Source organism: Streptomyces varsoviensis, assembly GCF_000718635.1.
Classification (GTDB): domain Bacteria; phylum Actinomycetota; class Actinomycetes; order Streptomycetales; family Streptomycetaceae; genus Streptomyces; species Streptomyces varsoviensis.
The window spans coordinates 55460-286145 of sequence record NZ_JOBF01000014.1 but is presented as its reverse complement, the minus strand read 5'-3'; the positions used below and the strand labels follow the sequence as shown (position 1 = coordinate 286145).

Below are 230686 nucleotides of genomic sequence, written 5' to 3'. Positions count from 1 at the left end.
GCCGGGGGCGCCCGGCGGGCGGCGGTGCATACGGGCCGCGGCGGCGGAGCCGATCGGGGGGTGCCCGGGGCGGCCGGGGATCCCGATGTTCGTACGGGTGCCGGTGACTACATAGCCCTTGACGCCGCCGGCGAGCGCGTTGCGCACGGCCCCGATGTCGTCGGCGGCGGACAGCGCCAGCCCGTTGGGCCAGCCCGCGGCGCGCGTCTCGGACAGCAGCGTGAGACCGGAGCCGTCGGGGAGGTGGACGTCGGCGACGCAGATGTCGCGCGGGTTGCCCACTCGGGGACGGGCCTCCGCGATGGACGACGCCTCGATGACGTCGCGCACCCCGAGCGCCCACAGATGGCGGGTGACGGTGGAGCGGACTCGGGGGTCGGCCACGACGACCATGGCCGTCGGCTTGTTCGGGCGGTAGGCGACCAGGCTCGAAGGTTGCTCTAGAAGAACAGACACCAGGCCTCCTGGGGGAGTGGCGGGACGGTGCCGGCTTGGGGGATAAGCCGGAGTGATCGCTTGGAACGGTCACAAGGTCCTTCGGCAGCAACCTGGTCCGGCTTTAGAGAATGATCACGAATTGATGAGTAACAATTCGGGCGAATCGGACGGTTGATCGATCATCGCCCCTGCGGCCCGCGCCGCTGCGGCAGCGAGACCACCCCCGCGTCCCCCGAACCCCCCGGCGGCAGCCCCGCGATCTGACACAGCAGATCGCACCACGCCGCCAGATGCGCCGCCGTGTCCGGCACCCCGTCCACCGCCGTCGGCGACCACGACGCCCGGATCTCCATCCGCGTCGACGGCGACCGGTCCGCGAGCCCCCCGAAATAGTGCGAGCTCGCCCGCGTCACCGTGCCCCCCGGCGCCCCGTACGGCACCCGCCGCGCCTCCAGCGCCCCCGTCAGCCACGACCAGCACACCTCCGGCAGCAGCGGATCGTCCGCCATCTCCGGCTCCAGATCCGCCTGAAGGATCGTCACCAGCCGGAACGTGCCGTGCCACGCCTCATGGCCGTTCGGATCGTGCAGCAGGATCAGCCGGCCGTCCGCCAGCTCCTCCTCCTCCACCACGACCGCCGCCTCCAGCGCGTACGAATAGGGCGCGAGCCGCTGAGGCGGCGGCGTCGGATCGATCTCGATCTCCGGCCGGAGCCGCACTCCTTGCAGCCCGGCAACCGCCTGCCGGAAAGCGGCCGGGGAGCTCTCCCCGTCCGCGCCGTCCGGACCTTCCGAGAGGTGTCCCTGCGCCGCAGCCATGCCCGGAAGACTAGGCGGAACGAGGTCTTCTTCCGGGGAGGGACACCCGATGGGCGGGTCACTCGTTCGGCCCGTGCGAAGATTTGGGGCATGAGTGCGTCCCAGAGGCCGGAAGGCCAGCAGCAGACCGGCCGCGACGAGGCGTCTTCCGGGCGGGAACCCGCCCCGGCCGTCCAGGAATCCGCCTTCCTGCGGGCGTGCCGGCGCGAGCCCGTACCGCACACCCCGGTCTGGTTCATGCGGCAGGCGGGGCGCTCGCTGCCCGAGTACCGCAAGGTCCGCGAGAGCATCGCGATGCTCGACTCCTGCATGCGCCCCGACCTCGTCACCGAGATCACCCTGCAGCCGATCCGCCGGCACGGCGTGGACGCCGCCGTCTACTACAGCGACATCGTCGTGCCCCTCAAGGCCATCGGCGTCGACCTCGACATCAAGCCCGGCGTCGGCCCCGTCATCGAGCGGCCGATCCGCACCCGCGCCGACCTGGAGCGGCTGCGCCCCCTCACGCCGGACGACGTGCCGTACATCACCGAGGCCGTCACGATGCTCACCGGCGAGCTGGGCGCGACCCCCCTCATCGGCTTCGCGGGCGCCCCCTTCACCCTCGCGAGCTACCTCGTCGAGGGCGGGCCGTCCCGCAACCACGAGCACACCAAGGCGCTCATGTACGGCGACCCCGAACTCTGGGCCGACCTGCTGGACCGCCTCGCCGACATCGCGGCGGCCTTCCTCACGGTCCAGATCGAGGCCGGGGCCTCCGCCGTGCAGCTCTTCGACTCCTGGGTCGGCGCGCTCGCCCCCGCCGACTACCGCCGCTTCGTCATGCCGGCCTCCGCCAAGGTCTTCGACGCCGTCGCCGGGCACGGCGTGCCGCGCATCCACTTCGGCGTCGGCACCGGCGAACTCCTCGGCCTCATGGGCGAGGCGGGCGCGGACGTCGTCGGCGTCGACTGGCGCGTCCCGATGGACGAGGCCCGCCGCCGCGTGGGCCCCGGCAAGGCGCTCCAGGGCAACCTCGACCCCGCCGTGCTCTTCGCGCCGCGCGAGGCCGTCGAGGCCCAGGCGGGCCAGGTGCTCGCCGCCGCCGACGGCCTCGACGGCCACATCTTCAACCTCGGCCACGGCGTCCTCCCGAACACCGACCCCGGCGCGCTGACCGCCCTCGTCGAGTACGTCCACGAGCACACCGCGGGCAAGTGACCCCCGGGCGGGCGGGGGCGGGCGCGCCGGGGCGGTACGCATACGAGGCCGGTACGGGCCGTACGGGTCGCACCGGCCGTACGGGTCGCACCGGCTGTGCGGGCCTCGGCGGCTGTACGGGCCTCGTCGCCGCGGTCGGTGCGACACCGGTACGTACGAGCGAACGAGTACGAGATTGGTCAGGGCGGCCGTGAGCGCCGCGGTGGCCGCCCCGTGGGAGGCCGGCGGTCGTTGCCCTCAGCGCGCCCGTACGTCCGCCGCGACCGCCGACGTCGCCTTGCGGGCCGCCACCAGCACCGGGTCCCACACGGGCGAGAACGGCGGCGCGTACCCGAGGTCGAGCGCGGTCATCTCCTCCACCGTCATCCCGGCGGTGAGCGCGACCGCCGCGATGTCCACGCGCTTGCCCGCCCCCTCCCGGCCGACGATCTGCACGCCGAGCAGCCGGCCCGTACGGCGCTCCGCGAGCATCTTCACGTGCATCGGCCGGGTGCCCGGGTAGTAGCCCGCGCGGCTCGTCGACTCGACCGTCACGCTCACGTACCGCAGCCCGACGGCCGTGGCCTGCGCCTCCAGCAGGCCCGTACGCGCGATCTCCAGATCGCACACCTTGGAGACCGCCGTGCCGACCACACCCGGGAACGTCGCGTAACCGCCGCCGACGTTCGCGCCGATCACCTGTCCGTGCTTGTTGGCGTGCGTGCCCAGCGCGATGTGCCGGGTACGGCCCGAGACCAGGTCCAGGACCTCCACGCAGTCGCCGCCCGCCCAGATGTCCTCGTAGCCGCGCACCCGCATGGACAGATCGGTCAGCAGCCCGCCCGAGGGGCCCAGCGGCAGCCCGGCCGCGCGCGCCAGCTCGGTCTCCGGGCGCACCCCGAGGCCGAGGACCACCACGTCCGCCGGGTACTCCTCGTCCTCCGTCGCCACCGCCCGTACGCGCCCGTCCTCGCCGGTGAGGATCTTGGTGACGGTCGTGCCGTTCACCGTCTCGATGCCCAGCCCGCACATCGCCTCGTGCACCAGCGCGCCCATGTCCGGGTCGAGCGTCGGCATCGGCTGCTCGTCGCGGTTGAGCACCGTCACCGCGTAGCCCCGGCGGATCAGCGCCTCGGCCATCTCCACGCCGATGTAGCCCGCGCCGACGACCACCGCGCGGCGGCCCTCCGTCCGCTCCAGCTCGCCCAGCGTGTCCAGCAGCGCCTGGCCGTCGTCGAGGGTCTGCACGCCGTGCACGCCCGGCGCGTCGATGCCCGGCAGCGGCGGCCGCAGCGGCCGCGCGCCCGTGGCGATCACCAGCTTGTCGTAGCCGTGCCACCGCTCGTCGCCGCCCGCCGCCGCGCCCGAGTCGACATCGCGGACCCGGACCCGGCGGCCCGCCACGTCGATCTCCGTCACCTCGGTGCGCATCCGCAGGTCGATGGAGCGTTCGCGGTGCGCCTCGGGGGAGCGGGCGATCAGCGCGTCGGGGCCGTCGACCTCGCCGCCCACCCAGTAGGGGATGCCGCAGGCCGAGTACGAGGTGAAGTGGCCGCGCTCGAAGGCGGTGATCTCCAGCTCGTCCGGGGACCGGAGCCTGCGCGCCTGGGAGGCCGCGGACATGCCCGCCGCGTCGCCGCCGATGACCACCAGTCGTTCCGCCGCCATGGAGTGGATTCCTTTCGCCGGTACGTCCGCTGCGTACGTATGTACGGCCCACGCTAAGCCTTGTCCGGCGGCGGGGAGCGCTCGCGTCCGGGAGGGGGAACGGTCAGAGCGCGTTGCCCGGGTGCCGGAAGTCCAGGAAGACGGTCTCCTCGCCCGCCCGGTCGTTCTCGCCGCCGCCCTGGAGCCGGATGTCGAAACGGTAGCTGTGGTGCCGCGCCCGGTCGCCGGTCTCGGGGACGGCGATGAGCGTCGCGGCCCGCTCCGGCGGCAGCGACGCGAGCAGCGGATCGGCGGCCAGCCGGGGCGAGGGCAGGTACAGGCGCGTGTGCAGCGGGCCGAAGAGGCCACGGGCCAGGACGCAGACGGCGAGGTGCGGAGCGGTGCGCCGGGCGGTGGGGCCGGGCGCGAGGGTCCGCAGCGAGTAGTGGCCGCCGCCATCGGCCGCCACCCGCGCGAAGCCGGTGAACTCCGCGCCGTCCCGGCCCAGCGGCACGCCGCTCGCGCGGTCGCGGCGCAGGGTGCCGGGCGCCCCGGCGAGCGAACCGGACGGCCCGGCCTGCCAGAACTCCACGAGCGCGTCCGGGACCGCGGCGCCCGTACCGTCATAAAGGTGCCCGTGGACGGTGATCGTGTCCGGGTGCCCGGCCGGGGCGACCTCGCCGCCGCGCGGGAACGGCAGCGCGTGGCCGAAGAACGGCCCGAGGGTCTGCGCGGGCGTCGGCTCCAGCAGGGTCATCGGCGGGCCTCGGTCCAGGTGGCGGACGGGCCGTCGAGAACGATGTCCCAGCGGTAGCCGAGGGAGACGCCCGACACGGAGCGTGCCGGATCGTAGGCGGCGACGAGCCGGTGGGCGGTGCCCGCGGCGACGGCCGACCGCCAGAGCCCGTCGTAGGCGAGGAGCGGGTCCCCGGGGAAGTACATCTGTGTGATCAGGCGCTGCGTGAAGGCCACGCCGAAGAGGGAGAAGTGCACATGGGCGGGGCGCCACACATTGGGCAGGTCGCCCTCGGGATAGGCGCCGGGCCTGACCGTCGTGAAGCGGTAGCCGCCGGCGTCGTCCGTCAGACAGCGGCCGACGCCGGTGAAGTTGGGGTCGAGCGGGGCGGCGTGCCGGTCGAGCTGGTTCGCGTACCGGCCCGCGGCGTTCGCCTGCCAGATCTCCACGAGCTGGCCGCGCACCGGGCGGCCCCTGCGGTCCGTGACCCGGCCGGAGACCGTGATCCGCTCGCCGATCGGCTCGCCGGCGTGCTGCCGGGTGAGGTCGGAGTCGAGGGGATCGACGTCGGCGAGGCCGAAGACGGGGCCGGTCAGCTCGACGTCGTCGGGGTCGAGCCGGACGGGGGCCAGGGGCCGGCGGGGGTGGCGCTCGGGCGCGCCGGCGTAGCGCGCGGGCGCGCCTGGGGGGAGGTCGGTGTCGGCGGGGAGAAGGGTGTCGTCGGGGGGAGGGAGGTTGGTGGGGCGGGCGATGGTGGCGGGGCCGTCGGCGAGACCGTGGGCGCTGCCGAGTCCGCCGGGAGCGTCGTCGTACGGGGCGCCGTCGCCGGGATGGTCGGGGGCGTCGTACGGGGCGCTGTCTCCGGGCGACGGGGCGCCGTTGCCGGGCCAGTCGGGGGCGTCGTACGGGGCCGGGCGCCGGCCCCCGGGTAAGCGCGCCGGCCGGGCCTGGTCGGCGTCAGCACCAGCGTCCACGTCGGCGTCAGCGGTGGCATCGGCCTCGGCCTCGGCGCGCCGCCGGTCGGCCCCGCCGCGGTCGGCTGCGGGTATGGCCATCTGCGGTCAACTCCCTCGTGGTCACCGTTCCAGTACGAGTGCCTGCCCCTGCCCTACCCCGATGCACAGCGCGGCCACCCCGGTGCCCGAGCCCGCCGCCGCCAACTGATGGGCGACCGAGCCCGCCAGGCGCGCGCCGGAGCAGCCGAGCGGGTGGCCGATGGCGATGGCGCCGCCGCGCGGGTTGACGACGGACGGGTCGAGCTCCGGCCACTCGGCGAGGCAGCCCAGCGCCTGGGCGGCGAACGCCTCGTTCAGCTCGAAGGTCGTGAGGTCCGCGAAGCCGCGGCCCGCCTTGGCGAGGGCGCGCCGTACGGCCTCTACGGGGCCGAGGCCGAAGTGGTGCGGTTCGATGCCGGTCACGGCGGCGGCCCGTACGCGCGCGAGCGGTTCGCGGCCCACCGTCCGCAGCCCTTCCTCGTCCGTCAGCAGCAGGGCGGCGGCGCCGTCGCTGAGGGGCGAGGAGTTGCCGGCGGTGACGGTGCCGCCGTCCGGCCGGAACACGGGCTTCAGCTTGGCGAGCGCCGCGGGGGACGTAGCGTCGCGGATCGTCTCGTCACGGCCGAGTTCCACGCCGGGCACCGCCACGACCTCGGCGTCGTAGGCGCCCTCCCGCCACGCCCGCGCCGCCTTCTCGTGGCTGCCGAACGCGAAGGCGTCCTGCTGGTCGCGGGTGATGCCGTGCTTGTCGGCGATCAGTTCGGCGCCCTCGCCGAGCGAGACCGTCCACTGGGGCGGCATGTCCGGGTTGGTCATCCGCCAGCCCAGGGTCGTCGAGTAGAGCTGCTGATCGCCCGCCGGGAAGCCGCGCTCCGGCTTCCGCAGCACCCAGGGGGCGCGGCTCATCGACTCGACGCCGCCCGCGACGGCCACCGACGCGTCGCCGAGCGCGATGGCCCGGTACGCCTGCACGACGGCCTCCAGCCCCGACGCGCACAGCCGGTTCACGGTCGCGCCGGGCACGGTCACGGGGAGCCCCGCGAGCAGCACCGCCATCCGCCCGACGTTGCGGTTCTCCTCGCCCGCCCCGTTGGCGTTCCCGAACACCACGTCGTCGACGCGGGCCGGGTCGAGGTCGGGGGAGCGGTCCACCAGCGCCCGTACGACGTGCGCCGCGAGATCGTCCGGGCGCACCGAGGAGAGCGCGCCGCCGTACTTGCCGACGGGGGTACGCACGGCATCGACGATGTAGACGTCGCGGACGCCACCGCCGGCGGACGAGGAGGACGAGGGGGAGGCTGCGGGAGAGACGGGAGAGGCTGCCATGGGGTCTTCGGGTCCCTTCCCGCGGCCCGTGACGGGCGGCGCGGCGCGTTCGGTGTTCGCCGGGTCGATGGTGCGTCCGGTGGGTGTCCGTCGGGTGGCCGACCGCCCGACCCGGCGTTCGCCCAGTGAATTTTTGTTCAAGATCGGCCGCTGTCGAGTCTCGGCCTCCCGGAGAGCGCTGTCAATGGCGCCCGCCCGTCGGGCGCTCGGTCGCCGCCGCGGCGGGCGTCAACCAGGCGTTCGTCTTCTACCGCTTCGGCACTGTCGACGAACTGCTCCCGCCGCCTGCCGGCACGGCGCCCGGCGCCGCGTCGACCTCTACCGCGACCGGCTTGCCGAGGTCGCCACCCTCGGCGGCCTGCCGGCACTCGCCCGTGAGCTGCGCGCCGAGAAGCGCGTCGGCGGTCATGTCGCCGTCCTCGACCAGCTCTTGGCCGACGCTCAGACCCGGGAACGCCTCGCCCCCGAGACGCCGGCATGAGGGGGAGGGAGTAGCGGCGCAAAGTGTCCGGTGAACACCGGGAGTTGACTTTTCGCGCAGCGGCCCTACAAGAGGGCAGTACCCTCATATGACTGTAGGTCAGGGGTATTTGGAGAATTCACCTTGATGATCGGCATGAAGAATCTGCGTCGCGTGTCGGCGGTCGCCGTCACCGCGGGGGCCGTGACCGCTACCGGGGCGCTCGCCGCCCCCGCGCAGGCCGCCGCCAGGATCGCCACCCCCACGATCGTCGCCAAGGGCGGCTTCGTGATGAACAACGGGAACGGGAAGGCGCTGTTCGGCAAGGCGGCGGACACCCGCCGGTCCACCGGCTCGACCACCAAGATCATGACGGCGCGGGTGGTGCTCGCGCAGCAGAACCTCAACCTGAACGCCAAGGTCAGGATCGACAAGGCGTACAGCGACTACATCGTCTCGAAGAACGCCTCGTCGGCCCGGCTGATCGTCGGCGACAAGGTCACCGTCGGGCAGTTGCTGTACGGGCTGATGCTCCCGTCCGGCTGCGACGCCGCGTACGCGCTGGCCGACAAGTTCGGCAGCGGCTCCACCCGGGCCGCGCGGGTGAAGTCGTTCATCGGCAAGATGAACGCCACCGCCAAGAGCCTCGGCCTGAAGAACACGCACTTCGACTCCTTCGACGGCATCGGCGGCGGCGCCAACTACTCGACGCCGCGCGACCTGACGAAGCTCGCCTCCAACGCGATGAAGTACTCCACCTTCCGCACGGTCGTGAAGACGAAGGCGACCAAGCAGAAGGTCACCATGGCCAACGGCGGCTACCGCTACATGTCGTGGACCAACACCAACAATCTGCTCGGCGGCTACTCGGGCACCATCGGCGTCAAGACCGGCTCCGGCCCCGAGGCCAAGTACTGCCTGGTCTTCGCCGCCACCCGCGGCGGCAAGACGGTCATCGGCACCGTCCTGACCTCGTCCTCCGTGGCCAACCGCACGGCGGACGCGAAGAAGCTCATGGACTACGGCTTCAAGAAGTAGCCCGGCCCACGGCGGAGGGGCGGGGGTGCCGCTTACGGGCGGCGGCCTCCCGCCCCTTCGCCATGGGAGGGGCCGAGAAGGGCAATCACTTGCGGGCCGAGGAGCGGCGGTCGTGGCGGGGACTCGTGCGATGTGCGAAATGACCGTTTGAGAGAGTGGCCCCATGAGCACAGCGCACACGCCCAAGGGCCATGTGATCGTCATCGGCGGCGGTATCTCCGGGCTGGCGGCAGCCCATCGGCTCCTGGCGGGCGGTGCGCGGGTGACCGTGCTCGAAGCCTCCGGCCGGCTCGGCGGCAAGCTGCACGCGGGCGAGATCGCCGGCGTCCCCGTGGACCTCGGCGCCGAATCGATGCTCGCGCGCCGGCCCGAAGGGGTCGAGCTGGCCCGCGCGGCCGGACTCGGCGACCGGCTCCAGCCGCCCGCCACGGCGAGCGCCGCCCTGTGGACCCGCGGCGGCCTGCGCCCCATGCCCAAGGGCCATATCATGGGCGTGCCCGGCGACCTCGCGCCGCTCGCCGCGTCCGGCGTCATCTCCGACGAAGGGCTCGCGCGCATCGCCGAGGACGGCGAACTGCCCCGTACCGAGGTCGGCGAGGACGTCGCCGTCGGCGAGTACGTGGCCGCCCGGCTCGGCCGCGAGGTCGTCGACCGCCTCGTCGAACCGCTGCTCGGCGGCGTGTACGCGGGCGACGCCTACCGGATCTCCATGCGCGCGGCCGTGCCCCAGCTCTTCGAGGCCGCTCGCGGCCACCGCTCCCTGACCGAGGGCGTACGGGAGATCCAGGCGCGCGCCGCCGCCAAGCAGCCGGACGGCGCCCCGGGCCCGGTCTTCATGGGCATCGACGGCGGTATCGGGCGGCTCCCCCTGGCGGTCGCCGAGACCGTACGGGCGCAGGGCGCGGACATCCGCACCAACGCGCCGGTCAGCCGGCTCACCCGCACGGCGACCGGCGGCTGGACGGTCGTGATCGGCGGCGGCGGCAGCGGCAGCGGCAGTGGCAGAGGTGGCGGCGGGCGCGCGGGCGGCGACGGAGGCCCTGCCGGCTCCAGCGTGCCCGGCGGTCCCGGCGGCTCCGGGGCGAGTGTGCTGGAGGCCGACGCCGTCGTGCTCGCCACCCCCGCGCCCGCCGCCTCCGCGCTCCTCGCCGACGCCTCCCCGGCCGCCGCCGCGGAGCTGGCCACCGTCGAGTACGCCTCCATGGCGCTGGTCACCATGGCCTTCCGCCGTTCCGAGACGGACATGCTCCCGGACGGCAGCGGGTTCCTGGTGCCGCCCGTGGACGGGCACAAGATCAAGGCGTCGACCTTCGCGAGTCGCAAGTGGGGGTGGATCGCCGACGCGGACCCCGATGTCTTCGTGCTGCGTACCTCCATCGGGCGGTTTGAGGACGAAGAGGATCTGAAGCGCGAGGATTCCGAACTGGTAGGGATGTCGCTCGCCGACCTTCGCGAGGCGGTCGGTCTCACGGCCACCCCCTTGGAGAGCCGCGTCACCCGCTGGGACAGCGGACTGCCGCAGTACCCGGTCGGCCACCTCGACCGCGTGGCCCGCGTCCGCGAGCACGTCGCGGCCCTCCCCGGCCTGCGGGTCTGCGGCGCGGTCTACGACGGCGTGGGCATCCCGGCCTGCGTTTCCAGCGCCCACCGGGCGGCCGACGAGCTGCTCGCCACCCTGCCGACCGGCCCCCAGGGCAGCGAGTGAGAATAGGGACATGACTGCTGAACCTGACAAGACCCCGAACGCCGGCAAGAAGGCCAAGGACCTCAACGAGGTCATCCGCTACACCCTGTGGTCGGTCTTCAAGCTGCGCGACGTCCTGCCCGAGGACCGCACCGGTTACGCGGACGAGGTGGACGAGCTGTTCGCGCAGCTCGCCGCCAAGGACGTCACCGTGCGCGGCACGTACGACGTGTCCGGGCTGCGGGCCGACGCGGACCTCATGATCTGGTGGCACGCGGAGACCTCGGACGCCCTCCAGGAGGCGTACAACCTCTTCCGCCGCACCAAGCTGGGGCGCGCCCTGGAGCCGGTGTGGTCGAACATGGCGCTGCACCGCCCCGCCGAGTTCAACAAGTCGCACATCCCGGCGTTCCTCGCCGAGGAGGAGCCCCGCGCGTACGTCAGCGTGTACCCCTTCGTCCGCAGCTACGACTGGTACCTGCTGCCCGACGAGGACCGCCGCCGCATGCTCGCGGACCACGGCAAGATGGCCCGCGGCTTCCCGGACGTCCGCGCCAACACCGTGCCGTCGTTCTCCCTCGGCGACTACGAGTGGGTGCTCGCCTTCGAGGCCGACGAGCTGCACCGCATCGTCGACCTGATGCGTCACCTGCGCGGCTCCGAGGCCCGTATGCACGTACGCGAAGAGGTGCCCTTCTACACCGGCCGCCGCAAGCCGGTGGCCGAGCTGGTCGCGGGCCTGGCCTGAGCGTCCGCCGTCAGGGGACGGGCCGCGGTTCCGGGCGCGGCGCGCAGTACGCGCGCCGCGCCGGGACCCTCCCGGTCAGCAGATACGTCTCCAGGTGGCGGTTGACGCACGGGTTCGGGCCGCCGCCGATGCCGTGCGTGCCCGCCCCCAGCTCGGTGACGAGCGCCGCGCCGGGCAGCCGGCGCTGGAGCTCCAGCGCCCCCGGGTAGGGCGTCGCCGCGTCCCGTTCGGCGGCGAGCAGCAGCGTCGGCGGCAGGGGCGCGTGGTCGCTCACCCCGACGTCCACGGGGCGCCGCTGGTGGGCCGGCCAGAACGCGCAGGGCAGGTTCATCCACGCGTTCTCCCACGTCTCGAAGGGCGCGTGGCGCGCGAGCAGGGTGTTGTCCCGGTCCCAGACGCGCCAGTCGCGCGGCCATTGCGCGTCGTTGCACTGGACGGCCGTGTAGACGGCGTTCTCGTTCTCGTCGGCCCGGGCGGTCGCCGGATCGGGCGAGGCGGCGGCGATGAGCGGCTTCGGATCGCCGCGCAGGTACGCGGCGAGGACGTGCGCCCTGGAGGCCCAGTAACTGTCGCTGTAGCCGACGTTGAGGAACGCGTTCTGGAGCTGGGCCGGGCCGACCTTACCGCCCGCCGGCTCGCGGGCCAGCCGCTCGTGGACCCACTCGTACGCGGCCCGTACCCGCTCCGGCGTGCGGCCGAGGCGGTAGTGCGCGTCGTGCCGGGCCACCCAGCGGCTCCAGTCGGCCCACCGGTTCTCGAAGGCGGGAGCCTGGGCGAGATTGCTGCGGTACCAGATCTGCCGCGGGTCCGGGTCGACGACGCTGTCGAAGACGACACGCCGTACGTGGCCGGGGAAGAGGGTCGCGTACAGGGCGCCGAAGTACGTCCCGTACGACGCCCCCACGAAGTTGAGCCTCGCGTCGCCGAGCGCAGCCCGCAGCACGTCGAGGTCGCGGGCGTTGTCGAGGCTGGTGAAGTACGGCAGCGCGGCCCCGGCCCGGCGCGCGCACCCCTGGGCGTACGCGCGGGCCTGGGCGGCCTTGTGCCGCTTGAAGGCTTCGGAGGGGTGGCGCGGGGACAGGGTGGGGGCCTTGGTGAACTCCGCCGGATCCTGGCAGGAGATCGGCGCGGAGCGGCCGACGCCGCGCGGCGCGTACCCCACGAAGTCGTACGCCCGTGCCGCCCCGCGCCATGCCGGAGCGTCCCTGAGCGTGGGGTGGGCCATGCCGGAGCCGCCCGGTCCGCCGGGGTTGAAGATCAGCGATCCCTGGCGCTCGGCCGGCCGTCCGGTGGCGCGGGCGCGGCTGACGGTGAGGTCGATGTGGCGCCCGTGGGGACGGGCGTAGTCGAGCGGCACGGACACCGTGCCGCACTCGACGGCCGCGGGCAGCTTCTCCACCGGCGCGCACCGGCCGAACGCGATCCCGCGCGCCGCGGCCTGCCGCGCCGCGACGGCGACGCCGCGCGCCTGCGCGGACCCGTCCGGGGGCGCGGTGGTGGCTCCGCCGGCCGGGGCGGTGGTGAGTGCGGAGAGGATCAACGATCCCACGGTGCCGTACAGGGCTGCTGCTCTCACTGACCGTCCCTTCGCGGATTATCCGACAAAAGGGATATTTGGTCTGGAGGGTCGGGAAGTAAAGCACTGGGGCCGGGTGTCGGGTGCGATGCGCCCGAACTGGCGAGTGATCGGCCGGGAGGGGGCAGGGGGCAGGGGGCCAGGGGCCGGGGTCCGGAGGGTGGGAGACCCCGCGAGTGGTCGTGCGGCCCGGTTCAGTCGTGCGGGCCTCGGAGGTTCTCGGCGAGCGCGGCGCGCAACTGCGGGTCGGCGAGGGCGGCCCGGCCGCGTACGGCCAGCGCGGTGAGGAACGACCGTTCGCCGGCCGAACCGCCGGAGTCGCCGGAGCCGGCCGAGCCGCCGAAGTCGCCGGAGCCGACCGAGCCGCCGGAGCCGGTGACGTCCCCGCCGTCGCCTCCCGCCCGCTTCCCGCGGCGGGCCCTGGCCACGTCCATCTGGCCGAGGACGCGGGCCCCGGCGGGCGAGGCCCAGTGGGTGTACGGCCTGATCTCGTACCGGACGATGGCCAGGCAGCCGACCGTCAGCACCAGGGGGAGCGCGAACCAGGCCGCGGCCGGCCCCGCGCCCGACTCCGGCGGCACGATCAGCAGCGCCGCGATCGCGGTGCACACCACGAGCGCGCACGCGCCCCGCACCTGGCGGATCGCCGAGGACACGTTCGTACGGTCCGCGGGGCTCACCGCCAGCCCGGCCGCGGTCAGCCGCTCGGCCAGGGCAAGCACGGAATCGGCGGCGGTGAGGGCGGCCCGTATGGCCGGTACGCGCGACTGCCCGCCGGGGCCGATCGCCGTGATCACGGACCGTTCCATGTCGTCGCGGCCCACCGGGTCGACGACGGTCGCCCAGCCGGTGTGCGCGAGCAGCAGCCGCCGCTGCCGGGACATCGACACGAGCGCCAGGTCCGTGACCCGGTGCGGCCCCCCGGCCAGGAAGGCGGCCTCGTACAGGGTCAGCGACCCGGCCTCCGCCCAGGCCCCGGGCTCCGTGGCGGAACCCGGGGCCTGGGCGGAGGCCGACGCTATGAGACACAGACGGGCGCAGGACAGAAATGCCGCACCCCAGGCGACAAGCAGGAAGAGAACCCACATGGCGGCCTTTTTTACTCGATGACCGGGCTGGTGCGCCATGGTCGAACAAGAATTGGGATCGGCGTCTCAGGCGGCAGGGGAGGGGGAGGCCGGGAAGGGGCGGCGGACGGTCGCGGTGGCGGGGTCAGCCGCAACGGCGGCCGGAGTTGATGCAGCGCACGGCCGACTCCATCAGCCTGTCGGGCATGAAGTTCGCGAAGTCGGCGTGGTCGGTGACCGGCTTGCGGAGCTGTTCCGGGAAGCTGTCGACCGCGAAGTTCGGGCCCTGCGGCACCTTGTAGGTGAGCGTCATACGGAGCTGGGGCACGGCCTTGAGGCCGTTCTGGCAGCGGCCCGTGGCCCGGTCCGGGAACGCGAGGTGCGCGCGGTGATCGGCGCTGTCCGTGTTCCGGCCGTCCCAGCAGCTCGGGAAGTCGAGTTGGCGCACGACCTGGCTGCCGCGCGGGCACAGCGGATACTTGTCGGTCAGCACGCGGTCGGTGAACCCGGTGCAGGTCCACTGCGCGCGGGCGTTGGCGGTGCCGTTGGTGAACGCCTTCGCGTCACCGGTGATCGAGCGTAGCGCCTTCGGCATCGCGGTCACCTTGGCGGCCGGGCTGCCGCGGAAGGTGAGGCTGACGGAGGTCGGCGTCAGGACGCGGCCGACGTTGCCTTCCTGGCCCGTGGCGGAGTCGCGGGTGAGGTCGCGCAGTACGGGCCAGAAGTACGTGGACTTGTCACCGCGGTCGCACGTGGTGCCCGCGGCGCTCAGCGAGGCATCGGTCGAGAACGCGTCGGTGGAACGGTTGCCGACGTAGTCGTGCAGGTGGTGGGCGCCGTTGCGGACGCTGGGCGTGACGATGAAGTTGTCGGGGTTGCGGTGCCCCTCCTCGTTCCGCCCGCACCGGCTGGTGAAGCTGCCGGTGGACCCCGAGGGCGCCGGGCGCTGGTCGCGGGGGGTACGGGCGTTGGGCCGGACGCCGCGGATGTCGACGAAGTCGGAGGCGGCGGGGCCGGAGTGCTGGTGGTTCTGCCCGTCGGGGCCGGGGGATTGAGCCTGCCCCTGCCCGTTCTTCTGCTCCTGCCCCTGCCCCTGCTCGTTCTTCTGCCCCTGCTCACGGCCTTGTTGTGGGCCGTCGGCTCGGCCGTCGGCCGGGCTGTCGGGCCGGTCGTCGGGGCGGCCGTCGCTCCGGTCGGGAGGGGCATTGTCAGTGGGGGATGTCACGCTGGGTGATGTCGGTGGGAGAGAGGTCCGATCGTCGGCGGGGGGAGCGGTGCGGGCGGAGGCGTTGTCGGTGACGGCGAGGAAGGTACCTGCCGAGCCGAACAGCGCGATGAGGGCGATGACGATGAGGTGCGTGGCGCTGAGACGGCGCCGGTGACTGGCGGGCATGGGGGCTCATTTCTCCTCGGGCGACCGCTCGGGGCGGGTGGCGGCGGGCGGCAGCGAATAGGTGGCGGAGGGGGACGGCGTGGCGGAAGTGGTGGGGACGGTGTGGGACGTGGTGCCGGAAGTCGTGGGGGCCGAGGGGGACGTGGTGCCGGAAGTCGTGGGGGCCGAGGGGGACGTGGTGCCGGAAGTGGTCGGCTCTGAGGGCGTACGGGCCCGGGTGGGCCGGGTCGTCGGGGGCGGGGCGGAGGTCAGGGTCTGTTCGGCGATGGCGTCGAAGTCGACCAGGCCGGTGTCCTCCAGGACCCCGATGTGGTCCAGGACGGTCGCGTTCGCGTCGTCGGCGAGAGAGCGCACGAGGGCGTTGCGGCTGGTGGCCCGCACTTGGGCGACGACCGTGAAGACCTTGCCGTGGGCGAGCCGCAGGATGTTGGCGAACGCGCGGTCGTACGCCCCGCCGCGCACGGCGCCGAGCCGCGTCAGCCAGCCCCGCTGCTGGGCGTTGGGCTGGTTGGGCAGGTCGAGCCCCAACTGGTCCGCCACCTGGCGCACATGGTTGTCGAGCGTGGTGTGCCCGGCGACCAGGTGTTCGCCCGCGCGCCGGACGGCAGCCGTCGTGCCGCGCTCCTGCGCCTGCTGCCCCGCGGGCAGTTCCCAGAGCCCCGCCAGCCGCACCCGGTCGATGAAGTCGCGGTCGAGCGGGGACAGCGGCCCGTACCGCGTGGCCATCGAGCGGGCCGTCAGGTCGACGGCCCCCGTGCCGACGCGGTCGCGGTACGACCAGACGGGGAAGAGCAGCGCGGCCACGGTCGCCGCCAGCGCGGCGACGACCAGTCCAGTGCCGGTGAGGGATCGCATGGTGCCTCCTGGTGCGGCACCGCACGGTATGCGCTTCGCGCTGATCGTCCCCGTGATTCGCCGAACCCGTCCGGCCGCGGGGACCGCGGATCACGGCCCCCGCCTGGGAGTTGGCATCGAAAGAGTTGTCCGGCGGGCGGATGTGTGCCGCGTCACTGCTGGGCGAAGCGCGCTCTCGTGGGGCGGAGCGGTTGCTACATTGGCCGGTTTTCCGGCGGCGGGGGGAGGGGGTTGGCGCCGCCGGTCGGAGGGTGGGCGGGGCCGTGAACTGTCCTGCTCCTGCCGGACGGGATGTTCTTCAGTCCGCGCGCGACGCGTTGCGGCCGGTGGCCCGGCGTCGGCGGCTTCCGGGCCGGCGACGTGGAGCACGGCTGGGCTGTTGGCGCCTGAGCCGACCGGCGAACTGTTCCGCCAGGCGAGCCGTTCGGCCGGCGGGGAGCGGGACCGGCCCCGACCGCTGGCGCCACCAGCGGGTCAACTCCCTCCGTGCCGCACGGTCGCGGGGCTCGGTCTCGTCCTTCGCGGCCAGCAGGTGCTCGACGAAGGAGAGCGCGTCACGGCGGAAGCCGCCGGTCAGGGGCCGCGTCCTGGCGTAGCGGAGGAACGCGGGCCGGTAGCCGTCGCCCAGAATGCCCGGCAGCTCCGGCGCGACCTTCGCCACCACGGCGGCGCGCTTCGCCGCCAGCGCCTCCGCCTGCACCCGCAGCCGCGCCCCGTCGAAGCCCGCCGGTACGGGCGCGCCGGCGACCAGCGCGGACAGCAGCCCACTCTGGGCCGAGGCAAGCCGGCGGCGGGCGGTTCCGGTGTCGCGGCCGGGTGCGGGTTGCCATTGGGGCGGCTGGGGTGCATACGGGCGGGTGGCCGCCGTTCGGGGGGCGGGGGCATCCGGGTTGGTGTGTACGCCCGAGGTACCGGGGCCGGTACGTACGTCCGGCGTGCCCGAGCCGGTACGTACGCCCAGGGGGCCGGGCCCGGTCCGTACGCGGGGAGTGGCGAAGACCGCGCGTATCTCCTCAAGTTCGGCCGCGAGCTCGCCGCCGGCGGGAAAGTTGTCGTCGCGTTCGAGGAGGACGCCGGGCGGGGCGGTGCGGGAGCGGAGTTCGGCGAGGAGGTCGAGGATGGGCGGGGTCACGGGGTGGGCGTGGGTGTCGTGCCAGACGCCGTCGCGTTCGATGCCGCCGGCCACGTGCACGTAGGCGATGGCCTCCAGCGGGAGTTCGTCGAGCACCGCGCACGGGTCCTCGCCACGGTTGACGTGGTTGGTGTGCAGGTTGGCGACGTCGATGAGCAGCCGTACGCCCGTCCGGTCCACCAGTTCGGCCAGGAACCGTCCCTCCGGCATCTCCTCGTCCGGCCAGTTGACGAGGGCGGCGATGTTCTCCAGGGCCAGGGGCACGGGCAGGGCGTCCTGGGCGATGCGCACGTTCTCGCACAGCACGTCGAGCGCGTCGCGCGTACGCGGCACCGGCAACAGGTGCCCGGCTGCCAGGCCCCCGGCGCGTACGAACGCGATGTGCTCCGTGACCAGCGGCGCCCCCAGCGCCTCCGCCCGCTCGGCGAGCGCGGCCAGCCGCCCGGCGTCCGGGCGCTCCGCCCCGCCGAGCCCGAGCGAGACCCCGTGCGGCACCACGGCCGTACCGCGCTCGCGCAGCACCCGCAACGCCTCGGGCAGGGCGACCGGGCAGATGTTCTCCGCTACGACCTCGACCCATTCCACACCGGGCAGCCGACCGATCTCCTCCGCGATCTCCGGCCGCCAGCCCATCCCCACCCCGAGACGCCTCATCCGGTCCCCCTCTCGTGTTCCACCCGCCCGCTGCTACTACCTGCTACTTGCGACTCTCATGCGCCCGCCGTCGGGCGCTCAATCCGCCGAGGGGAGGGTTCAGAGGACGATTTGAGCTTCGCTCCGGAGCGCGGGGCGGGCGCTGGGCGAGGAGACGGGCGGCGCGCACGGAGGGGCGGACGGGGCGCGAACCCTGGGGGCCGAGGCCGGGGGCCGAGACTGTGCGCCGGGGGTGCGCCCGGCGGACCGGAGGGGGCCGCGTCGGGATTGGTGAGACCCCGCAGCCGGGGGGATAGTGCGGGGTCTCATGCCGTCCAACGGATGGGCGTTTGGGCTGGTTCCCGTACTTCCGCCGAAAATCCCGCAGACGCTTGTCCCAGGCGGCACGCTGCTGCTGCCATTGGCAGGTGGGCGACGTGTGGAGCATGCCGTGGAAGGGGGACGACCCCGAGCGGTTGTTCCTTGCACCCGATGACGATCTCGCGCCGAACCGGCCCGGGGAGGCGCTGCGGGCCCGCCTCGACGCGTCCCGCGCCGGCCCCGGCCGCCTCCTGGCGGCGCGTCTGCTGGGCCGCCGCCCACGGGAGGACGCCTGGCGGCGGAGTCTGGAGGGCGAGCAGTACGTCGGGTCCGCGCTGGAGGAGCTGACGGCCGGCGGCTGGCGGGTGGTGCACTCCATACCCCTGCCGGGGGAGGCCGACATCGACCACCTGGTGATCGGCCCGGGAGGGGTGTTCTGCGTGCAGACCCAACTGCTGCGCCGGGCCGCGGTCCGGGTCGGCGACGACGGGGTGCGCGTCGGACGGGAGCGGCAGCCGCGCCCGTATCTGCGCGCGGCCCGGCGCGAGGCGGCCCGTGCCGCCCACGCCCTGTCGCGCGGCTGCGGCTTCGACCCCGAGGTGTGGCCGGTGCTCGTGCTCGTGGCGGCGGGCCGCGTGGAGACGGCCTCCGCGCCGCAGGGGGTACGGGTGCTGCGGGAGCGGGACGTGACGCGGCTCGGGGAGCTGGGCGGGGTCCTCCACCCGGAGCGCGTCGAGCGCCTTTATACGGTCGCCCGCAACCGCCGGACGTGGCTGAACGTGTGACGGTGGCGGCGCGCGGCCGTGGTCGTGCCCGTATCCGCGTCCGGCTCCGCTTTCACGTCCGCGTCCGCGTCCGTGTCCGTGGCGGCGGGGGTGTACGGACTGGGGGCGCCGTCGCTACCCCGCTCCGCCTGCCGGGCTGCCGCCGTGCGGTTCGGCGCGGAGCAGGTGGCGCAGGAGATCCCCGTCTGCGGCGGAGAGGTCGCCGACGAACCGGCTCAGCACGGCCTCGCGGTCGGGCCGGGCGTCGAGGACCTTGCGCATGCGGAGGGCGGCCAGGCCGGGTTCGTCGGCCACGGGCGCGTAGGCGTACGCCCGGCCGCGCGGGGCGCGGGTCAGCACCTCCTTGCCGTAGAGGCGGGAGAGGATCGTCACCACCGTGCTGTAGGTCAGTTCGCCGCCGAGGCGGGTCAGGACCTCCCCCGCGGTGAGCGCGGTGGCGGCCCGTTGGAGGGTGGCGAGGACCTCGCCCTCCAGCGCGCCGTTGGCCCGCCGCCGAGCCGTGCCCGCGCCGCTGCCCGCCTCGCCGGCGCCCACGGAGCCGTCCGCGCTTTCCGCACCCGCCAGGTACGCCGCCCCGGTGGCATCCGCCGAACCCGTTGGGCCGTCCGTATCCGATTCCATGCGCGCGTCGTTCCCTCCACTCGCCTCGTACGGCCATGCGGCACTTCTACAGGTGAGTAAAAGTTCCGTTCCGAGTGTGCCACCGCCGTGGGCGGCTGCCAAAAGCCCCGGCTCCGTGTTTCCGGCGTTCGGCTCCGGAGTTCAGCCGGGCTTTGCACAAGAGACGCGCATACAACGCCTATTGCTGGAAAGATCTGTCACGTCAGCGAGTCGGACAAGTCATGCGCGAGAAAGACCTGTTGGCGCGGGCCGATTGGTGGGGAGCCGATGTTCTCTGGCCATCGTGGTGAAGAGTGCGGGTCGAACCGGGACCCGGTGAAGCTGTCGGACACGCTGCCGACCGTCATCGACGTCCTCGCGCGCGCCACACGGACCGCGACCCCCGTCCCCGACCCCAGAACCCCCAAACCCGGCGCCCGCACAGGCTGCTCCTGGTGCGGCGGCGCTGCCGCCTGGCACCGCACGGTACGCGGCCGGTGGATTCTCATCGAGCACGGCACGTGGCCCCTGACCGCCATTCCCGCCGGCAAGCGCTGGCGCATCGCCGGCGACGGCACCGCCGTCAACCTCGGCTCCGCCGCCCCTTCGGACACCTGCCGCATCACCCATTTCGACATCTGCCCCGCCCGCCCGGCCCCCATCGGTTCGGACATCCTCCTCACACTCTGGCAGCGCAATTCCCAACAGCCGACGGACCACGGCTGACTTTACGAACGCAGCGAACGAAACGATCGAAGCGAACCGAGCGAACCGAGCGAACCGAGCGAACGAAGCGAACGGAGGTGTCTCGGGCCGCATTCGCCGCTCGGTGAGTCCGCCCAGTCCGCCGTTCCCCTCCAACTTCTGCGGTTTTCGCCGTCCGCGGGATTCTCCCTGCTGTGACAAGCCTTCTGCCCGCTGTCCTGGGCATCCCCTTGAGGCTGCCGTTCGTCTGAACGGCGGCGCTGGAGCGATCCGAGCAGTTCTAGGATCCGAACAGACCTGGGGTGTCATGACAGCGATATCCGCATTCGAGGATCACGGCAGAGACCAGAGAGGAGACCAAAGCGGGGACTACAGCAGGAGCAGGAACAGCACGGACCACAGCACGGCCCACGGCAGAGACGACGGTGATGACCGCGCCCGTCAGTGGTTGACGCTGACCGGTTGCAAGCGCGTACTGGTGATCGTGCACACGGTGACGTACGGGAAGCGGCTGCGCGACGTGGTCTCGCTGCTGGAGGCGGATTTCCGCGTCCAGGTGCTGTTCACCGCGCCGCCGCACGAATTCGGCGGCGGGGTCGCGCAGTTCCTGCAAGAACTCGGGAGCGTGGTACTCCCCTGGAACGAGGCGGTGCGGATGGACTTCGACCTGGCGCTGACGGCGGGGCCGCGCCGGGTGGAGGAGGTACGCGCGCCGGTGATCACGCTGCCGCACGGCGCCAACTACCTCAAGCGTCTCGTCGGCGTCGGTACCGGCGTCTCCGGCTCGTACGTCTTCGGGCTCGGCCGGCCGGACCTCGTGCCGGGCGGTAGGGCGCTGCCCGCGGCGGTCGTCGTGCCGCACCGCGACGACCTCCGCGCGCTCGCGCGCTCCTGCCCGGAGGCGCTCCCTGTGGCTGCCGTGGTCGGGGACCCGGCGCACGACCGGATCGTGGCCAGCCTGCCGCTGCGCGAGACATACCGCCGGGCGCTCGGCCTGCGAAACGGTCAGAAGCTGATCGCGGTCACATCCACCTGGGGCCCGCGGTCGTTGTTCGCCCGCATAGAGATGCTTCTGCCTCTGTTGTCGGGCGAAATAACGCGTAACGGGGAGCATCGGATGGCACTCCTGGTACATCCCAACGTCTGGGCGGCCCACGGCGCCTGGCAGGTACGCGCCTGGCTGGCGCGGTGCGAACACCTCGGCGTCGGGCTCGTACCCCCGGAGGCGGACTGGCGGGCCGTGCTGATCGCGGCCGACTGGATCATCGGGGACCATGGCTCGGTCACCTTGTACGGGACGCTGACGGGCGCTCCGATCCTGCTCGCGGCCGCGCCGGAGCAGGAGATCAACCCCGACTCGCCCGCCGCCGCCCTCGCCGTCACGGCCCCCGCGTTGTCGGCAGCGCATCCTCTTTCCGAGCAACTCTCCTATGCCGCCGCGGAGTACCGCCGGGAGGACTACGCGCCTATCGCCTCCCGCATCACCTCGGAACCCGGTGGCTTCAACCGCAACATGCGTCGGCTGATGTACCGGACCCTCGGCCTCGGCCAGCCGGCATACGAGCCCGTGACGCGCCCGCTAGCAGCACCGGATCCGCTGCCTCTACCGGTGTCGCCGGGGCCGCTGGACTCCGGTGACGTGGAAGTGACGACGTACCGCGCGCCGCTCGGATAACGGCAAACGGTAGGTCGGGCCTGACATCGTCGCGTCCTCCCCGACTGCGCCAGGAAAGCGCTTCTTCAGCCGCCTTCAGCGGCCGGGCCCCCCGGCGCCCGGAGGGTTCGGCGGACGGCGTCGCGGAGCCAGTGGTGGGCTCCGTCGGCGGCGTGGCGGGGGTGCCAGGCCATGCCGATGGTGACCGGGGGCAGGGGGAGGGGGATGTCGAGGAGGCGCAGGCCGAGGGCGGTGGCGGGGGTGGTGAGGGGGGAGGGGGCCGCGCCGGGGAGGGCGGTGGGGATGAGGCAGACGACGTCGCTGCCGGCGGACAGGGCCAGCGCGGCCAGATGGCTGGGGAGGACGACGGCGACCCGGCGGCGCAGGCCCTGCTCGGCGAGGGCGGCGTCCAAAGGGCCGGTGAACCGGCCGCGGCGGCTGACGACGACGTGTTCGGCGGCGGCCAGCCGGGCCGGGGTGAGGGGCTTCTCGGCGAGGGGGTGGCCGGGGCGGACCGCCGCCGCCATCCGGAGCGTGACCAGCTCCTCGACCTTCGTCTCGGGGTCGACGTGCCCGATGGCGCCCGCCTCCAGGTCTATCCGGCCGTCACGGAGCGCCGGCCCGCCCTCCAGATCCTCCGCCCGGAACCGCAACGACACCCCTGGCGCCTCCCGCCGGGCCAGTTCCAGCAGCCCGGGGGAGAGCGCCGCGCCGATCAAGTCCGCCGCCTGGACGGTGAAGGTCGTCCGCAGAGTGGCCGGATCGACGCCCGTACCGGGGGTGAGCAGCGCACCGAGGCTCCGTACCACCGCCGCGGCCTCCTCGCGCAGGGCCTGGGCACGGGGCGTCGGGACCATGCTCTGCCCCGCCCGGACCAGCAGGGGGTCCTGGAGCACGCGGCGCAGCCGGGCCAGGGTGCGGCTCATGGCGGCGGGGGAGGTGTGCAGCCGCGCGGCGGCCCGCGTGACGCTCTGCTCCGCCAGCAGGGCGTGCAGGGCCACGGCGAGATTGGCGTCCAGGCCCGGGGGCGGGCCGCTGCTCCCCGGAGGGTTCGCCGGGTCGTTGATCCTTGGGCCGTTCGCCGGGGCGCGGCTCGCCGGGGCGTCCGCCGGACCGTACGCCACGTTGTCCCCCGGGCCATTTACCGGGCCATTTACCGGCCCGTTCCGGCTGCTTGAGCTGTTCACCAGCGAAATTCCACTTCAGGCAATGATCCGTTGCTGATGTTCCCATTGTGGCAACTCGATGATCTTCCGCAGGATGAGGGCACACCGATTCCCACGCAGGAGGAACGCACCATGGCCGCTGACCAGACCACCCCGCCGGTCACCGCTTTCATGCTCATCAAGACGATGCCCGAGTGGCTGGCCATGACGCCCGAGGAGCGGGCGACGGCCCTCAGCACCGAGGTCATGCCCGCCGTCAAGGCCAAGACGACCGGGGTCCGTTCGCGCTTCTACGACACGGAGTTCTACTCCACGCGCGTCACCGACGTCTGGGTCTGGGAGGCCGAGGACCACAACGCCTACCAGCTCCTGATCGACGCGCTGCGCGAAACCCCGTTCTGGGACCGCTACTTCCAGGTCGTGGACCTCCTCGTCGGCACCGAGAACGGCTACGCGAGGACCTACAACATGGACCCGGTCGCCTCCATCACCACCTGATCTGGGCTCCACCACCCGCACCCGGCGGCTCGTTCGTCGACGCCGCGCCGCCTACCGGTGCCTCAGCGCCGGGTGATCCGCCACCACCGTGCACGACCCCGGGGCGATCTCCGTGAATCCGGCGTCACGGACCACCGGCAGTCCGTCGCTGGTCAGGGCCGCCCACGCGCGCGGCTCCGCCGTCCGTACGGCCAGCGGGAACCCCGCGTCGCGCCAGGCGGCCCGCTCGTCGGCGTCCAGTTCCCACCAGGCGAGCTGAGCGCCATGGCCCGCTTGGGCCATGGCCTTGCCGGCCGACATGTCGAGATCCGGGTTGAGCCACAGCACCGGGCCCTCGGAGACAGCCTCGGCCACATCGGCGGTGGCGGCGTCGGCGGCAGTGGCGCCCCCGCCCTCCTCGTCGTCGGTCGCGGCCGGGGGCTCCGGGTCGGTGAGGTCCGTGCCCGAGACCTGGAGCTTGACCAGTTCCTTGGGCCAGCCGTCGAGCGGTACAGGCGGGTAGACGCGGACCTCGGCGGCGCGCCCGCGGACCGTGATGCCGGGCAGGGCTTCCGCGCGCCGCCACTCCGCGCCGCGCGCCCGGCGCACCACCTTGCGGATACGGGCGTCCTGCCAGTCCCGCACGGCTTGCGCCCACTCGCCGTCGTCGGCCGTCGCGCGCTCGTCCGCGAGCAGGGTGAGCACCGCGCGCGCCGCCGTCTCCAGGGCGTCCGTACGGGCCGGGGGCGCGGCCTTCTCGATGTGGACGACGAGGGGCAGCACGTACTGGGGCGCGGCGTCCCGGTCCGTCTCCTCGTGGCGGAACGGACTGGTCTCGGCGGGTGAGCTGGTCATCCGTACAGTCTGCCAGCCGCCCCGCCGGCCCTTGGCGGAGCCGGAGGTTCCGGGAGATCATGGGCCATGCACAGTGAACTCTTCGCCGCCGAGCACATGGCCCAGCCCGCCGCCGCACCCGGCATGACCGTCCAGAACGCGAAGTCGATCAAGTACACGGTCCAGGGCGAGTGCTTCGCCCGCCAGGGCTCCATGGTCGCGTTCCGCGGAGACCTCCAGTTCGAGAAGCAGGGCCAGGGCGTCGGCAAGTTCCTCAAGCGCGCCGTGACCGGCGAGGGGCTCGCCCTCATGGCCGTCCGTGGCCAGGGCGAGGTCTGGTTCGCGCACGAGGCCGCCAACTGCTTCATCGTCGACCTCGCCCCCGGCGACGGCCTCACCGTCAACGGCCGGAACATCCTGTGCTTCGACCCCACGCTCTCCTACGAGATATCCGTCGTGAAGGGCGCGGGCATGACCGGCGGCGGCCTCTTCAACTCCGTCTTCACCGGCCATGGCAAGCTCGGCATCATCTGCGAGGGCAACCCCATCGTCATCCCCGTCAGCCAGCACTCCCCGGTCTACGTGGACACCGACGCCGTCGTCGGCTGGAGCGACCGCCTCCAGACCTCCCTGCACCGCTCCCAGAGCCTCGGCTCCATGCTGCGCGGCGGCTCGGGCGAGGCGGTCCAGCTCATGCTGTCCGGAGAGGGGTTCGTGATCGTACGGCCCAGCGAGGCCAAGCCGGAGAAGACGGGCAACTGACCGGCCGCGGAGGCGGCCGCGGAGGCGGACGCGGATACGGACGCGGATGCGGCCGCGCGTACGGCTGCGACTGCGGACACAGCCTCGGCTACCGTCAACCTGCATGGACGGTATGAACGGTATGGGCGGCATGGGCCGTACAGGCGGCATGAGCGGCACGGGCTGTAGGGACGGCATGAGCGGCACGGGCTGTAGGGACGGCATGAGCGGTACGGGCGAGTGAGCGGCGGCATAGCACTGCGGGGCGTCGGCCGGCGCTATGGGCTCGGCGGCCCCTGGGTCCTGCGCGGCGTCGACCTCGACGTGCCGACGTGCTCCCTCCTGCGGGTCGAGGGCGCCAACGGCACCGGCAAATCCACCCTGCTCCGCCTGCTCGCCGGCATCGACGCGCCCAGCTCCGGCACCATCACCGGCCGCCCGCGCACCGCGTACGTCCCGGAGCGCTTTCCCCCCGCGCTCCCCTTCTCCACCACCGGCTATCTGTCCATGATCGGCCGCGTGCACGGCCTGGGCAGAGCCGAGGCCGGGCGCGCGGCGGCCGACTGGCTCGACCGGTTCGGGGCCGCGGCCCACGCCCGTACACCCCTGGCCGAGCTGTCCAAGGGCACCAGCCAGAAGGTCGCCGTCGTCCAGGCCCTCCTCGCCGCCCCCGAACTCCTCGTCCTCGACGAGGCATGGACCGGCCTCGACCACGCGGCCCGCGACGTCCTCGACCAAGCCGTCCGCGAACGGGTCGCCGCGGGCGGCGCCGTCGTCTTCGTCGACCACGACCCACGGCGGCTGGCGGGCGAGGCCGCGGCCGTCTACCGAGTGGCGGGCGACGGCCGCGTGACCGCCGCCGAGCCCGGGCCCCTGGGTGGTGTGGGTACGGCCGACGCAGCCGATACCGCCGACAGCCCGCGCGTACGCATCGTGGCCCAGGGCCCGCCAGGCGCCACGCTCCCGCGCGACCTCCCCGACGGTTCCGCCGCGCCCGCGTACGAGCCGGAGCGCGGGGGAACCGTAGGGCTCACGGTCTCCGCCGCGCGCTCCGACGCCGTGCTGAGCGCGCTGCTCGCGGCCCGGCCCGCCTGGCACATCCGGGAGGTGACGCCCGTACGGACCGGGGCGGCGCCAGGCCCGAACGAGCAACCGCGCCCCGACTCCCCGAACCAGAGGCCCGACCGCACATGACCGCTCTGTTCCGCTACCAGGCCGCGCTCCTCGTCCGCTCGCGCCGCCTGCTGCCGCCGCTGATCGTGTACGCGCTGTTCATGGGCATCGGGGTGCAGGCCGGGCAGCCGATCCTCGACTCGTTCGCCTGGGCCGGGGGAGCGCTGCTGTTCGTCGCCGCCTGGCTCGTACGGGTCTGCGTGACCAACGAGCCGCCGGCCGCCCGGCACGTCGCCGCCGCCGCGACCAGCCCCGCCCGGGTGCACCTGGCGAGCGTGCTCACCGCGCTGACCTGCTCGGCCGTGCTCGGCGCGATCGGCACCGCGTTCGTCGCGCTCATCACCGATCCGCGCAGCTCCGACCGCCAGGTGCACGTCCCGGTCGGCGCCGCCACCCTGGCCGGCCTGGTCACGGCGCTGGCCTGCGCCCTCCTCGGCACGGCGGTGGGCGCCCTCTGCAACCGGCCGCTGCTGCGCGGCACGGCCCGGGCCATGCTGTCGACGATCGTCGCCGCGATGCTGGTCCTGGTGGCCGACGGCTCACCCGCGCACGCCGCCGTCTCCGGCCTCGTCACCGGCTCCACCCGCGGCCACGTGACGGTGCCCCTGCTGCCACTCGCCGCCACCGCCGCGCTCGCCACCGCGGCCACGGCCATCGCCTGCGCCCTCGCCTCACGCCGGCCGTGAGCGGCGGCCCTCGACAAACTGCGGCTGACGCGCGACGAGGGCACGAACCGCAGGGTGCTGGCGGTCCTGCGGTTCCTGGGAGGCTGAGGGCCGTACAGCCACTTGGGACGCTGAGGGGCGTTCAGCCTCCAGGGATGCGGAGGGGTGCGGGGGCCGTTCAGCGTCGCCAGGGGCCCGTTACCGCGAAGGTTGTGCCGGGGGTGTAGACGTTGACGTACATCGTGCGGTGGTCGGGGGAGAAGGTGACTCCGGCGAACTCGCCCCACTCGGGCTTGTCCGGGGTGCCGATGTTCTGCCGCCCGCGCGCCATAGGGTAGACGTCGCCGCCGGGGGTCACGCCGAAGACGTACTGCGCGCCCTCGCCGTCCTCGCAGACCATGAGGCCGCCGCCGGGGGCGAGGGTGATGTTGTCGGGGGACTCGCCCGGCAGTTGTACGTCCGTACGGGGGCCGAAGACCACGACGAGGGTGAGGCGGCGGCGCTTCGGGTCGTACCGCCATACCTGGCCGAAGTGGTCGGCGGCCGAACCGTTCGCGCGCTTGGCGAAGCTGGAGACGAAGTAGACGCACCGCCCGCCCCAGTAGCACCCTTCGAGCTTCTGGGCGTGGGTGATGCCCCGGCGCCCGAAGTCCTGGAGGCGTACGGGCGTGTGGCGGGCGAGGGGGTCGGGCACGGGCGCCCACTCGATGGCGTCGAAGACGGTCCCCGGCTCCTGGACGACCGACAGGTCGGGTACGTCCGGCACCCGCATCGCCTCCAGCCGGCCCCCGGCGCGCAGCGAGCCCCGGCCGCCGAGCGGCTTGTGGGGACGGAAGCGGTAGAAGAGGCCGAAAGGCCGGTCGAAGGCGTCCTCGGTCTCGTACACGACGCCGCTGTCCGGGTCGACGGCGATGGCCTCGTGCTGGAAGCGGCCCATGGCGGTGAGCGGTACGGCGCCGGTGCGCCGCGGGTCGTACGGGTCGACCTCGAAGATGAAGCCGTGATCCTTCGTGTACCCGTTGGTCCCGGCCTTGTCCTCGTTCTCCTCGCAGGTCAGCCAGGTGTGCCAGGGGGTGTGGCCGCCCGCGCAGTTGGTGGACGTGCCGGCGATGGCGACGCGTTCACCGAGCACGCGGTGGCGCGCGTCCAGTTCGAGGGCGGTGCAGCCGCCCATCCCCATCGGGTCGTAGGTGAGGCCCTCGACGGCGGGGACGCGGTGGGCGACGGTGGGCCGGTTCTCGTGGTTGCGCACGAGGTGGACGCGCCGGTCGCGGCCGCTCGCATGGCGTCCACGGCCGGGGAACGCCGCCATGCCGTCGTGGTGGCTCGGCACCTTGCCCTCGCCGGAACGCAGCGTGTCCCCCTCCCGCGACAGGACGCGGTAACGGAACCCCTTGGGGAGGTCGAGAAGGCCGTCGGGGTCGGGAACGAGCGGACCGTAACCGGCACCTCCGCTTCCATGTCCGGGCCGTGGCTCGTAGGGGGCTGCCGGGGCCGCGGCGGCCGTACCGGCGAAGAGCTCCGGGACGGCCCCCGCGAAGACGATCCCCGCGCCCAGCGCGCTGGATCTGGCCAGAATCTGACGTCGTGTGGTGGACATGAGGCGACTCCCTGCTGGCGGACAGGAGCGAACGGACGGAAGCGTTCGGGAGGGGAGCGTTCTGGAGCGTCAGGGGGCATTCGGACGGAGCGTGACGAGCCTGTGTGTAGCACGTACGTACGGCCCACCGGAAGCACGGTGCGTGACGATTCCTCGGCGGGGAGTGGGGGCGGGCCGTCCGAGCGCCGCCTACCGCCGTCGGCCCCTGTCCTCCCTGGCCAGGTCACGGCATAATTATGAGCAATTACTCAGCTACTCGACGACTACTTCACGACGCGAGGGAGCCGCCATGACATCGGGTCCGCGCCGGCTGCAACCGCGCAAGCAGCCCAAGCAGGTACGCGCGGAACTCACCCGCCAGCGCATCCTGACGGCGGCCGCCGAGGTCTTCGCCGACTACGGCTACGCCGCCGGCACCACCAACCGGATCGCCGAGCGGGCGGGCATCTCGATCGGTTCGCTGTACCAGTACTACCCGAACAAGGACGCCGTCCTCGCCGAGCTGACCGCCGCCCACCTCGACGCCGGGCTGGCCCTCGTACGGAGCCACCAGGACGGCGAACTGCCCGAATCGCTCGAAGACATCCTCCGGCTGTTCGTACGGGCCGCCATCAGCGACCACCGCGGCCACCCCCAGTTGCACCGGGTGCTGTTCGAACAGGCCCCGCGCACCCCGCAGATCTTCGAGATCATGTACGAGTACGAGGCGGCGAGCGTCGACTTCATCAAGGGGCTGCTGGAACGGCACCCCGAGGTCAAGGTCGAGGACAAGCAGACCGCCGCCCGCCTCGTCGTCACCTCGGCCGGACTCCTCGTCCACCAGCTCGTGGCCGAGCCGAACCCCATCGACGTCGACCGTTTCGAGAACGAACTCGTCGCGATGCTCACCCGCTATCTGACGGGCGGGGGGTCCTGAGCCTGAAGCCCATTGGTGGTGGGCCCCGGCCCGGCCGGCTACCCGAACGGCCGCTGGGCGGCTGCTAGAAGGGGCGGTCGTACGGGCGGTCCGCGACCCGGTCGTAGATCTCGCGCAGCCAGGGGCGGCGTACGGCGGGCAGCCGGGCCAGCGTGGCGAGGAAGGCCGCCGAGCCGGGGCGGAAGGGGGTCCAGGGGTGCGGCGGCAGCGGGTCGTCGCGGAGGACGCCGTCGGGGAGCCCGCCCGTCACGGGGAGGGGCGACCGTTCGGACTGGAAGGACAGGTGCGTCCATACGCCGGCGGCCAGCGGCACGACAGCCGCACGCGTGTTCCGGGGCGGCTGCCACACCTGGCCCGTCCGCGGGTGCCGGGGGACCAGCACGATGTCAGGGGAGGAGGGGGACGAGGCGAGATTCGGTCCGGCCAGGGCCGCTGTCCTCACCTGCGAGCCCGGCCGTTCCGGCGGGAGCAGCGCGTCGAGCGCGTGGCCGAATACGTCCGTCATGAGGCCATCCGGTACGGCGACGGGTGCGCCCTGCGACGCCGCCACCAGGTGGGCCAGCGCGGCTCCGACCGCCGGCGGCCACAGCGGGCTCCACGCTCCGGACGGTTCGACCGGCGGCGTGCCCAGCCGGTCGCCGGTGATCTCGGTCCAGTCGGCGGAAGAACGAGCGCTGCCGTCGTACCCGGAAGACCCATTAGGCCCGTCGTCGGGGAGGCGGCGTACGGCCCCCGGTGCGAGCCACACCGCCTGCCAGAGCGAGCAGTCGTCGATGCGGGTGGCCACGGCCCGGCCGCACCGCTCGCAGGCCAGGTTCGGGCCGTCCCGCCCGTCGAGGCCCTGGCAGTAGCCGTCGCACCGCTCGGGTATCAGGACGGTGCCGCGGGCGTCGCCCGGCGCGATGACGATCGCTCCGGGTTCCCCGTAGGAGAGGGCGGGGACCGGCGCGTACACGCCGCGGGCGGCCGCCTCGGCCGGCCCGATCTCGCTCCACGGGCGCCAGGGCGGGCCGTACGGCTCCGGGTCGACGGCGTACGTGCCCGGGGCCATGAGCGGGGGGAGCAGGTCGTGCCCGTAGTGGTGATGGGCGTGTACGGGGAGGGCGACTCGGGTGACGGGGGCGGTGAGCGCCGTGCCGCACCGCTCGCATACGAAGAGGACCCGCGCGTCCTCTGCCTCTCCTTTTACCTCTACCGCTGGTATTTCTTTATGCTTCAACAAGTTCCTTGGCGTCGCGGGCGAGGGCGGTGAGGCGGGAGATGGCGCGGAAGTACTTCTTCCGATAGCCGCCCTTGAGCATCTCCTCGCTGAACAGTTCCTCGAAGGGCTTCCCCGAGACCAGTACCGGCACCTCCCGGTCGTACAGCCGGTCGGCGAGCACCACCAGCCGCAGCGCCGTGGACTGGTCCGGGACCGGCTCGACCCCGGTCAGGCAGACGGCCCGGACGCCGTCGCACATCGCGCCGTAGCGGCTCGGGTGGACCTGGGAGAGGTGGTCGAGGAGGGAGGGGAAGTCATCGAGGGAGGCGCCCTCGGTGCGGTACGCCACCTTGGTGACGGTCTCGTCGTCGTATGGTGCCGGGGCCTGCGGGAGGCCGCGGTGGCGGAAGTCCTCGCCGTCGATGCGCAGCGGGCGGAAGTGCGCGGACAGGCCCTGGATCTCGCGCAGGAAGTCGGCGGCGGCAAAGCGGCCCTCGCCGAGCTTGCCGGGGAGGGTGTTGGAGGTGGCGGCGAGCGCGACGCCCTGCTCGACGAGCCTGCTGAGCAGCGAGGAGACCAGCACCGTGTCGCCGGGGTCGTCCAGCTCGAACTCGTCGATGCAGAGCAGCCGGTGACCGCCCAGGGTCTGTACGGTCTGCTGGAACCCGAGCGCGCCGACCAGGTTGGTCAGCTCGACGAAGGTGCCGAACGCCTTGAACTCAGGAGCCGCCGGGGCGGCGTGCCAGAGCGAGGCCAGCAGGTGGGTCTTGCCGACGCCGTAGCCGCCGTCGAGGTAGACGCCGCGCGGGCCGCTGGGCACGCTGCTCCCGCCGCCCCGCCGGAACCAGCGCTTCATGCCGCCGGCGTTCCCGCCCGCTTTGCCGCTCGCCTTGCCGCCGGGCGCCGCGCTCGCGCCGCCGCCGAGCCCGGCGGCGAAGGCGCGCAGAACCGTTACGGCTTCTGCCTGGCTCGGCTGGTTCGGGTCCGGCAGGTACGTGTCGAAGCGCGCGGCGCCGAAGCGCGGCGGCGGCACCATCTCGGCGACCAGCCGGTCGGCGGGCACGTGCGGCGCGCGGGCCGTGAGGGCGATGGGCGCACCGTCGGCGGGCGATCCGACTATCGGGGGCGAGTCGGGAGCGGTGCTGGACTCGGAGGTGGTTGAGGGCGACACAGCCGTCCAGCCTAGTCGCTCCGCCCGGGGACTCGGCGCGGTGAGCGAGCCATGTCACACTGCCGCCTATGCGACGCCTGTTCCCCGCCTCTCACGAAACATCCGATCTCGACAACCGCCAATGGGGTCTGGATGAGCTGGCGGACGTATACGCCTATCCGATGGACGGCGGCGAGTATCCGATGGGCGGCGGCGAGCTCGGAGCCCCCCTGCCCGGGCAGCGGGACACCGCCTGGCTGCGGGCCAACATGGTCTCGTCGCTGGACGGGGCGGCCCACCACGAGGGCAAGTCGCAGCCGCTGTCCTCCGACGCCGACATGCGGATCTTCGGCACGCTGCGCGGGCTCGCCGACGCGGTGGTGGTGGGCGCGCAGACCGTACGGCAGGAGGGTTACCGCCCCGCACGTGCCCGCGAGGCCTTCGCGGCCCGGCGCGCGGCGCTCGGCCAGCCGCCGGCCCCGGTGATCGCGGTGGTCAGCGCCGGCCTGGAGCTGGACTTCTCACTGCCGCTGTTCACGGAGCCGCTGGTGCCGACGATCGTGCTGACCGGGGCGCGGGCCGCGCCGGACCGGGTGGCGGCGGCCCGTGAGGCGGGGGCGGAGGTGATCGTGGCGGGCGACTCGGAGCGGGTGGAGCCGGGCCGGGTGAAGCGGGCGCTGTCGGAGCGCGGCCTCACGAGGCTGCTGACGGAAGGGGGGCCGAAAATGCTCGGTCAGTTCGCGGCTGCGGGGGCACTCGATGAACTGTGCCTCTCGCTCGCCCCGATGGTCGCGGCGGGAGCCGCGCCGCGCATCATGAACGGGCCGCGGCTGGAAGTGCCAGAACGGTTCGTCCTCGCGTCCGTCATGGAGGAGGCCGGCTTCCTGTTCACCCGTTACCGTCGGATCTGACAATCAGCGGAATTTCCCGTTCCGGTTAGCTTCCGACGGGCAGAATTGAGTCAGGCGTGCCCACGGGGCGCGCGCAGGATGGTTTCTGTTGGGCCCGGTGGCCCACGTAGGAGAGGGGCTCCCACCGTGTTCACGAGCGTACTGATGATCGAACAACCGCTGACCGCCACGGACGTCGACTTCGTCACGTCCCTCCACGACGACCACATGTCGTTCGTCGTCCTCATGCGGCCGAGGGGGGACGAGGACCGGCTGCTGCGCGCGATCGACGACGTAGCCCTCGGCGAGCTGGAACAGGCCGTCCACGAATCGGAGGAGCCGGAGGGCGAGGAGGCGACCCGCCCGGCGGCCCAGGCACTCAACTACTCCCTGCACCTACTGCGCGAATCGGGCAGCGAGGCCGTCGGCCAGATCGTCGACGGACACCCGCTGGATCGGCTACGGACCGTGGTCGACGAGACCAGCGCCGATGAAGTGATCGTTCTCACCGCTCCGCACCTGGTCGAGGAGTTCTTCCACCGGGACTGGGCCTCCCGCGCCCGCCACAAGGTCGGCGTCCCCGTCCTGAAGCTCTACGCCCATGCCGCGGACGGTGACGAGGAAGAGAACGAGAGCGAGAGTGAGAGCAAGTAAGGCGCACCTGGCTCCGGGGCTCCGGGCTGGTGAGACGGGGGAGATAGACACGGGAGCGGGACGGGGACGGGCCGGGGAACCGCGCGCCGTCCGGGGCGGCCGAGGCGACGAGACGAACGCCTCGGCCGTCTTTCCGTTGGAGACCGCTGGAGACCGTTGGACCGCTGGAGAGTGGGCTCAAAGCCCCAGCGCCACGGGCTCGTCCGGCACTCCGTCCCTGAGCAGGTCGGCCAGGAGGCTGCCGAGCTCGCGGGGCCGAAGAGGTCCGGGCCCCGGTAGGCGATGATTTCGGCCAGGGGCCACCAGCGGAACCCGGCGATGTTCTCGGCGGCCAGTTCGGCGGAGGACAGGGCGCCGTGCGGCTGGAAGTTCGTGGTGCGGACGAGGAAGTAGTCGTGGATCGCGCCGTCGTAGCCGGGCACGTAGTCGGCCGCGACGACCTCGCGGTGCCAGACGTGCGGCGGGTGCGGCCGGGTGCCGTCGAGTACGAGGCCGGTCTCCTCGCGCAGTTCGCGGCGCAGGGCCGCGTACGGGGTCTCGCCGGGCTCGATGCCGCCGCCCGGAGTCCCCCAGACAACGGCCTCCGGAGCGGTGAACCTGCACAGGAGGACGCGGTCCTGCTCGTCCAGGATGATCGCGCGGACCGAGTGACGCAGATTCAGAGTGGGCATCGGGGCAGCGTATGCGCATGTGGGGAGGCGGACCAAGGTTCGGGGGCGGAGGCGGACGACGGCTCGGGGAGCGGGGGAGCAGGGCTACAGGCCGACGGATCAGCGTTCCCGCGCTTCGGGCCGGTGCGGCGGCGGCGCCAGGCGGCCGTCGGCCATCGAGAGCACCCGGTCGGCGCGGCCCAGGAGGCCGTGGTCGTGGGTGACCAGCACCGTCGCCGTTCGGTGACGGCGCGTCACCTCCGCCAGCAGCTCTACGATCCGCTCCCCGCGCTCATGATCGAGCGCGGAGGTGGGCTCGTCCACGAGGAGTACGGACGGGCCGCCGAACAGCGCGCGGGCGATGTTCACGCGCTGGCGCTCGCCGCCGGAGAGCTGGTGCGGCCTGCGCCGTTGCACGGGCCCGTCCAGGCCCACCGACTCCAGCAGCTCCGCCGCCCGGCCGCGCGCGGCCCGCACACGCCGCGCGCCCCGGCCCCGTAGATCCTCGACCACCAGCAACTGCTCCAGCGCCGTCAGCGACGGCAGCAGGTTCGACTGCTGGAAGACGATCCCGACGCGCTCGCGCCGCAGCGCCGTACGGGCCCTCGCGCCCAGCCGCGCCGTGTCCTCGCCCGCCACGATCACCCGGCCCTCGTCCGGCCGCAGCAGCGTCGCCGCCACCGCCAGCAGGCTCGACTTCCCGGAACCCGACGGTCCGACGATCGCCGCCAGTTCCCCGGCCGCTACCCGGAGGGAGACCGCGTCGAGGGCGGTCAGGCGCCGGTCGCCATCCGGATAGGTGAGCGTCACGGACTCCAGGGCGAGGACGGCCGTGCCGGTGCGAGTGCGCGTGCCGGCGCTGGTGCCGGTGCCTGGTACGGGGGCGGTCGAAGCGGGCGTTTCCGTGGCGGCAGCCGGGTTGTTCACTGCGCGGTCGGCGGCGGTCATCGGGTGGCTCCCAGTGCGGTCAGCGGGTCTACGGACGTGATGCGGCGTACGGCGAGCGCGGAACCGGCCAGGCCCAGCGCCACCATCGCCAGCACCGGTACGGTCACGGTCGCGGCTCCCAGCTCGAACGGCACCGACGCCGCGGCCAGCGCCCCGCCGGCCACCCCCGCCGCACCGCCGAGCGCGGCGCCCGCGACCAGCACGACCAGGGCCTGGGCCAGGGCGTCCCGCACCAGGTAGGCGCTGCTCGCGCCCACCGCCTTGAGCACCGCGATGTCGGGTTTGCGCTGCACGGTCCAGACCGTGAAGAAGGCCCCGACGACAAGGGCGCTCACCGCGAAGAGGAACCCCTGGATGAGCTGGAGCGTGCCGTGCTCGGCCGCGTAGCCGTCGATCCCCGCGAGCGCGGCGTCGACCGAAACGGCTTTCGTGGTCGTACGTGCGGAGGCGCTTGCGTCGGGGGCAGCGCCGGAATCCGACCCCGTGCTCGTGTCGCGCGGCGTTCCGTCGCCCTTGACGGCCAGTGCGGTCGGGTGCTGCTGGTGGCTCACCCGTTCCCAGGTGGGGAGGCTGGTCCAGACGCTCGGGGCGTGGCCGAAGGAGCGATCGGCGGTCAGGCCGGAGACCGTCAGCCGCTCGGTGCCGAGGGTCACTCGATCCCCGACGCGGATGCCGTTCTCGCGGGCCGTCGATTCGCTCACCGCGGCCTGCCCTTTCCGCGGCTGTGGCGCGTGGCCGGAGACGAGGGCCGGGAGCAGCGCGTCGGAGGCGCCGAAGGCGCTGACGGAGACCGCTGTGCGGCCGGCCGTCAGCCGGGTCATGGCGACGCCGAACGGCTCCGCCGAGGAGACGCCGGGGGCCTGGGCCCAGGCGCGCCGCTGTTCCGGTCCGATCGTGCTGTTGCTGAACGACACCTCGGGCGACGCGCCCGCCGGGGCGCCGAACACGATGCGGTCCACCGGGAGGCCGGACACGGCCGAGGACGCCTCGCGCGCCAGCCCGCCCGTCAGGCCGTACAGGAAGACCACGAGGGTGGTGATCAGCGTGACGACCGCGCCCATCAGGGCGAATCGCCCTCGGGCGAAACGGATGTCGCGGAGCGCGACGAACACAGGGACCCTCCAGGGGCTTCTTGTCAGGACGCCCCCAACCCTCTGTCGCCGTCGCGCGCCCGCCATCGGGGACAGGAGCGGTCCTCGCCCCGCCCATCGGGTCCACGCCGGAATCAATCGAACGGATGATGGGAAGCGCGGAAGGGTGCCTATAGGAGCGCCGTACGCTCGATGGGGTGAACAATCCCGAGGTACCCCGGCCGCCGGAGCCGCCACCGGGCCGCGTCCACGACAGCACCGACGACAGCACGGACGACAGCACGGACGACAGCACGGACGACGGCATCGACGGCCGTGTCGACGACCGCACGGACGGCATCGGCGACCACACGGACGACGGCATCGACGGCCGCGCTCACGACCGCGCCCACGCCCGCGTCCACGACAGCACCGACGTCGACGCCCCGTCGCTGCGACTGATGCGCCTCGCGCTGCACGGCGCGTTCTACGTACTGCTCGCCGTCGCCCTCGCCCCCGTCGTGGCCGCCGTCGGCTCGGACGGCTCCCGGAGCCCGTACGTACTGCTCCCCGGCGCCGCGCTCGCCCTCGTCTACGGGCTCGGGGTGGCCCAGGAGTCGCGCGCGGCGAGGGCGGGGCGGCGGCCCCTCGGCTCGCGGACGGGGCTGTGGCTCGCGGGCGTCACCGGCCTGTGGCTGGTGCTGCTCCTCATGGACCGCGGGTTCAGCTATGTCGTCTTCCCGCTCTTCTTCCTCTTCCTGCACGTCATGCCGGTCCGCTGGTCGCTGCCCGCCGTCGCCGCCGCCACGGGCGCCGTCGTGGCGGTGCAGTCGGCGGGGCCCGAGGGGTTCACGGCGGCGAAGGTCATCGGGCCGGTCGCGGGCGCGGCTGTCGCCGTACTGACGGCCTACGGGTACGCCGCGCTCTACCGGGAGAGCCGAAATCGCCAGCGCCTGATCGACGACCTCGTACGGACCCGGGGCGAGCTGGCCGCCACCCAGCGGGAGGCCGGGCGGCTCGCCGAGCGCCAGCGGCTGGCCCGCGAGATCCACGACACCCTGGCGCAGGGCCTGTCGAGCATCGTGCTGCTCGCCCGCGCGGCCCAGGCCGCCGCTGCGGCTGAACCCGCCGCCCCGGAGAGGGCCGCCCTCCCCACACCCGGCCTCCAATCGACGGGCCTCCAATCGACCGGCCTGCCAACGCCCGACCCCCAATCGGCCGGCCTTCAAACGGCCCGCGCGCATTTGCGCGAGATCGAGCGCACCGCCTCCGACAACCTCGCCGAGGCCCGCCGCTTCGTACGGGCACTCACCCCGCCCGCCCTCCAGGACGCTCCGTTGCCGGAGGCGCTGCGCCGTCTGACGGCCGGTTTCACTGCCGGGCCCGAGGTCCGTTTCCACCTCGACGGCGAGCCCAGGCGGCTGCCGACGGAGGCCGAAGTCGCCCTGCTGCGCCTCACCCAGGAAGCCCTCGCCAACGTCGCCCGCCACGCCCACGCCGAACGCGCCGCCGTCACGCTGGCGTTCCTCGACGGGCAGGTCACGCTGGACGTGTACGACGACGGCATCGGCTTCACCCCGGCCGCCGAGGGCTCCGGGAGCTCCGGGGGCGTCGAGGGCTCCGGGGGAGAACCCCGCACCACCTTCGGCCTGCACGGCATGCGCGAACGCATCGCCGAACTCGGCGGCACCCTCACGGTCGAGTCCGCCCCGGGCGAGGGCACGGCCGTCGCCGCGGTTCTGCCCGTACGAGCGGGGGAGGCGCGTACGGCCGCGGGCGGCGAGGCGGCGGGTACGGACCCGAGTACGGACGTACGCACCAAGGCACCCCGTACGAACGTAGGTACCGAGGTGGCGCGTACGAGCGTAGGGACGGCGGCAACGCATCCCGAAGCACCCCAAGAGAACACACCGCCGCCCCACTCGCCCCACTCGTCGCCCCGGAACCGGGCGGCCGCATGATCCGGGTGCTGCTGGTCGACGACCACCCGGTCGTCCGGCGCGGGCTCCGCGCGATGGTCGATGAACTGCCTGGCGTCGAGGCCGCCGGGGAGGCGGCGGACGGCGCGGCGGCGCTGCGTTTTCTCGCCGAGGCGCGGGAGAGCGGGGAGCCGGGGCCGGACGTCGTGCTCATGGATCTCCAGATGGGCGACGGCATGCACGGCGTCGAGGCGACCCGCCGCATCACGGCTCTGCCCGAGCCCCCGGCGGTGCTCATCCTCACCACGTACAGCACGGACGCCGACATCCTGGCGGCGGTCGAGGCCGGGGCCACCGGCTATCTGCTCAAGGACGCCCCGCCGGAGGACGTCGCCGCCGCCGTCCACGCCACCGCTCGCGGCGAGACCGTCCTGGCCCCGCCCGTCGCCGCCCGCCTCCTCGGCCGCGTACGGGCCGGCCGGCCCGCCTTGTCGCCACGCGAGATCGAGATCCTGCGCCTCCTCGCCGAGGGCCTGGCCAACAAGCAGATCTCCCGCCGCCTCTTCATCAGCGAGGCCACCGTCAAGACCCACCTCGTCCACATCTACGACAAGCTCGACGTGGACAGCCGAACCGCCGCCATAGCCGCCGGCCTGTCCATGGGCCTCATCCGCCCCACCTGACGCCCGCCCCAGTGGGTTCTCGAACGCGCGGGTGAACAGCTTGCCGGCGAACGTGCCTAGGCCGCGCCGGCGAACCGTCGTCCGGCCGGGCGCGACTACTGCTTGCCGGCCCGGTCCTGGAGGACTTCGCCGAGGACGAAGAAGGCGTTGAGCGCGGCGGGGAATCCGGCGAAGACGGCCATCTGCGTGATCGTCTCGACGATCTCTTCCTTGGTGTTCCCGGCGTTGAGGGCGCTGTCGATGTGGGTCTTCAGCTGAAGGGGAGCGGTGCCCATCGTGGTCAGGCCGGCCACGGTCAGCAGTTCGCGGGTCTTGACGCTCAGGCCCGGCCGGGTGAAGACGTCCCCGAGGGTGAACTCGATGAGCAGGTCGGCGAAGCCCGGGGCGATGGCTTCGAGAGCGTCGAACGACGCCTCGCCGGCCGAGTCCTGGTGCAGGTTGTTGTAGTAGGCGATGCCCCGCTGGTAGCGCTCGCTCTTGTCCTGGATCTGGTCCGTCATGTCGGCTTTCTCCTTCGCTGCGGGCCGGCCTTGTCACGGGGCGCAGCCGTTGTCAGGGGTGCGTGTTCGCTTCCGCGTCCGCACACCCCGTACGCTAAAACCTGACATTAATGTCAGGTGCAAGTCGCAGCGGGAAGGGTGTCACCCATGCGTATCGGAGAGCTGGCCAGGCGCTCAGGAGTGAGCGTCCGCTCACTGCGCTACTACGAGACGCAAAAACTCCTGGAATCGACCAGGACGGCGGGAGGTCAGCGTGATTACGCCGAAGGGGCTGTGGGCCGCGTAGAGCTCATTCAGCAGCTTTACGCCGCCGGCCTGCCGAGCGGAACGATCGTCGAGCTCCTGCCCTGCGTCACCACGGGCCTGGCGACCCAGGGCATGCTCGACCAACTCATGACCGAGCGTGCTCACATCGCCACGCGCATCGATGAATTGGGGAAGGCCAAGGAGAAGCTCGACCGGGTTATCGAGCAGGTCATCGCGGCCGGCATCGTCAGCGGGGACCCGCCCGCGGCGGCGACTGGGGGATGAGGCCTCTTCATCGGTGAACGTCGAATCAGTGGCGCGCAATAGGGAGCGTTACGGCCCACAGGGACCCAGTAGCTGTCCCGACCTGACCGGACCTCCCACGGCCTGCCCACCACCCGAAGTACGCCCGTAGCACCTTCGCCGTCTCGTCCGGGTGCGAAGGCGAGCCCCGGGCCCCGAGGCGCAGGCGGCCGGATGAACGGCTGACGGAAGCCGAGCGGCAGCCCGTACGGGACGCCCGCCCCGCCCCGACGAGGATGCGACAATCGTCGTCGGCCGCCCAGGGAAGCCGTCGGAAGCCGCCCAAAGCCGTTCGAGACGACCGATGACGCGCCCCCGCAAGCAGCCGAAACCAAGATCCACAGCCCGAAGCACCCAAAAAGACACCCAGAGCACCAGAGCACCCGGAGAGCGCATGGCCCCCAGCATCCCGTCCGCCATGGAACGACCGCACTTCATCGGCATCGGCGGGGCCGGGATGTCGGGCATCGCCAAGATCCTCGCCCAGCGCGGCGCCCACGTGGCCGGCAGCGACGCCCGCGAGTCGGCGACCGTCGCCGCCCTGCGCGAGTCCGGCGCGACCGTGCACATCGGCCACGCCGCCGACCACCTCGCCCCGGACGCCTCCTGCGTCGTCGTCTCCAGCGCCATCCGGCCGGACAACCCCGAGCTGGCCGCCGCCGCCGAACGCGGCATCCCCGTCGTGCACCGCTCCGACGCCCTCGCCACGCTGATGGACGGCGCGCGCCCGATCGCCGTCGCCGGTACGCACGGCAAGACGACCACCACCTCCATGCTGGCCGTCTCCCTCGACGCCCTCGGCCTCGACCCCTCGTACGCGATCGGCGGCGACCTCGACGCGCCCGGTTCCAACGCCCGGCACGGCGAAGGCGAGATCTTCGTCGCCGAGGCCGACGAGAGCGACCGCAGCTTCCACAAGTACGCGCCCCAGGTCGCGATCATCCTCAACGTGGAGCTGGACCACCACGCCAACTACGCCTCGATGGACGAGATCTACGAGTCCTTCGAGACCTTCGTCGGCCGCGTACGCCCCGGCGGCACGCTGGTCGTCTCCGCCGACCACCCCGGCGCCCGCGAACTCACCCGCCGCGTCGAGGGCCGCCACGACATCGAGGTCGTCACGTACGGCGACGCCGAGGACGCGGACGTACGCGTCCTCAAGGTCAACCCGCGCGGCCTGACCAGCGAGGTCACCGTCGTCCTCGGCGGCAAGATGCTCACCTTCACCGTCTCCGTGCCCGGCCGCCACTACGCCCACAACGCCGTCGCCGCCCTCGCCGCCGGCGTCGCCCTCGGCCTCCCGGCCCACAACCTCGCCTCGGCCCTCGGCAAGTACACCGGCGTCAAGCGCCGCCTCCAGCTCCTCGGCGAGGCGGGCGGCGTGCAGGTCATCGACTCGTACGCGCACCACCCCTCCGAGATGACCGCCGACCTGGAGGCCATCCGCGGCGCCGCCGCCGACGCCCGCATCCTCGTCGTCTTCCAGCCGCACCTCTTCAGCCGCACCCAGGAACTCGCCACCGAGATGGGCCAGGCCCTGGCCCTCGCCGACGCCTGCGTGGTCCTCGACATCTATCCCGCCCGCGAGGACCCGATCCCGGGCGTCACCAGCGCCCTGATCATCGACGCCGCCGGCGCCGCGGGCGCCGACGTCACCCCCGAACACGACATGGCCGCCGTCCCGGAGCTCATCGCCGGAATGTCCAAGCCCGGAGATCTTGTTCTCACCATGGGAGCGGGCGATGTGACGGAACTCGGTCCGCGCATCCTGAAGCGCATGGCCCGCCGGGAGAGCTGAGGAGAGTCCGCAGATGCCGTACGAGATCGACAAGCCGGAAGAGCAGTGGCGGGCGGAACTGTCCCCCGCCGAGTACCACGTCCTCCGCGAGGCCGGCACCGAGCCCGCCTACCGCGGCGAGTACACCGACACCAAGACCCCGGGCGTCTACTCCTGCCGCGCCTGCGGCGCCGAGCTGTTCCGCTCCACCGAGAAGTTCGAGAGCCACTGCGGCTGGCCGTCCTTCTACGACCCCAAGGACTCCGACGCCGTCGAACTGATCGAGGACCGCTCCCTCGGCATGGTCCGCGTAGAGGTCCGCTGCAAGCGCTGCGGCTCCCACCTCGGCCACGTCTTCGAGGGCGAGGGCTACCCCACCCCCACCGACCAGCGCTACTGCATCAACTCCATCTCCCTGACCCTCACCCCCGACGAGGGCTGATCGCCGCCTCTTCGTCGGCGCTTTGGCACGATCCCCTCGCGGAGACGCCGCGCCGCCGGTACGGGACCTTGTCGAAGGGGCGAAGGCGGGTGGACGGCCGCCGGACCGGCCGCGCGGTGGCGGCGGTTGGCCGCTCAGACGGGCCGGCCGGCCTGCTCGCGGACTGCCCGCAGCCAGTAACGGTGCAGTATGTCCATGCCCGGCAGCGCGGCATCGGTGACGAAGTGCACCGAGGAGCGTCCCTGGTAGGCGAGCAGGAGGGCCGCGAGCGGGATGCCGGCGGGGAGGGCCGTCAGGGGCTCCGCTGCGATCGCGGGGTCCCCCCGCCATCGCAGCGGCCGGCGCAGGGCGAAGCTGGAGCACACGACATCACCGTGGTCGGCCGCGAGCAGCAGCGGGATGAGCGTGTGCAGTATCCGGTGCGGCACCGCCCGGGTCAGGCGGCGGATGGCTTCGCGGCGCGGTGGCGGCTTCAGCAGCGCGGTGGCCGCGACCGTTGTCCGCAGGCGTTGTTCGGTTGTCGCGTGTCCCGGGACGGCCAGGCGCGCTCCGACCACGTAGTTGCCCGGGGCGGCGGCTTCGTCAGGCCGTCGGATGTTGACCCCCATGGTCAGCGGCAGGCCAGGCGAATCGCTGTGCGGAAGGTGCGTGGAGGCCCATGTCGCCGTGGCGCGGGCCATGGCGGCGACGTAGGCGTCGTTGGCGCTGCCTCCGTACGGCCGGGAGGTCTCCCGCAGAAGGTCCGTGGGGACGGCCGCCCGGCGGAAGGTCCGTGCCCCGGAAGACGTGTGCCCGGGGAGCGGCCAGCCGGAACTGGTCGCGGAGCGGGCCAGCAGAACGCCGGCCTGAGCCAGGTGGCGCAGGGAAGGCCGCGGCCGGTTTCCGAGAGCGTGGACGACCGCGGACGAGTTCGCGGCCGGTGCGGAACGTGCGCTGAAGAGGCTCTCCAGGGTGTATACGACTCCGCCTATGTCCTGCAGGCCGTGATTGACCCGGTACACCATCGCGTACCGCCCCGGTTCATAGCCGGTCAACAGCGTCATATCCCATGGGGGACCGTTGGGAGGGAACGCCTCCTCCTCAAGGGCGCATACCGCCTCCTCGACCTCCCCGCCGACGGGCAACAGGCGTTGGCGGACGTGATCGTCGAAGCTGACGGACATTCGCTGCCAGCGCGCGCCCGCGCCCGCTCCGATGAGGCCCGCAGACAGGGCGGGGACCAGGGCCAGGCGCTCGGCGACGTGCGCCCGCAACTCCTCCACGGGAGGGCAGACGCCGGTGAAATGGAGAACGGCACCGATACGCAGTGCCGGGGTGGAACGTATCGTGATCACATCGAGCGGAAACGGGCGGCGATACCGAGCAGCCACGCTGTCGATCCCCCCTAGCAGCAGGACCCACGCTTGTTGAGTTTGTTGAGCCGAGGCTACCGGCGACGGCCATCGAGTACGGGCCGTCACACGTGACGCGCCAGCCGTACGAGTACGGTCCCCCCGCGGTACCGGGCCGCTCCGCGGGGGTTCGCCTGCGTACTGGGTACGGTCAGCTCCGCGCCGCGTACGCGACGAAGGCCGCCCACGCGGTGGGGGAGAGCGCCAACTGGGGGCCCTGCTTGTTCTTGGAGTCCCGGACGTGGACGGTGCTGGGGCAGGTGGCCACCTCTACGCAGTCGCCTTCGCTGCCGCTGCTGTGGCTGGACTTTTGCCAGGAGGCGGCTACCTCTATGCAGTCGCCATTGCCGCTGCTGCTGTAACTGGACTTCCGCCAAGAGAGGGCTACTTCGACGCAACTGTCGCCCTGCGAGCCGCTGTAGCTGCTCTTGAACCAAGCCAGTTCGGTGCTAGTGCTCATAGCGCTCCTCGCATTCGCATTAGCAGGGCCCTGGAGTCTTCGGGGGTGAGGGCCTGCGAGCGCATCTTGGCATACCGCTGCTGAAGAACGCTGATCGCTTTTGGCGTCGAGATGAGCTGGCCCGACTCCTGCCCCTCGGAGTACCCGAACCACCGGTGCTCCGGCGTCTCCAGCAACTGCATGGGGCCGTCCAGCCCCGCATGCGTCGGCTGTCGCAGCGGCATGATTTGAAATTCCACGTTCCAGTGACGGTCGATCACGTCCAGTAGATGATCGAACAGCTCCCGAGTAGCCTCTTCGCCTCCCGTGTGCCGTTCCAGTACCGCCTGTTCGACGATGAAGCTGAAGGCGCAAGGTGGCTTACGGCGCGTGGACAGCAAGTTCTGTCGAAGCAGTCGTGCTGTGATCCGCTGGTCCAACTCCTCCTCGTTCGGAAGCGGCGGAACGCCGAACGAGACGGCCTGCGCGTAGGCCCTGGTCTGCAATAGACCAGGTAGCACCCGGCACTCGTACGTGTACAGACTGATCGCTTCTTGCTCCAGGCGAGCCCACATCCTGAACCACGCGGCAAGCCCCGGCTTCCGCGTGACATGCGGCGAAGCCTTCCGCAAGGCCCCCGTGTTCCCCAGCGCGTCCTCTCCCCGTTCCACGAACACCGGGTCCGGCATGCGGCGGCCGAGTTCGATGGAGGCGACCGTGTGCTTGGAGTAGCGCACGAGTGTGGCGAACTCCTCGCGGGTGAGGCCGACGTGCTCCCGCAGGGCTTGCACCACCGCGCCGAACGTCCGGAGGCTGTCCGAAGTCTCTGGTTCCGATCCGCCCGTACCGTCCGCGCCGTCCGTCATGTTCGGTCACCTCTCGCGCGCCTGTCTCGCTGCCCACTCACGACGCGGCCATGGTTACGCCAAGTCATCGGTACTGTCTACCCTTCGTGCGCGTACGCTGACGCAGCGTACGCGCGGCCGTCCTGGTGGCGGAGGGCGCGGCGGGCCACATTGGGGGTCATGACGACTCCCCCCACGCATCAACGCATCGTCACCGTACGTGCGTTCACTCAGCGCTTCAGCTCGACCAGGCTCGGGGCGCGCCTCGCCAGGCACCTGGCTCTGCATCAGTTGGAGAGCTGGGGCATTCCGTACGCCAGCTCCACGTCGAGCACGGTGGCCGTGCTCGTGGCGGAACTGGCGGCGAACGCCGTGCTGCACGGGCGTGTGCCGGGGCGGGACTTCGAGCTGCGGATGACGTGGACGCCGGCGACGTTGCGGGTCGAGGTGTCGGACACGCGGGGCGAGCGGCGGGTGCCGGAGCCGGGCGAGGCCGTCCTGCCGGAACCGGAGGCGGAGACGGGGCGGGGGCTGTACCTGGTGCAGGCGCTGGCCGACCGGTGGGCGGTGCTCGACCGGGTGCCCGTGGGCAAGACCGTACGGATCGAACTGGACCTTCCGAGGTGATACGGCGCCCGGAATCCGGCGCGGGTGCGCACGGCCGTACGGGGCGGGCCGCGTGAACCTGCACCGCTTCGTACTCGATGTCGGGCTCGTACTCGGGCAGGCCGCCGCCGTGATGATCGCGCGCCGGGCGGAGCACGAGCGCCCCGCCGAGGCTGCGCCCATACCGCCGCCCGGCCCGTACGACGGACCGGGGGAGGCACCGCTGCCCCCAGGCTGCTGAACGCACGTCGCGCCACGACCCCGCCGCCCTCAACGCCGTGCTGCGGACCGGTTTCGATCAGGCGGAGTGGTCGTGCGACGGCCCCAGCAAGCAGTTCGAACCGCAGGAGCGCAAGCTCCCCGACGGTGCGCTGGAGCTGCTGAACGTGGACACGACGGGTATCACGGACGACTCCAACCAGTATCCGGTCCTCCAGAAATACGGGGCGGCGGGTTTGTCGGCTGCGCTCTCGTCTGTCTCTTTTTGTCGAATCGCAACCTGCGCGAGGCAACTAGATGGCCTACCCAACCTGTCTTAGAAGTGGCAGGCCGCGGCTGAGCGGCACGGGTGGAGCCAGGGAACTAGAGCACATGAGGTGGACGGCGCACATGCCTGAGCACAACCGAGGAGAGATAACGAGAGCTGACGAGCGGATCACGGGCCGACGACCAGGGCGTCGGCGGGCGCGGGTGCTGGCCGCGGGCGGGGTGGCCGTCGCGGGGGCGCTGGTGCTGACGGCGTGCGGGGGCAAGGACGGGGCGTCGGGGAAGGCGGGCGACGCGCCTTCCTCCGCGTCCATCGCGATCACCCCCGCCAAGGACACGGCCGAGGTGGCGACGGACAAGCCGGTCAAGGTGACCGCCAGCGGCGGCAAGCTGACCGAGGTCAAGGTCGTCGGGCCGGACGGCAAGGCCGCCCCGGGGGCCATGGGGTCCGGCGACACCGCGTGGCAGAGCACGGGCCACCTGGAGACGGGCGCCAAGTACACGGTGACCGCGACGGCCAAGGACTCGGACGGTCACAGCACCACCCAGACGTCCGGGTTCACCACCCTGAAGCCGAAGCACCCGGTCAACTTCAAGATCAATACGGCGGACGGCGGCACGTACGGCGTCGGCATGCCGGTCTCGATCACCTTCGATCAGAAGATCACCGACAAGGCCGCCGTGCAGAAGGCCCTCTCCGTCTCCACCAGCCCGCACGTCGACGGCGCCTGGAGCTGGGTGCAGGACTGGTCCGCGGACCACCCCGGCCGCATCGACTTCCGGCCGAAGGAGTACTGGAAGCCCGGCACCAAGGTCACCGTCAAGGCCGACCTCAACGGCGTGAACACCGGCGGACAGCACTACACCGTCAAGAACGCGTCCGAGACCTGGACCGTCGGCCGCTCGCTGATCGCCACGGCGGACAACGACGCCCACACCCTCACCGTCGAGAAGGACGGCAAGAAGGTCAAGACGCTGCCCGTCACGCTGGGCGCCCCCGGCCGCGACACCTGGGGCGGCGTCATGCCGGTCATGGACAAGCAGCACAAGGTCTACATGACCTCGCAGTCCGTCGGCTTCGACTCGGGCGAGTACCACGACTGGTACTACTACGCCGTGCACCTCACGCCCTCCGGCACGTACGCCCACATGAACAAGGCGGCGGACACGCTCGGCGGCAACACCAACGAGACGCACGGCTGCATCGGCATGCGCACCAACGGCGAGGCCGAGTGGTTCTACAACCAGGTCATCCCCGGTGACGTCTTCGATGTGAAGAACGCCCCGAAGACCGTCCAGGAGGGCAACGGCTACGGCGACTGGAACGTCTCCTGGGACCAGTGGCTGGCCGGCAGCGCCATCAAGGGCGGCGGCAACGGCTGACCCCTGCGCCAGGCAGCACGGTCACACGATGGCGGCATCCTTCTGTGGGTGTCGCCATCAGCCTTTTCCACCTGCGCAGCCTTTGCGGCTTGTTCAGCGCAGGATCGCCGTCGTCTCCGGCGGTACGAGCAGCCCGCCCTCCTCATCCGGCGGCGATACCGGCCGCCACGCCGCCACCACCTCCGTGCAGCGGGCGGCCTCCGGGCCGAGCCACACCCGCACCGGCCCGGCGGTCGGGTTGACGACGACGTGCAGCGGGCCCGCCCGCATCGTCACCGTCAGATTGCTGCCCACCGACAGTCCGGTACGGAGCCGCTGCTCCGGGTCCGTGATCGCCGGCTCCGTGCGGCGCAGCCCGATGAGGCGCCGGTACCAGGCGAGCAGCGCGTCGTGCGGGGCCCGCTCGGGCTCCGACCAGTCGAGGCACGAACGCTCGCGGGTCGCCGGGTCCTGCGGGTCCGGGATCTCCGCCTCGTCCCAGCCGTGCGCCGCGAACTCGCGCCGCCGACCCGTCCGTACGGCCTCCGCCAGCTCCGGGTCCGGATGGTCGGTGAAGTACTGCCAGGGCGTACGGGCGCCCCACTCCTCGCCCATGAAGATCATCGGCGTGAACGGGGCGCACAGCATCAGCGCCGCCGCGCAGGCCAGGAGGCCGGGCGAGAGGGTCGCGGCGAGCCGGTCGCCGAGCGCCCTGTTGCCGACCTGATCATGGGTCTGGGTGGCGGCCACCAGCCGGTGGGCGGGCGTGGTGTTCAGATCGAGGGGGCGGCCGTGCGAGCGGCCCCGGAACGACGAGTACGTGCCGTCGTGGAAGAAACCGCCGGTGAGCACCTTGGCCAGCGCCTCCATCGGGGCCGCGGCGAAGTCGGCGTAGTACCCCTGGGACTCGCCGGTCAGGGCGGCGTGCACGGCGTGGTGGAAGTCGTCGTTCCACTGCGCGTGCACCCCGAGGCCGCCCGCCTCGCGCGGCGCGATGGTCCGCGGGTCGTTGCGGTCGGACTCGGCGATCAGGAAGAGCGGCCGGCCGAGCCGGGCGGCCAGCGCGTCCACGGCGGCGGACAGCTCGGCGAGGAAGTGCTCCGCCCGCGTGTCGGCCAGCGCGTGCACCGCGTCCAGCCGCAGCCCGTCCACGCGGTAGTCGCGCAGCCACGCCAGGGCCGAACCCGTCAGATAGCGCCGCACCTCGTCCGAGCCCGGCGCGTCCAGATTGACGGCCGCGCCCCACGGCGTGTGGTGCCGCTCCGTGAAGTACGGGCCGTACGCGGGCAGATGGTTGCCTGACGGGCCCAGGTGGTTGTGGACCACGTCGAGCACCACGCCCAGCCCCAGCCCGTGCGCCGCGTCCACGAACCGCTTCAGGCCGTCCGGCCCCCCGTACGGCTCGTGCACCGCCCACGGCGCCACCCCGTCGTACCCCCAGCCGTGCGTGCCGGGAAACGGGCAGACGGGCATCAGCTCGACATGCGTCACCCCCAGATCGACCAGGTGCGGCAGCCGGAGCGCGGCGGCGTCGAAGGTCCCCTCGCGGGTGAACGTACCGATGTGCAGCTCGTACAGGACCGCGCCCGGCAGCGGCCGGCCGCGCCACGGATGCCGCCAGCCGAAGCGGCCGTGGTCCACCACGGCGCTCGGCCCGTCCGGCCCGTCCGGCTGGCGGCGCGAGCGCGGATCGGGCAGTACGGGGCCGCCGTCGACCGAGAACCCGTACCGCGCGCCGTGCCCCGCCTCGGCCGCGCACCGCCACCAGCCGGGGCGGTCCGGGGCGCGCTCCATGGCGTACGCGTGGCCCTGGAGCCGGAGCGAGACCCCGCGCGCCTCGGGCGCCCACACCTCGAACTGCATCGTCGGCTCCCTGTCACTCGGACGGTCTCCACAGAGGGTCCCCACGGACGGCGACTTCCCCATGGTGCTCCACGACGGGCGTTCGCGCGCCTGCCGTGCCGCCTCGTTCCGGGCGCCTCCCTACCGCTCGCCCTGCGCCCGGTCGCCGCTCGCCCTGCGCCCGGTCGCCACTCGCGTTGTGCCCGGACGCCTCGTTCCCGGGCGCCTCACTCCCGGTCGAGCAGCCCCGCGTCGTGGGCCAGCAACGCGATCTGGACCCGGTTCGACAGATCGAGCTTGGCGAGAATCCGCGAGACGTGCGTCTTGACCGTCGCCACGCTCATGAACAGCGCCGCGCCGATCTCGGCGTTCGCCTTGCCCTGCCCGACCGCCACGGCCACCTCGCGCTCGCGGTCGTTCAACTGCCCCAGCAGCGTCCGCGCCCGGGTCCGGCGGTCGTCGGCCCCGGCGCCCGCCACATGCGAGATGAGCTGGCGCACCACGGTCGGCGACAGCGCCGGTTCGCCCGCCGCCACCCGCCGTACGGCCGCGACGATCTCGGCCGGCGGGGTGTCCTTCAGCACGAACCCGGCCGCCCCCGCCCGCAGCGCGCGCAGCACCTGCTCATCGGCGTGGAACGTGGTCAACACGATGACCTGCGGCGACCGGGGGCGGCGGCGCAGCGCCTCGGTCGCCGCCAGGCCGTCCACGGTCGGCATCCGGATGTCCATCAGGACGACATCGGGCGCGTACCGGTCCACCAGCGGCAGCACCTCGCCGCCGTCGGACGCCTCGGCGACGATCTCCAGGTCGGCCGCGCCGCCCAGCATGAGCCGCAGCCCGGCCCGTACGAGCGGGTCGTCGTCCACGAGCAGCAGCCGGACGGCGGGCGTTGTGGGAGCTTCGGCGTCGTTCACGTGCGTCACAGCCTTTACGTGCATCACAGCCTTTACGTGCGTCACAGCCGGACGGGCGATGCGGATACGGCCATGGCGGGCGGTTCGGGGCGGGCCGTGTCCGGTGGTCCGGGGTGGGGCGTGGCAGCGTGTCCGGGGCGGGTCATGAGGGCCACGGTAGCCAGGCGGAGAGCCGGAAGGCAGTGCCGTCCGCGCCGCTCTCCAGCCGTCCGCCCGCGAGCTGGGCCCGTTCGGCGAGGCCGATCAGCCCTTGACCGGCGCCGGGGATCGCCGAGCCCGAGGCGTCCGGTGCCGACCGACCGCCGTCGCGCGCAGCCAGTGGGTTGCTGACGGCCACGCGCAGCCCCTCGCCCGCCGCGCCCGTGATCCGCACCTCGACCGGCGCGTCCGGCGCGTGCTTACGGGCGTTGGTCAGCCCTTCCTGCACGATCCGGTAGGCCGTGCGGCCGGTGGCGGCCGGCACGGACGCGGCGGCCCCCTCCGCCTGGTCCGCCCCCATGCCTCCTCCCGCCTCCGCCACGGATGCGTACGAGACCTCCGTACCGACCAGCCGCGCCTCCGCGACCAGGCGCGGCACGTCGGCGAGGGTGGGCTGCGGCCGGGACCCGCCGCCCGCCCCCTCCCCGTCCGCGTCGGCCTCGGCGTCGTCCGGGGCCCGGAGCACGCCGATGACCTCCCGCAGATCCTCCAGCGCCTGGTGCGCGCTGCTGCGGATCACCCCGGCCGCCACGGCGATCTGCTCCGGCGGCGCGTCCGGGCGGTATTCGAGCGCGCCCGCGTGGACGCTCAGCAGCGACAGCCGGTGCGCCAGCACATCGTGCATCTCGCGGGCGATCCGCTCCCGCGTCAGCCGCTGCGCCCGCTCCGCCCGCAGCCCGGCCTCGGCCTCGGCGCGCAGCGCCCGCTCGCGCAGCGACAGCAGCAGTTGGCGGCGGGAGCGGACGAACATGCCCCAGCCGATCACCGCGAGATAGAGCATCGAACCGACCAGCACCGCCGCGCCGAAGGAGAGATCGGGGTCGGGGCGGACGAGCGGATAGACGAGGGTGGTCGCGACGGCCAGGCCGCCCAACCACGCCGTGGCCCGGAACGGCCGGTGCACGGCCACCGTGAACAGCGCCACCGCCGCCGCGCCCGGCACGAACTGCGAGACCGCGCTGAGCCCCACCAGGACCGCCGCCAGCGGCACCGGCCACCGCCTGCGCAGCCACAGCGCGGCGCAGCTCAGCGCGCCGACCACCTGGTCGGCCACGAATACGCCGTGCGTCGTGCCGGGCGCCCGCGCCGCCGAGTCGACGGTGAACAGGATGAAGGCCGCGGCGAGCAGGAAACAGGCGATGTCGACGGTCCAGTCACGCGCCGTACGGGCCCCCGATGAGCTGTTCATGTCGATGAATCTACTGACCGGGCGGGCCCGGCGGACCGCCGCGAACCCGATCGGCGACCAAAGTCGCACGGCCGTATACCTTCGACCGACCCGCCCCCGACCTGCGGTTTCCTAGCGTGGCGCTATGAAGAAGACATGGGAGCTGCTGGGTCTGATCCTGTTCGTGCAGGGCGGCGCGGCCCTGGTGTGCCACTTCACGGGCTGGCACCGTCCGGTGTGGCTGTTCACGCGCCTTCCCTGGCTTGACGGTTACGCGGTCTTCGCGGGCATCGTCCTGGCGGTGCTCGGCGCGGCCGTGCTCGTCGGCTCGGACGCCCTCGCCAAGCGGAAGGGCGGCTGAGGGCCACCACCAGGCCGGCCCCCCTGGGCCACCAACTGGTCGGCCGCCCCGGGCCATCAACAGGCCGGCTGCACCGGGCCGCCAACTGGCCGGCCGCCCTGGGCAGGGCCACCGATAGACCGGCTGCCCGTACTCACGCCCGTACGCCCTCTCGTACCAGCAGCGCCACCGGGTAGCGGGCCAGCAGCTCGGCCAGCGGCGCGGGGCCGTCGGCGCCGAGACAGCGGCCCGTCAGCAGATCCCGCCAGCCGCCGCCTTCCCCTCCGCCGCCTGCCCCTACCCCGTCCTCCTCCGCCGCGTCCGGCAGTCGCAGCGCCGTGGTGCGCCAGCCGCCGGACTCGGCGAGCCGCCGGGGGAGCCGGGTGACCACGGCGGCCACCGCGCCCGAGCGGGCGAAGGCGGCGCAGTGCTCGGCGGCCGGGCCGGTAGCGGTCAGCGGCTCGTACGAGGCCGTGGTGCCGAACCACTCGGGGTGCGCCCGGCGCAGCCGCAGGGCGGCGCGCGTCAGCAGCAGCTTCTCGTCCGAGAGGCCGCGCGGCGGCTCGCCGGTGCCCGTGACGTCGGGGAGGGGCCCGTTCGGGAGGCGGACCGGGCGGCGGTTGTCCGGGTCGACCAGGGCGAGGTATTCGCGTTCGGTGCCCATGTAGAGGTCCGGTACGCCCGGCATGGTCAGGTGCAGCAGGGCCGCTCCGAGCGTGGCCGCCCGTACGGACGGTGCGAGCGCGGCGCGGAACCGGGCGAGTTCGGCGCCCGCCGGACCGCAGGGGCCCGCCGCCACGAAGGCCGTCACCGCCTCCTCGTACGCCGTGTCGGGCTCGGTCCAGGTGGTTCGCAGCGCGGCCTCGCGCACGCTCTTGAGCACCGCCGGCACCAGCCGCCCGGCGTCGACCACCGCGTCGTCGACCGCTGCGTAGTCGACCACCGCGCTTCCGTTGACCACCGCGTCTCCGTCGCCTTCCGCCCCGCCCAGCCCCAGGGCCAGTTGCCACGCCACCCAGGCGACGTGCGCGTCGGGCGCGGCACCCGCCGCCGCGTGGTGCGCTTCCCGGTCCAGGGGCGACAGCGGCTCCAGCGCGGCCAGCAACTCGCGCCATTGCCGCGGGAATTCGCAGAGCGCCGCGAGCCGGGCGCGGACGTCCGCGCTCCGCTTGGTGTCGTGGGTGGACAGGACCGTGCCGGAGGCCGGCCAGTCGCGCTGCGTACGGGCGCAGAAGGCGTGGAACTCCCGCGGGGAGACGGCCGGCCGCTCCGGCGCGCCGCCGACCTCGGCGGCGGACAGCAGCGGCGCGTAGCGGTAGAAGGCGGTGTCCTCGACGGACTTGGCGCGCAGCGCGGAGGCGGTCTGCGCGAAGCGCGCGCAGAAGTCCCGCTGGTCCGGGCCGTCCCCGAGCAGACCGAGCGCCGCGTCGCGCACGACGTCCGCCGCGTGCGCCTCCTCGGGAACCGCGAAGGCCGTACGGGCCCCTTCCGCGGCCTCCCGGAGCAGCGCGGTGTCCGCCGGCGTGCAGGGCGAGCCGGGCACGGCGTACGGGCGGTAGACGGGGAGCCGGACCAGGATCTCGCGGATCGCGGTGCGCAGCGCGGCCGGGGCGTGGTCGCGCAGCGCGGGCCGCGCCGCGCAGATCCGGTCGGCGGTGCGCACCAGCCGCTCGATCTCCGAGGCCAGCTCGTGGGCGGCGACCCGGTGCGCGGCGCGGCGCGCCGTCGCGGGCCAGTCGCCGCCCTGGTCGGCGGCGGGGGCGGCGAAGGCGCGGTAGGCGCGGGCGAGTTCCTCGGCGCCCTCGGGGTCCACGAAGAGGCCGTCGATGTGGGCGAGCGCGTCGTAGCCGGTGGTCCCGGCGACCGGCCAGTCGGCGGGCAGCCGCTCGTCGCGAGCCAGGATCTTCTCGACGACCGTCCACCGGCCCCCGGTCGCCTCGCGCAGCCGCCGCAGATACCCGGCCGGGTCGGCGAGGCCGTCCGGGTGGTCCACGCGCACCCCGTCGACCACGCCGTCCCGCACCAGCTCCACCACCTTGGCGTGGGTGGCGGCGAAGACCCCGGGGTCCTCGACGCGCACCGCGATCAGGTCGGAGATGGTGAAGAAGCGCCGGTAGTTGAGGTCCGTACGGGCGAGGCGCCACCAGCCGAGCCGGTACCACTGGTGGTCCAGCACGCCGGGCAGCGGCAGCCGCTCGGTGCCGGGGCGGAGCGGGAACTCGTGGTCGTAATAGCGCAGCGTCGAGCCCGACATGCTGAGCCGGGGCAGCTCCTCGCCGAGCCGGCCGCCGAGCACGGGCAGCAGCACCTTGCCGCCGTGCTCGGCCCAGTCGATGTCGAACCAGCGCGCGTACGGCGAGGCCGGGCCGTCCCGCAGCACCTCCCACAGCGGGCGGTTCAGCCGCTCGGGCGCGGGCACCGCCATGTGGTTCGGCACGATGTCGAGGACCAGGCCGAGCCCGTGCGCGTGCGCCGTACGGGCCAGCGCGCGCAGCCCGTCCTCGCCGCCCAGCTCCGCCCGTACGGCGCCGTGGTCGATCACGTCGTAGCCGTGCGCGGAGCGCGGTACGGCCTCCAGGACGGGGGAGAGGTGCAGGTGGGAGACGCCGAGGGAGGCGAGGTAGGGGACGGCCCGCTCGGCGGCGGCGAACGGGAACTCCGGCTGGAGCTGGAGCCGGTAGGTGGCGGTGGGCGGTGCGGCGGGGTCGGGCCTCATGGGGACGTACGTACCCGCGGTGGGGCGCTCCGGCGGTCCGCGTGGCAGGTACACGTACTATCGGGCCGTTCGGGTGAGGGACGTGGCAGAGGCCCTTGGGCCGGGCGCGAGCGGAGGCCCCATCCCGGGCGCCCGCGAAGGTCCCATCCCGGGCGCCCGCGAAGGCCCCATCCCGGGCCCCCGCGAAGGTCCCACCCGGGCGCCCCCGGCCGCCCCTCAGGCCGGGCGCTGGAGGACCGTCAGGCTGCGATCGGTGAGGGTGAGCCGGTCGCCGCCCTGGACCTTGGGGCCGTCGGGCTCGACGCCCTCCGGCCGCGCCGTGTCGACGATGAGCTGCCACTGCCTCCCGTGGTCCACCGGAACCGTGAATTCCATGGGCTCGTCGTGCGCGTTGAACATCAGCAGGAAGGAGTCGTCGGTGATCGCCTCGCCGCGCGGCCCCGGCTCCGAGATGGCGCTCCCGTTCAGGAAGACCGTCAGCGACTTGGCCTGATCGGCCTGCCAGTCGCGCTGGACCATGTCCTCGCCCTCCGGAGTGAACCAGGAGATGTCCGACAATTCGTCATGGGTGCCCTGCATCGGCCGGCCGTGGAAGAAGCGGCGGCGCCGGAACACCGCGTGGTCGCGGCGGAGCCACACCATGGCCCGGGTGAAGTCGAACATCCGGCGCGCCGGATCGGCCTCCTCCGCGCCGCTGTCGCCGCCCCGGGGGGCGGGCCAGCGCACCCAGGAGATCTCGTTGTCCTGGCAGTAGGCGTTGTTGTTGCCGCCCTGCGTCCGGGCGAACTCGTCGCCGTGGCTGAGCATCGGCACGCCCTGGGACAGCATCAGCGTGGCGATGAAATTGCGCATCTGGCGCTCGCGCAGCGTCAGCACCTCGGGGTCGTCGGTCTCGCCCTCGACGCCGCAGTTCCAGGAGCGGTTGTGGCTCTCGCCGTCCTGGTTGTCCTCGCCGTTGGCCTCGTTGTGCTTCTCGTTGTACGAGACCAGGTCGTGCAGGGTGAAGCCGTCGTGGCAGGTGACGAAGTTGACCGAGGCCAGCGGGCGGCGGCCGTCGCCCTGGTAGAGGTCGGAGGAGCCGGTCAGCCGGGAGCCGAACTCGGCCAGGGTCCGGGGCTCGCCGCGCCACATGTCCCGCACGGTGTCCCGGAACTTTCCGTTCCACTCGGTCCACAAAGGCGGGAAATTGCCCACCTGGTAGCCGCCCTCGCCGACGTCCCACGGCTCGGCGATCAGCTTCACCTGGCTCACCACCGGGTCCTGCTGCACCAGGTCGAAGAAGGACGAGAGCCGGTCCACCTCGTGGAACTGGCGCGCCAGCGTCGCCGCCAGATCGAAGCGGAAGCCGTCCACCCGCATCTCGGTCACCCAGTAGCGCAGCGAGTCCATGATGAGCTGGAGCACATGGGGGCTCCGCATCAGCAGGGAATTCCCGGTGCCCGTGGTGTCCATGTAGTACCGCGGGTCGTCGGTCAGCCGGTAGTACGAGACGTTGTCCAGCCCCCGGAAGGAGAGCGTGGGCCCGAGGTGGTTGCCCTCCGCGGTGTGGTTGTAGACCACGTCCAGGATGACCTCGATGCCCGCCGCGTGCAGCGCCCGCACGGCGGACTTGAACTCCAGCACCTGCTGCCCGCGGTCGCCCCAGGAGGCGTACGCGTTGTGCGGGGCGAAGAAGCCGATCGTGTTGTAGCCCCAGTAGTTGGCCAGCGAGGAGTCCACCAGCCGGTGGTCCTGTACGAACTGGTGCACCGGCATCAGCTCCAGCGCCGTGACCCCCAGCTTCGTCAGATGGTCGATGACCGCCGGGTGCGCCAGCGCCGCGTACGTGCCGCGCAGCTCCTCCGGCAGCTCCGGGTGGAGCATCGTCAATCCCTTGACGTGGGCCTCGTAGATGACCGTGCGGTGGTAGTCGGTGCGCGGCGGCCGGTCGTCGCCCCAGTCGAAGTACGGGTTCACCACCACCGAGGACATCATGTGCGGCGCCGAGTCCATGTCGTTGCGCTTCTCCGGCCGCTCGAAGTGGTAGCCGTAGACCGCCTCGCCCCAGTCGATCTGCCCGCCGACCGCCCGCGCGTACGGGTCGAGCAGCAGCTTCGCGGAGTTGCAGCGGTGCCCGCGCTCCGGCTCGTACGGGCCGTGCGCCCGGAAGCCGTACCGCTGCCCGGGCATGATCCCGGGCAGATAGGCGTGGCGCACGAACGCGTCCGTCTCGTGCAGATCCACCGCCGTCTCCGAGCCGTCGTCGTGCAGCAGACACAGTTCGATCCGCTCGGCGGTCTCCGAGAAGACCGCGAAGTTGGTGCCGGCGCCGTCGTACGTGGCACCTAGGGGGTACGCCTGTCCCGGCCAGACCTGCATGAGTCGACTCTTCCACTTCTCCATCGAGCGCCGTGGGACCCCGTTCCAGGTCGGAACGGAATCCTCGCCCAACTGACGCCTTCGGGCGGTCCTTTCGGCAGATCTTCCCCAAAAGCCGACCTGCCACCTCTCACTTCGGTCAGTCCAACCGGGTGACCCTCGGACAAATGGGTGGGGCCCGGACACCGGCCGGCCGCCAGGGCGGGCGCGGCGTCGGCCCCGCTCGTACGACGGTCGTGTGCCCGCGCCTGTACGGCGGTCGTGTGCCCCGGTCCGTACGACGGTCGTGTGCCCCGGGTCGTACGGCGGGACGCGGTCTCCGGGGGGCCGGTCGCGGGTCCGCCCTACCCTGTACCGCCGTCTTCGGCCGTCCATGACGGGTAGCCGCTATGAATCCGCTCACTCCTCGCGCCGGCTCCGGCGGCAACGGGCACCGCGCGGCGGAGAGTTGGCGGAGGACTGCCCCCATCGGGCTGCACCGCACTCCCGCCGCACAGTAGTCTGCCTTGATCGTTGGACGGGGGCGGAAGGCGGTGCACAGGTGAGCTCGGGCGGGTTGGAGCTGCCCCCGGGAGGCGAGGCTTCCGAGGGGGACGGCTCGACCGACGCTCCACCCGGCGCGGTGTCCCTGGCGCGGCCGATGGAGATCGGCGCGGAGCTGGACTGGGGCGCCGACGCGTGGAGCGAGGTGCGTACGCGGGCGCGGCGCGCCGGACGGGCCTACATCTGGCTCAACCTCGTCGAACAGCGGCTGCGCGCCGTCGTCGCCGCCGTGCTGCGGCCGGTCTACGAACCCGTGCACGGCGAGGAGGAGTGGGTCGTCGCCGCGGCCGGGCCCGCCGGACAGGAGTGGGTGCAGCGCGCCGCGGCCGTACGGGAGGTGAGCCGCCGCAAGGGCTATCTGCTCGACCCCGCCGACGACAACGTGCTCTCCTTCCTCACCCTGCCCCAGCTCCGCGAACTGCTCGTACAGCACTGGCCCTGCTTCGAGCCCTACATGGACGACCGGCGCGAGCTGGAGCTGGCCCTCGACGAGCTGGAGGTCTCCCGCAACGTCGTCTCCCGCAACCGCGCCCTGTCCGTCACCGTCCTCGCCCAGGCCGAACGGGCCGCCGCCCGGCTGCTGGAGATCCTTGGTACCGGCGCCCGCGGTCCGGGCGCGGGCCGGCTGCCCGTCGACGCCGTGGAGGACCTGGTCGGCGACCGGTACGCGGACGTCATCGGCGTCCACGCCGACCGGGTGCGGCTCCAGCGGCAGCTCCCCGTGGAGGACCTTTTCGGCAACGCCCGCCGCCTCGATGCCGTCGGCATAGGGCTCAACCTCCTCGTGCAGAACTACTCGGGGCGGCGGCTCGTACGGCTCGCCGAGGCCGGCTGCCGCTCCCGGCTCCTCTTCCTCAACCCCGCGAGCAGCGCCGTACGCCGCCGGGAGCGCGAACTCGGCATCAAAAAGGGCGAGATGAGCCGTTCCGTCGAGATGAACATCATGCACATGCGGCGGGTGCGCGACCGGCTCCGGGACACCGCCGCCTTCGAGATCCGCGTCTTCGACGAGACCCCGCGCTTCACCGCCTACCTCGTCAACGGCGACGGCGCGGACGGCCTCGCCGTCGTCCAGTCCTACCTCCGCAAGGCGCGCGGCATGGAGGCGCCGGTGCTGGTGCTGCGCGGCGGGGGGCGGGAGAGGGACGTGGTGCGGGAGGACCAGGACGCCGACAACGGGCTCTTCGCGACATACCGGGAGGAGTTCGACGGAGTGTGGGCGGACTCGCGGCCGGTTTCGTAGAAGTGGCGGTGCGTCGGCGGCGGGGCGGCGGCGGGGGGTGTTCCGGCAGCGCCGCGTCTGACGTGCAGTTACGGGCGGCCGCACCGTCGGGGCGCCGGGGGCCCGGGGGCATTGTCAGTGGGGCATGCGAGGCTGGGGACCAGTCGGGGGAAGCACCACAGAGGAGGGGGCCGCGATGAGCTGGTACCGCGGGACGCTGACCGGATTCGACCTGGAGACGACGGGCACGGACGTCGAGCACGACCGCGTCGTCACCGCGGCGCTCGTCCGGCTGGAGCCGGGCGGCGCGGTCGCGGGGGAGCGGACCTGGCTGCTCGACCCGGGCATCGCCATCCCCGAGCAGGCCGCCGCCATCCACGGCATCTCCACGGACCGGGCCCGCGCCCATGGTTCACCGGCCGCGACCGCCATAGCGGAGATCGCGGAGGCCGTCGCCGAGGTGCTGCGCGCGGGCGCGCCGCTCGTCGTCATGAACGCGCGGTACGACCTGTCGCTGCTGGACCGCGAGTGCCGCCGGCACGGCGTCGAACCGCTCTCGGAGCGGCTGGGCCCCGGCCCGTGGCCGATCGTCGATCCGCTCGTCCTGGACAAGTACGCGGACCGGTACCGCAAGGGCAAGCGCACCCTGCAAGCGCTCTGCGCCCACTACGGCGTGGCGCTGGACGCCGCGCACCGCGCGGAGGCCGACGCGCTGGCCGCCGCCCGTACGGCGCGGCGCGTGGGCGAGACGTACGCGCCCGTGGGCTCGATGCCGATCGCCGACCTGTACGAGCTCCAAGTCGCCGCCGCGGCCGAGCAGTCCGCCTCCTTGCAGAGCTATCTGCGCCGCACGTCGAACCCCGCCGCGTACATCGAACCGGCCTGGCCGGTCATCCCGTACGCGGAGGCCCGTCGCGCGGAGGAGCCGTCGGCGCCCGCCGCCGGTTCGATCCCCGCCCAGCGGATAGCCGGCCACCCCCGCGTGAACTGACGGCGCCTCGGCTCGTACCAGGGGCATGGGGGTTGCTGGGGTCGGTCAGGCCAGACCGTTCGCCAGCACCTCGAAGGCGGACGTCAGGCGCTCCCGGTGCGCTGCCCTGATCTCGGCGAGGTCGCCTCCGGCGAGCCGTCGGCGCGCCGTGTCGACGGCGACCGTGCGGTACGCGGCGACGATCAGCGCCGCGGTCAGCGCGCTGTCCCCGGTGAACCGGTCGTCCGCGTCGAGGGCGTCGGCCAGGGCGTTCTCGACCTCGTACGCGAACGCGCGGAACCGCGCGACGAGCGCGGGGGATTCCATCACGGTCCGCAGGAACGGCTCGGCTCCTTCGAGCAGCCCGGACAGCGGGTGCGGTTCGGCGGCGAGACCGAACGCGGCCTCGCGCAGCGCCTCGAAGGGGGTGACATCGTCCGCGCGCTCGCGGATCACCGTCCGCATGATGTCGATGGCGCCGGGGAGCCGGTCGAGCAGCAGGTCTTCCTTGCGGTCGAAGTGCGCGAAGACCGTCACCTTGGAGACGCCTGCCGCCGCGGCGACGTCGGCGACGGTCACCTCGTCGAACCCGCGCTCAAGGAACATCTCCGTCGCCGTCGCGGCGATGCGCGCCCGTGTCCGTGACCCGCCCCGGTCCCCTCGATTCGCCATACGAGAACTTTACCTTACCGAGTTAACCTTATCGAGTAAGCTTACTCAGTAAGCTTAGTAAGCCTGGTAAGGGAACCTGCGGGAGAACGAGGAACTGTCATGCAGCACACCACTGTGGTCGTCGTCGGAGCGGGGCCCACCGGCCTCCTGCTCGCCGCGGAGCTGGCGCTTCAAGGGGTGCGGGCGACCGTTCTGGAACGGCTCGCGGAGCCGGACCCGACCATCAAGGCCGGATCGATCAACATCGCCAGCGCCGAGATCCTGGACCGGCGCGGACTGCTCCCGGCCGCGGAGCGCGTCCAGCGCCGCCGGATGACATCGGTCGACGCCTTCGCCGGAGGGGCGTCGGACCGGACCGCCCCCGAGCCGGCGGACGTCCCCGAGTCGGCGGACGCCTCTGAGCCGGAGGGCGGGGCCGATCTGGCGGGCGGGGCCGGGCCGGCTGACGGGGCCGACCGGGGAGGGCAGTCGGACTGGCGCGCGTGGGCGCCCGGGAAGTTCCCGGCCTTCGGACACTTCGCCGGGATGCTGTACCGCGACGACCTGCTCGACCAGAGCGACCCCGTGCTGGCCGCGCACACGGCCGCGGTGGGCGGCTTCCTGGTGCCGCAGCACGATCTCGAAACGCTGCTCGGGGAGCACTGCGCCAGGCTCGGCGTCGAGATCCGCCGCGGCGTCGAGGTGTACGGCGTGCGGGACGGCGTGGGCGCCACCGAGGCGGCGGCCCCCGGTGAGGGGGTCGTGCTGGAGACCAGCGAGGGCGAGCTGAGCGCCGAGTGGATCGTCGCGGCCGACGGCGGCCGGAGCGTGCTGCGCAAGCAGGCCGGCATCGAGTTCGAGGGCACCGATCCCCAACTGGTCGGATACCAGGCGATAGCCGACTTCGACGACCCGAGCGGGCTGAGCCGCGGATGGACGTGGACGCCGCGCGGCATCTACGCGTACGGCCCGGTTCCGGGACGTATCCTCGTCGCCCGCTTCGGCCCGCAGCCGGAGGACCGGAACGCGCCGGTCACGGTCGAGGAGTTGCAGAGCGTCGTGCGGTACGTCACCGGAACCGAGGTGACCATCCGGGGCATCGAGGGCCGGGCGACCCGGTGGTCGGACAACGCCCGGCAGGCGCGCTCGTACCGGCGCGGCCGGGTGCTGCTCGCGGGCGACGCCGCGCATGTGCACTCGCCGTTCAGCGGCCAAGGGCTGAACCTCGGCCTCGGCGACGCGGTCAACCTCGGCTGGAAGCTCGCCGCGACGGTGGCCGGCTGGGCCCCGGACGGCCTGCTCGACACGTACGGGAGCGAGCGCCGGCCGATCGCGGCGTGGGTCCTGGACTGGACGCGGGCCCAGGTCGCGCTGATGCGCGGCGACGAACACACCGCACAGCTCCGGCGGGTCGTCCGCGGCGAACTGTTCACCGTGCCGGGGGTGATGAACCGCATGATCGCGCTGACCGCCGGGATCGAGCAGCGCTATGACGTGGCTGACGCGGCTGATGTGACTGCCGCGGCCGGCATAGCCGACACGGCCGCCGAGGCCGCGGCGCTGGTCGGGTCGATAGCCGGTGATATCGCGCTGGCGTCCGGAGGGCGGCTCGCCGACCACGCCCACGACGGCCGCTTCGTCCTCGTCGACCGGTCGCCCGGCGGCGACTTCGCCGCCGCGGTGGACCAGTTGAAGCCGCGGATCGCGTACGTCCCGGACCCGGCCTCCGGCCCGGCCACCGCCCCGGCGCCCGGCGGGTCCGCGGCGGAGCCGAGCCTGCTGGTCCGTCCGGACGGCGTCATCGCGTGGGCCGCCGCGTCATCCGACGCGGACGCCTCGGAACGGCTCGGCAGGGCGATCCGGCGCTGGATCGCGGGGGACGCTCCTGGCGCTTGACGGCGACGGCGTCGGCGACCGCGTCGGCGGGGGCGGGAGCGACACCGCAATAGAGTGAAATCGCGCGACAGTCCCAGGACTGAAGGGGGAGCCGGCGCACCATCTCCCTCATGGCCAGTATCTGCCCCCGCTGCACCAACCCTGAAGCCATCGCGGTTCTGGAGAACGCGGATGGAATCCATCTGTTCCCCTGCCTGTTCTGCGATGTCATCCCGAGAAGGGGGGCCACCGAGTATCCGCACGCGGTCAGCGCGCCGTGCGACGCGCAGCACTGCGACGGGCACGTGGAGGACCACTACGAGTTCGGGCCCGAGCGCACCGCCCCCGTGGCGATCTCCCGCCGCCCGTGCCGCGGGTGCGGCTCGACCGGGACGCGAAAGACGAAGGAGCCCCGCCGCGTCCCGGGATCGAGAACGCACCGTGCCCGGCCCCCGGCCGTGGCGGCCCACGAGCGGGGCCGCTGAGGGGGGCCGCGGGGGAAGCCCGGCCGTACCGGCTGTACGGGCCATTTGGGCCGTATGCCGGCGCCGGGGCCCGGCGGCAGCCCGGGGGACTGGCTCGCAGCCCCCTCGAAGCCCGGCCGCCTCAGCGCCCGGTGGAGCCGTCGATGAGTTCGCGGAGGATGTCCGCGTGCCCCGCGTGGCGGCCGGTCTCCTCGATCATGTGCGTCAGCGCCCAGCGCACGCTCGGCGCGCCGCCCGGACCCCCCGGCCGGGGGAGCGGCGCGCCGAGGTCGGCGCACGCGTCGAGGACGCCGTTCGCGCGGTCGACGGCCGCCCGGTAACGGGCGACGACATCGGCGACACTCACCCCGGCGGGGGCCCGGAGCGTCGCCTGCCAGTCGGTGACCTGCTCGCCGGTGAACATCGCGCTCTCGACGGCCGTCAGATGGCTGAGCAGGCCGAGCAGGGTCGTGCCGGACGACACCGCCGACATCCGGGCCTGCGGCTCCGGGGCGCCCTCGACCTTCGCGGCGACCGAGACGCGCAGATAGTCGAGGAAGCCGCGCAGGACATCGGCTTCGCTGTTCGCGGTGCGGGGCGGCGGCGTGTCGCCGCGGCGGCGGGCGGTGGGCATGGAGTGCTCCTCGGGCGGTGCTGATGGCGGGCGGTGCTGAAGGCGGGCGCGGCGGGGCGTCAGGCATCCCGCCGGACGAGGAGGACGTGGTCGACGACCTCGGCGGTGCTCCCGTCCGGGCGGGTCGCGATGCGGCGCGGTGAGTCCCCCCGTACGACCGTCCACCGCTCGGGGGCGAGCCGCATCGGCGCCACGACCTCCGCGGGGGCCGGGTAGTGGGTGTCCGGGTCCTGGTTCCACGACCACGGCGCCGTCGACCCGTGATCGACCACCAGCAGCAGGCCGCCCGGCCGCAGCAGTTCGGCGGCGGCACGCAGGATGGCCGTCCGGTCCATCGCGTACGGGGTGTGGAAGTAGTGGGCGTTGACCAGGTCGACCCGCGGGTCGGGCAGCGAGGCGCGCGCGTCGTGCTGCTCGGCGGTGATCCGGTCGCCCAGGCCGCGGGCGCGGGCCAGTTCGGTGAGGCGGGCCGTCGCCACGGCCGAGACGTCGAGGGCCGTCACCCGCCAGCCCCGCTCCGCCAGCCACAACGCGTCGCCCCCGCCCCCGCACCCGAGATCCAGCGCGTCCCCCGGAGACAGCTCGGAAACCATCTCGACAAGACGGACATTCGGCCGCGGATCGCTGGCCGCCGGCTGTTCCGCGTACCTCGTGTCCCAGAACGCCGCGGCGTCTACGTGCTCCATCAGAGTCGTTCCCCTCGATTTCGTGAGGGGCCAGTCATAGCCGACGCGCCCGAATACGGCACCCATCCATGCCGTTTCGGCAAGAAGCCCGGCCACCCTGCGGTGCCGGGCCATCCTGCGCTGCTCAGAAGGAGCGCTCGTCAGAAGGGGCGCTCGTCAAAAGGGGCGCTCGTCAGAAGGGACGCCAGCGCACCGTGGGGTCGTCGTCGCGGAGGGAGGCCACGCGGCGGCGGAATTCGGCGAGGGCGGCGGGGTTGCCGGGGGCGTGCTGGGAGACCCAGGCGCAGCTCGCGGTCTCGCGGGCGCCGCGGAGGACGGCGCAGCCGTCCCATTCGCGCACGTCCCAGCCGTAGACCGCGACGAAGTCGTCGTAGGCGGCGGGGTCGAGGCCGTAGCGGTCGCGGCTGAGCGCCATCACCACCAGGTCGTGTTCGCGCAGGTCGGCGGAGAAGGTCTCCAGGTCGACCAGGACCGGCCCGTCGGGGCCGACGTGGACGTTGCGCGGCAGCGCGTCGCCGTGGATGGGGCCCGGCGTGAGGTGCGGGGTCAGGGCGGCGGCAGCGGCGGCGAAGCCGTCGCGGCGCTCGCGCAGATACGCCGCGTCGGCCGGGTCGATCGCGTCGCCGGCCAGCCGGAGCCACCGCTCGACGCCGCCGAGCAGTTCGCGCCGCGGCAGCTCGCCGCCCGCCTCCGGACCCGGCGCCGGCAGCGCGTGGACCAGCCGCAGCAGGCCGGCGAGGTCGGCGGGGGCGGCGGGGCGTACGGGCTCGGGGAGCCGGTGCCAGACGGTGACGGGGCGGCCCTCGGCCGTACGGACCTCGGGCTCCGCGGCCCGTACGGCCGGGATGCCGCGCTCGGCGAGCCAGTGCGCCACCCGCAGCTCGCGCGTGGCGCGCGGCAGCAGCTCGGGGTCGCGCCCCACCTTGGCCACCAGGCCCTGCCCGCTGAAGACCGCGTTCTCGCCCAGCGCGACCAGTTCCGCGTCCGCGGCGAGGCCGGGCAGCCCCGCCGCCGCGAGCAGCCCGCGCGCCCGCTGTTCGGTGAACGGCGAGTCCGCCGAGCCCGCTCTCTCCGCTGCCGCCGCCGCGTCCGCCACGCCGTACCCTCCGTTGGCCATTGAGTCGATCACGTCAATTGTCCCCTCGCCGGCTGCGAGGACGCGTGGCGGGTGGTCGGAAACCACCGTGACCGGCCTCGACCGCCCCGCCACACCGGCTCACACCCTTGACTGCGGTACCCGCCCTCAGCACGATGACGTGGGCCCCGGACCGGGCGCCGCGCCCGTACGAGCCGTCGTCGCCGAGCCGACACCAAGGAGCCCCCTGACGTGAGCCTCGCGACAGCGCCCGGGCGGCGGCCGGCCGAGCCCGCGACCGGGCCGCGCGCCGCCGGGGGCTGGTTCCTGGTGCTGCCCGCGCTGATCCCGATCCTCGTGCTCAGCGTCGGCCCGCTGCTCTACGGCATCGCGCTCGCCTTCACCGACGCCCAGTCCGGCCGTACGGCGCCCACCCGCTGGATCGGCCTCCTCAACTTCCGCGACCTGCTGCACGACACCCTCTTCTGGGAGTCGTTCCGGGTCGGCCTGGTGTGGGCGGTCGGCGTCACCGTCCCCCAGTTCGCGCTCGCCCTCGGTCTCGCCCTCCTCCTCGGCCAGAACCTGCGGCTGCGCTGGCCGGCCCGGGCCCTGGCGATCGTTCCCTGGGCGATGCCGGAGATCGTCGTCGGCATCATGTGGCGGCTCGTCTACCACCCGGACGCGGGCATCCTCAACGAGACGCTCGGCACCGGCGTCGACTGGCTGGGCGGGCTGTCCACCGCGCTGCCCGCCGTCGTCCTCGTCGGCATCTGGGCGGGCATGCCGCAGACGACGGTGGCGCTCCTCGCCGGGCTCCAGAACGTGCCCGGCGAGCTGCACGAGGCCGCCGCCATGGACGGGGCCGGGGCCTGGCGCCGGTTCGCCGCCGTGACCTGGCCGGCCATCAGGCCCGTCGCCCTCGCCATCAGCGCGCTCAATTTCATCTGGAACTTCAACTCCTTCGCCCTCGTCTACGTCCTGACCAACGGCGGCCCCGGCGGCCACACCCGCCTCCCCATGCTCTTCGCCTACGAGGAAGCCTTCCGCTACGGCCAGTTCGGCTACGCGGCCGCGATGGGCTGCGTCATGGTCGCCGTCGTCGCCGTACTCCTCGCCTGCTACCTCGCGGGCCGGCTGAACGGGGACGAGCGATGAGCCCGCTGGGCCGGGGCCGCCCCGCACGGCGCGCCGCCACCCGCGCCGGCCAGTACGTCGCCCTCCTCTGCTACCTCGTCTTCCTCGCCTTCCCCCTCGCCTGGCTGCTCTCCACCGCCTTCAAGCCCGCCCGCGAACTGGCCTCCCTGCACCCCGGCTGGCTCCCCGACCACCCCACCCTCGACAACTTCCGGCAGGCGTTCGACGAGCAGCCCCTGCTGCGCGCCGCCCTCAACAGCCTCACCGCCGCCGCCTCGGCCGCCCTGATCGCGACGGTCGTCGCCACCCCCATGGCCTACGCCCTGGCCCGCCGCCGCACCCGGCTGACGCGGGCCGCGAGCGGCTGGGTGGTCGTCAGCCAGGCGTTCCCCATCGTGCTCGTGATCATCCCGCTGTTCCTGGTCCTCAAGGGCCTGCGCCTGGTCGACACCCTGCCGGGGCTGGTCATGGTCTACGTCGTCTGGGCGCTGCCGTTCGCGCTGTGGATGCTCACCGGGTACGTACGGGCCGTGCCGCGCGAACTGGAGGAGGCGGCGGCCGTGGACGGCGCGGGGCGGCTGCGGACCCTCACCTCGGTCACCGCGCCGCTGCTCGCCCCCGGCATCGTCGCCACCGTCCTCTTCGCGTTCATCACCTCCTGGAACGAGTTCTTCTTCGCGCTGGTCCTGCTGAAGTCCCCGGGCAAGCAGACGATGCCCGTCGTGCTGACCCACTTCATCGGCGCGGAAGGGGTGGCCGACCTCGGCCCGCTGGCCGCCGCCGCGCTCCTCGCCACCCTCCCCTCGCTCGTCCTCTTCGCCTTCGTCCAGCGGCGGATCACCGGCGGAATGCTGGCCGGGGCGGTGAAGAACTGATGCGCACGCGCCGCCTGCCCGCCGTATTCACGGCCCTCGCCTGCGTCTTCGCCCTTCTCCTGGGCGGCTGTGCCTCCGGTACGGACCGCGACGACGGCCGGATCACGCTGCGCTATCAGTCGCTCGCCTGGCAGGACGAGTCCGTGGAGATCAACAAGCGGCTGGTACGGGAGTGGAACGCCGCCCACCCCGACATCCGCGTCGCGTACGTACAGGGGAGCTGGGAGAGCGTCCACGACCAACTGCTCACCTCCTTCGAGGGCGGCGAGGCGCCGGACATCATCCACGACGCCTCCGACGACCTCGCCGACTTCGTGTACGGCGGCTACCTCGCCGACCTCACCCGCCTGCTGCCCGAGCGGCTGAAGGCCGATATCCCGCCGCGCAGTTGGCGGACCGCGACGTTCGGGAAGGGCGTCTACGGCGTGCCGTTCCTCCAGGAACCGCGCGTGATCATGGCGAACCGCACGCTGCTCAAGGAGGCGGGCGTACGCGTCCCCGACGCCGAACACCCTTGGAGCTGGCCGGAGTTCGAGGAGGCGGCGCGGCGGATGACGCGCGGCGGTACGTACGGCGTGGCCTGGCCGCTGAAGGACCCGGTCTCCGCGACGCTCAATCTGTCCCAGTCCGCCGGCGGCCAGGTCTTCCACCGGGGCGCCGACGGGAAGGCCGCCGTCCGCTTCGACGCCGCCGACCAGTACGTGCCGCGCGTCATCCGCGACCAGGTGGTACGGGACCGCTCGGCCGCCCGTACGACGCTGTCCATGGGCGGCGCCGACACCCTGCCGGGCTTCTTCGGCGGGAAGTACGCGATGGTGCCGCTCGGTTTCTCCTACCGCCAGCAGATCGTCCAGCAGGCCCCCGAGGGCTTCGACTGGACCGTACTGCCCGCGCCCGCCGGGCCCGGCGGCGAGCGGAGCCAGGGCGTGAGCCCGCAGACCCTGTCCGTGGCGCAGGACAGCCCGCACAAGGCGGAGGCCGCGCGGTTCATCGACTTCCTGCTGCGCCCGGCGAACATGGTGCGGCTCGCGAAGGGCGACTGGATGCTCCCTACGGGCGCCACGGCCCTGGCCGCCCCCGAACTGCGCGGCGCACGGCACGGCTGGGCCACGGGCACCGCCCTCGCCCACGACCTGCGCCCGGCCCCGGCCCGGTCGGTCCGCGGCTACCCGGAGTGGAAGGACAAGATCGCCACGCCCGCGTTCCAGGAGTACTACAGCGGCGCCATCGGCATGGGCGAACTGCGCCGTCGGCTGGTGCGGGACGGGAACCTGGTGCTGGCGCGCTACCAGCGGTGACGGCGGCGGGCGTACCCGGTGCGGATGTCCGCGCCTGGGGCCGCCGTCTCGGGCGCGGGCGGCGACGGGAAGGCGCGGCTTTGGCCGTCACGCGGTCGACGGTGCGGGGCGGACGCCTTCGAGCAGGGTGGCGAGGTAGCGGTGGCCGGTTGCGATCCTGTCGGCGGGGGTGCCGCCGTGGACGGCCACGGCGTGGGCGATGCCGCACATGAGCGGGACCAGGTCGCGGTCGGCGAGGTCCGGTCGGACGGCTCCGGCGGCGTGGGCCCGGCCGAGGAGTTCGGTGCCGGCCGTCGCGAGTGACGCTTTGAGTTCCGTGGTCCGCGGCAGGGCGTCCACGGCGGCGGAGGCGACCGGGGGCAGGGCGGCCTCGGTGAGCTGCGCTTCGAGGACGCGGGAGAGGAAGCCCTCCAGTGCCCGCCAGGGGTCGGGGTCGGCCAGGGCCTGCCGGCCGTGGTCGGCGAGGTCTTCGAGGCAGGGGGCGGCGACGGTCTCCAGCAGCGCCTCGGGGGTGGGGAAGTGCCGGTAGACGGTGGCGACCCCGACGCCCGCGCGGTGTGCGACGTCGTTGAGCTGGAGGGGGGTGCCCTGGTCGACCAGGGTGCGGGCGGTCGCGACGATCCGTTCCCAGTTGCGGGCGGCGTCCTTGCGCAGCGGTGCGCTCGTCATGGGAGGGGTCCAGGGTGCTCGTCTTGGTTCGCGGGCCGGTCCGGTGATCATGTGCGGGCGTTCGCGGGCCGGCGGGTGGCTTCGGGGTGGGCGGGACTGCCCGCCGCGGTCGGGCGGCGGGCGTCCTGCGGTGGGGGGCCTGGGCTCATCCGGGGTGCTGGGTGTTGGCCTGGGTGGTGGTCAGGGGTGCGTGGGTCTGGCTGAGCCGGCGTACGGCGTCGACGATGCGGGGGTTGGTCGCGGCGCGGGACGGGGTGACGGGAGTGGCCGAGGAGCCGATGACGAGGCCGGTCCGGCCGGCCAGCGCGGGGTCGGTGGCGGCGGTGATCGAGGGCCGGGCGGCCGTGGCCGCGGTGGCGGAGGTGGCGCGTACGAACATGCGGCGCACCAGCGGCCACACCAGCCGCAACGCCGGGGAGACGATATCCGGGTTGGTCATGGTGCCGTTGGTCATGTCGGTCGCGGCGCCGCCGGGATCGGCTGCGAGGACCGACACGCCCGTCCCCTGCAAGCGCTTGGCCAGGTCGAGCGTGTAGGCGAGGTTGGCCAGCTTGGCGCGCCCGTACCAGTGGAAGGCGTAGTAGCCGCCCGGCGGTTCGACCTCGTCGAACACCCGCCTGGCGACGGCGACCGAGACCGAGGTCACGTTCACGACGCGGCTGGGGGCCCCGGCCGTGAGGGTGGGCAGCAGAAGTTCGGTCAGCAGGTAGGGCGAGAGGTGGTTGACCACGAACGACCCTTCGAGGCCGTCGATGTCCTGACGCTTGGTGAACATCGCCCCCACGTTGTTGACCAGCACCGTCAACGGTTCCCCCGACGCCGCGTGCTCGGCGGCGAGCGTGCCGGCCAGGGCGCGGACCTGGTCGAGCGAGGCCAGGTCGGCGGCGAGGAACCGGCCGGGGTGCGCGGGGTTCTCCGCGTTGATCCGCTCGACCGCCCTGGCGCCCCGGTCGGCGTCGCGGCCGATCACGGTGACGGCGAACCCCGCGGCGGCCAGCCCCAGCGCCGTCTCCAGGCCGATGCCGCCGGTGCCGGCCGTGACCACGGCTGTCTTCGTCATGCACCTCTCCCCTCACTCAATCGGATAGATCATCCGGTTGGGCGGGACGATAGCAGAAGTGGATGGCCTATCCAGTTACGAGTTCCGATCGGCCGGAGTGGTGATCGTGAAGGGGCTTTGCCTTCGGCCGGGTGCGTGCGGGCGCTGACGCGCGCACGGGCGCGAAACTACGTTGCACGATACGTATCGTCTCGCATAGCGTGCCGATCATGCCTACGCCACAGCGCGCCCATATCGCCATGTTCAGCATCGCCGCCCACGGCCATGTGCAGCCCAGCCTGGACGTCATCCGCGAGCTCGTCGCCCGCGGCCACCGCGTCACGTACGCCATCCCCGAGCCCATGGCCGAACTGGTCGCGAGCGTGGGCGCGGAGCCCGTCATCTACCGGTCGACGCTGCCGACGGAGGAGCGGCCCGGGGCGTGGGGGAGCGAGCTGATCGACCACGTCGAGATCTTCTTGAACGACGCGATCCAGGCGCTTCCGCAGCTCGCCGCCGCGTACGAGAGCGACCGCCCCGACCTGGTCCTGTACGACATCACCGCCTACCCGGCACGGGTGCTCGCCCACCGCTGGGGCGTCCCCATCGTGCAGCTCTCCCCGAACCTGGTCGCCTGGGAGGGGTACGACGAGGACCCCGTCTCCGAACCGTTCCGGGCCATGAAGGAGACCCCGCGCGGCGCGGCCTACGACCGGCGCTTCCGCGACTGGCTCACCGAGCACGGCATGACCATCGACCCCGACCTCTTCATCGGGCGGCCGGACCGGATCATCGCCCTCATCCCCCGCACCCTCCAGCCCCACGCCGACCGGGTCGACACCCGGCGCACCACCTTCGTCGGCTCCTGCCAGGGCGACGGCGGAAGCCAGGGCGACTGGCAGCGGCCCGCCGGGCTCGGCCCCGACGGCAAGGTGCTGCTGATCTCCCTCGGCTCCACGTTCACCGACCTGCCGGACTTCTACCGCGAGTGCGTCAAGGCGTTCGGGGACCTGCCCGGCTGGCACGTCGTGCTCCAGGTCGGCAAGCACGTCGACGCCGCGGATCTCGTCCCCGAGGGTGCCGCGATGCCCGCCAACATCGAGGTGCACCACTGGGTGCCGCAGGTCGCCGTCCTCGCCCAGGCCGACGCGTTCATCACGCACGCCGGGGCGGGCGGCTCACGCGAAGGGCTCGCCTCCGGGGTGCCGATGGTGGCCGTGCCGCAGGCCGTCGACCAGTTCGGCAACGCGGCGGTCCTGGAGGAGCTGGGCGTCGCCCGGCACGTACCCAACGAGGAGGCCACGGCCGAGCGGCTGCGCGAGGCCGTGCTGTCCCTCGTGGACGACCCGGCGGTCGCCGCCCGCTGCGCCGAGCTCAAGGCGGAGCTGGCGGCGGAGGGCGGCTCCCCGCGCGCCGCCGACCTCATCGAGGCGGAACTGCCGGGCTGACGGTTCGCCGGGCCACCCCCGTACGCGCGTATCCGCCGCGTGCGGGGGGCGGCTCCGGGTCAGCGGAGGCCGGCCCCGCCGAGCTGGGTGAGCAGGGCGGACAGGCGGCCGATGTCCTCGTTGCGCCACGCGGGTTCGGCGAAGAGATCGGCGGCGACCCGCTCGGCGGTGGCGAGCATGTCGGCCAGCCGCTCGCGCCCGGTCTCGGTCAGCGCGGCATGGGCCACGCGGCCATCACGGGCGTCCGCCTCCCGCGTGACCAGCCCGATCCGCTCCAGCGGGGCCAGGCCGCGGGTGACTCCGGAGGCGGTCAGGCCCAGCGTCTCGGCCAGGTCCACGCGGCGCATCCGGCCGCCGGGAGCCTGGCTCAGGCGCAGCAGCATCGTGAAGTCGGCCAGGCTCACGCCGTGCAGCCCGGACAGGCTGTTGTCGAACCGTTTGGCGAGGGCCAGTTGGGCCCGTACGAGCCGCAACGACACGTCCAGCGCCTCACTCAACGCCACCCTTTGCCGCCTCCTGTCGCCTACCGCCACCTTGACCACTCAAGCCCCCAGCGTATCAACAGCTTGCGTGGAACTTGAGCAGTCAAGGATATGGGTGGAGGCCGAGGCCGTTCAGAAGGTTCTGGGGGGCGGTGGAGTCGGCCGCGATCAGGGGTTCTTCCGGGCCGCCTCGCGGCGCTGGCGCTTCCCCAGCGGCGCCTGGGAGAGATCTTCCGCGCTGCTCCTGAGAGGCGTGTGGCCGTAGCCGCGCCCGGCCAGCCATGCCGTCGCCGCCTCTTCGGCGCGTTCGGTCGCCTCCAGGATGTCCTCCTCTTCCTCGCCCGAGTCCAGGAAGCGGAAGGTGAACGCGGGGCGCGCGGCCAGGTCGTAGCTGAGGTGCCCCTCGGGGGTGAAGGCCGCTCGCAGCATGTCGTGCTCCTCGGCCCGCGCCAGGAGTTCGGCGCGCTGATCGTCGGTGAGGTCGGCGAAGGCGCCGCGGACGGTGATGCGGAAGGTTCGGGTGCTGGTATTCATGCCGCGACTCTAACCAGCGCGATCGGCGCGCCTCCACCGCTATCGGTGCCGCCGCACCGGGTCCGATGCGGCGGCGCCCCGGCGGAATGCCCCCGGAAATCCGCACAGCGGCCACGGCCGCGAATCGGCCGCCCCGGGCGGCGGGTGGCCCGATGATGCCGCCGGGTAAAACCTGGCAGCCGTTGCCAATTCACTGTCCAATTTGCCGCCGTTGGTTGGGATTTGGAATTCCATAGGGACGTTGCGTATCTCACACATGGCTACGGAAGTTGAATTGAGCGTGTCAATCCGACAGGGTTTCAAGTCATCCCGCCGGGCCATGGACCGCCATCGACCGCCGTGCCTTTCCCCCACGACGCACGGCGGTCGATGGCTACCGGCGCGCCACCGGCTCGCCGATCCGAAATCGGCTGCCGTTGCGCGGACCGAGCCTGACGGCGATGTCCACGGCGGACGACGCCTCGTCCACGGCGAAGTCCTTTTCCGCCGCGGCGAGTCGCGCGCGCTTCTGTCCCCGGTACCGGAAATACACGGTGAGGCGGTGCTCACCAGGGGATACCGGGATTGTGGCGGTGCCCCATCGTGCCGCGTGCGCGCGTCCGTCGAGCTCGATCACCGGACTCGTCAGAAGGCGGTGGAACCACGCCGCGATGGGGGAGGGTCTGACGTCGACGGCGACAACTGCCCGTGAATCGGCCATATATCGATGCTAGGGCCCGTGAGGAAAGCGCTCGACGCGGCCCCGTGCGGGGCCCTTTCCTGGTGGTGATGGCACCTGGGTCGGCTCTCGGCGGCGTCCGCCGCCCATGGCATCCTTTCCTTCAACTGACCGAAAAGGAGTGCGGTATGGGCGGCGTCGCGAACGGCATGGACGGATACGTATGGGCCGAGGCGGCGAAGGTGCCGGCCAAGGAACTCTTTCCCGGTATCCGGCTGCGGACCCTGTGGACGGGGGAGAACGGCGCCTCGGCGCATGTCGTGGAGATCGACCCCGGCGCCCGCTGGGAAGGGATCGACGTCCACGAGCCGGGCCCCGAAGAGGTCTACGTCGCCTCCGGCGTCTTCAACGACGGCGTCCGCGACTACCCCGCGGGCAGCTTCATCCACGCCCCGGCCGGTTCCTCGCACATACCGCAGTCCACCACCGGCTGCACGCTCTTCGTCTTCTATCCCGAAGGCTGACGACGGGGCCGAAGGGGTAAACCCCGGGGCCGGCCGTCAGTTCCCGAGCGGCGCCGGGCGGCCCGCCCGGCCCTGCTCCGGTACGCGCGCCGCGCGCGGCACGGGCGACCGCGCCTCGTAGGAGAGCGCCAGCACCGTCCGGCGCAGCCCCGCCCGGCGCAGCGGGGTGACGCGGTGCACGACCGCGTCGCCGCGCAGCAGATACGCGTCGCCCGGCCGGTGGTGCGCCCGCCGGGCCACGGCGCCGTCCAGCGCGGCCGGACCACGCTCGCCCGGCGCGTACTCCAGCAGCCCGCCGTCGCGCGGCGAGGAGGGCGCGTCGGCGCACAGCACGAACGTCAGCGGATGGCCGTCGAGGTGCGCGCCGTGCGTATCGCCCTGCCGGTGCAGCACATTGAGCACATAGCGCTCCAGCAGGTCCGGCGCCTCGGCGGTCTCGACCCCCGATATCCGGCGGATCAGCGCGGTCAGCTCCGCGTCCGCGTACAGCCGGGGGACCCACGGCGCGAGCGCGCCGATCATCTGCCCGCAGACCGTCGCCATGCGGCGCGGCGACGCGTCCGCGCGCGCCACCGTGAAGTCCCGCCGCCGCGCGAGCCGTTCCAGCCGCCGCGTCTCCGAGCGCAGCGCGCCCAGCCGGGCCCCGCGCACCACGCCCGGCAGCTTCACATATCCGTCCCGCTCGAACCGCTCCCGTAACCCGTCGTCCAGAGCGCCCGCTTCGGCGAGCTGGGCTAGGCGAGCCGGTTCGAGCACCGTCTCCACACTTCTGATCGGCACGATCGCACCTCCTCGGTCCGTACTGACCGTGGCCAACGTGCATCGCAGTGTAGGCATGGCCTCAGCCGTCACGTACGGCTCTTGGGAGGAAAAGACAGCTTCTGTACGGGCCGTTGGCGTCCCCTTGGCGGCCGGGCGCACCGGTCCCCGGTCAGGCGCTGAGCGCCGCGACGCCCTCGGCGGCCACGGCCTGCCCGTACCGGCGTGCCACCAGCCGCGCCAACTCCTCGCCCGGCCCCAGCACATCGGCGAGCACGTCCGCGCCCGCCTCCCGCGCGCCCCGCTCGATACGGTCCGGCAGCCGGCCGGGCGCGATGACGTACGGGGCCACGGCGACGCGCCGGACCCCTTCGGCGCGCAGTTCCCGCACCGCGTCCTCGGTCCGCGGCGGCCGGGCGGAGGCGAACGCGGGCCGCACGGCGCACCAGCCGGTGCGCTGCCACTCCCGCGCGAACTCGGCGAGCACCGCGTTCGCCTCCGGATCGCTGGAGCCCGCCGAGGCCAGCACGACCCCGGTCGAGCCCCGGTCCTCGGGCCGTACCCCGGCCTCGTACAGCCGCCGTTCCAGTGCGCGCGCCAGCAGCCGCGACGGCCCCAGCACCCCGGCCTGGCGGATCGCGAGCCCCGGCAGCCGGGCCGCCGCCGCGTGCAGCACGGCCGGGATGTCGGACTTCGCGTGGAACGCCCGGGTCAGCAGCAGCGGCAGGGCGACCACCTCTCGTACCCCGTCCGCGGCGAGCCGCGACAGCGCCTGCGCCACGCTCGGCGCGCAGAAGTCCAGATAGCCGGCCTCGACGCGCAGGTCCGGGCGGAGCGCGCGGACGCGGGCGGCGAGCGCGGCGACCGTCGCCGCGTGCCGCGGGTCGCGGCTGCCGTGGGCGACGACGAGCAGCGCGGGGGCCGGGGCCGCCACCTCTCGCAGGCCCATCAGCGGGCGCCCGCCAGCAGGCCGCGGTTGCGCAGCACCCGGCGCTCCAGCGGGCTGAAGATGATCAGGTCGATGGCGATGCCGACGACGAGGATGAGCGCGATGCCGAGCAGCACGCCCGGCATGTCCGAGTCGGTACGGGCGTTCTCCAGGTACTGGCCCAGCCCCAGCCCGAGATCGGGCGAGGAGGCGATGAGTTCGGCGGCCATCAGGGACCGCCAGGAGAACGCCCAGCCCTGCTTGAGCCCCGAGATATAGCCCGGCAGCGCGGCCGGCAGCAGCACGTGCCACGCCCCGCGCACCCCGGTCGCGCCGATGGTGCGGCCCGCGCGCAGATACAGCGGCGGCACCTGGTCGATGCCGGAGACCAGGCCGTTGGCTATCGAGGGCACCGCGCCCAGCAGGATCACCGCGTACATCGCGGCATCGGTGATGCCCAGCCAGATCACGGCGGCCGGCACCCACGCCACCGACGGCAGCGACTGGAGGCCGGAGAGGATCGGGCCGAGCGCGGAGCGCACCACCTTCACGCGCGCCACCAGCAGCCCCAGCGGCGTGCCGAGGGCGAGCGCGGCGAGGAACCCCAGCAGCCCGCGCGAGACGCTCGTCCAGACGATGCCGCCGAGCGTGCCCTGGAGCCACAGGCCGCGCAGGCTCCGCCAGACGGCCGACGGGTCGGGCAGCTTGTAGTCGTCGGTGACCTCCGCGAGGACGAGGAGTTTCCACACCGCGAGGACGAGCAGCACGGCGACGACGGGCGGCAGCACCTTGTGGAGCAGGGTGTGCGTGATCGGCACCCGCTTGACCTGCACGGCGTCGAGGGCGTCCAGCCCGGCCTCGACGCTCGCCAGGTCGCCCCGGCCGTCCGGCCCGCCCCTCTCCCCGGCGGCGGCGGTGGTCGTCTCAGTGCCGGCCATGACGGCGGATCTCCCCACGCAGTTCTTCGGTGATCTCGACGGACAGGTCCGCCACGGCGGCGTCCTCGATGCGGCGCGGCTGCGGTATGTCCACCGCCCACTCGCGCGCGACCCGGCCCGGTCGCGAGGACAGCAGCACCACGCGCTCGCCGAGCCGCACGGCCTCGCGGACGTTGTGCGTGACGAAGAGGACCGACAGCTCCGTCCCCTCCCACACCCGCGTCAGCTCGCCGTGCAGCACATCGCGGGTGATCGCGTCCAGCGCCGCGAACGGCTCGTCCATCAGCAGCACCTTGGAGTCCTGCGCGAGCGCGCGGGCCAGCGCGACGCGCTGCCGCATCCCGCCCGACAGCTCGTGCACCCGCTTGCCGTACGCGCCGCCGAGCCGTACGAGATCCAGCAGCCGTTCCGCCTCCGCGCGCCGCCCGGCCCGCGGCACCCCGCGCATCCGCAGGGCGAGTTCGATGTTGCGGCCCGCGGTGAGCCACGGGAACAGTGCGTGCTCCTGGAACATCAGCGCGGGCCGGCCGCCGGGCACCTCGATGGTGCCGGACGTCGGCGCGTCCAGCCCCGCCACCAGGTTCAGCAGCGTCGACTTGCCGCAGCCGGAGGCGCCCAGGAGGCACACGAACTCGCCCGGCCGGACGTCGAGGGTGATGTCGTCGAGGACGGGCTGGGCCGTGCCGGGGCGGCCGAAGGTCTTGTGGACGCGGGAGATCCGTACGGCGGCCGGGGCGGTCGCGCCGTCGTGGTCGTCCCTCAGGGGCTTCTCGGTGGTCAGTGCCGGTGCCATCGCCGGTCACCTCCTGTCAACTGGTGGGCGGTACGGAGGGGGAGCGGGGCGTCACCGCTCGCCGAGCCCCGCGGCGTCGACCGCCGGCCGGTTCTCGGCCCGCAGCACCTTGTTGAGGAGCCGCAGATCGTAGATGCCGCGCAGATCGGGCTCGGAGAGCAGCCCGGCCTTGACGGCGTGCCGCGCCTCGGCGTCCAGGGTCGAGGCCAGCGGGTCGTCGGTGACGCGGATGCTCTGCCACGCCGGGTCGAGGATCTCGGGCGGCAGTCCCTTGCCCGCCAGGACCCCCAGCGCCGCGTTGGCCGAGGCCCGGGCCTTGGCGGGGTTCGCCCTGATCCAGGCGTTGGTCTTCACCGAGCCGCGCAGCACGGCCTCGACGGCGTCCGGGTGCCGGGCCAGGAACTTCTGCGACACGATCACATTGGTGATCACGAACTTGCGGTCCGGCCACAGCGCGGACTCGTCCAGCAGCACCTTGCCGCCGTCGGCCACCAGCCGCGACGCGGTCGGCTCGGGCACCCACGCGCCGTCCACGGAACCGGACTTGAAGGCGTCCGGAGTCACCTTGTTGTCCGTACGGACCACCGACACGTCGCCCTTGCCGCTGCGCGGGTCGACCTTCCAGCCGCGCTGGGCGATCCAGTTGAGGAACGCCACGTCCTGGGTGTTGCCCTTCTGCGGCGTGGCGATCTTCTTGCCCTTGACGTCGTCCAGGGAGGTGATCTTCTCGGGGTTCACCACCAGCTTCACGCCGCCGGACGCGGAGCCGGAGATGATCCGCAGCCCCGTGCCGTGCGTCTTGACGTAGCCGTTGATCGCCGGGGACGGGCCGATCCAGCCGATGTCGATGGAGCCCGCGTTGAGCGCCTCGATCTCGGAGGGGCCCGCGTTGAACGTCGTCGACTCGACCTTCGTGCCGCCCAGTTCCCGCTGGATGATCCCCTCGTGGTCGCCGACCAGGGCCGTCGCGTGCGTGAGGTTCGGGAAGTAGCCGATCTTCACCCTGTCGAGGCCGTCGGTCTTCTCGCCCGCCGCGCGGACCTTGCCGGTGGACTCCTGCCGCTGGGAGCCGTATCCGCAGGCCCCGAGGGCGCCGATCAGCAGCGGAAGGGCGGCGGCCGCGAGGAAGCGGCGGCGGGAGGGGGGCGGCGCGGGCATGGGGAGGGGTTCCTCTCACAGGGCCGGGAACAGCGCGCCCTGGGGCACGCCCGGCGGTTCGGCGGGGCTTCGGGACCGGGAGACACGCGGGAGAAGTGCGTCGTCAGCGCGCACATCGCCCGACCCCGCCCTGGCCGCTGCCGAGGGAGCCGCTGCCGACGCGGCCGCCCTCCTTGTCGAAGGTCGAGAAGAAGTCCCGCGCCGCCATCAGAAGTCCCAGCCCGCGTCGGCGGCGTTCGCAGCGGCGGAGTCCGCAGCGGGGCCGCCGTCCGCGAACGCCGCGCCCGCCATTCCCGCGGTCAGCGTCGTGCCGTCGGCGGGGTCGATCAGGAGGAAGGAGCCCGTGCGCCGGGAGTCGGCGTACGCGTCGAGCGCCAGCGGCTCGGCGGTGCGCAGGACGACCCGGCCGATGTCGTTGGCGGCCAGCGAGCCGGGGGAGGGGTGCTGGGAGAGGTCGTCGAGCGTCAGCCGCGAGGGGATGTCCTTGACGAGCGCCTTGACCGTACGGGTGGTGTGCTTGAGCAGCACCCGGTCGCCCGTCGCCAGCGGCCGGTCCGCGACATGGCAGACCGTCGCCTCGATGTCCCGCGTCACGGCGGGCGCGCCCGCGCTCGGCGCGATGAGGTCGCCGCGCGAGACGTCGAGGTCGTCGGCGAGGCGCAGGGTCACCGACTGCGGCGCCCAGGCCACGTCCACGCCCCGGCCCAGCGCGTCGATGCCGGTGATGGTGGACGTACGCCCCGACGGCAGGACCGTCACGGCGTCCCCGACGCGCAGCACGCCGGACGATATCTGCCCGGCGTAGCCCCGGTAGTCGGGGTGCTCGGCGGTCTGCGGGCGGATCACGACCTGCACGGGGAAGCGCGCGGCGTCCCGGGACGGGTCGGCGACCACGGCCACCGTCTCCAGGTGCTCCAGCACGGTCGGGCCGCCGTACCAGTCCATGTTCGCGGACGGGGTGACCACGTTGTCCCCGGCGAGCGCGGAGATCGGGATCGTGGTGATCTCCGGGACGCCGAGCGACGCCGCGTACGACGTGAACTCCTCGGCGATCGCCGCGAACACCGGCTCCGCGTACGCCACGAGGTCCATCTTGTTCACGGCGAGGACCACGTGCGGCACCCGCAGCAGGGCGGCCACCGCCGCGTGCCGGCGGGTCTGCTCGACCACGCCGTTGCGGGCGTCGACCAGCACCACGGCCAGCTCGGCGGTGGACGCGCCGGTGACCATGTTGCGGGTGTACTGCACATGCCCCGGGGTGTCGGCGAGGATGAACCGCCGCCGGGGCGTGGCGAAGTAGCGGTACGCGACATCGATGGTGATGCCCTGCTCGCGCTCGGCGCGCAGCCCGTCCGTGAGCAGCGCCAGGTCCGGCGCCTGCTGGCCGCGGCTGCGGGAGGCGTGCTCGACGGCTTCGAGCTGATCGCTGAGCACCGACTTGGAGTCGTGCAGCAGCCGCCCCACCAGGGTCGACTTGCCGTCGTCCACCGAACCGGCCGTCGCGAACCGCAGCAGCGACGTCGCGCCCGTACCGAGGGGGTCGAGGGAGGTGCCGAAGGTCGTGGTCATGGCTAGAAATACCCCTCGCGCTTGCGGTCCTCCATGGCGGCCTCGGACAGCTTGTCGTCGGCCCGGGTGGCGCCCCGCTCGGTGAGCCGGGACGCGGCGATCTCCGCGATGACCGCCTCGATCGTGGCGGCGTCCGAGTCCACGGCGCCGGTGCAGGACATGTCGCCGACCGTGCGGTAGCGGACCGTGCGCCGCTCGACGCGCTCGCCGTCCTTGGGCCCGCCCCACTCGCCGGGGGCCAGCCACATGCCGTCGCGGGCGAAGACCTCCCGCTCGTGCGCGTAGTAGATGGCGGGCAGCGCGACGGACTCCCGGCCGATGTACTGCCACACGTCCAGCTCCGTCCAGTTGGACAGCGGGAAGACGCGGACGTGCTCGCCGGGGGAGTGCCGGCCGTTGTAGAGCTGCCACAGCTCCGGGCGCTGGCGGCGCGGGTCCCAGCCGCCGAACTCGTCGCGCAGCGAGAACACCCGCTCCTTGGCGCGGGCCTTCTCCTCGTCGCGCCGGCCGCCGCCGAACACCGCGTCGAAGCGGCCCTTCTCGATGGCGTCGAGCAGCGGCACCGTCTGCAGCGGGTTGCGGGTGCCGTCGGGGCGCTCGCGCAGCCGCCCGTCGTCGATGAACTCCTGGACGGAGGCGACGTGCAGCCGCAGCCCGTGCTCCGCGACGACGCGGTCGCGGTAGTCGATGACCTCGGGGAAGTTGTGCCCGGTGTCCACGTGCAGCAGGGCGAACGGCACCGGCGCGGGCGCGAACGCCTTCAGCGCCAGGTGCAGCATCAGGATCGAGTCCTTGCCGCCGGAGAAGAGGATCACCGGCCGTTCGAACTCGCCCGCCACCTCGCGGAAGATGTGCACCGCCTCGGACTCCAGCGCGTCCAGGTGCGACAGGGCGTACGGGTTCTCGGTGTTCTCGGCTATGGCTGCCACCGTCGTCATGCCAGGCCCCTCTCACTGAGCAGCGCCAGCAGCGCCGCCGCGGACTCGTGGACACCCTGCTCATGGGCCGCGATCCGCAGATCCGGAGCGGCCGGTGCCTCATAGGGATCGTCTACCCCCGTGAGCCCCGTCAGCTCACCGGCCGCCTGTTTGGCGTAAAGCCCCTTGACGTCCCGTACCGAGCACACCTCGACGGGCGTGGCGACGTGCACCTCCAGATACGGGGTGCCGGCCTTCTGGTGCCGCTCGCGGACCGCCGCGCGGGAGTCCGCGTACGGCGCGATGACCGGGACCAGCGCCTTCACCCCGTTCGCGGCGAGCAGCCCGGCCACGTAGCCGATCCGCCGCACATTGGTGTCCCGGTCCGCGCGGGAGAAGCCGAGCCCCGCGGAGAGGAACTCGCGGATCTCGTCGCCGTCGAGCACCTCCACCCGGTGCCCGTCCGCGCGCAGCCGCTCCGCCAGCGCGTACGCGATCGTCGTCTTGCCGGCGCTCGGCAGCCCGGTCAGCCAGATCGTGGCCCCCTGGCCTCGCAGGCTCATCGTTCGCTCCTCAGGTCTCGTCATGTCAGCCGTGCAGCCCGCACTCGGTCTTGCCGCGGCCGGCCCAGCGCCCGGCGCGCGCGTCCTCGCCCGCCTGTACCCGCCGGGTGCAGGGCGCGCAGCCCACCGAGGCGTAGCCGTCCATCAGCAGCGGATTGGTGAGCACGCCGTGCTCGGCCACGTACGCGTCCACATCATCCTGGGTCCAGCGCGCTATCGGCGAGACCTTGACCTTGCCCCGCCTGGCGTCCCAGCCCACGACCGGCGTACCGGCCCGGGTCGGGGACTCGTCGCGGCGCAGCCCGGTGGCCCACGCGTCGTACCCGGCGAGCCCCGCCTCCAGCGGCCGCACCTTGCGCAGCGCGCAGCACAGGTCCGGGTCGCGGTCGTGCAGCCGCGGCCCGTACCGGGCGTCCTGCTCCGCCACCGACTGGCGCGGCGTCAGCGTGATCACCTCCACGTCCATGACGGCGGCGACCGCGTCACGGGTGCCGATCGTCTCCGGGAAGTGGTAGCCGGTGTCCAGGAAGACGACGGGCACGCCCGGCAGGACGCGCGAGGCGAGATGGGCGACGACCGCGTCCTCCATGGAGGAGGTGACGCAGAAGCGGGGGCCGAAGGTGTCGGCGGCCCAGCGCAGGATGTCGAGCGCCGGGGCGTCCTCCAGCCTCCGGCCCGCCTCCTCGGCGAGGTACGGCAGATCCGCGGTGGTCGTCACGCGCTGCCTCCTTGGGGGGATTCGACGGGGCCGCCGGGGGCGAAGCCCCTGGCCAGCAGCCCCCGGTAGGTGAGCTTGAAGGCGCGGTTGCAGGCGTGGCACTCCCAGGCCCCGTGCCCCTCCTCGGACGGGCGCAGGTCCTCCTCACCGCAGTACGGGCAGTGGAACGGTGCGGCGCGCTCGCTCATGACAGATCCGCCTCCGACGCGCGCGCCGCCCAGGTCGCGAACCGCTCGCCCGCCTCGCGCTGCGCCTCGAAACGCGTCAGCACGCGCTCCACGTAGTCGGGCAGCTCGTCCGAGGTGACCTTCAGGCCGCGGACCTTGCGGCCGAACCCGGCCTCCAGCCCCAGCGCCCCGCCGAGGTGCACCTGATAGCCCTCGACCTGGTTGCCGTGCTCGTCCAGCACGAGCTGCCCCTTGAGACCGATGTCCGCGGTCTGGATACGGGCGCAGGCGTTGGGGCAGCCGTTGATGTTGATGGACACGGGCTCCTGGAAGTCCGGCATCCGGCGCTCCAGCTCGTCGATCAGCCGGGCGCCGCGCGCCTTCGTCTCGACGATGGCCAGCTTGCAGAACTCGATGCCCGTGCAGGCCAGCGTGGCGCGCCGGAACGGCGACGGCGCGACCTGGAAGTCCAGCGCCTCCAGGCCCGCGACCAGCGAGTCGACCCGGTCCTCGGCCACGTCCAGGATGATCATCTTCTGCTCGACGGTGGTACGCAGCCGGTCCGAGCCGTGCGCCTCCGCCAGCTCGGCGACCTTCGTCAGGGTGGCCCCGTCGACCCGGCCGACGCGCGGCGCGAACCCCACGTAGAAACGGCCGTCCCGCTGCCGGTGCACGCCCACGTGGTCGCGCCAGCGGGAGGACGGCTCGTCGGGGGCGGGCCCGTCGACCAGCTTCCGCCCGAGGTACTCCTCCTCCAGCACCTGCCGGAAGCGGGCCGGGCCCCAGTCGGCCATCAGGTACTTCAGCCGCGCCCGGTTGCGCAGCCGCCGGTAGCCGTAGTCCCGGAAGATCCCGACGACCCCGGCCCATACGTCCGCGACCTCCGCCAGCGGCACCCACGCGCCCAGCCGCTCGGCGAGCCGCGGGCTGGTGGACAGCCCGCCGCCCACCCACAGGTCGAACCCCGGCCCGTGCTCCGGGTGCACGACCCCGACGAACGCGACATCGTTGATCTCGTGCACCACGTCCTGTACGGGCGAGCCCGAGACCGCCGTCTTGAACTTGCGCGGCAGGTTGGAGAACTCCGGGCTGCCGATGTAGCGGTCGTGGATCTCCTCCACCGCCGGCGTGCCGTCGATGATCTCGTCCGCGGCGACCCCGGCCACCGGCGAACCGATGATCACGCGCGGGCAGTCCCCGCACGCCTCCGTCGTGGACAGCCCCACGGCCTCCAGCTTCTCCCAGATCGCGGGCACGTCCTCGATCCGGATCCAGTGCAACTGGATGTTCTGCCGGTCGGTGATGTCGGCGGTGCCGCGCGCGTACTCCTCGGAGACCTCGCCGATCGCCCGCAACTGCCGGACCGTCAGCCGGCCGCCGTCGACGCGCACCCGCAGCATGAAGTGCTTGTCGTCCAGCTCCTCCGGCGCCAGGACCGCGGTCTTGCCGCCGTCGATGCCGGGCTTGCGCTGGGTGTAGAGGCCCCACCAGCGCATCCGGCCGCGCAGATCGCTGGGGTCGATCGAGTCGAAACCGGCCTTGGAGTAGATCGTCTCAATACGTGTCCGCACATTGAGACCGTCGTCGTCCTTCTTGAACTGTTCGTTGGCGTTGAGCGGCGTGTGGTGGCCCATGCCCCACTGGCCCTCGCCGCGGTGGCGGCCGGCCTTGCGGCGGGGCGGGGCGGCGGCGACGGGGCGTTCCGGCGTGGTGGCAGCCATGGCGGTGTCCTTCGGGGCGGCTCTGACATAGCGGATCGTGCCCGCGGGCACCCCGGCGGGCTCCGGGCGCGCGGACATGCCCGGCTGGGCGCGGGGGACCACGGCGGCGGAAGCGGATCAGGGGTGCGGTGCGGCTCGTCCACGCCGCCGCCGAGGCGAGCGGCGGGGCGGCGGGAAACGGCCGGGACGGCGGGGGAAGTCGGCGGTGCTGGGACTCTCAGCCCGCCGGACAGATGGCGCTGGACATGCGGCCGAAGTCGACGTGGAGTCGACTCACCAAGGCAATTCCGGCGCGAGACATGACGGAAGCGTGGCATGGGCTTCTGCGGCGAGTCCACCATTGTCCGCATGGCGGACTTTTGCGTCCCGGGATGCGAGACGCTTCGCCGGTGTCCGGCGGGTTGTCCGCGGGTGCGTCGTGGCTTGTCGCGCAGTTCCCCGCGCCCCTTATGGGGGGCTATCCGTGTTTCCTCCCGTGCGGGAGCGCTGTGGCCGAGCGCGCAGTTCCCCGCGCCCCTTTGGGGTGCCGCTGTGAGTGGTCACGTGCGGGTGCTCCGTGGCCGAGCGCGCAGTTCCCCGCGCCCCTGAAGGGGGCGGGTTACGCGCCGGGCCAGGGGCCCGGGGTGGGGGTTTTGGGTTCTTGGGCGGTTTCTGTTCTGAAGAGGCGGAAGCCGCGGCGTTGGTAGTTGGCGAGGGCGTGGGGGCCGTCCTTGCTACAGGTGTGGACCCATACGCGCTGCGTCGCGGCGCGTCCCGGCCAGCGGTCGGCCAGGTCCCAGGCGCGGGCCGTGCCGTAGGACAACAGCAGGCCGCCGATGCGACGGCCGCGGAAGGCGGGGATCAGGCCGAAATAGCTGATCTCCACCGCCGCTTCGCGCTGGGCGTCCGCGCCCCCGGCGTCGAGTTCGATGAAACCGGCCGGCGTCCCCCGGTCGTACGCCACCCACGTCTCCACGCCCGGCCGGTCGAGGAATTCCCGCCACCGCGCGTACGGCCAGCCGAGCCGGTCCGTCCACGTCACGTCCTGGCCCACGGCCGTGTAGAGGAAGCGGCTGTACTCGGGGGTGGGGACCTCGGCCCGTACGATCCGCAGGCCCGGCACCTCCTCTCCGCCGTCGGCGGGGGCCAGGTCGGCCGGCGAGGTCTGTTCCAGGTACCAGGTGGTCACGGTGGTGCGATCGCTCATGGGCGTCAGCCAACCACGCCCCCGCGACGCGCCCGGGCCCGGGGCCCGGCCGCGTCATGGCACGGTGCCCCGGCCCCGCCGCGCGCCCAGGACCAGCGGGGCCGTCGAGCCGGGCAGCAGGTCCGCGGGGTCGGAGGGGCAGCGCAGCCGCACGTCGACGCTCTCCGCGAAGCGGTACGGACGGTGCGTCAGCACGCCCGCCAGGGTGCGCCGCATCCGGGACATCTCCGCCCGTACCGTCACCGTGCGCGTCGCGTCGCCGAAGAGGTCCACCGCCAGCTCGGCGGCCGTCCGCCCGTCCCGGTGCCGGGCCAGCGCGTACAGCAGCTCCGCGTGGCGCGGGGTCAGGTCCTGGGTCCAGCGGCCGGCCTCGCCCGAGACGGTGATGGTCCAGGGCCGGGGCCGGCGCAGGTCGACCACGACCCGGCTCGCGGTCCGGGCCCGTTCGTCCGCCTGCGCCTCGCTGTCCTCGACCCGTACGAGCCAGCCGTCCGGCAGGGGTTGCAGGGAGCACATCCCGAGCGACGGCAGCCACACCCGGCCCGCCTGTACGGACTTGGGCAGCGCCACCCGGCCCGCCGAGGCCATTCCGACGACCGCCGCGGTCCAGCCGTCGCGGTCGACGACCATCGCCCGGCCGCCCAGCCGGCACAGCAGGGGCGCGGCCATCGACCGCAGCCGGTCCACGGTCTCCCAGTGCCGGGCCCGCAGCTCCCCCTCGGCGACCTTGGCGACCGCGGTGACCAGCGCCAGCGTCGCCGGGTAGAACGTCTCGGCCGGGCCGCTGACGTCCACCACGCCCAGCAGCCGGCCGTCGCGCGGGTCGTGCAGCGGGGACGCGGCACACGTCCACGCGTGGTGGGTGCGGACGAAGTGCTCGGCGGAGTGCACCTGCACCGGCCGCCGCTCCACCAGGGCGGTGCCGATCGCGTTCGTACCGACCGAGTCCTCCGACCAGGCGGCGCCGAGGCCGAACTCGATGCGGTCGGCTCTGCGGCGCACCGCCCGGTCGCCGTACCGCCACAGCACCCTGCCCTCGGGGTCGGTGACGACCAGCAGATGGCGCTCGGCGTCGGCGACGGTCATCAGCCCGCTCCTGAGCTGCGGCAGCAACTGGCCCAGCGGCGAGGCGTGGCGGCGGTGTTCCAGCTCCTCCGCCGACAGCGGCCGGGACGGCCGCCCGGTGTCCGGGTCCAGGCCGCTGCGGCGCACCCGGTGCCAGGAGTCGCCGATCACGGGGCGCGGCGCGGCCGGCGGCCGGCCGCCGCCCAGGACGGCATCCCGGACGGCCGGCAGGCAACCTTGGGGAATTGGTCTGCGGTTCACGCTGCCATGGTGCCGCTGTGGCGGGCCGCGCACGCCGCCATCGCGAAGATCCGCTATCCAATGGTTGCAACGCATTGCAACTGTTGCGAGCGGCAGGTCCTGTGGCCGAGGGTGGCGATGAGCGGTCGGAGGGTGGTGCCGAGTCGGCGCGGCGCCGCCCTCCACTGTCCACTGCCGTGCAGGTCATCCCCGGGGTGGCGGATACGGTGAGCAGGTGCAGCCAGCGAACGAACCACCGGAGCGGCCGGTCGGGCTCCTCCACAGGGCTCGGGCCCTCTACCGCAACGTGTCCAAACGCAAGTTGGCGTGGCTGCTCCTGAAGGACACCGTCAACTCCTGCATGGAGCACCGGGTCACCGGGCTCGCCGCCGAGGCGGCCTTCTTCACCCTGCTCTCCCTGCCGCCCCTGCTGCTCGGCATCCTGGGCCTGCTCGGCTACCTCGACGTATGGACCGATTCGCACATCATCGCCAGCGTGCAGGAGAACATCCTCAAGGCGTCCGCGACGGTCCTCTCCGAAAAGGGCGTCAACGAGATCGCCCGGCCGCTGCTCGACGACGTCGTCAAGGGCGGCGGCCCCGACGTCGCCTCGCTGGGCTTCGCCATCGCCCTGTGGTCCGGTTCCCGGGCCGTCAATGTCTTCGTCGACACGATCACCATCATGTACGGGCTGGAGGGCCGGCGCGGCATCGTCAAGACGCGGCTGCTCGCCTTCCTGCTCTACATCGTCGCCCTGCTGATAGGGGCGGTGGTGCTGCCGCTGATGGTGGTGGGCCCGGACACGATGGTCTCGCTGGTGCCCTGGAGCACGGACCTCGTGCGCGTCCTGTACTGGCCGGTGGTCATCCTGCTGTCCATCGTCTTCCTGACGACGCTCTACCACGTGTCCGTACCGGTCCGTTCGCCGTGGCAGGAGGACATTCCGGGCGCCCTCGTGGCGCTGGCGATCTGGGTGCTGGGCAGCTTCCTGCTCCGCATCTACCTCACGCACACCGTCGAGGGCCCCACCATCTACGGTTCGCTCGCCGCGCCCGTCGCCGTGCTGCTGTGGATCGGCGTCTCCGCGTTCGCCGTGCTCGTCGGCGCCGCCGTCAACGCCGCCATAGACCGCGTCTGGCCGTCCGTCGCCACGACCGCCGCGCGCGCCGAGGCCGAACGGAGCCGCGACGCCGCCGCCCTGGCCGCCGCCGCGGCGCACGCCGTGGAGCGGGCCGCGCGCGGGCTGGTCGACGACACCGAGGGGGACGGCGACGACGAGGACGAGGGCCCGGCCGGCGACGACGTGGCCCCGCCGGCCGAATTCCCGGAGCGTTGGGCCTCGTTCCTGCCGCCCGAGGACGTGAAATCCCGGCTCCACCACTCCAAACAGGACAAGGAATGACCTCGGGTCCGCAGTGGCCCGGTAAAGCTCAGCAAAGCCCTGTAAAGCCATGTAAAGCCCCGGCGGGCTCTGTAAAGGCTTCCTGTAATACGCCATAGCGGCGATATCCGGAATGCGGACGGGGCTACGTTGATCAAATGAGTTCTGCAACCACATCAGCGAGTTCTGTAGGGGTAACAGCAGACGACCAGAGCCATGGCCGATTGCGCGCCGACGGCGCGCTGCTGTCCCTCAGCGCGGCGTCCGGAGCGGTGGACGCGTTCGCCTTCATCTGCCTCGGCAAGGTCTTCGCCGGCGTGATGACGGGCAACCTCATCCTCATCGGCGCGTCCCTCGGCACCGGGGGCGACAAAGTCGCCTTCCGCGCCGGGACGACCCTCCTCGGCTACGCGGCCGGCGCGACCTTCGGCGCATGGCTGACCGCCCGGTCGCGGGGCCGCTGGCGGACCGTCCTGACCGTGGAGAGCGTCCTGCTGGCGGCCGTGGCGGTGGTGTGGGCGGCGGGGCTCGGCGAGCACGGCTGGACGCACTTCGTGCTCCTGGCGGCCGTGTCCCTGGCCATGGGGATACAGGGCAGCGTCTGCGTCTCCCCGACCAACTACATCACCGGCACCCTCACCACCCTCGCGGGCCGGGCCGGCAGCCGCTCGCTGCGCGCCGCCGACCGCTGGCTGGGCGCCCGCCTCCTCGCCATCATGGCGGGCGCGGCCATAACGGCCCTCGTGGAGTGGACCTGGTCGCCCGGTGCGGGCCTGGTCGCCGTGCCGCTCGCGTTGTTCGCGCTCGTCGCGGAGACGACGGCGCGGCGCGGGACACCGGCCGGATAGCCCGGGCCGGACTCTTTGCCGCGGCCCCTGTCACGTCTCACGCGGCCTCGGTCACGTCCCTGCCACGTCTCACGCGGCCTCGATCACACCTCACGCGGCCCCTGCCCCGCCGGCCGGCGAATAGCCCCCGGCCCGGACCCTCTTACGCGCCCCTCGTCGGCCTTTCGGCCGATGGGGGAGCCGGTGCGTCGGCTGTACGGCCGATCCGCGGGGACCTCGGCGCGGCGGACGATCGAGCGGCGGACGCGCCCGGAGGGACAGTCACCCGGCGCGGCCGCTCCCTTCCGCTCGCCGCCGTGCGGAGCGTGCGGAGCCGTAGAGAGTCGTGCAGGAGCGATACCCCATGCGTCAGAGGACCGATGACCGCCCACCCCGCGTGCAGGCGACACGGGCGGGTGCGGGCCGCCCCCGCACCCCGTCCCTGCTCCGCGCCGCCGCCCGCGGCCTGCGCTCCCACCGGCTCCGCTTCGCGCTGCCCGGCCTCGCCGTGCTGCTCGGCGTCGCGTTCGTCACCGGCGCCCTGCTCTACGGCGACTCCGTCCGTACGGCCCTGGCCCGCGCACAGGCCGACTCCCAGCCCGACGTGTCCGTGACCATACGAGCCGAGGGGCCCGGGCACGCGCCCCGGCTCGACGACGCGCTGCTGCGCAAGCTCCGCGCGCTCCCCGGCGCGGCCGGCGCGCGCGGCACCGCGGAGGGCCGCTCCTTCCTCGTCGGCCCGCACAACACCCTGGTCGGCGACCTCTACCGGGCCACGGGCGTCAATTACGCGCCCGACGCGAGCGGCAAGGACCCCCGCTACCCCCTCACGGCGGGCCGCGGCCCCCGCACCGCGTCGGAGATCGCCGTCGACCGGCGCGCCGCCGAACGCGCCGGGCAGCGGGTGGGCGACAGGGTGCGCGTCGTCGTCGGCGGCGCCGCGCGCAGCGTCCGGCTGGTCGGCGTCTTCACCGCGAAGGACAGCCGCACCGCCGCCGGCGCCACCCTCACCGCCTTCGACACGGCCACCGCGCAGCGGCAGTTCACGGCCCCCGGCACGTACTCCGCCATCACCCTCACCGCCGCCCACGGGACCGGCGACGCCCGGCTGGCCGAGGCGGCCCAGACGCAACTGCCGCCCGGCTTGCGCGCCGTCACCGCGGCGGACCTGAACGCCGACGCTGCCACGGCCACCGCCGACAACGACAAACTCACCACGCTGCTGCTGGGCTTCGCCGGCATCGCGCTGTTCGTCTCCACCTTCCTCGTCGCCAACACCTTCACCATGCTCAGCGCCGCCCGCGCCCGCGAACACGCCCTGCTGCGCGCCGTCGGGGCCACCCGGGCGTACGTGACGCGCCTGGTCCTCACCGAGGCCGCGCTCGTCGGAACGGCCGCCTCCGTCCTGGGGTACGCGCTGGGCATCGGCGTGGCCGAGCTGCTGGGCGCCCTGTTCGGCGTCGCCGACGGCCCCGCCGCCCCGCTCCGGCCGCTGGCCCCCGCCCCGCTGCTCGCGGCGTTCGCGGTCGGCATCTGCGTCACGACCCTGGCCGCGTACCTCCCGGCCCGCCGCGCCGCCGCCGTGCCGCCCGTGGCCGCGCTGCGCACCGGCGAGCCGCCGGCCCCCGCCGCGCTGCGCCGCCGCGACCTGGCCGGCTGGGCGGTCACCGCCCTCGGCGCGCTGCTGACCTGGGCCGCCGTCGGCGACGAGAACCTCCTCTTCGTCGCCGTACCCGTCCTCCTCGTCGGCCTGATCATCCTGGCGCCGCGGCTGGCCCTGGCCGCCACCGCCCTGCTGCGCTCCCCGATGACGCGGTACGCGGGCGTCCGGGGCAAGCTGGCCGTGGAGAACGCCCGCCGCAACCCCCGTCGCACCGCGGCCACCGCCACCACCCTCATGGTCGGCCTCGCCATGGTCACCGCCGTCACCGTGGCCGTCTCCTCCGTGGCCCGCGCGGACGAGCGGGAGGCCGACCGCGCCATGACCTCGGACCTGCGCATCACCGCCGTCGACTTCGCCGAGATCGGCCCCCGCGTCGCCGACCGCGTCGCCGGACTCCCGGACGCCGCGGCCGTCACCCCCGTCATCCGCACCGAACTCGCGCTCCCCGGCGGCGGTGATCACGGTGATCACAACTCCCTCTCGGCGACCGCCGTCAACCCCGCCGCCGTGGCCCGGCTGGCCCCGATCAGCGTCCGCGAAGGCTCGCTGAAGAGCCTCGGCCACGGCATCGCCGTCACCGGGCAGACGGCCGACGCGCACGGCTGGCACGTCGGCTCCCGCGTCCCCGCCGCCATCGCGGGCGCCACCGAGCGGACCACGCTGCCCGTCGTCGCGATCTACGACGCGCCCGACGACTTCACCCCCGCCCTCATCTCCGCCGCGGCCCTCCCGCACACCACCGGCGCCGAGCGCCGCCCGCACATCGAGTCCGTCCTCGTCGACGCCGCCCCCGGCCGCACCGCCGCGCTCCGCGACACCATCCGGCGGACGCTGGACAACCCCGCGCTCCTGATCCAGGACCGCGCCGACGCCCGGCGGGCCGCCGCCGACCGGATGGGCCCGATCCTCAACATCATGTACGGCATGCTCAGCGTCACCGTGCTGATCGGCGCCCTGGGCGTCGTCAACACCATGGGCATGGCCGTCTCCGAACGCGTCCGCGAGATCGGCCTGTTGCGCGCCCTCGGCCTCGACCGCCGCGGCCTCGCCTCCGTCCTGCGCCTCGAATCGGTCGCCATCGCCCTCCTCGGCGCCGTCCTGGGACTGCTCGCCGGCATCGTCTTCGGCGCGGCGGCGGTCCTCAGCCAGGAGGGCGTCCCCCTCGCACTGCCCTGGGACCGGATCGCCCTGTGCTTCGTGGCCACCGCCGCCATCGGCGTGCTCGCCGCCCTGTGGCCGGGCCGCCGCGCGGTGCGCGTCCCGCTGCTGGAGGCGATCGCTTCCGACACGGAGTGATCGCATCCGGCACGGAGTGAGCGCTCCCGACACGGAGTGATCGCATCCGGCAGGGAGTGAGTGGGCGGCACGCGTACGGGCGCCGACGGAAAAACCCGTGGTGCCCGTACGCGCGACCGGTCTAGCATCTGCCGTGTTCGGGACGGCGGCGGACCGCTGCCATCAGAGGTTGAAGAGGGAAGTGGAGGTGGGAACCGTGACGGCTGTCATCGCGCTGGGCGCTGCCCAAGCTCACGAGTTCATCGATCCCATCCCCACGGTCTCCGGCTGACTCGACCTCTTCTCTCTTCCTCCCGCGCGCCGTTCGGCGCGCGGCGCCGGGGCCGGCCTTGTGAAGGGTCTTCCCTTGTCAGACATCATTTCCGCGCACCCGCTCACCGCCTACGGCTGGGACGACGGGTTCGCCGAGAGCTTCGCTCCGTACGCCGCCGACGGGCTCGTGCCCGGCCGGATCGTGCGCGTCGACCGCGGCCGCTGCGACCTCGTCGTGGCCGCCGGCGACACCGTCGCCACCGTGCAAGGCGACACGTCCCTCGTCACCACCGGCGACCCGGTGGCCATCATGTGCACCGGCGACTGGGCCGCCGTCGACCGCGAGCAGGGGTACGTACGGGCGCTGCTGCCGCGCCGCACCGCGTTCGTACGGTCCACCTCCAGCAAGCGGTCCGAGGGCCAGATCCTGGCCGCCAACGTCGACCACGCGGTCATCGCCGTGCCGCTGACCGGCGAACTCGACCTCGGGCGCATCGAACGGTTCCTCGCGCTCGCCTGGGAGAGCGGGGCCACGCCGCTGGTCGTGCTCACCAAGGCCGACCTCGTCACCGACCCCGCCGTCCTCGACCACCTCGTCGCCGACACCGAGGGCGCCGCCCCCGGCGTGCTCGTCCTCGCGGTGAGCGCGGAGACGGGGCTGGGCGTCGACGTGCTCGGCGCGGTGCTCACCGGCGGCACGGCCGTACTCCTCGGGCAGTCCGGCGCGGGCAAGTCCACGCTCGCCAACGCGCTGTTCGGGGCGGCGGCACAGCACGTACAGACCATTCGCGATCGCGACGGAAAGGGCCGGCACACCACCACCACGCGCAACCTCCTGCCGCTGCCGCACGGGGGCGTGCTCATCGACACCCCCGGGCTGCGCGGCGTCGGGCTGTGGGACGCCGGGAACGGCGTCGCGCAGGTCTTCGCCGAGGTCGAGGAGCTGGCCGAGGAGTGCCGGTTCCACGACTGCGGCCACGTCGCGGAGCCGGGCTGCGCCGTGCTGGCCGCCGTCGACTCCGGTGCGCTGCCGGAGCGCCGGCTGGCGAGCTACCGCAAGCTGCTGCGCGAGAACGAGCGGCTCGCCGCCCGTACGGACGCCCGGCTGCGGGCCGAGCGGCGGCGCGACTGGAAGCAGAAGCAGCAGCTCGGGCGGCACATGGCGGAGCGCAAGCGCGGGCCGTCGAGGGGGTGACCGCCCGTCGCCCGCGCCCCGAGCGTCATGTCCGATTTCCGCCGGTCGCCGGGGCGCGGGTACCGCAGACTGGTACCCGTGATGAACGAAGAGACCAGGTACGAGGCGGTGCGCGGACGGGACGCGCGCTTCGACGGAGAGTTCTTCTTCGCCGTTTCGACCACCGGCATCTACTGCCGGCCGAGCTGCCCGGCCGTCACCCCGAAACGGGCGAACGTCCGGTTCTACGCGTCCGCCGCCGCGGCCCAGGGGGCCGGCTTCCGCGCCTGCCGCAGGTGCCGGCCGGACGCCGCCCCCGGGTCGGCCGCGTGGAACGTGCGCGCCGACCTGGTCGGCCGCGCCATGCGGCTGATCGGCGACGGCGTCGTCGACCGGGAGGGCGTCGCCGGGCTCGCCGCGCGGCTGGGCTACAGCTCCCGGCAGGTGCACCGGCAGCTCACCGAGGAGCTGGGCGCGGGGCCCGTGGCCCTGGCGCGCGCCCAACGCGCCCACACCGCGCGTGTGCTCCTGCAAACCACCACGCTGCCCGTCACCGAGCTGGCCTTCGCCGCGGGCTTCGCCAGCGTCCGCCAGTTCAACGACACGATCCGCGAGATCTACGCCAGCACGCCGACCGGCCTGCGCGGACAGGGCCCCGGCGGCCGGCCAGGACGGCGCGGGCGGAGCGGGGGACAGGACGAGCGCGACCACCCGGCCCCGGCCGGCGTCCCCCTGCGGCTCGCGTACCGCGGCCCGTACGCCGCCCGCGAGATCTTCGACTTCCTGGAGCGCCGGGCCATCGCGGGCATCGAGGAAACCCTCGGCCCGGCCGGCGCCCGCACCTACCGGCGCACCCTCCGCCTCCCGTACGGCACCGCGATCGCGGAGGTGGACGAGCCCGGCGCGGGCCGCCGCGCCCGCAACGGGACCCGGCCCGCCGCGGCGGCGGACGGCGGCTGGCTGGAGTGCCGGCTGCACCTCACCGACCTGCGGGACCTCGCCACCGCCGTGGCCCGGCTGCGGCGCCTGTTCGACCTGGACGCCGACCCGTACGCCGTCGCCGAACGGCTCGGCGCCGACCCCTGGCTCGCCCCGCTGGTCGCGGCCCGCCCCGGACTGCGCTCGCCGGGCGCGGCGGACAGCGCCGAACTGGCGGTACGGGCCGTGCTCGGCCAGCAGGTGACCGTCGCCGCGGGCCGCCGGCTCGCGGGCGTACTCGTGGCGGCGTACGGCAAACCCCTGGCCGCCCCCGACGGCGCCCTCACCCATGTCTTCCCCGAACCCGGCGCCCTCGCCGACGCGCCCCTGGCCGAACTGGGCATGCCCGACGCGCGGCGGCGCGCCCTGCGCACCGTCTCCGGCGCGCTCGCCGACGGCCGCGTCGCCCTCGACCCCGGCGTCGACCGCGACGCCACCGAACAGGCGCTGCTCGCCCTCACCGGCATCGGCCCCTGGACCGCCCGCTACATCCGGATGCGGGCGCTGGGCGACCCCGATGTCTTCCTGCCGGGCGACGCGGGCGTCCGGCACGGCCTGGCCGCGATCGGCGCCACGCCGGAGGCGGCCGAGGGGTGGCGGCCCTGGCGCTCGTACGCCCTGCACCACCTCTGGAACGCCCCGCCGGCAACGACAGAAAAGAGCTGATGACCGTGTTGTACACAGAGATCGACAGCCCCCTCGGGCTGCTCCTGCTCACCGGCGAGCCCTCGCCCACCGCCCCCGGCGGCACCGCCCTGGCCTCGCTGTCCGTGCCCGGCCAGAAGAACGCCGTACGGCCGGGCCCCGGCGACCGGCGCGAACCCGCCGCGTTCGCCGAGGCCGAACGCCGCCTCATGGCGTACTTCGACGGCGAGCTGCGCGACTTCGGGCTCGAATACACCACCCACGGCACCGAGTTCCGCGAGAAGGTCTGGGCCGCCCTGGACGCCGTCCCGTACGGGCGGACCACCAGCTACGGGGAGATCGCCGAGCGCATCGGGGCCTCCCGAATGGCGGTACGCGCCGTGGGCGGCGCGATCGGCGCCAACCCGCTGCTCGTCCTGCGCCCCTGCCACCGGGTGATCGGCGCGGACGGCTCGATGACGGGGTACGCGGGCGGCCTGGAGCGCAAGCGGCTGCTGCTGGAGCTGGAGTCCTGAGACCGCGGGCCGCGTACCGCCCGCGGAGTACGCCACGAGCCGCCCGCCGTACGACGCGCGCGCCCGCGGCCCCGGGAAAGGTGGGAGGCGACTGACCGCTCCGAGCGGCCTCGGGGCGGCGACCGCCGACCGATCCGAGGAGCCCGCCATGCCCGCCACCGCCGCGGCCCGCCCCCCAGTGCCGCCCACCGCGCCCCCGCCCGCCGGCCCGCACGCGCCGCTCGCCCGACTGCCCCAACGCCTCGACGCCGCCCGGCCGTACGCGCTCGCCCTCTTCCGCGCCGTCATCGGCCTGCTCTTCCTCTGCCACGGCGCCGCCGCGCTCTTCGGGGTGCTCGGCGGCGCGGGCCCGCAGGGCGGCACGGTCGCCGCAGGCGCCTGGCCGAGCTGGTACGCGGCAGTCATCCAGCTCGTCGGCGGCTCCCTGGTACTGCTCGGCTTCGGCACCCGCACGGCGGCCCTGATCTGCTCCGGCTCGATGGCCTACGCCTACTTCGACGCACACCAGGCCACCGCCCTGTGGCCGCTCCAGAACGGCGGCGAACTCTCCGCCGTCTACGCCTTCGCCTTCCTCCTCCTCATCTTCACCGGCCCCGGCGCCCCGGCCCTCGACCGGCTGCTCACGTCCCGCCGCCCGCTATAGGCGACGACTGGATGGAGCAGGAAGCCGAGGACCACGGCGGTGTTGTGTCCGAAGGCGGTGTAGTCCTCGAAGAACGCGCCGGACACCCACACCGCGGCCAGCAGCCCCGCCATGGTCAGCAGGCGTACGGGCCGGCTCGGCACCGCGTAGGTGAGCACCCCGGCCACGCACAGACCGCCGTAGCTGACGCCGACGTCGATGGCGCTGCCGAAGCCGCGGTCCGGGAAGTGCGCGCTCGGCGTGTGGAGCAGGGCGGTCAGCACCCCGGCGGTGATCAGGGTGGCCAGCACATGACCGAGGAAGAACACCACGACGGTACGGAACGTGCCGAAACGGCGCTCCGCGGGCGCGAGGACGCACAGCGCCAGCAGGGCGACCATCGGCAGATCCGCCATCTCGATCCACAGGGCGGAGTCGACCAGGGCCCCGACGGGGTGCTCGGCGAGCTGGGAGAGGTTGGTGCTGTGCCGGCGCAGCACCTCGGCCTGCCCGCCGGGGCCCAGATGGACGAGGGCCACCGAGTGCAGGAGCAGGAAGGCCAAGAGGCCGGTGGTGGCTGGGGCCGTCACCACCCACGCCCTGAGCCGCGCCCCGACGCGCCGGAGGCGATCCGTACGGTGGGCGCGCGCCGGGCCCGGGGGAGGGCCGGCCGCCACGGCTTCCTGAACGGCCTGGTCGGCGCCCGTAACTGAGTCCATCAGCCGATCATCGGCGGCGGGCGGGCCCCGGCCATCGGGGATGTCCCGGAGGCGCCCCTGACCTCTCCGGCCCCCGGCCACCGGGTCCGCCCCCGGCCACCGGGTCCGCCCCCCGGCCACCGGGTCCGCCCCCGGCCACCGGGTCCGCTCAGTCCTCCGGCAGCCCCCAGCGCGGGGCCGGAGCGTTCGCGGGGACGGGGGCGACGGTGAGGTCGGGGCGGTCGCCGCGGGCGGTGATCAGCGCCGTTCCGCCCTTGCGCAGCGCGATGCGAAGAGTTCCATCGGGGGCGCCGCGCCCGTACGGCTCGTGGTGCAGCCGCCGCCCGTACTCGTCGCGGACCTCCACCGGCCCCTCGATGCCGTGCCGGACCACGCACGGCGCGCCCGCCTCGCTGTGCAGCCGCACCCACCGGGTCCGGCCCTCCTCGCGGACCGCGCTCAGCAGGAACGCGCCCTGCGTACGGAAGTCCCGCAGCGCCGCCGCGCGCCAGGAGCCGGGCAGCGCGGGGAAGACGCGGATCACGCCGCCCCAGCTCTGGCACACCATGTCGTGCAGGGACTGCGCGGCCGACAGCGGGGTCTCGATGACCGGGCCGGACTCCTTGTACATGGTGTTCGGCTGGATGAAACGGGCCATCAGCTCGTCCAGGTACTTCAACGCGTCGTCGCCGCGCCGCATTTGCGCGGACATGGAGGCGGCCCCGGTGAAGGTGTAGCCCTGGAGGGCGCCCTCGAAGCCGACCCAGTGGTTCAGGGACGTCTCGATGAGCGCGCGGTGCTCGGGCTGTTCCCACGTCACCTCGTAGAGCGGGTAGACCGCGAGCAGGTGGGAGTAGTGGCGGTGGGACTTGGCGAACGGCACCCCCGCGCCGATCATGAAGCCATTGGCGTCGGCCGGGTACGGGGCCAGCCTGGCGAGCACCTCCCGCCAGCGCGGCGCGAGCGCGTCCCGTACGCCGAGCGTCCGCGCCGCGTCCAGCAGGGTCGAGCAGCCCCAGCGCAGCAGCATCAGGTCGTAGTTGCAGTCCGGCGCGTCGACGCCGTACTCGGGGGAGAAGGTGGCGGGCAGATGCAGCTTGCCATCCCGGCCGGGGGCGAGGAAGTGCAGGTAGTAGTTGACGGCCTTGCGCAGCAGCGGGAAGAGGACGTCGCGGAGGATCGACTCGTCCATGGTGTGGCGGTAGCTCAGCCAGACGTTGTGCAGCGCCCACGTGAGGTTGCCGACCTCCGGCGTGGGCGGGTTCTGCCCGGGGACGCCGACCGCGTAGCCGCCGTTCGCCACGGACGCCCCATTGAGGAGCGTCATATCGGTCGTACGGGCGATCCCCGCCGAATCCGCCCGGTACGGCCTCGCCAGCTCATCGCTCAGCCGGCGCCGGTATTCGCCGAGCGCCCGCGTCACGGCGTCGAGTTCGAGGTGGTTGGAGCCGTGGATCAGCCAGTACTCCAACTGCACATTGAGGTTCCACCAGGTCGCGGGCCAGGGCGTGGGCTCCAGCCAGGGGCCGGACGTCGCCATGACGGGCGCGTCCCGGCGGGCGGCGGAGGCGACCTTGTAGAGCTGCGCCCAGTAGAAGCGCTGCAACCGCGCGTCGGGCACCGACAGGAAGCTCTTCCGGTAGTACCGGTGCCACCAGGCGCGATGGGCGGGCGCGAGCGCGTCGTACGGCAGGGCCGACGCGCTCCGTACGGTCCGTAGCGCCCTCGCCCGGGCGGTGGCCCGGGGGTGGGACCAGGCGACGGCGGCGTACAGGGTGCGCCGGCCGCCGGGCCCGTGCGTCCGCTCCCGCCACGCCGCGACATGTTCGCCGCCCGCCAGCAGCGGCTGGACCGCCGCCCGTACGCCGCCGTGGTCCGCGACGGTCGCGGGCGGATTGCCGGCGTACCCGGCGGGCAGCGGCTTGAAGGCGGCGCGCGGGCTGATCGCCTCGGCCGGGTGGAAGAACCAGCGGAAACCGCGCTCGCCCGCGCTCGGCACGATCTCCACGGCCAGCACGGAGCGGGAGTTGTGCACCATGGCGCGGAGCGCGAGCGTGCCCGCCTCGGTGGTGAGGGTGCCGGTCAGCTCGGCGTCGCGCAGCCCGAGCCGCCAGTCGACGCCGGTGATCCGGCCGACCGGTTCGAGGGTGAACCAGCCGATCGGCAGCCGGGCGAGGCCGAAGAGGGAGCCGAACTCGGGGCGGTGGTCCTGCACCTCGCTGTGCTGGACGTTGAACCGGATCGCGTTGCGGCCGGGTTCGGCGTAGATGCCGGAGCCGAGCAGGGCGTTGCCGAGGAACGGGCCCTCGTACCAGGTCTTCGGCAGCCGCCGCCAGACGAGATCGGCGTCGGCCAGAACCTCGTGCCAGGGGTCGTGCTCGTGCCGTCGGTGGTCTTCGGGGACCGCGGCGTTCGGGAGCGCTCGCGCGGGTGCGGCCGCGAGCCCTACGGCGCCCGCCGCGCCCGCGACTCCCGCGGCTCCCGCGGCTCCCGCGGCGAGGGCTCCGCCGAGCACGGCTCGTCTGGACGATCCGCCGGCCGTTCCGTTCGGGGTATCCATTCCGCCTCCAGGCGCATGCGACGAGCTCACCCTGCCTCGGCTGATTCATCCGAGGTATTCACCGGAGGAACGTAGAAAGCGCGGAAGGAGACGTCAATAGTTCCGACAGAGATCCGATGAGTGGGCGGAGTGGGCGGAGTGGACGGAGTGGGCGATGGGTTGCCGGCGGAGATACGGGCCCGGGTCAGCCCCAGACCGTCGCGCCCACCCAGGCGCCCACCACCAGCAGACACGCGAACAGCTCGACCAGCACGCTCGTCCCGATCGCCCGCATCACGCCCCGCGTGGACGCCCACGCCTGACCGTGGCCGCCGAGGCGGCGCCGCTCCACGCCGTAGATCGCCGCGACGAAGCCCAGTACGGCCCCGGCCAGCGGCACCACGAAGAACCCCACCACCCCGGCGGCCCCGGCGATCCGGAACGTACGGCGGGTGATGCCCGCGCCGCGCAGCGAACGGGCGGGCAGCAGCCACTGCACCGCCTGGTTCAGCAGCAGCACCGCCGTCGCACCGGCCAGGACGCCCCAGGCGAGCGCGGTCCGCGCCGTCATCGACCACCACAGCACGCCGGCCCAGACGATCAGCGGCCCGGGGACGCCGGGGGTGACCACGCCGAGCAGGCCGAGCAGCATCACCAGCCCGACCAGGAGTAGCTGCGGCGTCTCCATAAGCCCAGGTTGCCGGAAGCCGTGGCCGTCCGCTTCCGGGCGAATATCGACATTCGCCACTTACGGCCGCGAGGGTCCCACACGCCCCGTTTCTCCCGCCCGTGGCCGAAGCGGACGCCCCGCCACCGCCAGCCCGCGTGCGCCGGCCGGGACACGAGTGCGTCCGCGTGCCCGTTTATGTCCGGGGCGGGCCGTGGGCCGCTGTTCACCGGGCGGGCCGTGCGCCCCGTCGCCGCGAGCGGGCCGTACGCCCCGTCATCTCATTGCGGCGGGCGCGGCGGGCCGGGTCCCCCCCCGTCACCCGCCGCGCCCGCCGCGGGCCACCCAGCCGCGTTCGTACGCGTGCCAGCCCAACTGGAGCCGGGTGGTCACGCCCGCCAGGACCATCAGCCCCTTCACCCGCCGCTGCACCGTTCGCAGCCCGAGATCGAGCTGCTTGGCGACGCTCGCGTCCGTGAGACCCGCCAGCAGCAGCGAGAGGATCTCCAGGTCCGTGCCGTCCGGCCCGTCCGGCGGGTCCTCGCGGACCGCGCCGCCCGCGCCCAGCCGCAGCGGCAGCGCGTCGCGCCACACCGCCTCGAAGAGCCCCATCAGCGATTCGAGCAGTCCGCTGGCGTGCACGACGAGGGCCGCGGGCTCGGCGGACCGCGAGGTCAGCGGCACCATCGCGAGCGTACGGTCGACGATCACGAGCTTCGTGGGGACGCGGTCCACGACCCGCACCTGCTCGTCGCGGCCCAGGGCGGCGGAGAGTTCGGCCAGCCCGTTCGGGCCGGAGAGGACCGCGCGCTCCAGCACCGCCCGGTAGCGGACGCCGCGCTGCGCGGCCTGCTCCTCCGCGTCGTTCTCGATGCCCGTCACCGCCTGCGGGACCCCGGTGACCAGGGCGCACACCTCGTCGGCCGCGCCCAGTTGCAGTTGCAGGAAGCGGTGGGCCACGGCGCTCGCGCCCGTCACCACCTCAACCAGGTCGTGCACGGCGGGCTCCGCGGCCTCGGCCCGGTACTCCTCGGCCAGCAGCGCCGCCGCCAGCTCCGCCTGGTCCAGTTCGTGGCGCTGCTGGGTCAGCAGCGCGCCCAGGGCGACGGCGGGCGGCGCCGCGACCCAGCGGCCGGGGCGTGCGGAGGACTGGGCGGCCAGCCCCTGGCGCTCCAGGCGGCGCAACGTCCGTACCGCCTCCTCCTCCGGCAGCGTCAGCCGGTGCGCGAGATCGGTCAGCTCGGCCGCGCCGAGCGCCACGAGCGTCCGGTAGGCCGTCTCCTGCGCCTCGTCCAGACCGAGCGCGGTCAGCATGCCTGTGCCCTCCCCATAGGACCGTTCCCACCGGCTCCACCACCGGTTCCCTCGCCCCGTGGCGGAAATGAGCCACGGCACAATTCCGCCGCGGCCATCATCCCCGCATCCCCCGCCGCTCTGCCAATGTGACGGCACCACAGCACCGGAAGGCACCGGGCGGCGACTCCCGCACCAGCGGGAGCCGTTGCCGCGGGCCGCCGCGCCGCTGGTGACCCGCCGTCCGTGCCATGCCGCCGGCGGCCCGCCGCCACCGGCCGGCCGCTCCGCACGCCACTTGGGGAGAACGAGGAGACAGATGCGTCCGATATCGCGTACGGCCCTGGCGGCGGCGAGCGCCGCCGTCCTGGCCGGCACCGCGTTCGCACCGTCGGCGGCCGGGGCGCCGCACGACGGCGCCGCGGGCAAGAGACCCATCGTCGGCAGAGCGGCGGCGAAACAGGGCGGCACCGCCGCAACCGTCACCCTGGTGACCGGCGACCGCGTCCAGGTCGTCACGGACGGGCAGGGGCACAGCACCGCCACGCCCCTGCCGGACGCGAAGGGCCGTCAGCCGCTCGTACGGACCCGGCAGTTGGGCAAGGACCTCTACGTCTACCCGGCGTCCGCGTCGGCGGCGCTCGCCGCGAACCGGGTCGACGAGGAACTGTTCAACGTCACCGGCCTGATCCGGCAGGGCTACGACGACGCCCGCACCGGCGAACTGCCGCTCATCGCCACCTACGGACCGTCCGTGGACGTGGCCCGCTCCGCGCCCGCCGCCCCGCGCGGGGCACGGCGCGGACTGCCGCTCCCGGCCGTCGACGGCGTCGCGCTCAAGGCCGACAAGAAGCAGGCGAGCGAGGTGTGGCGGGACGTGGCCGACCGCCGTACGCTCGCGGGCTCCGGGCTGAAGAAGCTGTGGCTGGACCGCAAGGTCGCCACCACCCTCGACCGGTCGACGAAGCAGATCCACGCCGACCAGGCGTGGGCGGCCGGGTACGACGGCAAGGGCGCGAAGGTCGCCGTCCTGGACACCGGCGTCGACGCCGGCCACCCGGACCTCAAGGGCCGTATCGCCGACTCCCGGAACTTCACCGGCTCGCCCTCCACCGACGACCTGCAAGGACACGGCACGCACACCGCCTCCACCGTCGGCGGCACGGGCGCGGCCGGCGGCGGCGAGAAGAAGGGCGTGGCGCCCGGCGCGGACCTGCTCATCGGCAAGGTCCTCGACGACTCGGGCACCGGCGAGAGCTCGTGGATCATCGCGGGCATGCAGTGGGCCGTCGACCAGAAGGCCGACGTCGTCTCCATGAGCCTCGGCTCCCCGGAGCCCAGCGACTGCACCGACCCGATGAGCGAGGCCGCCAAGCGGCTCGCGCACGGCGACAAGACGCTCTTCGTGGTCGCCGCGGGCAACACCGGCCCGGCCAAGCCGTCCGTCACCTCGCCCGGCTGCGTACCGGACGTGCTGACCGTGGGCGCCGTCGACCGCGACGACACCACCGCGCAGTTCTCCAGCCGCGGCCCGGTGCTCACCACGCACACCCTCAAGCCGGAGATCGCCGCCCCCGGCGTCGGCATCTCCGCCGCCGCGGCCGGCGGGCGCGGCGTGTACGCGTACCAGACGATGTCCGGCACCTCCATGGCCACCCCGCACGTCGCCGGGGCCGCCGCCATCGTCCGGCAGGCCCACCCCGGCTGGACGGCGCAGCAGGTCAAGGCCGCGCTGGTCGGCTCCGCGCAGACCGGCGGCAAGGTCGGCGGCGCCGACGAGACCGGCGGCGGGCGGCTCGACGCGGGCGCGGCCCACCGGCAGAAGGTGCTCGCCGCGCCCGCCGTGCAGGGCGGCGACTTCAGTTGGCCGCAGGACCCCTCGGACCGTACGAGCGTCGACGTCCCCTACACCAACACCACGGGCTCCGCCATCCGGTTGGAGCTGTCCGTGAGCGGCGTGCGCGGCAACGACGGCTCCGCCGTCCGCTCCGACGTGGCCCGGATCGGGCAGCGGCAGATCACCGTTCCGGCCGGCGGCACGGTACGCGTACCGCTGCGGCTCGACCCCGGCGCGCGGCTGAACCACGCCCAGTACGGCGACGTGTCGGGCCGAATCCTCGCCAAGGGCAAGGGAGTCCGGGTCTCCGTCCCCTTCACCCTCTACATCCAGCCGCAGACCGTCACCCTCCGGGTCAAGCTCATCGACCGGGACGGCGCGCCCGCCCGCGGCGCGTCCTCGCTCGACGTCGTCAGCACCGACGCCAGCACGGGAGAGCAGCGCGTCAACGACGGCGCCAAAGAACAGATCTTCCACGTGCGGCCCGGCGACTACCTGCTCAGCAGCTTCGTGACGAGCGGCGTCGACGACGCGAACTACGGCGCGGAGTCCGTGAGTTACCTGGCCCACCCGCAACTCTCCCTGACCAAGGACACCACCGTCGTCCTCGACGCGCGCAAGGCCCACCGGCTGACCGTGCGCACCGACCGGAAGGCCGAGGTGCGGCGCACCGTCCTGTCGTACGGGCGCTGGTGGGACGACACGTGGGCGATGTCCGGCTCGCTCAGCGCCCCCGGCGACGTCAAGGGCGTGTACGCCTCCGTGACCGGCCGGGCCCAGGACGGCGGCTACGAGTTCAGCAGCAACTGGCGCGCGTACGGCTTCGACGCCAAGGGCCCGTACGTCTACAACCTCTCCTACCCGGAGCGCGGACCCATCGGCTCCGACCGCGCCTACCACACTCGCGACAAGAAGCTCGCCGCCGTCACCGCCCGCTGGAACGCGGTCGGCCAGGCCGCCGACTACGCCGACATCGTCACGCTGCGGCCCGCGTGGAACCCCGCCGCGGCCATCGGCATCGGCAGCTTCGACACGGTCCACGCGCCCGGCACCCGCACCGAGTTCTACACGCCCGGCGACGGCACCTGGCAGCACATGGCCCAGACCACCTTCCCCTTCGCCGCCGTCCTCCAGGACCAGGACCGCACCTACCGGCCCGGCGAGCGGCGCTCCGAGGAGTGGTACCGCGGCGTGCTGCGGCCCGACGCCCCGCGCGACGCGCAGGGCAAGCCGGTGCTCGCCGCCGAGCGGCAGGGCGGCCGGATGGGCGTCCAGCCCGCCTTCTGGAACGACGGCTCCGGCGACCACTGGTCGTACGGCGGGTCCTTCGGCGACATCGGCAACATGACGCTCCGTCGGAACGGACAGACCATCGGCGAGAGCCCCTACCCCTACGGCGTCTTCGACGTACCGGACGGCGACGCCGCGTACGAACTCCAGTTGAAGACCACCAAGTTGCCCAGCTCCGACCGCAACTGGCTGCGCTCCACCGACACCACCACCACGTGGAGCTTCCGCTCCCGCCTGGAGCCCGACGTCTACTCCCGCGGCCTCCCGCTCCTCTTCCCCGCCTACGACCTGCCGGCCGACGGCCTCAACACCCTCCCGGCCGCCCGCGGCCAGCACATTCGCCTCTCGGCCGACGGCCACGCCGGATACCGGCCCGGCAAGATCACCAAGGCGTCGTTGTCGTACTCCTACGACAACGGCACGACCTGGACCACCGCCAAGACCTCCCACACCGGCGGCACTTGGAGCGCCGCCGTCGACCACACCGGCGCCGCCGGGAAACCGGTCACCCTGAAGGTCTCCCTCACCGACGCCAAGGGCAACTCCGTCACCCAGACGATCACCCGCGCCTACGACGTCCGCTGAACCCCTCCCGCGAGCCCCGGCACCCACCGCCGGGGCCCGCCCCATCGCCTCACCACGGACTCGCCGAGGCACTGTTCCGGTGAGCCCCGCCCCGTGGACAATAAGGGCATGAACCAGCAGGGGGAGCAGCCCGCCGGCACCGCCGACGACTGGTGGCACCAGCTATACGACGAGAACCACCCCGACACCAACTCCTCCAGAACCGCCCGCCCTACGGCCCCGCCGGCCGCGCCGCCATCCGGTCTGCCACCTGGCGAACCGACCGCGCTGCCGCCTGCCCCCGTGACCGCGCCGCCATCCGGTCTGCCACCTGGCGAACCGACCGCGCTGCCGCCCGCCCCCGCGACCGCGCCGCCTCCCGCCCCTCCGGAGGAGGGAACAACGTTCGCCTGGCAGCGGACGGGGCAGCCGCCCCCCGCCGGGCCCTCCGCCTCCAGCCCCGAGGACAGCTACGGCCCCGCCGGCCCGAAGCGCCCACCCGACCCGCCCGAGGCGCCGGAGGCACCAGAGGACCCGCCCGGCGGCGCAGCCCCGCCGGACGGCACCTCGAACCTCCTCAGCCCGCCGGGCATGGTGGGGGACGGAGCGGCGGCACCGCCCGAACCCCCGGGGGCCTCGGACTTTGCGGGACCACCCTCGCTCCCCGGCCCGCCGGGCTTGGTGGGGGACGGAGTGGCGGCACCGCCCGAACCGTCGGGTCCCCCGGAGGGCTTCGGCCCCCCGGAAACGCCGCAAACACCGGGCCCTGCGGGAGCACCCCCGCTTTCCGGCCCGCCAGAAACCCCGCGCCCCCCGGACCTCGCGGGGCCCCCACTCGGCCCGCCGGGGACACCCTCGCGATCCCCGAACTTCGCGGGGCTCCCCCCGCTCCTCGGCTCGCCGGACTTGGCGGGGGACGGAGTGGCGGCACCGCCCGAACCGCCGGGGGCGCCGGAGGGCTTCGACCCCCCGGAAACACTGCGAGCCCCAGACCTCGCGGGGCCGCTCCCGCCCGCCCCGCCAGGGACCCCGGACCTTGCGGGGTCACCCCCGCCCCCCGACCCGCCGGGCTTTGTGGCGGACGGAGTGGCAGCGCCCTCGCCCGCCCCGTCGAGCCCCCCGGAGGGCTTCGACCCCCCGGAGACGCCGCGAACTCCGGGCCTCGCGGGGCCGCTCCCGCCGGACCCGCCGGAGTCCCCGGACCTTGCGGGGCCATCCTCGCTCCCCGGCCCGCCGGGCTTCGTAGGGCACGAAGCAGCGGCGGCACCGCCCGAACCGCCGGGTCCCCCGGAGGGCTTCGGCCCCGCGGAAACACGGCAAACACCGGACCTCGCGGGGGCACCCCCACTCCCCGCCCCGCCGGGCTTCGTCGCGGACGGAGCGGCCGCGGCCCCGCCCGCCCCGCTGGGGCCCCCGGAGGGCTTCGGCCTCCCGGAGTCGCCGCGAACTCCGGACTTTGCGGGGGCACCCCTGCACCCTGGCCCCCCGGAAGCGCCGCGAACCTCGGACCTCGCCGGGCCGCCCCCACCCCCCGCCCCGCCGACTCTTCCCGAGCCCTCGGACGTACCGGGGCTGCCCCAGCCCCAGTCCCAGCCTCCCACCGGCGTGGAACGGCCCTCGGACGCCGAGAGCGCGCACGGGCCCGCGCCCGAATCCGTAGCGGAGCGCGGAGCCCCGGCGCGGGGGCAGGCTCCGGTGGACGGTGACGGGGCCGGAGGCCGGGTGGTGGGCTGGGAGGCGGAGCCGGGGGGCCTGCCCGAGGCGGATCCCGTCGATCTCGCCGAGTTGGTTCCGGATACGGTGCTGGAGGGGGCGCGGTGCGGGGCCGCGACGGTTCGGGCGGTGTCGTCGCGGGGGGACGCGGCGCGCCGTCGGGGGGAGCCGCGGCGCGACGCGCTGCTCCTGGCGCGGTTCGGGAGCGGGGACGGGGCGCTGGTGCTGGTGGCCGTGGCGAGCGGGGCGCGGGCGGTGCCGGACGGGCACCGGGCCGCGCGTGACGCGTGCGAGTGGATCGGCGGAGCCATCGGGCGCAGCCAGGAACGCCTTGCGGAGGACATCCGCGCTGGTCACCGCGGTGCGCTGGAGTCGGGGCTGCACCGGCTCACCGACCGTTCGTACGGGCGGCTGCGGGCTCGCGCCCACGAGCTGGGCCGCCATCCGGACCAGTACTCCGCCGCCCTGCGCTGTCTGCTGCTCCCCGCCGACCCGGCGTGCGGCACGCGCGTCTTCTTCGGCGTCGGCGACGGCGGCCTCTTCCGGCTCCGCGACGGGGTCTGGCGGGACCTGGAGCACCCGGGCCCCGGCACGGGTTCCGGCACGGGCCCCGGCGGTGACCGCGTCACCGTCGACCTCGGCATCGTGGCCCCCGGCCCGGGCGCCGCCCCCGCCCCCGCCGAACCCTTCCGCTTCCGCGTCTGCTCCGCCCGGCCCGGCGACGCCCTCCTGCTGTGCGGTACGGGCCTGGCCGAGCCGCTGCGCGGCGAACCCGCCTTCGGCGAGCGGCTGGCCGGGCGCTGGGCCCGTACCGCCGCGGGCGCGGGGCGCGCCCCGGAGCCCCCCGGCCTCGCCGTCTTCCTGTCCGACGTGCGGCTTCCGGCGCGGGGGCACGCGGCCGACCGCACCGCGTGCGTCGTCTGGGAGGCATAGCGGCGCGATCCATGGGTTGATGGAAGGCGGCTCCCGCACAACCGGAGCGGGAGCTACCGGAAGCACCCGAAGGGACGAGCGCGCAATGGCGAAGCAGACCGTGGCGGAGCAGACCGTGGACATCCTGGTGAGGGCCGGGGTGCAGCGGCTCTACGGCGTCGTCGGCGACAGCCTCAACCCCATCGTGGACGCCATCCGCCGTAACGCCGCCATCGACTGGATCCAGGTCCGCCACGAGGAGGTCGCCGCCTTCGCGGCCGGCGCCGAGGCCCAGCTCACGGGCAGGCTGACGGCCTGCGCCGGCTCCTGCGGCCCCGGCAACCTGCACCTCATCAACGGCCTGTACGACGCGCACCGCTCCATGGCCCCCGTCCTCGCCATCGCCTCCCACATCCCGAGCAGCGAGATCGGCACCGGCTTCTTCCAGGAGACCCACCCTGACCAGCTCTTCCAAGAGTGCAGTCACTACAGCGAACTGATCTCCAGCCCGCAGCAGATGCCGCGGGTCCTGCAGACCGGCATCCAGCGCGCGATCGGCCAGGGCGGCGTCAGCGTCATCTCGCTGCCCGGCGACATCGCGGGGGAGCAGGCCCCGGAGCGTTCCATCGAGCACGCCATCGTCACGGCGCGCCCCTCCGTACGGCCCGGCGACGCCGAGATCGAGGCGCTCGCCCGGATGGTGGACGACGCCGACCGCGTCACCCTGTTCTGCGGCAGCGGCACGGCCGGCGCGCACGACGAGGTGATGGAGTTCGCGGAGCGGGTGAAGTCCCCGGTGGGGCACGCGCTGCGCGGCAAGGAGTGGATCCAGTACGACAACCCGTACGACGTCGGCATGAGCGGCCTGCTCGGCTACGGCGCCGCGTACGAGGCCACGCACGAGTGCGACCTGCTGATCCTGCTGGGCACCGACTTCCCGTACAACGCCTTCCTCCCCGACGACGTGAAGATCGTCCAGGTCGATGTGCGCCCCGAACACCTCGGCCGCCGCTCCAAGCTCGACCTCGCCGTATGGGGCGACGTCCGCGAGACGCTGCGCTGTCTGACGCCGAAGGTGCGGGCCAAGCCCAGCCGCAAGTTCCTCGACAAGATGCTCAAGAAGCACGCCGACGCGCTCGAAGGCGTCGTCAAGGCGTACACCCGCAAGGTCGACAAGCATGTGCCGATCCACCCGGAGTACGTGGCGTCGGTCCTCGACGAGGAGGCCGCCGAGGACGCGGTCTTCACCGTCGACACGGGGATGAACAACGTCTGGGCCGCCCGCTATCTCACCCCCAACGGCCGCCGCAGGGTGATCGGTTCGTTCACCCACGGCTCGATGGCCAACGCCCTGCCGCAGGCGATCGGCGCGCAGTTCATCGACCGCGGCCGGCAGGTCGTGTCGATGTCCGGCGACGGCGGGTTCTCCATGCTGATGGGCGACTTCCTCACGCTCGTCCAGTACGACCTGCCGGTCAAGGTGGTCCTCTTCAACAACTCCTCCCTGGGCATGGTCGAGTTGGAGATGCTGGTCGGCGGGCTCCCGTCGTACGGCACGACCAACCACAGCACCGATTTCGCGGCGATCGCCAAGGCGGCGGGCGCGTACGGGGTGCGGGTCGAGAAGCCCAAGCAGGTGCGGGGCGCGCTGCGCGACGCGTTCGCCCACAAGGGCCCGGCGCTGGTGGACATCGTCACCGACCCGAATGCCCTCTCCATCCCGCCGAAGATCAGCGCGGAGATGGTCAGCGGCTTCGCCCTCTCGGCGGGCAAGATCGTGCTGAACGGCGGCGTGGGCCGGATGCTCCAGATGGCCCGCTCCAACCTCCGCAATGTGCCCCGGCCCTGACGCTACGTCACCTCGGGCCGGGGCACAGTATGTCACCTCAGGCCCGGGCGCAGCCGCAGCGTCAGGATCTGGAACGGCCGCAGGGACACCGCCACCCCGCCACCCGTCAACTCGGCGGTCTCCAGCGGCCGTTCCAGCAGATCCGTCACCTCGGCGCGAGTGAAGGGGAACCCGGTGCGGAGCACCCCGTCGGCCCGCCCGCCGCGCGACTCGTAGAGCCGCACCACCACATCCCCGCTACGGTCCTCCGCCGCCTTCACCGCCTCGACGGTGATCGCCGGATCGCTCACCGCGACCAGCGGCGGCCGCGCGGGGGCGGCCGCCGCCCGCAGCGGAAGGTTGAGCGCGAGTCCTTCCTCGACCGCGTCGCCCACCGTCGCCCCCGGCAGCAGCGCGTACGCGAAGCGGTGCGTGCCCTGGTCGGTCTCGGGGTCCGGGCTGTGCGGGGCTCGCAGCAGGGTGAGCCGTACGGTCGTGCCGAGCCCGAGCCCGTGCGCGTGCGGGGCGCGTGTCACGTCGTGCCCGTACGTCGAGTCGTTGAGCAGCGCGACCCCGTACCCCGCCTCGGCGACCCGCAGCCAGCGGTGCGCGCAGATCTCGAACCGCGCCGCGTCCCAGCTCGTGTTGGTGTGCGTCGGCCGGTGCACATGGCCGAACTGGATCTCGGCCGCGCTCCGTTCGGCGTGCACGTCGAGCGGGAAGGCGGCCTTGAGGACCTTCTCCGACTCGTGCCAGTCGGCCTCCGTGACGATGTCGAGCCGCCCGGCCCCCGCGTCCAGCCGCACGGCCTGCTCGACGCGTGATGCCCCGAAGGTCCGTACGACCGTGACCTCGGCGCGCAGCGGCCCCGCCGCCGTCAGCTCGACGGAGACCGCGTCGGTGAGGTCGGTGTGCCGGTGCCGGTAGTGCCGGTCGATGTCCCAGGCGTCGTACTGATTGGGGTGGTCGGGGTGCAGTTGCAGCAGATTCCCGCGCGCGCCGGGCGCCAGCACCTCGCGGCCGGCCGTCACGTCCCGTACGGACGTGAGGAGTCCGTCGCGGTCGACGGTCACGCGCAGCAGCCCGTTGTCGAGCACGTACGATCCGCCCTCGACGACGGCGGTAACGGCCTCCGCCGCGGCCTCTTCCCCGAGCGGCGCGGAGCCGAGCGCGGGAGCGGAGGCCATCAACGCCACGTGCCCGTCGGGCAGTTGCTGTGTATGGGCGTCGGGCGGCAGGGCGCGGGCCGTGTCCGCTTCGAGGGAGACGACCTCGCGCCGCCCGTACGGCGAGGCGTTGAGCACGGCGAGCCCGGCGGCATCATCTTGTGCGTCGCCCAGCGCCCGTACCGCCTCCGCCGTGATCTCCGTCAGCTCCTCGGCCACCCGCGCGTACGTGTCGCGTGCCTCGCGGTGCACCCAGGCGATGGACGAGCCGGGCAGGATGTCGTGGAACTGGTGCAGCAGCACCGTCTTCCAGATCCGGTCGAGCGCGTCGTGCGGATAGGCGTATGACGGTACGTCAAGGGAGGCCGCGGTAGCCCACAACTCCGCCTCCCGCAGCAGGTGTTCGCTGCGCCGGTTGCCCTGCTTCGTCTTCGCCTGAGTGGTGTACGTGCCCCGGTGGAACTCCAGGTACAGCTCGCCCGACCAGACGGGCGCCCGGCCCCCGTACTCCTCCTCGGCCGCCGCGAAGAAGGCCGCCGGCCGCTCGATCTCGACGCGCGGCGACCCCTCCAGCGACCGCAGCCGGCGCGCCCGCTCCAGCATCTCGCGGGTGGGCCCGCCGCCCCCGTCGCCCCAGCCGAACGGCACGAGCGAGCGGGTCGCGCGGCCCTTCTCGGCGAAATTGCGCTCGGCGTGCGCGAGTTCCGCGCCGCTGAACTGAGAGTTGTATGTGTCCACCGAAGGGAAATGCGTGAAGACCCGGGTGCCGTCGATGCCCTCCCACCAGAAGGTGTGGTGCGGCATTCGGTTCGACTGGTTCCAGGAGAGTTTCTGGGTGAGGAACCAGCGAATCCCGGCCAACCTGGCGAGCTGCGGGAATGCGGCCGTATAGCCGAAGGAGTCGGGCAGCCACACCTCTTCCGTTTCCACCCCCAGCTCCTCCAGGAAGAAGCGCTTCCCGTGCACCAGTTGGCGGGCCAGCGCCTCCCCGCCCGGCATATTCGCGTCGGACTCGACCCACATGGAGCCGACCGGCGCCCAATTCCCCTCCTGCACCGCCCGCTTGATGCGCTTCCAGATGTGCGGCTGATTCGCCTTCACCCAGGCGTACTGCTGCGCCTGCGAGCACGCGAAGACCAGCTCGGGGTATTCGTCGGCCAGCTCCGTGACATTGGCGAACGTGCGGGCCGCCTTGCGCACGGTCTCGCGCAGCGGCCACAGCCACGCCGAGTCGATGTGCGCGTGCCCCGTCGCCGAGACGCGGTGCGCGCTCGGGTGCGCGGGCCGCGCCAGGACGTCCGCCAGCGCGGCCCGGCCCGCCGCCGCGGTCCCCGCGACGTCGTGCAGGTCCAGCGCGTCCAGCAGGTCCTCCAGGGCGCGCAGGATCTCGTGGTGCCGCGACCGGTCGGCGGGCAGTTCCCTCATCAGCTCCACGAGCACGTCGATGTCGAGGAGGAGATGCCATACGTTCTCGTCGAGCACCGCCAGATCCGCCGAGGCGAAGCGGTACAGCGGGGCGTCGCCCGAGGTCAGCACGTCGCCCAGGCGGGTCGGCGCGAAGCCGTGGCGCAGTACCGCCGGGTTGGCGGCGGCCTCCAGGAGGAGGTGGACCGGCTCGCCCCCGGCGGCGCGGGCGGCGACGGCCACATGCCGGTTGCGGGGGTGGATGCCCTTGATGGGCACGCCGTCGGCGTCGTGGACCAGCCCCTCCGCCTGGAAGCCCGGCCCGTCGCCGGAGAAGCCGGGGTCGATGACCGCCTCGACGCGCCGCCCCGCCCACCCGCGCGGCACCTCGCCGGCGAGCCGGAACCAGCTCGTCGACCACGGCCGCCCCCAGGCCATACCGGTCTCGAACGGCTCGTACGTCCCCTTGAGCGCCTCCTGTACGGACACGGGCTCACCGGGCGCGTGCCAGACGGTGAGCGCCAGCGGGGTCCGCTCCGCGTACTGGGCGGGCCGGATGAACTGGCCGAGCGCCCGTTCCAGGCGCCCTTCCACCAGTGGTCGGTCGTCGTGCATCACGGCTCCTAGGCGTCGGTCACCGTATTCATGGTCATTGCATCAATTCCCGTGCCCGGTATGACGCACCCGTCCTCGCCCCATATCGCCATGTTGACGACTCAACAGGAGTCGGGCACGGTGACGCGGGGCATGCATTCCCGTGAACGTGTTCGATGCCGGGCTGTCGAGGGAGCGGTCGGGGCGGGGAGGAATGAAGAGGCGTATTTCAGGTTGGGCGGGCACGGGGAGCCGGCATTGCGATGCCGGCCCCCACCATGCCCCCGAACCCGTGGAGGGGGACATCCAGCCGTATCTCAAGAGGCGGTTGCGGCGCGCCGATCTGTCGGCGGTCGCGGACGTACGCCGGTCGCTGCGGGAAATGCTGCGGGAGTGGGGGGTGCCGGGGCAGGCCGATATCGCGGAACTGCTGACGAGTGAACTCGTCGCGAACGCACTGGTGCACACGGACGACGGCGCGGTGGTCACGGCCGAGATCGCCGAGGGCCCGGACGGATTTCTGAAGGGACGGCTCCGGGTGGAGGTGCGGGACTTCATGGCGCGGCGCCCCACGCTGCGCGCCGCGGCCCACGCGGACGACACCTCGGGGCGGGGGCTCCAACTCGTACACACCCTCTCGGACGCCTGGGGGGTGCGGGCGCACGGCGTGGGAAAAGCCGTGTGGTTCGAACTGAACGGCGGACCGGCCTGATGGGATGGTGCCCGGTCCGCCGCGGTCCGCCGCGGCTCAGCCGAACTGCCGCTCGATCTCCTTGAGTTTCTCCTCCAGGGAGTCGAGCCGCGGGATCGTCTGCGTGTCGTCCTCGGCCGTGAGGTCGATCGGTCTATTCGGTTCATTCGCCTCCTGCGGCCCCTTCGGCTCAGCGGCGGTGCCGTCCCGCTCGGGGACGGTCACCGCCTGAAGCGTCGGGCGGGAGCGTACGGGCAACTGCTCGGACTCCGATATCGCGGGCTCCGAACCGAGCTGCTGCTGCTGCGGTACGGCGGACGGCGCCGAGGGCACCTGACGGCCGCGCCCGCGGCTCCACACCCGGTGCTGCCGGTTGTACGCCTTGATGCGGGCCCGCTCCAACTTGGCGGCCTCCCGCTGCCGGAGCCGTTCGGCCGCCTTCTGCCGCCGGTCGTCGCGCACCTCCTCGACGGCCTCGTCGAGCGAGCGCACGCCTTCCAGCAGCATCAGCGACCAGGCGCGGAACGTCTCACGCGGCGCCCGCAGCCAGCGCACCGTGCGGATCTGCGGCAACGGGCGGGGCACCAGGCCCTGTTCGCGCAGTGCGGCCCGGCGCGTCTGCTTGAGCGCCCGGTCGAAGAGCACGGCGGCCGACAGCGACATGCCCGCGAAGAACTGGGGCGCGCCCGCGTGGTCCAGGCCGCGCGGCGCGTGCACCCAGTTGAACCACGCGGCGGCGCCCGCGAACGTCCACACCAGCAGCCGCGAGCCGAGCGCCGCGTCGCCGTGGCTCGCCTCGCGCACCGCGAGCACCGAGCAGAACATGGCCGCGCCGTCGAGCCCGAACGGCACCAAGTACTCCCAGCCTCCGGAGAGGTTGAGGTTCTGCCGCCCGAAGCCGACCAGGCCGTGGAAGGAGAGGGCGGCCGCGACCGCCGCGCAGCAGAAGAGGAGTACGTACGAGGCGCTGCCGTACACGGCCTCCTTGCGCCGCCGGCGCTCCTCGCTGCGTTCCCAGGTGTCCCCGGGCCGGGTCCCGTCCTCCGCGGCGGCGGCGCGTCGGCCGCGCAGGAACACCGCCACCGCCACCGCGACCCCGACGAGCGCCACGGCACTCGGAAGCGCCCAGTCCAGCGATATGTCGGTCAGTCTCATTTCGCGTCCCTTGCATAGCAGTACGGCGTTTCCCGCGCCATCCTGGCGGAATCCGACTGTTCGCCAAGGGATTTCGGAGGAAGAAGTCGCGGGTGCGCTCCAAGGGCCTACGAATAGGGGTGTTCGCGTTCGAACTCGCGTCACGCGAAAGCCGTTCGCGTTCTATTCACACCACTCGATCGGATGGAATGCCGGGGCTCATATTGCGGAGAGTCGCTCAATGCGCTCCGCGTCGCGGGTGCGTGGGCAGGTGACGCAGGTGTCCTCCGGGCGCAGCGTGTAGAAGAGGCAGCAGCTCGCCCGGTCCCGGGTGGCCAGCGACTCGCCCCGGCGGCCGGTCAGTTCGCGGAAGGCCGCGCCCCCGACGTACGGGCCGGTGCCGCCCGGCAGCAGCAGCCCCAGCTCCCGCTTGGCCCGGGCCTCCGCGCCGAACAGGTGCCCCAGGTACCAGAGCCCCTCGACGACCTCGTCCGTCGCCATGCCCCACAGCGCCCGCCGCCCCCGCCGCATCCGGGGCCGGAACCCGTCCAGCACGAGTTCCAGGTGCTCGGCGAGCGCCGCGCGGACGGCCGCGCGCAACTCCTCCTCGTCCGCCACGACCCGCGCCCCGGGCAGCGCCGCGGCCGGGTCGTCCGGCAGGCAGGAGAACGAGGCGACCCGCGCGGTCATCCGGCCCGCGGCGCGCTGATAGGAGACGCCCGCCACGGGGATGCGGGGGACCCGGCGGTCCAGAAACCAGGGGACCGTGAAGAGCAGGCACGCGGGCCAGGCGTAGCGGTGCAGCCCGAAGCTCGCGACGACGTCGGGGCGGGCCCGCTGCCCGTAGTCGGCGAGGAGCCGCGCGTCGTCCCAGGCGAGGAAGGCGTCGAGGGCCGGGCCGCCCGCCGCGAGCTCGGCGGCCGGAACCCAGCCGTCGCCCCGCAGCGGGGGCTCCTCGGTGACGGTCAGTCCGGGGAATACCTCGGAGAGCCGGGTATAGGCCGCGCCGACCGGCGAGGAGGGGAGGGCAGCGGCAGTGGACATGCGGGGCACCACCGAATCACGATCATTTACAGGTAAGCCTTACCTTACCGGAACCGTGGGTTGATTGACTGCTCCAGTGTTGAATCGCTCCACTGTTTGAACTGTCACAGGGCGCGCCTATCGTTCATAAAGGACGACAGGAGGAAGCAGATGAAGCAGGGCCGAACGGAGACCGCGCCGTCATGGCTGCGCACCGGCATACCGGCGCAGGCCACCTCGACGATGCCGGCGCAGCCCGCACCGACCGTGCCGGCGCAGCCCGGACCGACCACGCGCGGCGACCGCCCCTACGCGGAGCCCGCGTACGACCGCCCTTACGCGGAGCCCGCGTACGACCGCCCCTACGTCGAGCCCGCGTACGGGTGTCCTGCCGCCGCCCCCGCGCCGCCGGCCGCACCGCCCTCCGCCGCCAGGAAGATGCCGCGGCGGCACTCCGTGCGCGGCCAGATCCTCGACGCGCTGCGCTCGGCCCTCGTCGGCGGCGAACTCGTCCCCGGCGAGGTCTACTCCGCCCGCCGCAGCGCCCGCGACCTCGCCGAACTCGCCGAGATACGAGCCCTGCTCGAAGTCCCCGCCATGCTGCGGCTCGCCCGTACGGGCCAGGGCGTCGACTGGGCCGCCCTCCGCCCCCTCGCCGACGCCACCGCCACCGCAGCCGCGCGCGGCGACCCCCCGCCCCCCACACCCCGTCCGCCCGCCCCGCCGACCTCATGGCCGACGCCGCCGACCACCTGGCCCTCCTCGAAGCCCTCGCCGCCCAGGACTTCGCCACCGTCGAAACCCTCGTCACCGAACACTGCACGGGAACCGCCGGCTGACGGCCCGTAAGTTCGGCGGGGCCGGGGCGGGTTCGGAGGCAGCAGGGCGAGCGCGGGCCCCGTCAGCAGACTCAGCATGAGGGGGAACGCGTGGTTCGGGGGGAACGTTCCGCCGCCGGGCTCGCGGCGGGAGGAGGGGGCGCTCGACGGGGGCGCGGCCGTGAGGCGGCGCGTTCACCGGGCTCGCGACGGCGGCACGGTGCGCTTCACGCGGGTGACGCGGCTCGGAGGTTCGGGTCCGGCTTCCAGTCGTGGGCGAGGAGGCCGAGGATCACCTCGTCGAGGAACTCGCCCATCACCCAGGCCGCGGAGCGCAGTACGCCCTCGCGGACGAAGCCGTTGCGCTCGGCGGAGCGGAGCATCGCGGCGTTGTCCGACAGCGTCTCGATCTGCAGCCGCCGCAGGCCGCGCACGATGAAGCCGTAGTGGCACAGCACCGCGACCACGTCGGTGCCGTAGCCCTGGCCGCGGGCGGACGGCAGCAGCCCCAGCCCGATGTGCGCGGAGCGGTTGTGGTTGTCGATGTTCCGCAGCGTCGCGGAGCCGAGCAGGGTGCCGCCCGCCAGGTCCACCACGGAGAAGTCGACGCGCTCCGGCTCCTCGGCTCCGACCGCCGGCCGCTGGCCCCGCGAGTCCGGGGCGACCGGTGCGACCGGCCGCCATGGTCTGCCGTCGGCCCGCGAGGAGATGACCACGTCGTTGAGGAACTCGGCGCGCAGGACCGGAATGTCGTCGTCGTATCGGGCCCTGAGCCCGACCTTGTCGCCTCTTAACATGCGAGCTTCCTATCCGGCTGGAACGGCCCGCGGCAAACGATTAAGCGGTCGCGCCGGACGGGGGGTGCTCCAGGGACCGCAGGCCCGCTACGAGCAGCCCCAGGCCGAATTCGAAGTGGGCGGTGAAGTCGCCCTCGGCGAGGGTGGGGAGGGCCGCGGAGAGGTGCGGGTACGGCCCTGATGCCACGGCGCCGCTCAGCCGTTCAGGGTCCGCGGGAGCGCCGCCCTCGGCGCCCTCGGAGCCGTCGGCGCCTGCCGGTTCGAGCGCGGCCTGTTCCTCCAGGGTGTGGCCGAGGGTGAAGGCGCTCACCGCCATCAGGGCGCGCGCCGCCGCCTCGTCGCCGAAGCCCGCCTCGCGCAGCACCCCCGTCACGCCCTCGGCGAAGCCGAGCGTGTTCGGGCCCGTGGAGTGCGTCCCGGCGTAGACGCGGGCCCCGTCGCGCCGGGCGAGCAGCGCCGTGCGCATGGCCCGGGCCAGCGCGGCCAGCCGCTCGCCCCAGTCGCCCGCCCCGCCGGAGGCGGCGGCGTCCGCCGCGACCCCGGCCAGCATCCGTTCGGCCATCGCCGTCAGCAGTTCCTGCTTCGTGGCGAAGTAGCGGTACAGCGCCCCGGCCCGCGCCCCCTCGGCCTCGGCCAGCCGCCGCATCGTCAGCGCGTCGAGGCCGGACTCGTCCAGCAGGCGCAGCGCTGTCTCGACCGTGCGCGACGGATCGAGCCGCGCGGGCCGGCCCCTGGTCGCGCCCGCGGGCGGGCTCGTGGACGCGCTCGGGGGCGGGCTCGTGGCGCCTTCGGCGCTTGACGGAGAACTCATGCGACCCAGTATAGTGAACAGCGTTCACGTGAACGCTGTTCACTAAATGAGGGAAGGTGTCTCCGTTGGACACGAACTCGCACACCGCTTTCGTCACGGCCAGGGACGCGCACACCGACGTGCTCATCGTGGGCGCCGGCCCCACCGGCCTGATGCTCGCCTGCGAACTGGCCCTGGCCGGCATTCGGCCCCGCCTCGTCGAGCGCCGCACCGAACCGCAGCGCAACTCCCGCGCCCTGACCCTCCACCCCCGCAGCGTGGAGCTGATGGACCTGCGCGGCCTCGCGCCCCGCTTCCTCACGCGCGGCACCACCCGGCCCGGCTGGCACTTCGCCGGCCTCGAAACGCTGCTCGACTTCTCCGCCCTGGACAGCCGCCACGGCTACACCCTGTTCCTGCCCCAGGCCCGTACCGAAGCCCTGCTCGCGGAGCGGGCGCGGGAGCTCGGCGTAGAGGTGGAGCGCGGCTACGAGGGCCTTGGGCTCACCGAACGCGCCGACGGCGTCGACGTGGAACTGCGCGGACCCGACGGCACCGTCGAGGCCGTACGCGCCCGCTACGTGGTCGGCTGCGACGGCGGCCGCAGCTTCGTACGGGAGGCCGCCGGCATCGGCTTCCCCGGCACCGACGAGACCCTGACCGGCGTCCTCGGCGACTTCGCGGTCTGCGACGCCGGCCCCGCCGTCCTCGCCGACGCCCGGCGGCAAGGCATCATCGCCGCGCCGCTGGAGGGCGGGCTGACCCGCTTCGTCGTCGTGGACCCAGACCGGATGCGGGTGCCGAGCCGGGAGCCGGTGACCATGGAGGAGTTCCGGACGAGCCTGCTCCGGATCTGCGGCACGGACTACGGGATCGCCGAGCCGCGCTGGCTGTCGCGCTTCGGCAACGCCACCCGGCTCGCGGACCGCTACCGCTCACAGGGGCCCGACGCCGCCGCCGGCCGCGTGCTGCTGGCCGGCGACGCCGCCCACATCCACTTCCCCGCGGCCGGCCAGGGCCTGAACACCGGCCTCCAGGACGCCATGAACCTGGGCTGGAAGCTCGCCGCCGAGCTGAACGGCTGGGCGCCGCAGGGGCTCCTCGACAGCTACGACGCCGAGCGCCGCCCCGTCGGCCGTTCCGTCACCGAGAACACCGCGGTGCAGACGCTGCTCATGGAGCTGATACTGGTCCCGCAGTACCGGGGCCCGGGCACGGCGCTGCGCGGGCTCCTCGACGAGCTGCTGGGGATGGCGGACGTCAACCACCGCCTCGCCGGGCAGGTTTCGGCCCTGAGCATCGCCTACCCGCCCGCCGCGCCGGACGCCGACCCGCTCGTGGGGCAGCGCATGCCCGACATCGGGCTGACGGCCGCCGGCGCGGAGGCGGTACGGGCGTACGAACTCTTCCACGAGGGCCGGTTCGTGCTGCTGGGCCTCACCGGAGACACCGGCGCGGCGGAGCGCGCCATCGCCGGCCGGGGCGCCCGCGTCACGGCCGTCACCGCCGCCGAGCACGAGGGGCACCCCGCGCTCGACGGGGTGCGCGAAGTGCTCGTACGCCCCGACGGCCACATCGCCTGGGCCACCCGCACCGCCGACGAGACCGCCCGGCACGCGGAACGCGCCGCCGCGCTCGCCGCGTGGGCCGGACCCGCGGACGTACCGATCGGAGGCTGATCGTCCGCGTGGATCGGCCCCCGCGGACGTACCGGCCGGCGGCTGATCGACGGTGCGCGCGGGCGGGCCGTATGGCAGGGTCCTCGGGATGAGCGACGACTACGAGATTTCGAGCGACCCGGCCCGCCTCGACGCGGCCCTCGTCCACCACTGGCTCTCGACCGACGCGCATTGGGCCCTGGGCCGTTCGCGGGACAAGCAGGACCGCGCGATAGCCGGTTCGCTGAACTTCGGGGCGTACGACCGGGCCTCCGGCGCCCAGGTCGGCTACGCCCGCGTGGTCACCGACCGGGCCACCTTCGCCTGGCTCTGCGACGTCTACATCGACAGCTCGGCGCGCGGCAAGGGCCTCGGTACGACCCTGGTCGCCGCCGTCCGCGACGAGGAGGAGACCTACGGGGTGCGGCGCATGCTGCTCTCCACGCCGGACGCCCACGGGGTCTACGCGAAGGTCGGCTTCAAGGGGCTGACGGCGCCTGATGAGTGGATGGTGTACCTCTATGACAATTGATGGTCAGTCAATTATGTGGCACGTGAGCCTCATTGAGGTGCCGACGTAGCCGCTTACGTCGGGATGCCGGGCCCGTACCGGCGGCTACTGGGCCGCCGGTCCGGTGCCGATCGGGGCGTACCGGCGGCCTCGGGGCCGGGCCGGTGCCGACCCGGGCGTACCGGCGGCCGCCGGGGCCGCCCGGACGGCCACTGGTCTCGCGCCGGCGCCGCCCGCCCGGCCCGCGTCACTCCTCTGCCGGCCGCGAGGCCCCCGTCACTCCGCCGCCGTCTCCTCCAGCCGCTTCGCGAGCCACGACGGCACACCGCCGAGGAGATGCACGAGGCGGCGCGCCTCCTCCCGCAGCCGGGCCGCCTCGTCGGCGTCGGGCTCGACCTCGGCCAGGGAGGCCAGGGCCGGGGCGATGCCGATCAGGTAGCCCAACTCCTCCCGTATGCGCAGGGATTCGGCGAAGCCGTGCCGCGCCTCGGCCAGTCTGCCGTCCTCTTCCGCCATGGCCGCCACGTGCCGCCAGGTGGAGGAGAGCAGCAGCCGGTGACCGTGGGCGGTGGCGCCCGCGTGGGCGCGCTGGAAGGCGGCCGACGCGCCGGCCGGGTTCCGGGACAGGTGCTGGGCGATCAGGCCGCGCCGGAAGTCGAGCAGCGGGCGGGTCGGCGAGCCGGGCCGCAGCAGGGCCGCCGCGCGGCCCAGTGCGGAACGGGCCTCGTCGGCGCGGTCCCGCACCCCGAACAGTGTGGACGCGTACGCCAGGCTGCCGCGCTCGCAGGCCGCCGCCCCGCGCGTCTCGTCGTCGTCGGCCAGCGCCTCCGCCGAGCGCAGTGCGTCGGCGGCGGCCTCCCAGCCCGACGCCGTGAACATGCAGCGTTCGATCAGTACCCGGGCGCGCCGCAGCGCGGGCTCCGGCTCCGTCTCGGCGCGCGGCGCGAGGAGGGCGGCGGCGTCGTCCCAGCAGGCGCGTGAGCGCAGTCTCCATACCGCCCGTTCGAGCGGATCGCCTCCGGGAGGATGTGATCCTTCCGGCTCGGACAACCCAGAATCCCGCATGGCGGTATCCGCCACAGTGCCCTCCCCAAGCGCGCCGTCGAGCTGGAAACCTGTCCGCATCTCAGCACGAAGTCATGGGCCCGGCCAAGGGTCTGGTGTGAAGCAATTCACAAACAGGGTGACGGCTCTCGGGTGCCGGTCGTGTCCGTGGGGCGGCCGAAGCCCGGCGGGGCGGACGGGGATTGCTGGACCGTCATGCTTCGCGCTCCCCGGTCGCGCCGGAAGGGTATGGAAGAGATCGCAGGTCATCGGGGTGAGGAGGGCGAAGGGTCGGCGGCGCGGGCGATCACGGAAAATTTGCTGCGGCGGCAATTTCCCTCGCCGTCGGCGCGGCGGGCACGCATGATCGAGGGGGAGGGCGCGGGGCCGAGCCGCGAGGCTCCCTATGCGGACATACGGAGATACGGACGTATGAACGTACGGGCGTATGGGCCCCTCCCCGCGTGACGCGGACGCGGCTGACGGACGTACGCACATACGGGCGCCCATCCGCCCAACCACCCGTCCGCCCGCACACACCGACCCGACGACCGTTCAGCGCCAACCGGAGGACACCATGCCGCAGCCCGCCACACCCGCCACGCCGGCGCTGGACGTACGGCACCGGCTGGTGGATGTCCCGGAGGGCCGTATCCATCTCGTGGAGCAGGGCGCCGGCCCGCTGGTCCTCCTGGTCCACGGCTTCCCCGAGTCCTGGTACTCGTGGCGCCACCAGCTCCCCGCCCTCGCCGCCGCGGGCTACCGCGCGGTCGCCATCGACGTGCGCGGCTACGGCCGCTCGTCGAAGCCCGCCGAGGTCGAGGCGTACCGGATGCTGGCCCATGTCGCCGACAACGTCGCGGTCGTGCGCGCCCTCGGCGAGGAGCACGCGACCGTTGTCGGCCACGACTGGGGCTCGACGATCGCCGTCAACACTGCGCTGCTGCGGCCCGATGTCTTCACGGCCGTGGGAATGCTCAGCGTCCCGTACGCGCCCCGCGGCGGCCCGCGGCCGACCGACGCCTTCGCGATGATGGGCGGGGACGAGGAGTTCTACGTCAGCTACTTCCAGCGGCCGGGCCGGGCCGAGGCGGAGATCGAGGCCGACGTGCGCGGCTGGCTCGCCGGGTTCTACGCAGGGCTGTCGGCGGACACGATGCCGAAGGAGTCGGAGGGCGCCGCGGGCAGTCTCTTCTTCGTCCCCGAGGGCGGGCGGCTCCGCGACCGCTTCCCCCAGGGCGTCCGGCCCTCCTGGCTCACCGAGGCCGATCTCGACGTCTACGCGGGCGAGTTCGAGCGGACCGGGATGGCCGGGGCGCTGGGCCGGTACCGCAACGTCGACCGGGACTGGTCGGACCTCGCGGCCTGGGACGGCGCACCCATCGCGCAGCCCTCGCTCTTCATCGGCGGCGGGCTCGACTCCTCCACCACGTGGATGGCCGACGCGATCGCCGCGTTCCCGCACACGCTGCCCGGCCTGGTCACGTCCCGCGTGCTCGACGGCTGCGGCCACTGGATCCAGCAGGAGCGCCCGGAGGAGGTCAACGACATGCTGACGGATTGGCTTGAGAAGACGCAGAGTTGACGTCCGGTAGATGCTGATGGTGCGTCACCTGACGGCCTATCGGTAAGGCGGGCCCGCCCGTACGCGCGGATGCGTACGGGCGGGCCAAGGCGTCATATACCGGGCCCCCGCGGTCAGTTGGCGGCGACGAACTTCTTCGCCAGTTCGTCGCCGCGCCGCACGGCGTCGCTGTGGCTCTCGATCGGGCTGGCCTGCGAGTTCTTGAAGAGGATGTAGGTGACGCCGGACTCGGCGCCGCCGGTCTTCGGGTCGGGGTCGATGCCGAGCCCCTTGGCGGCGGCGTACGACGCCTCGCCGATGATCTTGTCGGGCCCGGTGTCGCCGACGACCGCGTACTCGACCTGGTTGTTGTAGATCACGGCCACCACGCCGCCGCCCTTGATGCCCGACTTGGTGTAGTCCCAGATCCCGCTGACGCTCGGGACGACGACGTACGGCAGCTTCTCGGCGTTGAGGGGCTTGTCGTCGGAGGTGTGGTAGTAGGTGTCGTCCTGGAACCACGGGTCGGTCTGCTTGTTGCACTTCGACGTGACCTGGCCGTCGCAGTCGACGTCCATGTCGGCCTTCCAGTACACGGCGCCGGTCTTCTCGCAGACCGGAACGGTGGCCGAAGTCTCCTCGTCCGTACGGTACTTGCCCTTGGATATCTGTTTGCAGCCGTTGACCTTGGCCAGCAGCGCCGCCGCGCTGACCGAGCCCTCCTGGAGCCCGTGAGCGGCGGGCTTCGCGCTCCCGCCGGACGGCGCGTTGTGGGCCTGGGCGGCGGCGGGGATGACGGCGAGAGCGGTGGCCGCGGCGGCGATGCCGACGGCGAGGGTGCGTGTACGCATGGGGGATCCTTCTGTTAGGAAACCTTCCTTACCGTGCGGCGTCAATGTCCCCGCCTGGGCATGACCGCGTCAACCCTTCCGGCACGCACAATTCCGGAACGCCGGGCGGCCGGTGCGGCGAGCGGCCCGCCTCCCCGCCCTGACCTGGTAATTCGCCGCCGATTTCGGCTAGGTTGCGCGGCGTACGGCCGAGCCGGCGACGGCTGCGGCCTGGGCGAGCGGGCGAACGAGCAGGGGATGGGGAGAGGGAGAGGCATGCCGCGACAGCACAAGACCTTCCGGGCGATCGAGGTCGGCGACGGCACCGACGGCCGCTGGGCGGCCCATGTCCAGGGGCGGTGGCCGGCCGCCAAGGGCTGGCTCAGCGAGGAGGGACGTACGGCGGCGGGGGCGGCGAGGGCCCGGCGGCTCTTCGAGACACACCTGCCGGAACTGGTTCCGGTGCTCGACCGGCTCGCCGGCCAGATGGACCGCGCGGGCGGCGAGACGTACCTGACGCACGCCGCGCTGCGGCCGTTCTTCTCCGGCTGCACGCAGGCCGGCGCGCCGGGCGTCCTGCTGCGCAACTACGACTTCGAGCCGGCGCGGTGCGAAGGCACCATCGCCTCCTCCCGCTTCCTGCGCCCCGTGATCGGGACGCTGGAGGAGGGGTGGGGGCTGCTGGACGGGATGAACGACGCCGGGCTCGCCGTCTCCCTCACCTTCGGCGGCCGGTACGTGCACGGGACCGGCTTCAGCGTCCTCATCGTGCTGCGCTATCTCCTGGAGACCTGTGACACGGTCGGCGAGGCGGTCGCCGCGCTGCGCGGGATACCGGTCGGCATCCCGCAGAACATCACGCTGGTCGACGCCGAACGCGCCGTGACGGTGTACGTGGGCCCCGACATCCCGCTCACCGAGGCGCCCGACGCCTGCGCGGCCAACCATCAGAACCTCCCGGTGGCCGAGGAGCACGAGCGGTTCACGCGGACCCAGGAGCGGCTGGCCACTATGCGGGCGGCCGTACGCGCGCACGGCGTCGACGCCGCCGCGATGCTGCGCCCGCCGCTGTACCAGTACGCGTACGACGTGGGGCTCGGCACGGTCTACACGGCCGAATACCGGCCCGCCGAGGGCCGCGTGATCCACCACTGGCCCGCCGCGACCTGGGAACAGTCCTTCCACGCCTTCACGCCGGGGGAGCGGACGGTGGCTCTCGGGGAAGAAGCCGCCCGCCCCTGACCGCCGCAGGCGGCTGACGGGAGGTCCCTGCTCCCGTCAGGCGCCGCTCCCCGCTCCCGTCAGGAGTCGCCCCCCTGCCCCCGTCAGGCGCCGCTCCCCGCTCCCGTCAGGCGTCGCTGCACCGCTTCGCCTTGGCGCGGTAGGCCGTCGCCTTCTTGTCGTAGGCCCGCGCCTTCTTCTTGTAGGCGATGGCCTTCTTCTTATGCCCCAGCAGCATCTCGTGCCGCGCCTTGGCCTTATACGTGTCGGACTTCTCCTGGTACACCTTCGCCTGGTGCATGAGCTTCGCCGGATTGCAGCGAACCTTCCCGGCGGCCGTCACCACCGGCGCGGCCACCGGCGCCGGTGCCTCCGCCGTGACGGCGACCCGCGGCGCGGCACTCGCCGCCCCCGCCCCGACGGCCACCGGCCCGGTCACGGCCACCACCCCGACGGCCACGGACGCGATCACGCGGCTGAAACTACGCATATGCTCGAACCCCTCCATCCGATGTACGCCCAGGCCCCAACGGCCCCGGCTGCGACCGCGCCGCCGCCATGTGCATGCCGACGACGCCTGCCCCGGATGCTAGGCCCTCCCCACCCCCCACCCGATGCGCCCAACCCCCCAAACCACCTGAGCCCCCACACTCTTGACACCCACTCCGATCTGTGCGGTAGGCGGCGGACCGGGGAGGTCACGGTGACGGGGCGCCGTCCGCCGTGGGCCGGGCCGGGGAGAGGGGGTTCGTACGGGGGAACCGCGGTGGCGTGGGGGTGGGGGGCGTTCGCACTATGGGGCATGGGCTCTTTGTTGTGTTGCTTGTGCCGGGCCGCTGATGTCTCGTCATCGGGCGGGGCTCGCGTCGGCGTGGGCGGGCGCTGAGGGTGGCGGATAGCGCGTCCGTGTCGGACGGCTCGGCTTCCGCGCCCGTACGGGAACGGGAACGGGAGCGTGATGCGCGGGGCGGGCCCGGGCATACGGTGCTCATGGCGGCGGTCCTCGCGCTGCCCGCCGTGAAGATCGCCTACACCGTGGGCGGCGGGGAAGCGGCCACGGAGGTGCTGACCGGGCTGGAGCCGGGGAACTGGCCCGACGTGCTCATCGGCATGCTGCTGTCCAGCCCGCTGTTCACCGCCGTCCTCTCCGTCCTCGTCTCCCGCATGGTCTTCGCCTACTTCGCCGCGAAGGGAGCCGTCCCGCGCGCCCGCTCGTGGGCCGCCACCCTGCGCGCGCTGGCCCTCGCCTCGGTCAATCCGCTGGCGGTCGGCATCGTCATGGCCGTCCTGTTCGGCCCGTGGTGGGGAACGGCCACGGGGCTGACGGCATGTCTGCTGCGGCAGGGGATCACCATCGAGTACCGGACGGGCCGCCGCGGCCCCGGTGGGCGCCGACGCCACCCGGCCAGGGCGTCGCGCACCTGGGGGGAGCGGTTCGCCGGCGCCGAGCAGGGGGCGGCGCTGCTCCTGGCCGCCCTCGTCCTGCCCGTCGCCGCCTTCGCCTCCGCCCTGGACGGCACCTCCTGGGCGCCCCTCGTCGACTGCGCCGTCGACACCGGCCACGGCGGCGCGCCGGACCGGCTGATCGAACTGGCCCGCAAGGGCAGCGGCGTCGTCGGCTGGTCCCTCGCCCACCACGAGGTCGTCAACGGCACCGCCTGCTCCGTCGCCGAGACCCGCGTCGTCCATCCGCCGTGGTGGGAGCGGTGAGCGTACGGCCGTACGACGGCACGGCCCCTCCTGGCGGCCCCGGTCAGGACGTACAGCCGGGGACCGGGACCGGCGAGCCGGTGCAGTCGTTCGGCCGATTGCCCGTGACCGTGGACCGTACGGCGGTGACGCGGCCCCCGTTGAGGATTCCGCCGGCGGTCTCGGCCGCCTGATTCCCCGTGACGGCCGAGCCGTCGAGGCGGAGGACGCTGAGCGCGCCGTTGTTGAGGATTCCGCCGCCCACCCCGCCGATCGCCCGGTTCCCGAGGACCTTGCTCCTGGTGAGCGTCGTGGTGCCGGCGTTGTCGAAGAGCCCGCCGCCGCCGAAGTCCGCGGTGTTGTGCCGGACGGTCGTGTCCGTGAGCGTGGTCCTGGCGCGCTCGCCGTTGGTGGCGATGCCGCCGCCGAAGTCCCGGGCGTGGTTGGACTCGACGGTGCTGTGGCGGAGGGCAAGGGTGCCGTAGTTGTTGAAGAGCCCCCCGCCGCTGCCGAAGGACCCGCCGCGCACGGTGACGCGGTCGAGGGCGAGCCGGCCGCCCGTCTCCACTTCGAGGACCCGGAAACGCGGTGTGCCCGGCCCCGGGCTACGGGCGATCACCGCGGCCGACGGGCCGCGCGAACTGATCCGGATGTCGCCGGCGACCGCGGTCAGCGCGTTCACCTTCCCGTACGGGCGGGCGACCGTGTAGGCGCAGCCCGACTGGAGGACGATCTTCCACGGCGTTCCGGGGTGCTCGTTGCCGGCGACGATCGCGGCGTTCAGCAGCCGGGACCGGCCCTGGACGCAGGGGATCTCGGTGGTCCGGCCCCGCACATCCGCGCTCGCGGCGGGCGGCGCCGGCCCCAGGGCGACCCCGGCGGCCACAGCACAGCAACAGATCTTCGGGGCGCGGGCGTACCCCACGGCAAGTCCCACCATGGCAGCCAGCGTCTACGGTCTTCCGGAACTCCGCATGCCGGGAGGGGCCGGCGGGTGACGGGGGCGCTGCGCGCGGGCCGAGCAGCCCCGTAGGTATGTACGTACGGTCGCGCGGCTCAACTCGCCGCGGCGGGCACGGCGGCGGCCCCGGCGCGCAGCCCGCCCCCGCCGCCGTCGGGACCGACACCGGAACCGGCGCCGACGCCCCGGTGGTGCCTGCGCACCGCCTCGGCGAGGAAGACCGCGCTGAGCAGCGTGAGCACCGTGGCGCCCGCGAACACCGCCGGGTACCCCAGCGCCTTCGGACCGGCCAGCGGCACCAACTGCGCGATCGCCAGGTGCGAGACCAGGAACGGGATCGCCGTGAAGCACGCCACCTGGGTGGCCGGCCGGTCCTGGCGCGTCAGGGTGAAGGCCAGCAGCGTGGAGAGCGCGGAGAAGGTCGCGTACGAGACGCGCGAGACCAGCACCGAGAACAGGGTGAGCGGCGCCGCGTGCAGCGCGGCCGCTGCGATCAGCAGAGCGCAGGAGAGCGCCTCGCCGCAGACCACGGCCAGCACCAGCCGGGGGCGGGGGAGCCGGCGCACCGGAATCCACAGCAGCGCGCCCACGATGGACATGGCCAGGCCGGCCGTGCCCATGAAGGCGCCGATGGTCTTGGGGGAGAGGTGCTGGTCCACCATGAGCACCGAGGTCAGCTTGTGCGCCAGGCCGACGCCCAGCCAGTTCAGGGTCAGCCCGGCGACGGCCAGCAGCCCGACGAGCCGGGCGCCCGCCCCCGCGGCCGTACGGTCCGGAGCACCGGAGCCTGCGGCCGTACGATCCCGAGCGCTCGACCCGTTCACGGCCGTACGGTCCGGAGTGCCGGAGCCCGCGGCCGTACGATCCCGAGCGCTCGACCCGTTCACGGCCGTACGGTCCCGAGCGCCGGTCTCCTCGCCCGCCGCCCCCGCCCGTTCCCGCAGCAGCAGCACCGGTACGGCCGTCACCACCCCGATGGCCAGGACCAGCAGCACCGCCGTCCGGTAGCCGAGGGTGAGGGCGACGCCGCCGCCTATCGCGGTGCCCAGCAGGATGCCCATGGACTCGGCGGCGGAGAGCCGGCTGCGGTGCCGGGCCGGGGCCACCCGCATGACCAGGGCGTCCCCGGCGGCGCGTTCCCAGCCGCTGAAGAGCCCGACGGCCACGCCGCAGGCGGCCAGCGCGGGCCAGGAGCGGGTGAGGAGCAGGAGGCTCAGCGCGACCAGCACCAGCAGCCGGAAGGCGAGGAGCTGGAGGCGGTAGGAGAACCGCCAGTCCGCGAGGCGGTCCAGCACGGGGGCGATGACGAAGCGGGTGGACCACAGCACCGTCACGTACCCGAAGAGGGCGACCTGGTGCAGCGAGCCGCCGCCCGCCCGCACCAGGACCGGCAGCGCCGAGGCCACGTAGTCGATGGAGACCAGGTGGCCCAGGTAGAGCAGGGCCATCGCCCAGCTCGCCCGGGAGGGCGCTCCGGCGGTCGCGGTCGCGGTGGAGGTCGCGGCGGGCGCTGGGGTCGTGGTGGTCGCGGCGGGCGCGTCCGGCCGGAGCCGGAAGGCCGCGGGGAACTTCGCCATGCGGGCTCCGTACGAGAGGTGGGACGCTCTTGCATACTGTATGCAAATACTAGATCACCGCAGAAAGCCGCCCCTCGGCGGCGGGTGCGCGCACGCGAAACGGCCCCTGGCGAACGTTCGCCAGGGGCCGTGTGCGTGGGGGCGCGTGTCAGCTCATCCGCAGGGCCAGGAAGAAGTCCAGCTTGTCCTCCAGCCGGGACAGATCGCGGCCTGTCAACTGCTCGATCCGCCCGACCCGGTACCGAAGAGTGTTCACATGCAGATGCAGCCGGGTCGCGCAGCGCGTCCAGGAGCCGTCGCAGTCGAGGAACGCCTCCAGCGTCGGGATCAGCTCGGCGCGGTGACGCCGGTCGTAGTCGCGCAGCGGGTCCAGCAGCCGCGCCGTGAAGGCGCGGCGCACGTCGTCCGGCACGAAGGGAAGGAGCAGTACATGGGAGGCCAACTCCTGATGGCCCGCGGCACAGACCGCGCCGGCCCGGGCGGCGGCGACGCGGCGGGCGTGCCGCGCCTCCTCCAGCGCGCCGCGCAGCCCCTCCGCGGAGTGCACGGGCGCGCTGACGCCCAGCGTGAGCCGCCCGTCGTCCGCCAGCCCGCGCGACAGCGGCTCGCGCACCGCCGCCAGCAGCGTGTCCGCGTGCAGGCCGGGGGCGGGCGCGTCCTCCGCGTCGTCGTCGGGGAGCGCGGGCAGCGGTACGAGCGCCACGGCCTCGTCGCCCGTGTACGCGACCGCGATCCGGTCGGAGTGCTCGGGGCCCGTGGCGGCGGGGTCGACCAGCACCTCCTCCAGCAGCGACTGCGCCGCGACACCGCCGGCCCGCGCGCGCCCGGTCGCGGTACCGCCTGCTCCACCGCCGCCCGACATGCCTCCGTCCGGCCCCTCGACGCGCGCCACCACGACCTGCCAGTGCGGGGCCGTGCCCAGCCCCGGCAGCAGCACGGGGGCCGCGACCCGCAGCCGGGCCGCGATCTCGGCGGGCGCCGCGCCGCTCTGCACCAGTTCCAGGACCTCCTGCGCCAGCCGCCGCCGCACCGTACGCGCCGCGTCCCGCCGGTCCCGTTCCACCGCGATCAACTGCGTGACGCCGTGCAGCAGGTCGAGCCGTTCCGCCGGCCAGTCGCCGGCGTCCGCCTCGACGGCCAGCACCCAGTCCGAGAGCGCCGTCTCGCGCGGCTCGCGCCCGCCGCCGCGGACCGGGAAGAGGGAGTACGTACCGCCACCGGCCGTGCAGCGGTACGGGCCGGGGCGGCCCGTACGGGAGGCGGCCAACTGCTCGCCCGCGAGCGCGGCACGGATCTCGGCGGACAGCTCCGGCCCGGCCCCGGCCGGGGCGGCCCCCGCGATCCGGCGGCCGGTGGGGGAGAGCACCCAGGCCCGCAGGTCCAGGTCCGAGCCGAGCAGGTCGAGCACGGCGTCCGGCCCGCCGCCGGCGGGGCCCGCGGTCATCAGCCGGCGGTGCCGGTCGACGACGGCCGCCAAGTCGCCGGCGCGCTCGCCGGAGACCTGCCGCACCACATGCTCGGTGATCGACGCGAACGACACGGACTCCACGACCGCGAAGAGCGGCAGCCGGTGGCGGGCGCAGGCCAGCACCAGATCCTCCGGCGCGGCTCCCCACTCCGCCTCGCCCGCCGCGAGCCCGGCGACGCCGGCCGCCGCGAGAATACGGACGAACCGCTCGGAGTCCTCCGGCTCGCGCCGCCAGGCGAGGCCGGTCAGCACCAGCTCGCCGCCGGACAGATACCGGCTCGGGTCCCGCAGATCGGTGGTCATCACGCCGCGGACGGTGCGCTCCAGTTCGTCTTCGCCACCGAGCAGCCGCAGGCCCAGGGCCTCGGTCTCCAGCAGTGCGCGCAGCCGCATCGTCGTCTCCGCCGATCTGTCGTGTCGTCACCGGTGGAATGCGGTGAGGTCGCCCGGCCCGGTGGGCCCTGTCTCTCGTTCGAATCTACAAGACCGGGCCCGCGACCAGCGAACCGCTTCATGGTTTCGGTGACTGCATTCGGAGGCCGCCTCCTCTGTGTACTTGGCGCACGAGCCGGCTCCAGGCCCATGGCCAGACCCAGCGCGAGACTCAGCTCCAGCCCCAGCGCCCGACGCACCTCCAGACGCACGTACAGACCCAGCCCCTCGAACTCGTCGATCGAGAAGAGATCCCACCCATGGACTTCCTGCGCCCCACCGGCTGGGCGGACGCGCTCGCCGCCAAGGCCGAGCACCCCGCGGCCGTGCCCATCGCGGGCGGCACCGACGTGATGGTCGAGATCAACTTCGACCAGCGGCGGCCCGAGCACCTGCTCGACCTCGGCCGCGTCGACGAGCTCACCGAGTGGGAGACCGGCGAGGAGTACGTACGCCTCGGCGCCGCCGTCCCCTACACCCGGATCATGGAGCGGCTCCGCCCGGAGCTGCCCGGCCTCGCGCTGGCCGCGCACACCGTGGGCTCCCCGCAGATCCGCCACCGCGGCACCGTCGGCGGCAACCTCGGGGCCGCCTCCCCGGCGGGCGACTGCCATCCCGCGCTGCTCGCCGCGGGCGCCGAGATCGAGGCCGCGTCGGTGCGCGGCACTCGCCTCATCCCGGTCGACGAGTTCTATACGGGCGTCAAACGCAACGCGCTCGCCCCGGACGAGCTGATCCGGGCCGTCCGTATCCGCAGGGCGGACGGGCCCCAGCAGTTCTCCAAGGTCGGCACCCGCAACGCCATGGTCATCGCCCTCTGCGCCTTCGGCCTCGCCCTCCACCCCGCCACCCGCACCGTGCGGACCGGCATCGGATCGGCCGCGCCCACGCCCGTACGCGCCCACGCGGCGGAGGACTTCCTGAACGCGGCGCTCGCGGAGGGCGGGTTCTGGGAATCGGGGCGCGCCCTGCCCCCGTCGCTCGCGGGGCAGTTCGCCGAGCTGTGCTCCGGGGCCTGCGCGCCCATCGACGATGTGCGCGGCAGCGCCGCGTACCGGCGGCACGCGGTCGGCGTCATGGCGCGCCGCACGCTCGCCTGGACCTGGGACGAGTTCCGCGGCCCCGGCCGCTCCACCGAGGGAGGCGCCTCGTGCGCGTGAACTTCACCGTCAACGGCCGGCCGCAGCGGGCCGACGACGTCTGGGAGGGCGAGAGCCTGCTGTACGTGCTCCGCGAACGGCTGGGCCTGCCGGGCTCGAAGAACGCCTGCGAACAGGGCGAATGCGGCTCCTGTACGGTCCGCCTCGACGGCATCCCGGTCTGCGCCTGCCTGGTCGCCGCCGGCCAGGCCGAGGGCCGCGCCGTCGTCACCGTCGAGGGCCTCGCCGACCTCGCCGAACAGCGCGCGGCCGAACGCGGAGGCGGTGCGAGTACGGGCGAGGGCTCCCCGGACCGTACGGGCGAGGGCTCCCCGGACCGTACGGGCGAAGGCGGGGCGAGTACGGGCGCGGGCACCCCCCTCGACGCCGCCCTGCGCTGGCGGCCCCGGCCCGAGAACCCCGCCGAGGCCGCCCGACTCGCCCCCGTGCAGCAGGCGTTCATCGACGCCGGGGCCGTGCAGTGCGGCTTCTGCACGCCCGGTCTGCTCGTGGCCGCCGACGAACTGCTGGAGCACAACCCCGAGCCGTCGGACGCCGACATCCGGGAGGCGCTCTCCGGCAACCTCTGCCGCTGCACGGGCTACGAGAAGATCCTCGACGCGGTGCGGCTCGCGGCCGCCCGCGCCGAAGCCCCGACGGCCGAGAGGGGGCGCTGACCATGGGAGCGCCCCATACCCCCACCGGCCTGACGCAGGGCCTCGGCACGGCCGCCCAGGGCGGCGTCGGCGCGTCGACCCTGCGCCCCGACGGCACGCTGAAGACCACCGGGGAGTTCGCGTTCGCCTCGGACCTGTGGCACGAGGACATGCTGTGGGGCTGCACCCTGCGCAGCCCGCACGCGCACGCCGAGATCCGCTCCCTCGACACGGCCGAGGCGCTGGCGCAGCCGGGCGTGTACGCCGTCCTCACCTACGCGGATCTGCCGGCCGCCGCCAAGCACTACGGCCTGGAGATCAGGGACACGCCCGTACTCGCCGACGGCCGGGTCCGCCACCACGGCGAGCCGGTGGCGATCGTCGCCGCCGACCACCCCGAGACCGCCCGCCGGGCCGCCGCGAAGATCAAGGTCGACTACGCCCCGCTGCCCCTCGTCACGGACGAGGCGAGCGCCACCGCGGCCGACGCGCCGCTGCTGCACCCGGACCGCACCGACCGGCACGCCGCCCATGTGCCGCACCCCAACATCGTGCACCGCCAGCCCATCGTGCGGGGCGACGTCGCGGCGGCGCGGGCCCGCGCGGAGGTGATCGTGACGGGCGAGTACGAGGTGGGCATGCAGGACCAGGCGTTCCTCGGCCCGGAGTCGGGCCTCGCCGTGCCCGCCGAGGACGGCGGCGTCGACCTCTACATCGCCACGCAGTGGCTGCACTCGGACCTCCGGCAGATCGCGCCCGTACTCGGCCTGCCCGAGTCCCAGGTGCGGATGACGCTGTCCGGCGTCGGCGGCGCGTTCGGGGGCCGCGAGGACCTGTCGATGCAGATCCACGCGAGCCTCCTCGCGCTGCGCACCGGCCGCCCCGTGAAGATGGTCTACAACCGGTTCGAGTCGTTCTTCGGCCATGTGCACCGCCACCCCGCCAGGCTCCGGTACGAGCACGGGGCGACGCGGGACGGCAAGCTCACCCACATGACGTGCCGGATCGTGCTGGACGGCGGCGCGTACGCCTCCGCCTCCCCGGCCGTCGTCGGCAACGCCTCCTCGCTCTCCGTCGGCCCGTACGCCGTCGACCACGTCGACATCGAGGCGCTGGCGCTCTACACCAACAACCCGCCGTGCGGCGCGATGCGCGGCTTCGGCGCGGTGCAGGCGTGCTTCGCGTACGAGGCCCAGATGGACCGGCTCGCCGCGGAGCTGGCCATGGACCCGGTGGAGCTGCGGCGGCGGAACGCCATGTCCCAGGGCACCCTGATGCCCACCGGGCAGGCCGTCGACGCGCCCGCCCCGGTCGCCGAACTGCTGCGCCGCGTCAAGGCGCTGCCGCTGCCGCCGGAGAAGCAGTGGGAGACGACCGAGGGCGCCGACGTGCGGGCCCTGCCCGGCGGCCTGTCCAACACCACCCACGGCGAGGGCGTCGTGCGGGGCGTCGGCTACGCGGTGGGGATAAAGAACGTCGGCTTCTCCGAGGGGTTCGACGACTTCTCCACGGCCCGCGTCCGCCTGGAGGCGGTCGGCGGCGAGCCCGTCGCCGTCGTGCACACCGCGGCGGCCGAGGTCGGCCAGGGCGGCGTCACCGTGCACGCCCAGATCGCCCGTACCGAACTCGGCGTCGCCCAGGTCACCATCCACCCCGCCGACACCCGCGTCGGCTCGGCGGGCTCCACCTCCGCCTCCCGCCAGACGTACGTCACCGGCGGCGCGGTCAAGCACGCCTGCGAGGCGGTCCGGGCCGAGGTCCTGGAGCGGGGGCGGGCCCGGTTCGGCGCCTCCCACCCGGCGTGGGCCACCGCCGAACTCCGGCTGGAGGGCGGCAAGGTGGTCACCGACGGCGGCGAGGTCCTGGCCGACCTCGTGGACGTGCTGGCCGGCGACGCCGTCGACGTCGAACGTGTCTGGCGGCACCGCCCCACCCAGCCCTTCGACCGGCGCACCGGGCAGGGCGACGGTCACGTGCAGTACTCCTTCGCCGCGCACCGCGCGGTCGTCGAGGTCGACACCGAACTCGGCCTGGTCAAGGTCGTCGAGCTGGCCTGCGCCCAGGACGTCGGCAAGGCCCTCAACCCGCTGTCGGTCGTCGGCCAGATACAGGGCGGCACGACCCAGGGCCTGGGCCTCGCGGTGATGGAGGAGATCGTCGTCGGCGACGACGGCCGCGTCCGCAACCCCTCCTTTACCGACTACCTCATCCCCACCATCCTCGACACCCCGCCCATCCCCGTCGACATCCTCGAACTCGCCGACGCCGCCGCCCCGTACGGGCTCCGCGGCGTCGGCGAGGCGCCCACCCTGTCCGCCACCCCCGCCGTCGTGGCGGCGATCCGGGCGGCGACGGGGCTCCCCCTCACGCGCGTGCCGGTGCGGCCGGAACACCTCACCGGCACCTGACCGCCGCTCCGTACGGGCGTACGGGCGCCGCTACGTCCGTACGCCCGCGCTCATGCCCATCCGTTCCATCCGTTCCCTCCGTCTCGGGCCGTCCCCCGGGTCGTGCGACCGCACCATCCCGAACCCCGCGCGCGCCGCACGCGGGCGCCCCCGTGAACCCTGGAGACGGCACATGACCCACCAGTCGACACCGCCACGACCCGCGGCGGCGGGCCCGGGCGACGGCTCGCGCCCGCCCGCCGGCCGCTCCCGGCTCGACCGGTACTTCCACCTCACCGACCGCGGCTCGACCCTCGCGCGCGAGGTGCGCGGCGGCACCACCACCTTCATGGCGATGGCGTACATCCTGCTGCTCAACCCGGTGCTGCTGAGCGGCCCGGACGCCGCGGGGCACACCCTCGGCCGTACCGCCGTCATCACCGCGACGGCCGCCGCGGCGGCGCTCACCACGCTGCTGATGGGCTTCATCGGCAAGGTGCCGCTCGCCCTCGCGGCCGGGCTCAACGTCTCGGCGGCCCTGACCGCCCAGGTCGTGCCGCGGCTGACCTGGCCGCAGGCGATGGGGATGTGCGTGATGTACGGCGCGGTCATCATGCTCCTGGTGGTCACCGGCCTCCGCGAGAAGATCATGAACGCGATACCGCTGCCGCTGAAACACGCGATCACCATGGGCATCGGGATGTTCGTCGCGCTGATCGGCCTGGTGAAGGCCGGGTTCGTCGGCAAGGGCACGGGCGGCCCCGTCCAACTGGGCGCCACCGGCGAACTCACCGGCTGGCCCGTCCTCTTCTTCGCCGTCACCCTGCTGCTCATCTTCATGCTCCAGGCCCGCGCCGTCCCCGGCGCCATCCTCATCGGCATCGTCGTCGGCACCCTCCTGTCCGTCGCCGTCACCCGGCTCGGCGGCCTCACCGACCGGGACTGGGGCGGCACCACCCCCGCGCTGCACGGCGGCGCCGTCTCCATGCCCGACTTCGCCCTCCTGGGGCACGTCGAATTCGGCGGCTGGGACCGGATCGGGGCCATCAGCGTCGGCATGATCGTCTTCACCCTGGTGCTCGCCGGGTTCTTCGACGCCATGGCCACCATCATCGGCGTCGGCACGGAGGCCGGGCTCACCGACGCCCGGGGGCGGCTGCCCGGCCTGTCCCGGGCGCTGTTCATCGACGGCGCGGGCGGCGCGATCGGCGGCGTCGCCGGGGCCTCCGGCCAGACCGTCTTCATCGAGTCCGCCACCGGGGCCGGGGAGGGCGCCCGTACGGGCCTGTCGTCCGTGGTCACCGGCGGGTTCTTCGCCGCCTGCCTGTTCTTCACGCCCGTCACCCGCCTGGTGCCCGCGCAGGTGGCCGCGGCGGCGCTCGTCGTCATCGGCTCGATGATGATGGGCACCGCGAAGCACGTGGACTGGGGCGACCGTTCGGCCGCCGTCCCCGTCTTTCTGACGGTCGCCCTGATGCCCTTCACGTACAGCATCACCGCCGGCGTCGGCGCGGGCGTCATCGCCTACACCGCCATCCGGGCCGCCCGCGGGAAGTGGCGCGAGCCGGGAGGGTTCATGTGGGGGCTGAGCGTTATCTTCCTCGTCTACTTCGCGCTCGGACCGATCGAGCGCTGGCTGGGCGTCATATGAGGAACCGGGGCAGACAGGGAGTCGACCACCATGCTGGACATCGCCGCCGACCTGCGCCAATGGTGTGAGCAGGGCCGTGACTTCGCCGTCGCCACCGTCGTCGGGACGGACGGCAGCGCGCCCCGCCAGCCCGGCGCCGCCCTCGCCGTCGACGCCGAGGGCACCGCGATCGGCAGCGTGTCCGGCGGCTGCGTGGAGGGCGCGGTGTACGAACTGTGCCGCGAGGCGCTGGAGAGCGGCGAGAGCGTCCTGGAACGCTTCGGGTTCAGCGACGAGGACGCCTTCGCGGTGGGCCTGACCTGCGGCGGCGTCATCGACATCCTCATCACGCCGGTACGCGCCGGCGGCACCGGAGCGGCGCACGTACCAACGCTCGCCGCCGCCCTGGCCGCCGCCGCGGCCGGCGAGCCGGCGGCGCTCGCCCGGGTCGTCGGGGGCACGGCCGCGCCACTGGGCCGCGCCCTGCTCGTACGGCCCGACGGACCGTACGAGGGGACGCTCGGCGGCTCGCCCGAACTCGACCGGACCGCCGCCGCCGAGGCCCGCGCGATGCTCGACGCGGGGCGTACGGGCACGCTGACGGTCGGCGCGGAGGCGGTGGCGGCGCCGCTGGGTGCGGCGGACGCCCACCCGGCGGCCCCGGAGCAGTGCGGACCGCGCGCCGTCCTCCTCGTGGAGTCCAGCGCCCCGCCGCCCCGCATGATCGTCTTCGGCGCCATAGACTTCGCCGCCGCCCTCGTCACCGTCGGCAAACTGCTCGGCTACCACGTCACCGTCTGCGACGCCCGTCCCGTCTTCACCACCCGCCGGCGCTTCCCCGACGCCGACGAGATCGTCGTCGACTGGCCGCACCGCTACCTCGACACCCAGCGGCTCGACGGCCGCGCCGTCCTCTGTGTCCTCACCCACGACGCCAAGTTCGACGTGCCCCTGCTGGAACGGGCCCTGCGGCTGCCCGTCGCCTACGTCGGCGCGCTGGGCTCCCGCCGCACCCACCTCGACCGCCTCGCCCGGCTGCGCGCCGCCGGCCTCACCGAGCCCGAGCTGGCCCGCCTGCACTCCCCGATCGGCCTCGACCTCGGCGCCCGCACCCCCGAGGAGACGGCCCTGTCCATCGGCGGCGAGATCGTCGCGTCCCGCCGGGGCGGCACCGGCGCCCCCCTCACCGGCGCCCACACCCCGATCCACCACGACGTACGGCCGTCCACCGGCCCCGTCGGCCCCATCGGCCACCGGGGCCCGCTCGCCTGACCCCCCGCGCGCCGCCGGTTCCCCGGCCGGGCTCCGAAGCTCGTACGCTTCGGGCAGCAGCCGTTGACCTGAAGCCGTGCCGTGCCGTTCGGCCGTACGCGACGCCGGAAGGACCGAGCACCGTGAGCCCCGCCCCGTGAGCGCCGTGCACGAGACGGTCGCGGTTTTTCTGCTGCTGGCGGTGCTGGCCTTCGCGGTCGTACGGCCCCGGGGGCTGCCGGAGGCGGTGGCGGCCGTGCCCGCGGCGGCCGTCGTGGTCGCCATCGGCGCGGTGTCGCCCGCCGACGCGTGGCAGCAGACCCGCACCCTGCTGCCCGTCGTCGGCTTCCTCGCGGCGGTGCTCGCGCTGGCCCGGCTCTGCGACGACGACGGGCTCTTCGCGGCCGCCGGGGACGCGGTGGCGCGGCGGGGCGGCGGCAGTCCGGGGCGGCTGCTGGGCGGCGTTTTCGCGGTGGCGGCCGTCGTCACGGCCGTGCTCAGCCTGGACGCCACCGTGGTGCTGTTGACCCCCGTCGTCTTCGCGACCGCCGCCCGGGTGGGCGCCCGCGTCCGGCCGCACGCCTACGCCACCGCGCACCTCGCCAACTCCGCGTCCCTGCTGCTGCCGGTCTCCAATCTCACCAACCTGCTGGCGTTCGCCGCCAGCGGCCTGACCTTCACCCGCTTCGCCGCGCTGATGGCCCTGCCGTGGCTCGCCGCCATCGCCGTCGAGTACGCGGTCTTCCGCCGCTTCTTCCGCGCCGACCTGACGAACGGCGCGCACCCCGTACGGCCCCCCGACGAGCCCGCCGCGCCGCCCGTGCCCGCGTTCACGCTCGTCGTCCTCGCCCTGACGCTCGGCGGCTTCGTCGTCACGTCCTTCGCCGACGCCAACCCGGCCTGGGCCGCGCTCGGCGGCGCGCTCGTCCTCGGGGTGCGCGCGCTGCTCCGCCGCCGGACCACCGTGCCCGCCCTCGTACGCGCCGCGAACCCGCTGTTCTGCCTGTTCGTCCTCGCGCTCGGCATCGTCGTGAAGGCGGTCGTCGCGGGCGGCCTCGGCACCGCGATGGGCAGGCTGCTGCCGGACGGCGGCTCGCTCCCCGAACTCCTCGCCACGGCCGCCCTCGCCGCGGTCCTCGCCAACGTCATCAACAACCTGCCCGCGGTGCTGGCCCTGCTGCCGCTGGCCGCCCCCGCCGGCCCCGGCCCCGTGCTCGCCGTCCTCATCGGCGTCAACCTCGGCCCGAACCTCACGTACGTCGGGTCCCTGGCCACCCTCCTGTGGCGGCGCGTCCTGCGCGAGCGGGGCGCCGAACCCGGCCTCGGCGAGTTCACCCGTCTCGGCCTGCTGACCGTCCCGGCCACCCTCGCCGCCTCCACCGCCGCCCTGTGGGCGATGCTCCGCGCCGTCGGCGGCTGAGGGCACGTACGGGCCGCGGGCGCGCGGGACCGTCGGTACGGACGGCCGGGGCCCGGCCGCCGTGACCGTACGCCCTGCGGGAGCACGGGAGCACGGAAGTGCGCGCAAGTGCGGAAGTGCGCGCAAGTGCGGAACCGTCGGGCCGCGCCGGGCCCGTACCTCCGGCGCCGCCGTACGCCCGCCGGCCCCCGTACGTCCCGCGGGCCCCCGTACGTCCTGCGGGCGCAGCGGAGCCGTCAGGCGTCCGTGATCCGCAGCGTCGCCCACACCGTGTGGCCCGTGCTGTGCTCCGGGGCGGCCACCCCCCACGCGTCCGCCACGCTCCCCACCAGCAGCAGCCCGCGGCCCGTCTCCGCGTCCGGGCCCGCGCTCCGCTGCCGGGGGCCGCGTCGCCCCGAGCCGCTGTCCCGCACCTCCAGGCGGACCTGGGCGGTGTCCGCCCGGACCCGGCAGGAGATCCGGTCGCTGTCCGTGTGGACCACCGCGTTGGTCACCAGCTCGGAGACGACGAGGACCGCGGCCGCGCATATCCCGTCGGGGACGGCGCAGCGGTCGAGCCACTGGCGGGTGCGGTGCCGCGCCTCGGCCACGGACGTCGTGCGGCTCGGCAGCAGGAAGACCTCCTCCCGCTCGTGCGAGTGCTGGTGCTGGTGCGACTGCGGGGTGGGGGGCGAAACATGCACGAGGAGCGCCTTCCAGCGGAGGGGGCGGGTCTGTCGACGGCCTCGCGGTCCAGCCCGGCAGGCCACGGCGCGCATCGGCGTGTCGGTTACCGGCAGGAGAACTCGACCGTGCGGACGGCTCGTTGGCGTGGACTGCGCGTGGTTCGTGAGGTGCGCCACTCGATCACTATGGGTGCCGACACAGTCAACTGGCAAGCGGTCAACCTGATAATTTCAGGAAGGCAATCCCAGATTGCTTCTATCCTCATCACCCTCGCGCAGGGCATGATGTGCCGGAGAGTTGAGGAGGTGCTGTATGGGTGACGCGCGGACAGGCAGCGCGCCCACCGTCCTGCGGCTGGTACTCGGCATACAGCTCCGAGGGCTCAGGGAGCGCGCCGGGCTGGAGCTCGAAGAGGCCGCCGCGGCCATCGACGTGACCCACCAGACCATCCGCAGGATGGAGAAGGCCGAGGTAGGGCTCAAGATCCCCTACGTCAAGGAGCTGGTGGCGCGGTACGGGCTGAGCGAGGAGGAGCGCGAGGACTTCCTCGCCCTGGTCCGCGAGGCCAACAAGCCCGGCTGGTGGCACCGGTTCCGCGACGTCCTGCCGGACTGGTTCAGCGCCTACGTCAGCCTGGAGGACGCGGCCGAGCTGATCCGCTCGTACGAGCCGCACTACGTCCCCGGCCTGCTCCAGACCGAGGACTACGCGCGCGCCGTCCTGACGGTCGGCTCCGACGGCAACACCGCCGAGCTCGAACGCCGCGTCGCCTTCCGCATCAAGCGCCAGGACCTGCTCACCACGGACCACGCGCCCACCGTGTGGGCCGTCCTGGACGAGACGGTCTTCCGCCGCCCGGTCGGCGGGCCCGACGTGATGCGCGCCCAGATCGACCACCTCCTGGAGGTCTCCCAGCGGCCCAACGTCCGGCTCCAGATCATGCCCTTCGCGGCCGGACCGCACCGCGGCGCCTTCGGACCCTTCCATCTGTTCCGCTGCCGGCTGCGCGAACAGCCCGATGTCATCTACACCGAGGGACTCACCGGCGCCGGGTACCTCGACGACCGACCCGATGTCGCGGCCTATATCGAGGCCCTGGACCACATGGCGGTCCAGGCCGCCTCCTTCGAGCAGACCAGGACCATCCTCAAGGACCTGAGAGAGGAGCTGTGACGCAGATGGAGATCCGCAACGGAATGCCCGCCAACGCCCTCGGCACCGAGGGCTGGCACAAGCCCTGGAGCGGCCCCAACGGCGGTAGCTGCGTGGAGGCGAAGAAGCTCTCCGACGGCCACATCGCCGTGCGCCAGTCCACCGACCCCGACGGTCCCGCCCTCATCTACACCAAGGCCGAGATCAAGGCGTTCATCCAGGGCGCACGCGCCGGCGAAGCGGACTTCCTCGTCCACTGACCGGCCCGCGACACCCCCGCCCCCGGCGCCCCGGCACGCCCGGACCACCGGCGGCACCCACACCCGACACATCACTCCTGAGCACGGAGGGCGGACACCCATGGCCGAAACCGGCAGCGCACCCGGCACCATCGACACCAGCAAGCCACACCCGGCGCGCATGTACGACTACTACCTGGGCGGCAAGGACCACTACGACGTCGACGCGCTGGCCGCGGCCGACGTCGAGGCGGTCTTCCCCGGCATCAAGACCTGCGCCCAGACCAACCGGCTGTTCATGCACCGGGCCACCCGGGTGCTCGCCGAGGCCGGCATCCGGCAGTTCCTGGACATCGGCACCGGCATCCCCACCACCCCCAACCTGCACCAGGTGGCGCAGGAGGTGGCCCCCGACGCGAAGATCGTCTACGCGGACAACGACCCCATCGTGCTGATCCACGCGCAGGCCCTGCTGCGCAGCACCCCCGAGGGCCGCACCGAGTACATCCACGCCGACGTGCGCGAGCCCGAGTCCATCCTGAAGGCCGCCCAACTGCACGCCACGCTCGACATGGACCAGCCGATCGCCATGTCGCTCAACGCGCTGATGCACTTCATCCCCGACTCGGACGGCCCGTACGAGATCGTCCAGGGGCTCGTCGACGCCCTGCCCTCGGGCAGCTACCTCGTGCTCTCGCACTGCACGCCCGACTTCGACCCGGAGACGTGGGAGAAGGTCATCTCCATCTACCACCGCAGCGGCATCCCCGCCCGCGTGCGGTCGAAGGAGCAGGTGGAACGATTCTTCGACGGCCTGGAACTCCTCGAACCCGGCGTACAGGTCCCGCACCGCTGGCACAACGACGGCGCCCAGCTCGGCCCCGAGATCACCGACGCGGCCGTCTCCCTGTACGCGGGAGTGGCCCGCAAGCCGTAACGGCCTGTCGCCCGCGATCCGTGACGGCCCCGCCGCCGCGCCCGGTGGCGCCCGGCCCCCGGCGTGCTGTGCGCCCGCCCCCGCCGTACAGCACGCCGCGCGGAATCCCAAGCTCCCGAAACTGTTTCACGATTGGACTGGCGACCAGGTAAGGCGCAGGCAAAAATAGGTGGATGACGGGGTGGGGCAGGGCGCCGGCAGGGGACGGCGCCGCCGGAGCCGTGGCCGTCACGGACGCGGACCGTGGCCACCACGGACGCGATCGGCCGGCCGACCGGCCGCCGACGCCGAACCGCGCACGGGCCGACCGTACCGCCACCGGGCGAAAGCGCAAGCCCACCGACCACCCCTCCCGGACCATTCCCACCTTCACCGCCGCCGTCGCCCCCGCCGCACACCACGGCGGGCCGAAGCGGCACGAACGGCTCCGGCCGCCGCGCCTCACCACACGGCGCCGGACCCACGCGCGACAAGGGCCACGGCACGGATCGGCAGTCAGCACTCGGGGGTGAAACCAGCTCATGAGGTTGGTGGAACGCGACAAGGAACTTTCGGCGCTGGGGAACATGCTCGACGCCTGCGCCGCCGGGCACGGCGGGGTGGCCTGGGTCAGCGGCCCGGTGGCCGGCGGAAAGACGGCACTGCTGCACGCGTTCGGGGAACGCGCCGCGGAGACCGGCGCGCTGCTGCTGCGCGCCACGGCGGCCGGCGCCGCCCACGACCAGCCCCTCGGCGTGCTGCGCCAACTGCTGCTCGGCGCGGACCTGCCCACCGCCGACGCCGACCGCGCCGCCCGGCTGCTGAACCGCGTCGCGGCCACCGCCCCGGTGCGCGGCGCCGAGGGCACCATCCCCACCGAAGTGGCCATCGACGTCTTCCCCCGGCTCTGCGGCATCCTCCTCGCCCAGGCCCGTAAGCGCCCCGTGGTCCTCGTCGTCGACGACGTGCACCACGCCGACGCCCACTCCCTGGACTGCGTCCGCTACCTGACGCGCCGCCTCGACGTCAGCCGCATGCTGGTGGTCCTCGCCGAGAGCAGCAGCTTCCCCGCCGCGGACCCGCGGTTCCGGACCGAGCTGCTGCGCCGCCCCAACTGCCGCCCGCTCCGGCTCGACCTGCTGCCCTGGCGCGGCGTCACGGAGATGATCGCCGCCGGGCAGGAGGGCTGGCGGGCCCGACCCCTGGTCTCCGACTTCCACCGGCTGAGCGGCGGCAGCCCGCTGCTGCTCCGGGCGCTGCTGGAGGACTACCACGCCGCCGACCGCGCCCGCTCCGCCGAACTGGTGCCGGGCGAGGCGTTCGAGCAGGCCGTCACGGCGTGCCTCTACCGCAGCGACCCCGCGACCCGCGACGCCGCCTGGGCGCTCGCGGTGCTCGGCCCGCGCACCGCCCAGTCCCAGCTCGCCGAAGTCCTCGGCACCGGCCCCGAACCGGTCGCCCGCGGCCTCACCGCGCTCACCGAGATGGGGCTGCTGAGCTGCGGCTGGTTCCGCCACGACGCGGGCCGGGCCGCCGTGCTGCGGAGCATGGAACCCCCGCACCGGGCCCGGCTGGAGGCCCGCGCCGCCCGCGTGCTGTACGCGCACGGGCAGCCGCCGACCGCGCTGGCCCGGCACCTGATCGTCGCCGAGCCCGTCGACGAGCCCTGGGTACTGCCCACCCTGCTGGCGGCGGCCGACCAGGCGCTCGCCGATGACGCGGCCGGGCTGGCCCTGGACTGCCTGCGCGTCGCCCACGACATCTGCGCCGACGAGGAGCGGACCCTCGCCATCAGGGCGGCCCTGCTGCGCACCGGCTGGCGCGTCAGCCCGTCCGCCGCCGCCCCGTACCTGCCCGGCCTCACCGCGGCCGCGCTCGCCGGACGCCTCGACGGCCGCGACGCCAGGGCGCTGGTCGGCTATCTGCTCTGGTTCGGACAGGTGGGCACGGCCGTCGAAGTCCTCGACGTTCTCGATGCCCTCGACGCCGACGACATGGTCATGGACCCGGAGGCCGACGGCGGGCCCGGGGCGCCCGGCGGGGGACCGCGCGAGCTGGGGTTCCTGCGGCTGTGGGCCGCCTATAGCTACCCGGGGTTCTCGGGCCTCCCGGTCCCGGGCCGCGCGCCCGGCGGCCGGCGGGACCCGACCCCGGCCCAGACCTCGCAGCAACGGGCCGCCGCCCTGTTGCACGGGGCGCTGGAGCGGGGCCCCGGCGGCGACGTGGTGCTCCGCGCGGAGCGGCTGCTGCGCGACACCCGGCTGGCGGACCATACGCTCCCGGCCGTCACCGCCGCCCTGGCCGCCCTCCTCTTCGCCGACGGCCTCGACCGCGCCGCCTCCTGGTGCGACGCCCTGCTCAAGGAGGCCACGGAGCGGCGGGCCCCCATGTGGCAGTCGATATTCGCCGGCGCCAAGGCGCTCGTCGAGATCCGGCTCGGCAGACTCGCCGCGGCGGAGGAGTCGGCGCACACGGCGCTCACCCTCGTCTCCCCCGAGGAGTGGGGAGCCGCCATCGCCACCCCCGTCGCCGCCCTGCTGTACGCCAAGACCGCCATGGGCCGCCTCGACGAGGCGGCAGGCCATCTGAGCATCCCCGTGCCCGACGCGGCCTTCCACAGCCCCGGCGGGCTGCTCTACCTCTGGGCCCGCGGCCACTTCTACCTCGCGGCTGGACGCCCGTACGCGGCGCTCGACGACTTCCGCTCCTGCGGCGACCTGATGGCCGGCTGGGATCGGGACCTCTCCGCGCTCGTACCGTGGCGCACCGACGCCGCCCAGGCGTATCTGGCGCTGGGCGACCAGCGGCGCGCCCGGGCGCTCGCGGAGGAGCAGTTGGCGCGCGGCGGCGCGGGACGCACCTGGACGCGCGGGGTCTCACTGCGGGTGCTCGCGGCCGTCACCGAGCCCGGCAGGCGGCCCCGGCTCCTCGGCGAGGCCGTGGAGATACTCCGCGAGCGCGGCCACCGGCTGGAGCTGGCCCGCGCGATGGACGCGCTGGCCCGCGCGCACCGGGACCTCGGCGACGAGGGCCGGGCGCGGACGCTCGCGCGCAAGGCGCAGCAGCTCATGCGGGAGAGCGGCGCCGAACCGTCCGCGTACGGGCCGCGGTCCGCCGACGCGGCCGCCGAGGCCGGGGCCTCCCTGCCGCTCGTGGGGCGGCAGTGGTCGCCCGGCACCGGCTGGCAGCCCGTCGAACTCAGCGACGCGGAGCTGCGGGTGGCCACGCTCGCCGCCCGCGGCCACACCAACCGGCAGATCGCCGGGAAGCTCTTCATCACCGTCAGCACCGTCGAGCAGCACCTGACCCGCGTCTACCGCAAGCTCGACGTGCAGCGCCGCACGGACCTCGCGGCGAAGCTCAGACTCGACGCCACAGGGCCGGGCGACGCGGAAGGCGGCGGGAACGGCACGGCTCAGAACCGCCTCCGCGCGGTCTAGCGCCCCTTTTGGCACCAGCGCCGGTCACGGCGGGGGACCGAAACGGCCGGCCGGACGGAATCCGCAGGGGCGGCGGGGAGGGCGTACGGGCCGTGCGGGCGGGCCGCGGGTATTTCCCGGATACCGTCCGAACGCCCCTGAACTCGTCGTGCGTTGAACGACAAAGAGCGGCGCGCCAGGGGCGCTCGCCCGGGTGTTTACCCCGGATTCATCAGCGTCCGCCGTTTCGCTCCTTGCGGCATGGCGCTCCGCGCGCCCCGGCGGTTCCCGCGAACCCGGTTCGGCTCGCCGGCCCGTTCCTTCTCCCGGCCCGTGAGCAGGCGCCCGCGGTAAGGACGTGCGCCGTTCGCCGCTCTTCGCGTTCTTCCGCTCTGTCTCCTCTGTCTCCTCTGTCTTCTTTCCGGCGAACGAACCCGCCCGGATCAAAGGGCCGTCGCCGCACCCGTCGTGCGCGACCGGCCGCCGGGTAGGGGTACCCCCTCGGGCGCCGCGCGCGCACCGGCGGGACAGTCGGTGCCGACGGACCGCCGATCTCGGCGGCGCGGTGGCGCGCTCGACGTCCGCTACGGCGTCCACCAGGAGTTTCCGCGGTCCGCGGGCGGACGGGCCCGATCATGTCGAGTACGTTCCGTCGACGGTGCGGCCAAAGCTTCCGAGGGGATTACCCGAGTGCCCCGTGTATTCCCCGATAGGGGTACCAAATCCGCGCTCATGATTTCATCGGGCCGTCGGCCCCGATTTCCGCACGCTCCTGGACCGTGATTCCCGATGGCCTATACCTTTACTGACGTGCCCGCGACGACTCGCCTTCCCCGCTGGTCGTAGCGGCCCCGGTCGAACCGCGTGGCCTATACCGGGAAATCCGCCGCCGTCGGCCCGGTGACGGTGGCATGACCACAGGCGAAAGCCGGGCGAGGGCCCTGGCGGCCGCCTCGTCCCGGCGCCGGAGGCCGCGCCCCGGCGAAATGCCCCGGCAATGCCGACGCCGCCGGACCCGCCGCCAGAAGAACCTTACGCATAATGCAGTACCGAGTTGTCCTCACCGGTAGTTGCCCCGATTAAGCGAATCATGGCACCACGAGTCGGGCTGCTCCGGATAGGGGTGCCTGACCGGTAAGGACGCTGTTAGAGTCGGAGTCCGAATAGGGGAATTCGCCGCCGGTACATGACGCGTCGGCACATGACACATGGCGCGGGCGGGGCAACGGGGGGAGGGCGCGTGATTTTGGCGACGGGCGGAATCCCGCAATTCGACGGGATGCTCGGCAATGGCCGCACCGCGACCGACGACAGCGAGGAACTGTTCCTCCATACATCTGTCTTCGCGGGGGCGCGGGCCGCGTTCGCCGAAGAGCACGGCCGGGACGATGTCTGACCGGCGGGGCGGTGCCGTACGCCGGGGCAGACCAACGGGGGAGCGCTGCGCGGCGGCCTCGCATGAGTCGCCAGGCGCGTCGACGCACGCCTCGGGCGTGCCGGCGCTCGCCTGCGCACGGGGGAATTCAGATCGTGAGGAGCTGGCGTTGGAGCCGGGGCAGGTGCGATTCGATCAGCAAATGGCCGTCGGAGTCGAGATCAGTTCGCTTTCGGTGGCCGATTCACCAAGGATCTCCGGGGAAGATCCGGAACACGTAAAAGCGCTGACGGTGGCGCAGACCGAACTGCCGCCGATCATCGTGCACCGCTCGACGATGCGGGTGATCGACGGAGTGCACCGGCTGCGGGCCGCCATGCTCTGCGGCCACGACAAGATCGCGGTCAGGTTCTTCGACGGCGACGAGGCCGACGCCTTCGTGCTCGCCGTCGAGTCGAACATCGCGCACGGCCTCCCGCTGTCCCTCGCGGACCGGAAGCGCGCGGCCGGGCGCATCATCGACTCGCATCCGCAGTGGTCGGACCGGATCGTCGCGTCCGTCACCGGCATAGCGCCCGGCACGGTCGCCGAGATCCGCAGGCGCCGTACGGGCGGGCTGACCGCCGTGAGCAGCAGGATCGGCCAGGACGGCCGCGTCCGGCCGGTCAACGGCAGCGAGGGGCGCCGGCTCGCCAGCGAGGTCATCGCGGAGAACCCCAGCCTCTCGCTGCGGCAGATCGCGCGGGCGGCGGGGATATCCCCGGAGACCGCCCGCGACGTACGGAACCGGCTGCGCCGGGGCGAGGACCCGCTGCCCAAGCCGAGGGGGAAGCGGCACGTCAACGGCGCGGCCACCACGGCGCCGGGGCCGGCGGTGAGCACCCGCAAGGGCTTCGGCAGCGGGGCCGTACCGCACCGCGCGCCGGTCCAGGACCGCACCGCGACCGTCGACCGGCTCAAGGCGGACCCGGCGCTGCGGATGAGCGAGACGGGCCGCACCCTGCTGCGGCTGCTCGCCATCCACACGGTCAGCGCCGAGGAGTGGGAGGAGATCATCGACAACATCCCGCCGCACTGCAGCAACATCGTGGCCCATCTGGCCAGCGAGTGCGCGGGGCTGTGGGCGGAATTCGCCGTCCGCGTGGAGCGCCGGGTGGCCGAGACCGTATGACTCTTGACTCCTGACTCTCCGGAGCTCACCGACGCGGCGTCCAACCGCGGAATCGTCGGGTTGGACGCCGGACGCCGGACGCCGCCGTTCCAAAAGCGCGGCGAGATGTTCGGCAAGCGGCCAAGAGGCCAAGAAGCCAAGCGGCCAGAAGGCCAACAGGCCAAGCGGAGAAGTGAATCCAAAAAGGGGGAATTTGGATGGATGTACGAGCGATAGACCATCTTGAGCTGTATGTGGAGGACGCCGAGGAGACGGCCGCCCATCTGCGCGACGCGTACGGGTTCGCCGAGCACGGGCGCGGCGGCCCCGACACCGGCCTGGGGTTCTGCCACACGATCCTGCTCCGGCAGCGGGACATCGCCCTGCTCGTGACCTCGGCGTCGGTGCGACCGGACGGCGGCCACCCGGCCGGCGCGTACGTGCAGCGGCACGGCGACGGGGTCGCGGTCATCGGGCTCGCCGTGGACGACGCGGACGCCGCCTTCGCCGAGGCGGTGGAGCGCGGCGCCGTGCCGACCGTCCCGCCGATGATCCTCGGCGAGCCGGGGAGCCGCGTGACGTTCGCGTCGGTGCTCGGCTTCGGCGACGTGGAGCACCGGTTCACCTCCCGCGAGGGGGCCGGCGCGCCGTTCGCGCCCGGCCTGATTGAGGAGGTCCGGCCCGCCGGCCCGGCCCGCGCGGCGCTCTTCGAGAGCGTGGACCACATCGCGGTCTGCCTGCCCGCCGGCGAACTCGACGCGGCCGTCCGCCACTACCAGGAGGTCTTCGGGTTCGCCCAGACCTTCGAGGAGCGGATCGTGGTGGGGCACCAGGCGATGGACTCGAAGGTGGTGCAGAGCGCGTCGGAGCAGGTGACGCTCACCCTCATCGAGCCCGACATCACCCGCGAACTGGGCCAGATCGACGCCTTCATCTCCGCGCACGGCGGCGCGGGCGTCCAGCACGTGGCCTTCCTCACCGACGACATCACGGAGGCGGTGCGCACCGTCTCCGACCGGGGCGCGCGGTTCCTGTCCACCCCGGCCACGTACTACGACACGCTCACGGAGCGGGTGGGCGACCTGCCCGTACCCGTGGCGGCGCTGCGGGACCTGAACATCCTCGCCGACCGCGACGGTTCGGGCGTGATGCTCCAGATCTTCAGCGAGTCCCGGCACCCGCGGCGGACCCTGTTCTACGAGCTGATCGAGCGGCGCGGGGCGCGCACGTTCGGCAGCAACAACATCAAGGCCCTGTACGAGGCGGTGGAGCGGCAGCACGCGCTTTCCGACTCCACGGCGCCGTCGGCGTGACCGGCGGCCCGCGCGGGCGGGCGCCCGGGCCGGTAGCCGTCACCACCGCCTCCTTCACCACCAGCACCAGCACCACCGCCACCGCGCCGCCACTGCCACCGTCACCGTCACCGAAGAGGACCGAATCATGACCAACCCGTTCGACAACGAGAACGGCACCTTCCTGGTGCTCGTCAACGACGAGGGGCAGCACTCGCTCTGGCCCGCCTTCGCCGAAGTGCCCGAGGGCTGGGACGTCGTGCACAGCGAGGACACCCGGGCGGCGTGCATCGCGTACATCGAGGAGAACTGGACCGACATGCGTCCGAAGAGCCTCATCGCGGAGATGGAGGACGACCGGCAGACGGCCTGAGCCGACGCCCCGCGCGGCCGGTGTTCCCCGGCCGCGCGGAGGGAAGCGGTGCGTGGCCGGGGACCGGGCGAGCCCAGGGCGGGCTCGCCCGGTCCTGCCGTGTGCGCGTGGCCGGCCGGAGGGGCCCGGATATCACTGCCCGGGACGGCAGCCGAGTGCTTACGGCCGTCCGTGGCCGTCCGGTCCGCGCCGCCGGTAGACCGAGCGCAGTAGCTGGTCCTTCGCCGGGCCGCCCACGCGCCAGCTCACCCGCCACTCGTCCGGCGATACGACGGTGAACTCGCCCTCGTACAGGTCGTCGACGCAAGGATGGCGCGCGGTCCACCCGCCCGTACGCAGATCGAGATCGTGGAACGCGCGCCCGTCGGCGAAGGTCACCTCCGCCGTGCCGTCCGGTCGCGGGAGCAGCCGCAGGGTGCGGCCCGCCGGGGTCACCGCGCCGCCCCAGGTCAGCTCGCCCTCCTCGACGTGCAGCAGGACCCCGCCGCCGGCAGGGGCTTCAGCAGGGCCGCCGCTGCCGCCCCCTCCGCCCTCGCCGCCTTCGTCCTCGCGGCGGAAGACGGCCGTGCCGTGGAAGCGGCCGCTCGCGCCGGCGCTCAGGTCGTACAGCTCGCGCTCGACCGTCCAGACGCCGGACAGGTAGGCCGCCACATCGGATACGGGGTGGCGCCCGGCCGGGGGCCGGCCGGCCGGGGTCGGGGGCGGTGCGACGGAGGACATGGCTCCATTGTCCGATTCCGCCGCCCGCCGCCGCGAACCGGGGCCGCCGAACGCGCGGCGGGTCGCGCGCAAGCCGGTAACCCCCACCATTCGGCCGTTACTTGGGTGCACCGCGCACCGTGGCGACGGCCCTATTGGCCGGGGGCCGAAGGTCCTGGAAGCTGCTGTGCCATGACAGCACTTCACAGAGAACCCCTGGCCACGGCCGTCCCATCGGCCCCAGCGTCCCCGTCCGTCACCAGACGCCAGGTCCTGCGCGGTACGTCCGTAGCCGCCGTGGCCGTGCTGGGCGCGGGCATCGGAACGGGGGGCGCCCACGCCGCGCCGCCACGCCCGCCCGACAGCCGGGCGGGAACGGCCCAGGCCGCCCCGCGCCCGCCCGGCGCCCGGACCGGCCCCGACCCGCGCGCCGTCCGCCGCGTGCTCGCCGGACTGATCGAGGCGGAGGGGCTGCCGGGCGCCCAGGCGGTGATCACCGACGCCGGCGGCCGGGTGCGGGAGGTGACCGCCGGGGCCGGCGACCTGGCCACCGGACGCCCGTATCCGCACGACTCCCGGCTGCGGGTGGGCAGCCACACCAAGACGTTCATCGCCACGGTCGTGCTCCAGCTCGTCGCGGAGGGCCGGGTACGGCTGGAGGCGCCCGTCGAGCGCTATCTGCCCGGAGTCGTCCGCGGCCACGGCAACGACGGCCGCCGCGTCAGCGTGCACCAGCTCCTCCAGCACACCAGCGGCCTCCCCGACTTCCCCGACGACCTCACCGACGAGACCCCCGGATACTTCACCCCCGAGGCCGTGGTCCGGCGGGTCCTGGCCCAGCCGCCGGAGTTCCCGCCCGGCGAGCGGTGGTCGTACTGCAACCTCGGCTACATCCTGCTCGGCATGCTCGTCGAGCGCGTCACCGGGCACCGCTACGAGCGCGAGGTGGAGCGGCGGGTCATCGAGCCGCTGGAGCTGGCGCACACCTACTGGCCGCGCTGGCCGGAACAGCGGCTGCGCGGCCCGCACCCGAAGGCGTACGCGCCGGTGGAGGGCGGCGGCAGGCGGGAGATCACGTTCATCAACACGTCCGTGATCGGCGCCGCGGGCGCCGTGGTGGCCACGCTGCGCGACCTCACCACGCTCTACTCGGCCCAACTGGCCGGGGAGCTGCTGCCGCCCGCGCAGCTCGCGCGGATGCGCGACACCATGCCCGCCGACATCGCCCGCGGCGGCGAGTACGGGCTCGGGCTGGCCAGCTATCCGATCGACGGGGGTGCCGGGGGCCGGTACTGGGGCCACGGCGGCACCGTCGACGGGACGCGGACCCGCGGCGGCGTCACCGAGGACGGCCGGGCCGTCTTCGTCGCCGTCAACGAGGTCCCCCAGCGCGAGGACGCCTCCCAGGCGGTCGTGGACGCGGTCGACCACATTTTCCAGCTTTTCCCGAAGTGACGCCTAGTCAACTAAGCGAAATAGGGCCCGAGTTGGTTGACACGCAGCCAACTCGGGTCGCAAGAACCACTACCAACCAACCCGCGAACGAGGAGTACTCCTTCCCGTGAAGAGACTGCGACCCATGCGCCGTACCGCCGCCGTCGCCGCGCTGGCGGCGGCCACCGCCGCCGGTCTGCTCGCCCCGATGCAGACAGCCTCCGCCCAGCAGCGAACCGATCCCCCCGGGCTCGCCAAGTACGAGCAGCAGAAGGTGCGTTGGGAGAAATGCGGGGTCAAGGGCCTCGACGAGGCCGGGGCGCGGTGCGCGTCGATCCGGGTGCCGCTTGACTACAGCCGCCCCGACGGGCAGACGCTGACCATCGGCTTCTCCCGGATCAAGGCCACCGACACGCGTCACCGCATCGGGCTGATGATGCACAACTCCGGCGGCCCCGGCGGCCCCACCCTCGACATGCCCCTGGGGTCGAAGGCCGCCATGGGCGAGAAGCTGGCCGCCCGTTACGACCTGATCGGCATGGACCCGCGCGGCGTCGGCCGCAGCAGTCCTCTGCACTGCGGCACCAGCGGCCACTGGCTGCGCTCGGCCGGGTACGACGCCGCGGGCTTCCGCGCCCAAGCGGGCTACGAGAAACAGCTCATGGCGTCCTGTCAGCGGAAGTACGGCAAGAAGATGTCGTACCTGCGCCACTTCACCAGCCGCAACACCGCCCGCGACATCGACCTGCTCCGCGCCGTGTTGGGCGAGCGCAAGACCTCGTACTTCGGCGTCTCCTACGGCACGTACCTCGGGGCGGTCTACGCCAACATGTTCCCCGGCCGCGTCGACCGGCTGCTCCTCGACAGCGCCATAGACCCCGCCCGGTTCGCCGTCCAGACGTTCCAGGACGCGACCCAGGCCAACGAGGAGTTCCTGGACGCCTGGGCGCGCTGGGCGGCGCCCCGGAACAGCACGTACGGCTTCGGGGACACGCCCGCGAAGGTGCGGGCCACCGTCGAGGGCATAGCCCGGCAGGCCGCCCGCGAGCCGCTGCGCGTAGGCCCGTACACCGCCGACGGCCAGCAGGTGCCGGCCGCGCTCGCCATGACGATGTCCGACGACCGGGACTTCGCGGAGGCGGCCGAGAACATACGGGTGCTGCACGAGGCCGCCCAGGGCCGGACCGTACAGCCGACGGAGGCGCTGGCCGCCGCGCTCGGCCGCCCGGGCGAGGCCGAGGACAACCAGAACTCCCTCCAGATGGCCTTGATATGCGCGGACCGGCAGGCGCCGCGCGATCTGTCCTGGTACCGGCGCAACGTCGAGGCCAGCAGGGCCGAAGCCCCGCTCTATGGGCCGCTGTTCAACGGCGTGTCGCCGTGCGCGTACTGGCCGAACAAGCCCCTGGAAGCACCGGTGCTCACCGGCAATGATGTGCCCGGCCTCATCGTCCAGTCCACCGGCGACCCGCGCACCAGCTACGCCAACGGGCAGGGCCTGCACCACAAGATGCCCAACTCCCGCCTGATCACGCTCAAGGCACGGGTCCACGGCGTCTACGGCTTCTACCAGAACGCCTGCGTGGACCGGCAGGTCAACGACTACCTGCGCACGGGCAGGCTGCCGGCACGGGACACCACCTGTGAGAAGGCCGCGGCGGGCCGCTGAACCGGCTGATGGGGACCTGATGGGGCCTCACAGCCAGTCGCGCCGCTTGAAGATGAAGTACAGGCTCACACAGACCAGCGCCATCAGGCCGACCGCGAACGGGTAGCCGAGGAGCCAGTGCAGCTCCGGCATGTGGTCGAAGTTCATGCCGTAGATCGTGCCGACGAGGGTGGGGGCGAAGAGGATGGCCGCCCAGCTCGAAATCTTCTTGACCTCCTCGTTCTGCTCGAAACCGGCCTCGGCGAGCGCCCGCATCTCGGCGTTCTGCTGCTGGTTGACCAGCGTCGCGTTGACGGCGAGGATGTCGGCGAGAGCCGACCGGAAGCCGTCGACGCGTTCGCTGGTGTGCGTGACGTGGTCGGCGACGTCCCGCAGATAGCGCTGCAACTCCTCGTCGGTGCCGTACTTGGTGAACCCGGCCATCAGCCGCCGCAAGATCTCCACCAGCGGGCGGGTCGCGCGCTGGAACTCGACCATTTCCCGCGAGAGTTCGTAGATGCGCCGGGACACGGCGGGGTCGCCGCCGAACACCTCGGTCTCGATCTCGTCGATGTCGTTCTGTACCCCTTCCACGACCGGCGCGTAGCCGTCGACGACTGCGTCGAGGATCGCGTAGAGGACCGCTTCCGGACCCAGCGCCATCAGCTCGGGCGTGGCCTCCATGCGGCTGCGCACGGTGGACAGGTCGGGGGCCGCGCCATGCCGGACGGTGATGACGAAGTCCGGCCCGACGAACACGTGCAGTTCGCCGAAGTCCACCTCTTCCGGCGCGTCGAGGTAGCGGGCCGCGCGCAGCACGACGAACAGCGTCTCGCCGTACCGCTCCAGCTTGGGCCGCTGGTGCGCTTCGAGCGCGTCCTCCACCGCGAGCTGGTGCAGGTCGAACTCGTCGGAGAGGGAGAGGAGTTCGGCCTCGCTGGGACGGTGCAGCCCGATCCACGCCATGCCGGACGGCTCCGCGTGCAACTGCCGGTAGGTGTCGGCGAGCGTGGCCGGTGTCGCGACGCGGTGTCCGTCCCGGTAGACCGCCGCCTGCACGATGCTGCCCCGCCCGGTCGGCTCCGCCCGGCCGGGCTCCTCCTCCGCCGCCGGGGCGTCGGCCGGCTCCCCGGAAGCCCCGGAAGCCCCAGAAGCTCCGGGCGGCCGAAGCCAGGAGTGCTTCTTCATGGAGGCTCCGGCCCTCCGGGGCGGTTTCCGGCGATCGGGCATCGGTCTTCCTTCACGGTCGCGGTCGCTAACACATCCCCCCGAACCCACCCCGCCGCCCGGCCCGCGCTGCGACCGGACCGCTTCGGTCCGCTGAGGCACAGAGCAGGATATACGGGCCGAATCACACAACCACGCACCCCGCACGGCCCGCAACCGGGGGGGCTGAAGGGCCGTGCGCCCGGCCCGCGGCCCGGTATGCCGCCGACGTTCCGGCGGCGGTACGGGGGAGTGGCGGAGGCTTCCGGCCATGGCCCGGTGAGCGGCCGACGTCGCCGGTTGTGGCCCGGTGAGCGGCCCACGTCCGGGCTGTGCCCGATGTGGCGGACGGCCCCGGCCGCGGTCCGGGGAGTGGCGGGCCTCCCCGGCCGTGTTCGGTGAGTGGTCGTCTCCCGTCTGCGGTCGGGTCGGTGGCCGACGGCCAGGTTGCGGCCGGTCAGCCGCTGACGACCTCGGTTGCGGCCCGCTCGGTGCGCCGACGTCCCGGCCGCTGTCCGGCCTGTCGGCCGACGCTCAGGCCGCGAATCGGTGAGTGGCCGTTGTTCGGACCACGGCTGGGTGAGTGGCAGACGCTCGGGCCGCGGCTTGGTAGGCGGCAGATGTTAAGGCTGTGGCTCGACGAGTGGCCGACATTGCGGCCGCGGTTCGGTCAATGGCCAACATCCCGGTCGCAGTCCGGTCAGCCGGCGGTGTCCCGGCTGCGGCCGGATCTGCCGCCGACGGCCCGGCCGCGTCCCGGTAGGCGGCCGACTCACAGTCGCAGCCCGGTCAGTGGCGGATGTCCCGGCCGTGGCCCGCCGAGCGGCCGATCCCCCGGCGACGGCCCGGTCAGCGGCCGACGTCGAGGCCATGGCCCGGTCAGTGGCCGACGCCCTGGCCACGGTCCGGAGGGTGGTCGACGCCCCGACCACGGCGCGGTCAGCGGCTGACGCCCCGGCCATGGTGCGGTCAGCGGCCGACGCTCCGGGCCCGGTCCGGGCAGTGGCGAAGGTCCCGACCGCGGTCCGGTCAGCGGCCAACTTCCCGGAGGCCGGTTAGGCGCCGATGTCGCGGCTGCGGAGGTCTGCGAGTGTTTCGCGGCGTACGAGGAGGCGGGCGTGGCCGTCGCGTACGGCGGCGACCGGGGGTCTGCCGACGAGGTTGTAGCCGGAGGCCATTGAGACGTGGTAGGCGCCGGCGGCGGGGACGGCGAGGAGGTCGCCGGGGCGGATGTCCGAGGGCAGCTCGACGCCCTCGGCGAGGATGTCGCCCGCCTCGCAGTGCCGGCCCACGACCGTCACCGCGCGCGGCGCCGCCGTGGAGGCGCGGCCCACCAGCCGCACGGTGTACCGGACCCCGTACAGCGCCGGTCGCGGGTTGTCGCTCATGCCGCCGTCCACGGCGACGAACGTGCGGTCGCCCGTGTGCTTGACGGACAGCACGTGGTAGAGCGCGACCCCCGCCGGCCCGGCGATCCACCGGCCGGGCTCGATCGCCAGCCGGGGCACGGGCAGCCCGAACCGGGCGCAGTTCCGGGCGAGTTCGCCGCCCACCCGGTCCGCGTACGCCTGCGGCTCCACCGTCGGCTCGCCCGCGCGGTACGGGATGGCGAAGCCGCCGCCCAGATCCAGTTCCGGCAGGGTCACGCCGTGCCGGTCGCGGATCTCGGCGAGCAGCGGCACCAGCCGCCGTACGGCCGTGACGTACGGGACCAGGCCCGCGATCTGCGAGCCGAGGTGGCAGTGCAGGCCGACCAGGTCCAGCCGGGGCTGGCCGAGGATGCGCGCGACCGCGTCCGCCGCCTCGCCGCCGGCCACCGGCACCCCGAACTTCTGCCCCTCCACCCCGGTCCGTACGGACGTGTGCGCACCCGCCTCGACGCCCGGCACGACGCGCACCAGCACCCGCTGCCGGCTCCCCGCGGGGATCAAGGCGGCGAGCCTCGCGATCTCCCCGGTGGAGTCGATGACGATCCGGCCGACGCCCAGCCGCAGCGCGGTACGCAGGTCGGCGGGGCTCTTGGCGTTGCCGTGCAGGACGAGCCGGCCGGCCGGGAACCCCGCGTGGGCGGCCAGTTCCAGCTCGCCCGCGGAACAGACGTCGAGGGACAGCCCCTCCTCCTCGACCCACCGGACCATCGCGCGGGAGAGGAACGCCTTGCCCGCGTAGGCCACCTCGGCGTCCGGCAGCGCCGCGCGCCACGCGCGGGCCCGCGCCCGTACCTCCTGCTCGTCGATGACGTAGGCGGGCGTGCCGAACCGGTCCGCGAGACGGGCGAGCGCGACGCCGCCCACCGACAGATCGCCGGACGGCAGGACGCGCGTCGAGGCGGGCCACGGCGGCATCGCGGCGCTGCTCTCGTCGGCGGCCGACGGGGACAGCGGCGGTGGTACGGGCGCGAGTGACAGAGACATGGGAGTGCCTCCTTCGGGTCAGAGCGGGAGGGGTGAGGAGTGCGGCATTGAGGCAGCCCGCAGGGCGGGTGGCCGGGGGACGCTCGTACGGCCGCGGGCGCGCGCGTACGGCGAGAGGACGCGTACGGGCGGGGGCGCGGGTACGGGCCGGAGTGCGCGTACGGGCCGGGCGAGTACTCGGAGCGAGGCACGCTGACGCGTGGACGCGCGCGGGGTCCGGGCGCGCGGGCTCCAGAGCGGACGGCGGGCGGTACGGGCCCGGGTCAGGTGATCAGGTGCTCAGGTGAGGAACGCCTGGAGCGCGGCCACGGCCGCGGCGGCGCTTCGCGCGCGCGGCGCGCCGGCCGCGGCGGCGCTTCGCGCGCGCGGCGCGCCGGCCGCGTCCGGTGCCCAGGAGGGCCGTCGGGGCGCGCGCGGCTTCGGGCCGGGCTCGGGCCGCCGCGCCTTCGGCGGGCGGGCGGTGAGCAGCGGGTCCACCGAGAGCCGGGCGATGCCGAGGGGTTCGGCCAGCGCCAGCACGGCGGGCCGGGCGAGCCGGATGAAGGGCTGCTGCGGGCCCAGGACGTGCGAAAGCCGCCGCTTGGAGGAGAAGGCGACGGCGGTCCGGGTGCCGAGCGGGGTGCGGAAGACGCGCAGCGCGTAACCGGCAGGGCAGGTCCGTACGGGCACGTACAGCGGCCCTGCCTCGCGACTATCGGAGGGGTCGCCGTCCTCCGCGGCGCATGGAGTGCCGGCGGAGCGCGGTTCGGTGATGAAGACCTCGGGGGCGAAGGTCTCGGCGGGGGTGCGGCTGATATGCATGACGATCCTTGCAAGGCGTCGGAACAGTGCACTCCACACGCTAGGCCGCCCGCCACGGCCCGGTACCGGGCCCTGACATGCTGTTGATTCCCCTTCACGGCGAATTGACGGGCTGTTGACATCACGGTCGCTCCACGGCCGCTCGGCGGGGCGGCGACGGGCGACGGGTGGGCCCGGGGCCGCCGAGGGCCGGTCGCGGGGCTACGGTCCCGCGGACGGGCCCGGGACGCCGACCGCCGATCGCAGGGGGCCGCGGGCCCCGGCCGAGCGTCCGCATCCCGCGGCCATCGGCCTACAGTCGTTGACGTGACGACACAGACCGGCAGCGCCAGCGGCAGTCCCAGCGAGAGCGCCAGTGCCAGCGAGAACACCAGCGCCAGTGCCAGCGAGAACGCCAGCGCCAGTGAGAGCGCCAGCCGCGGCGCGCGCGAGGACCGCGCCGCTCGGCGGTCGGACGGCACCCGCGCCGCCATCCTCACCGCCGCCCGCTACCGCTTCGCCGAGCACGGGTACGAGCGCACCACCATCCGGGCCGTGGCCGCCGACGCGGGCATCGACCCCGCGATGGTCATGCGCTACTACGGCAGCAAGGACCAGCTCTTCGAGGCCGCCCTCAGGATCGATCTGCGCCTGCCGGAGCTGCGGGACGTGCCCCGCGCCGACGTACCGCGCCGGCTCGTGCGCCACTTCCTGGCCCGCTGGGAGGGGGAGCCCACGGATGACGCGCTGCTGCTCCTGCTGCGCTGCGCCGTCACGAACGAACGGGCCGCCGAGCGGGTACGGGCGCTGCTGACCGAACAGGTCGCGCCCGCCCTCCGCACCATCACCGACACCCGCCGCGCCGGGCTGCTCTCCTCCCAGCTCCTCGGCCTCGCCCTCACCCGCTACCTGCTGCGTGTCCCCGCCGTGGCCGGTCTGACCGCGGACGAGGTGGTCGACCTGTACGCGCCCGGGGTCGCCGGTCTCCTCGGCACCGGCGAGGACGCGTAGCCGCGCGCCGCGGAAAACCGGTTGCCGCGCGGCGAGCGCACCGGTTTTCATCGAGGGCGACACGGGACTTCGGCGACTCGGCCGGAGCGGTACGGAAGAGGTGGTGTTGTATGCCCGGGGCCCCGCGGAACTGCTCTCGTCATCGAGGACGGTCCGCAACAGCGGTGCTGCCGCTGCCGCTGTCCAGCCGGCAGGGCTGACCACGGCGCGTACTCCTCGGGCGCGAGCGGTGATCGTACGGTCCCATCAGCTCGCAGTAGCCAGGAGTCCTCTTCACCATGTCCCGCGATCGTCGCGACCATCGCGATCAGCACGAACCGCGTACCACCCGCGTCAACGCCAGACAGGCGCGTGTCCTTTCCTTCCGCTGCCTCAACTGCGGCCTCGACGTACCGATGAGCGCCGTCGGCACCAGCCACCGCAACCACTGCCCGAACTGCCTGTGGAGCCGTCATCTCGACGACACCCCCGGCGACCGGGCGGCCGACTGCGGTGCGCGGATGGAACCGCTCGCCATATCCGTCCGCAAGGACGGCGAGTGGGTGCTCGTCCACCGCTGCACCGGCTGCGGCGTCCTGCACGCCAACCGGACGGCGGGCGACGACAACGCGCTGCCGCTCACACGGCTCGCGGTCCGCCCACTGGCCCAGCCGCCGTTCCCCTTCGAACGGCTGGCCGGTCTGTGACGTACCAGGTGTGAGAACCGATGGGGTGACCCGCCACGGGGGTCGGGTCACCCCATCGGGCAAATTCACTCGAAAGAGTCGCCATCGCGCCGCCCATTCACCCCATAGTGGTACCCCCCACGCCGCCTCGGCGGGCTCCCACCGCGACATGGGGCCTGGCGGCCCGTCAGCACCCGTCCCGCGGGGCCGCATCGTTACGGCATCAGCCGGGTGAACGTCACGGCAGCAGCCGGGCGAACATCAAGGCAGCACCCCCGCCCGGCGCGCCGCCACCACCGCTTCCAGGCGGGTGTGGGCGCCGAGCTTGCGCATCGAGGAGCGCAGGTAGCTCTTGACCGTTTCCGGCCGCAGGCCCAGGCGTTCCGCCGCGCCGGCGTTCGTCGTGCCGGCGGCGACTTGGGCGAGCACGTCCACCTCGCGGGGGGACAGTTCCACCGGCGGCCGGCCGCGTTCCGGGGCGGAGCCGGAGGCCGCGGCGAGACGGCCGCAGGCCGCGAGGAGTTCCCGGCGCAGTTCGGGGTCGGTCACGCGGTGCGCCAGCGCCCGCAGGTCGCCGTGGGCTTCGCGTACCTCTTCCCACACGGCCGGGTCGGCGGCCGGCTGCCGGGCCATGGCGAGCAGCCGCCGCGTCTCGTCGCGCACGGCGAGGGCCTGTTCCAGGTCGCGGGCGGCCTCGACCGCCGCCGACAGGGGCCGGTCGCCCAGCGCGAGCGGCTGGCGCAGCGCCCCGTACAGGACGCCCCGCACCCGGCCCCGTACGACCACCGGCACCGCCAGTATCGAGCGCAGCCCCTCCGCCGCCACCGCGGCGTCGTACTCGTGGCTGATCACGCGCGAGGCGTGATAGTCCGTCACCGACAGCGGCCGGCTCAGCGTGGCGGCCTTGCCGCCGAGCCCCGTGCCCGGCCGGATCGCGAGCCCGCCCAGGGCCCCCGACTCCGTGCCGGCGAGCTCCGAGATCCGGAACTGGCGCGGCCCCGCGAACAGCCCGCCGAAGGCGACCGGCAGCCCGCAGTCCCGGCGCATCCGCAGCAGCGCCGCTCGTACCTCTGCCGCCTCGTCCGGATGCGCCACGGTCAACTCCCGAATTCGCGAATTGCGGTCACCCCCGTCCGGGGGTGGTGAGACTCAGATCACTCGTCGCACGATGCTAACGAGCGCGTTCCGCAATGAGGAGGACAAGTGACGGCAACCGACGTGACCGAAGAGTTCCGCGCGGCGCGGGATTTTCTGCTCGGGCACCGGGAGGACTACGCGGGGGCCTGCGCCGGATTCTCCTGGCCCCGGCCGCCGGAGTTCAACTGGGCGCTCGACTGGTTCGACCGGATCGCCGCGGGCAACGAGCGGACCGCCCTGTGGATCGTGGAGGAGGACGGCGCCGAGACCCGGCTCTCCTTCGACGCGCTGCGCGACCGCTCCGGGCGCGTCGCGAACTGGCTGCGCGCCCAGGGCGTACGGGCCGGGGACCGGATCGTCGTCATGCTCGGCAACCAGGCCGAGCTGTGGGAGACCGCGCTCGCGGCGATGAAGCTGCGCGCCGTCGTCATCCCCGCCACCCCGCTGCTCGGCCCCGCCGACCTCGCGGACCGCATCGAGCGCGGCCGCGCCGCCCACGTGCTCGTACGGGCCGAGGACCGCGACAAGTTCACGGACGTGCCGGGCGACTACACGCGGATCGTCGTCGGCGCCGGGACGAACACCACGAGCGCCGCCGCCGGCGCGGGCGACGGCTGGCTCGCCTACGAGGACGCCTACCAGTGCCCCGGCGCGTACACCCCGGAGGGGCCGACCCTCGCGAGCGACCCGCTCATGCTGTACTTCACCTCCGGGACGACGGCCCAGCCGAAGCTCGTCGAGCACACCCACGTCTCCTACCCCATCGGCCACCTGTCGACGATGTACTGGATCGGGCTGCGCCCCGGCGACGTGCACCTCAACATCTCCTCGCCCGGCTGGGCCAAGCACGCCTGGTCGAACCTGTTCGCGCCGTGGAACGCCGAGGCGACCGTCTTCGTCCACAACTACACGCGCTTCGACGCCGCCCGCCTCATGGCCGAGATGGACCGCTGCGGCATCACCAGCTTCTGCGCTCCGCCCACCGTCTGGCGGATGCTGATCCAGGCCGACCTCGGCGCGCTGCGCACCCCGCCCCGCGAGGCCGTCGCCGCCGGCGAACCGCTCAACCCCGAGGTCATCGACTCCGTGCGGCGCGCCTGGGGGGTGACGATCCGGGACGGGTTCGGGCAGACCGAGACGTCCGTGCAGATCGCCAACTGCCCCGGCCAGAAGATCAAGACCGGTTCGATGGGCCGCCCGAGCCCCGGCTTCGCCGTCGCCCTCCTCGACCCGGTGACCGGCAAGCCCGGCGACGAGGGCGAGATCAGCCTCGACCTCTCCGCCCGGCCGGTGGGCCTGATGACGGGGTACGAGGGCGACCCGGAGCGCACCGCCGAGGCGATGGCGGGCGGCTACTACCGCACCGGCGACATCGGCTCGCGCGACGCCGACGGCTACATCACCTACATCGGCCGGGCCGACGACGTCTTCAAGGCGTCCGACTACAAGATCTCGCCCTTCGAGCTGGAGAGCGCGCTGCTGGAACACGAGGCCGTCGCGGAGGCGGCCGTCGTCCCCGCCCCCGACCCGCTGCGGCTCGCGGTGCCCAAGGCGTACATCGTCCTCGCGGCGGGCTGGGAGCCGGGCGCCGAGACGGCCGCGGCGATCTTCGCGCACTCCCGGGCGACCCTCGCGCCGTACAAGCGCGTCCGCCGCCTGGAGTTCGCGGAGCTGCCCAAGACCGTCTCCGGGAAGATCCGCCGCATCGAACTGCGCGAACGTACGGCGCAGGGCGGCGGCACGGAGTTCCGAGAGGAGGACCACCGATGAGCGCGCCGGGGAGCACCCTGTCGTACGCGAGCGGCGTCGGCGACACCCCGCTGCTGGGCGAGACGATCGGCGCGAACCTGGCCCGCGCCGTCGAGCGGTTCGGCGACCGGGACGCGCTCGTCGACGTGCCGAGCGGCCGCCGCTGGACGTACGCGGAGTTCGGCGAGGCCGTCGAGGAGGTCGCCCTCGGGTTGCTGGCCAAGGGCGTCGCCAAGGGCGACCGGGTCGGCATCTGGGCGGTCAACTGCCCCGAGTGGGTGCTGGTGCAGTACGCCACCGCGCGGATCGGTGCGATCATGGTCAACGTCAACCCGGCGTACCGCGTGCACGAGCTGGAGTACGTGCTCGCGCAGTCCGGCATCGAGGTGCTGATCGCCTCCGTCGAGCACAAGAGCAGCGACTACCGGCGGATGGTCGAGCAGGTCCGCGCCCGCTGCCCCGCGCTGCGCGATGTCGTCTACATCGGCGATCCGACCTGGCACGGCCTGGTACGGGCCGGGGCCGGGGTGCGGCCGGAACGGCTCGCCGAGCGCGAGGCGCAGCTCTCCAGCGACGACCCCGTCAACATCCAGTACACCTCGGGCACCACCGGCTTCCCCAAGGGCGCCACCCTCTCCCACCACAACATCCTCAACAACGGCTACTTCGTGGGGGAGACCGTCGGCTACACCGAACGGGACCGGATCTGCCTGCCCGTGCCCTTCTACCACTGCTTCGGCATGGTCATGGGCAACCTCGGCGCCACCAGCCACGGCGCCTGCGTCGTCATCCCCGCGCCGTCCTTCGACGCCGCCGCCACCCTGCGCGCCGTCGAACGCGAACGCTGCACCTCGCTCTACGGCGTCCCCACCATGTTCATCGCCGAACTCGGCCTCCCGGACTTCGCCGCGTACGACCTCTCGACGCTGCGCACCGGCATCATGGCCGGCTCGCCCTGCCCGGCCGAGGTGATGAAACGCGTGGTCGGCGAGATGAACATGGCCGAGGTCGCCATCTGCTACGGCATGACCGAGACCTCCCCCGTCTCCACCCAGACCCGGCGCGAGGACGACCTGGAGCGCCGCACCGGCACCGTCGGCCGGGTACTGCCGCACATCGAGGTGAAGGTCGTCGACCCGGCGACCGGCGTCACCCTGGAGCGCGGCGAGGCCGGCGAACTGTGCACCCGCGGCTACTCGGTGATGCGCGGCTACTGGAACGAGCCCGAGCGCACCGCCGAGGCCATCGACGACAGCCACTGGATGCACACCGGAGACCTCGCGGTGATGCGCGAGGACGGCTACGTCGTGATCGTCGGCCGCATCAAGGACATGATCATCCGCGGTGGTGAGAACGTCTACCCGCGCGAGATCGAGGAGTTCCTCCACTCCCACCCCAAAATCTCCGACGTCCAGGTCATCGGCGTCCCCGACGAGAAGTACGGCGAGGAGATCATGGCCTGCGTCATACTCCGCGACCGGGCCGGGACCCTCAGCCGCGAGGAGCTGGCCCGCTACTGCCGGGGCCGGCTCGCCCATTACAAGGTCCCGCGCTACCTGCGCATCCTCGACGCCTTCCCCATGACCGTCAGCGGCAAAGTCCGCAAAATCGAACTCCGGGAGCAGGCGGCGGGACGGGGGTTCGGGGCGTAGGCGGGGCGGCGCCGATTGCCGGGTGCGACTGTCGTACGGGCGGGTGCGGTGCCTCCGTCGTACGGGCGGGTGGCCTTGGGGCTCGTACGGGCGGGGCCGCCGGCATACAGGTAGGGAGGCCGTCGATTTGTAGACTGGGCGCCTCGCCCGAGGAAACGATCATGCGTGCTGGGTGAGAACGAGACCCTGGAGGCCCCGTGGCCCGCTCCACGCCCGCGACCCGCTCCACGCCCGTGATCGCCGTCCCCGACGCCGAACTGGCGGAGCTGCGCTCCCGGCTGCGCCAGACCCGCTGGCCGACGCCCTGGCCCGGCGGCGGAGGGGAGCGGGGCGACGGCGGCGGCTGGGAGACCGGCACCGACGCCGCCGAGCTGCGGCGCCTCGTCGACCACTGGAGCTCCGGCTACGACTGGCGCGCCCACGAAGCCGCCATCAACGCCCTGCCGTCCCACTTCGCGGACATCGACGGCACCCCCGTCCACTACCTGCGCTTCGACGGCGAGCGCCCCGGCGCCCTGCCGATCGTCCTGACCAACGGCTGGCCCAGCTCCTTCCTCGAACTGACCGGCCTCGCCCGCCGACTGGCGGCCCCGTCGCGGTACGGGGGCGACGCCGCCGACGCGTTCACCGTCATCGTCCCCTCCCTGCCCGGCTTCGCCTTCTCGCCCCAGCGCCCCTCGCCGACGGAGCAGACGCACGAGCTCTGGCACCGCCTCATGCACGACGAGCTGGGCTTCGAGCGGTACGCGGCGCACGGCGGGGACCTGGGCGCGGGCATCACCTCCCGGCTCGGCGAGGCCCACCCCGAGGCCGTGGCCGGCATCCATCTGATGGCGGTCGCCGCGCCGGCTGTCCACGACCCGGCCGACGTGACCCCCGAGGAGCAGGAGTACCTCGACTCCGTGGCGGCGTGGTCCGCGGCGGAGGGCGCGTACATGCACCAGCAGAGCACCCGCCCGCTCACCTTGAGCTACGGCCTGGCCGACTCGCCGACCGGCCTGCTGGCGTGGATCGTGGAGAAGTACCGCGCGTGGAGCGACTGCGGCGGCGACCTGTCCTCCCGGTTCAGCGACGACTTCCTCCTCACCCAGGCGTCGCTCTACTGGTTCACCGGCACCATCTCGACCTCGTTCCGGCCCTATTACGAGTACGCCCAGGGGTTGACGCGGCGGGTGGAGCGGGTGACCGTGCCGACGGCCGTCGCCTTGTTCCCGGCCGACCTCACCCGGCCGCCCCGCAGTTGGGCCGAGCGCACGTACCACGTCACCCGGTACACCCACATGCCCCGCGGCGGTCACTTCGCCGCCCACGAGGAGCCCGCACTCCTCGCGCACGACCTCACGGAGTTCTTCCGTACCTGCCGGTGAGTCCGCGTCCGACGGTCCGGGTGGGGTGCGTGGCGCCGTACGCCGGTCGGGCCGGGGCGCGGCTCAGGGGCGGGGCACCGTACGCCCGTCGAATCGGGGTGCGGCTCAGGGGCGGGGCGGCGTGCGTTCGGCGGTGGTGGAGCGGAAGGCGCGCCGGTAGGCGGAGGGCGTGGTGTCCAGGCTGATCCGCATGTGCTGCCGCAGATTGGTGCCGCTGCCCAGGCCGCACTCGGCGGCGATGTCGTCCACGGGCAGGTCCGTCGACTCCAGCAGATAGCGGGCGTGCTTCAGCCGGGCGGAGGTGAACCATTCGGCGGGGGAGAGGCCGGTCTCCTGCCGGAAGCGCCGGGTGAACGTCCGTACGCTCATGTGGCAGTGGGCCGCGAGGTCCTGGAGCGACAGCCGCCGGTCCAGGTGCTTGGTCATCAGCGCGCGCGCCCCGGCCGTGGACGTTCCCGCGTCCTCCGAGACGGGGTGGTCGATGTACTGCGCCTGCCCGCCCTCCCGCATCGGCGCGACGACGTTGTAGCGGGCCACTTGGTTCGCGACGGAACTGCCGTGGTCCTCGCGGATCAGATGCAGGCACAGATCGATGGCGGCCGCGCCGCCGGCGGAGGTCAGCACCCCGCGGTCGTCGACGTACAGCGGGTTGGTGTCGAGCGCGATGGCGGGGAAGAGGCGGGTGAAGTGGTCGGCGTAGCGCCAGTGCGTCGCGGCCCGGCGCCCCTCCAGCAGCCCGGCGGCCGCGAGCGCGAACGCCCCGGTGCACAGGGACACCATCCGGGCCCGGCGGCGGGCCTCCCGCAGCGCCTCCACGATGGCCGGGTCCAGTACGCCCTCGTCGAGGAGGGCCGGGGAGCGGGTGCCGGCGACGATCACGGTGTCGGCGTGCTCCAGCAGGGACAGGTCGCCTTCCGGGGTGACGCCGTAGCCGTGCGCCGTCGACACCGGGGCGCCGTCCGGGGTGGCGGTCCGTACCCGGTACGCCGCGTGGTCCGTGCTGGACGGGACGGTGGCCAGCATCTGGGCCGGGATGCTGAGGTCGAACGCGACCACGGGCGCGATGGCGAGCACGGTGACCTGGTGGGAGTCCGGCTGGTGGGACGCCGACCGGTGAGGGGCGGGCTGGTGAGGAGCGGGCTGGTGGGAGGCGGGAGCGGTCATGGCCCAATAGTTGCACATCATGGCCCCCGGGCCACTTCTGCGACGCCCGCGCGCTGGAGAAACTGAGGGTGCTTCTTCCGGAACACCCATGAAAGGCGCCACCCGCCATGCCCTACCCCGCCGTCGACCCCGAGATCCAGCACCTCCTCGACACCGCCGACACCGGCGTCTTCCCCGTCTACGGCCTCGACGACGTCCTCGCCGACCCCCAGCGCTACGCCCTCCTGCGCGACCTCCCCGAGACGCCCACCGACGAGCGGGTCAAGGTCGAAGACCGGTACATCCCCGGCCCCGGCGGCCAACTGCGCCTGCGTCTCTACCGTCCTGTTACGGACGCGATCCTGCCGGTGATCCTCTACCTCCACGGCGGCGCCTACACCTACGGCTCCCCCGAAGCCGAAGAAGGCCGCTCCCTGCAGTACGCAGCCGAAGCCGAAGCCGTCGTCGTCTCCGTCGACTACCGCCTCGCCCCCGAACACCCCTTCCCGGCCGCGACCGACGACGCCTACGCCGCCCTGGAATGGGCCGCCGAGCACGCCGCCGAGATCGGCGCCGACCCCCAGCGCATCGCTGTGGCCGGCGGCAGCGCCGGCGGCAACCTCGCCGCCGCCACCGTCCTGCGCGCCCGCGACCTGGGCGGCCCCCACATCACCTTCCAATCCCTGACCTACCCCGGCGTCGACACCACCGCCACCAGCGAATCCCTGCGCACCGCCGATGACCTCCCCGTCCTCAACCGCCGCGCCCTCCTCCTCGCCCTCCAGCGCTACACCGGCGGCGAAAACCTCCACCCCTACGCCTCCCCCCTCCACGCCGACGACCTCAGCAACCTCCCGCCCACCTTCATCACCGTCGCCGAAATCGACCCCCTCCGCGACGAAGGCCGCGCCTACGCCGACCGCCTCACCGCCGCCGGCACCACCACCGAACTCATCCAACTCCCCGGCGCCGTCCACGGCTTCGACCTCCTCTTCCCCCAAGCCGCCATCAGTCAACGCAACCTCAAGGACCAGGTCCGCGCCCTGCGCGACGCCCTCCACCACCACTGACAGCCCCCGACCACGCCCGGGCCCCCGGCACCCGCCGGCCGCTGACCTCGGTCACAGCGGAACGCGCCGCCCTACACACCGCCTCCGCCGTCGGCCCACGGGTGTTCGCGTCACGGGGCGGCACGGCGCGAGGGGGCGTGACGCGCCATCAGCTTCCTGTACCGCGTAATTCCTGCAGTGCAGCGCGCGGGAGCGCGTCGCGTCTCGGCAGACGCCATCCGTTGTGGCCTCCGCCGACGGAAAAGGGTCGGTCAGCGTTCGTCAGCCGTGTCCGCCATCGCCGGATGGCCTGCGACCGGGGCCCCCATACTGTCAGGGGCAGGTCTGGTTCGGACGGGGCGGCGGGCGCGATGCCGATAGCGCGTGGGAGTCGGGCCGGTGTCGTACGAGCAGGCGTCTGTGGCGGTGATCGAGACGGCCGTATCCCGACAGCCGGACCTGGCCCACTCCCGCGTGCTGTACGGGTCGCCGCGGCACCAGGCGCCCACTGGTCACTTACTGCGCCGTCCTCCCACGGGGTGGAGGGGTTCGGCCTGGTGTTCACCATGGACGGGACGTGTGTACGTACGCGCGCGGCATACGAGGAACTGATGGCACTCGCGATTGTGGGGCGGCTGCCTGGCCAGAGGGCAGGATTTGGCACGGGCACGGGCGGCCACGTGCTCCATCCCTTGCCATACGGACGCGGCCGGCCCGCCGCCCCCTCGCGAACTCCCCCCCAACGCCGCCGAAAAAATGGCGTGTTCTGGTTACTCGCCCCGGCAGGGAGGTCTTTGTGGTGGTCAGGGGCCGTTTTGGGCGGCCCGATCGGCGTTGGGTGACGGCGTCATTCCGCAGAGTTGACTCAGGGGGCATTGCGTTCCCTAAGTGCGCAACCTAGCCTCTCGGCGAGAGAACTGACCGTTCTTTAAGTGTCGGGTCCTCAAGGAGATCGATGACTGAGACGACTGCCGCACCAATCCACCGAGACGACGCACCAGCCTTCCCCAGCGACCGCACCTGCCCCTATCAAATCCCCAAGGAGTACGTCGAGTTCAGGGACTCGAAGGCGCCGCTCCGGCGGGTCACCCTCTACGACGGCCGGCAGGCGTGGGTGGTGACCAAGCACGAGACGGCACGGAAACTGCTCGCCGACCCGCGGATCTCGTCCAACCGCCTCTCCGAGGATTTCCCCTCTGTCTCCCCGAGCATCGCGGCGTTCCGCACCTCCCCGCCGTCGTTGGTCAACCTGGACCCGCCGCAGCACGGCGCCAAGCGGCGGATGATGATCGGCGAGTTCACGCTCAAGCGCATCAAAGGCATGCGTACGGACGTCGAGCGGATCGTGCACGGCTTCATCGACGACATGCTTGCCGCCGGCCCGACGGCCGACCTGGTCCACCAGTTCGCGCTGCCGGTGCCGTCCATGGTGATCTGCCATCTGCTCGGCGTGCCCTACGCCGACCACGACTTCTTCCAGAACGCTTCCCGGCGCATGGTCCAGGGGATAGACGCGCAGAGCACGGTCGCCGCGCGCCAGGAACTCGCGCACTACATGGGCGGGCTGGTCGACAAGTTCGCGACCGAGCCGGGCCCCGGCCTGCTCAGCACCCTGGTCACCGAACAGATGGCGAAGGGCGCCATCGACCGCGACGACCTGGCCATGGACGCGGTCCTGGTGCTCATCGCGGGCCACGAGACGACGGCCTCGATGACCTCGCTGAGCGTGATCACACTGCTGGAACACCCGGACCAACTCGCGGCGCTGCGCGCCGACCCGAGCCTGATCCCGGGCGCCGTCGAGGAGTTGCTGCGCTATCTCGCGATCGCCGACATCGTGGGCGGCCGCGTCGCGACGGCCGACATCGAGATAGACGGCCAGGTGATCCGCGCCAACGAGGGCGTCATCGTCTCCAACGCGATAGCCAACCGCGACGGTTCGGTCTTCGAGAACCCCGATGACTTCGACATAAGGCGCTCGGCCCGCCACCACCTCGCCTTCGGGTACGGGGTCCACCAGTGCCTCGGCCAGAACCTGGCCCGCCTGGAACTCGAAGTGATCCTCAAAGCCCTCTTCGACCGCATCCCGACGCTCCGCCTGGCGGTCCCGGTAGAGGAACTCAACCTCCGCCCGGCCACCACGATCCAGGGCGTCAACGAATTGCCGGTCACCTGGTGACGGCGGCGAAAGGCGTGGCCACGCGAGTGACCGCCGACCGGAACGTCTGCGTCGGCGCCGGCCTGTGCGCCATGACCGCCCCCGCCGTCTTCGACCAGGACGAGGGCGGGCTCGTGACCGTACTCAAGAAGGAGCCGCAGGGCTCGGCCGAACTGTCCTCCGCCCGCCAGGCGGGCAACATCTGTCCCTCCGGCGCCGTCAAGATCACCGAGTAGCCGGCCGCGGTCCGAGCGGGCCGACCCGCCCCGGGGGCGGGCCGGCCCGTCGTCCGGCCTCGTACGCCCGCCGCCCAGTCTCGTCCGGCCTCGTACACACGCCGCCCAGCCTCGTACGGCCTCGTCCGGCCCATCAGACGCACGTACGCGATGTCCCCCGCCCCGCTCGGCTCAGTCCAGCCATGCGGACATGGCGCCGAGTACCTTGCTGCCGTCGAGGTCCGCGAGGGAGAGGCCGACGAAGTCGACGGCGGCCTGGGAGGTCTGCCAGCGGAAGCGGGGGGTGTCCGTGGTCGCCGCCTCGACCACTACCGCCGCCGCGTCCTGGGCCGTCTGGCCGCCCGCCATGACCGTGCCGGCCGTCTGGTAGAAGGTTTCGGCGAGATCTCGGTAGGGGTCGTTCGGCGCGGCGAGCGCTTCGGTGTCGAGGTTCTTCATCATGTCGGTCACGACGGAGGCGGGTTCGACCACGCTGACCGTGACGCCGAAACGGGCCGCCACCGGGGCGAGGGACTGCATCAGGCCCTCGACGGCGAACTTCGAGGCGCAGTACGCGTCCAGGAACGGCTCGCCGACGACCCCTCCATTGCTCGTGACGGTGATGATCCTCCCGGCGCCGGACTTCCGCATCGACGGCAGCACATGCCGCGTGAGCGCGGCGACGCCCAGGAAGTTGACGTCGAGCTGCTTCTGCAAGGCGGCGTCGCTCAGTTGCTCAAGTGTGCCGAACGTGGCGCTGCCGGCGTTGTTGACCAGGATGTCGACGGCCCCGAACTCGGCTGCCACATCGTCCAGACAGGCACAGGCCCCGTCGCGGTCCGTGACGTCCAGGGCCCGCACCGCCAACTCCACGCCCTGACGCGCGGCCTCGTCCCGCAGAGCGCCGGCCCGGCCGGTGTCCCGCATCGTCGCCACGACGCGCAGCCCCTTGTGGGCCAGGCCGAGTGCGGTGTGCAGGCCGATACCGCTCGAAGTTCCCGTGACCACCGCGACTTGGCTGGCCGTCATGTCGAATCACCTCAGTTGAAGAATTCAGAGATTTTGAAGAAGTCGGAGAAGCTGAAGGAGAAGCTATAGAAGAAGCGAAAGAAGAAGCGAAAGAAGAAGCTGAAGGAGCCGGGCGACCCGGAGCCGGTCACCCGACGGCTCGCGGCTCCGCGCGCGTCATGCGGTGAGTGCTTCGTAGATCGCGCGTACGTACGTCTCGGCGCGGTCGGAGCCGAGCACTCCGGGAGCCATCTTGTTCATCATGTAGGTGATGGTGGTGCGTCGGCTCACGTCCATGATGACCAGTGACCCTCCCCAGCCGCCCCAGAAGCAGACGCGGTCATCGGGGATGTAGGGCAGGGTGCCCGGGTGCGGGAGAGCGTAGCCGATGCCCCAGCGCAGGGGGATTCCGATGGACAGGTCGTCGCCGCGGGCCTGTTCCTGGAAGACGAGGTCGATGGTGGAGGGTGACAGCAGCCGGTGCCCGTCCACTTCGCCGCCCCGGGAGATCGCTGACAGGGCCCGGGCCATCGAGCGGGCGTTGGAGTGGCCGTTGACCGCCCCGAGTTCGGCACGGCGCCAAGCGGGCGTACCGGCGGCTTCGGCGGTGCCGGGCGAGCCGAGGAACGCCTTGTACGTGGGCCCGTCGGGGTCGAGGGCTTCGAGGTCGAGGACCGCGGCCGGCGGCGGGGCCAGCTCGGCGATCCGCGGCCAGTCCGCCTCCCGCGCGCCGATCTGCAGGTCGGCGCCGAGCGGACGGGCGATCTCCTCATCGACGAACTGCTTGAGGGAGCGTCCGGTGACGCGCCGGACGAGTTCGCCGATCAACTGCCCGTACGTCTGGAGGTGATAACCGGAGGCCGTTCCCGGCTTCCACCAGGGCTCCTGGGCGGCGAGCCGGGCGCTGGCCGTCGGCCAGTCGTACATGTCCTCGATGCTGAACGGCCGCTCCCACCCCGACAGTCCGGAGGTATGGGCCAGCAGGTGGCGGACCTCGATGTCCTCTTTGCCGCCCGCGGCGAACTCCGGCCAGTAGGCCGCCACCGGAGCGTGGACGTCGAGTGCCCCGCGGTCGACGAGCATCAGTGCCGCGAGACTGGTGACGGTCTTGGTCGAGGACCACATGTTCACCACGGTGTCGCGGGTCCAGGGCCGGGTCCGCGCCCGGTCGGCGAAGCCGCCCCACAGGTCCACCTCAAGGACTCCGTCGACGTCGACGGCGATCGACGCGCCCAGTTCCTCACCGGAGTCGAGGTGGTCGCGCAACGCCGCGCCGACCGCGCCGAAGCGTTCACTGCATACTCCGCCTATCTCAGCCATGTTGCTTTCCTCCGCATTCGTCATCCGCTACGAGCCGGGGCCGGCCAAGCCGCCCCCCCGGTACCGCCCTTCGCCCGAGCAGCCGCAGCCTCGGCTGTCCCCTCGGCCGACCGACCTGCCAACCGACCACGATCACCGGTACCGGCCACCCGATACGCTAAAACCTGACGTTAGCGTCAGGTGCAAGTCGGGTGGATCACGCCAGGTCGGAGGAGGCAGAGTGCGGATCGGTGAGGTCGCCGCGAAGGCCGGAGTGAGCGTTCGGGCGATGCGCTACTACGAGCAACAGAACCTGCTCCAGGCCGATTGCCGACTGGGCGGCCAGCGCCACTACGCCGACACGGCCGTCGGCCGCGTCCGGATGATTCAACACCTGTACGCCGCCGGCCTGTCCAGCAGCACCATCCGCGAGGTACTGCCGTGCGTGGACACAGGAGAAGTACCCCCGGAACTCCTGGACCGGCTCACCGCCGAGCGCACCCACATCGACCAGCGCATCACCGAACTGCTCGCCGTCCGCGCCCGCCTCGATGAGGTGATAGCCGCAGCCCGAAACCCCGACCCCGAATGCCACCACATGCAGTACTGACAGCTAAGACCCCCGCCCCCGACCCCGCCCGCAGAAACGGCCCCCTGCCCTGCCCCCTGTGCGGCCGGAGGCTAGAGGCATGCCCGGGGCTGGGGCGTTCTGGCGATCGCCTCACCGTGTGGTGTTGGCGTATCACCGCGTGGTGTTGGCGTAAACCGACCCGGAGTGACCGCGTCCTCCTCGCTGAACCGGGCCCCCACGTCCGCTGACCCGTAGCCGACGCCGTAGACGCTGGCTGAGGCGGATGAACGCACCGCGCTCGTCGGCTGGCTGGACCTGCAGCGGCAGATTCTGCGCTGGAAATGCAAAGGTCTGAGCGACGAGGACGCGCGCCGCTCGGTCATCCCGACCTCACCGGACATGACGATGGCGGGTCTCGTCTCCCATATGCGCTGGACCGAGCACATATGGCTGGAAGTGGTGTTCCTCGGCGGCGACAAGAAGGAGAACCCCGCATTCGACGAGTCGAGCACGAACGCCGACTGGCACACCGACGGCCGCCCGCTCGCAGAGCTCCTTGCGGAGTACGAGGCCCAGTGCGCCCGTAGCAACGAGATCGTTGCGGCGGCCGGCCTGGACGACCTCGGTCGCCACCCCGACTTCCACGACGGCAGTGCCAACCTCCGCTGGATACTGATCCACCTCGTCGAGGAGACGGGACGGCACGCGGGGCACGCGGACATCGTCCGGGAACTGCTCGACGGCACGAAGGGCTACTTCTAGCGCAGCTCCGCCCAGTGCGCCCTCGGTCGTCGACAGCGGGGGCCAGTTGTTGGGCGCGGTAGAGTGTGGGGAGCGTCGCGTGCTGGTGGCAGATTGTGTCAGGCATGGAGGCGTGGGATCGAAGGAGGTCGGCGATGTGGTCGTCGTACCCTTCGTTCGCGCGTGACTGAGCGCGAGACGACCAGGCTTGTGGCCTGGAGCCTGGAACTGCGTCGGGTCCACGGCCGACTGCGGGAAGCGTTGTCCGTAACCCGGGCCTCCCTGGCCGAAGGTGCTCCCGGTGAGGCGGCTGCTCGGGAACTGCTGCTGTACTGCCACGGTTTCTGCGCGGCGCTCGACGGCCATCACCAGGGCGAGGACCGTACGCTGTTCCCGGCCATCGCGGCCGCGCACCCGGAGTTGCGTCCGGTGCTGCGGTCGCTGGAGCAGGATCACTCGATGATCGCCCATCTGCTGGGCGGTCTCCGTGCCGCGGTGGACCGGGCCGCGGCGCCGGAGGAACTTGGCCGTCACCTCGAAGGCATCGCCGCGATCATGGAGAACCACTTCCGCTACGAAGAGCGGCAACTGCTCACCGTGCTCGAAACCCTTGAGTTGGCCGCTGTGCCCAGTGAGGTGCTGGGCCCCATGTGAGCGGTGCCAGGTGGCTGCCCACCGGAGGGCCGGCCTTGCGACAACCACCGGTTATTCGTCGCCGCCGGGCGGGCCGGACCAGGGGCCCATGCGGATCAGGTCGTCGGCCGGGTCGTTGACCGGCTGGGGGGTGCCCGTGAGGTCCATGACGAACAGGGGGAGCAGCAGTTCGTCCGCGCGCTGGCGTGCGTCGCGGCCGTAGCCGGCGAGGGAGAAGAAGACGCTGACCGCCGAGTCGCCCATGCCGTGCAGCCACAGGCACTCGACGGCGCGTATGCCGGTGGGGTGGGTGGTCGGGTCGACCTGGGCGATGATGCCCGGGCCCCGCAGGTCCACGCCGGATATCGCCCGGTCCTGCGTCGGGCGGATGCCCACGAAGCCCAGCCACTTCAGATACTGCGCGGCGGCCGTCACCGCGTCCCGCGCCGTACGGATCGTGACCGGCCGGAACGCCGGCCGCAGCACCGCCGAGGTGGGCGACGGCGGCCGGCCGGGGGCCGCGGAGCGGCCCGGCGCGAGGCTGCCGCCCGGGCGGCCGAGTTCCGGAGGGTCGAGTTCCGGCGCGGGAGTGACGGGCAGCCGGACGACCGCGCCGCAGGCGCAGCCCAGCTCCGGCGCGGGCCAGGAGTCCCGCCGGTCGCAGGACGGGCAGGCCACCGTCACCCACGACTCGTCCCAGGTGCGGTGCTCCAGCACCTCCGGCCTGCAGCCCCGCGATACGGGCAGGGTCAGCGGCGCTCCGCACGCGCAGGGGAAGGTCGGCGGCGTGAAACTGTGTTCGCGGCGGCACGCCGGGCAGCACACCGGCACGCTCTCTGCCATGTTCGGCTCCTGCGCGGTTGGTAGGGGAGGTTCCGTCCATCGTCCATGATGAGCGACGAGTTGGGGCGGGAAACTCCGGTTCCCTCACGGCGACAGGAATCTCCGGTTCCCTCACGGAAGCGGGAAACTCCGGTTCATTCCGCAGGCTGTGCCGGCCGCGTGGACTCCGCAGGCTTCCTGCCTGTGCCGGCTACGCCGACTCCGCGGGCTCCTGGGCTGTGTCGGCTACGCCGACTCCGTGGGCCGCGTGGACTCTTCAGGCTCCGCGGACTGCACGGTCCGCGCGTCGTACGTCCCCCACCCCCGCTCCAGCAACTCGAACACCGTGGTCAGCGCCCGGTACTGATCGGGGTCGTCGCTGGCGAGCAGGACCGACTGGAGGGCGAACCGGGCCAAAGCGCGCGAGGTGATGTCGGGCTCCGTATCGCCGGCCGCCTCGCTGATGGTGCGGGCCAGGGACTCCTCGTGCCGTTCCCACATGCGTCGGAAGTACTCGCCCAACACGGGGGTCGACCTGATCAACGTCCTGAACCGCGAGTACTCCGGCCAGTTGGCCTCGTTGAGGGGGCCCGCCGTCAGCAGGTGGGAACGGAGGGCGGCCAGGACCGTCTGGCCCGCCGGCCGGTCGCGTACCGCCGAGACCAGGATTCTTTCCTGGTCGGCGTCCAGGTCGAGGACCAGGGATTCCTTGCTCGGGAAGTGCTTGAAGAGCGTCGTCACGGAGACATCGGCGGCCTCCGCCACTTCCGCGACGGTCACGTGGTCGTAGCCCCGCTCGGAGAACAGCCGCAGGGCCGCGTCCGCCAGGGCCTTGCGGGTCTGGGCCTTCTTGCGCTCGCGGCGCCCGGTCGGCTGGGTCCCGGTCGGCTGGTTCATGGCACCCACGGTACCGCACGGTGCACCCACTCAATAAGTTGAGTGATTGCACTTATTTAGTGAGTGTGCTTTTCTGTGTCGGTCGCCGCGGACGGGATGTCACCGCCTCGCGGGGCCCTCACGGAAACGGAGCTGTCATGAACCAGAAGTCCGTCCTCATCTCCGGCGCGAGCATCGCCGGTCCCGCCCTCGCCCTCTGGCTGCACCGCTACGGTTTTCGCGTCACCCTCGTGGAGCGCGCCCCCGCCCTGCGTGACGGCGGCCACGCCATCGACTTCCGCGGTGCCGGAGTGGACGTCCTGAAGCGGATGGGTCTCTTCGAGGCCGTGCGCGAACACGACACCGGCATGCGCGGCATCACGGTGGTCGACGGCGCGGGCGAAACCCTCGCCGAGCTGCCATCCGAGGTCATGTCCGGTGAACTCGAAGTGCTGCGGGGCGACTTGACGCACGTTCTGTACGAGGCGACCCGACGCGACGCCGAATACGTCTTCGGGGACTCCATCGTCTCCATGGTCCAGGGAGCGGACGGGGTGCGGGTCGAGTTCGAGAAGGGCGAACCCCGCACCTTCGACCTCGTCGTGGGCGCCGACGGCGCCCACTCCAACGTTCGCCGCCTCGTCTTCGGCCCGGAATCGGAGTACGCCCACGACCTCGGCCTCCGCGGCGCGATCTTCTCCGCCCCCAACTACCTCGGCCTCGACCACCGCGGAGTGCTCTGCCGCCTCGGCGACAAGGCCGGGATGTTCTTCAGCGCCCGCCACAACACCGAGGCCCGCGCGGGCCTCTTCTGCGCCGACCGGACACTGGAGTGCGACCGGCACGACACCGCCGCCCAGAAACGCTTCATCGCGGAGCGGTTCGCGGGCGAGGGATGGGAGATACCGCGGCTGCTCGACATCATGGAGACCACCGACGACTTCTTCTTCGACACTCTCACCCAGATCCGGATGGACACCTGGTCGCGCGGGCGCGTCGTCCTCCTCGGCGACGCCGCCTACTGCGCCGCCCCGACCTCCGGCATGGGGACGTCACAGGCGATGGTCGGCGCGTACGTCCTGGCCGGCGAGCTCGCGACCGCCGCGGGCGACCACGAGACGGCCTTCACCGCCTTCGAGAAGGAGATGCGCGACTACGTGGCCCAGAACCAGCTCCTCGGCCGCCGCGCGGCCGCATCCTTCTTCCCGTCGGGCGGCGAGGGCGGCGAGAGCGGTGGGCACAGCGAGGCCGGTGAGGGCCCGGCGGCCAACGGTGTGCCCGAAGCTCCGCGCTCGACCATGGAGTTGAAGGAGTATCAGGTCTGAGCTGACGGCCCCTCCGGCGGGCACCCCGCTGCGGCCGGCACGCCGACGCCCTGGTTCAGGAAGTCCGTGCTGTCGGCCCACTGGTCCACGGCCCCCGTCAGCGGCCGGTCCCGCAGCCAGGGGTCCGTGACCGTGCGCGCCAGCGCCTGCGCGAAGCGCTCGGCGCGCAGCACCAGGAAGGGACGGGAGTGGTACGGCCGGGTCCTCGGGTCCACCGGGGCGCAGAGCCCCGCCGCGTTCTGCAGCTCGGCGACGGTCTCGTACGCACGGGTCAGCCGGCGCTCCCGCTCCGGGTAGTCCGTCGCCGCCAGCGCGCCGCGCAGCGAGGGGGCGAGCGATTCGGCCGCCGCGAGCTGCCGGAACGCGCTGCCGAGCCACTTGCCGTACGGCGCGTACCGGCGCTCCAGCAGCAGGCAGAGCCGCATCAGATCCCGTACCAGCCGCCCGGCCACCACCGCCGACCCGAGATCGTCCCCGACCTCCGCGCAGCGCCCCACGAACGCCTCCTCCTGCGAGATCCGCTGCCACTGGCAGGCCAGGAGATAGCGCCACACCTGCTCCGGGTACCACGCCAGCACGCGCCGCGCGGCGGTGAGGGAGCCGAGGCCGTCGTGGAACACCGCGCCGCCGGTCGTCTCGGCCAGCCGCTGCTGCGGCATCGCCAGCCATTGGCGGGTGCTGGGCTCCGTACCGGCGGCGTCCAGGCCGAGCCGCGCGCCGAGCCATTCGTCCACGTCGAGCACGGCCACGCGGTGGTTGACCGGCCCGTCGGTCGGCCGCATCCGGCCGACGGGGTCCAGCGGATCGGTGCTCTCCGCGAAGTGGGTCGGCCAGCCGCGCACCTGCTTCGGCAGCCGTTCGGCGAGCAGCCGGCGCAGATCCGCGCCGTGCCGGGCGCGGTCCCGCGGGGTGAGGAACAGCTCCAGCCGCGGCCCCCACTCGTGGTCCGCGGACCTCGGCGTATCGAAACCCAGCACCTCCGAACCGCCGCCCACTCGCGCGGCCGCGTACCGCAGCCCCGGATGCGCCGCGTCGAGGATCGGCCGCACCCCCTCCTCGTACAGCGCCCTGGACAGCTCGATGCCGGGTACGAATTCGGGTACGGGGCCGGGGATGGGGTCGGAACTGGGGGCGGGGGCGGGGCCAGGGGCGGACGAGGCGTCGGGGGTCGTCATGGCGGGACCGTGCCGGACGGCCGCGCGCCGCGGCAACCGGATTTCGCAGCCCCTACCCGAGGCGAACCGTTCATCTCCCTCCCTCTCCTTACGCTCTCCGAAGGAGGCCGCTTCCTACACTGGCTACCGCCGTGGGCCCCGGCGAAGACGGGCCCCGCGCGCCGCGATGCGGCGCGGGCGGAAAGCGGTTCGACGATGCGATGGGGGCCCAGATCTCGATGCGGGCGGTGGAGTGGACAGGAGAGCCGCGGGGACCACGGGGGCGACGGAGGCCGACGGTAGCGGCGGGGCCGAGGGGGTCGCAGTGCGGTTGAGGGTCGAGTTCACGACGGAGCCCTTCGACCTCGACGAGCCCCCGCAGCACGCGGTGATAGCGCGCGAGGTCGTGCAGTCCGCCTCGCTGGACGCGGTGGACGTCGGCCCGTTCGGCAACACCGCCGAAGGAACGGCGGACAGGGTGCTGACCGCGGTGGACTCCATGCTCCGCGAGTCCCTGGCTGCGGGCGCCACCCGAGTGTCGTTGCAGGTCAACGTCCTCGCGGAGGAGGACTCATGACGGGCGCGCGGGGTCGGCCCGGGGGTACGGGCGGGGGCGCGGGTGAGGAACCGCCGCCGACCGGGGGCCCTCAGCCGGTCGACGGGCCCCCGCCGGTCGAGAGGGTGGCGTCGCCGCCCGTTGACCATCCGTTCCTGCTGGCGATCAAGCCGCTCGTCGACGCGATGGGCGGCGATCTCGTCGCCCCGGAGCAGGCGAGCGGCGACGACGTCGTCCTCGCCTGGGAGGGCGCCGACCTGGTGGCCGTGCGGCTGCCGCACCTGTCGGACTCGCTCGACCACATACTGGCCGAGCTGGCCCGGCGGCACGGCATGCCGTTGTCGGAACTCGACCGCAAGACCAAACAGTCGGTCGTACGGGCCCTGGAACAGCGCGGCGCGTTCTCCGTGCGCCACGGTGTGGAGACGGTGGCGGGAGCGCTCGGCGTCAGCCGCTTCACCATCTACAACTACCTGAACAGGGAGAACGCGACCAACAGCACCGGGAACGCGAAGAAGGCCCAGGGCGCGGAAGGTGGGGAGTAGGGCTAGCGGCAGACCGCGGCCCGCTCCTGTGCCCGGGAGCGCAGGTGGAGGCCGACCCAGCTCCGGTACGGGCGCCAGGCCGCGGCGATCGCGGCGAGCCGGGCGGTGTCGGCCGCCGTCGCGGCGTCGAGGCCGTACGCGGCGGCCATGGCCTGGTGCATCCGGGGCTCGTGAACGGGGAAGACGTCGGGGTGCCCGACCCCTCGGATCAGGATGAGTTCGGCGGAGAACGGCCCGATGCCCGGCAGTTCCTTCAGGTCGGTCAGCGAGAACTCGATTGGCTGCGAACGGAGTTGACGGGCGTTCAGGCGATCGTCAAGGGCCGCGTCGGCGATGGCGCGCAGCCGCTCGGCCTTGAGGCCGGGCAGCCCCGTGAAGCGGTCGACGCGGCGCAGTGCCGTCGGGGTGGGGAACGCGTGGAGCGTGCGGCCCGCGACCTCCACGGCCTGGCCGTACTCCTCGGCGATACGGGCCTTGAGGCGGCCGCCCTGGTCCATGCGGAGCCGGTTGCCGATGACCGTCCAGGCGGCGGCCTCGTACGGCGAGTGGAACAGTACCGGCCGCAGCCCCGGGAACTCGGTCTGGAGCCCGGCGACCACCGGATCGGCGTCGGCGAGCGCGGCGAAGCCGGTGCCGTCGATGTCGAGGGAGAGGATGCGGGCGATATGGGCCCGTACCGCCTCGTCGGCCGCGCCGTCGGCGGTCGAGCGGACCGCCCGCCCGTCGACGTAGCGGGTGTACTCGGCGTGGACCGTGGCGGCGGGCCCGCCCGCCGTCTCCTCCTGTCGCACGGCGCACCCGATGACGCTCTCGCCGTCGTCGCCGGGGAAGGCGAGTCGCAGCACTCCGTCGGGGGAGTGCTCGTAGGCGGCCGGGGTGCAGATCTCCAGGAACCGGGCGGCGGCGGTAAGCGAGAACGGCCCGGCGGGGGTGAAGGAGACGGCGGCCATGGTCAGCCCGCCTGGGACTGGTGCACGGTCAGGGCATAGCCCTCGGGGCCGGCGAAGGAGAACATCGGGCCGAACGGGCTCTCCGTGATCGGGGTGTGGATCTCGACGCCGTTCGCGGTGAGGTGGTCGTGCAGGGCCTGCGTGTCGGGGGTGGCGAACCACAGGGCGATGCCGAGGCCGGGGCGGCCGGCGTCCAGGTCGGTGCCGGGCAGCGGTTCGCGTACGGCCATGGGGACCGGCTTGGTGTCGAAGACGACCGCGTGCGGGGGTGAGAAGGCGGCGCGGCGCAGGCCGAGGTTCTTCTCGCAGTACTCCGCCGCCGCCTCCAGGTCGCGTACCTGCAGGGCGAAGAAGTCGAGGCCGTCGATGCCGACAGTCATGGGTGTGCTCCTCGGGGGATCGGGTGATCGGGTGATGGGGGGATCGGGGGTGGGGTCGTTCCTCGGCGTCCGGACTCGATGCCAGGGCCCGACGCCCGGGCTCGACGCCAGGGGCCGACGCCAGTCCGACGCCAGGGGTCGAGCCAGGGTCCGACGCCGGAACTCGATGTCAGGACTTTGACATACTCGACGCTAAACCCGACCCCCGGAGATGTCAAAATATGGACATGCAGGAAAGCTCGCAGGTGGAACCGCCCCACCCGGCCGCGGATGTACTCGAACACGTGGGATACCGGCTCAAGCGCGCGCACGCGGCGCTGCGGGCCGCCATGGACCAGGTGCTGCGCGAGCACGGGCTGACCGTTCCGCAGTACGCCTGCCTGGAGGTCCTCGCCGCCCGGCCCGGCCTGTCCAACGCCGAACTCGCCCGCGCCACCTTCGTGACCCGCCAGTCCATGAACGTCGTCCTGCGCGGCCTCCAGGACGAGGGGCTGGTCACCCGCCCCTCGACCGTCGACCGCGGGCGCGCCCGCCCCGCCACCCTCACCGACGAGGGCCGCCGCCGCCTCGACGCGGCGCAGGTCGCCGTCTACGCCGTCGAGACCCGCATGGTCCGCGCGCTCCCGGACGGCCGGCTGGCCGCGCTCCTCGCCGACTTCGACCGGATAGCGGAGGCGCTGACGGACTGACGGGGCCGCCAGGGCGGCTGTACGGGCCGGGCGGGCCGCAGGGCTCGGGCGGGCCTGGATGGCTTCGCCGTTCGGGGAGTTGGGCGGGCTGTGCGGATCGGTCGGGCTCGCGTCGGCTCCTGGCCGCCGTTTTCATCGGATGGTTTCAACAAAGTGTTGACGCAACGATCTGGAGGGCGTTAGCTATGCGCAGCCGGCCCGCCGTCTCCGCGCGGCGGGCGACGCGAGCAGGCCCAGCGAATTCCCCAGATCGCCGCCACGGAGGCCCGTATGAGGCCCAGCACGGATCCGGTCCTCGCCTGGTTCAACACCGCCGACGATGCCGCGGCCCACGCCGCACTGCGCGAGGTCTGCGCGAGCGCGGAGTGGTGCGCGGCGGTCCTCGCGAGACGCCCGTACCCCGACCCCGAAACCCTCCTCGACGCCGCCGACGCCGCCACCGCCGGGCTCGGCGCGGCGGAGCTGGCCGCGGCCGCCGCCGGGCACCCGCCGCTCGGGAGCCCGACGCCCGGCGACGCCGTGTCCGCCCGTGAACAGCGCGGCATGGCCGACGCGTCCGAGCAGGTCAGAGCCGAGACGGCCGCGCTCGACCGGGCCTACCGGCAACGGTTCGGGCACGTCTTCCTGATCTGCGCCACCGGTCTGACCGGCGAGCAGTTGCGGGACGCGGTACGGGCCCGGCTCGGCAACACGCCCGAGCGGGAGAGCGAGATCGTGCGGGCCGAACTGGGGAGGATCAATCGCGTCCGGCTGACCCGCCTCATCACCGAAGGAGCCCTGCGGCCATGAGCACCGGCACCACCGGCACCACCGGCACTACCGACACCACGGGGCCCACCGACGCCGCCAGCACCCCCGCCTCGGTGTCCACCCACATCCTGGACACCAGCGCCGGCCGCCCCGCGCGGGGCGTTCCCGTCACGCTCTCGGTACGGGCCGGCGGCGGGGGCCGGTGGCAGGCGCACGGCGCGTCGCGAACGGACGCCGACGGGCGCTGCCGGGACCTTCCGCCGCTTCCGGAGTCGACTACCCACGCCCGGCTGGAGTTCGACACCGCGGAATACTCCCCCCGCGAGGCGTTCTTCCCCGAAGTGGTGGTCGCGTTCGCCGTCGCGCCCGGCGAGCACTATCACGTACCGCTGCTGCTCAACCCGTTCGGCTACTCCGTATACCGAGGGAGCTAGCACCGCCATGACTGTCCATTCCCGGCCGGCCCCCGCCGTCGTCCTCGGTCAGAACCAGTACGGCAAGGCCGAGTGTCATGTCGTCAGGATCACGCGGAACGGCGCCACTCACCACATCAAGGACCTCGACGTCTCCATCGCCCTCTCCGGCGACCTGGAGGAGGTCCACCTCTCCGGCTCCAACGCCAACTGCCTCCCCACCGACACGATGAAGAACACCGTGTACGCCTTCGCCAAACAGCACGGCATCGAATCCGCCGAGCAGTTCGGCATGCTGTTGGCCCGTCACTTCGTCACCGGCCAGGGCCCGATCAAGCGGGCCCGCGTCCGTATCGCGGAACACGCCTGGGAGCGGAACGACGGCGGCGGCCGGGCCGGGGCGGCCGTCGGCCATTCCTTCGTCCGCAAGGGGCAGGAGACCCGGCTGGCGCAGGTCACCTTCGACGGCGAGCGGTCGCAGGTCGTCTCCGGCCTCAAGGACCTGGTGGTCCTGAACTCCACCAACTCGGAGTTCTGGGGCTACATCAAGGACGAGTACACGACGCTGGAGGAGACGTGGGACCGCGTTCTCGCCACCGAGGTGTCCGCCCGCTGGCGGTTTAGCTGGACCGGCGAACCGCGGCCGGAGCCCGCCTGGGACCGCTCGTACCAGCAGGTCAGAGCGGACATGCTGCGGGCCTTCGCGGAGACGTACAGCCTCTCCCTCCAGCAGACCCTCTACGAGATGGGCGCGCGTGTCATCGCCGGCAGCGACGAGGTCGCCGAGATCGACGAGGTGCGGTTCTCGCTGCCGAACAAGCATCACTTCCTGGTGGACCTCAAGCCGTTCGGGCTGGAGAACGACACCGCCGACTCGGCGGTCTACCACGCGTCCGACCGCCCGTACGGCCTGATAGAGGCCACCGTCCTGCGCGAGGGCGCCGAGGCCGGGATTCCCCTGGACCTGACGAATCTCTGAGCGGGTTCGGGGAAGTACTGGCACTCCCCGCCGAGGGGAGCTCCCGGCCTTGGGGGCTCCCCTCCGGGGCTCCCCACCCCGGGGCGACGACGCAGCACGAAAGGACGAGGACGCACCATGGCAGCATCGGCAACCCCCGGCGCCGCAGCGCGCACGGTCATCGAGAACTGCGCCATAGCGACCGTCGACGCCGACGGCACCGAGCACGCGAGCGGCCACGTCGTCATCGCCGGCGACCGGATCGAGTCCGTGGGCGCGGGCCGGGCCCCGGACGGGCTCGCGAACGTCGTCCGGCGCGTCGACGGAACGGGCCATCTGCTCACTCCGGGCCTGGTCAACACCCATCACCACTTCTATCAGTGGCTCACCCGCGGCCTAGCCACCGAGTCCCGCCTCTTCGACTGGCTGGTGGCGCTCTACCCCGTCTGGGCGCGCATCGACGAGCCCATGGTGCACGCGGCGGCCCGCGGCTCGCTCGCCATGATGGCCCGCGGCGGAGTCACCACGGCCGCCGATCACCACTACATCTTCCCCCGGGGCGCCGGCGACCTCGTCGCGGCAGAAGTGTCGGCCGCCGCCGAACTGGGCGTCCGCCTCACCCTCGCCCGCGGCTCCATGGACCTCGGCTCCTCGGACGGCGGGCTGCCGCCGGACTTCGCCGTCGAGTCCACCAAGGACGCGCTCCTCGCGACCGAGGGGGCCATCGACGCGTACCACGACCCGTCCTTCGGCTCGATGACGCGGATCGCCGTGGCGCCCTGCTCGCCGTTCTCCGTCACCACCCAACTCATGAAGGAGAGCGCCGAGTTGGCGCGCCGCAAGGGGGTGCGGCTGCATACGCACGGGTCGGAGACCGTGCAGGAGGACCAGTTCTGCCGCGAGCGGTTCGGCATGGGGCCGACCGACTACTTCGAGTCGACGGGCTGGCTCGGCGAGGACGTATGGATGGCCCACTGTATCCACATGGACGACGCGGACATCGCCGCCTTCGCCCGTACGGGAACGGGCGTCGGGCACTGTCCGTCCTCCAACGCCCGGGTCGCGGCGGGCATCGCCCGCGTCCCCGCCCTGCTGGCGGCCGGCGTCCCCGTGGGCCTCGGCGTGGACGGCACCGCCTCCAACGAGTCGGGGGAACTGCACACCGAACTGCGCAACGCGCTGCTCGTGGGCCGCCTCGGCACCGACGACCCGGCAGCCCTGACAGCGCGTCAAGTGCTGCGCCTGGCAACGCGAGGAGGCGCGCGCGTGCTCGGCCGGGACGCCGAACTCGGCTCCGTCGAGCCCGGCAAACTCGCCGACCTGGTGCTGTGGAAGCTCGACGGCATCGGCCACTCCACCATCGCCGACCCGGTCGCCGCGCTCGTGCTGGGGGCCGCGGCCCCCGTGACGCTCTCCCTCGTGGGCGGCCGACCGGTCGTCGAGGACGGCCGGCTCACGACCGTCGACGAGGCCGCCGTCGCGCGGGCCGCGCGGGCCGAGTCCCGCAGGCTGGCGGAGATCGCGGCGTCGGCCTGACGCTCCCGCCGATGGCCGATGGCCGATGGCCGATGGCCGATGGCCGGTGGCCGGTGGCCGGTGGCCGGTGGCCGGTGGCCGGTGGCCGACCGTCGACCGCTGCCCGGCGTGGCGTGGCGTCGGCGCCACCCCAGTCCTGGCCGAGGGGGACGGCCCTCGGCCGGGCTCGCGGGTCCCGGAACGCCACCGGGCCCGCGAGCACCGGGCCGGGACGCGAACGAAGCTCCGCGCCCCGGCCCGGACCAGCTCCAGCCCAGACCAGCCCGTACGCGCTCCACCGCCCGCCCGACCGTACGCGCTCCACCGCACCCTCGCTCGTACATGCTCCACTGCCCACCCGCCCGTACGGAGGCCAGTGCACCCCCGTCCGTACGAGCGCCGCCGCACCCCCGGCCCGTACGAGCGTCCCAGCACCCGCGCCCGTACGAGCGCCAGCGCACCCCCGCCCGTAAACGCACCCTCCGCACCGCAGAACACCTCCCTGAAACCGTGCCATCGGCGGCACGACAAGCGACAGGAGGAACCGCCGTGACGTCAGCGCCCAGGTTCAGCAAGCGCGGTAGCGCCGCCGGCCAGTCGGAGTCGCCGAAGCGGCCGCGTGCGCGAGAGCGCGCGCGGCGATGGCGGGGGGCCGGGGGCGAGGCGGCTCACCCCGTGGACCGGATGCTGCCGCCCGGCCGGCTGCTGGCCGGTGGGTTGCAGCATGTCGCCGCCAGTTACGCGGGCGTGGTCGCGCCGCCGCTGGTGCTCGGTGCGGCCGTCGGCCTCTCGGCGCGCGACCTCACGTTTCTCGTGGGCGCGGCCTTGTTCACGGCGGGCATCGCCACGCTGCTGCAGACGCTCGGGTGCTGGCGCGTCGGCGCGCGGATGCCGTTCGTGAACGGGGTCTCGTTCGCGGGCGTCGCCCCGATGATCGCGATCGTCGACGCCCAGGGCGGCGGCCGTCTCAACGCCCTGCCCGTCATCTTCGGCGGCGTGATCGTCGCCGGGGCGCTGGGCTTCCTCCTGGCGCCCTACTTCTGCCGGCTCGTACGGTTCTTCCCGCCCGTCGTCAGCGGCACGGTGATCACCCTCATCGGGATCACGCTGCTGCCGGTCTCGTTCGGCTGGATACAGGGCGGCCACCCGGAGCGGCCCACGCCGCTGACCAACCTGGCGCTGGCGGCGGCGACGCTGGTGATCGTGCTGGTGCTGCGGCGCGTACTGCGCGGCTTCCTCCAGCAGATCGCCATACTCCTGGGCCTGGTGGCGGGCACGGTGATCGCGATACCCGTCGGGGCCGTCGACTTCACCGCGACGCGCCAGGCGGCGCTCGTCGGGTTTCCGACGCCGTTCCACTTCGGGGGCCCCGAGTTCCAGCTCCCCGCGATCATCTCGATGTGCGTGCTCATGCTGGTCTGCATGACGGAGTCCACGGCGGACATGCTGGCGCTCGGCGTGATCGTCGGCCGGCCGGCGGACGAGCGGACCATCGCCGCTGGGCTGCGCGCGGACACCCTGTCCTCCGCGGTCAGCCCCTTCTTCAACGGCTTCGCGAACAGCGCCTTCGCGCAGAACATCGGGCTTGTGGCGATCACCCGGGTGCGCAGCCGGTTCGTGGTGGCGGCGTGCGGCGTGATGTTCGTCGTGCTGGGGCTGAGCCCCGTCTTCGCCTCGCTGATCGCCGTCGTGCCGCAGCCGGTGCTGGGCGGCGCGGGCATCGTCCTGTTCGGGACGGTGGCGGCCAGCGGCGTCAACGTGCTGCTCGGGGCCGGGCTGGACAAGCCAGACAACCTGCTGATCGCCGCCACCTCGCTCGGCATGGGCATGATCCCCGTCATCTCCCGGACGTTCTACGACAACGCGGCCATCCCCGACGGCCTGAGGATCATCCTGGACTCGGGCGTCAGCGCCGGCTGCCTCACCGCCGTCATCCTCAACCTCGCCTTCAACCATCTGGGGAGGCGGCGGCGCGGGGCGGCTGAGACGGGGGCGGTTGAGAGGGGAGCGGCGGAGTCGGGGTCGGAGGAGTCGGGGTCGGAGGAGTTGGGGTCGGAGGAGCCGCCGATCCCGGCGACGCACTGAGGGCGAGCGGGAGCTCTCCCTTCCAATACATCGGATGTAAAGCGGCCATTGGGATCGATATATCGACGGAATCGCCCCTCATCACCCTTCAACCTCCCATTGACATCCCACCTTTAGCGGCCCTAAGTTCCGTACGCGGCCGGCCGGCCCTCCTGTACGCCCACCTCCCAGTCCAGGAGCCGCCATGCGTACGTCCCTCCCCAGACCCCGACCTCGCCCTCGACCCCGTCACCGAACCGTGCGGAGAACGCGGTTGCTCGCGCCGATGCTCGCGGCCGCCTTGCTGGCCGTCGTACTGCCGACCGGCTCGGCGGCAGCCCGGCCCGCTCACCGAGCCGCATCTGGCTCCGAGGGCCAGGCCGACGCCGACGTCCAGACCGGTACCGAGCACGCGCGGCAGCGGCCGGCGGCCGGCCCCGGCACCAACTTCGCGCCGGACGACCCCTTCACGGCCGACCGCACCAATTGGTGGCGGCAGGACCGGTTCGGGATGTTCATCCACTTCGGCGCGTACTCCAACCTGGAGGGCGAATACCGCAGGCCGGACGGGACCGTCTGCCGCGACGCCGAGTGGATCAAGCGGCAGTGCGCCATCCCGATGGACGCGTACGAGAAGCAGGCGCGCACCTTCGACCCCGCCGCCTTCGACGCCAAGGCGATCGTCAAGGCCGCCAAGGACGCGGGGCAGCGCTACATCGTCATCACCGCCAAGCACCACGAGGGCTACGCGATGTGGCCCACCAAGGTGAACACGTGGAACCTGCGCGACCACTCCGCCTTCGACAAGCGCCGCGACATCATGCGCGAGCTGAAGAACGCCGCCGACCGGGCCGGCATCAAGCTCGGTTTCTACTACTCGATCTGGGACTGGCACGACCCCGACTTCGCCGACCCGGCCACCTTCCCCAAGTACCGCGAGCGGATGTACGCGCAACTGAAAGAGCTGGTCAAGGGGTATGACCCGGCGCTGCTCTGGTTCGACGGGGAGTGGGACACCGACAACCCGCACAACCCCTGGACCGCCCGCGACGGCGAGTCCCTGGAGTCGTATCTGCGCGATCTCGACCCGAAGCTCATCATCAACAACCGCGTCGGCAAGCGCCGCGTGACCGACGGCGACTACGGCACACCAGAGCAGGAGATCCCCGCCGCGCCCGTGGACGGCCAGTTGTGGGAGAGCTGCATGACGCTCAACGGGCACTGGGGATTCGCCAAGTACGACCAGGACTGGAAGTCCTCCGCCACCATCATCCGCAACCTCCTCGCCACCGCGAGCCGCAGCGGCAACTACCTCCTCAACGTCGGCCCCGACAGACACGGCCGCGTCCCGCAGCCCTCTCTGGACCGGCTGAGCGACGTGGGCCGGTGGCTGCGCACGGCGGGGCAGGGCAGGGCGGTGTACGGGGCCGGGTACGCCGGTCTCGTCGAGGAGCCGTCCTGGGGCGCGGTCAGCCGCTCCCGCGGCGGGGCCGGCGACAAGCTCTACGCCTCCGTAACCGAATGGCCCACCGCCGGGAAACCCCTGCATCTCACAGCCCGGGCCCCGTTCCGAGTGACGGACGCGCGAGTCCTGGGCAGCCGACAGGGTGTCAAGGTCGCACCATCAGGCGACGGTTACGACATCACACCCGCCGGAGGGCCGACCAACCCGACCGCCACGGTCATCGAACTGACCGTCAAAACGCCCCGCCCCGCACCTCGCGGCCACGGCAGCGGACTGCGCGCCGACATCTTCGCCAATGACACCCTCAGCGGCCCGCCCGCGCTGACCCGCGTCGACCGCACCGTCAACTACTCCTGGAAATCCAGCGGTTCGCCCGCCCCCAGCATCCCCGCCGACCACTTCTCCACCCGCTGGACCGGCTCCCTCCAGCCCCGCTTCACCGACGCCTACACCTTCACCACCGTCTCCGACGACACCGCCCGCCTCTGGATCGACGGTCGCCTCGTCATCGACAACACCAAGCCCCACGACGCCGCCATCGACAAGGCATCCATCGCCCTGCGCGCCGGCCACAAATACGCCACCCGCCTCGAACACACCGAGCAGACAGGCGAAGCCACCATGAAACTGCTCTGGTCCAGCCCCAACCAACCCCAAGAAATCATCCCCACCACCCAGCTCTACCGCCACTGACAGCCACCGCCACCACAGGACGAGCCCGGCGACTCCGGCGAGAGCGCCGGGCTCTCCGGCGGGAGCGCCGGGCCCTCCGGCGGAGCCGCTGCGACGCCGCCCGCAATCCCCTGATATCCACAGATCGCATAAGATGATCAAGTTGATATGAGGGGTGGGGTATGGACATAGAAATAAAAACGCGCCAGGTGCGCCGGGGTGGGGAAGGGACGCAGTCCGCTGCCGAAAAGGCGATGGAGAGTCTGGGCAAGTTCTTCGACTCCAGCGAGACGGTGGCAGGCAACGACCACGGCTGGGCATCAGCAGGAGCTCTGAAGCGCTGTGCGACCGCGTGGGAGAATCACCTGATCGACCTGGCCAAGCAGATGAACAGGATGGCCGAGAACCTCCATCGGACGGCCAACGATTATGACGCCACGGATCGCCAGGCCAGGGACGCCATGCGCAGGCTCCAGCATGGACTGGACGACTTCGGGGGGAAGTGACGCGTGGTCTCTTATCACGACCTGTACAGCTGTCACGTCGACCAGTGGAAGAAGGCGGCCGACGACTGGACTACCCTTTCGCGGCGCTCCGCCACCGCGGCGGATGATATCCGAGAGCAGGGCAAGAAGCCGCTCGACGACCACTGGGCGGATGCCACAGGCGAGAAGGCGGGCAAGCGCCTGGAGGACCTGGCCAACCGTCTTGAGGCCGGTGGTGACATCATCAAGGGCGTCGTTCTGATCCTGGACGGCCTGGCTTCGTCGATGGAGTGGTCTCAGCGCACGCTGTTCCACGCCGTGGAACTGGCATCCGAGTATGGACTGGAAATCAGGGACGGCCGCGCGGTGGGTTTGTATACGGGCGCGGCGCCCATGGGACCGGATGTCCCGCAACAGGTGCGCGAGGACTATAAGAAGGAGCAAGGGCACGTCTCCGAGGTCGATGACCTGATCGAAGAGGCGTTGCGGCAAGCTGGGCAAGCTGATTCGAAGGCCTCTGCCGCGTTGGACAAGCTGGCGACGGAGATCGACGTCTCGAACACCAGCGTGGCGCACAACGACATTCTGACCGATACCGCCCATACCGAAATCGACATGCTCCGGGGCGACGTGCCGGTCGGGAAGGACCCGCACCTCGTCCGCGAGTGGTGGGACGGGCTCACACCGGCGCAGCGCGAGGCGCTGATGCTGGCGGAGCCGGTCACCATCGCCGATCTCAAGGGATTGCCACCCGAGGTGGGACGGGACCTCCGGGGTTCAGACGGCAAGATCGACCGCGTCGAGATGGTGCGCTACGCACTGGACCACTGGAACAAGGACGACGACCTCAAGTTCAGAAACAACTGCGCCAACTTCGTGTCGTCCGCTCTTGAGGCCGGCGGCATGGAGAAGAAGTTCGACTCTTGGTTGGGGCCCATGGGTGACAACTCCTGGGGTCGGGAGACCGGCCTGGGAATCGACTGGTTGGACCAGCGGGCGTACCACTCCCGTTCTTGGGCTTCGGCCCAAGACCTGCGGCATTTCCTTGTGCGCAATGGCGGCGAAGAGCTCCCGAGGTCGCAGGCGCGTCCCGGCGATGTCATTTTCTACGAGCAGGCGGCCGACGACCCTGGGGGCGAGCCCGCGGGCGAGACTTACCATGCAGCCGTCGTCACCTCGGTGACCCCGGACGGTGACATCAAGCTGACGCAGCACACCAGCTCATGGCAGAACGTCAGCCTGGAGGCTCGGGAACACGTCGCGACCAGAAACCATGGCGAGCAGCGTATCCACATCGTCCGCCCCCATCCGAATTGGTACTGATGGCTACTTCGTCTTCTTCTGCGTCCGAGGGCATCGGGCCGAGGCGTTCCAGCACGCCAGGCGCTTTGGTCGCTGCCCTATGGGTGCCGTTCGCGACTCTTGCCGGTGTGGTCACCTCGTGGCAGGTGCAGGGCATCGATAGTGATTGGGTCGATCGGCAGCAGGCGGCATGTCGGCATCTGCCTTTCCCGAAGGCTGAGTATGTCGCCGCATGGTCGGGGGTCGTCCTCGGGGTTTCGGCTGTTGTCGTCTGCGTGTTGCTGGCCAGGCGGGTTCGCCGGGAGTGCGGGGGGCGGTTGGCGGGCACGAAGGCGGGGCTGGTGGCTCATATCGGGGCGTGGGCCGGTGTGTTGACGATTCCGTTGGAGTTGTTCCTGCTGTACGCCACGTACTCGCCGGTCGACTCAGGGCCCGTTCTCGGCGACTGCGGGTAGGAGAGGCGGCTCGCCGGGCCGTCGCGCGGGGGATGGGTTCAGGTGAGGAGTTCGTAGGCGGGGAGGGTGAGGAATTCGGGGTAGGCGGGGTCGAGGGCGACGGTCAGGAGTAGGTCGTGGGCCTGTTGCCAGCGGCCCTCGGCGAAGGCTTCGGGGCCGATGTCGGTGCGGATCGCGGCCAGTTCGGCGGCGGCCACCTCGCGGGCCAGGTCCGGGGTGGCCCGTACGGTGTGGCCGTCGCGTTCGAACTCGACGCCGGCGTTGACCCATTGCCAGATCTGGGAGCGGGAGATCTCGGCGGTGGCGGCGTCCTCCATCAGGTTGAAGATGGTGACGGCGCCGTGGCCGCGCAGCCATGCCTCGATGTAGCGGATGCCGACCTGGACGGCGTTGCGCAGGCCGTCGAAGGTCGGGGCGGCGTCTAGGGAGTCGATGGCGATCAGTTCGGCGGCGGTGACGTGGACGTCCTCGCGGAGCCGGTGCTTCTGGTGCGGGGCGTCGCCGAGGACCGCGTCGAAGCAGGCTTGGGCGATCGGCACCAGGTCGGGGTGGGCGACCCAGGAGCCGTCGAAGCCGTCGTGGGCCTCGCGGTCCTTGTCCGCCCTGACCTTCTCGAACGCGACCTTGTTGACCTCCCCGTCACGGCGCGAGGGGATGAACGCCGCCATGCCGCCGATCGCGTGCGCGCCGCGCCTGTGGCACGTACGGACCAGCAGCTCCGTGTACGCGCGCATGAACGGCGCCGTCATCGTCACCGCGTTGCGGTCCGGCAGGACGAACTCCGCCCCACGGTCGCGGAAGTTCTTGATGATCGAGAACAGATAGTCCCAGCGCCCCGCGTTCAGCCCGGAGGCGTGGTCCCGCAGCTCGTAGAGGATCTCCTCCATCTCGTACGCGGCGGTGATCGTCTCGATCAGGACGGTGGCGCGCACGGTGCCCTGCGGGATGCCGAGGGCATCCTGCGCGAAGACGAACACGTCGTTCCACAGCCGCGCTTCGAGGTGCGACTCGGTCTTGGGGAGGTAGAAGTACGGGCCCTTGCCGAGGTCGATGAGGCGCCGCGCGTTGTGGAAGAAGTAGAGGCCGAAGTCGACCAGCGCGCCGGGCACGGGTTCCCCGTCGACCGTGAGGTGACGCTCATTCAAATGCCAGCCGCGCGGCCGTACCACGACCGTCGCCAGCTCCTCGGCGGGCCGCAGCGCGTACGACTTGCCCCGCGGGTCCGTGAAGTCGATGCGCCGCTCGTAGGCGTCGATGAGGTTGAGCTGGCCGAGTACGACGTTCTCCCACGTCGGGGCGGTCGCGTCCTCGAAGTCGGCGAGCCAGACGCGGGCGCCCGAGTTCAGCGCGTTGACCGTCATCTTGCGGTCGGTCGGGCCGGTGATCTCCACCCGCCGGTCCTCCAGCGCGGCCGGCGCCGGGGCCACGCGCCAGCCGTCGTCCGCGCGGATGTGCGCGGTCTCCGGCAGGAAGTCCAGCGTGCCGGTACGGGCGATCTCCGCGCGGCGCGCGGCGCGCCGTTCCAGGAGTTCGGCGCGGCGCGGGGCGAAACGGCGGTGCAGCTCGGCCAGGAACGCGAGGGCCGCGTCGCTCAGCACCTCCTCCTGGCGCGGCAGCGGCTCGGCGTGGACGACGGCCGGCGCGGACGGCGTTGGCGCGGACGGCGCGGGTACGGACATCGACGGTCACTCCTTCGGCGGGCGGGGCGGTGAGCGATGGATGGGGGCGGGTCGCGGATGTCGGTCGCCTTGCCGTGGCGTTCCCGGGGTGGCCGGGCGAGCTGTCCGGGGCGGCGCTCCTGATCAGTGGAGAATAGTTTCCTCATGGTGGAAGTTCAATGGACTCGGTCTAGGTCAGCCTTCCCTCGCGTCACTCCAGCAACGCCAGATCCTCCGGCGTATCGATATCGTCCGGGCTGGCCACGTCCGCGCACTCCACGAGCGTGATCTCCCCGGCGTGGGCCTGAAGGTACGCGCGCGCCCCGCGGTCGCCCGCCGCGCTCGCCGCCACCTCCGGCCAGCGCGCCGCCCCGAACAGCACCGGGTGGCCCCGCCGCCCCTCGTAGGACGCCGCCACCAGATCCGCCCCGGCCCGGTGCGCCGCCAGCACCCGCGCCACGGCCTCCGCGCCCATACCGGGCTGGTCCACCAGCATCACCAGGGCCGCCGACGCGCCGCTCCCGGCCAGCGAACCCAGCCCGACGCGCAGCGACGATCCCATCCCCCGCTCCCAGTCCGGGTTGACCAGCGGCTCGTGCCCGGTCAGCGCGGCCAGGTCGGTACGGGCCCGTACCCGCTCGGCGGCCGCGCCCAGCACCACCCGCACCGACGCGCAGCCGCCGGCCAGCAACTCCCGCGCCGCCCGCTCCACCAGGGGCGTACCGCGGTACTCCAGCAGCGCCTTCGGCCGGCCCCCGAGCCTGCGCCCTCCGCCCGCCGCCAGCAGCAGCCCGGCGACGGGCGCTCCTTCGTCCTCAGTCGTACGTGCCATGGCCCCTGCATACCGTACGGGGCCGGTCGCGCGCTCGTACGCCCGTACGGCCCCGCTGCCCGTACGGGTGCCGCCAGGGGGGCCGCCCGACGGCTTCGCGTCGAAGTGGGAGGCGTGGCGATGCGCGGTGATCACACTCCGCGCGGGCGCGCGTCACCGGCCGACGCGGTGCGGGGTACGGGTTGCCGGGGGCAAGCCGTGGCCTCCGCTTCACTCTCGGGCGGTCATTCTGCGGTCTGATTTTCGCTCAGAGTGTGGCGTGTCGCACTCAACGTGGCGTTAACTGATCCGCGTTCACGGGTGCGCCCGGTCAAGTCGTGGGGCGCGCAGGGGAGTCGACGATCGCGAAGGGGAGGACTGTGCCGGTAAGTCATCGGACGGGGCAGGGCGTGCCTTCGGGCGCCGTACGGGCGGAAGGCGCCGTAGTCGTGGAGCAGAGGCGGAGGGCCGGCGCGGGCGCGGACCCGAAGGCGAACGGGCTGGGGGCCGCCGTGGCCCGGCTCCGCCGCGAACTCGCCACGCATCCGGCCGAGTTGTCGGACCGGGCGGTGGCCGAGGACGAACTCGCCGTGCTGGCGGCCATGGCCCGCACCGGCGACGTGGAACAGCCCCGGCTGCACCGCTGCCTGCTCGTGGTGGCGGGCGCTCTGGGCTCGGTGAGCGCGCTGGCCCCGGCCCTGCGCGAAGTCCGCGAAGCCGTTGACCTATGCGGTCGGCCCACCGGCCCGCCATGGAGCCGCGACTGACGTCGCGGCTCCCCGGCACCCCGTGCCATGTCCGCCGGCGCGGGGCCCCGGGGCTTGTGGGCCTCCCCGAACGGGGCCCATTGCGCGCCGGCCCGCCCGCTCTGGCCTGCGGCCCTCCGCGGGGGTGGGTCCCTGCCGGGCTCGTCGGGCCCGCCCCGTACCTTCCCTCCGGGCCGCGCCCGCGCTGCCCCCGCCCGGCGCGGGGCCCCGGGGCTCGTGGCGCTCCCCGGACGGGGCCCATTGCGCGCCCGGACGCCCGCTCTGGCCTGCGGCCCTCCGCGGGGGTGGGTCCCTGCCGGGCTCGTCGGGCCCGCCCCGTACCGTCCCTCCGGGCCGCGCCCGCGCTGCCCCCGCGGATCGAGGGCTGACGCTGTCCCAGTCGGTCGGGCGGAGCTGGAACCGGCGGTTGGGTCGAGCCGAGACCGGCGGTCGGACGGAGCTGGAAGCGGCGGTCGGGTCGAGCCGAGACCGGCGGTCGGGCCGCGTCGGAACCAGCTCCCGTGGAGCCGGCCGGGTCGGCGGGGGCCAATCCCCATCGGCGCGGTCGGCGCGGGCCGGCCCCCAGCCGGCGCGGTCGGCGCGGGTCGAGCGTCTGCTTCTTCTCCCCGGCACGCGTCAGCCGCGTGCCTGCCGGCCGCCTGCCCCAGCCCGCCCCCCTCCCGGCACGGCCCCCGCCCGTGCCGGTCCGTCAGCCCGGTTCCGTGGTCGTCAGTTCTGTGGCGAGTTGGGCCGCGACCTCTTGCAGGAGGGGGACGATGGTTTCCGTGGCGGGGTCGGTGAGGCGGCCGGCGGGGCCGGAGATGGAGATGGCGGTGGCGGTGGGGGAGCCGGGGACGGGGACGGCCAGGCAGCGGACGCCGATCTCCTGTTCGTTGTCGTCGACGGCGTAACCGGTGTCGCGGACGCGGTCGAGGGCTTCGAGGAAGCCCTCCGGCGTGGTGATCGTCTTCTCGGTCGCGGCCGGCATGCCCGTACGGGCGAGGAGGGCGCGCACCTCGTCGTCGGAGGCGTGGGCGAGGAGCGCCTTGCCGACGCCGGTGGAGTGCGGCAGCACCCGCCGCCCGACCTCGGTGAACATCCGCATCGAGTGCTTCGACGGCACCTGCGCGACGTACACCACCTCGTCCCCGTCGAGGAGCGCCATGTTGGCGGTCTCGCCGGTGCCCTCCACCAGCCGTGCCAGGTACGGGCGGGCCCACGTGCCGAGTAGCCGGGACGCGCTCTCGCCGAGCCGGATCAGGCGCGGGCCGAGCGCGTAGCGCCGGTTGGGCTGCTGGCGCACGTAACCGCAGGCGACCAGCGTGCGCATCAGCCGGTGGATCGTCGGCAGCGGCAGGCCGCTGCTGGTGGCCAGCTCGCTCAGCCCGACCTCGCCGCCGGCGTCCGCCATCCGCTCCAGCAGATCGAAGGCGCGCTCCAGCGACTGCACGCCCCCGGTGGGCGCGGTTTTGGGCTCGGCGGACGAGGGCACGAGACGGGTCCTTCCGGGACGGGTGACAGCAGCCTACCGGCCTCCGGCGATCTCCGTACCGGCCGTGCGGCAGCCGTCCTGGCCGGTCAGACCCCGTGTGTCCGGCGCGGTCTTGACGGGCTCGGGCGGGGAATGGAGACTGCGCCCCAAGTCGGCTTCTTCAACAGAACGTTGAAACCTGCGATCGGACGTTGAAATCCGACGCTGACATCCGTGGGGTTGGGGAGTCCACACGACACCAGGGGGCCCGATGCCCGAAACCGAACTGCTGCTGCGCTCCACCCGCGTCGTCACCCCCGACGGAACGCGGCCCGCCGCCGTCGCCGTCGCCGGTGGCCGCATCACCGGCCTCCTGCCCTACGACGCCGCCGCCCCGCCCCGCGCCCGTACCGAGGAACTCGGCGACACCGCCCTCCTCCCCGGCCTCGTCGACACCCATGTCCACGTCAACGACCCCGGCCGCAGCGAGTGGGAAGGGTTCGCCACCGCCACCCGCGCCGCCGCCGCGGGCGGCGTCACCACCCTCATCGACATGCCCCTCAACAGCCTCCCGCCCACCACCACCCCCCACCACCTGCACGTCAAACAGCGGGCTGCGGCCGGCGCGGTCCATGTCGACGTCGGCTTCTGGGGCGGCGCCATCCCCGCCAACGCCGGCGCGCTGCGCCCCCTGCACGACGCCGGCGTCTTCGGCTTCAAGTGCTTCCTCTCGCCCTCCGGCGTCGAGGAGTTCCCCGAGCTCGACCGCCATCAGCTCGCCGCCGCCATGGCGGAGGTCGCGGGCCTCGGTGGGCTGCTCATCGTGCACGCCGAGGCCCCCGACCACCTCGACCGCGCGCCCCGGCGCACCGGACGGCGCTACGCCGACTTCCTCGCCTCCCGGCCGCGCGCCGCCGAGAACGACGCCGTCACCACCCTCATCGCCCTCGCCGCCCGGCTCGGTGCCCGCGTGCACGTACTGCACCTGTCCTCCGGCGACGCGCTGCCGCTGATCGCCGAGGCCAGACGCGCCGGAGTCCGGCTCACCGCCGAGACCTGCCCGCACTTCCTGACCCTCGCGGCGGAGGAAGTCCCGGACGGGGCGACCGAGTTCAAGTGCTGCCCGCCCATCCGCGAACGAGCCAACCAGGACGCGCTGTGGGCCGGGCTCGCCGACGGCACGATCGACTGCGTCGTCTCCGACCACTCGCCCTGCACCCCCGACCTCAAACACCCCGAAACCGGCGACTTCGCCACCGCCTGGGGCGGCATCTCCTCCCTCCAGCTCGGCCTGCCCGCCGTCTGGACCGCGGCCCGGCGGCGCGGCCACACCCTGGACGACGTCGCCCGCTGGATGTCCACCGCACCCGCCCGGCTGGCCGGGCTGGCCGGCAAAGGCGCCATCGAAGCCGGCCGCGACGCCGATCTCGTCGCCCTCGCCCCCGAGGACACCTTCACCGTCGACCCCGCCGCGCTCCACCACCGCCACCCCATCACCGCCTACGCCGGCCGGACCCTGCACGGCGTCGTACGGGCCACCTGGCTGCGCGGCCACAAGATCGCCGACGGCGGGGCGACCACCGGGGCCGTCGCACCCCTTGCGCTGCCCCCGCCCACCGGCCGACTCCTCGAAAGGACGCAGCCCGCATGAGTTCCGGCACAGTCCCCTCCGCAGCCGATACGGCCCTGGCCACCGGCTCGTCCACCGGCCCGTCCACCCCCCTCGACATACCGCGCTATACCGGCGACGCGGCGCCCTACGGAGGCGGCGACCCCTACGCCGACTACCGCACCGCCGCGTTCCCCTTCGCCGAACTGCCCGACCTCGCCGACCGGCTGCTGGGCGCGGCCGTCATCGCCGCCAACGACGAGTTCTTCGCCGAACGCGAGAACCTGCTGCGGCCCGAGCCCCCGCGCTTCGACCCCGAGCGCTTCGGCCACAAGGGCAAGATCATGGACGGCTGGGAGACCCGGCGCCGCCGCGGCCCGTCCGCCGAGGCCCCGCACCCCGCCGCCGACGACCACGACTGGGCGCTCGTCCGGCTCGGCGTGCCCGGTGTCGTACGGGGCCTCGTGGTGGACACCGCCCACTTCCGCGGGAACCACCCCGCCGCCGTCAGCGTCGAGGGCGCCGCCGTCGAGGGCGCGCCGTCCCCCGCCGAACTCCTCGCCGACGACGTGCGGTGGACCGTGCTCGTCCCGCGCACCCCCGTCGGCGGCCACGCCGCCAACGGCTTCGCCGTCGACGCCGGGCGGCGCCTGACCCACCTGCGGCTGCGGCAGTACCCCGACGGCGGCGTCGCCCGGCTGCGCGTCCACGGCGAACCCGCCCCCGACCCCGGCTGGCTCACGGCCCTGGGCTCATTCGACCTGGCGGCGCTGGAGAACGGCGGGCGCGCCGAGGACGCCTCGGACCGCTTCTACTCCCCGCCGCTGAACACCGTCCGCCCCGGCCGCCCCCGCACGATGGCCGACGGCTGGGAGACGCGCCGCCGCCGCGACCGGGGCCACGACTGGGTCCGCTACCGCCTCACCGAACACTCCCTGATACGGGCCGTCGAGATCGACACGGCCTACCTCAAGGGCAACGCCGCGGGCTGGGCCGCCCTGTACGTACTCGACGCCACCACCGGCGCCGACCCCGCCGACCACACCGCAGGCTGGACCGAGATCCTGCCCCGCACCCGCCTCCAGCCCGACACCGCGCACCGCTTCCCGCTCCCGGACCTCCCCGTCCCCGCCGCCACCCACCTGCGCGTCGACATCCACCCCGACGGCGGCATCGCCCGCCTCCGCGCCCACGGCTCCCTCACCCCCGAGGGCGCCCGCCGCCTGGCCGCCCGCCACCGCGAACTGAGCGGCCGAGGCCGCGCGTCCGCCCCGCCCCCGTAGATCAGACCTGGGCGAGCGTGTTCCAGAACATCAGCTCGTACGCCTGGAGGAGACGGCCGTAGCGGTGCGCCAGCCGCTCCGTGACCCGGCCCGCGTCGAGCCCCGCCTGGACGGCCGACAGGCCCTGCTCGGCGGCGCTCGGATCGGGCTCGGCGAAGAAGTCGAGGAACCGGCACGCCTCGGCCGGACAGCCGTAGTGCTCGCGCAGCGCCGTGCGCAGGTCCGCGCAGTAGCCGCCCCACGCCGCGAAGTTGACGGTCAGCGCGATCACCACGTCCGCCGGTTCGGCGTGCAGGGCCAGCCACGCCGCGTACGCCGGGTACGCCTGGCAGCCGGCGCGCGGCTCGTACGCCCGCAGCGCCGCGTCATCCACCCCGAACGCCTCGGCCAGCGCGCCCAGCCGCTCCAGAGCCACGCTCTCGCCCTGCGCCAAGGCGTCGAAGAACGGCCCGATCTTCGGGTCCTCCGCCGTCCGCAGCGCCAACCGGTGGAAGCTGCGCCGGTCGCTCGTGATGATGTGGTGCTGCTCCAAGGCGAAGCCGGCGATGGCCTCGCGCGGCGCCTTGCCCTCGGCGACCAGGGGCACGAAGCCGTTCGCCCCGGCGGCCGGGGCCAGCTCCCGCACCGCCTCCGCCACGACCTCTTCCGCTGTACGGGCCATCGCTCCGCCTTCCCGCGCTGTGGACGGCAACCGGCCCCCAGACTCCCAGAAGCCACTGACAATCCACGGCGCACCGGCCGGAATAGCCGAAAGCCACCGCGGCAGGCGAGTGAAACCCGCCCCCTCCGCCCGGTGGCAGAGGAGGGAAACCGCCCCTGCCCGGTGGCAGGGGCGAACCCTGAGGGCGGTCGCCTGCCGCGGCGGCCCGGCGGCCCGCGCACCGTCAGCGCGCGGCGGCGGCCCCCTTGAAGCCGGCCGCGTCGTACTCCGCGACGGCCTTGTCCACGAACGCGTCCACCACCTTGTCGCCGACCGTCACCGGAATCCGCTTCCCGTTCATGTCGACGTAGACGTACGACTTGGCGGTCTCGACCTGCCCCGTCAGCCGCTGCCGCAGCCGCTGCGCCACCGCCCGGTCGCCGTCGCGCACCGCCTCGACCATGGCCAGCGCCGTACGGGCGGCCGTGCCCCACGCCTTCGTCGAGTCCAGCCACGGCCCGGCGTCGTCGATGAACCCGCGGTCCGCCAGCCGGGCCCGCAGCACGTCGGGCGCGTCGCGCAGCGCGCGCAGCGTCGCGTCCAGCCGCCACGCGTTCCCGCTCTTCCAGAACTTCTCGATGGCGGCGGCCAGCTCCGGCGCCTGCCGCGGGTTGAGCCGGGAGCCGTAGTTGGCGTCCGCGAACGCCCGCAGGGCCCGCTGGGTCCGCGCGTCACCGCCGGCCAGCTCGCGCAGCGCACCGCTCCACGAGGCGCGGGCGTCGTACGCCTGGTCGTTCCAGGCGTAGTCCGCGACCGTGTAGAGCCCGATCTTCGAGGCCGCGGGCTGGATCATCGGGTTGGCGGTGATCCCGGCCAGATCCCCCGCGAGCCCCTTCTCGCGCCCGTTGAACGGACCGAGCAGCAGATGGTCCGTCACATAGTCGTTGACCGGATAGTTGTCCCAGGTCAGGATCTGGTGCCCGAACAGGGTGCGGGCGGTCTTCGCCTGCGCGCGCGTCATGGTCGGCGCGATCACCCCGACGCCGGTCCACTCGACCAGGACATTCTTGTCGAGCTGGTCGGCGAGCGCCTTCTTGTACGGGGACGGCTTGATGTCGTAGTACTCCGTCGGCACCATCTGCAGCGGCTTCGCCCCCTGGTGCGCGGCGATGAAGTCGCGGTTCACCCGGTTCAGCAGATGCGCCTGGGCCGCCCCGGCCGCGCCCCCGCCCGTACCGAACCTCTTCTCGTCGGCGGCGCAGTTCCAGTCCGTGTAACTGATGTCGTCGAGCGGCACCGCGAAGGTCCGTACGCCGATCTTCCACAGCGTCTCGAACTTGTCGGTCAGCGCCTTCGCCTCGGCGTCCGAGCTGTAGCAGACGGACAGCCCCGGCGAGAGCGCGTAGGTGAACTCCACATGGTCGGCGCGCGCCCGGTCCACCAGCTCCTTCAACTCCGCGAGCTGCGCCGCGGGGTACGGGTCGCGCCACTTCGCGCGCAGATAGGGGTCGTCCTTGGGCGAGTACACATAGATGTTCATCTTGTGCGCGGCGTCGAAATCGAGCTGCTCCAGGCGGGCCTTGTGCGACCACGGAGTGCCGTAGAAGCCCTCGATGACCCCGCGTATCGGCGTCGCCGGCCAGTCCCGGACCGCCACCCCTTGTACGTGCGCGTACGGGCGGCGGGTCTGCGGGAGCAACTGGCGCAGGGACTGCGCGGCGTAGTACGTGCCGGTGGCATCCGCCCCGGCCAGGGCGATCCGCCCCTCACCGATCGCCAGCGCGTATCCCTCGGCGGGCAGCCCGGCCGTGCCGCGCGCGCCCAGCCGCTTCAGGGCCCGCGCCGCCGCCGGGCCGTCCACGTACACCGCCAGGCGCCCGGGGCGGGCCGCGGCCCGCTGCTCGACGCGGTGCGCGCCGGCCCCTTCGAGGGCGCGGCGCACCAGGGCGACCGCGGCCGGATCGGCCTTCGGGCCGGTGACGAGGTCGACGGCGCGGGTGATGGTGACGCCGCTGTGGCGCGCCTGTACGGACTGGGGCGTCGGCGTGATCTTGGGCGCGTGCGCCGAGGCGGTCGAGGTCGTGGAGGCGGCCGATGGCGGAGGCTCGCTCCCGCCGCCGCGGGCCGCCGCGCCGGCGGGAGCGAGGGGGAGGGCGGCGAGGGAGAGAGCGAGGGCGGCGACCGCCGCCGGGCGCGTTCTGAGCATCCTGGGGTCCTCTCGGGTGAACGAGGCTTCCTGTGGCGCGTACGCATCAGACTCGGTGCATGATTCATCGACATCACGCCGCGTGGCAATGGTTGTGCACGCCGTATACGGCCGTGTCGCCTGGCCACGGGCATGGGCCCGGAACCAAAACGGCGGGTCCGGGCGTTCGATCGGCTGGGAGGATTGGCTCCGACCGGAGCCCCGGCGGGGCCGTCGAAGAACGTCAGGAGACACCGCTGTGACCTTGCGGCAAGAAATCGTCGGCAACGCCATGCAGATGGCCGTCTGCACCCTGGAGCCCGGCCAGACCGTCTACTGCGAGGCCGGGAAGTTCCTCTTCAAGACGGCGAACGTGACGATGGAGACCCGGCTGTCCGGGCCGGGCGGCGGCGGCCAGCAGGGCGGCGGCCCGGGCGCGGGCGGCGGCGGAGGGCTCGGCGGCATGCTGCGGGGCGCCATGGGCACCGCGATGCAGGTCGGCCAGCGCGCCCTCGCCGGCGAATCGCTCGCCTTCCAGTACTTCACCTCGACCGGCGGCGAGGGCACCGTCGGCTTCGCGGGCGTCCTGCCCGGCGAGATGCGCGCCCTCGAACTCGGCGGGAACCGCGCCTGGTTCGCCGAGAAGGACGCGTTCGTCGCCGCAGAGTCGACCGTGGAGTTCGGCATCGCCTTCCAGGGCGGCCGGCAGGGCATGAGCGGCGGCGAGGGCTTCATCCTGGAGAAGTTCACCGGCCACGGCACCGTCATCATCTGCGGCGCCGGAAACTTCATCGACCTCAACCCGGCCGATTTCGGCGGCAAGATCGAGGTCGACACCGGCTGCATCGTCGCCTTCGAGGAAGGCATCCACTACGGCGTGCAGCGCATCGGCGGACTCAACCGCCAAGGGCTGATGAACGCCGTCTTCGGCGGCGAGGGCCTCTCCCTCGCCACCCTGGAGGGCGACGGCCGCGTCATCCTCCAGTCGCTGACCATCGAGGGCCTCGCCAACGCCCTCAAGAAGGCCCAGGGCGGCGACAAGCAGGGCCCGACGGGCGGCCTGTTCTCCACCCACGCGGGGTAGAGCCGCCCCCGCGGGCTCCGCTCAGTGCGAGCGCGCGCCGGCCAGATAGAAGATCAGGAAGAAGAAGGCGACGATGAAGTGGACCGCCACCAGGTAGATGAAGACGCGGACCGTGAACGCCATCGGCGCCCGGTCCTCCTCCACCATCTTCTCCGCCGGCTGCTCCTCAGGCTTGTCCGCCGGCTTTTCCGCCGGCGGCTGTACGGGCCCGTCGGCGGGGGCGTCGGCGGGCGCGGTGGTCCCGGCGGTCGCGGTGCTTGCGCCGCTCCCCGGGTGCTTGGGCGGGGCGGCGGCCTCGGGGGAGGCGGCGGCGCTCTCCCCGGGCGCGGCGGTCGGGGCCGCCCCCGAGCCCGGAGCCCGTTCCGTACCGAGGTCTCGCGTGGCATCGCTCATGGCATTCCCCTCCTGGCCTGCGCGACGTCGCCGAGGCACAGCTCGGCCACCCCGCTCTGCATCAGCGTGTGAACGAACAGCAGCTCCGCACCGCCCGGCGAGACGGCCGCGATGCGGTGCGGCGTCAGCGAATCGAAGTGCGCCGCGTCGCCGGGACCGAGCGCGTAGACCGTCTCCCCGAGCGTCAGCCGCAGCCGGCCCTCGGTGACGTACAGCCACTCCTCGCCGGGGTGCACCCGCACCAGCGACTCCTGCCGGCCCTCGCCCTGCGGCACCCTGAGCCGCAGGGCCTGCATCGCGCGGCCCGAGCCGCCGGCCCGCCAGTACGTCCAGCCGGCCGCCGCCTGCGGCTCCATCCGGTCGGCCCGCACGATGGGGTCCCGCTCGGGCGGGACTTCGCCCAGCAGGTCGGATACCGTTGTTCCGTACGTACGTGCCAACGCCAGCAGCATCGGCAGGGACGGCGTCCGCTGGCCCGTCTCCAACCGGGACAGGTGGGCGGGCGACAGCCCCACCCGCTGGGCCGCGCGCTCCAGCGTCATGTTGCTCCGCTTGCGCAGCGCGCGGAGCTGGGGGGCGACGGCGGGTACGTCGTCGGCGGGGTCCACGGCCTCGTTGTCGGACTGGATGGTCATGTGTCCGGTATAGACCCGCCGTGCCTCAGCGGCAAAAGTATTGCCTCTGAGGCAAAAGCCTCCAAGGGGAACCGACCTCCAAGGGGAACCGAAGGGAATCAGCCGGGCGGGCTCCGGGGCGTGCGTTTCGGATGCGGCCGGTCGGCCCCAGAGCGGTGCGGACGCGGCCGGTCGGCCCCAGAGCGGTATGGACGCGGCCGGGCGGTCTCAGAGCGGTGCGGACCTGGCCGGGCGGGTCTCAGCCCGGCAGGCCCCACGGCGCCGACCCGCCGTTCGCCGGCACATCGCGCGGGCCGTCCGGGCGTACACGGCTGCCGCGCTCGGTGACCAGCGCCGTCTCGCCCCGCCGCAGCTCCACCGCGACGCGGCCCGCGCCGACCCGGCGCCAGCGCAGCCGCCGGCCGTCCTCGCGCCGTACGTCCACGTCACCCCGCATCCCGTGGTCCAGCACGAGCGCGGAGCCGGCCTCGCTGTGGACCCGTACCCAGTTCGTACGGCCGCGGCTGCGGTCGGCGTCCACGAGGAACGCGCCCTGGGCGCGCAGCGACGCGAACGACGCGTCCGGCCAGCGCCGCGAGACGGACGGGAACACCTTGACCACGCCGCCATGGCTCTGCACCGCCATGTCCAGCAGTGACTGAGCGGCTGTCAGGGGCGTCTCCAGCGCGAAGTTCCTGCCCTCCCGGTACATCGTGTTCGGCAGCAGCTCGGTGTCCGCGACGACGTTGCGGTCGGTGAAGAACGTCAGGAAATCCAGGGCCTGTTCGGGCGCGTCCATCACCGAGCACATGGACGAGGCCGCGGCGAAGCTGTAGCCGTGCCACGCGTCGCGCATGCTCGTCCAGTGGTCGAACGACCGCCGCATCAGGGGGCGGTCGGCGGCCCGTTCCCAGGTGGCCTCGCGCAGCGGATAGAGCCAGAGGAGATGGGAGAAGTGCCGGTGCGAGGCGGCGAGCGGCACCCCCGTGCCGATCATGACGCCGTCCTCGGGGTCGCGCGCGTACGGCACGAGGCGTTCGGCGATCGCGCGCCACTGCTTCGCGCGGGGGTCGGGGACGCGCAGCAGCCGCGCGGACTCCAGCAGGGTGGCGGCGCCCCAGCGGATGAGGGAGAGGTCGTACGTGCAGTCCGCGGCGTTCGCGTACTCCGGCGAACGCGTCATCGGCAGATGCAGCTTGCCGTCGGGGCCCTCGTGGAGGAAGCGGGCGTAGTAGTTGACGGCCTTGGCCAGGATCGGGAAGAGGACGTCGCGCAGCGCCCGGCGGTCCATGGAGTGGCGGTAGGCGAGCCACACGTTGTGCAGGCCCCAGGTGAGGTTGCCGAAGTTGTCGGAGATACGGTCCGAGCCGGGCACGCCCACGGTCCACGCGCCGGGGCGCAACTGCCAGTCGGAGGGGTGGCCGAGCGCGTAACTCCGCCCGTCGCGGTACTCCTCGGGCACCGACAGTTCCAGGTTCTTCTCGAAGCGCCGGAACGCGCCGGTCACCGAGTCCAGTTCGAGGTGGTTGGAGCCGTATATCGGCCAACTCGCTATCTGCACATTGAGGTTCCACCACAGCGCCGTCCAGTTGTTGCCCACCGCCGGGAACCAGGGGCCCCACTCCGACAGCGCCGGGCCGTCCGCGCGCGTCGCGGACGCCAGTTTGTAGAGCTGGATCAGGTAGAAGCTCTGGAGGCGCTTGTCGGGTACGGAGAGGAAGCTGCGCCGGAAGTAGCGGTGCCACCAAGCGCGATGACTGGCCATCAGGTCGTCCGAGTCGGCCGCCAGCGCGCGGGCCACCTCGCGTACGGCCCGGCGGGTCGTCTCCGCCGTGTCACCGGGGAAGCGGTGCGCGAGGTGCGCGGCGAACAGCCGGCCCGTGCCGGTGCGGCGCTCGCGCCAGGCGGTGGTCCAGCCGCCGCCCGCCAGCAGCGGCTGCTCGGCGTAGTGCGTGGCTCCGGCCGTGCCGAGGCGCGGGTCGGGGTTGGGCGTGTACCCGGTGCGGTCGTCGGTGTTGCGGGTCGTCGCCGCGGTCAGCCACGTGAACGTCCAGGCCGTGGCCTCCTCGCCGGGGCTCGACCGGGTGGAGACCAGCAGCGTGGAGAGGGAGTTGTGGACGAGCGCGGCGAACCGCACGCTGCCGCGGGTGGTGGTGACCGAACCGCGCAGCTCGGCGTCCCACAGGTCCAGCGTCCAGTCGACGGCGGTGATCTCCCCGGCCAGCGTCAGCGTGAAGTAGCCGATGGGCAGGCGCGCGTAACCGGTGCCCGCCCGCCACCGGCCGCGCTCGTCCTGCGCCTGGGTGTGGCTGATCATCACCGTGAGCGCGTTGGCGCGCTCGCCCCGGTAGACCTGGCAGCCGAGAAAGCCATTGGCGAGGAACGGGCCCTCGCGCCAGTTCGCGGGCAGTACCCGCCAGCGCATCGCGGCGGCCCGTACGGCGCTCTCGTACACATCCTTGTACGAGCCCGAGTACGCGGCCGGGGACGGGCTTCCGGCGGGGTGCGGGGCCGGGCGCGCAGCCGCGTACGGGCCTCCGGCGGGGTGACCCCCGGTGCCGGGTGCGGCCCAGGCGGTGCCCGAGCCCGTGGTCCCGGCGCCCGCGGCGACACCGAGCGCCGTGCCGAGCGCCGTGCCGAGGGCCGTGCCGACGAAGGATCTGCGAGGAAGTCCGGTCACGTATCTGCCTCCAGTTCGCGATGCTGAACCCTCCTTCCGGCATCGTGCCGCCGAACGCGTCCCGCGACTAGACCTCCGACGTCTCCGGTTTTCCCGTGAACGGATGGGAAACATCGGCGACTTGGCATTGACATGTTCCGGTCTACGCGCGTCATGCTGAGGGCATGCGAATCCCCCCACACATCACCCGCATCGGCGCCGTCGCCGCCCTGGCCTCGGCCCTCTTCGTCTCCTCGCCCGCCATCGCGGCCACCCCCACGGCCGCCGCGCGGCCCACGGCCGTGCAGCCCGCCGCCGTACAGTCCGTCGCAGTGCAGTCCGCCGCCGTGAAGTCGGTCAGGACCATCTGCTACAAGGCGCTGCCGAGCCAGGCCCACGACACCCTCGACCTGATCGAGTCCGGCGGGCCCTTCCCGTACCCGAAGGACGGCACCGTCTTCTCCAACCGCGAGGGGCTGCTGCCCAAGCAGTCCAACGGCTACTACCACGAGTACACCGTCATCACGCCGGGCTCGCCCGACCGCGGCGCCCGCCGCATCGTCGCCGGCGAGAAGAAGCAGGAGGACTACTACACCTCCGACCATTACCGCAGCTTCGACGCGGTCGACTACGGCTGCTGATCGCCCGTCATCGGTCGTCCGTCAACTGTCGCTCGTCACCCATACGGCGGCCGCTCCGCGATTCGGTTCGCGAAGCGGCCGCCGCCGTGTGCGGGGGTGACTGCTGGGGGGCGGCTTGCCGCGCCCGCCACGCCCCCGGCCCCGTGCGCGGCCCCCGGCCCCGTGCGCGGCCCCCGGCCCCGTGCGCGGCGCCCGCCCCGTGCGCGGCGCCTCGTCCCTCTCGTCACAATCGTCCCTCTCATCACACCCGCGCCTCTCGTCACGCTCGCCTCTCGCGCCGCGCCGGGTGAACTGGGGGCGCTTCGTCACTCTTGACGCTCCAGAACCTCATCAGTTAAATCAAGGCGTGAATTAAGTACTGAGATAAGCCGTGAGGTAAGCCTTAAATTAAGGCGTGAGTTAAGCCCTGAGATAAGCCGTGAAGTAAGCGTGGTTCAGGGCCTCGGCGCGGCACCGGGCACTGGTCGGCCTGACGGCCTGACAGGCGCATGGCAAAGCGGTCGGGGTCGCCGCCCTGCCGAGGAGCCCACCATGACCTGTCGCGACACGACCCCACCCCGCCGGAGACGGAGGCGGTCGCTCATGGCCGTACCGGCCGTGGCGGCCTTGACCTGTGCGGCGCTGCTGCCGCTGCCCGCGGCCACCGCCGCACCCACCACTACCGCCGCACCCGCCCCGCAAGCCCCCGCCCCCACCGCCAAACCCACCCCCGCCGCGCTACCCGCCGGCTGGACCTCTGTCGTAAGCGTGGGCAGCGGCAAGTGTGTGGACGCTCGGGGGGCGGGGACCGCCAATGGGACGGCCGTACAGCAGTACACCTGCAACGGCACCGACGCGCAGCAGTGGCGGCTCACGGCGACCGGCGACGGGAACCAGCGCGTCGGCAACCGGAGCGCCGAGGCGCAGTCGTGGGACGTGACCGACGTGTCGACGGCGGACCGCGCGCCGGTGCAGCTCTGGGCGTACGGCGGCGGCGCCAACCAGCAGTGGCGGCCGGTCGCCGAGCCCGGCGGCTCGTACCACTTCGTCAACCGCAACAGCGGCAAGTGCCTCGACGTGCCCGGCGCCGCCACCGGCGACAGCGTCCAGCTCCAGCAGTACACGTGCAACGGCACGCCCGCGCAGTCCTTCACGTTCGGCGGGGCCGGGCAGCCGCCCGGCACGCCCGACCTCGGCCCCAATGTGAGCGTCTTCGACCCCTCGATGCCGCGGGCCGCCGTGCAGGCCAAGCTGAACGAGGTCTTCTCGCGGCAGGAGAGCAGCCAGTTCGGCGGTGCGCGCCAGGCGCTGCTCTTCAAGCCCGGCGCGTACGACGTCGACGCCAACGTCGGCTTCTACACGCAGGTGGCCGGGCTCGGCCTGTCGCCCGACGATGTGACGATCCGGGGCGCGGTGCACGCGGAGGCCGACTGGTTCCAGGGCAACGCCACCCAGAACTTCTGGCGGAGCGCCGAGAACCTCTCCGTCACCCCCGCCTCCGGCGCCGACCGCTGGGCCGTGTCGCAGGCCGCCCCGTACCGCCGTATGCACGTCCGCGGCGATCTGCGGCTGGACGACGGCGGCTGGTCGAGCGGCGGGTTCATGGCCGACTCCAAGATCGACGGGAAGGTGCTGCCCGGCACCCAGCAGCAGTGGCTGTCCCGCAACACCGAGTGGGGGAACTGGACCGGCGCCAACTGGAACATGGTCTTCGTCGGGGCGCGGAACGCGCCCGCCGGCGACTTCCCCAATCCCGCGTACACCAGGGTCGACCGCACCCCCGTCGTCCGTGAGAAGCCGTTCCTCTACGTCGACAAGGGCGGCGCGTACCAGGTCTTCGTGCCCGCGCTGCGCACGAACACCCAGGGCACCACCTGGGCGGGCGGCGGCACACAGGCGGACCAGGCGGGCTCGTCGCTGCCGCTCGACCGGTTCTTCGTCGCGAAGCCGGGGACCACCGCCGCCGACATCAACGCGGCGCTCGCGCAGGGCAAGGACCTGCTCATCACGCCCGGCGTCTACCACCTCGACCGGACGATCGAGGTGACCCGGCCCGACACGGTGGTGCTGGGGCTGGGCCTGGCGTCCCTCGTCCCGGACCACGGCGTCACCGCGCTGTCCGTCGGCGACGTCGACGGCGTGAAGATCGCGGGTCTGCTCGTCGACGCGGGCCCGGCCGAGTCGCCCGTCCTGATGGAGGTCGGGCCGCCCGGCGCCGCCGCCCGCCACAGCGCGAACCCGACATCGCTGCACGACGTGTTCTTCCGGATCGGCGGCGCGGGCGTCGGCAAGGCGGCCAGGAGCCTGGTCGTGAACAGCTCCGACGTCATCGGCGACCACCTGTGGCTGTGGCGCGCCGACCACGGCGACGGCGTCGGCTGGAACACCAACACCGCCGCCAACGGCCTCATCGTCAACGGCGCCGACGTCACGATGTACGGGCTGTTCGTCGAGCACTACCAGCAGCACCAGACCGTCTGGAACGGCGAGGGCGGCCGTACGTACTTCTTCCAGAACGAGATGCCGTACGACCCGCCGAACCAGGGCGCGTGGATGAACGGGGCCACCAAGGGCTACGCCGCCTACAAGGTGGCCGACTCCGTCACCCGCCACGAGGCGTGGGGGCTGGGCAGTTACTGCTTCTTCAACGTGAACCCGGCCGTCGCCGCGGAGCACGCCTTCGAGGCGCCGCGGGCGCCGGGGGTCAGGTTCCACGACATGGTGACGGTGTCGCTCGGCGGCACCGGAACGATCCACCACATCGTCAACGACGCCGGGGGGCCGTCGAATTCGGCGCGCAACGTGGCCAATCTCGTCAACTACCCCTGAAGGGCGGTGCCTTCACGGGCTCATTTGACGGCCCCCGCCGTGAGGCCCGTGACGAGGTAGCGCTGGAGGAGCAGGAACCCGGCGACCACGGGGACGCTGACGACCAGTGAGGCGGCCATCACCTGGTTCCAGTAGACGTCGGTCTGCGTGGCGTAGCCCTGCAGGCCGACGGCGAGGGTGCGGGTGGTGTCGTTCGTCATGACCGAGGCGAAGAGCACCTCTCCCCAGGCGGTCATGAACGCGTAGACGCAGACGGCGACGATGCCGGGCACCGCCGCCGGCACGACCACCCGCAGCAGCGCGCCGAGCGGCCCGCAGCCGTCGACGAGTGCCGCTTCGTCGAGGTCGTGGGGGATCGAGTCGAAGTACCCGATGAGCATCCAGATGGCGAAGGGCAGCGAGAAGGTCAGGTAGGTCAGGACGAGCCCGCCGCGCGACCCGTACAGCGCGATCCCCGTGGTGTTGCCGATGCCGACGAAGATCAGGAAGAGCGGCAGCAGGAAGAGGATGCCCGGGAACATCTGGGTGGAGAGCACCGTGACCGAGAAGAAGCGGCGGCCCGTGAAGCGGTAGCGGCTTATCGCGTACGCGGCGAAGACCGCGACCACCACCGCGCACAGCGTCGAAGATACCGCCACGATAAGGGAGTTGAGAAAGTAGCGCGCGAGCGGGACGGTGTGCCAGATGTCGATGTACGGGCGCGGGGTGAGGGCGCTCGGCACCCAGCCGAACGCGCCCTGCACGTCCTTGAGGGGCTTGAGCGAACTGCTCAGCATCACGTAGACGGGCGTGAGCGCGAAGACGGCCAGCAGCGTGAGCACGATGCGCCGGGTCCACAGGAACGAGCGGGGCGGGGCGTTGGGGGAGCGGCGCCGCACGGTGTCGCGGGAGCCCCGCCGGACCGGGTACGGGGCGCGGTCCCGTACGGCGTCCGGGGGCTGGTACCGCACGGTGTCATCCATCGGTTTCCCTTCTCCCGCGCGCGGTGGCCAGCAGATATCCGGCCGTCACCACGAGGAGGAACAGCAGGAGCAGTACGGACATGGCCGCGCCGGAGCCGAAGTTCCAGGTGACGAACGACGACTGGTAGATGTGGATGGAGATCAGGTCCGCGGGTTCGGGGGCGGACTTGCCGAAGAGCACGTAGGGCGTGTTGAAGTCGTTGAAGGTCCACAGGAACAGCACGAGGACCAGCACCTGGTTGACGGGGCGGAGCGCGGGCAGGGTGATGCGGCGGATCTGCTGCCAGACGCCCGCGCCGTCCATGGCCGCCGCCTCGTACAGCTCGCGCGGGATGTTCTGGAGCCCGGCCGTCAGGATGAGGAACGCGAACGGCCAGGACCGCCAGACGGACACGGTCACCAGCGCGGCGAAGCTGTTGTCGCCGATCAGCCAGAACGGCGGCGTGCCGAGGATGCCGAGCTGGTCGTGGAGGACGTGGTTCACCAGGCCCGTATCGCGCTGGAACATGAACGACCAGGTGATGACGGCCGCGTAGACGGGCAGCGCGTACGGGATGAGAAAAGCGGTGCGCAGCAGGCCCCGGCCGCGGAACCGGTCCTGCATCAGGACGGCCGCCGCCGTGCCGAGCAGCCAGGCCAGGCCGACGGCGAGGACGGTGAAGCAGCAGGTGACCCAGAAGGAGCGCAGCAGGGCCGCGCCGACGGGGGCGTCGAAGTCGACGGCGACGCGGAAGTTGCCGAGCCCGGCCCAGGGGGCGGTGGTCCAGTCGCGCAGATACTGCTGGGTGAGGCCCTTGAACGCCATCACGACGCCGACGGTCATGGGGACGAGGTGGACGAGGAGTTCGAGGGCGAGGGCCGGCAGCAGGAGGAGATAGGGCAGTCCGGCGCGGCGCAGACGGGACAGGCGCGGGGGGCGGGGCGGGCCGGTGCGGGGGCGGCCGGGGGCCGCGGGGTGGCTGCGGGCCCGGCTCAGCACCCGGTTCACCGCGGCGGCATCTGCTGTTGGGCCTTCGCCAGGCGCTCCTTGACGTCCGCCGCGCCGACCGGGTGGCCGGCGGCGGCATCGGCGAGGAGTTCCTTCATCGCCGTGCCCACGAGCGTCTCGAACTGGTTCTCCTCGGGCACCATGGGCAGCGGCGCGGCGCTCTTGGCCAGCGTCTCGCGCAGGACGGTGAGGTCGGGCGTCGCGAACGCCTTGTCGCGCTGCGCCTCCTCGACCGGGGGCAGCGCGCCGAAACTGCTGTTCAGCCGCTTCTGCTCCGCCGTCGAGGTCATGAACTCCACGAATTTCAGCGCGCCGTCGTGGTTGTCGGTGTTCTTGAACACCGCGAGATTGATGCCCGCGACCATCGAGTTGACGCCCTTGTCGCCGGTGGCGCCCTTGGTCCGTACGGGCACGGGCGCGACCCCGTAATCCTTCGGGGTCATGTTGTGCGCCTTCAGGGCGCCGGCCGCCGACTGCCACATCAGCATGGCCGCCTTTCCCGCGGCGAAATCGCGTACGGAGCGTTGGGTGGCGTATTCCGCGTTGCCCGGGGCCACGATTTTCTCCTGGGCGAGGAGATCCACGAACTGTTTCACGGCCGCGACCGCCCCGGGCGAGTCGAAGCGGGGTTTTCCGTAGCGGTCGAAGAAATCCGCGCCGTGCTGTTTGCCGAGTACGAAGGCGTGGTGGGAGTTCTCGGCGTAGCTGGCGCCCTCGATCGCCAGCCCCCAGCGGCCGCCGCCGGTGAGCTTTCTGCCGTCCGCCACCAATTCGTCCCAGGTGGCGGGCGGGGCGTCGATGCCGGCTCGGCGGAAGAGCTTTTTGTTGTAGTAGAGGCCGTAGGCGAGGGAGTAGAGCGGCACGGCCGCCGGGTCCTTGCCCGCCGCGCCGGTCGCGGCGAGCGCCGACGGCACGAATCTGTCCTTGCCGCCGATGGCCCGGAACGCCGCGTCGTCGAAGGGCAGCAGCGCCCCGCCCGCCTGGAGCGAGGCGGACCAGGTGTTGCCGATGTTGAGGACGTCGGGGCCCTGCCCGGAAATGGTGGCGGCGAGCACGCGGTTGAGGAGATCGCTCCAGGGGATCACTTCGAGTTTCACGGCGATGCTGGTGCGCCGCTGGAACTTCTTGAGTTCGGGGATCAGCACCCGTTTGTCTTCCTCGACGGTCGCGCCCTGATTACTGGCCCAGTAGGTGAGCTGTTCGGGATTGTCGTTGCTGCTGCGCCCGCCACCCGCCGAGCCGCCGCCGCAGCCGGTGGCGGCTCCGGCGAGGGCGGCGGCGAGGGTGGCGGCGGCGGTGGCCCGGGTTCTGCGCATGGTCGGTGGCCCCTCTCAAGGGTGGGTGGGTCCGGTGGCCGATGGCATCGCTTTTCGAGAGCCGCGTTTCGTGAGGTGAATAGCCGGTCGAATACTCCTCCCGAGTGGTCGGTCGAATGGTCAGTCGAATGGCCGATCGAATGGTTGGTCGAATGGCTCCGTGTCCGTTTCGTGTCCCTTTCGTGCCTTAATTCAAAGCGTGAGTTAAGTAGTGAGAGAAGGTCGCGTCAAGACTCCGCGCAGCGATATGTTCAGGCCAGGGAGGAAGTCACGATGAGTGAACGCATTCAGCGCACGGTTCGCGACCTGCGCCGCGGCAGCAGGTCCGCCGTGCTGCGCCGGCTGTACTTCGAGGGCCCGCTGAGCAGACAGGAGCTCGGCCCGGCCACCGGCCTCAGCTCCGGCTCGATCACCAACGTCGTCGGCGAACTCCTCGCGGACGGCCTCGTCGAGGAGGCCGGCTCCGTCGGCTCGGACGGCGGCCGCCCCCGCACCCTGCTGCGCGTCGCGCCCCGCGGCGGCTCCCTCATCGGCGTGGACGTGGGCGAGACCCGCGTCCGGGTCGCCCTCTTCGACCTGACCTTGCGCGAGATATCCCGCACGGACCGCCCTCTGGCCGACCCCGCCGCCGAAGGCGAGCGGTACCGCCCGGGACCCGAACGCGCCCCCGACGTCGGCCTCGTCGTCCAACTCGTCCTCGACGGCCTCTCCACCGTGCTCCGCGAGGCGCCGGCCGGCGCGGGGGCGGTGCTCGGCGCGGGCATCGGCGTGCCCGGCATCGTCGCGTACGAGACCGGCGGCGCACCCGGCGCGTACGAGACCGGGGCCGCCCCCGGCACACCCGGCCGCCCGCGCGGTGGCGCCGTCGTCCACGGCCAGGCCACGGGCTGGGACGCGGTCCCCCTCGAAGCGCTGCTGCGCCGCTCCACGGACCTCCCGCTGCACATCGCCAACGGCGCGCAGACCCTCGGCCAGGCCGAACTGTGGTTCGGCGCGGGCCGCGGGGCCCGGAACGCCGTCATCGCGCTGCTCGGTTCGGGCGTCGGCGCCTGCGTGGTGGCGGACGGCAGCCCGTACACCGGCGCGACCAGCGGCGCGGGGGAGTGGGGGCACACGACGCTCCAGGTCGGCGGGCGGCGCTGCCGGTGCGGCGCGCGCGGCTGCCTGGAGGCGTACGCCGGGGCCGCCGCGATCCTGGACCGCTGGCGGGAGGCGGGCGGCGGGCCGCCCGGCGGCTACGGCCGGCACACCGAGGAGAGCGCGCTGGCCGAACTGCTCGCCGCCGCGGACGCCGGCGACCTCACCGCCGTCCGGCTGCTCGAAGAGACCGCCGAATACCTCGGCGCGGGCATCGCCGACCTGGTCAACCTCTTCAACCCCGAGCGCATCGTGCTCGGCGGCTGGGCCGGGCTGCTCCTCGGCCCCCGGCTGCTGCCCGACGTGCGGGCGGCGGCCGCCGCCCATGCCCTGCGCCACCCCTACGCCCGCGCCACCATCGAACTCGGCCGGGCCGGCCCCGACGCCGTCACCAAAGGAGCCGCTACGCTCCCCCTCGCGCGCCTTCTCGCGACCGGCGGCTCCCCCCGGGGTCCGATTGTCGGAGCCTGCCGATAACGTTCCGGTAGAAACAGCGATCGGGGAGGCACTCGGTGACATCGGTGGCATCGGTGACAAACGCGCCTGAGGCGGTCACCTGCGGAGAGGCGATGCTGCTCATGCTCGCAGAGCCGGGCATACCGCTGGAGCAAGCCATACGGTTCCGGCGTTCCGTCGCGGGCGCCGAGTCCAACGTGGCGACCGGCCTGGCCCGGCTCGGGCACCGCACGCGGTGGCTCGGCCGGCTCGGCGCGGACCCGGCGGGCGAGGCGGTCCTGCGCGAACTGCGCGCCGACGGCGTCGACGTCGGCCACGTGGACCTGGACGAGACGGCCCCCACGGGCATGCTGCTGCGCGACAGCCATCCGCAGCGCGCCATCGACGTGCAGTACTACCGCGCCGGCTCGGCCGCCTCCCATCTCGCCCCCGAGCACATACGGCCCGAGGCGCTGGAAGGCGCCCGGCTGGTGCACATATCCGGCATCACCCCGATGCTCTCGCCATCCGCCGCGGCCGCCACCCAGCGGCTCATCGAACTCGCCCGCGCCGCGGGCTCCCTGGTCTCCTTCGACCCCAACGTGCGGCGCAAACTGGGCGGCGCCGCCCAGTGGGCGCAGATCGTCGGGCCGCTGCTGGCCGAGGCCGACCTCGTGCTCGCCGGCGACGACGAGTTGGAGACGCTCACCGGCCGGTCCGCCGACGAGGCCGCCGCCGAACTGCTGGCAGGCCGGGCCCGTACGGTCGTGATCAAGCGCGCCGACCACTCCGCCACCGCCCTGACCGCCGGGGGCCGCTGGGACCAGCCGCCCTTCGACGTGCCCGTCAGCGACCCGGTGGGCGCGGGCGACGCCTTCGCCGCCGGCTACCTCTCCGGCGTGCTGCGCGGGCTCCCCGAGCCCGGCGCGCTCGCCGAGGCCGCCTGCGTGGCCGCGCTCTGCGTGCAGACCCCCACCGACACGGAGGGGCTGCCCACCGCGGCCGCCCGGGACCGGGCGCTCGCCGCCTTCGCCGACGGCACGGACGCCGTGCACCGCTGACCGCTGACTATCGACCGCTGACCGTGCCACCGCGGGCGACCATCACCGGCCGCCGCGGGCACCCAGATCAAGAAGGGCGGCGAACTGCCGTGTACCGCTGGGAGATCACCCGGATCGCGCTCGCGCAACGGGTCTTCGCCATCATCCGCAGTGACAGCTACGACCACGCGACGGCGACGGCCGACACGCTGCTCTCCGCGGGCGTCACCAGCCTGGAGATCTCGCTGACGACACCGTTCGCGCTGGAGTCCATCACCACTCTGACCCGCGAGGTCGACGACGACGTGATGATCGGCGCGGGCACGGTGCTGGACGCGCCGGCCGCCCGTATGGCCATCGACGCCGGGGCCCGCTTCCTGGTCTCCCCGGGCCTGGACGCCGAGGTCATCCGCACCGGTCACCGGTACGGCATCCCCGTCTTCCCGGGCGTCGCCACGCCCACGGAGATCATCAGCGCCCTGGAGCTGGGCGCGGACGCGCTCAAGCTCTTCCCCGCCTCCGGCTACGGCCCGGGCTGGATCAAGGACGTACGGGCCGCGCTGCCGCAGGCCGCGCTGCTGCCCACCGGCGGCGTCACCCTGGAGAACGCACCGGAGTGGATCGCGGCCGGGGCCGTGGCCTGCGGCATGGGCAGCGCTCTCTCCGAAGGCGACCGCGACGCCGTGGCCAAGCGCGCCTCGGACCTGCTGGCCCGTCTGGCTGACGTCGAGGTCCCGTAAGCGCGGGGCCCGGAGGGGCGGGACAGCGAACGACCGGGGCGGTGCCGAGGGGCTGCCCCGGCGCTCCCCGCCTGCCCCGACACCCCATCGGCCCGGGGCTCACCACGGCACGGGCTCGCCGTGGCGGTCCAGGAATCGCAGGCCGGGCGCGCCGGCCTGGGCTTCGAGCACGTCGACGACGGCCGGGACGCTCTCCTCGGGAGCGAGCGGCGCGTCGAAGCCGCCGAGACCGGTCCGGTTGTGGCCGGGGTCGACGAGCAGTTTGGTGTGGCCGTCGTCGGCGTGCCGGGTGGCGTAGCTGCGCATGAGCTGGTTGAGCGCGGCCTTGCTGGCCTTGTAGAGCTCGTAACCGTCCTCGGTGTTCCGCGAGATGCTGCCCTGCTCCGAGGACATGACCGCGACGGTGCCGCCGGGGACGACGAGCGGACGCAGGGTTTCCAGGGCGCGCAGCGGGCTCAGCGCGTTGGTGATCATGACCTCGGTGAACATGTCGGTCGGCACCTCGGTGATCGGCAGGTCGCCCCGGTCGATCGCGGCGTTGACGAAGAGCAGATCGAGCCGGTGGTCCGCGAGGCGCTCGCGCAGTGCGGCGAGCTGTTCCGGGCTGTTCATCTCCAGTGATTCGACCGTGAGCCGGCCGTTCGAGGCGTCGGCGTGCGCGCGCAGTTCGTCGCCGTCCTGGCGGGCCGTGGCGATGACGTGCCAGCCGCGGCGGGCGAGTTCGCCGACGAGGACGAGCCCCAGTCCTTTGGAGGCGCCGATGACGAGTGCTCGGCGGTCGGGCGTGGTGGACACATGCGCTCCTTCGTGGGGGCGTGTGGTGCGTGGTGACAGGTGCGAGAGGCGCGGGCGGCGGGAGAGGACCGGCGCGCGATTTAGAGTAGACGCGACGTAGCGTCTAGACAATATGCGAGGCCCTGCCCGCCGCCGGGTAGGGTGTTCCGCATGCCTGATACGAGGTCACAGCCCCGCAGACCGCGCTCCGGCAGCCGCCGCGACGAGGCCGCGCGGCTGGCTGTGCTGCACGCCGCGGACGATCTGCTCGACGAGCGCGGCTTCGGCGCCCTGACCGTCGAGGCGATCGCCCGCCGGGCCGGCGTCGCCAAGCAGACGATCTACCGCTGGTGGCCGTCGAAGGTCGAGATCCTTCTCGACACGCTCATCGCGGACAGCGAGAAGAGCCTCCCCGTGCCGGCCGAGCGGCCCACGGCCGAGACCGTCCGCGACTACCTGCGCGGCTACGCGCGATTCCTCGCCGACGACCCCGCCGGCAAGGTCCTGCTCGCCCTCTTCGCCGAGGCGCAGCACCACCCGGCCACCGCCGAGCGCTTCCACGAGCGCTACCTCGGCCCGCGCCGCGAGCAGGAGCGCGCCATGCTCGCGCACGTCATCGACGCCGGCGCGGTCGCGCCGAGCCTCGATGCCGACGCCGCCCTCGACGCGCTCCTCGGCCCGATCCTCTACCGCGCCCTGACCGGCACGAACACGCCCGACGACACCGTCGACACCCTCTTCGAGACCCTGCTCCGGCCCCGTACGACATGAGCGGCGGGCCGCCGCACGGCGGCTGAGGACCGTACGGCGGTTCAGGCCCGTACGCCAACTGAGGCCCGTACGACGGCTGAAGGGGCCCGTACCGCTCCGGCGAATGGTCCGTGCGGCGGCCGACGGGCCCGGCGGGCCGCTACGCGGCGCTGTCCCGCGCGAACTCCTCCGCTACCGAGATCGCCGTGCGGACCAGTGCCGCCGTGGACGTCGAGCGGGACTGCTGGGGCCAGGCGACGCTGAGGACCACGGGCGGGGCGTCGGGGACCGGCCGGTAGACGACGCCGGGGCGCGGGTAGCGGCCGGCGATGGAGGCGGGCAGCAGCGGGGTGGGGCCGCCCAGGGCCACGAGTGTGAGCAGTTGGGCGAGGTCGCGGGCCGCGGCGCGGGTCTCGTGGATGAAACCGGGCAGCTCCTCGGGGAGCAGCCCGAGTTCGGCGAGGGTCAGGTGGTCCTGGTCCGCGAGCGGGTGGCCGGCGGCGATGGCCGCGACGCACGGTTCGGCGGTCAGCGCCTCGGAGTCCAGGCCCGTACGGTCGAACGGCTCGTGGACCAGGGCCGCGTCGGCCTCCCCGCGGCGCAGCAGATCGGCCTGTTCGTGCCAGCCGCACAGCCGGACGGCGACCGGCACGGCCTCCGGCTCCGCCGCGAAGCGGGTCAGGATCGGTTCCAGCAGCCCCCCGTCACCGTCGGCTTTGACGGCCAGGATCAGCTTGTGCTCCGTGGCCGCTGCCCGCTGGGTCCGGCGTTCGGCGGCCTGGAGGGCGTCCAGGGCGATCCGCGCCTCCGTCAGCAGCACCGTGCCGGCCGGCGTCAGCGCCACGCGGTGGGTGTCCCGCTCGAAGAGCGTGACGCCCATCTCCGTCTCCAGCCGGCGGATCGCGCGGGACAGGGGCGGCGGGGAGATGCCGAGCCGCTCGGCGGCGCGGGCGAAGTTCAGCTCCTCGGCGACGGCGACGAAGTAGCGCAGCGGTCGGGACTCCACGCTCCCTCCCTCCTGTTCGGCCTACCTGGTACGTACCTGGTACGGCGGCGGCGACACCGTATTACCCGGAGGGTAACAAGAGGGAGCGGAGAGGACCTTCAGTTCGGCCCGCCCGTACGACAAGCTCGACGACATCCCGCCGCCCCGTCCCGTACGGGCGTGGGCACGGGCGATCCAGCAGCGCCGGCGCTCCGCGCCCCCGGCGCCCCTGGCGGCTTCCCGCACCCTTCAGTGGAGTACTTCATGATCGTCGTCACCACCCCGACCGGCCAGATCGGCCGGGAGGTCCTCGACCGCCTCCTCGCCCTCCGTCTCGACGCCGGAGGCTGCGCGCCCGCCGCCGGCGGCGCGAACGGCGCGACAGGCATCCGGGTGATCGTCCGAGACCCCGCCCGCCTCCCCGCCCGTGTGCGCGAGAACGTCGAGGTCGTCCAGGGCTCGCACGCCGACCCCGGCGCCCTGAAAGAGGCGTGCGAGGGCGCCGACCGGATGTTCTGGCTGGTGCCCCCGACGCCGCAGGCGCCCAGCGTGGCGGGCCACTTCCGCGACTTCACCGAGCCCCTGCGCGAGGTGACCGGCGCCGCGGGCGTCCGCAGGATCGTCGGTGTCTCCACCCTGGGCCGCGGCACGGCGAAGAACGCCGGCATCATCTCCGCCTCGCTCGCCATGGACGAGGCGATCGCGGAGATGGACGTGCACTATCGGGCGCTCTGCGCCCCGTTCCTCAGGGAGAACCTGCTGGGCCAGGCCGCGTTGATCCGCGACGCGGGCCTGGTCGCCCTGCCGGGGAACGGCGTCCTGCGCACCTGCGCCACCAGCGACGTCGCCGCCACGGCGGTCCGGCTCCTCCGCGACGACTCCTGGACCGGGTTCGAGGACGTACCGCTGGCCGGCCCTGACGACCTGTCACCCGAGGACATGGTCCGGATCGTCGCCGAGGTGCTGGGCCGGCCACTACGCCTCCAGCCGGTCGACGGCGCGCGGTACCGGGCCATGCTGCTGGGCGCCGGGGCGAGCGAGGACTGGGCGCGCGGCGCCGGCGACATGATGACGGCCCTGAACGAGCAGGGCTTCTACGGCGCCGCCCAGCCGGCCACCCCCGACACCACGCCGACCGGCTTCCGCCAGTGGTGCGAGGAGGTGCTCAAGCCGGCCGTCCTCGGCTGACGGCTTCGTACAAGCCTTTCCGGGCGGCTCGGGCGGCTCGGGCGGCTCGGGCGGCTCGGGCGGCTCGGGCGGCTCGGGCGGCTCGGGCAGTTCGGCTCGTGCGGCTCGGTGGGGCTCACGTGGCTCCGGCTGCCCGGGGGCCCAGTCGCGTCGAAGTATGCGGAACTGCCTCTCCCAGATGTGCTGTTGAGGAAATAGGGGGAACGATCGAGATTCGTCCGGTCGTTCCCCCGGTGATATCCCGTCGAATGGGGGTCCACGTGACAACCGAAGCGTTCGAGATCATCGACCTGTCGGCGATGGGGGAGGACTTCGTACGGAATCCGTACCCCGTCTACGCCCAACTGCGCGAGCGCGGCCCGGTGCACCGCGTGCGGCTCGTCGACGACATCCCGGCCTGGCTCGTCGTCGGCTATGACGAGGTGCGCGCCGTGCTGGGCGACGACCGCCTCTCCAAGTGGCTGGGCAACGCCTCCGACAGCGCCAACATCGGCTTCGAGCCGCTCGGCTCCCACATGCTCAACACCGACCCCCCGGACCACACCAGGCTGCGCAAGCTCGTGGTACGGACGTTCACGCCGCGGCGCGTGGCGGCGATGGAGCCGCGCGTACAGCGGCTCACCGACGAACTCCTCGACGCGATGCTGGCCGACGGCGCGCGCGGCGCGGACCTCGTCGACGCGCTCTCCTTCCCGCTGCCCATGAGCGTCATCTGCGAGCTGCTGGGCGTGCCCTACGAGGACCGTGACGAGTTCCGTACGTGGTCGAACTTCGTGGTCGGGCCCGCGCCGTACGCGGAGAAGATGGCGGCGATGGACGAGGTCCGCTCCTACCTCGACCAACTGATCGTCAAGAAGCGCGACGAGAGCGGCGACGACCTGCTGAGCGCCCTGATCCGCACCATCGACGAGGACGGGGACCGGCTCTCCCACGAGGAACTCCTCGCCATGGCCTGGCTGCTCCTGGTCGCGGGGCACGAGACCACCGTCAACCTGATCTCGAACGGAGTCCTCGCCCTGCTCCGCCACCCCGATCAACTGGCGGACCTGCGCGCCGACTTCTCGCTCCTCGACAACGCCGTCGAGGAGATGCTGCGCTACGACGGCCCGGTCGAGACCTCCACGTTCCGCTTCACCAAGGAGCCCGTGGAGATCGGCGGCACCCTGATACCGGGCGGCGGCGAGGTCGTCCTGGCCACGATCGCCGACGCCGACACCGATCCCGCGCGCTTCGCCGAACCCCGGCGGTTCGACATCCACCGTGACGCGCGCGGCCATCTCGCCTTCGGCCACGGCATCCACTACTGCCTCGGCGCCCCGCTCGCCCGGCTGGAGGCCCGCGTCGCCATCCGCTCGCTCCTGGAGCGCTGCCCCGACCTCGCGCTCGACGCCCACCCGGCCGCGCTGGCCTACCGCGAGGGCATGCTCATCCGGGGGCCGTACCGACTGCCCGTCAGCTTCTGACCGCGGGGCCCCGGTCGGTCGGTGAGCCTCTGAGCGACGGGGGTCCGGCCGGCCGGTGAGCCCGCGCCACGGGCGCCACGTCGGCCGGCCGGGCGCCGCGTCACGGACGGCGTACGGGCCTCACGGACGGCGTACGGGCCTCACGGACGGTGTACGGTCTCACGGACGGCGTACGGCCTCACGGACGGCGTACGGCCTCACGGACGGTGTACGGGCCTCAGTGCACGCGCACGGTCTGCGCGGGCGAGGCGGGGCCGGGCTTCGGGTGCTTGTCGTGGGGGCCGGAGAGGACGTAGAGCACGCCCCTGAACTGGAACATTCCGCGGTGCCGGGCCGTGAGGCGGGCGTCGACCCGGGCGCGGTGCGCGGTGACCTTGCCGCACTTCACGGTCCGCCAGCGGCCGTGGTAGCCCTTGCGCCCCTGCACGCAGGCCCGCAGATACCGGCCCCGGCCGCCGCTCTCCGAGCCGCTGACGCGGACCCCGAACATGTGCCCCACCCGCACCATGTGCTGGGAGATCCGGATCTCGGTGCCGCTCTTGGCGAACGCCGGGGCGGCGGGGAGCGCCACCGCGAGGAGCGCGCCGAGCGCGCCCACGACGGCGAGGCGCACCGCGCGCCGATGTATGCCGTTCATCCAGCCAGTCCTTCCGTCCCGCCGCCGCCCGGGCCGGGGGCGGCCGCGGACGCGATCAGACGCGATCATTAGACACCGCGCCGCGCCGCCGCCCCAAGGAACGTCCGGGCGGCAGCCTCCCCACCTTATGTCCGGACAATCAGACCTCAGGACTTCCCGTCATCAGTTCATCCGGCTAGGCTCCCCGCGTGGCGAAGGACCGACCCCTCCAGTTCAGCGTGGACCGCAGCAGCCCGGTGCCGCTCTACTTCCAGCTCTCCCAGCAGCTCGAAGCGGCGATCGAGCGCGGTGAGCTGGCGCCCGGCAGCCTGCTCGGCAACGAGATCGAGCTGGCCGGCCGGCTCGGCCTCTCCCGGCCCACCGTCCGGCAGGCCATCCAGTCGCTGGTCGACAAGGGGCTTCTCGTCCGCCGCCGCGGCGTCGGCACCCAGGTCGTGCACAGCCAGGTCAAGCGCCCGCTGGAGCTGAGCAGCCTCTACGACGATCTCGAAGCGGCCGGCCAGCGGCCCGCGACCCGGGTGCTGCGTCACACCGCCGAGCCCGCCGGCGCGGAGGCCGCGGCGGCCCTCGGCGTCCCCGAGGGCGCCGAGGTCGTGCTCGTCGAGCGGCTGCGCCTCGCCCACGGCGAACCCATGGCCCACCTGCGCAACCACCTGCCCGCCGGGCTGCTCGACCTCGACGGCGGCGCGCTGGAGGAGACCGGTCTCTACCGCCTCATGCGCGCCGCCGGCATCACGCTGCACAGCGCCCGCCAGTCGGTCGGGGCCCGCGCCGCCACCGCCGAGGAGGGCGAGCGGCTGGCCGAGCCGGTGGGCGCGCCGCTGCTGACGATGGAGCGTACGACCTTCGACGACACGGGGCGGGCGGTCGAGTTCGGCTCGCACGTCTACCGCGCCTCGCGCTACGCCTTCGAGTTCCAACTGCTCGTACGGCCGTGAGCGCCGACCGCGCCGCAGCCGCACCCGAGCCCGTACGGCCGTGAGCGCGCCGGCCCGCGCCCGTAGCCGTACCCGAACTCGTACATCGCGGCGGTCAGAATGTTCTGACAAAGTCTTGACGCGGCGCTCCGCGCGCCGTTAGAACACCCGCAGGACCCGCTGGGGCCCCGGCGAGCAGTGGTAACGGATACTTGTGCGGCCGGGCCCGATCCTCTACGGGCCCGGCCGCACCGTGACAGACAGTGAGAAGGGCAAGTCCTCGTGGCAAGGGTTCGGACAGGGGTACGTGCGTGCAGCGCCGTGCTGGCAGCGGTGCTCGGCGCGACCCTGGCAGGGTGCAGCGCTACGGGCGGCAAGCGGGCGGAGGAGCGGGCCGCGAAGGCCGCCCAGGGACGGGCCGCCGTGGACACGCCGCGCTGGACCTTCGCGATGGTCACCCACTCGGGCGACGGCGACACCTTCTGGGACATCGTGCAGAACGGCGCCAAGCAGGCCGCCGCCAAGGACAACATCAAGTTCCTCTACTCGCACAACAAAGAGGCGAACCAGCAGGCCCAGCTCGTGCAGGCCGCCATCGACCAGAAGGTCGACGGGCTGATCGTCACCCTCGCCAAGCCCGACGCGCTCAAGGACGTCGTGGCCAAGGCCGAGAAGGCCGGCATCCCCGTGATCACCGTGAACTCCGGCTCCGAGGAGTCCAAGCGGTTCGGGGCGCTGACGCACATCGGCCAGGACGAGACGATCGCCGGCGAGGCGGTCGGCGAGGAGCTGAACGAGCGCGGCAAGAAGAAGGCCGTCTGCGTCCTGCACGAGCAGGGCAACGTCGGCCACGAGCAGCGCTGCGCGGGCGCGAAGAAGACGTTCAAGGGCGACCTCGCCAACCTCTACGTCGACGGCACCAACATGCCCGACGTCCAGGCGTCCATCGAGGCCAAGCTCCAGTCCGACAAGGACATCGACGCCGTCGTCACCCTCGGCGCGCCCTTCGCGCCCACCGCCGCCAAGGCCGCCGAGCAGGCCGGCAGCAAGGCCGAGATCGACACCTTCGACCTCAACGCCAAGGTCGCCCGGTCCCTCGCGGACGGCTCCCTCGGCTTCGCCGTCGACCAGCAGCCCTACCTCCAGGGGTACGAGGCCGTCGACGTGCTGTGGCTCTACAAGTACAACGCCGACGTGCTCGGCGGCGGCAAGCCGGTCCTCACCGGCCCCCAGATCATCACCAAGGACGACGCGGCCGACCTGGAGAAGTACACGAAGCGGGGGACCCGATGAGCGCCCCGTCGACCGGCACGCCGCAGGCCGCGGAGGGCGGCAGAGACGAGAGGCTGGTGCACCGCTCACTGGTGCGCCGCCTGATGGGCCGCCCCGAGCTGGGCTCGGTCGTCGGCGCGATCGCCGTCTTCGTCTTCTTCGCGTTCGTCGCCGACACCTTCCTGCGGGCGTCCAGCCTGAGCACCGTGCTGTACGCGTCCTCGACGATCGGCATCATGGCGGTGCCGGTGGCGCTGCTGATGATCGGCGGCGAGTTCGACCTGTCGACGGGCGTGATGGTCACCTCGTCGGCGCTGGTCTCGTCGATGTTCAGCTACCAGATGACGGCGAATGTCTGGGTCGGCGTCGGGGTGTCCCTGCTGGTCACCCTCGCCATCGGCTTCTTCAACGGCTTCATGCTCACCCGCACCAAGCTGCCCAGCTTCATCATCACGCTCGGCACCTTCCTGATGCTCACGGGCCTCAATCTGGGGTTCACCAAGCTGATCAGCGGCACGGTCTCCACCAAGACCATCGGCGACATGGAGGGCTTCTCCTCGGCCCGCGCCCTCTTCGCCTCGCACCTCTCGCTGGGCGACGTCGACCTCCAGGTCACCATCGTGTGGTGGCTCGCCCTGGTGGCCCTGGCCACCTGGGTGCTGCTGCGCACCCGCGTCGGCAACTGGATCTTCGCGGTGGGCGGCGGCGCGGACGCGGCCCGCGCGGTCGGCGTCCCCGTCAACCGCACCAAGATCGGCCTGTATATGGCGGTCGCCTTCGCCGCCTGGATCTCCGGCCAGCACCTGCTCTTCTCCTACGACGTGGTGCAGTCCGGCGAGGGCGTCGGCAACGAGTTCCTCTACATCATCGCGGCCGTCATCGGCGGCTGCCTGATGACCGGCGGCTACGGCTCGGCCATCGGCTCCGCGGTCGGCGCGTTCATCTTCGGCATGACCAGCAAGGGCATCGTGTACGCGCAGTGGAACCCGGACTGGTTCAAGTTCTTCCTCGGAGGGATGCTCCTCCTGGCGACCCTGCTCAACGCGTGGGTCCGCAAGCGCGCGGAGGCGAGCAAGTGACGGCCCTCGTCGAGCTGACCGACGTCAGCAAGTTCTACGGGAACATCCGGGCCCTGGAAGGGGTCTCCCTGGAGGTCCACGCGGGCGAGATCACCTGCGTGCTCGGCGACAACGGGGCCGGCAAGTCCACCCTCATCAAGATCATCGCGGGGCTGCACCGGCACGACGCCGGCACCTTCGAGATCGAGGGCGAACCGGCCGCCCTCGGCTCCCCGCGCGAGGCCCTGGACCGCGGCATCGCCACCGTCTACCAGGACCTCGCCGTCGTCCCCCTGATGCCGGTCTGGCGGAACTTCTTCCTCGGCTCCGAGCCCACCAAGGGCGCCGGACCCTTCAAGCGGCTCGACGTCCGGCGGATGCGCGAGACGACCCGCGCCGAGCTGCTGCGCATGGGCATCGACCTGCGCGACGTCGACCAGCCGATCGGCACGCTCTCCGGCGGCGAGCGGCAGTGCGTGGCCATCGCCCGCGCCGTCTACTTCGGCGCCAAGGTGCTCGTACTCGACGAGCCCACCGCGGCGCTCGGCGTCAAGCAGTCCGGGGTGGTCCTCAAGTACGTCGCCGCCGCCCGCGACGCCGGTCTCGGCGTGGTCCTCATCACGCACAACCCGCACCACGCCTACCTCGTCGGCGACCGGTTCGTGCTGCTCAAGCGCGGGGCGATGGCCGGCAGCCACGCCAAGTCCGAGATCGCTCTGGACGAGCTGACCCGGCAGATGGCGGGCGGCAGCGAGCTGGAGCAGCTCAGCCACGAACTGGCGCGGGCGCCGGGCCCGGACGTCATCGGCGGGCGCGCGGTGGAGGAGCCGGACGAGGGCCTGGCCGACGAGGTGACCGAAGGGACGGGCGCGGCCGGGAAGCCCTCCGGGGAAGCGGCCGACAAGGGCGGCGAGGGGCCCTCGGGCGCCCCCGCGGCGGACCGCCCGCGGGACTGAGGGCGCGCCGCGCACCACGGGTGAGGCACAATCGGCGACGGCGGGCCGAGCCCGCCGCGCCCGACCGCAGGACCGAGGCGACGCGCCTCCCGAGACACCCGCAGGGACGACGACTCGTGCGACCACGCACCCCAGGCGAACGCACCGGCCGCGCGGTATGGGCAGTCCGTGCCGTACCCGCGGCCCGCACCGGGCGCGCACCCCGCGCCGTACGCGAAGGGGCCAGGCGATGAGCATGTACCGCGAACGGGTGCACCGGGGCTCGGCCCGGGCGACCGTCCTCAAGACCGTGGGAACCCGCGAGCGGCGCTCGCACCTGACCGCGCCCCGGGTGCCCACCGTCGGCATCGACATCGGCGGCACCAAGGTGATGGCCGGGGTCGTCGACGCGGACGGCAACATCCTGGAGCAGGTCCGCACCGAGACCCCCGACAAGTCCAAGAGCCCCAAGGTCGTCGAGGACACCATCACGGAGCTGGTCCTGGACCTCTCCGACCGGCACGACGTGCACGCCGTCGGCATCGGGGCGGCCGGCTGGGTCGACGCGCACCGCTCCCGCGTCCTGTTCGCCCCCCACCTCTCCTGGCGCGACGAGCCGCTGCGCGACCGCCTCGCGGGCCGCCTCGCGGTCCCCGTCATGGTCGACAACGACGCCAACACCGCCGCCTGGGCCGAATGGCGGTTCGGCGCCGGCCGCGGCGAGGACCACCTCGTCATGATCACGCTCGGTACCGGCATCGGCGGCGCGATCCTGGAGGACGGCCAGGTCAAGCGCGGCAAGTACGGGGTCGCCGGCGAGTTCGGCCATATGCAGGTCGTCCCGGGCGGCCACCGCTGCCCGTGCGGCAACCGCGGCTGCTGGGAGCAGTACAGCTCCGGCAACGCCCTGGTCCGCGAGGCCCGCGAGCTGGCCGCCGCCGACTCCCCGGTCGCCCACACCATCATCGAGCGCGTCGGCGGCCACGTCCCCGAGATCACCGGGCCGCTCATCACCGAGCTGGCCCGCGAGGGCGACGCCATGTGCGTCGAACTGCTCCAGGACATCGGCCAGTGGCTCGGCGTCGGCATCGCCAACCTCGCCGCCGCCCTCGACCCCTCCTGCTTCGTCATCGGCGGCGGCGTCAGCGCCGCCGACGACCTGCTGATCGGCCCGGCCCGGGACGCCTTCCGCCGCCACCTCACCGGCCGCGGCTACCGGCCGGAGGCCCGTATCGTCAAGGCGCAGCTCGGCCCCGAGGCGGGCATGGTGGGCGCCGCCGACCTGGCCCGGCTCGTCGCCCGCCGCTTCCGGCGCGCCAACCGCCGCCGCGTGGAGCGCTACGAACGCGCCGGGGTCACGGTGCGGCTCGCGCCGCGCGGACAGGCGGGCCGCTGATGATCGCAGCCGACCGCACCGCCGCGCCCGACCCCCCGCACGACGCGGCGGGCGGCTCCACCGGCGGCCCCGCGGGCCCCGGCCGGCGCCCGCGGCGCCGCTGGCTCAAGCCCCTCATCGTCTTCCTGCTGATCACGATCCCGGCGGGCTACCTCTACATCTCGGCGATGCAGAGCCGCGGCGGCGGCGACGCCAAGCAGGAGCAGGCGGCCAGGAAGGGCCTGGAGGAGGGCTGGCCCTCCCGGCTCCAGCGCCGCGTCTACGGCGTGTGGATCCCGCCGTACTCCGCGGACGTGGCCAGCTATGAGACCAACTCCTGGAAGCACAGCTCGCTCTACCTCCAGTTCACGACCTCCGCCGAGGGCTTCGAGAGGTTCCTGAACAAGGTCGGCAGCGGGCCGGACGAGCTGGAGGCCGGCGAGGTCACCATCGACGACGACCAGGCCGACGAGGTCGGCTGGAAGTTCGAGGGCGACCACCACTGGACCGGCACCGTGCACACGCAGAAGAAGCCGCTCCCCACGCTCCAGATCACGGCGAACCTGGACGACCCGGAGCACCCGAGGGTGTTCACCGTCTCCACCAGCGCGCCGTGAACCGGTGGGGGCCGGCGCGAGTGCCGTACGCCCCCCGCCGCCGTGCCCCCGCCTCCTTGACGAAAGGTTTCTCCTCCCGTCGGCGGAACATGATCCATGATGATGACGGGACCGGAGCCTTCCGAGACGGCGGGGAGACGCCCGCGGAGCGGAGAACACCATGGACGGGCTCACCGAAGAGGAGAGCGCGATCGTCTCGCTGGTGGGCGAGTTCGTCGACCGTGAGGTGCGGCCGGTCGCGCGGGAACTCGACCACACCAACACCTACCCCGAGCGGCTCATCGAGCAGATGAAGGCGATGGGCGTCTTCGGCCTCGCGATCCCCGAGCCCTGGGGGGAGACGGCGGTCTCGGCGCAGTGCTACGCCGCCGTGACCGAGGAGCTGGCCCGCGGCTGGATGAGCCTGGCCGGTGCCATGGGCGGCCACACCGTCGTCGCCAAGCTGCTCACCGAGTTCGGCACCCCGGAGCAGCGGGACGCCTACCTGCCCCGGATGGCGACCGGCGAGATACGGGCGGCCATGGCGCTGACCGAGCCCGGCGGCGGCTCGGACCTCCAGGCCATCCGCACGGTCGCCCGCCGCGACGGCGAGCAGTACGTCGTGGACGGCTCGAAGACCTGGATCACCAACGCCCGCCGCTCCCGGCTCATCGCCCTGCTGTGCAAGACGGACCCCGCCGCGGCCCCGGCCCACCGGGGGATGAGCATCCTGCTGGTCGAGCCGGGCCCCGGCCTGCACATCTCCCGCGACCTGCCGAAACTCGGCTACAAGGGCGTCGAGAGCTGCGAGCTGTCCTTCGACGGCCTCCGGGTCCCGGCGGGCGCGCTGCTCGGCGGGCGGGAGGGCCGCGGGTTCGCGCAGATGATGCGCGGCCTGGAGATCGGCCGCATCCAGGTCGCGTGCCGCGCGCTCGGCGTCGGCCGGGCGGCGCTGGAGGACGCGCTGCGCTACGCCCAGGAGCGCGAGAGCTTCGGACAGCCGATCTGGCAGCACCAGTCGATCGGCAACTACCTGGCGGACATGGCCACCAAGCTGGAGGCCGCCCGGCAGCTCGTACGCTACGCCGCGCGCCGCTACGACTCCGGCGAACGGGCCGACATGGAGGCCGGGATGGCCAAGCTGTTCGCCTCGGAGACGGCGATGGAGGTCGCCCTCAACGCCGTCCGCATCCACGGGGGTTACGGCTACTCGACGGAGTTCGACGTCGAGCGCTACTTCCGGGACGCCCCGCTCATGATCGTCGGGGAGGGCACCAACGAGATCCAGCGCAACGTCATCGCCCGCCAACTGATCCAGCGCCACCGCGTCTGAGGGGGGCGTCACCGTGGTCGGCGGAGCGCCCCGCGTCCGAGGGGGCGTCACCGCATGTGCGGAAAAAGTCGAAAGGAGCTGTCGTGTCGCATCCGTTCCCGGACATGGCCGAGGGGGAGGGCGAATCCGCCCCCGCGCCGGGCGACGAGTCCGGTTCGCATGTGGGCGAAGAGCGCCGTACGAGCCAAGAGCACCGGGAGGTCATCCTGCCCGGCCCCGCGCGGGAACTGGGCGCGCTGCTCGGCGTCGAGGTGCCCGACCTGGAGGCGGGGGAGGGGCTGCCGCTGCTGTGGCACTGGCTGTATCTGCTGGACCGCCCGGCCCTGGCCGACCTCGCTCCCGACGGGCACCGGGCCCGTGGGGCGGTACCCGCGCACCCCGGGCCCGGGTACCGGCGCATGTGGGCCGGCGGGCGCGTCCATCTGCGGGGCGCGCTGCGCTGCGGCGAGGAGGCGGTCCGCCGTACGGAAGTGCGCTCGGTGCAGGAGAAGCGGGGCCGCTCCGGGCCGCTGCGGTTCGTGGTGGTCGGGCACCGGATCGAACAGCGCGGCGAGGTGGTCGTCGACGAGGAGCAGGACATCGTGTACCGGCCGGCACCGGCCGAACGCACGCAGCCCGCTACGGCCGCGGAGCCCGGCGCGGCAGGGGAGCCCGCTGGAGCAGCGGAGCCCGGCGCGGCAGCGGAGCCCGGCGCGCCCGTGCCGGCCGGGCCGGACGAATGGGACATCGAGGTCTCGCCCGTCCTGCTGTTCCTGTTCTCGGCGCTGACCCGCAACGCGCACCGCATCCACTACGACCACGACTACTGCCGGGACGTCGAGGGGTATCCGGGCCTGCTCACGCACGGCCCGCTCCAGGCCCTCGCCATGGCCGAGAAGGCGCGCGCCGGCGGCCTCGCCGGCCGGGCCTCGTTCGACTACCGGCTGACCGCCCCGCTCTTCGACGACCAGGGCATGGTCGTCAGCGCGGTCCCGGGCGAGGAGGCGGAGACCGTCACCGCGGTCCGCGACCGTTACGGGCGGCGGACCGCGACCGGCACGCTGCGCGCTCCGCGACGGTGACGGCCGCTCCGCCGGGGCCCGTACGCACGCGCCTCCGGGCGGCCGCGGAGGGCACGGCTACCATGACCAC

The 230686-nt window shown here is 73.0% G+C and carries 202 protein-coding genes and 1 pseudogene (1 of these 203 only partly in view); 109 read left to right on the top strand and 94 right to left on the bottom strand.

The features are described 5' to 3' along the window. Positions 1-456 carry the 5' portion of a response regulator transcription factor gene (locus IF55_RS21840; RefSeq protein WP_030886537.1) on the bottom strand. Its footprint begins 210 nt before the window's first position, so 456 of the gene's 666 nt are visible here — the first part of the coding sequence; the start codon lies at positions 454-456; the stop codon falls past the left edge of the window. A gap of 161 nt (positions 457-617) precedes the next feature. Further along, entirely contained in the window at positions 618-1256 is a 639-nt protein-coding gene (locus IF55_RS21835; RefSeq protein ID WP_030886534.1) for a DUF3000 domain-containing protein, read from the bottom strand. A gap of 90 nt (positions 1257-1346) precedes the next feature. Between IF55_RS21835 and hemE the strand changes: the two genes are divergently transcribed. Continuing rightward, positions 1347-2456, top strand: a complete 1110-nt coding sequence (gene hemE, locus IF55_RS21830) for a uroporphyrinogen decarboxylase (protein WP_030886532.1) — start codon at positions 1347-1349, stop codon at positions 2454-2456. A 237-nt stretch (positions 2457-2693) separates the two neighbouring features. On the opposite strand, the gene IF55_RS21825 is transcribed toward hemE, so the two are convergent. From IF55_RS21825 to IF55_RS21810, 4 genes are all read right to left on the bottom strand, one after another. Next, positions 2694-4103: an FAD-dependent oxidoreductase gene (locus IF55_RS21825; protein ID WP_030886530.1), complete on the bottom strand. Its 1410-nt coding sequence runs from the start codon at positions 4101-4103 to the stop codon at positions 2694-2696. 103 nt (positions 4104-4206) lie between these two features. Continuing rightward, positions 4207-4839 carry a protocatechuate 3,4-dioxygenase subunit alpha gene (gene pcaG / locus IF55_RS21820; RefSeq protein ID WP_030886527.1) on the bottom strand — a complete coding sequence of 211 codons (633 nt, stop codon included), beginning with the start codon at positions 4837-4839 and terminating at the stop codon, positions 4207-4209. Beyond that, positions 4836-5570: a protocatechuate 3,4-dioxygenase subunit beta gene (pcaH, locus tag IF55_RS21815; RefSeq protein WP_048832305.1), complete on the bottom strand. Its 735-nt coding sequence runs from the start codon at positions 5568-5570 to the stop codon at positions 4836-4838. The genes pcaG and pcaH overlap by 4 nt, the downstream gene beginning before the upstream one ends. A 324-nt stretch (positions 5571-5894) precedes the next feature. Further along, on the bottom strand, positions 5895-7139 hold the full coding sequence (locus tag IF55_RS21810) for a thiolase family protein (RefSeq protein WP_078644911.1): 1245 nt from the start codon (positions 7137-7139) through the stop codon (positions 5895-5897). Positions 7140-7342: 203 nt separating this feature from the next. Here IF55_RS21810 and IF55_RS40730 point away from each other — a divergent pair. The 4 genes and pseudogenes from IF55_RS40730 to hemQ all read left to right on the top strand — a co-directional run. Continuing rightward, a pseudogene (locus IF55_RS40730) lies at positions 7343-7617 on the top strand (TetR/AcrR family transcriptional regulator); the annotation flags it as partial. 129 nt (positions 7618-7746) lie between these two features. Then, positions 7747-8637, top strand: a complete 891-nt coding sequence (locus IF55_RS21805; RefSeq protein ID WP_063764016.1) for a D-alanyl-D-alanine carboxypeptidase family protein — start codon at positions 7747-7749, stop codon at positions 8635-8637. A 163-nt stretch (positions 8638-8800) separates the two neighbouring features. Then, on the top strand, positions 8801-10342 hold the full coding sequence (hemG, locus tag IF55_RS21800; RefSeq protein WP_037966043.1) for a protoporphyrinogen oxidase: 1542 nt from the start codon (positions 8801-8803) through the stop codon (positions 10340-10342). A gap of 10 nt (positions 10343-10352) precedes the next feature. Continuing rightward, entirely contained in the window at positions 10353-11069 is a 717-nt protein-coding gene (hemQ, locus tag IF55_RS21795) for a hydrogen peroxide-dependent heme synthase (RefSeq protein WP_030886512.1), read from the top strand. A 10-nt stretch (positions 11070-11079) separates the two neighbouring features. Here the strand turns inward: hemQ and IF55_RS21790 are convergent, their stop codons facing one another. The 5 genes from IF55_RS21790 to IF55_RS37440 form a co-directional block, all read right to left on the bottom strand. Beyond that, positions 11080-12645, bottom strand: coding sequence for an alpha/beta hydrolase (locus tag IF55_RS21790; protein WP_030886506.1), 1566 nt, complete (start codon positions 12643-12645; stop codon positions 11080-11082). Between the two features lie 194 nt (positions 12646-12839). Then, positions 12840-13733: a TIGR04222 domain-containing membrane protein gene (locus tag IF55_RS21785; protein ID WP_030886503.1), complete on the bottom strand. Its 894-nt coding sequence runs from the start codon at positions 13731-13733 to the stop codon at positions 12840-12842. 124 nt (positions 13734-13857) lie between these two features. Beyond that, positions 13858-15105, bottom strand: a complete 1248-nt coding sequence (locus tag IF55_RS21780) for a DUF1996 domain-containing protein (protein WP_030886500.1) — start codon at positions 15103-15105, stop codon at positions 13858-13860. Between the two features lie 6 nt (positions 15106-15111). Further along, positions 15112-15960, bottom strand: a complete 849-nt coding sequence (locus IF55_RS21775; protein WP_037966041.1) for a DUF4142 domain-containing protein — start codon at positions 15958-15960, stop codon at positions 15112-15114. A 298-nt stretch (positions 15961-16258) separates the two neighbouring features. After that, entirely contained in the window at positions 16259-17746 is a 1488-nt protein-coding gene (locus IF55_RS37440) for an MbnB/TglH/ChrH family RiPP precursor modification enzyme (RefSeq protein ID WP_078644908.1), read from the bottom strand. Between the two features lie 425 nt (positions 17747-18171). Between IF55_RS37440 and IF55_RS21765 the strand changes: the two genes are divergently transcribed. After that, positions 18172-18831, top strand: a complete 660-nt coding sequence (locus tag IF55_RS21765) for a nuclease-related domain-containing protein (protein ID WP_051776194.1) — start codon at positions 18172-18174, stop codon at positions 18829-18831. Positions 18832-18945: 114 nt separating this feature from the next. On the opposite strand, the gene IF55_RS21760 is transcribed toward IF55_RS21765, so the two are convergent. Then, positions 18946-19452, bottom strand: coding sequence for a BlaI/MecI/CopY family transcriptional regulator (locus tag IF55_RS21760; protein ID WP_078644905.1), 507 nt, complete (start codon positions 19450-19452; stop codon positions 18946-18948). Between the two features lie 315 nt (positions 19453-19767). On the opposite strand from IF55_RS21760, the gene IF55_RS21755 reads away from it, so the two are divergent. Next, positions 19768-20157 carry a DUF6083 domain-containing protein gene (locus tag IF55_RS21755; protein ID WP_037966035.1) on the top strand — a complete coding sequence of 130 codons (390 nt, stop codon included), beginning with the start codon at positions 19768-19770 and terminating at the stop codon, positions 20155-20157. 427 nt (positions 20158-20584) lie between these two features. After that, the gene (locus tag IF55_RS21750) at positions 20585-21811 is read left to right on the top strand and encodes a hypothetical protein (protein ID WP_211270017.1); all 1227 of its coding nucleotides are present in this window, start codon (positions 20585-20587) and stop codon (positions 21809-21811) included. A 65-nt stretch (positions 21812-21876) separates the two neighbouring features. Here IF55_RS21750 and IF55_RS21745 read toward each other — a convergent pair whose 3' ends face one another. Beyond that, positions 21877-22857, bottom strand: coding sequence for a LysR family transcriptional regulator (locus tag IF55_RS21745; RefSeq protein WP_048832301.1), 981 nt, complete (start codon positions 22855-22857; stop codon positions 21877-21879). A gap of 156 nt (positions 22858-23013) precedes the next feature. Between IF55_RS21745 and IF55_RS21740 the strand changes: the two genes are divergently transcribed. Next, positions 23014-23454 carry a darcynin family protein gene (locus tag IF55_RS21740; protein WP_281181015.1) on the top strand — a complete coding sequence of 147 codons (441 nt, stop codon included), beginning with the start codon at positions 23014-23016 and terminating at the stop codon, positions 23452-23454. 51 nt (positions 23455-23505) lie between these two features. Here IF55_RS21740 and IF55_RS21735 read toward each other — a convergent pair whose 3' ends face one another. After that, positions 23506-24288 carry an aminoacyl-tRNA hydrolase gene (locus IF55_RS21735; protein ID WP_030887715.1) on the bottom strand — a complete coding sequence of 261 codons (783 nt, stop codon included), beginning with the start codon at positions 24286-24288 and terminating at the stop codon, positions 23506-23508. Positions 24289-24354: 66 nt separating this feature from the next. Between IF55_RS21735 and IF55_RS21730 the strand changes: the two genes are divergently transcribed. The 3 genes from IF55_RS21730 to IF55_RS40100 all read left to right on the top strand — a co-directional run bounded on the left by IF55_RS21730 (position 24355) and on the right by IF55_RS40100 (position 26867). Continuing rightward, on the top strand, positions 24355-25029 hold the full coding sequence (locus IF55_RS21730) for an AIM24 family protein (RefSeq protein ID WP_030887718.1): 675 nt from the start codon (positions 24355-24357) through the stop codon (positions 25027-25029). 231 nt (positions 25030-25260) lie between these two features. Next, positions 25261-26202 (top strand): ABC transporter ATP-binding protein, encoded by a 942-nt coding sequence (locus tag IF55_RS40105; protein ID WP_030887721.1) that lies wholly within the window; start codon positions 25261-25263, stop codon positions 26200-26202. Beyond that, on the top strand, positions 26199-26867 hold the full coding sequence (locus IF55_RS40100; protein WP_030887723.1) for a hypothetical protein: 669 nt from the start codon (positions 26199-26201) through the stop codon (positions 26865-26867). Before IF55_RS40105 ends, IF55_RS40100 begins: the two co-directional genes overlap by 4 nt. 157 nt (positions 26868-27024) lie before the next feature. Here the strand turns inward: IF55_RS40100 and IF55_RS21715 are convergent, their stop codons facing one another. Next, positions 27025-28446, bottom strand: a complete 1422-nt coding sequence (locus IF55_RS21715) for an alkaline phosphatase PhoX (RefSeq protein ID WP_030887726.1) — start codon at positions 28444-28446, stop codon at positions 27025-27027. Between the two features lie 289 nt (positions 28447-28735). Here IF55_RS21715 and IF55_RS21710 point away from each other — a divergent pair, with 289 nt between their 5' ends. Continuing rightward, positions 28736-29362, top strand: coding sequence for a TetR/AcrR family transcriptional regulator (locus tag IF55_RS21710; protein WP_030887727.1), 627 nt, complete (start codon positions 28736-28738; stop codon positions 29360-29362). 64 nt (positions 29363-29426) lie between these two features. Here the strand turns inward: IF55_RS21710 and IF55_RS21705 are convergent, their stop codons facing one another. Beyond that, positions 29427-30581, bottom strand: a complete 1155-nt coding sequence (locus IF55_RS21705) for a hypothetical protein (RefSeq protein ID WP_245661292.1) — start codon at positions 30579-30581, stop codon at positions 29427-29429. Beyond that, positions 30571-31734, bottom strand: a complete 1164-nt coding sequence (gene zapE / locus IF55_RS21700) for a cell division protein ZapE (RefSeq protein ID WP_030887734.1) — start codon at positions 31732-31734, stop codon at positions 30571-30573. The genes IF55_RS21705 and zapE overlap by 11 nt, the downstream gene beginning before the upstream one ends. Before the next feature lie 68 nt (positions 31735-31802). Between zapE and IF55_RS21695 the strand changes: the two genes are divergently transcribed. Together IF55_RS21695 and IF55_RS21690 are read left to right on the top strand one after the other, a co-directional pair. Further along, positions 31803-32624 (top strand): pyrimidine reductase family protein, encoded by an 822-nt coding sequence (locus IF55_RS21695; RefSeq protein ID WP_030887737.1) that lies wholly within the window; start codon positions 31803-31805, stop codon positions 32622-32624. A 126-nt stretch (positions 32625-32750) separates the two neighbouring features. Beyond that, positions 32751-33257 (top strand): hypothetical protein, encoded by a 507-nt coding sequence (locus tag IF55_RS21690; protein WP_037966360.1) that lies wholly within the window; start codon positions 32751-32753, stop codon positions 33255-33257. Here the strand turns inward: IF55_RS21690 and IF55_RS37435 are convergent. From IF55_RS37435 to IF55_RS21680, 3 genes are all read right to left on the bottom strand, one after another. Then, on the bottom strand, positions 33197-33928 hold the full coding sequence (locus IF55_RS37435) for an NUDIX hydrolase (protein WP_245661289.1): 732 nt from the start codon (positions 33926-33928) through the stop codon (positions 33197-33199). The genes IF55_RS21690 and IF55_RS37435 overlap by 61 nt on opposite strands. A gap of 99 nt (positions 33929-34027) precedes the next feature. After that, positions 34028-34855, bottom strand: a complete 828-nt coding sequence (locus tag IF55_RS21685) for an ABC transporter ATP-binding protein (protein WP_078644902.1) — start codon at positions 34853-34855, stop codon at positions 34028-34030. Further along, positions 34852-35967, bottom strand: a complete 1116-nt coding sequence (locus tag IF55_RS21680; protein WP_030887743.1) for an ABC transporter permease — start codon at positions 35965-35967, stop codon at positions 34852-34854. The genes IF55_RS21685 and IF55_RS21680 overlap by 4 nt, the downstream gene beginning before the upstream one ends. A gap of 176 nt (positions 35968-36143) precedes the next feature. On the opposite strand from IF55_RS21680, the gene IF55_RS21675 reads away from it, so the two are divergent. Both IF55_RS21675 and IF55_RS21670 read left to right on the top strand, forming a co-directional pair. Beyond that, positions 36144-37886 (top strand): ATP-binding protein, encoded by a 1743-nt coding sequence (locus IF55_RS21675; RefSeq protein WP_063764015.1) that lies wholly within the window; start codon positions 36144-36146, stop codon positions 37884-37886. Then, the gene (locus IF55_RS21670; RefSeq protein WP_030887746.1) at positions 37883-38527 is read left to right on the top strand and encodes a response regulator; all 645 of its coding nucleotides are present in this window, start codon (positions 37883-37885) and stop codon (positions 38525-38527) included. The genes IF55_RS21675 and IF55_RS21670 overlap by 4 nt, the downstream gene beginning before the upstream one ends. 95 nt (positions 38528-38622) lie before the next feature. On the opposite strand, the gene IF55_RS21665 is transcribed toward IF55_RS21670, so the two are convergent. Continuing rightward, a complete protein-coding gene (locus tag IF55_RS21665; protein WP_030887748.1) occupies positions 38623-39027 on the bottom strand; it encodes a carboxymuconolactone decarboxylase family protein in 405 nt (134 codons plus the stop codon). A gap of 147 nt (positions 39028-39174) precedes the next feature. Here IF55_RS21665 and IF55_RS21660 point away from each other — a divergent pair, with 147 nt between their 5' ends. The 3 genes from IF55_RS21660 (at position 39175) to msrB (ending at position 41795) form a co-directional block, all read left to right on the top strand. Next, the gene (locus tag IF55_RS21660; RefSeq protein ID WP_030887751.1) at positions 39175-39558 is read left to right on the top strand and encodes a MerR family transcriptional regulator; all 384 of its coding nucleotides are present in this window, start codon (positions 39175-39177) and stop codon (positions 39556-39558) included. A 412-nt stretch (positions 39559-39970) separates the two neighbouring features. Further along, the gene (gene murC / locus IF55_RS21655; RefSeq protein WP_030887753.1) at positions 39971-41374 is read left to right on the top strand and encodes a UDP-N-acetylmuramate--L-alanine ligase; all 1404 of its coding nucleotides are present in this window, start codon (positions 39971-39973) and stop codon (positions 41372-41374) included. Between the two features lie 13 nt (positions 41375-41387). Next, entirely contained in the window at positions 41388-41795 is a 408-nt protein-coding gene (gene msrB, locus IF55_RS21650; RefSeq protein ID WP_030887756.1) for a peptide-methionine (R)-S-oxide reductase MsrB, read from the top strand. Positions 41796-41929: 134 nt separating this feature from the next. On the opposite strand, the gene IF55_RS21645 is transcribed toward msrB, so the two are convergent. From IF55_RS21645 to IF55_RS21635, 3 genes are all read right to left on the bottom strand, one after another. Continuing rightward, complete coding sequence (locus tag IF55_RS21645) at positions 41930-43129, bottom strand: wax ester/triacylglycerol synthase domain-containing protein (protein WP_157854490.1); 1200 nt, start codon at positions 43127-43129, stop codon at positions 41930-41932. Positions 43130-43337: 208 nt separating this feature from the next. Beyond that, complete coding sequence (locus IF55_RS37430; protein WP_078644897.1) at positions 43338-43646, bottom strand: DUF397 domain-containing protein; 309 nt, start codon at positions 43644-43646, stop codon at positions 43338-43340. Beyond that, complete coding sequence (locus IF55_RS21635; RefSeq protein ID WP_030887764.1) at positions 43643-44491, bottom strand: helix-turn-helix domain-containing protein; 849 nt, start codon at positions 44489-44491, stop codon at positions 43643-43645. Before IF55_RS21635 ends, IF55_RS37430 begins: the two co-directional genes overlap by 4 nt. A 159-nt stretch (positions 44492-44650) precedes the next feature. Here IF55_RS21635 and IF55_RS21630 point away from each other — a divergent pair, with 159 nt between their 5' ends. The 3 genes from IF55_RS21630 (at position 44651) to IF55_RS21620 (ending at position 46945) form a co-directional block, all read left to right on the top strand. After that, the gene (locus IF55_RS21630) at positions 44651-45097 is read left to right on the top strand and encodes an ATP-binding protein (protein WP_030887767.1); all 447 of its coding nucleotides are present in this window, start codon (positions 44651-44653) and stop codon (positions 45095-45097) included. A gap of 52 nt (positions 45098-45149) precedes the next feature. Then, a complete protein-coding gene (locus tag IF55_RS39480) occupies positions 45150-45317 on the top strand; it encodes a hypothetical protein (RefSeq protein WP_157854492.1) in 168 nt (55 codons plus the stop codon). Between the two features lie 368 nt (positions 45318-45685). Next, positions 45686-46945, top strand: coding sequence for a L,D-transpeptidase (locus tag IF55_RS21620; protein WP_030887772.1), 1260 nt, complete (start codon positions 45686-45688; stop codon positions 46943-46945). Positions 46946-47038: 93 nt separating this feature from the next. Here IF55_RS21620 and treZ read toward each other — a convergent pair whose 3' ends face one another. The 3 genes from treZ to IF55_RS21605 form a co-directional block, all read right to left on the bottom strand. After that, positions 47039-48787 carry a malto-oligosyltrehalose trehalohydrolase gene (treZ, locus tag IF55_RS21615; protein WP_030887774.1) on the bottom strand — a complete coding sequence of 583 codons (1749 nt, stop codon included), beginning with the start codon at positions 48785-48787 and terminating at the stop codon, positions 47039-47041. Between the two features lie 206 nt (positions 48788-48993). Beyond that, positions 48994-49683 (bottom strand): response regulator transcription factor, encoded by a 690-nt coding sequence (locus tag IF55_RS21610; RefSeq protein WP_281181012.1) that lies wholly within the window; start codon positions 49681-49683, stop codon positions 48994-48996. 142 nt (positions 49684-49825) lie between these two features. Next, positions 49826-51070 carry a sensor histidine kinase gene (locus tag IF55_RS21605; protein ID WP_048832275.1) on the bottom strand — a complete coding sequence of 415 codons (1245 nt, stop codon included), beginning with the start codon at positions 51068-51070 and terminating at the stop codon, positions 49826-49828. 124 nt (positions 51071-51194) lie between these two features. On the opposite strand from IF55_RS21605, the gene IF55_RS21600 reads away from it, so the two are divergent. Continuing rightward, entirely contained in the window at positions 51195-51410 is a 216-nt protein-coding gene (locus IF55_RS21600) for a hypothetical protein (protein WP_030887780.1), read from the top strand. Positions 51411-51543: 133 nt separating this feature from the next. Here IF55_RS21600 and treY read toward each other — a convergent pair whose 3' ends face one another. Next, positions 51544-54105, bottom strand: a complete 2562-nt coding sequence (treY, locus tag IF55_RS21595; RefSeq protein WP_030887782.1) for a malto-oligosyltrehalose synthase — start codon at positions 54103-54105, stop codon at positions 51544-51546. Between the two features lie 216 nt (positions 54106-54321). Beyond that, on the bottom strand, positions 54322-56463 hold the full coding sequence (gene glgX / locus IF55_RS21590; protein ID WP_030887785.1) for a glycogen debranching protein GlgX: 2142 nt from the start codon (positions 56461-56463) through the stop codon (positions 54322-54324). Between the two features lie 541 nt (positions 56464-57004). Between glgX and IF55_RS21585 the strand changes: the two genes are divergently transcribed. Together IF55_RS21585 and IF55_RS21580 are read left to right on the top strand one after the other, a co-directional pair. After that, positions 57005-58249 (top strand): SAV2148 family HEPN domain-containing protein, encoded by a 1245-nt coding sequence (locus IF55_RS21585; RefSeq protein WP_030887788.1) that lies wholly within the window; start codon positions 57005-57007, stop codon positions 58247-58249. A 175-nt stretch (positions 58250-58424) separates the two neighbouring features. Next, positions 58425-59219, top strand: coding sequence for an exonuclease domain-containing protein (locus IF55_RS21580; protein WP_048832274.1), 795 nt, complete (start codon positions 58425-58427; stop codon positions 59217-59219). A gap of 45 nt (positions 59220-59264) precedes the next feature. Here IF55_RS21580 and IF55_RS21575 read toward each other — a convergent pair whose 3' ends face one another. Then, complete coding sequence (locus tag IF55_RS21575) at positions 59265-59870, bottom strand: TetR/AcrR family transcriptional regulator (RefSeq protein WP_030887794.1); 606 nt, start codon at positions 59868-59870, stop codon at positions 59265-59267. Positions 59871-59969: 99 nt separating this feature from the next. Between IF55_RS21575 and IF55_RS21570 the strand changes: the two genes are divergently transcribed. Both IF55_RS21570 and IF55_RS21565 read left to right on the top strand, forming a co-directional pair. Continuing rightward, positions 59970-61745, top strand: coding sequence for an FAD-dependent monooxygenase (locus IF55_RS21570; protein WP_030887798.1), 1776 nt, complete (start codon positions 59970-59972; stop codon positions 61743-61745). Positions 61746-61855: 110 nt separating this feature from the next. Next, positions 61856-62209: a hypothetical protein gene (locus tag IF55_RS21565; RefSeq protein ID WP_030887802.1), complete on the top strand. Its 354-nt coding sequence runs from the start codon at positions 61856-61858 to the stop codon at positions 62207-62209. A gap of 121 nt (positions 62210-62330) precedes the next feature. Here the strand turns inward: IF55_RS21565 and IF55_RS21560 are convergent, their stop codons facing one another. From IF55_RS21560 to IF55_RS21550, 3 genes are all read right to left on the bottom strand, one after another. Further along, on the bottom strand, positions 62331-62822 hold the full coding sequence (locus IF55_RS21560) for a DinB family protein (protein WP_030887805.1): 492 nt from the start codon (positions 62820-62822) through the stop codon (positions 62331-62333). A gap of 59 nt (positions 62823-62881) precedes the next feature. Next, positions 62882-63508 carry an SAM-dependent methyltransferase gene (locus IF55_RS21555; RefSeq protein ID WP_030887808.1) on the bottom strand — a complete coding sequence of 209 codons (627 nt, stop codon included), beginning with the start codon at positions 63506-63508 and terminating at the stop codon, positions 62882-62884. 172 nt (positions 63509-63680) lie between these two features. After that, positions 63681-64637 (bottom strand): phosphotransferase enzyme family protein, encoded by a 957-nt coding sequence (locus IF55_RS21550; RefSeq protein WP_398243851.1) that lies wholly within the window; start codon positions 64635-64637, stop codon positions 63681-63683. Between the two features lie 198 nt (positions 64638-64835). Here IF55_RS21550 and IF55_RS21545 point away from each other — a divergent pair, with 198 nt between their 5' ends. From IF55_RS21545 to IF55_RS21535, 3 genes are read left to right on the top strand one after another with little or no spacing between them, the layout of a single operon-like run. Then, positions 64836-65738 (top strand): carbohydrate ABC transporter permease, encoded by a 903-nt coding sequence (locus IF55_RS21545; RefSeq protein WP_030887813.1) that lies wholly within the window; start codon positions 64836-64838, stop codon positions 65736-65738. Further along, positions 65735-66592: a carbohydrate ABC transporter permease gene (locus tag IF55_RS21540; RefSeq protein ID WP_030887816.1), complete on the top strand. Its 858-nt coding sequence runs from the start codon at positions 65735-65737 to the stop codon at positions 66590-66592. Before IF55_RS21545 ends, IF55_RS21540 begins: the two co-directional genes overlap by 4 nt. Further along, a complete protein-coding gene (locus IF55_RS21535) occupies positions 66592-67890 on the top strand; it encodes an ABC transporter substrate-binding protein (RefSeq protein ID WP_030887820.1) in 1299 nt (432 codons plus the stop codon). Before IF55_RS21540 ends, IF55_RS21535 begins: the two co-directional genes overlap by 1 nt. An 87-nt stretch (positions 67891-67977) precedes the next feature. On the opposite strand, the gene IF55_RS21530 is transcribed toward IF55_RS21535, so the two are convergent. Together IF55_RS21530 and IF55_RS21525 are read right to left on the bottom strand one after the other, a co-directional pair. Continuing rightward, positions 67978-68559, bottom strand: a complete 582-nt coding sequence (locus IF55_RS21530; RefSeq protein ID WP_030887822.1) for a TetR/AcrR family transcriptional regulator — start codon at positions 68557-68559, stop codon at positions 67978-67980. A gap of 145 nt (positions 68560-68704) precedes the next feature. Next, on the bottom strand, positions 68705-69619 hold the full coding sequence (locus IF55_RS21525) for an SDR family NAD(P)-dependent oxidoreductase (RefSeq protein ID WP_030887825.1): 915 nt from the start codon (positions 69617-69619) through the stop codon (positions 68705-68707). Between the two features lie 209 nt (positions 69620-69828). On the opposite strand from IF55_RS21525, the gene IF55_RS21520 reads away from it, so the two are divergent. Next, positions 69829-71046, top strand: coding sequence for a macrolide family glycosyltransferase (locus tag IF55_RS21520; RefSeq protein ID WP_030887828.1), 1218 nt, complete (start codon positions 69829-69831; stop codon positions 71044-71046). Positions 71047-71105: 59 nt separating this feature from the next. On the opposite strand, the gene IF55_RS21515 is transcribed toward IF55_RS21520, so the two are convergent. The 3 genes from IF55_RS21515 to IF55_RS21505 all read right to left on the bottom strand — a co-directional run bounded on the left by IF55_RS21515 (position 71106) and on the right by IF55_RS21505 (position 72762). Next, positions 71106-71549, bottom strand: coding sequence for a MarR family winged helix-turn-helix transcriptional regulator (locus IF55_RS21515; RefSeq protein ID WP_030887831.1), 444 nt, complete (start codon positions 71547-71549; stop codon positions 71106-71108). 147 nt (positions 71550-71696) lie between these two features. Then, the gene (locus IF55_RS21510; RefSeq protein WP_030887834.1) at positions 71697-72062 is read right to left on the bottom strand and encodes a DUF6204 family protein; all 366 of its coding nucleotides are present in this window, start codon (positions 72060-72062) and stop codon (positions 71697-71699) included. 373 nt (positions 72063-72435) lie between these two features. After that, the gene (locus IF55_RS21505) at positions 72436-72762 is read right to left on the bottom strand and encodes a hypothetical protein (protein ID WP_157854496.1); all 327 of its coding nucleotides are present in this window, start codon (positions 72760-72762) and stop codon (positions 72436-72438) included. A 146-nt stretch (positions 72763-72908) separates the two neighbouring features. Between IF55_RS21505 and IF55_RS21500 the strand changes: the two genes are divergently transcribed. After that, positions 72909-73244, top strand: a complete 336-nt coding sequence (locus IF55_RS21500; protein WP_245661287.1) for a cupin domain-containing protein — start codon at positions 72909-72911, stop codon at positions 73242-73244. Positions 73245-73280: 36 nt separating this feature from the next. Here the strand turns inward: IF55_RS21500 and IF55_RS21495 are convergent, their stop codons facing one another. The 13 genes from IF55_RS21495 to IF55_RS21430 all read right to left on the bottom strand — a co-directional run bounded on the left by IF55_RS21495 (position 73281) and on the right by IF55_RS21430 (position 85987). Further along, positions 73281-74024, bottom strand: a complete 744-nt coding sequence (locus IF55_RS21495; protein ID WP_157854498.1) for a HalD/BesD family halogenase — start codon at positions 74022-74024, stop codon at positions 73281-73283. Between the two features lie 151 nt (positions 74025-74175). Then, positions 74176-74952 carry a sirohydrochlorin chelatase gene (locus IF55_RS21490; RefSeq protein ID WP_030887842.1) on the bottom strand — a complete coding sequence of 259 codons (777 nt, stop codon included), beginning with the start codon at positions 74950-74952 and terminating at the stop codon, positions 74176-74178. Then, positions 74952-75869 (bottom strand): ABC transporter permease, encoded by a 918-nt coding sequence (locus IF55_RS21485; protein ID WP_030887845.1) that lies wholly within the window; start codon positions 75867-75869, stop codon positions 74952-74954. The genes IF55_RS21490 and IF55_RS21485 overlap by 1 nt, the downstream gene beginning before the upstream one ends. Then, the gene (locus IF55_RS21480; protein WP_030887848.1) at positions 75856-76662 is read right to left on the bottom strand and encodes an ABC transporter ATP-binding protein; all 807 of its coding nucleotides are present in this window, start codon (positions 76660-76662) and stop codon (positions 75856-75858) included. The genes IF55_RS21485 and IF55_RS21480 overlap by 14 nt, the downstream gene beginning before the upstream one ends. Before the next feature lie 51 nt (positions 76663-76713). Next, entirely contained in the window at positions 76714-77820 is a 1107-nt protein-coding gene (locus tag IF55_RS21475) for an aliphatic sulfonate ABC transporter substrate-binding protein (RefSeq protein WP_030887850.1), read from the bottom strand. A gap of 207 nt (positions 77821-78027) precedes the next feature. Then, a complete protein-coding gene (locus IF55_RS21465) occupies positions 78028-79389 on the bottom strand; it encodes a sulfate adenylyltransferase subunit 1 (protein WP_030887855.1) in 1362 nt (453 codons plus the stop codon). Positions 79390-79391: 2 nt separating this feature from the next. Next, positions 79392-80327 carry a sulfate adenylyltransferase subunit CysD gene (gene cysD / locus IF55_RS21460; RefSeq protein ID WP_030887858.1) on the bottom strand — a complete coding sequence of 312 codons (936 nt, stop codon included), beginning with the start codon at positions 80325-80327 and terminating at the stop codon, positions 79392-79394. After that, the gene (cysC, locus tag IF55_RS21455) at positions 80324-80869 is read right to left on the bottom strand and encodes an adenylyl-sulfate kinase (protein WP_030887860.1); all 546 of its coding nucleotides are present in this window, start codon (positions 80867-80869) and stop codon (positions 80324-80326) included. Before cysC ends, cysD begins: the two co-directional genes overlap by 4 nt. Before the next feature lie 25 nt (positions 80870-80894). Continuing rightward, positions 80895-81587 (bottom strand): phosphoadenylyl-sulfate reductase, encoded by a 693-nt coding sequence (locus IF55_RS21450; protein ID WP_030887862.1) that lies wholly within the window; start codon positions 81585-81587, stop codon positions 80895-80897. Continuing rightward, positions 81584-81775: a hypothetical protein gene (locus IF55_RS21445; protein WP_030887866.1), complete on the bottom strand. Its 192-nt coding sequence runs from the start codon at positions 81773-81775 to the stop codon at positions 81584-81586. Before IF55_RS21445 ends, IF55_RS21450 begins: the two co-directional genes overlap by 4 nt. Beyond that, positions 81772-83475 (bottom strand): nitrite/sulfite reductase, encoded by a 1704-nt coding sequence (locus tag IF55_RS21440; RefSeq protein WP_030887879.1) that lies wholly within the window; start codon positions 83473-83475, stop codon positions 81772-81774. The genes IF55_RS21445 and IF55_RS21440 overlap by 4 nt, the downstream gene beginning before the upstream one ends. Positions 83476-84073: 598 nt before the next feature. Next, positions 84074-84661 carry a GNAT family N-acetyltransferase gene (locus IF55_RS21435; RefSeq protein ID WP_030887882.1) on the bottom strand — a complete coding sequence of 196 codons (588 nt, stop codon included), beginning with the start codon at positions 84659-84661 and terminating at the stop codon, positions 84074-84076. A gap of 54 nt (positions 84662-84715) precedes the next feature. Then, complete coding sequence (locus IF55_RS21430) at positions 84716-85987, bottom strand: GAF domain-containing protein (RefSeq protein WP_048832298.1); 1272 nt, start codon at positions 85985-85987, stop codon at positions 84716-84718. Positions 85988-86201: 214 nt separating this feature from the next. Between IF55_RS21430 and IF55_RS21425 the strand changes: the two genes are divergently transcribed. From IF55_RS21425 to IF55_RS21395, 7 genes are all read left to right on the top strand, one after another. Then, a complete protein-coding gene (locus IF55_RS21425; RefSeq protein WP_030887887.1) occupies positions 86202-87368 on the top strand; it encodes a YihY/virulence factor BrkB family protein in 1167 nt (388 codons plus the stop codon). 137 nt (positions 87369-87505) lie between these two features. Then, positions 87506-88195, top strand: a complete 690-nt coding sequence (locus IF55_RS21420) for a DUF1275 family protein (RefSeq protein WP_078644888.1) — start codon at positions 87506-87508, stop codon at positions 88193-88195. A gap of 343 nt (positions 88196-88538) precedes the next feature. Beyond that, positions 88539-91133 (top strand): FtsX-like permease family protein, encoded by a 2595-nt coding sequence (locus tag IF55_RS21415; protein WP_106980440.1) that lies wholly within the window; start codon positions 88539-88541, stop codon positions 91131-91133. Between the two features lie 346 nt (positions 91134-91479). Beyond that, positions 91480-92580 (top strand): ribosome small subunit-dependent GTPase A, encoded by a 1101-nt coding sequence (gene rsgA, locus IF55_RS21410; RefSeq protein ID WP_030887893.1) that lies wholly within the window; start codon positions 91480-91482, stop codon positions 92578-92580. Positions 92581-92661: 81 nt separating this feature from the next. Next, the gene (locus tag IF55_RS21405; RefSeq protein ID WP_037966370.1) at positions 92662-94203 is read left to right on the top strand and encodes an AlkA N-terminal domain-containing protein; all 1542 of its coding nucleotides are present in this window, start codon (positions 92662-92664) and stop codon (positions 94201-94203) included. Beyond that, on the top strand, positions 94203-94697 hold the full coding sequence (locus tag IF55_RS21400; RefSeq protein WP_030887899.1) for a methylated-DNA--[protein]-cysteine S-methyltransferase: 495 nt from the start codon (positions 94203-94205) through the stop codon (positions 94695-94697). The genes IF55_RS21405 and IF55_RS21400 overlap by 1 nt, the downstream gene beginning before the upstream one ends. 148 nt (positions 94698-94845) lie before the next feature. Continuing rightward, positions 94846-95340 carry a DoxX family protein gene (locus IF55_RS21395; protein ID WP_030887902.1) on the top strand — a complete coding sequence of 165 codons (495 nt, stop codon included), beginning with the start codon at positions 94846-94848 and terminating at the stop codon, positions 95338-95340. Here IF55_RS21395 and IF55_RS21390 read toward each other — a convergent pair. From IF55_RS21390 to IF55_RS21375, 4 genes are all read right to left on the bottom strand, one after another. Continuing rightward, positions 95253-96038, bottom strand: coding sequence for a rhomboid-like protein (locus tag IF55_RS21390; protein WP_048832269.1), 786 nt, complete (start codon positions 96036-96038; stop codon positions 95253-95255). The two genes, IF55_RS21395 and IF55_RS21390, sit on opposite strands and share 88 nt — an antisense overlap. A 148-nt stretch (positions 96039-96186) precedes the next feature. After that, positions 96187-98577 (bottom strand): glycosyl hydrolase family 95 catalytic domain-containing protein, encoded by a 2391-nt coding sequence (locus IF55_RS21385; RefSeq protein ID WP_030887910.1) that lies wholly within the window; start codon positions 98575-98577, stop codon positions 96187-96189. Positions 98578-98761: 184 nt separating this feature from the next. After that, positions 98762-99244, bottom strand: coding sequence for a DUF456 domain-containing protein (locus tag IF55_RS21380; protein ID WP_030887911.1), 483 nt, complete (start codon positions 99242-99244; stop codon positions 98762-98764). A gap of 297 nt (positions 99245-99541) precedes the next feature. Next, complete coding sequence (locus tag IF55_RS21375) at positions 99542-100537, bottom strand: helix-turn-helix domain-containing protein (protein ID WP_030887913.1); 996 nt, start codon at positions 100535-100537, stop codon at positions 99542-99544. A gap of 298 nt (positions 100538-100835) precedes the next feature. Between IF55_RS21375 and IF55_RS21370 the strand changes: the two genes are divergently transcribed. From IF55_RS21370 to IF55_RS21360, 3 genes are all read left to right on the top strand, one after another. Beyond that, positions 100836-104228: a S8 family peptidase gene (locus IF55_RS21370; protein WP_030887915.1), complete on the top strand. Its 3393-nt coding sequence runs from the start codon at positions 100836-100838 to the stop codon at positions 104226-104228. A gap of 1584 nt (positions 104229-105812) precedes the next feature. Continuing rightward, on the top strand, positions 105813-106853 hold the full coding sequence (locus tag IF55_RS40725) for a protein phosphatase 2C domain-containing protein (protein WP_245661284.1): 1041 nt from the start codon (positions 105813-105815) through the stop codon (positions 106851-106853). A gap of 85 nt (positions 106854-106938) precedes the next feature. Beyond that, on the top strand, positions 106939-108681 hold the full coding sequence (locus IF55_RS21360) for a pyruvate dehydrogenase (RefSeq protein WP_030887940.1): 1743 nt from the start codon (positions 106939-106941) through the stop codon (positions 108679-108681). 32 nt (positions 108682-108713) lie between these two features. Here the strand turns inward: IF55_RS21360 and IF55_RS21355 are convergent, their stop codons facing one another. Further along, positions 108714-111845, bottom strand: coding sequence for an alpha-mannosidase (locus IF55_RS21355; RefSeq protein ID WP_030887942.1), 3132 nt, complete (start codon positions 111843-111845; stop codon positions 108714-108716). Between the two features lie 271 nt (positions 111846-112116). On the opposite strand from IF55_RS21355, the gene IF55_RS21350 reads away from it, so the two are divergent. Further along, positions 112117-112536, top strand: a complete 420-nt coding sequence (locus IF55_RS21350) for an ATP-binding protein (protein WP_030887945.1) — start codon at positions 112117-112119, stop codon at positions 112534-112536. Between the two features lie 36 nt (positions 112537-112572). On the opposite strand, the gene IF55_RS21345 is transcribed toward IF55_RS21350, so the two are convergent. Both IF55_RS21345 and IF55_RS21340 read right to left on the bottom strand, forming a co-directional pair. Further along, positions 112573-113670 carry a DUF2637 domain-containing protein gene (locus IF55_RS21345; protein ID WP_030887947.1) on the bottom strand — a complete coding sequence of 366 codons (1098 nt, stop codon included), beginning with the start codon at positions 113668-113670 and terminating at the stop codon, positions 112573-112575. A 198-nt stretch (positions 113671-113868) separates the two neighbouring features. Then, entirely contained in the window at positions 113869-114693 is an 825-nt protein-coding gene (locus IF55_RS21340; RefSeq protein ID WP_030887949.1) for a (2Fe-2S)-binding protein, read from the bottom strand. A 150-nt stretch (positions 114694-114843) separates the two neighbouring features. On the opposite strand from IF55_RS21340, the gene IF55_RS21335 reads away from it, so the two are divergent. Then, the gene (locus tag IF55_RS21335) at positions 114844-115521 is read left to right on the top strand and encodes a GntR family transcriptional regulator (RefSeq protein WP_048832267.1); all 678 of its coding nucleotides are present in this window, start codon (positions 114844-114846) and stop codon (positions 115519-115521) included. 196 nt (positions 115522-115717) lie between these two features. Here the strand turns inward: IF55_RS21335 and IF55_RS21330 are convergent, their stop codons facing one another. After that, entirely contained in the window at positions 115718-116287 is a 570-nt protein-coding gene (locus IF55_RS21330) for a GNAT family N-acetyltransferase (RefSeq protein ID WP_030885884.1), read from the bottom strand. A gap of 40 nt (positions 116288-116327) precedes the next feature. Continuing rightward, positions 116328-117098 carry a TetR/AcrR family transcriptional regulator gene (locus tag IF55_RS21325; protein ID WP_048832266.1) on the bottom strand — a complete coding sequence of 257 codons (771 nt, stop codon included), beginning with the start codon at positions 117096-117098 and terminating at the stop codon, positions 116328-116330. Positions 117099-117163: 65 nt separating this feature from the next. Here IF55_RS21325 and IF55_RS21320 point away from each other — a divergent pair, with 65 nt between their 5' ends. After that, entirely contained in the window at positions 117164-118756 is a 1593-nt protein-coding gene (locus IF55_RS21320; protein WP_281181008.1) for a monooxygenase, read from the top strand. An 88-nt stretch (positions 118757-118844) separates the two neighbouring features. Beyond that, complete coding sequence (locus tag IF55_RS21315) at positions 118845-119267, top strand: GNAT family N-acetyltransferase (RefSeq protein ID WP_030885891.1); 423 nt, start codon at positions 118845-118847, stop codon at positions 119265-119267. 255 nt (positions 119268-119522) lie between these two features. Here the strand turns inward: IF55_RS21315 and IF55_RS21310 are convergent, their stop codons facing one another. Then, positions 119523-120311 (bottom strand): hypothetical protein, encoded by a 789-nt coding sequence (locus IF55_RS21310; RefSeq protein WP_030885893.1) that lies wholly within the window; start codon positions 120309-120311, stop codon positions 119523-119525. A gap of 556 nt (positions 120312-120867) precedes the next feature. Here IF55_RS21310 and IF55_RS21305 point away from each other — a divergent pair. Continuing rightward, positions 120868-121875, top strand: coding sequence for an alpha/beta fold hydrolase (locus IF55_RS21305; protein WP_030885896.1), 1008 nt, complete (start codon positions 120868-120870; stop codon positions 121873-121875). A 113-nt stretch (positions 121876-121988) separates the two neighbouring features. Here the strand turns inward: IF55_RS21305 and IF55_RS21300 are convergent, their stop codons facing one another. Beyond that, a complete protein-coding gene (locus IF55_RS21300) occupies positions 121989-122705 on the bottom strand; it encodes a glycoside hydrolase family 75 protein (RefSeq protein WP_030885899.1) in 717 nt (238 codons plus the stop codon). 255 nt (positions 122706-122960) lie between these two features. On the opposite strand from IF55_RS21300, the gene IF55_RS21295 reads away from it, so the two are divergent. Next, positions 122961-123926, top strand: coding sequence for a C45 family peptidase (locus IF55_RS21295; RefSeq protein ID WP_030885902.1), 966 nt, complete (start codon positions 122961-122963; stop codon positions 123924-123926). Between the two features lie 106 nt (positions 123927-124032). Here IF55_RS21295 and IF55_RS21290 read toward each other — a convergent pair whose 3' ends face one another. Continuing rightward, the gene (locus IF55_RS21290) at positions 124033-124377 is read right to left on the bottom strand and encodes a hypothetical protein (RefSeq protein WP_030885905.1); all 345 of its coding nucleotides are present in this window, start codon (positions 124375-124377) and stop codon (positions 124033-124035) included. 518 nt (positions 124378-124895) lie between these two features. Between IF55_RS21290 and IF55_RS21285 the strand changes: the two genes are divergently transcribed. After that, positions 124896-125615 carry a hypothetical protein gene (locus IF55_RS21285; RefSeq protein WP_157854440.1) on the top strand — a complete coding sequence of 240 codons (720 nt, stop codon included), beginning with the start codon at positions 124896-124898 and terminating at the stop codon, positions 125613-125615. A 43-nt stretch (positions 125616-125658) separates the two neighbouring features. Here IF55_RS21285 and IF55_RS21280 read toward each other — a convergent pair whose 3' ends face one another. From IF55_RS21280 to IF55_RS21270, 3 genes are all read right to left on the bottom strand, one after another. After that, a complete protein-coding gene (locus tag IF55_RS21280; RefSeq protein WP_048832264.1) occupies positions 125659-126534 on the bottom strand; it encodes a hypothetical protein in 876 nt (291 codons plus the stop codon). A 116-nt stretch (positions 126535-126650) separates the two neighbouring features. Beyond that, positions 126651-128132 (bottom strand): MFS transporter, encoded by a 1482-nt coding sequence (locus IF55_RS21275; RefSeq protein WP_030885915.1) that lies wholly within the window; start codon positions 128130-128132, stop codon positions 126651-126653. Between the two features lie 148 nt (positions 128133-128280). Then, on the bottom strand, positions 128281-129993 hold the full coding sequence (locus IF55_RS21270) for a PucR family transcriptional regulator (RefSeq protein WP_030885918.1): 1713 nt from the start codon (positions 129991-129993) through the stop codon (positions 128281-128283). Between the two features lie 299 nt (positions 129994-130292). Between IF55_RS21270 and IF55_RS21265 the strand changes: the two genes are divergently transcribed. The 6 genes from IF55_RS21265 to IF55_RS21240 all read left to right on the top strand — a co-directional run bounded on the left by IF55_RS21265 (position 130293) and on the right by IF55_RS21240 (position 138515). Continuing rightward, positions 130293-131192 (top strand): FAD binding domain-containing protein, encoded by a 900-nt coding sequence (locus IF55_RS21265; protein WP_030885920.1) that lies wholly within the window; start codon positions 130293-130295, stop codon positions 131190-131192. After that, positions 131183-131848, top strand: coding sequence for a (2Fe-2S)-binding protein (locus IF55_RS21260; protein WP_030885923.1), 666 nt, complete (start codon positions 131183-131185; stop codon positions 131846-131848). Before IF55_RS21265 ends, IF55_RS21260 begins: the two co-directional genes overlap by 10 nt. Before the next feature lie 2 nt (positions 131849-131850). Continuing rightward, the gene (gene pucD, locus IF55_RS21255; RefSeq protein ID WP_030885925.1) at positions 131851-134235 is read left to right on the top strand and encodes a xanthine dehydrogenase subunit D; all 2385 of its coding nucleotides are present in this window, start codon (positions 131851-131853) and stop codon (positions 134233-134235) included. 172 nt (positions 134236-134407) lie between these two features. Next, on the top strand, positions 134408-135865 hold the full coding sequence (locus IF55_RS21250) for an NCS2 family permease (protein WP_030885927.1): 1458 nt from the start codon (positions 134408-134410) through the stop codon (positions 135863-135865). Positions 135866-135895: 30 nt separating this feature from the next. Continuing rightward, complete coding sequence (locus IF55_RS21245) at positions 135896-137116, top strand: XdhC family protein (protein ID WP_030885930.1); 1221 nt, start codon at positions 135896-135898, stop codon at positions 137114-137116. Positions 137117-137261: 145 nt separating this feature from the next. After that, the gene (locus tag IF55_RS21240; protein ID WP_106980443.1) at positions 137262-138515 is read left to right on the top strand and encodes an SLC13 family permease; all 1254 of its coding nucleotides are present in this window, start codon (positions 137262-137264) and stop codon (positions 138513-138515) included. Between the two features lie 236 nt (positions 138516-138751). Here IF55_RS21240 and IF55_RS21235 read toward each other — a convergent pair whose 3' ends face one another. After that, positions 138752-139198 carry an ATP-binding protein gene (locus tag IF55_RS21235; protein WP_051776190.1) on the bottom strand — a complete coding sequence of 149 codons (447 nt, stop codon included), beginning with the start codon at positions 139196-139198 and terminating at the stop codon, positions 138752-138754. Between the two features lie 295 nt (positions 139199-139493). Between IF55_RS21235 and IF55_RS21230 the strand changes: the two genes are divergently transcribed. The 8 genes from IF55_RS21230 to IF55_RS21200 all read left to right on the top strand — a co-directional run bounded on the left by IF55_RS21230 (position 139494) and on the right by IF55_RS21200 (position 149097). After that, positions 139494-140354: a helix-turn-helix domain-containing protein gene (locus IF55_RS21230; protein ID WP_030885938.1), complete on the top strand. Its 861-nt coding sequence runs from the start codon at positions 139494-139496 to the stop codon at positions 140352-140354. Positions 140355-140359: 5 nt separating this feature from the next. Next, positions 140360-140593, top strand: a complete 234-nt coding sequence (locus IF55_RS21225) for a DUF397 domain-containing protein (protein WP_030885942.1) — start codon at positions 140360-140362, stop codon at positions 140591-140593. A 100-nt stretch (positions 140594-140693) separates the two neighbouring features. Continuing rightward, complete coding sequence (locus tag IF55_RS21220) at positions 140694-141509, top strand: SAM-dependent methyltransferase (RefSeq protein ID WP_030885945.1); 816 nt, start codon at positions 140694-140696, stop codon at positions 141507-141509. Between the two features lie 521 nt (positions 141510-142030). After that, positions 142031-144928 (top strand): helix-turn-helix transcriptional regulator, encoded by a 2898-nt coding sequence (locus tag IF55_RS21215; protein ID WP_078644878.1) that lies wholly within the window; start codon positions 142031-142033, stop codon positions 144926-144928. 1219 nt (positions 144929-146147) lie between these two features. Next, positions 146148-146303: a hypothetical protein gene (locus tag IF55_RS39470; RefSeq protein ID WP_157854442.1), complete on the top strand. Its 156-nt coding sequence runs from the start codon at positions 146148-146150 to the stop codon at positions 146301-146303. Positions 146304-146484: 181 nt separating this feature from the next. Continuing rightward, a complete protein-coding gene (locus tag IF55_RS21210; protein WP_030885952.1) occupies positions 146485-147453 on the top strand; it encodes a ParB N-terminal domain-containing protein in 969 nt (322 codons plus the stop codon). Positions 147454-147650: 197 nt separating this feature from the next. Continuing rightward, on the top strand, positions 147651-148745 hold the full coding sequence (gene hppD / locus IF55_RS21205) for a 4-hydroxyphenylpyruvate dioxygenase (protein ID WP_030885954.1): 1095 nt from the start codon (positions 147651-147653) through the stop codon (positions 148743-148745). Positions 148746-148872: 127 nt separating this feature from the next. Further along, on the top strand, positions 148873-149097 hold the full coding sequence (locus IF55_RS21200; RefSeq protein ID WP_030885955.1) for an MbtH family protein: 225 nt from the start codon (positions 148873-148875) through the stop codon (positions 149095-149097). Positions 149098-149256: 159 nt separating this feature from the next. On the opposite strand, the gene IF55_RS21195 is transcribed toward IF55_RS21200, so the two are convergent. Beyond that, positions 149257-149817, bottom strand: coding sequence for a DUF6314 family protein (locus tag IF55_RS21195; RefSeq protein WP_048832262.1), 561 nt, complete (start codon positions 149815-149817; stop codon positions 149257-149259). A 171-nt stretch (positions 149818-149988) separates the two neighbouring features. Between IF55_RS21195 and IF55_RS21190 the strand changes: the two genes are divergently transcribed. Both IF55_RS21190 and IF55_RS21185 read left to right on the top strand, forming a co-directional pair. Continuing rightward, the gene (locus IF55_RS21190) at positions 149989-151251 is read left to right on the top strand and encodes a serine hydrolase domain-containing protein (protein ID WP_078644875.1); all 1263 of its coding nucleotides are present in this window, start codon (positions 149989-149991) and stop codon (positions 151249-151251) included. Between the two features lie 106 nt (positions 151252-151357). Continuing rightward, positions 151358-152899: an alpha/beta hydrolase gene (locus IF55_RS21185; protein ID WP_157854444.1), complete on the top strand. Its 1542-nt coding sequence runs from the start codon at positions 151358-151360 to the stop codon at positions 152897-152899. Between the two features lie 27 nt (positions 152900-152926). Here IF55_RS21185 and IF55_RS21180 read toward each other — a convergent pair whose 3' ends face one another. From IF55_RS21180 to IF55_RS21165, 3 genes are all read right to left on the bottom strand, one after another. Continuing rightward, positions 152927-154108: a magnesium and cobalt transport protein CorA gene (locus tag IF55_RS21180; RefSeq protein ID WP_030885965.1), complete on the bottom strand. Its 1182-nt coding sequence runs from the start codon at positions 154106-154108 to the stop codon at positions 152927-152929. Positions 154109-155139: 1031 nt separating this feature from the next. Next, a complete protein-coding gene (lysA, locus tag IF55_RS21170; protein WP_030885972.1) occupies positions 155140-156498 on the bottom strand; it encodes a diaminopimelate decarboxylase in 1359 nt (452 codons plus the stop codon). 279 nt (positions 156499-156777) lie between these two features. Next, positions 156778-157299, bottom strand: coding sequence for an SAV_915 family protein (locus IF55_RS21165; protein WP_106980438.1), 522 nt, complete (start codon positions 157297-157299; stop codon positions 156778-156780). A gap of 306 nt (positions 157300-157605) precedes the next feature. Between IF55_RS21165 and IF55_RS21160 the strand changes: the two genes are divergently transcribed. Together IF55_RS21160 and IF55_RS21155 are read left to right on the top strand one after the other, a co-directional pair. After that, entirely contained in the window at positions 157606-158289 is a 684-nt protein-coding gene (locus IF55_RS21160) for a TetR/AcrR family transcriptional regulator (RefSeq protein WP_030885979.1), read from the top strand. Between the two features lie 278 nt (positions 158290-158567). Beyond that, positions 158568-158975, top strand: coding sequence for an RNHCP domain-containing protein (locus IF55_RS21155; RefSeq protein WP_030885983.1), 408 nt, complete (start codon positions 158568-158570; stop codon positions 158973-158975). A 240-nt stretch (positions 158976-159215) separates the two neighbouring features. Here the strand turns inward: IF55_RS21155 and IF55_RS21150 are convergent, their stop codons facing one another. Beyond that, entirely contained in the window at positions 159216-160001 is a 786-nt protein-coding gene (locus tag IF55_RS21150) for a helix-turn-helix transcriptional regulator (RefSeq protein WP_048832290.1), read from the bottom strand. Positions 160002-160157: 156 nt separating this feature from the next. Here IF55_RS21150 and IF55_RS21145 point away from each other — a divergent pair, with 156 nt between their 5' ends. The 3 genes from IF55_RS21145 to IF55_RS21135 all read left to right on the top strand — a co-directional run bounded on the left by IF55_RS21145 (position 160158) and on the right by IF55_RS21135 (position 164859). Beyond that, positions 160158-161861, top strand: a complete 1704-nt coding sequence (locus IF55_RS21145) for an AMP-binding protein (protein ID WP_030885987.1) — start codon at positions 160158-160160, stop codon at positions 161859-161861. Continuing rightward, on the top strand, positions 161858-163492 hold the full coding sequence (locus IF55_RS21140; protein WP_030885990.1) for an AMP-binding protein: 1635 nt from the start codon (positions 161858-161860) through the stop codon (positions 163490-163492). Before IF55_RS21145 ends, IF55_RS21140 begins: the two co-directional genes overlap by 4 nt. A gap of 197 nt (positions 163493-163689) precedes the next feature. Continuing rightward, positions 163690-164859, top strand: coding sequence for an epoxide hydrolase family protein (locus IF55_RS21135; protein ID WP_211270016.1), 1170 nt, complete (start codon positions 163690-163692; stop codon positions 164857-164859). 105 nt (positions 164860-164964) lie between these two features. Here IF55_RS21135 and IF55_RS21130 read toward each other — a convergent pair whose 3' ends face one another. Next, a complete protein-coding gene (locus tag IF55_RS21130) occupies positions 164965-166023 on the bottom strand; it encodes a GlxA family transcriptional regulator (protein WP_078644872.1) in 1059 nt (352 codons plus the stop codon). A 107-nt stretch (positions 166024-166130) separates the two neighbouring features. Between IF55_RS21130 and IF55_RS21125 the strand changes: the two genes are divergently transcribed. The 3 genes from IF55_RS21125 to IF55_RS21115 all read left to right on the top strand — a co-directional run bounded on the left by IF55_RS21125 (position 166131) and on the right by IF55_RS21115 (position 169445). Next, positions 166131-167072: an alpha/beta hydrolase gene (locus IF55_RS21125; RefSeq protein WP_030886002.1), complete on the top strand. Its 942-nt coding sequence runs from the start codon at positions 166131-166133 to the stop codon at positions 167070-167072. 934 nt (positions 167073-168006) lie between these two features. Continuing rightward, on the top strand, positions 168007-169230 hold the full coding sequence (locus IF55_RS21120; protein WP_030886005.1) for a cytochrome P450: 1224 nt from the start codon (positions 168007-168009) through the stop codon (positions 169228-169230). 14 nt (positions 169231-169244) lie between these two features. Beyond that, on the top strand, positions 169245-169445 hold the full coding sequence (locus IF55_RS21115) for a ferredoxin (RefSeq protein ID WP_037965963.1): 201 nt from the start codon (positions 169245-169247) through the stop codon (positions 169443-169445). Positions 169446-169616: 171 nt separating this feature from the next. On the opposite strand, the gene IF55_RS21110 is transcribed toward IF55_RS21115, so the two are convergent. Both IF55_RS21110 and IF55_RS21105 read right to left on the bottom strand, forming a co-directional pair. Next, on the bottom strand, positions 169617-170453 hold the full coding sequence (locus IF55_RS21110) for an SDR family NAD(P)-dependent oxidoreductase (protein WP_030886011.1): 837 nt from the start codon (positions 170451-170453) through the stop codon (positions 169617-169619). 156 nt (positions 170454-170609) lie between these two features. After that, a complete protein-coding gene (locus tag IF55_RS21105) occupies positions 170610-171752 on the bottom strand; it encodes an EstA family serine hydrolase (protein WP_030886013.1) in 1143 nt (380 codons plus the stop codon). Positions 171753-171972: 220 nt separating this feature from the next. On the opposite strand from IF55_RS21105, the gene IF55_RS21100 reads away from it, so the two are divergent. The 3 genes from IF55_RS21100 (at position 171973) to IF55_RS21090 (ending at position 173697) form a co-directional block, all read left to right on the top strand. Further along, positions 171973-172341, top strand: coding sequence for a MerR family transcriptional regulator (locus IF55_RS21100; protein ID WP_030886015.1), 369 nt, complete (start codon positions 171973-171975; stop codon positions 172339-172341). A 231-nt stretch (positions 172342-172572) separates the two neighbouring features. Continuing rightward, positions 172573-173064 carry a DinB family protein gene (locus IF55_RS21095; RefSeq protein ID WP_030886018.1) on the top strand — a complete coding sequence of 164 codons (492 nt, stop codon included), beginning with the start codon at positions 172573-172575 and terminating at the stop codon, positions 173062-173064. 162 nt (positions 173065-173226) lie between these two features. Continuing rightward, positions 173227-173697, top strand: coding sequence for a hemerythrin domain-containing protein (locus tag IF55_RS21090; RefSeq protein ID WP_030886020.1), 471 nt, complete (start codon positions 173227-173229; stop codon positions 173695-173697). Between the two features lie 51 nt (positions 173698-173748). On the opposite strand, the gene IF55_RS21085 is transcribed toward IF55_RS21090, so the two are convergent. Together IF55_RS21085 and IF55_RS21080 are read right to left on the bottom strand one after the other, a co-directional pair. Next, the gene (locus IF55_RS21085; protein WP_030886023.1) at positions 173749-174519 is read right to left on the bottom strand and encodes a hypothetical protein; all 771 of its coding nucleotides are present in this window, start codon (positions 174517-174519) and stop codon (positions 173749-173751) included. A gap of 225 nt (positions 174520-174744) precedes the next feature. Further along, positions 174745-175395 carry a TetR/AcrR family transcriptional regulator gene (locus tag IF55_RS21080; RefSeq protein WP_048832260.1) on the bottom strand — a complete coding sequence of 217 codons (651 nt, stop codon included), beginning with the start codon at positions 175393-175395 and terminating at the stop codon, positions 174745-174747. 137 nt (positions 175396-175532) lie between these two features. Between IF55_RS21080 and IF55_RS21075 the strand changes: the two genes are divergently transcribed. Then, on the top strand, positions 175533-176699 hold the full coding sequence (locus IF55_RS21075; RefSeq protein WP_063764014.1) for an FAD-dependent monooxygenase: 1167 nt from the start codon (positions 175533-175535) through the stop codon (positions 176697-176699). Here the strand turns inward: IF55_RS21075 and IF55_RS21070 are convergent. Beyond that, the gene (locus tag IF55_RS21070) at positions 176690-177874 is read right to left on the bottom strand and encodes a DUF4037 domain-containing protein (protein WP_078644936.1); all 1185 of its coding nucleotides are present in this window, start codon (positions 177872-177874) and stop codon (positions 176690-176692) included. The two genes, IF55_RS21075 and IF55_RS21070, sit on opposite strands and share 10 nt — an antisense overlap. A gap of 304 nt (positions 177875-178178) precedes the next feature. On the opposite strand from IF55_RS21070, the gene IF55_RS21065 reads away from it, so the two are divergent. Then, positions 178179-178430: a YkoF family thiamine-binding protein gene (locus tag IF55_RS21065; protein WP_030886037.1), complete on the top strand. Its 252-nt coding sequence runs from the start codon at positions 178179-178181 to the stop codon at positions 178428-178430. Between the two features lie 164 nt (positions 178431-178594). Beyond that, complete coding sequence (locus IF55_RS21060; protein WP_048832288.1) at positions 178595-178954, top strand: helix-turn-helix domain-containing protein; 360 nt, start codon at positions 178595-178597, stop codon at positions 178952-178954. 2 nt (positions 178955-178956) lie between these two features. Here IF55_RS21060 and IF55_RS21055 read toward each other — a convergent pair whose 3' ends face one another. Continuing rightward, positions 178957-179904, bottom strand: coding sequence for a DNA-3-methyladenine glycosylase family protein (locus IF55_RS21055; protein WP_030886043.1), 948 nt, complete (start codon positions 179902-179904; stop codon positions 178957-178959). A gap of 2 nt (positions 179905-179906) precedes the next feature. Then, positions 179907-180284: a VOC family protein gene (locus tag IF55_RS21050; RefSeq protein WP_030886046.1), complete on the bottom strand. Its 378-nt coding sequence runs from the start codon at positions 180282-180284 to the stop codon at positions 179907-179909. A gap of 227 nt (positions 180285-180511) precedes the next feature. Between IF55_RS21050 and IF55_RS21045 the strand changes: the two genes are divergently transcribed. The 9 genes from IF55_RS21045 to IF55_RS21005 all read left to right on the top strand — a co-directional run bounded on the left by IF55_RS21045 (position 180512) and on the right by IF55_RS21005 (position 190618). After that, positions 180512-180973, top strand: coding sequence for a MarR family winged helix-turn-helix transcriptional regulator (locus IF55_RS21045; protein WP_030886048.1), 462 nt, complete (start codon positions 180512-180514; stop codon positions 180971-180973). A 270-nt stretch (positions 180974-181243) separates the two neighbouring features. Next, positions 181244-181762, top strand: coding sequence for a 2-oxo-4-hydroxy-4-carboxy-5-ureidoimidazoline decarboxylase (gene uraD, locus IF55_RS21040; RefSeq protein ID WP_030886051.1), 519 nt, complete (start codon positions 181244-181246; stop codon positions 181760-181762). Further along, the gene (uraH, locus tag IF55_RS21035) at positions 181759-182157 is read left to right on the top strand and encodes a hydroxyisourate hydrolase (RefSeq protein ID WP_078644866.1); all 399 of its coding nucleotides are present in this window, start codon (positions 181759-181761) and stop codon (positions 182155-182157) included. The genes uraD and uraH overlap by 4 nt, the downstream gene beginning before the upstream one ends. A gap of 7 nt (positions 182158-182164) precedes the next feature. Beyond that, on the top strand, positions 182165-183115 hold the full coding sequence (pucL, locus tag IF55_RS21030; protein ID WP_030886058.1) for a factor-independent urate hydroxylase: 951 nt from the start codon (positions 182165-182167) through the stop codon (positions 183113-183115). 117 nt (positions 183116-183232) lie between these two features. Continuing rightward, the gene (locus IF55_RS21025) at positions 183233-184630 is read left to right on the top strand and encodes an 8-oxoguanine deaminase (protein WP_030886061.1); all 1398 of its coding nucleotides are present in this window, start codon (positions 183233-183235) and stop codon (positions 184628-184630) included. 528 nt (positions 184631-185158) lie between these two features. Beyond that, positions 185159-186694 carry a nucleobase:cation symporter-2 family protein gene (locus IF55_RS21020; RefSeq protein ID WP_398243899.1) on the top strand — a complete coding sequence of 512 codons (1536 nt, stop codon included), beginning with the start codon at positions 185159-185161 and terminating at the stop codon, positions 186692-186694. Between the two features lie 184 nt (positions 186695-186878). Beyond that, entirely contained in the window at positions 186879-188831 is a 1953-nt protein-coding gene (locus IF55_RS21015) for an alpha-L-fucosidase (RefSeq protein WP_048832259.1), read from the top strand. A gap of 161 nt (positions 188832-188992) precedes the next feature. Continuing rightward, complete coding sequence (locus IF55_RS21010) at positions 188993-189316, top strand: type VII secretion target (RefSeq protein WP_030886071.1); 324 nt, start codon at positions 188993-188995, stop codon at positions 189314-189316. A gap of 3 nt (positions 189317-189319) precedes the next feature. Beyond that, entirely contained in the window at positions 189320-190618 is a 1299-nt protein-coding gene (locus IF55_RS21005; protein WP_030886074.1) for an amidase domain-containing protein, read from the top strand. Between the two features lie 472 nt (positions 190619-191090). On the opposite strand, the gene aceB is transcribed toward IF55_RS21005, so the two are convergent. Continuing rightward, entirely contained in the window at positions 191091-192731 is a 1641-nt protein-coding gene (gene aceB / locus IF55_RS20995) for a malate synthase A (protein WP_030886080.1), read from the bottom strand. 190 nt (positions 192732-192921) lie between these two features. Beyond that, a complete protein-coding gene (locus IF55_RS20990; protein ID WP_030886082.1) occupies positions 192922-193542 on the bottom strand; it encodes a nucleotidyltransferase family protein in 621 nt (206 codons plus the stop codon). Between the two features lie 428 nt (positions 193543-193970). On the opposite strand from IF55_RS20990, the gene IF55_RS20985 reads away from it, so the two are divergent. Further along, positions 193971-194288: a DUF5955 family protein gene (locus IF55_RS20985; RefSeq protein ID WP_030886085.1), complete on the top strand. Its 318-nt coding sequence runs from the start codon at positions 193971-193973 to the stop codon at positions 194286-194288. Positions 194289-194976: 688 nt separating this feature from the next. Here IF55_RS20985 and IF55_RS20980 read toward each other — a convergent pair. Then, complete coding sequence (locus tag IF55_RS20980) at positions 194977-195759, bottom strand: IclR family transcriptional regulator (RefSeq protein ID WP_030886089.1); 783 nt, start codon at positions 195757-195759, stop codon at positions 194977-194979. 250 nt (positions 195760-196009) lie between these two features. Here IF55_RS20980 and allB point away from each other — a divergent pair, with 250 nt between their 5' ends. Both allB and alc read left to right on the top strand, forming a co-directional pair. Continuing rightward, positions 196010-197389 (top strand): allantoinase AllB, encoded by a 1380-nt coding sequence (gene allB, locus IF55_RS20975; protein ID WP_030886092.1) that lies wholly within the window; start codon positions 196010-196012, stop codon positions 197387-197389. Beyond that, complete coding sequence (alc, locus tag IF55_RS20970) at positions 197386-198630, top strand: allantoicase (RefSeq protein WP_078644860.1); 1245 nt, start codon at positions 197386-197388, stop codon at positions 198628-198630. The genes allB and alc overlap by 4 nt, the downstream gene beginning before the upstream one ends. 1 nt (position 198631) lies before the next feature. Here the strand turns inward: alc and IF55_RS20965 are convergent, their stop codons facing one another. Further along, complete coding sequence (locus IF55_RS20965) at positions 198632-199291, bottom strand: thiaminase II/PqqC family protein (protein ID WP_030886099.1); 660 nt, start codon at positions 199289-199291, stop codon at positions 198632-198634. A 223-nt stretch (positions 199292-199514) separates the two neighbouring features. Then, complete coding sequence (locus tag IF55_RS20960) at positions 199515-201476, bottom strand: glycoside hydrolase family 84 protein (protein WP_030886102.1); 1962 nt, start codon at positions 201474-201476, stop codon at positions 199515-199517. A gap of 238 nt (positions 201477-201714) precedes the next feature. Here IF55_RS20960 and IF55_RS20955 point away from each other — a divergent pair, with 238 nt between their 5' ends. Beyond that, positions 201715-202539 carry an AIM24 family protein gene (locus tag IF55_RS20955; RefSeq protein WP_030886105.1) on the top strand — a complete coding sequence of 275 codons (825 nt, stop codon included), beginning with the start codon at positions 201715-201717 and terminating at the stop codon, positions 202537-202539. A 21-nt stretch (positions 202540-202560) separates the two neighbouring features. Here IF55_RS20955 and IF55_RS39465 read toward each other — a convergent pair whose 3' ends face one another. The 3 genes from IF55_RS39465 to IF55_RS20940 all read right to left on the bottom strand — a co-directional run bounded on the left by IF55_RS39465 (position 202561) and on the right by IF55_RS20940 (position 206226). Next, positions 202561-202932: a DUF6126 family protein gene (locus tag IF55_RS39465; RefSeq protein ID WP_048832258.1), complete on the bottom strand. Its 372-nt coding sequence runs from the start codon at positions 202930-202932 to the stop codon at positions 202561-202563. Next, the gene (locus IF55_RS20945) at positions 202929-203567 is read right to left on the bottom strand and encodes a helix-turn-helix domain-containing protein (protein WP_030886110.1); all 639 of its coding nucleotides are present in this window, start codon (positions 203565-203567) and stop codon (positions 202929-202931) included. The genes IF55_RS39465 and IF55_RS20945 overlap by 4 nt, the downstream gene beginning before the upstream one ends. A gap of 238 nt (positions 203568-203805) precedes the next feature. Beyond that, a complete protein-coding gene (locus IF55_RS20940; protein ID WP_048832257.1) occupies positions 203806-206226 on the bottom strand; it encodes a glycosyl hydrolase family 95 catalytic domain-containing protein in 2421 nt (806 codons plus the stop codon). Positions 206227-206390: 164 nt separating this feature from the next. Between IF55_RS20940 and IF55_RS20935 the strand changes: the two genes are divergently transcribed. Next, on the top strand, positions 206391-206846 hold the full coding sequence (locus IF55_RS20935) for a guanyl-specific ribonuclease (protein ID WP_030886115.1): 456 nt from the start codon (positions 206391-206393) through the stop codon (positions 206844-206846). Positions 206847-207428: 582 nt separating this feature from the next. Next, entirely contained in the window at positions 207429-209654 is a 2226-nt protein-coding gene (locus IF55_RS20930; protein WP_078644857.1) for an RICIN domain-containing protein, read from the top strand. Between the two features lie 20 nt (positions 209655-209674). Here IF55_RS20930 and IF55_RS20925 read toward each other — a convergent pair whose 3' ends face one another. Genes IF55_RS20925 through IF55_RS20915 form a run of 3 tightly spaced genes read right to left on the bottom strand, consistent with a single transcriptional unit; the run spans position 209675 to position 212920 of the window. After that, positions 209675-210616, bottom strand: a complete 942-nt coding sequence (locus IF55_RS20925; protein WP_078644855.1) for a carbohydrate ABC transporter permease — start codon at positions 210614-210616, stop codon at positions 209675-209677. Next, positions 210609-211604 carry a carbohydrate ABC transporter permease gene (locus tag IF55_RS20920; protein ID WP_211270015.1) on the bottom strand — a complete coding sequence of 332 codons (996 nt, stop codon included), beginning with the start codon at positions 211602-211604 and terminating at the stop codon, positions 210609-210611. Before IF55_RS20920 ends, IF55_RS20925 begins: the two co-directional genes overlap by 8 nt. Further along, entirely contained in the window at positions 211601-212920 is a 1320-nt protein-coding gene (locus tag IF55_RS20915) for an ABC transporter substrate-binding protein (protein ID WP_030886125.1), read from the bottom strand. Before IF55_RS20915 ends, IF55_RS20920 begins: the two co-directional genes overlap by 4 nt. 273 nt (positions 212921-213193) lie before the next feature. On the opposite strand from IF55_RS20915, the gene IF55_RS20910 reads away from it, so the two are divergent. The 3 genes from IF55_RS20910 (at position 213194) to IF55_RS20900 (ending at position 216272) form a co-directional block, all read left to right on the top strand. Continuing rightward, positions 213194-214534 (top strand): ROK family transcriptional regulator, encoded by a 1341-nt coding sequence (locus IF55_RS20910; RefSeq protein WP_030886128.1) that lies wholly within the window; start codon positions 213194-213196, stop codon positions 214532-214534. A 92-nt stretch (positions 214535-214626) separates the two neighbouring features. After that, complete coding sequence (locus tag IF55_RS20905) at positions 214627-215553, top strand: sugar kinase (protein WP_048832256.1); 927 nt, start codon at positions 214627-214629, stop codon at positions 215551-215553. A gap of 89 nt (positions 215554-215642) precedes the next feature. After that, complete coding sequence (locus IF55_RS20900; RefSeq protein WP_030886131.1) at positions 215643-216272, top strand: bifunctional 4-hydroxy-2-oxoglutarate aldolase/2-dehydro-3-deoxy-phosphogluconate aldolase; 630 nt, start codon at positions 215643-215645, stop codon at positions 216270-216272. Between the two features lie 99 nt (positions 216273-216371). Here the strand turns inward: IF55_RS20900 and IF55_RS20895 are convergent, their stop codons facing one another. After that, a complete protein-coding gene (locus tag IF55_RS20895) occupies positions 216372-217067 on the bottom strand; it encodes an SDR family NAD(P)-dependent oxidoreductase (protein WP_030886133.1) in 696 nt (231 codons plus the stop codon). A 150-nt stretch (positions 217068-217217) separates the two neighbouring features. Between IF55_RS20895 and IF55_RS20890 the strand changes: the two genes are divergently transcribed. Further along, a complete protein-coding gene (locus tag IF55_RS20890; RefSeq protein ID WP_030886134.1) occupies positions 217218-217817 on the top strand; it encodes a TetR/AcrR family transcriptional regulator in 600 nt (199 codons plus the stop codon). Between the two features lie 139 nt (positions 217818-217956). On the opposite strand, the gene IF55_RS20885 is transcribed toward IF55_RS20890, so the two are convergent. Beyond that, positions 217957-218802, bottom strand: coding sequence for a LysR family transcriptional regulator (locus IF55_RS20885; protein ID WP_030886137.1), 846 nt, complete (start codon positions 218800-218802; stop codon positions 217957-217959). 243 nt (positions 218803-219045) lie between these two features. Here IF55_RS20885 and IF55_RS20880 point away from each other — a divergent pair, with 243 nt between their 5' ends. After that, a complete protein-coding gene (locus IF55_RS20880) occupies positions 219046-219969 on the top strand; it encodes an NAD(P)H-binding protein (RefSeq protein WP_030886139.1) in 924 nt (307 codons plus the stop codon). A 248-nt stretch (positions 219970-220217) separates the two neighbouring features. Then, positions 220218-221432, top strand: a complete 1215-nt coding sequence (locus tag IF55_RS20875) for a cytochrome P450 family protein (protein ID WP_030886141.1) — start codon at positions 220218-220220, stop codon at positions 221430-221432. Between the two features lie 217 nt (positions 221433-221649). Here IF55_RS20875 and IF55_RS20870 read toward each other — a convergent pair whose 3' ends face one another. Next, on the bottom strand, positions 221650-222069 hold the full coding sequence (locus IF55_RS20870; protein WP_048832255.1) for a hypothetical protein: 420 nt from the start codon (positions 222067-222069) through the stop codon (positions 221650-221652). Between the two features lie 218 nt (positions 222070-222287). Here IF55_RS20870 and IF55_RS20865 point away from each other — a divergent pair, with 218 nt between their 5' ends. The 8 genes from IF55_RS20865 (at position 222288) to IF55_RS20830 (ending at position 230616) form a co-directional block, all read left to right on the top strand. Continuing rightward, entirely contained in the window at positions 222288-223007 is a 720-nt protein-coding gene (locus IF55_RS20865; protein WP_030886149.1) for a GntR family transcriptional regulator, read from the top strand. A gap of 261 nt (positions 223008-223268) precedes the next feature. Next, the gene (locus IF55_RS20860; RefSeq protein ID WP_449657823.1) at positions 223269-224279 is read left to right on the top strand and encodes a sugar ABC transporter substrate-binding protein; all 1011 of its coding nucleotides are present in this window, start codon (positions 223269-223271) and stop codon (positions 224277-224279) included. Beyond that, a complete protein-coding gene (locus tag IF55_RS20855; protein ID WP_030886154.1) occupies positions 224276-225337 on the top strand; it encodes an ABC transporter permease in 1062 nt (353 codons plus the stop codon). Before IF55_RS20860 ends, IF55_RS20855 begins: the two co-directional genes overlap by 4 nt. Then, positions 225334-226272: an ATP-binding cassette domain-containing protein gene (locus tag IF55_RS20850; protein ID WP_245661280.1), complete on the top strand. Its 939-nt coding sequence runs from the start codon at positions 225334-225336 to the stop codon at positions 226270-226272. The genes IF55_RS20855 and IF55_RS20850 overlap by 4 nt, the downstream gene beginning before the upstream one ends. Positions 226273-226501: 229 nt before the next feature. Continuing rightward, entirely contained in the window at positions 226502-227647 is a 1146-nt protein-coding gene (locus tag IF55_RS20845; RefSeq protein ID WP_030886161.1) for an ROK family glucokinase, read from the top strand. Next, positions 227647-228243, top strand: a complete 597-nt coding sequence (locus IF55_RS20840; RefSeq protein WP_030886166.1) for a hypothetical protein — start codon at positions 227647-227649, stop codon at positions 228241-228243. The genes IF55_RS20845 and IF55_RS20840 overlap by 1 nt, the downstream gene beginning before the upstream one ends. Positions 228244-228403: 160 nt before the next feature. Beyond that, entirely contained in the window at positions 228404-229555 is a 1152-nt protein-coding gene (locus tag IF55_RS20835; protein ID WP_030886169.1) for an acyl-CoA dehydrogenase family protein, read from the top strand. 83 nt (positions 229556-229638) lie between these two features. After that, complete coding sequence (locus tag IF55_RS20830) at positions 229639-230616, top strand: HTD2 family dehydratase (RefSeq protein ID WP_245661279.1); 978 nt, start codon at positions 229639-229641, stop codon at positions 230614-230616. The last annotated feature ends 70 nt before the right edge of the window (positions 230617-230686 follow it).

Coding starts and splice junctions, on each gene's coding strand:
- IF55_RS21395 (WP_030887902.1), top strand. CDS start 94,846: ATGCCCGCCACCGCCGCGGCCCGCCCCCCAGTGCCGCCCACCGCGCCC.
- IF55_RS21760 (WP_078644905.1), bottom strand. CDS start 19,452: ATGGAATCGGATACGGACGGCCCAACGGGTTCGGCGGATGCCACCGGG.
- IF55_RS21080 (WP_048832260.1), bottom strand. CDS start 175,395: ATGAACCAGCCGACCGGGACCCAGCCGACCGGGCGCCGCGAGCGCAAG.
- hemQ (WP_030886512.1), top strand. CDS start 10,353: ATGACTGCTGAACCTGACAAGACCCCGAACGCCGGCAAGAAGGCCAAG.
- IF55_RS21245 (WP_030885930.1), top strand. CDS start 135,896: ATGCTGGACATCGCCGCCGACCTGCGCCAATGGTGTGAGCAGGGCCGT.
- IF55_RS20875 (WP_030886141.1), top strand. CDS start 220,218: ATGGGGGTCCACGTGACAACCGAAGCGTTCGAGATCATCGACCTGTCG.
- pucD (WP_030885925.1), top strand. CDS start 131,851: ATGGGAGCGCCCCATACCCCCACCGGCCTGACGCAGGGCCTCGGCACG.
- IF55_RS21200 (WP_030885955.1), top strand. CDS start 148,873: ATGACCAACCCGTTCGACAACGAGAACGGCACCTTCCTGGTGCTCGTC.
- IF55_RS20935 (WP_030886115.1), top strand. CDS start 206,391: ATGCGAATCCCCCCACACATCACCCGCATCGGCGCCGTCGCCGCCCTG.
- IF55_RS21555 (WP_030887808.1), bottom strand. CDS start 63,508: ATGGAGCACGTAGACGCCGCGGCGTTCTGGGACACGAGGTACGCGGAA.
- uraH (WP_078644866.1), top strand. CDS start 181,759: ATGAGCACCGGCACCACCGGCACCACCGGCACTACCGACACCACGGGG.
- IF55_RS20990 (WP_030886082.1), bottom strand. CDS start 193,542: ATGGCACGTACGACTGAGGACGAAGGAGCGCCCGTCGCCGGGCTGCTG.
- IF55_RS21280 (WP_048832264.1), bottom strand. CDS start 126,534: ATGGTGGGACTTGCCGTGGGGTACGCCCGCGCCCCGAAGATCTGTTGC.
- IF55_RS21015 (WP_048832259.1), top strand. CDS start 186,879: ATGCGTACGTCCCTCCCCAGACCCCGACCTCGCCCTCGACCCCGTCAC.
- IF55_RS20925 (WP_078644855.1), bottom strand. CDS start 210,616: ATGGATGACACCGTGCGGTACCAGCCCCCGGACGCCGTACGGGACCGC.
- IF55_RS21295 (WP_030885902.1), top strand. CDS start 122,961: ATGCCGCGACAGCACAAGACCTTCCGGGCGATCGAGGTCGGCGACGGC.
- IF55_RS20945 (WP_030886110.1), bottom strand. CDS start 203,567: ATGACCATCCAGTCCGACAACGAGGCCGTGGACCCCGCCGACGACGTA.
- IF55_RS21285 (WP_157854440.1), top strand. CDS start 124,896: ATGGCGGCGGTCCTCGCGCTGCCCGCCGTGAAGATCGCCTACACCGTG.
- IF55_RS21125 (WP_030886002.1), top strand. CDS start 166,131: ATGCCCTACCCCGCCGTCGACCCCGAGATCCAGCACCTCCTCGACACC.
- IF55_RS21805 (WP_063764016.1), top strand. CDS start 7,747: ATGATCGGCATGAAGAATCTGCGTCGCGTGTCGGCGGTCGCCGTCACC.
- pucL (WP_030886058.1), top strand. CDS start 182,165: ATGACTGTCCATTCCCGGCCGGCCCCCGCCGTCGTCCTCGGTCAGAAC.
- IF55_RS21155 (WP_030885983.1), top strand. CDS start 158,568: ATGTCCCGCGATCGTCGCGACCATCGCGATCAGCACGAACCGCGTACC.
- IF55_RS21575 (WP_030887794.1), bottom strand. CDS start 59,870: ATGGCGAATCGAGGGGACCGGGGCGGGTCACGGACACGGGCGCGCATC.
- IF55_RS21180 (WP_030885965.1), bottom strand. CDS start 154,108: ATGCCCGATCGCCGGAAACCGCCCCGGAGGGCCGGAGCCTCCATGAAG.
- IF55_RS21435 (WP_030887882.1), bottom strand. CDS start 84,661: ATGAGCGATCGCACCACCGTGACCACCTGGTACCTGGAACAGACCTCG.
- IF55_RS21220 (WP_030885945.1), top strand. CDS start 140,694: ATGGCCGAAACCGGCAGCGCACCCGGCACCATCGACACCAGCAAGCCA.
- IF55_RS21050 (WP_030886046.1), bottom strand. CDS start 180,284: ATGACTGTCGGCATCGACGGCCTCGACTTCTTCGCCCTGCAGGTACGC.
- IF55_RS21480 (WP_030887848.1), bottom strand. CDS start 76,662: ATGGCACCGGCACTGACCACCGAGAAGCCCCTGAGGGACGACCACGAC.
- IF55_RS20960 (WP_030886102.1), bottom strand. CDS start 201,476: ATGCTCAGAACGCGCCCGGCGGCGGTCGCCGCCCTCGCTCTCTCCCTC.
- IF55_RS21465 (WP_030887855.1), bottom strand. CDS start 79,389: ATGACCACGACCTTCGGCACCTCCCTCGACCCCCTCGGTACGGGCGCG.
- IF55_RS21150 (WP_048832290.1), bottom strand. CDS start 160,001: ATGCGCCGGGACTGCGGGCTGCCGGTCGCCTTCGGCGGGCTGTTCGCG.
- IF55_RS21715 (WP_030887726.1), bottom strand. CDS start 28,446: ATGTCCACCACACGACGTCAGATTCTGGCCAGATCCAGCGCGCTGGGC.
- IF55_RS21025 (WP_030886061.1), top strand. CDS start 183,233: ATGGCAGCATCGGCAACCCCCGGCGCCGCAGCGCGCACGGTCATCGAG.
- aceB (WP_030886080.1), bottom strand. CDS start 192,731: ATGTCCGTACCCGCGCCGTCCGCGCCAACGCCGTCCGCGCCGGCCGTC.
- IF55_RS20855 (WP_030886154.1), top strand. CDS start 224,276: ATGAGCGCCCCGTCGACCGGCACGCCGCAGGCCGCGGAGGGCGGCAGA.
- IF55_RS21275 (WP_030885915.1), bottom strand. CDS start 128,132: ATGGCGAAGTTCCCCGCGGCCTTCCGGCTCCGGCCGGACGCGCCCGCC.
- IF55_RS21695 (WP_030887737.1), top strand. CDS start 31,803: ATGCGACGCCTGTTCCCCGCCTCTCACGAAACATCCGATCTCGACAAC.
- IF55_RS40100 (WP_030887723.1), top strand. CDS start 26,199: ATGACCGCTCTGTTCCGCTACCAGGCCGCGCTCCTCGTCCGCTCGCGC.
- IF55_RS21560 (WP_030887805.1), bottom strand. CDS start 62,822: ATGCCCACCGCCCGCCGCCGCGGCGACACGCCGCCGCCCCGCACCGCG.
- IF55_RS20845 (WP_030886161.1), top strand. CDS start 226,502: ATGAGCATGTACCGCGAACGGGTGCACCGGGGCTCGGCCCGGGCGACC.
- IF55_RS21355 (WP_030887942.1), bottom strand. CDS start 111,845: ATGCACGACGACCGACCACTGGTGGAAGGGCGCCTGGAACGGGCGCTC.
- cysD (WP_030887858.1), bottom strand. CDS start 80,327: ATGACGACGGTGGCAGCCATAGCCGAGAACACCGAGAACCCGTACGCC.
- alc (WP_078644860.1), top strand. CDS start 197,386: ATGAGTTCCGGCACAGTCCCCTCCGCAGCCGATACGGCCCTGGCCACC.
- IF55_RS21490 (WP_030887842.1), bottom strand. CDS start 74,952: ATGGGCCTGCGAGAGGTGGCGGCCCCGGCCCCCGCGCTGCTCGTCGTC.
- IF55_RS20835 (WP_030886169.1), top strand. CDS start 228,404: ATGGACGGGCTCACCGAAGAGGAGAGCGCGATCGTCTCGCTGGTGGGC.
- IF55_RS20910 (WP_030886128.1), top strand. CDS start 213,194: ATGAGTGAACGCATTCAGCGCACGGTTCGCGACCTGCGCCGCGGCAGC.
- IF55_RS21530 (WP_030887822.1), bottom strand. CDS start 68,559: ATGACGAGCGCACCGCTGCGCAAGGACGCCGCCCGCAACTGGGAACGG.
- IF55_RS21360 (WP_030887940.1), top strand. CDS start 106,939: ATGGCGAAGCAGACCGTGGCGGAGCAGACCGTGGACATCCTGGTGAGG.
- IF55_RS21190 (WP_078644875.1), top strand. CDS start 149,989: ATGACAGCACTTCACAGAGAACCCCTGGCCACGGCCGTCCCATCGGCC.
- IF55_RS21300 (WP_030885899.1), bottom strand. CDS start 122,705: ATGCGTACACGCACCCTCGCCGTCGGCATCGCCGCCGCGGCCACCGCT.
- allB (WP_030886092.1), top strand. CDS start 196,010: ATGCCCGAAACCGAACTGCTGCTGCGCTCCACCCGCGTCGTCACCCCC.
- IF55_RS21305 (WP_030885896.1), top strand. CDS start 120,868: ATGCCGCAGCCCGCCACACCCGCCACGCCGGCGCTGGACGTACGGCAC.
- IF55_RS37430 (WP_078644897.1), bottom strand. CDS start 43,646: ATGAGCACTAGCACCGAACTGGCTTGGTTCAAGAGCAGCTACAGCGGC.
- IF55_RS21250 (WP_030885927.1), top strand. CDS start 134,408: ATGACCCACCAGTCGACACCGCCACGACCCGCGGCGGCGGGCCCGGGC.
- IF55_RS21140 (WP_030885990.1), top strand. CDS start 161,858: ATGAGCGCGCCGGGGAGCACCCTGTCGTACGCGAGCGGCGTCGGCGAC.
- IF55_RS21010 (WP_030886071.1), top strand. CDS start 188,993: ATGGACATAGAAATAAAAACGCGCCAGGTGCGCCGGGGTGGGGAAGGG.
- IF55_RS20870 (WP_048832255.1), bottom strand. CDS start 222,069: ATGAACGGCATACATCGGCGCGCGGTGCGCCTCGCCGTCGTGGGCGCG.
- IF55_RS21230 (WP_030885938.1), top strand. CDS start 139,494: ATGGGTGACGCGCGGACAGGCAGCGCGCCCACCGTCCTGCGGCTGGTA.
- hppD (WP_030885954.1), top strand. CDS start 147,651: ATGGATGTACGAGCGATAGACCATCTTGAGCTGTATGTGGAGGACGCC.
- IF55_RS21570 (WP_030887798.1), top strand. CDS start 59,970: ATGCAGCACACCACTGTGGTCGTCGTCGGAGCGGGGCCCACCGGCCTC.
- IF55_RS21195 (WP_048832262.1), bottom strand. CDS start 149,817: ATGTCCTCCGTCGCACCGCCCCCGACCCCGGCCGGCCGGCCCCCGGCC.
- IF55_RS21110 (WP_030886011.1), bottom strand. CDS start 170,453: ATGACGGCCAGCCAAGTCGCGGTGGTCACGGGAACTTCGAGCGGTATC.
- msrB (WP_030887756.1), top strand. CDS start 41,388: ATGCCGTACGAGATCGACAAGCCGGAAGAGCAGTGGCGGGCGGAACTG.
- IF55_RS21420 (WP_078644888.1), top strand. CDS start 87,506: ATGAGTTCTGCAACCACATCAGCGAGTTCTGTAGGGGTAACAGCAGAC.
- IF55_RS21600 (WP_030887780.1), top strand. CDS start 51,195: ATGAAGAAGACATGGGAGCTGCTGGGTCTGATCCTGTTCGTGCAGGGC.
- IF55_RS21130 (WP_078644872.1), bottom strand. CDS start 166,023: ATGACCGCTCCCGCCTCCCACCAGCCCGCTCCTCACCAGCCCGCCCCT.
- IF55_RS21210 (WP_030885952.1), top strand. CDS start 146,485: ATGGCCGTCGGAGTCGAGATCAGTTCGCTTTCGGTGGCCGATTCACCA.
- IF55_RS21685 (WP_078644902.1), bottom strand. CDS start 34,855: ATGACCGCCGCCGACCGCGCAGTGAACAACCCGGCTGCCGCCACGGAA.
- IF55_RS21630 (WP_030887767.1), top strand. CDS start 44,651: ATGACGACTCCCCCCACGCATCAACGCATCGTCACCGTACGTGCGTTC.
- IF55_RS20930 (WP_078644857.1), top strand. CDS start 207,429: ATGGCCGTACCGGCCGTGGCGGCCTTGACCTGTGCGGCGCTGCTGCCG.
- IF55_RS21385 (WP_030887910.1), bottom strand. CDS start 98,577: ATGGATACCCCGAACGGAACGGCCGGCGGATCGTCCAGACGAGCCGTG.
- IF55_RS21730 (WP_030887718.1), top strand. CDS start 24,355: ATGCACAGTGAACTCTTCGCCGCCGAGCACATGGCCCAGCCCGCCGCC.
- hemE (WP_030886532.1), top strand. CDS start 1,347: ATGAGTGCGTCCCAGAGGCCGGAAGGCCAGCAGCAGACCGGCCGCGAC.
- IF55_RS21335 (WP_048832267.1), top strand. CDS start 114,844: ATGAAGCAGGGCCGAACGGAGACCGCGCCGTCATGGCTGCGCACCGGC.
- IF55_RS21085 (WP_030886023.1), bottom strand. CDS start 174,519: ATGGCAGAGAGCGTGCCGGTGTGCTGCCCGGCGTGCCGCCGCGAACAC.
- IF55_RS21510 (WP_030887834.1), bottom strand. CDS start 72,062: ATGAATACCAGCACCCGAACCTTCCGCATCACCGTCCGCGGCGCCTTC.
- IF55_RS21735 (WP_030887715.1), bottom strand. CDS start 24,288: ATGACCAGCTCACCCGCCGAGACCAGTCCGTTCCGCCACGAGGAGACG.
- IF55_RS21380 (WP_030887911.1), bottom strand. CDS start 99,244: ATGGAGACGCCGCAGCTACTCCTGGTCGGGCTGGTGATGCTGCTCGGC.
- IF55_RS21565 (WP_030887802.1), top strand. CDS start 61,856: ATGGCCAGTATCTGCCCCCGCTGCACCAACCCTGAAGCCATCGCGGTT.
- IF55_RS21225 (WP_030885942.1), top strand. CDS start 140,360: ATGGAGATCCGCAACGGAATGCCCGCCAACGCCCTCGGCACCGAGGGC.
- IF55_RS21325 (WP_048832266.1), bottom strand. CDS start 117,098: ATGAGTTCTCCGTCAAGCGCCGAAGGCGCCACGAGCCCGCCCCCGAGC.
- IF55_RS21390 (WP_048832269.1), bottom strand. CDS start 96,038: ATGGACTCAGTTACGGGCGCCGACCAGGCCGTTCAGGAAGCCGTGGCG.
- IF55_RS21405 (WP_037966370.1), top strand. CDS start 92,662: ATGAACGAAGAGACCAGGTACGAGGCGGTGCGCGGACGGGACGCGCGC.
- IF55_RS21330 (WP_030885884.1), bottom strand. CDS start 116,287: ATGTTAAGAGGCGACAAGGTCGGGCTCAGGGCCCGATACGACGACGAC.
- IF55_RS21825 (WP_030886530.1), bottom strand. CDS start 4,103: ATGGCGGCGGAACGACTGGTGGTCATCGGCGGCGACGCGGCGGGCATG.
- IF55_RS21785 (WP_030886503.1), bottom strand. CDS start 13,733: ATGTGGGTTCTCTTCCTGCTTGTCGCCTGGGGTGCGGCATTTCTGTCC.
- IF55_RS20965 (WP_030886099.1), bottom strand. CDS start 199,291: ATGGCCCGTACAGCGGAAGAGGTCGTGGCGGAGGCGGTGCGGGAGCTG.
- IF55_RS21525 (WP_030887825.1), bottom strand. CDS start 69,619: ATGACGAAGACAGCCGTGGTCACGGCCGGCACCGGCGGCATCGGCCTG.
- uraD (WP_030886051.1), top strand. CDS start 181,244: ATGAGGCCCAGCACGGATCCGGTCCTCGCCTGGTTCAACACCGCCGAC.
- IF55_RS21265 (WP_030885920.1), top strand. CDS start 130,293: ATGGACTTCCTGCGCCCCACCGGCTGGGCGGACGCGCTCGCCGCCAAG.
- IF55_RS21105 (WP_030886013.1), bottom strand. CDS start 171,752: ATGGCTGAGATAGGCGGAGTATGCAGTGAACGCTTCGGCGCGGTCGGC.
- murC (WP_030887753.1), top strand. CDS start 39,971: ATGGCCCCCAGCATCCCGTCCGCCATGGAACGACCGCACTTCATCGGC.
- IF55_RS21165 (WP_106980438.1), bottom strand. CDS start 157,299: ATGCATATCAGCCGCACCCCCGCCGAGACCTTCGCCCCCGAGGTCTTC.
- IF55_RS21440 (WP_030887879.1), bottom strand. CDS start 83,475: ATGGCTGCCACCACGCCGGAACGCCCCGTCGCCGCCGCCCCGCCCCGC.
- IF55_RS21780 (WP_030886500.1), bottom strand. CDS start 15,105: ATGCCCGCCAGTCACCGGCGCCGTCTCAGCGCCACGCACCTCATCGTC.
- IF55_RS21660 (WP_030887751.1), top strand. CDS start 39,175: ATGCGTATCGGAGAGCTGGCCAGGCGCTCAGGAGTGAGCGTCCGCTCA.
- IF55_RS20880 (WP_030886139.1), top strand. CDS start 219,046: ATGATCGTCGTCACCACCCCGACCGGCCAGATCGGCCGGGAGGTCCTC.
- pcaG (WP_030886527.1), bottom strand. CDS start 4,839: ATGACCCTGCTGGAGCCGACGCCCGCGCAGACCCTCGGGCCGTTCTTC.
- IF55_RS21620 (WP_030887772.1), top strand. CDS start 45,686: ATGCCTGAGCACAACCGAGGAGAGATAACGAGAGCTGACGAGCGGATC.
- IF55_RS21810 (WP_078644911.1), bottom strand. CDS start 7,139: ATGGCAGCCTCTCCCGTCTCTCCCGCAGCCTCCCCCTCGTCCTCCTCG.
- IF55_RS21270 (WP_030885918.1), bottom strand. CDS start 129,993: ATGCGGCTGCGCGCACTGCTGGAGACCGAGGCCCTGGGCCTGCGGCTG.
- cysC (WP_030887860.1), bottom strand. CDS start 80,869: ATGAGCCTGCGAGGCCAGGGGGCCACGATCTGGCTGACCGGGCTGCCG.
- IF55_RS20890 (WP_030886134.1), top strand. CDS start 217,218: ATGCCTGATACGAGGTCACAGCCCCGCAGACCGCGCTCCGGCAGCCGC.
- IF55_RS21310 (WP_030885893.1), bottom strand. CDS start 120,311: ATGCGGGATTCTGGGTTGTCCGAGCCGGAAGGATCACATCCTCCCGGA.
- IF55_RS39465 (WP_048832258.1), bottom strand. CDS start 202,932: ATGAGCGATGCCACGCGAGACCTCGGTACGGAACGGGCTCCGGGCTCG.
- IF55_RS20840 (WP_030886166.1), top strand. CDS start 227,647: ATGATCGCAGCCGACCGCACCGCCGCGCCCGACCCCCCGCACGACGCG.
- IF55_RS21520 (WP_030887828.1), top strand. CDS start 69,829: ATGCCTACGCCACAGCGCGCCCATATCGCCATGTTCAGCATCGCCGCC.
- IF55_RS21370 (WP_030887915.1), top strand. CDS start 100,836: ATGCGTCCGATATCGCGTACGGCCCTGGCGGCGGCGAGCGCCGCCGTC.
- IF55_RS21635 (WP_030887764.1), bottom strand. CDS start 44,491: ATGACGGACGGCGCGGACGGTACGGGCGGATCGGAACCAGAGACTTCG.
- IF55_RS21375 (WP_030887913.1), bottom strand. CDS start 100,537: ATGCTGACCGCGCTCGGTCTGGACGAGGCGCAGGAGACGGCCTACCGG.
- IF55_RS21475 (WP_030887850.1), bottom strand. CDS start 77,820: ATGCCCGCGCCGCCCCCCTCCCGCCGCCGCTTCCTCGCGGCCGCCGCC.
- IF55_RS21505 (WP_157854496.1), bottom strand. CDS start 72,762: ATGGCCGATTCACGGGCAGTTGTCGCCGTCGACGTCAGACCCTCCCCC.
- IF55_RS21765 (WP_051776194.1), top strand. CDS start 18,172: ATGCCGTGGAAGGGGGACGACCCCGAGCGGTTGTTCCTTGCACCCGAT.
- IF55_RS21340 (WP_030887949.1), bottom strand. CDS start 114,693: ATGTCCACTGCCGCTGCCCTCCCCTCCTCGCCGGTCGGCGCGGCCTAT.
- treY (WP_030887782.1), bottom strand. CDS start 54,105: ATGAGGCCCGACCCCGCCGCACCGCCCACCGCCACCTACCGGCTCCAG.
- IF55_RS21345 (WP_030887947.1), bottom strand. CDS start 113,670: ATGAGACTGACCGACATATCGCTGGACTGGGCGCTTCCGAGTGCCGTG.
- IF55_RS21315 (WP_030885891.1), top strand. CDS start 118,845: ATGAGCGACGACTACGAGATTTCGAGCGACCCGGCCCGCCTCGACGCG.
- IF55_RS21500 (WP_245661287.1), top strand. CDS start 72,909: ATGGGCGGCGTCGCGAACGGCATGGACGGATACGTATGGGCCGAGGCG.
- IF55_RS21710 (WP_030887727.1), top strand. CDS start 28,736: ATGACATCGGGTCCGCGCCGGCTGCAACCGCGCAAGCAGCCCAAGCAG.
- hemG (WP_037966043.1), top strand. CDS start 8,801: ATGAGCACAGCGCACACGCCCAAGGGCCATGTGATCGTCATCGGCGGC.
- IF55_RS21485 (WP_030887845.1), bottom strand. CDS start 75,869: ATGGCCGGCACTGAGACGACCACCGCCGCCGCCGGGGAGAGGGGCGGG.
- IF55_RS21670 (WP_030887746.1), top strand. CDS start 37,883: ATGATCCGGGTGCTGCTGGTCGACGACCACCCGGTCGTCCGGCGCGGG.
- IF55_RS21835 (WP_030886534.1), bottom strand. CDS start 1,256: ATGGCTGCGGCGCAGGGACACCTCTCGGAAGGTCCGGACGGCGCGGAC.
- IF55_RS21215 (WP_078644878.1), top strand. CDS start 142,031: ATGAGGTTGGTGGAACGCGACAAGGAACTTTCGGCGCTGGGGAACATG.
- IF55_RS21075 (WP_063764014.1), top strand. CDS start 175,533: ATGAACCAGAAGTCCGTCCTCATCTCCGGCGCGAGCATCGCCGGTCCC.
- IF55_RS21665 (WP_030887748.1), bottom strand. CDS start 39,027: ATGACGGACCAGATCCAGGACAAGAGCGAGCGCTACCAGCGGGGCATC.
- lysA (WP_030885972.1), bottom strand. CDS start 156,498: ATGTCTCTGTCACTCGCGCCCGTACCACCGCCGCTGTCCCCGTCGGCC.
- glgX (WP_030887785.1), bottom strand. CDS start 56,463: ATGCAGGTCTGGCCGGGACAGGCGTACCCCCTAGGTGCCACGTACGAC.
- IF55_RS20915 (WP_030886125.1), bottom strand. CDS start 212,920: ATGCGCAGAACCCGGGCCACCGCCGCCGCCACCCTCGCCGCCGCCCTC.
- IF55_RS21775 (WP_037966041.1), bottom strand. CDS start 15,960: ATGCGATCCCTCACCGGCACTGGACTGGTCGTCGCCGCGCTGGCGGCG.
- IF55_RS20905 (WP_048832256.1), top strand. CDS start 214,627: ATGCTGCTCATGCTCGCAGAGCCGGGCATACCGCTGGAGCAAGCCATA.
- IF55_RS21400 (WP_030887899.1), top strand. CDS start 94,203: ATGACCGTGTTGTACACAGAGATCGACAGCCCCCTCGGGCTGCTCCTG.
- treZ (WP_030887774.1), bottom strand. CDS start 48,787: ATGCAGTTCGAGGTGTGGGCGCCCGAGGCGCGCGGGGTCTCGCTCCGG.
- IF55_RS21055 (WP_030886043.1), bottom strand. CDS start 179,904: ATGGCCGCCGTCTCCTTCACCCCCGCCGGGCCGTTCTCGCTTACCGCC.
- IF55_RS37440 (WP_078644908.1), bottom strand. CDS start 17,746: ATGAGGCGTCTCGGGGTGGGGATGGGCTGGCGGCCGGAGATCGCGGAG.
- IF55_RS21060 (WP_048832288.1), top strand. CDS start 178,595: ATGGGCGGCGATCTCGTCGCCCCGGAGCAGGCGAGCGGCGACGACGTC.
- IF55_RS21415 (WP_106980440.1), top strand. CDS start 88,539: ATGCGTCAGAGGACCGATGACCGCCCACCCCGCGTGCAGGCGACACGG.
- IF55_RS21070 (WP_078644936.1), bottom strand. CDS start 177,874: ATGACGACCCCCGACGCCTCGTCCGCCCCTGGCCCCGCCCCCGCCCCC.
- IF55_RS21605 (WP_048832275.1), bottom strand. CDS start 51,070: ATGAACAGCTCATCGGGGGCCCGTACGGCGCGTGACTGGACCGTCGAC.
- IF55_RS21535 (WP_030887820.1), top strand. CDS start 66,592: ATGCGCACGCGCCGCCTGCCCGCCGTATTCACGGCCCTCGCCTGCGTC.
- IF55_RS37435 (WP_245661289.1), bottom strand. CDS start 33,928: ATGCCCACTCTGAATCTGCGTCACTCGGTCCGCGCGATCATCCTGGAC.
- IF55_RS21740 (WP_281181015.1), top strand. CDS start 23,014: ATGTTCCCATTGTGGCAACTCGATGATCTTCCGCAGGATGAGGGCACA.
- IF55_RS21445 (WP_030887866.1), bottom strand. CDS start 81,775: ATGAGCGAGCGCGCCGCACCGTTCCACTGCCCGTACTGCGGTGAGGAG.
- IF55_RS21120 (WP_030886005.1), top strand. CDS start 168,007: ATGACTGAGACGACTGCCGCACCAATCCACCGAGACGACGCACCAGCC.
- IF55_RS21540 (WP_030887816.1), top strand. CDS start 65,735: ATGAGCCCGCTGGGCCGGGGCCGCCCCGCACGGCGCGCCGCCACCCGC.
- IF55_RS21045 (WP_030886048.1), top strand. CDS start 180,512: ATGCAGGAAAGCTCGCAGGTGGAACCGCCCCACCCGGCCGCGGATGTA.
- IF55_RS21580 (WP_048832274.1), top strand. CDS start 58,425: ATGAGCTGGTACCGCGGGACGCTGACCGGATTCGACCTGGAGACGACG.